This window comes from Methylocystis echinoides, assembly GCF_040687965.1.
Taxonomy (GTDB): domain Bacteria; phylum Pseudomonadota; class Alphaproteobacteria; order Rhizobiales; family Beijerinckiaceae; genus Methylocystis; species Methylocystis echinoides_A.
The window spans coordinates 1000964-1225578 of the sequence record NZ_CP156084.1 but is presented as its reverse complement, the minus strand read 5'-3'; the positions used below and the strand labels follow the sequence as shown (position 1 = coordinate 1225578).

Sequence of the window (224615 nt, the reverse complement as noted above, 5' to 3'; positions counted from 1 at the left end):
GCAGGGCGGCGCCCCTAAGAGAGCCCCCACATGCCCAGGTGGCGGAATTGGTAGACGCGCTGGTTTCAGGTACCAGTGGTGAAAGCCGTGGAGGTTCGAGTCCTCTCCTGGGCACCATATTGACTGGCGCGTCTGTGAGCGCCTGTTCTGCGTGGTTGCCTTTCATTTGCTTGGCGCTCATCACCATGCGACCTGCAAGGCGTTGCGCGCGGCGGCCGTAGTCCAACTGCGCCCCAGCTGATTTAGGGAGCGCCACTGGTCGGCGCGTCAGAAGACTTGCAGCAGCCGGCACAGACCCAAACGCCATGAGCAGCTATTCCGCCCTCATCCGCACCTTCAATTCCGAGCAGACTCTGGCGGCCACCCTGCGGTCACTCTCCGAGCAGTCGGCGCCGCCTTCCCAATATGTCTTCGTCGACTCCGGCTCTCGAGACGCCACCCTTTCACTGTTGCCGGAAGGCGCGGTCGTGCATCGCTTCGTTGGCGAGAAATTCAATTACTCCTCGGCGTTGAACCAAGGGATCGCCCATGTTTCCTGTGACAAGGTTCTGATTATCAGTTCGCACACGGCCCTGTCGGACCCGGGCGCAATCCGCTACGCGCTCGATCTGCTGGATCGCGACGAAACGATTGGCGCGGCCTATTTCGATAATGAAAGAAAGCCGCTGACGCACCAGCGCATAGACCGGTCGAATTTCAACGGCTTCAATGGCGTGTGGAATACTTGCGCCATTTTGAGAACGGACTTGGTCCGCTCCAGGCCGTTCAGGCCGGAAGTTTTCTCGGCGGAAGATCAGGAGTGGTCGAACTGGCTCGTTCACACGCGAGCGCTGGCGGTCGCGCGGATCTCCGGAGCGGGGATGAGCAACGCCGCTAATCCTAACATCAGCGACAAACTCATGCTCAAACAGCTCAATGAGCATGTTGCAATTGCGTATTACACAAACCGGAAAATGCTGAGCTTGACTGGTCTCGCCAAAATAGCGTTGCACATCGTCAAGCCAATTCCGCCGTTCTCCCTAAGAACGCGAATTTTCTATTTTCTATTATTGACTCGACTCGTGGCCTGCCGCTTCGCGGAGCCGCAGCCAAAATCGACGTATTTCTAGCTCCCGCCGCCTCAGGAGAGAGGCTTTCCAGCAACGTCGCAGAGCAAAGCCGCCAGTCGCGGCCCATAGGCCTGCAATGAATATTTTTCCATTACCTTCTCCCTGCCTCGCACCCCCATCTCTCTTATCAGACCGCTATCGGCTAGGAGGCGACGAAGAGACAAATCCCACTCGTCCTCTTGAGAGGCAAGAAAGCCGTTCAGACCGTGATCGACGATATCGGCGTTCACCCCGACCGGCGATGCGACGACAGGGATGCCGCAGGCCATATACTGAATCAGCTTATAACCGCATTTTCCTCTTGCCCATGGCTCGTCCGGGAGCGGCATAATCCCGACGTCCATTCCCTGAATCATCTCGACTTCTGCTTCCTCGGACCAGCCCAGGAACTCGAAATTGGGAGGAACCGTATCTTGGGGACCTGCGCCGATCACCCGAATTTTCAAATTCAACTCTTGAGACAGGCGGCTGAGCAAGGGAACAATCGGCAGAACAAAGCGCCAGGTCGATGGCGAACCGATCCATCCCACGACCAGCGGCCGCGCTGCAGTTGACGCTGGATTTTTTGGAAAATACACCGTCGTATCGACGACGGTTGGGATAATTTCCGCACGCCTGCAGAAGCGTTCGGCATAACTTGCGAGATAGGCGTTCCCGCAGACGCAAAGAGACGCGGCGTTCAATAAAGGCTGCAATTTCAGCCCAAGGAAGCGACGTACGACGGCGCGAGGATGTGAGTCATATTGATGAAAAATCGCATCGTCGAAATCATATACGATTGGCTTCCCGCTGAGCTCCGCAAGACGTTCGAAAAAGCCAGGCATATAAGGAAAGCATTCGTAATGCACCCAGATCAGGTCGAATTGACTTGCTCTCAACAAGAGCGCCGCCCGTGACAGATACGCCGTCACGATGGACAGGACCGGCGCCGACTGTCCCTGAAAGGTGCGTTCCAAATAATCGTTGGATAAAAGCGACGAATAAGACACCTCGATCCCGCTTCTCGAAAAATAGGGAACATATTGAAGAAGCCGCTGCCGAGTGCTGGCCGCCTTGTCTCCATATTTCATCAACGCCAACATCTTCATTCAGCCGGCCCGATCCCTTCAGCGTGCAATTTCATAGTAGACGGCGAGGGTTTGCTGAATAACGAACCGCTCGTCGAACTCGGCGAGCGCCTTTTCGCGCGCGGCCTGGCCTAAGCGCCGAGCAAGCGTCGGATTGTCCTGCAATTGTGCGATCGCTCGCGCGAGCGCCTGGGCGTCGCGGACCGGCACCAACAGACCATCCACTCCGTTCGTCACGACCTCGCGGCAGCCCGGAACATCCGTCGTGATCAAGGGGCGGGCGCACGCCGCACCCTCAATAAGGCTCTTTGGAAGCCCCTCGCGATAGCTGGGCAAGACAATCATGTCGGCCTCGGCGAGGAGCTTGGGCATGTCGGCGACATGCCCGAGCCATTCCACCAGTCCTTCGGCTTGCCAAGCAAGCAACGCTTCTTCGGGGATCGCCGCCGGGTTCCCGGGATCGGGAACGCCAGCGAGAACGAAGCGAAGCGGTCGGCCCTCCGCTTTCAAGATTCGCGCGGCTTCAACGAACTCGCCAATGCCCTTGTCCCACAACATTCGAGCGGCCAGAACCACGCGCAACGGCGCAGACGCATCAGAGTCGCCGCTCGGGGGGCGAAACCGCTGGCAATCGACGCCAGAACCACGCAAGAGGCGGATTTGCTCCAAACCGACAATGCCAGCTTTCTCGAATAGCTGCACATCGTCGGGGTTTTGCAAAATCAAGCGCGCTTTCGGTCCGCCAAACGCCACGCGCATCAAGAGCCGCAATGAAGGCCGAAGGACTCTCGCCTTAATGGAATTATTTACGAATACATAGCCCAGTCCCGCGACCGCATTGATCCGTCCTGCCTTGACCAGCCTCCCGATCAATGATGCGTAGACCGCGCATTTGATCGTAAACCCGTGCACGATATCGGGTTGCTCCTTCCGCATCAAACGCCAAAGCCAGGCCAGCAGAGCGAGCTCGCTTATTGGATTAAGGCTCCTGCGATCCATCGGAGCCTCTATCCATCGAAAACCGAGCGACTGAAGCTTCTCGCCATAAGGGCCGGGAGGGGAGACGAGAAGGATGTCGTGGCCGCTCTCGCGCAGCGCAGCCGCCAGCGATCGGCGGAAATTATAGAGATACCAGTCGGTGTTCGCGAAGAGGATAAGTTTCAAGGGATCGGCTCGACTGTCTCGGTTTATCCTGACGCTGCTGCTTTCAAAGCGCGTCCCCCGGAGCGCGTCGAGGCGCCCGGTCTGTGACCTCGAGATCAAAGCCACGTCTGATATGGAACGTAGCACTTCTCGAAGAGGGAAGATCTTAGCACCCACATGAGCAGGGTCAGCCCCAAGACCATGTGTGGCGCCATATACCACCATGTCGATCGCCTGCCGGTGACCATAAAGGGCAACCGCGCCAGAATGACGAGCTGTATCGCAGAGAGATAATATCCGAAGCGGTCCCCCGCGACAGAGGATAAAAAAGAAATCGGAAACACAGCGATCATTGCATATGAGAGGAGTTTGACCATCTTATAATCGGAAGGAAAAAGCTCCTTCCATTTGCGGTCGAACAGCCAAAGGAATGTGATGGCGCTTGCGGCGACCAGCGCGGTTCGGAAAGGCGCGCCGAAAGCCTCGGTGGCCGTCCCGATATAACGTCGCGCGTACATCTCGTAGAAGGTGCTGGTCATCAGGTAGTAAAGGCCGGGCAACGCGAGCAACGCGCCTAAAGCGATGCGCTTGCGGCTGAAGTCGCCGCGTATGAAGGGCGCGAGCAATAAGAAAGCGCCGGCGCTCGTGTGAAACGTCATGGCAATCGCCACGAATCCGACATACCAGCCAAGCCGCTTGTCAACAAATGCGTTGAACGCAAAACATAAAAATCCAAAGGCAAGCGATTGCCGCAGAGCCGACATGGCAAGGTTAAGAATGAGAATTGGAAATGCAAGGACCAAAAAGTTAAGAGGGTCAGGCTGTCTTCGAGCCAACGCGCCAAGTCCGACGAAAAACCCTGCGGAAGCTATAACGTTGATGTACGGGTATTCGAGTTCGAAATAATGTAAGAATTGATTGGCGGCAAAGAATGCAGGCTCGATCCCGCTCGAAAACAATTCGTTGCGGCGTGCGGAATTGAAAATGACGAGGTAGCCGCCCCAGTCACAGCCGACCCTATACCGAAACCCGACAAAAATGAATAGTCCAAATAAACAGGCGTAATATAAAATACCACGAAGATTTACGTTCTTTCTTGTCGATAACCCGCCGAATAACAGAGCTATATACGTAAGAAAATATGTCACGGACCGCGCCTGTTGAACATCGTCATGGTCTTGTCACTCGCGAAGTGCGCCGAGGATTGGACGTGTCGTTCTAAAGACTTCAGGTGCGTATTTCAATCTTGCTGCAGACCACTTTGTCTTGGACCGGTTTGCAGGGGGCGGGGCCAGCAATTCGGGCGTTCCAAGCCTTTCTAACTTGTTCGAAGGCGAAGGCGGCCATCTCTGGGAAGAACGGAGCGGCAACCGGTCAGGTCATCCGGCGCTTCGAGGGCGATGCTGGAGAAGCCAAGCTTGCATCATCAGAAGGGTCCAAAGCTGATGCCCGAGGTTATCCTTGCCAAGCTGGTGCGCGCGCCAAAGCGCCTCAGCCTTGTCTGGGTCGAAAAGACCGGTCGCCACGACCTGGTCACGCGACAAAAGGCTTCCGGCCCAATCACGCAGATTTTCACGCAGCCAACGGTCCAAGGGAATTGCAAAGCCCTGCTTTGGTCGTTCCAATAACTCTCGAGGCACATAGCGATAGAGAATGTCGCGAAGAATTCGTTTGCCGATGCGCCCATTGATCTTGGCGTCAAGTGGAAGTCGCCACGCGAGTTCCACCACGCGTCGATCCAAGAACGGGGCCCGCGTCTCTAACGACGCGCTCATCGCAGCGCGATCGACCTTTACCAAAATATCTCCCGGCAGATAGCTTATGCTATCCATTGCCATCATCCACTCTTCAGCGCCGAGCGCCTGATCGGCGCCATTGCTGAGACAAGTTCCCGCGGCCTCCTCGGACCCGCCCAGCATGATAGCGGCGGGGTCGACGAAGGTGCTCACAAGGTCCCGATAAAGACGCTTGGCGTCGGATGAATGGGAGATAGCTGCGCCGACGCGCGACAACTTATCGACCGTCGTAATCGGAAGTCCAAGATAGGAAGCGACGGCATAGGCGCTTGATTTCTCTCTCGTGCCGGCGAACTGCAATTTACCAAGCGCCGCGCCGGCCATCTTGCGGACAGGCTCAGGAAGCACAGATGTATATCGCAAGACGTTGGGCGCAAAAATATAGCGATTGTAGCCTCCGAACACCTCGTCTCCCCCGTCTCCCGTCAATGCGACGGTGACATGGCGACGACTTAGGCGAGACAATAGCGCTGTGGGGATTTGAGACGTATCAGCGAAAGGCTCGTCGTAAATGTTCGTGAGATCCGGCACGAGCGAGAGCGCGTCATCTTCCGTGACGATGAACTCCGTATGCTCGGTGCCAAGATGCTCGGCTACACGGCGGGCATAGCCAGACTCGTCGAAACGCTTGTCTTCAAACCCAACTGAGAAGGTTCGCACCTTGTTACGAGAGGTTCTCTGCATCAGCGCCGCAACAAGCGATGAGTCAATTCCTCCCGATAAGAAGCATCCTAGCGGAACGTCACTGAGCATTTGTGATCCGACGACATCCGTGAGGGTCGCCTCAACCATTTCGCAGAGATCGACATAGGGCTCCCGGCGTCGCTGCCGCACTCCGTCGAGGGCAACGTCTTCGAGAGACCAGTAGGGCCGGGGCTCGGCCGCATCAGACTCAGTTCCAATTGAGAACAAGTGGCCTGGTTGTAATTTACGGATCTGCCGGTAAATCGTGGCGGGTTCGGGGATGTAGGAGAACCGCAAATAGGCGGCGATGGCTTCCCGGTCGAGGCGATCGTCACAGCCCGGATACGCTAGGATCGCCTTGAGTTCGGAGCCGAAAAGAAGAGTTTGATTCGCCCACCCGTAATAAAGCGGCTTTTCACCAAGCCGATCTCGCACGAGCGTCAATCTACGGGCGGACCGATCCCAAAGTGCGAAGGCGAACATGCCGCAGGCGCTTTCGAGCGTCGCTTGCAAACCCCAGCACGCGATTGCGTTGACAAGCGTCTCCGTATCAGAATGTCCAAACCAGCCGGAGCGCTCCCGCTGGCTTTCCATTCGGCGCCTCAGTTCGAGGTGATTATATATCTCACCGTTGAGGACAATAACATAGCGTCCGGAGTGGTCTTCCATCGGCTGTGCGCCGGCCGGAGATAAATCGAGAATTGAAAGTCGCCGGTGGGCGAACGCAATTCCGGCGTCGTCGTCGCTCCAGAATCCATCGGCGTCCGGGCCGCGGTGTGCAATCGCATCGGCCATTGGCTGGAGTCGGGACCGGGCCGGGCCGCCAGCCTTCAAGGAACGCGGCCCTGCATTGAAGAAGCCAGCTATCCCGCACATTTGTTCTCGACCCTTAACATAATTAGCGCACACAACGGAGGGGCGTCCGCGATAGATTGTGACAGGCGCGTCGAAGCTGGCGTAAGGCAGAATTCCTGTCGAGGGCCGTTCGTCTTCCGGGAGCGCATCTTAGTTGCTTCTGTACTCGATCGCCCGCTTAATCGCCTCGGCATAGCTCGATACGGTCTTGTCGGTTGTCAAGTGCGCTAATCCAAAGTCTCGCGCTTGGTTTCGAATTGAAGTCCGCGCGGGAAGTACGTCGTTTACAAACCAATGTGCAACGGCTTGGAGTTCATCTTGCGACATCGTTGAGATCGTTCTCGCAAATGACGCGTTGGACAACCCGAATCGCATAGCATTTGCGGTACCGGCGGTGGCAAGACCACAAAGTAGATATTCACCTAGTTTGGTTGCTTGAAACGCTTGGTTGGCAAACGTGTCCTTATATAAGCAGATCCCGAGATCCGCGACCGCCAGATAGCCGGCCACTTCCCCAGACGTAAACGACTTGATGTTCAACGCCGGAATGAGATCCGGGTGCTGGCTTCTTACATAAGTCAAGACATCCTCCGGCGAGCCGCTCATGATCAGAAACCGCGCATTTGGCGTGAGCTGCAGAATGGCTCGAAAAAGTTGAAACATTTGCAACGGGCAATATTTCTCTCCAAAAGAACCGCTGTAAACGATTATTGGAGCGAGCGGATCTATCTCGAGTCTGCGACACGCCAACTCACGTTCCGCCGGAGCTGAAGGCTTGAATTTTGTTGGGTCTCGACCATTGACTGCGACTATGTATTTGTCTTGTCGTGGTTGCGCGTCATATGTCCTATAAATTTCGCAGGCGCGCTCAGTCCGGCCGATTACCGCCGCGGCGGCGCTTATGGCTGATCGCTCGTACCACTTTAGCATTCTGTAAGAAAGGGAGCTAGGCGACAGCTGGCCAGCATCGACCTTCTCGTCGATCGCCAAACCATCCGCGTCAAATAACATCGGCGCCCGCCCTGCAGATCGTCGCCAATCGGCGTGTAAGGTTGCGATCGCAGGCATAACGCTACGAGGTATAATGACGTCGAAATGGCGGTCCTTCCGTAATTGCAAAATCCTTTTTGAGCCCATTACGGCCGACAGATAGCTACCCAGGCCGCCGGCCGCTTTGGGCACGATCACCCTGTGATAGACCACCCCGCTTTCGTCGCAGACCTGCTCCTGGCGCTCGAGATATGCTTGAGGCCCCCATGTAAACTGCAAGACGTCAATTTCGATGTCATGAGCCCTGAGGCCCGCGAATATCGGTAGGAACAAGCCTTCCAGATAAGAGACTTGGGGCCCGTCCCATGTCACATACAAGGCTCGAACGGCCATGAAGGAAACCTGCCTCTTTTCAGTTTGCGCCCAACGTCGGACCTCTAATTAGCTCAAAGCTTCGAGCCTTGGACGCCACTGCCGCGGCGGCATGCATTATCGGGACGCAAACCGGACGCGGAGCCGTTCGGCGGCGACACTTTGGTAAAGTTCGTCGAATTCCCTAACATAGCGGTCGGCGCTAAAACTTGCGCGCGCCACTTGCAACCCCGCCTCGCCCATGGATTTCCGTAGGGCGGGATCGCCAATCAATACGAGCAGTTTATCGGCAAGTTCGTCTGGAGCCTTAGGCGAAACAAGAAATCCCGCTTCGGAGGTGACGACGCTTGGTATCCCGCTAACTCGGGTAGCTACGACAGGGAGGCGCGCAAACATGGCCTCCAGAAGGGCAACCGGCAGCCCCTCATAGGCCGATGCGAGTGCGAAAATATCCATAACTTCAAAAAATGGGCGCGTGTTGCCTTGATACCCAACGAAAAAGACATGTTCCGCTATTCCAAGTTCACCGGCTAAGGCGCAAAGCTTGGTTTTGTCAGGTCCATCCCCGACAATGAGCAGTTTGGATTTAGGTTCGAGAGCATGTACGCGCGCGAACGCCTTGATGAGGTCGCTGACCCGCTTATGCTCGTCGAACAATCGGCAGCAGCATCCAATTATGACGTCGTCCGGCTTGATATTGAGCAGCCCTCGCACCAATCGCATTTCCTCGGCGGTTGCTGCTGGGGGCTCCATCGCACAATTATTGATCAGCGTAACTCTGTTCTTCGGGATCTTAATGCCATGCACCAAATAATCCCGGACGCTTGGGGACACGGCGACCATTTGATGAGTAAGTGCAGCCAATGTCCTGTAAAGGAGATGCCCTCGCAAACGCCGACCCACGGGATCAGAGGTCTCTTCGCCAATGATTGCCGGCACCCGAGCCCACGTCCCTGTGATCGCAGCCGTTGCAACGCCTTCGTAAACTGCGCCGTGTATGATGTCTGGTTTGAATTCGCGAACGACGCGATGCGCTCGGGCATAGCGTTCGAAGTCGAAAATATTCGAAAAAACTCCTATTTCATGCACGGGGCAATCGGCGCGCGCGAATTCCGCAGGCAATGAGCCAATAGCCTGGGTGCAAATCAAGGCCTGCTCATAGCGATTCTTGTCGAGCTGTCGAGCTTTGATCAACTTCAACTGCTCGACGCCGCCAGAGCCGACGGTTTCTAGACAATGTAAAACTCTTAGCTTTCGCAACGGACGCGTTCCTTATTTCCCGCGGAGACGCGCGAGTAAAGCGCTTCGAGATCGCGGACGTATCGAGCTGGCTCGAAGCGCCCCTCAACCGTCTTGTGGGCTGCCTGGCCCATTTCGAAGAGTCTTTGGGGTCCAGCGTCCCATGCTTGGCGCAAGCCTTCGACGACGGCTTCCGTTGAGTTGTCCTCCAGAAGCCACCCTGACACATTCGTTTCAACCAGTTCAGGCGCGTTGCCGATACGCGGCACAACGACCGGCACGCCGCAGCCCATCGCCTCGACCAATGAAATGCTGCATCCTTCAGAGAACGAGGGCTGAACGTAAATGCTGCTGCGTCGCATAAACTCGGCAGGATCGGCTTGAAATCCATAAAGCTTGACTATTCCAGTAAGCCCGTTCTTCTCTATTTGTCGTTCAAGTTCGGGACGCAAACTGCCCTCGCCGATGATCCATACCTCCAAGGGGATGCCTTGTTCGATCAACTTTACTGCTGCGGGAATTAAAACCAAAGGATTCTTCACCGGCTCGAGGCGGCCGACAAAGCAAACCCGGAATTGGGCGTCTAATTCGGGGTTCCGCGTCATTCGCTGTCGGGGCAATCTCGTCGGGCAGTTGAGGCACACAAGCTTCGAGCGAGGAACCTCATTGTTGTTCTCTAGCCAAGCTGAGACGATTTCGGAGACACCAATAACGCGATGAGCAAGTCCGTAAACGAGACGAAACGTCAGTTTCGCTTTGGCGCCGTGCTCCGGCATGCCAATCTCTTCAGCAATTCGCACGGGGATATCTGCCAGCCATCCTGCAATTAGGCCATGAAAATTTGCTTCCGCTCCATGCGTATGGATAACAACCGGGCGATATTTCTTCAGTAGTTTAAACAAGCGCGTGAGCGCTCCAAAAGATGGGATGCGAACCGGTTGATTCAGGCAAACAACCTCAGCTCTGTTTTCCCTCAAACGTTCCGCGGTTTCGCCTCCGCCGCCAAGCGCCACAAAAACGTGATTCATCGACGCTGCGAGCAATTCCTCTGAAATCAATTCCATATGCTTTTCGACGCCGCCAAAGTGAAGCGACGTGACGACATGCATGACAGTTGGGCCGTTATCGATAATCGTATTACTCCCTATCGGATGCATATTATTCATCTATGACCCATGATGTGGACTTAGAACTCTCTGGCGCGGCGTCTTCGCCTCTCGTGATCTGTTCATAGGCGCCTTCTCGGAACAAGCGGCCATTCTTGAGCTCAAAGATCCGGTCGCAGTTGCGTAAAGTCGAGGTGCGATGAGCGACCATTAATACTGTCGTGTCCTCCCCAAGTGAGTTAATCGCCTCCATGACGGCTGATTCCGTCCCCTCGTCCAGCGCGCTCGTCGCTTCATCCAGGACCAAGACGTCGGCATTCTTGTAGAGCGCTCGGGCCAGACCGATGCGTTGACGCTGACCGCCTGAAAGTCGGACGCCTCTTTCGCCTACCTGCGTGTCATATTGAGCGGGCAGAGTTTCGATAAAATCGGCAAGCTGGGCTTTGTCCGCCGCCTCGCGTACGCGAGCTTGATCAATATCCGGAGCGTTGAGACCAAAAGCTATGTTTTCGGCGATGGTCGCATCGGTCAGGTAGATTGCTTGCGGCACATGCGCGATGCGGGCCTGCCATTCGCGGCGGTTATCGCGTGTAAGTAGTTTCCCGTCGATTTCGATCCGGCCCTTTGTCGGCTCCAAAAGGCCCATTATGAGATCGAGCACGGTGCTCTTGCCGCTGCCAGTCTTCCCGACGAAACCAACGCGCGAACCTCTTGGGATGTCGAGGCTCAGTCCGGCGACGACATCCGGAGCGTCTTCGCGGTAGCGGAAGCTCACATTGCAGAGTGCGACGCCTTGCTCCAACCTTGTGCGGCCAACCGGACAACGCCTTAAATATTCCTCTGGGATCGGAAGTTCGAGCATCGAAGTGACTTCCGCCAGTGCGGTCGAACTGCCGCTGAGGCCGGCCCAACCATAGTAGATCTGCTGCATCTGCGGAAATAGTTTTTGGGCGCCCATGGCCAGAGCCCCGAGCGCCGGTATCGCGGCGGACAATCCTCCCATGCGCAAGCTCAGCCAAAACGCAAGGAAAGCAATGAAGACCATACCCATCGATTCGATGAGGTATCTGGGCGAGCCGCCGACGAAGTTATTCGCGGCTTGCGCCCGGCGATAGGCTGAATCGAACTCCCAGAAACGTCTGACGTAAATATCTTGGGTCCCGTCGATAAGAACGTCCCTAATCGCGCCGAGCCCTTCTTGAACGGCCTGAACGCGACGCGTTTCGTTTTCTGCAATGGTCTTGCCGTTGGCCCTCAATGTGCGGCCGGTGACGCGCGTGACGAGAAGGTATAGAGCCGCAAACCCAAGGCCGGCGACTCCGGCGGTCACCGGATCGATGAGAATCAGCGCCGACAGGATAGCAATGGAAATAACCAACGCCATGGTGCTTTGAACTAAAGGATTGATGACGTCGAACGCCATGGTTTGCACTTTGTTCAAGCCGGCGATAATTTGACTGGTGTTTCGCGACACGTGAAAGCTGTAAGGCTGGTAAAGCGTGCGACGATACACTTCCATGCCGATGTCGGCGGCCACGCCAAAAATCCATTTGGCGCTGGCCCAGGCGACAAGCATTCTTATCGCCGCGGCGCTCAGCGCTACGACGGCGAACAGCATAATGGCGGGAAGAATTGTGTTGTCGCCCTTCCAGGCGACCACGCCCAGAAGCTTCTGCAGCAGCGGGAAGTTGGGGGCCAGGGTCGGATTCGCCAACAAGGCGAGAAAGGGCATTACGGCCCCTAAGGTGGCTAACTCGGCGATCGCTCCGATAATCATGGCGGCCAACAGCCATGCAGCCTGCCAACGTCGGCGTCTGGAAAGGTGCGAGAGCAAGCGCTTTAGGCCAACGATCATTGGCGGAGAGACTTCTGCAATCGGGGCGTTCGCAGTCAAGTTTTTCTGATCTCCTCTATTTCTGCTTCTGCATGGCCTCTGTATCGCCTAGAGCAAAGAATTCGCTCGGATGAGGCGACGGCGGCCTGTCGCCGCCGACAGCTTGATGGAGGGAAAAGCAGACTTGGGACGCTTTTAGAGACGCAGGTCGGACTCGTCAGGGCGAAGAATATATTTAAGGTCGTATAGCACGTGCCCGTCCTTGCCGAAGCTTCTGATCGTCGCGCCAAGGCGCCGGAACTGATCGTGCGCGACCGCCAGAACGATTGCGTCATAAGCGCCCGCCTGCGGATCAGCGACGAGCTTCAATCCGTATTCTCTCTGGGCCTCTTCGGGGTCTGCCCAAGGATCATGGATATCCACAATCGCATTGTAATCCACGAGTTCACGGATGATGTCGACGACGCGCGTGTTGCGCAGATCGGGGCAATTCTCTTTGAAGGTGAGGCCCATGACCAGGATACGCGCGCCCTCCACATGGATGCGCCGCTTGATGAGCGCCTTGACCAATTGGGAGGTGACATAAACGCCCATGCCGTCATTGAGGCGACGACCTGCGAGAATGATCTCGGGGTGATAGCCGATCGCCATGGCTTTGTGGGTGAGATAGTAAGGGTCGACCCCGATGCAATGGCCGCCGACAAGTCCGGGACGAAACGGCAGGAAATTCCATTTCGTGCCGGCGGCCTGCAACACCGCTTCCGTATCGATCCCCATTCGATTGAAGATGATCGCCAGCTCGTTGATTAATGCAATGTTGAGGTCGCGCTGTGTGTTCTCGATCACTTTGGCCGCTTCCGCGACCTTTATGCTGGACGCCTTATGCGTTCCAGCGACGATGATCTCGCCATAGAGCTTGTCCACGACGTCGGCGATTTCCTCGGTCGAGCCAGACGTAACTTTTTTAATCGTCGAGACACGGTGCAACTTGTCGCCGGGATTGATGCGTTCGGGACTGTAGCCGGCAAAGAAATCGACGTTGAATTTCAGTCCCGAGACAGCTTCCAGCACCGGCGCGCAGTCCTCTTCAGTGGCGCCGGGATAGACCGTGGATTCGTAGATGACGATGTCGCCCTTTTTCAGCACTTTCGCGACGGTCTGTGACGCCTTGATGAGCGGCGAGAGGTCCGGACGTTTGTGCTCGTCGATGGGCGTCGGCACCGTGACGATATATACGTTGCAGTCAGCGATCTCGGCGAGGTCGGCGGAGAATTGCAATCCCCGCGCCTCGCGCAGCTCTTCGTCGCTGACTTCCAGAGTGCTGTCGTGGCCGGCTTTGAGGGCCTCAATGCGCGCTGAGTTGATATCGTAGCCTACGACTGATCGCTTTTTTCCGAATTCCACAGCCAAAGGCAGGCCAACGTAGCCAAGACCGATCACCGCCAACCGCAAGTCCTTTAAAGAATACAATGACGCTCCCTCCGGGCCTATTTCCCATAGTAGTCGCGATACCACTGGACGAACTTGTGAACGCCGTCACGAAAATCCGTCTGAGGCATATAACCAGTCAATTGCTGGAGCAATGAGGCGTCCGCCCATGTGGCTGGCACGTCGCCCATCTGCATTGGCAGATAGTTGCGGGTCGCCTTTTGGCCGAGCTCCCGTTCGATCGCCTCGATGAAATCGAGAAGCCGCACCTTGGTCGAATTGCCGATGTTCACAATGCGAAATGGGGCGACGGGGCTGAGCGAGTCGCCCACGTGGTCTGCGGCGCCTGCAGGGCGCGGCGGGACAGCGTCGATGAGGAGGCGGATGCTTCGCACCAGATCGTCGACATAGGTGAAGTCGCGATACATGTCGCCGCCGTTGTAGACGTCTATCGGCCGGCCTTCGATGATGGCCTCGACGAACTTGAAGAGCGCCATATCCGGGCGCCCCCAGGGGCCATAGACGGTGAAAAAGCGAAACATTGTGGTGGGCAGGCCCCACAAATGCGCATAAGCGTGAGCCAAGGACTCATTGGCCTTTTTTGTCGCGGCGTAAACCGTCAGCTGAGTGTCGGCTTTGTCGGTCTCGGTAAAGGGCATATGCTCGTTCGCGCCATAGACGGAAGAGGTCGACGCCATCAGCAAGTGGCCCACCTGCAGTCTGCGAGCAGCCTCCAACACGTTGAACGCGCCAACGACATTGCTGTCGATGTAAGCGCGTGGATTTTCGAGGCTGTAACGCACGCCTGCTTGAGCTGCGAGGTGAACGACCGCGTCGGGAGAATACCTCTCAATGGCGCCCCAGAGCGCGTCATTATCTTCAAGCATCGCCTCGGTGCAGGAAAATTCCGGATGCTCCAGTAACATATGGTGACGCCGCCGCTTGAGGGCGACGTCGTAGTAGTCGGTCATGCCGTCATAACCGCATACGCTGAACCCTTCCGAGAGAAGAAGCCTAGCGAGATGAAAGCCGATGAAGCCCGCCGTTCCGGTGATAAACACGCGCCGCATGTGTAAGTATGGCCTTCCTCTTGATGCGGTCGCTTTGTCCACGCTACCGCCGTCAGGGTGAAGCGCGCCGCTTTCCCCTGCCTTTTTCTGTGGGGCCTCCCGCGGACGGGCGGCGTGCGTTACGCCGCGTCGAGAGCGGATCGGTCGACATAGGCGGACACTTTGCCGCCCATGATGTCGAGCAAGACTTTCACCCGGCCGTTTGCGTCGAGTCGCTCAAGGCAACCGATCGCATTGGCGAACGGTCCGGAGAGAAGGCGAACGGATCGCCCTTCCTCGAGATCAAGATCGAAACGCGTCACGCCGCCGGCGCCAGTACGATCGATAAGCTGTTCAACGACGCCGGCCGGAACCGGCTCCGGCCGCTCCAACGCCATGATCAGCGAGGCGACGCCAATCGTGCTATTGACCGCGCGCCAACGATCTCTGTCCAAATCTAGAATAACAAATAAATAACCGGGAAAAACGGGGCTGAGAACGCTACGCAGTTTTCGCGCGTGGCGCACGGTTTTTGGCAGAAGCGGCAAGAACGTCTGGAATCCTTGCCGACGAAGATTGTTCATCGCTTTGACTTCCTGCCGCGGCAGCGAGCGAGCGACATACCATCGTTCGGATGCAGCAAGTGGGGAGGACAGGGCGCTCTGCCCTTCGCTTAGGGGCTCGGACGAGCCGCGACCGCCTTTCACCTAGGACTCCTCTCAATTTGCGAGCCTCATCGTCAACGGTACCGCAAATCCTTTTAGGAACAAGCGCAGAGCTTGCCAAGAAAAAAAGGGTCGCGGCGGATGCCCGGCGCAGGAACGAGAAAAGGGGTCTGAATCACATAGTTAAGTTCCCAGTCCCGTTGTTGCGGAGTAACTCCTCATGGCTGATTGCGACTATTCGGGGGCGGCGTGCGCAGGCGACGCGCCAAGCTTTCTACACGAGCATACGAATATCCAGCTGCGCCATGCCGGCGCCCCTCAAGCGGTGAGGGGCGCGTTCGACGCCATGCAGGCTTGGAAACCGGGTCTTTGAATTATCTGCGTCGATCTGCACGTCGCGGGAGAGCCGCCGCCGGCGGCTCGATCAACAAGGCGCATGAAAAGGCGAAAACCGACGCGAGGGCGCTGGTGCGCAGCGGATAATCCACGAGAGAGTGAATGAGCAGAAGCAGAATGGTGACGATGGACGCATCGACAAGATACGTATCGGCCGTCACGGGGCGGCGCTCATCCATCAGCGCCCTGCGAGCGCGGATGATCAGCCAGGCAAGGAAAACGCATACCAGTAACAGCCCGCCGATTCCGGTTTCCAGCGCAAGCTCGAGAAGATCGTTATGCGCATGATTGGCGTAGCTTATGACAAAGAGATCTTTTGGCTTTTCAAACATTTGATAGGTTGGGATAAACGTGCCGAGCCCGCTCCCCGCCGGCAGAAAGGCCTCAGCGGCCAGAAAAGTGACTCTCGCGAAAACGGGCCGCTCGTCTCCGAGCGGGTCGCGTGCAAGGCGATCGAGCAGCGCCCCCAGCGAAGACCATCCAACGAAGAGGAGGGCTGCGCCGACGAGAGCAATGATCCCGCCGATGGCGGGCCGGCCCAAGCGCCACTGCGCCTCATCGATGTCATCCTCGCCGAGCCCGCCTTCAGAACTGCGGAAGAAAGCAACGGCGAGGAGCACGCATAATCCGACGAACATGAGGAAGACGCCGGCGCGGGATCGGGTCACGATCTCGACGGAAATCAGGGTCAGGAGCGCGAGGCCCGAACCGACTGCTATGGCCATTGTCTGGCGGTTTTGCGAGCGGCGGTTCGAGCGCCGCGGATTCAGCGATGCGAGCATCCACGCGGTCGTGGTCATAGCTCCACAATAAAGCAGAGCCGCGAGAAGGTTTTGATTGGGAAAAAACCCTAACGGCTGCGTGGCGTCGACAGATGCGTAGAACCGGAAAACGCTGTCGGAGCCCTGGGCTTTTTGCATCAGGCCGATGAGCCCGCTGACGACAGCGAAGGCGGCGAGGACGAGACTTAGTCGCCGTCGATCGCGCCAGTTGAGAGTCACGACCGCAAGGAACAGAGCAAGCGGCGGCAGTAAGGAAAGCGCCGATAACCAGGTCGCGTCACGCGCCAAGCTGATTGGCGCCCATGCGAGGGGGTCGCCCAGCAGCGCGTAGGCGGACGCCAATGCATTCCGCCCCGGCAGATGGGTCCACAAAATCGGCGGGAGGGGCGCAAGTTGAAGGAGCGGCAAGGCGACGATCGCCGCGCAAAATGCAATGCTCCAGCGAAGCGGCGTCGATTTCGGGACGCCGCCCAGCCGCCAGATCGCCACGAGCATGAAAGGAACAGAGACGATCTGAAGGATGGCGTCCGAGACGGAGCCGTGCTGCGTCGCGCCGCCTAACAGCAGGCTCGCGAGAAACCCTGCCGCCGTAACGTAGAAAAACATCAGCCGCCGCCCAGTTCAAAAACCGAGCGGCGGCAAACGCCGAAAGGCGTCATTGGGCGGTGTTTTGACCGGTGACAGTCGAGGGCAGCGGCGGGTTCACGATCGGCGGAATGAACGAGCTCGAGGAGCTCTGTTGGGAAGCCAGAGCGGCTGCAATGCCGCCGCCGACGCCGATGAAGCCGGCCGGGAGCCACCAGCACGCCCCGGGATTGGCGTCGACGCTGCAGCAGAGCGGGTCGAGCGAGCCTTGGCACACCTGATCCGGGTTCTGACCCTGGCTGATGAGTTGCGCCCGGAACGAACACGGGGACTGCTTTGCGACCGTCGCCAACGCGCCGGCGGGGATGCTGATGCTGCAGCCGTCGGAATAGACGAGTTTGACGCCGGCCTTCTGTCCGACCTTGATCTTGTCGCCCGGGCCGACTTCGGCCGAGCTCTTCACGGCCGTAAATCCTTCGCCATGGCTGACGCGGACATCGCCCTTGATGTCGTTGAGGGTGGCTGCTTGCGCCGCAGTCGCGGCAAACAGGCTAACAATAAGAATTTTCAGAGTCTTCATCAACGCGCTCCTTTAGGCGTTCGCCTACGCATTCGGCAGGGTCAGCTCCCGCCTTACCGAGCTCGGTGCAAATCTTCCGCCCTATGCGGAACACGTTCCGAAGTACTGCAGCCCATCTGAGCTCGCAAGCTTGGCAGTAATTTGGACTTGGGTTTTTATTTACACGTTGCCGAAAGGCAACAGTAATAGAGCCTCTGTTCGTTAATTTTTGGAAAGCGTCGCGTGCGACGACCTCGTATATATGCGTATCGAGGAAAAAAGTTCGCTTTTGGCCGCTTGTGCGATAAAGGAGTTGATCAGGCCAAGGAGTGGCGGCTGCGCACTTGGCGTAGCTTTTGATTATTAAGGTGGTCCATGGGCGATCGGGTGCATCAGCGTTACTTTCTGTATTGCGCCAAAACCTTCCAAGTAATGGTTTTCCTGAGCCTTTTTGCGATAGTGACGAGTGGATGCAACGGCGTGCCGGGCGACGGGACGGGGTTCGACGCACAGCAGCAGCAGCAGCCGGCGTCGTCTCCCGATGCGGCTGCGGCCAAGGTGGCGGGCAAATACATCTCGACGACAACGCCGGGCAGCGCCAGCTATTTGATCGGCCCGCAGGATGTGCTTGACATTACTGTCTTCAAAGCGCCCGATCTCTCGCGGACGGTTCCCGTGGCGGACGATGGGAATATCAATCTGCCGTTGATTGGAGCAACGCCGGCGGCCGGAAAAAGTCCCTCGGCGCTCGAGAAGGAGATTCAAAAGCGTCTCGACGCCGGCTATATGCGCTCGCCACAAGTCACCGTGGTCGTCAAAGAATACAACAGCCAGCGGGTGACGCTCGAAGGAGCCGTCAAGAATCCCGGCGTGTTTTCGTTGAAGGGGAACGATACGCTCGAACAGGCGATCGCCAAGGCGGGCGGCGTGGACCGAGCGACGTCTTCCGACAGCGTGGTGATTTTCCGGACCGCAGGCGGCTCCCGCACAATGATCCGCTACGATCTCAGCGGCATAAGAAGCGGCACGGCCGAGGATCCGCCTGTTCAGCCCGGCGACGTCATCGTCGTCGAGGACTCCACTGCCAAGACCAGTCTGAATCTCGTGCTGAAAGTACTACCGGTCGCGGGCTATGCGGTGCCTTTCATCTGACGGCAGGCGATCGCGTGAGGAATAAGTAGATGACCGAGAGAGAACTGCCTGTTCAGGTTGAGCCCCAAAACCGAGGGCCGATGACCCAGAGCTCCGCCAAATGGCCGGGCGGCTACGTTTATCCTGACATGGGCGGCTACTTTGGAGAAGCGCAGGGAGAAAGCTCTGATCTCGATCTTCGCGAGATCGTCAGGGTGCTCCTCAAGAGGAAGCGACTGATCGGCGTCGCGGCGGCAATATGCCTCGCTCTCGGGTTGCTGTGGATTTTGCTGCAAAAGCCGCTCTACACGGCGACCATCAGGGTTCAGATCGATAAGAGCGCGACGAATATTCTCTCCGACAAAAACAGGGCGCCGGGCGAGATAGATTATTCAGAGGATTATCTGAACACGGAGCTGGAGTTGCTGAAGGGGCGCAATCTTGCGGAGCGCGTCGCGTCCCGCCTGCGCCTGGACCGTGAATCCAGCGCCAAGGGCGACAGCCCCAGCGATCGGTCGGAGCGCGATCATGCGGCGGGGGGGACCGTGCTGCGCGGCGTCTCGGTCAAGCCGATACCGGGAACCCGCCTGGTCGACATCAGCTATACGGACGCGGACCCTTCGCGGGCGCAAAAAGTCGCGAACGCTTACGGCGACGGTTACGTCGCCGCCAATCTGGATAAGCGGTTCCAGGCCAACGCCTACGCAAAGTCCTTCTTGGAAGACCAGCTCAAGCAGCTCAAGCTTCGGCTCGAAGAGGCCGAAAAGGCCATGATCGCCTTCGCCGAGAAGGAGCAGATCGTCGGCACGTCCGACAAGGCTTCGGTTGCCGAAAACAGCCTCTCTGCCGCAAACACGGCGCTGGGCCAGATCATCGCCGAACGCATCAAGAATGAGCAGTTGTGGCGTCAGGCGGAGAGCGCCACGGGCATCGACTTGCCGCAGCTCTTGACCAACAAGGCGATTGAAGACTTGCGATCCAGGCGCGGGCAGCTCGTCGCCGAATATCAAGAAAAGTCGCAGACGTTTCGCGCCAATTATCCCGAGATGGTGCAGCTGAGCAGCAAAATCAAAGAGCTGGAGCATCAGCTCGGCGTCGAGGTCAAAACGGTAAAATCATCGCTGAAGGCCGCCTATGAGGGGTCTTTGAGCCAAGAAAACCAGATGAAGGAGCGAATCGAAAAGCTGCGGCAGGACACGCTCGATCTTCAGAAGCGGAGCATTCAGTACAACATCCTGAAGAGGGAAGTGGATTCGACGCGTTCGCTCTATGAAAATTTGTTGCAGCGATACAAGGAAGTGGACGTCGCCAGCGGCATCGGCACAAACAACGTCTTCATCGTCGAAAGAGCTCAGCTTCCATCCTCGCCGAGCTCGCCCAACCGACCTTTTGTGATGGCGATCGCCCTGGGCCTGGGGCTCGTGATCGGGGTCGGCGGGGCTTTCGCTCTGGAGCACTTCGACGACGTGGTCCACGATCCCGCGGAGGCGGAGAGGGCTTGCGGCCTCACGTTGCACGGGATCATTCCGAAGCCGCCGTCGGGCAGGTCGTTCGAAGAGGAGTCGGCCGACGCGCGATCCGCGATCTCCGAGGCGTTCAGATCCGCCTGCACGTCGCTTCAGTTTTCGACCGAGGCGGGGGCGCCGAAAACGCTCGTTATTACAAGCTCGACCCCAGGCGAGGGGAAATCCAGCGTCGCCTTCGGTCTCGCGAATAGATTTGCCGCATTGGGCGTGCGGGTTCTCGTCATCGACGCAGATTTGCGCAAACCTGCCCTTCATGAAAAGGCGCAGATCGACAACAGCATCGGCCTGAGCACCTATCTCACTCACAACTGCGATCTGGGCGAAGCCATCCGCGAGCTCGAATACACCAATATTCACATTCTCTCCGCGGGACCGACGCCGCCGAATCCGGTTGAATTGCTGAACGGCGCTCGCTTCGCTTCCCTCGTTTCCTCGAGCGGCGAAGTGTTCGATATGGTCATCATCGACGCCCCGCCCGTGATGGGAATGGCGGACGCTCTGGTGCTCGGCAATATTGCAAAAGCCACCCTGTTCATCGTCGCCGCCGGACAGGGACGCATTGGATTGATCCGGAACGCCATCAAGAGACTGAAACGGTCTCGCGTAACTCCGATCGGCATGATCGTGACAAAATACGATCCGCGGAAAACCGGCTTCGGCGGAGATTACGGCTATGGTTACGGCTACGGATACGGGTACGGATACGGCGCTGAACCTGACAAGATCGAATCGAGAGACATAGACGCGGGCTCTGACAAGGAATCGGCGGATGACGGCTCTGCCGCCGCATGACGACGAACTCGCGGCGATCAGGGCGGCGCTGTCCTTGACGTCCCTTCCGCCGTTCCGTCGTCAACTGCGCAAGGCGGCTCTGCCGGAAGGCATGGACCTTCTGCTGAGCGTTGCGGTCGACGGCGGCGCGGCGGCCGCTGTCGCGACAAGACTTCAGCGGAGTCCGCAGCAAATCATGGAAGCGGCGGGGTTTTTCATTGAGCAGATCATGCTCGCTCCGGGAGGCGACAGCTATCGCACGCTCGGAGGATCGAGAGAGACTCCGTCACAGCAGCTGCGACAGCATTTCGTTTATCTTTGCAAATGGATTCATGCGGAAGAGCGGGACGGCTTCACGGCGAAGGCCTATCTCGTGAAAATCACTCAGGCTTGGAACAATATCAAAACGCCGGACCGGCGCGCCGCCTATGACCAGTCGCTCGACGCGCATCTTTCGCCGCAGGCCTCCGGCGACGACAGGAAGGCGCGCGGTTGGGGCGCGCAGAAATCGAAGCGCGGGTCCTCGGCAAAAGCTTCCGTTCTGCACGGACGAACGCGTATTGGCGTCCGGCGCAAACGCCGCAGCCTCATCAGTCGGATCATCGCCTTCGCCATCAAACTGAAATTCTAGCGCATGTTCATGTTTGACCGAGATCGGCTTGAGCAAAGGCAGGGTTCCTCTGGGGCTATCGCTCCCATTCTCTGTTATGGGGCGCTGGGCCTCGTTCTTTGCTGGCTCATCGTGCGCAATAGCGTCGCCGCCTATCTTGCCTGGAGCGAGCCGCAATGGGCGCTGCGTTTGAACGCCAGCGAACCAACCGCGCTTTCCAGGGTCGCAGACAAGGCGATCGACCCAACGCTGAAGCAAGGCGGCGAGGCGACAAAGTCAAAACTCTTGCCGCGAGAGCTCGACGAGCTGAAGTCAGTCGTCGAGCGGGCTATCGCGCTCGATCCGCTCCGGGCTCGAAATTATCGGCTGCTGGCGCAGATCGCCGAGATGCAGGGGGCGAAGAAATTGGCCAGCGCCGCAATGGTGGCCGCCGCACGGCATTCGCTTCACGATGGTTATGCGGCTTTTTGGCTCATGGGCAAGGCGCTCGAAAACAAGAACTTCCAGGCTTCCGCCTATTATGCGGACGTCTTGTTGCGATCAGGGTCGGTTTCTGCGGAATATGTTTTGCCCGTTTTCGCGCGCATGCTGGAAAGCAAGGGAGCCGGCGGCCAGGAAGTCATCAAGCTCCTGACCGGAAACCCGCCATGGCGCGGCGTCTTTTTCAGCGAGATTTACAAATATCTTTCCGACGTCGCCGTTCCCCTGGAGCTGTTCTTGAACCTGAGAGAAACCGCGGCGCCGGCCAGTCCGGACGAACTCAACGCCTTTCAATGGATTCTCTACCAGAAGAAGCTTTATCCTCTCGCTTACTATGTCTGGCTTCAGTTCCTGCCGCCGGAAAAGCTGGAGGACGCGGGGTTCTTGTTCAACGGGCGATTTGAGGAGGCGCCGACCGGTTCGCCCTTCGACTGGCAAGCGCCTGTGGGAACGAATGTGACCGTCGATTACGCGGCCAAATCAGAAAACGAGACGGATCGCGCGCTCGTGGTTGGCTTCAATTCGGGGAGAGCCGAGTTTCCGGGGGTCTCACAATTGACCATGTTGACTCCCGGGCGCTACCGGGTCCGGGGCTCCTACAAGGGCGATCTCGAGGGGCCGCGGGGCGTGGAGTGGGCGGTCTCCTGCATGGACGGGCCCGTGTTGGGACAAAGCCAGAGGTTTCTTGGTTTGGCTGAGGATTGGCGGCGCTTCGAATTCGTCTTCGCAGTGCCCGACAAGGGCTGCGCGGCGCAAGTCTTGCGCTTGGGCCTTGCGGCGCGTTCGCCGTCCGAGGAAATTCTCTCGGGCGAGATTTGGTTCGACGACCTCTCCATCACGCCGAACTGAGAACGCCCGGCGTTCAGTTGCCGCCGGGTCGTTTCTGATTTGCGAAAACCGTTTTCAGGCCGGGGATGGCGGTAAGCACTTTCGCGCCGAAGGCGGTCACCCCGCCCTGGCGACGATCGGCGGCCCGGCCGGGGCGGCGCCGGTTCTCGTAGGAGGCCGCGTAACTTCCCGGATTGAGCGCGCCGGGCGGCGGCGCCGCCTGCGACGGGTCGGCGTTCTCGAGAATTGCATAAGGCCGCAAATAGACCAGCTGCTCGGCTTCCTCGGCGCCGACCCATTTCTCCGCGGCGGCGCGGCCGGCGGCGAGATCGGGTCCCCGCCGCCGCACGCCATGCGCGTCCGACGCGAGGATGTGCACCAGCCCTTCATCGAGCATCCGCTCCGCCCAATATTTCGGCGTGCTGCCGAAAGCGCCGGTGAGCGATCCGGATGTGATTTGCATCCAAACGCCGGCGCGCGCGAGGCGCACAAACGTCTCATACTGCGCCTCGATCCATCGCAGCCGCTCGGGGTGCGTGAGCACGGGGACATAGCCAGCAGCGAGCAGATCGAAAAAGAAGGCGTCTATTCGGGGAGGCGCGACGTGATGCGGCGGCTCGACAAGAACATATCTGGTGCCTGCGAGGGACGGAATGTTCCCGCTGCGCAGACCGGCGATCATGTTGGGCGTCATATGCGCGTCTGCGCCAGCGACGAGCGTGAGGTCGATGCCAGCGTCATCGAGTTCACGCTGGAGCGCGGCGACCGCCTCGAGGATCTGCGGGCCGGTATTGTCGTAAACCCCCGGGAAGATGTGCGGCGTGCAGGCCTGCACGATTACGCCTTGCGAGGCGGCGATGCGCGCCATTTCGAGCGAAAGATTGAGGTCGGCGGCGCCGTCGTCGATGCCCGGCAGGATATGAGAGTGGAGGTCGATCACAGTGGTCTTCTTCAATGATAAAATAACGCACTTGAATAATGCCGGGTCGATTTGGCCTTTATAAGGCGCGAGGACTTTTGTCTTGGTCTTTTTATCTCAGGCATCGAGCGTGTTACATGCCTATACCGTTCATCCGCAATGCGAGGCGACGAAAGTGACCAGGGAAAAGCTCCATGACCTGGCGATGGCCAGTCCGATTATCCTCTGGTTCGCCGTCGGCGCCGTTGGATCGTCGCTGCGCGCCCTGGAGCTGTTCGGGGCAAAGGCGGGGACGGCGCAGATTTCTCTTCAGATCGCGACGGTCGTTTTTTTGATGGTGGCGATTGCGCTGTTTATCATACGAAAACCGCCGATAAAAAAGGCGAAGGGGGCGGGGCCGGTATCGGCGGGAGTCATCGGCTGCCTGACCCCTTTTCTGGTTCTCGTTCTGCCTCGAGCAACGCTTTCACAGTCGGCGCTCGCCGTCCTGTCTGCGCTGGGTCTGCTCGGAACGGCCGCTTCCATCTATGTGCTGTTTTGGTTGGGGCGATCGTTCAGCATTCTGCCGCAGGCGCGCGGCCTCGTGACCAACGGGCCCTACCGGTCGATTCGACATCCGCTCTATCTGGCCGAGTTTGTGATCATCGCGAGTAAGGCGTTTGAACTCGCGCCGCCTTGGGCGGTCGTGGCGCTGATGGTCGCGATCGGCTCCCAGATTGCCCGCATCCATTATGAGGAAGAGGTCCTCTCCGAGGCCTTCCCCGATTACAAGGCCTATGCGCGGCGCACGGCGCGACTCATCCCGGGCGTATATTGAGCGCCTCTTTCAGTAACGCTTCGCTCGAGGTCCAGGACGGCGCCGTGGGGCGTCTCAGCGGCGCCGGTCCCCGATCCTTCAACGCTTGAAGGCGCAAAGCTCGACTGGCGCCATCGCATCGCGTGCCGGACGGCGATGTGGTTCTGTTTTTCGCCCATCAAGGCGACCATGAGGGTGCTGAAGACGATGCGCATGTCCAGCATGAACGACGCGTGGCGGATATACCAGATGTCGAGCGCGTCCTTCTCCTCGGGCCCGATTGCCGTGCCGCCGTTGATCTGCGCCCAGCCGGTAATCCCCGGCCGGACGAGAAGACGCGTGCGGGGGTCTTTCGGTTGGTCGTGCGGCAAGAGCGGACGCGGCCCGATGAGAGACATGTCTCCTACGAGTACGCTGTAAAGCTGAGGGATTTCGTCGAGGCGGGTCGCCCTGACCAAGCGGCCGATTCTGGAAAGACGCTGCTCTTCCGGAATGCGGCGTCCCGTTCTGTCGAAGGGCGCATGGTAGGTGCGGAACTTGTAGAGCAGAAACTTCCGCCCGTGCCTGCCGACGCGTTGCTGCCAGAACAGCATCGGCGCGCCCACGTCGTAATAGGTCAAGGCGGCGACGACGGCGGTGATCGGGAGCAGAGCCGCGAGCAAGGCGCTCGCGCCGATGACATCGATGATGCGCTTGATCTCGAAATACTCGCCGACGTCGCTCATCTCCTCGACGTCATAAACGGGCGTGGGGGCCGCCTGCGGCTGAAGATTCAACGCTTCCGAAAGGCGCAGCAACGGCAGGCTTCGTGCGCGACAGCGGGCCGCCACATAGTCGGCGAGATCGCTCGCCAGGGGCGCCGAATCCGAGACCCACACCTCGTCGATCGCGACGCCGTGGACGAGATATTCCTGAATGATTTCGTCGATGTCCGCCGCATTGCCGACGACTTTCACGCCGCTGATCTTGCGTCCCATGATGGACGGGCGTCCATCCAGCGCCGCGACGACGATCGTCGTTCTCGGCCGCTGACAATCGATCAGCCGGATCGCCGCGGCGGCGAAATGATCGACGCCGACGATCAGGACGCGCCGATAGTCGGACGCCTGCGACGTCGAGGCCGACGGGCGATGCGCATGATCCTGGAACATCGTGCGGGCGATGAGCCGCGTCGCGACGAGCCCCGTCACGAGGACGAGCCCGTGAATCAGGGGCGTCGAGCGCGGAACGCCCTCCAGTCGCGTGAGCATGAAAGCGGCGACGCTGCTCAAAGCGACCGCGCAGGCGACCGCGGCGCAGAGATTGGCGGCGTCGCGAATGGAGAAGAAACGGCTTATCCCGTCGCTGATGCGGAAAAACAGAAAGCTGCACAGCGACAGAACGATGGCGATGATTGCATATTGATAGGTTTGTGGAACGACGCCTGCCGCTCCGCCGACGGCGAGGAGCGTCGGATCTCTCAGCGCAAGCGCAACGAATGGCGCCGCTATCGCCCAAACGACGTCCAGCGGCTCGAGCCGCAAGCGATAGCGGTCCCGGGATGTAGGCGAAGCCAATCGCATATATTAAAGCTTCCCTAATCTTCCAAGTAAGGACATCGATTGTAATCAAGCAATTGAGAGCGGGCAATATGAATTGTTGGCGCTCTTATTGCCAAGCTTAAGTACAAAGTTGAAATATACGCGTGATTTCAGGGGTTTTCAAAGCTGAATACAGTGAGTTTTTATTCCATTTTTACTGCGCGCTGACTATTTTCTTTCCGGCAGTCAAGGTCTGGGCGCCCGTGCGGCGGCTGTGAGTGAGCGCATTTTGGCGGCCCGGGAGTGGTCGGCTGGCGAAAACTCGCTACTCTGCTCCTCAGCCAAGAAGCGCGGCGACCGCGCGAGGGGCGACTGCTGGTCCGGGGGAGCGACGCGATGCGAAAGACTCAGGTGAGCGCGCCGCCCGTCATCCTCGCCGCCGCCGCGCTGAGCGGCGCGATTCTCGCGATCCATATCTATCTGCATCTCGGCGATTACACGGCTGAGCGCGGCCTTTTGGCGTTCGCGCAGGTCGCCGGGATTTCGTCCGCCTTCGGCGCCATGGTCCTTTTGATCTTGGAAGCCGCGCGAAATGCGCTGGAAAACTGGCCGGGACGTGAGTAACGATCGCAAAAGATCACTACTGGCAAGAGCTTAATCTTTCCGAAGCATTTTTTGGCGCAAGCTCGCATGGTCGGAGCAGGGCCGTTGGGCGCCTGTTTTGCAAGAGTCTTTGCATGCCAAGGATGCGCGCGCTTTTCCTTGCCCTGATTTTCGCGACAGCCGCCGCGGCGTCGCTCGGCCCCGCGCAGGCCGCCCGGCTCGGCTATTCGCGCGGCTCGTGTCTCAGCGAGGCCTTGCCGGCGGTCGAGGCGGTGTCGGCGTGCACAGCGGTCCTTCAGAAGTTCAAGAATAATGCGACGGTGTTGCTCCGCCGCGGCGTCGCCTTCGGCGAACTCGGGGCGTTCGACTACGCCATCGGCGATTTCAGCCGGGCGATTCGGCTCGCGCCGGATCATGCGCTGGCCCTGAGATTGCGCGGCCTCGCCTATGAAATGCAAGGACAGGCGTCTCAAAGCCTCGCGGATTATCTGCGCCTGCGCGACCTGGGGCGATCCGACGCCGAGCTCGAGGCGGCGATCCGCCGGATCACGGAGCCTCGCGCCGGTTTGGACGGACCCGCCGCGCCGGCGCCGCAACCGGCTCAGCTCCCGTCGCCGCAAGTCGCGAAGAGCGTCGCAGCCGTAGAGCCGCCCAAGCTCGCCGCCTCCGACAGATCCCGTGCGTCGGTTGCTCCCTGGGTCGCTCTGCCGGCGGCGCTCCTGGTCTGCGCGGGGGCGGCGCTTCTCTTGTGGCGCTCGCGGCGGCGCCGCGACAATTTTGCCGTCTGACGGGGGGCGGCGTTCCGCATCGCCGCGCATTGACCCTGTCGACCCACCGCCTATCTGCCCCCGACGGCAGGGGGCGATGGGGCGTGAGGGAAGAAGAGCATGGCGCGGCACTGCATCTCACTGTTCGTAGCGCTGGCGCTTGGCGTTCCGTTCGCCATGGCGCAGGGCGCGGGAACCTCCGAGACGCGCGGCGGCGCGGGGGCCGGAACGTCCGACCCGCCGGGGCCCGGCGGCGGCCAGCCAGGGCGCTCGGGGCAGGGCGCGTCGACCGGCAACAGAAGCGCCCCGGCCGGTAGCCGCGAGTCCGGCAACTTCGGGTCGGGGCTCGATTGGGGCGTGGGCAGCGGGGCGGGAAGCTCGGGGATGCGCGGCTCTACGAAGTAACGGCGAGGTCGCCACTTGCCGTCTCTGGCCTCGATGTGCGGCGGCGCACATCGGGGCGCCGTCACGATCGCTAGCTTGCCGTCGTCAATCAGACAACGGAGGCGATCATGTCAGACACGCTTTATTCCGCCATGCACGGCGAATCCGCGCGCCGCCAATTCCGCATTTCGCTTTTCATGGTGATCGCATTGGCGATCGGCGCAGCGCTCATCGGCTTTGTCACGCCGTCGGCGCCCGCGCAGGACGCCGCAGCGCTCGACGACGGCGGCGTTTTCGTCGGCCGTCTGGTGGCTTCGGGCGACAGATGAGTCCGACCCTGCAGCGCGCCCGGCGCGCCGAAAGCGGCCGGGCCGGGAAGAGGCGAAATCGTTAAACGTTCCTTTCTTCGATTACCAAAACTTTACCTATTTCCAACTTTGCTTTGGGTTACGTCCCCCTTGTCCCAATGAAAGCGATTTCGACGCGCAGTTTCGCGCGACAGGGCCGCGGTGCGGCAAGCGCCGGAGGGGCGTTTCTGCGAGAGGCAAAGAACAATCATTCGTAAGAATGTGAGGAAGCCGTATGTCGCACGCCTATTTGATCGAGATTGAGCAGGATACGGTGGGGCTGATCGTTCGCGAGGCGGAGGGCTATCGCTTTTATGCGACGCGGCGTTCGCTGAGCGCGCTCCAAAGCAATCTATTTTGCACCGCGACCGAAGCCCGCGACGCCATCATGGCGCTGCAGGACCGCCCAGAGGCGAAGCAGTCGAGCATGACGCCCCTCCACCGCGCCGCCGCAGCGGAATGATCTTTTTCAAAAAAAACAAACGGTAACAGGAGTGTCGTGATGACCGAGTCGACAGACAGGAAATATCTCGAAATGCGTGAGCGTCAGGCGCGCGATTGGCTGCTGCGCCATTATCAGGACATTGGCGCCCCGGCGATCGCGGCGGCGCTCGACGTTGCGGTCCGACCCGAGAAGAAGCTCGAAAAAAGCGCCCTGGAACGGCTCGGCGTAATGCCGAGCTTTCTTCTCGCCGACGATCACGCCGCCTGACGCCGCAGCGTCGGCGCGCGGATCAGCGAAGGGGCGGCGCGTATTGAATGCCGCCCATCGTCCACAACTGATTGAGCCCGCGCGCAATGCCGAGCTTGGATTTCCGGCCGACGTTGCGCTCGAGCGTTTCGCCGTAATTGCCGACGTTCTTTACGATATTGACGGCCCAGTCGGGCGACAGGCCCAGATGCTTGCCAATGTCGCCCTCGGCGCCGACAAAGCGGCGCACCGCCGGCTTCTGGGACTTTTTGGCCTCTTCGACATTGGCGCTGTTGATGCCGAGCTCCTCAGCGTTCAGCATGGCGAAACTGACCCATTTCACGATGTTGAGCCACTGGTCGTCGCCCTGACGCACGGCGGGACCGAGGGGCTCCTTCGAGATGACGTCGGCCAGAATAACATGGTCGTTCGGCTTCTTGAGTTCGAGCCGGTTCGCATGCAATTGCGACACGTCGCTCGAGATCACATTGCACTGGCCGGAGTCGTAGGCCTTGAGAATGTCGGCAAGAAGCTCGAAGCGCACCGGCTCGAACTTCATATGATTTTGCCGGAAGTAGTCCTCGACATTGGCTTCCGTCGTCGTGCCCGCCTTCAGGCAAACCTTGGCGCCGTCGAGTTCGAGCGCGGATGTGGCCTTGCGGCTTTTCGGCACGAGAAAGCCCTGGCCGTCGTAATAGGTGGCTCCGGCGAAGACGAGGCCCTGTTCGACCTCATTGGAGAAAGCCCAGGTCGAATTGCGCGACAGCAGGTCGAACTTGCCGGACTTCAAGGCTTCGAAACGCTGGTCGGCCGCGACCGGCACGAATTGAACTTTCGACGGGTCGCCGAAGATCGCCGAGGCGACGGCGCGGCAGAAATCGACGTCGAAGCCCGACCATTTGCCCTTGTCGTCGGCGATCGAAAATCCGGCGATTCCGGAGCTCACCCCGCAGATGAGCGCGCCCCGCTGCTTCACCGTATCGAGGGTCGAGGCCTGCGACGCCGCTCCAAAAAGGCAGAAGGAGGCCGTCAGCAAGGGGATGAACGCGCGAACGCGCTTGTGCAGAAGACGCATAACGACCTCTTTCAATAGCGGTAGGAGATGAAACTACAGATCCGCCGCCTGCTTGACGACGATCTTGGTGCCGATCGGAACGCGATTGTAGAGATCGGTCACGTCGCCGTTGACCAGTCGGAAGCAGCCCGACGAAACGGCGTGGCCGATCGTCTGCGGCTGGTTGGTGCCGTGGATGCGATAGACCGTCTGGCCGATGTAAAGGGCGCGCGCGCCCATCGGATTGCCCGGTCCGCCGGCCATGAAACGCGGCAGATAGGGCTGGCGCTGGATCATCTCCGGCGGCGGGCGCCAGTCCGGCCACTCCTGCTTGCGGGTGATCTTGTGCATGCCGGCCCATTGGAAGCCTTCGCGGCCGACCCCGATCCCGTAACGAATGGCGCGATTGTCGCCCTGCACGAGATAGAGATAGCGGTCGGCCGTGTGGACCACGATGGTGCCGGGCGCTTCCGTGGTGCGGAAAAAGACGACCTGTCGCTCGTAAGGCCCGGAAAGCGTCTCCTCCTCCGGGCTCGGCTCATAGCCTGGCTGCTCGTCGATCTCCATTTCATCTGCCTGGGGGCTCGCCGCCGTCGCGGCGCCGAAGCCAAGCAGAAACAGCGCCGAAGACGCCACCATCAGGCGGATAGCCTTGACTGCAAATGCCATCGTCGAACCTCTTTCGGGATGGGCCTAACTGAAATATGCGACGCGGCGCCTTCGCGCTTATGTGCAGCGAACGTAGACCATCGTGCCGTAGCGCGTGGAGTTGTCGGGGCTCACCCATTTCACGGTGAAGGAATTGTCGTCGATTGTGACAATTTCGCGATCGGTCGGCACGGCGGCCGGACCCGGCGGGCCGAGATAAGTGACGCCGCTCGGGCTGCCTTTGAGCACCAGCTCCGACACCTGCGGTTCGTCCGCAAGATGCATCATCACGCCGCCGGTCGGGCCGGGCTTGATTGCATAGGCGTTGTTGCATTGGCGGCGCGCCTCCGCCTCCGTGCGGGGGCGGTCGCTGTCGCGATGGTAGGCGGCGACGCCCCAGCGGCCGACGAGGGCGCCGGGCGCGATGGTCGAGGGAATGGCGGGAACGCCTTGCGCCACGCCGGGGTTCGCCGTCTGAGGGGAATTACAGGAAGCAAGCGGCGCGGCCGCCATCCCGATGGCCAGTGAAACTATAAGCGGACGCATATTTGAAACGCGCATGAAGACACCTCGGGACTTCGACGGCGACTAAGCCTCGACAAAAGTAACAAGCACGCAAGCGACAGGCGCGTAAAGTCATAGCATAGCTAAAGAATCATTCTAGCCACAATTTTGGTGAACGGCGCGGGCGCAAAGGGCGCGCAAATTAAAACGCCGGCCCGAAGGCCGGCGTTTGAGCTCTCTTACACAGGAACAGCTTACTGCGCGCCGGCGCGGATCGAGAACTTGCCGTTGGAGCAGGTCACGTCGCCGTTGAAGACGCGGCCGGTTTCGTTCGGCTTGCCGGTCCAGACGCAATCCTTCTTGTCGTCGGTGCGGTCGACGAGCTTGACGGTGTAGGCGCCGCCGGCGACCGTGCCGTCGAGCTTGTAGGTGAGCACCGAGCCGTTATCGAGCTGCAGGTCGGCCTTGCCGGTGACCTTGTCGCCCTGCGCAGCGATCGTCCAGGTGCCCGAGGCGCGCTTGATGCCGGACGTGGCGATTTCCGTCACGTTCCACGACTCGGCGAGAGCCGGGACGCTCAGGGCGACGACCGCGGCGGCCGTGGTGAAAGCAAGCTTGATCATTCGTTTCGCTCCCATAAAATTTTGGCTGATGAGCGGCTTCGTCGGCCGCAGGGAGACTGAGGCTTAATCGAACTGCGGCCATCAAGCCTTCCTCGTTCTGCTCACAGGTTGAGCGCGAACTGCGGCACTTGGCACGAACATCCGCAGAAGGTCAAATGGTTTTGCCTCGAACGAGGTCAAGCTGCCGCCGCAAGCGACAAGGAGTCCGGCGATGACAGAGAGTTGGCGAGCGGTCGACGATTACATTGCAAATCGCCTCATCGCGCCCGAGGAGGGGCAGCACTCGACGCTCGACGCCAACAAGCGCGCCGGCCTGCCCGCAATCGATGTTTCTGCGCCGCAGGGCAAGCTTTTGCATCTGCTCGCCGCCGCGACCGGCGCCACGCGCATTCTCGAAATCGGAACCCTCGGCGGCTATTCGACGATCTGGTTGGCGCGGGCGCTGGCGCCGAGCGGCAAGGTCGTGACGATCGAATTCGAGCCGCGCCATGCAGAGATTGCGCGCGACAATATCACGCGCGAGGGCGTCGCGGAGAAAGTCGATCTGCGGGTCGGCGCCGCGCTCGACATTCTGCCGAAGCTGGCCGCCGAAGGCGGCGCGCCCTTCGATCTCTCTTTCATCGACGCCGACAAGACCAACAATGCAGCCTATTTCAAATGGGCGCTCCAACTCTCCCGGCCGGGCGCATTAATCGTCGTCGATAATGTCGTAAGGGAAGGGGCGGTCGCCGACGCCGCCACGACGGATGACGGCGGCCTCGGCGCGCGGGCGCTCTTCGACGCCGTCGCCGCCGAGCCGCGCGTCGCCGCGACGGCGATCCAGACGGTCGGCTCGAAGGGTTGGGACGGTTTTCTGATCGCGCGCGTCAAATAAATGCGGCGGCCCCCACGCGGGTCGCGCGGGGGGCGGCTGCGAACCCTCGCCGCCTCAGATTTCGCCCGGGTCGGAGGATCGGATCGGAGCCCCATCTGCCCCGTAAAAAGCGGCCTCGACGCGGCGGCCGGCGTCGTCATAACGCCAGGCGATGCGGGCGGCGCCCACGTCCTTGCGGACAGTCGGCTTGCCCTCGGCGTTGAAATAGGCCTCCTCGACCTGATTGCCTTTCGCGTCATAGGCGCGCGCCACGCGTTCGGCGCCGAGCCCCTTGCGCTTGATCGGGCGGCCGTCGGCGTCGAAATACATTTCCATCACTTCGATGCGCCCCCGCTGTGGGGCGTCGGGGTAGAGCCGCTCGGCCGAAGAGCCGACGCGGATCGAGCCTTCGAGGGGCGCGGTCAGTTTGCCATTCTGCGAGCAGCGCCGCTCGCGCGACGAGATGCGGGCGACGGCCTTGACCGGCTTTCGCTTCCGCGGGGAATTCTGATCCATGATCTGAAGTCACCTAAACGCGCTCCAGCCGGCCGCAACAGAGGCGGACACAACGGGCCTTGCGGCCCGGCTTTGGCAGAGATGATCAAGCGCAAAGCTCTCTGGAGACGCTGTCCAACGCCATGCCTCTTTCCCGCAGGGGCGGGCGAGGCCGTTCGACGCCGCTGGTCGCGGCGGGCTTCAGGCGAAGGCGGGGGGCGCGCGCGAGCCGAGCGGCGGGGTCGCCGCCTCCGATCCCGACAACGCATGCTCGAAGGCGAGGCGGGCCTCGATATAGGTGAGCGCCGGCGGGGTCTCGCCGACAAAGGCGGAGGGCGTCGTCGCGCCGCCCAGGGAGGCGCAATGGATGACGCAGCAGGCGTCGCCATGGCGTGTGGGCCGGATCGGCGCGCCCGGCGAGCCGTCGAGAGGGCCGGAGCTCTTGCCGAGGCAGATCGCGTCGGCGAAAAGCGCCGCGCCGCGAGCGCTGGTGACGGCCCCCGCCGCGATCCCCTGCAGGATGAGCAGATAGGCCACGAGCAGCGTCGCCGCTGTCGAGCCGAAATGCCTTCTCCTGTCGTTGCGTGGGATCATAGCCTCTCGAAGCTAGTGGTTGCTCCCGTCAAGGTCAATGGGCGGGGCATAATTAACGGTCAAGGTTCCCAGGGGGCAGGCGCGGCGACGCCCGCCTCGGCGCGGGAGGCGTCGATGCTGGCCCCCAGGGCGCGCAGCGCCTCGGTGACGCCGGCGCCCGTGGCGGCCGAGAGCGTCAGCAGCGGGCCCCGCGCCTCGGGTGGCGGGCCGGCGCTGGCGATCGCGCGTTTGAGGCGCTCGCGCTGCTTCTTGAGATGGTCGGGATCAACCGCGTCGCTCTTGGAGAGGGCGACGATCTCGGGCTTCTCGTCGAGCCCGGCGCCATAGGCGGAGAGCTCGCCGCGCACGGTCTTGTAGTCTTTGCCCGCGTGTTCGCCGGTGGCGTCGATAAGATGCAGCAGCACGCGGCAACGCTCGACATGGCCCAGAAACCGGTCGCCGAGGCCGTGGCCCTCATGTGCGCCCTCGATCAGCCCCGGAATGTCCGCGAGCACGAACTCCCGCTCGTCGGCGCGCACGACGCCGAGGCCGGGGTGCAGCGTGGTGAACGGATAATCGGCGATCTTTGGCTTCGCCGCGGTCACGCTCGCCAGAAACGTCGATTTGCCGGCGTTCGGCAGGCCGACGAGCCCGGCGTCGGCGATGAGCTTCAGCCGCAGGATGAGGGTGCGCTCCTCGCCGGACTGGCCGGGATTGGCGCGGCGTGGGGCGCGGTTGGTCGAGGTGGTGAAATGGGCGTTGCCGAAGCCGCCATTGCCGCCCTTGCAGATCACCACGCGCTGGCCGACCTCGGTGAGGTCGGCGATCAGCGTCTCGCCGTCCTCTTCGAAGATTTGAGTGCCGACCGGCACTTTCAGCACGGCGTCGGCGCCGCGCCCGCCGGCGCGGTTCTTGCCCATGCCGTGCATGCCGGTCTTGGCCTTGAAATGCTGCTGGTAGCGGTAGTCGATCAGCGTATTGAGGCCGTCGACGCATTCGGCCACGACGTCGCCGCCGCGGCCGCCGTCGCCCCCGTCCGGGCCGCCGAATTCGATGAATTTCTCACGCCGGAAGGAGACGCAGCCGGCGCCGCCGTCGCCGGAGCGGACGTAGACTTTGGCCTGATCCAGGAATTTCATGAAAGGCTCACGTTGACGTCAATCTGGGGCGGCGCGCGCCAAAGGCGGTATGGGCTGCGCCGCGCGAGAGCCGCGTGCGCAGGACCTTCAGCCGCGCGCCGCGGGCCGGCGCGTCGATTTCCGCCTCGCCGAGGCTTACGAAGCCGAGCTTCTCCTGCACGCGGCGGGAGGCGAGATTGCCGGGCAGGGCGTCGCAGACGATCTCGCCGAGCGAGGAGACGCCGAAAATCATGTCGACGAAGACCCGCGCGGCTTCCGTCATCAGGCCCTGGCCCCAAAATTCCCGACCGAGCCAGTAACCCAGTTGCGCGGTTCCGCGAAAATCCGACCCATGCGCGCCGATGACGCCGATCGCTTCGTTGGGCCGCCGCTTGAAGGCGAGCGCCAGCACGAGCCCCTGACCCGACTCGTTTTCGGCGCGCGCGCGACGGATGAACTGCTCGGCGTCACGCAGATAATAGGGGTGCGGAATATTGGCGGTCTGCGCGGCGACGTCCGGATCGCCCGCGAGGCGCGCGATGGCGTCGGCGTCCGACATCCGCGGCCACCGCAGCCACATCCGTTCGGTTTCCAGCCTGAAAACGTCGTCGTGGGTAATCTCGGGAAACATGAAGGGCTCCAAGCGAAAGACCGAACCGGCCCCGGACGCGACAAAGGGGAAAGCGGCGGCCGCTTCCCCCTGCTGGCCCAGACGGGCCGTTTCCGGACATTTCGCCTTGGAGCCTTCAAGCTCCTTGCGGGGTCTTCAAGACGACCTGTCCGCCGGGGAAGGACCGGCGGCGGGTCGCTCGCGATCCGTCCGCCTTACTCTGCGGCCTGGGCCGCCGGCGCCACGGATACGCTGGAGCGCCCGCGGCTGGATTTAAACTCGACGACGCCGTCGACAAGGGCGAAGAGCGTGTGGTCCTTGCCCATCCCGATGTTGCGGCCGGGATGCCACTTGGTGCCGCGCTGCCGGATGATGATGTTGCCGGCGAGCACCGCTTCGCCGCCAAATTTCTTGACGCCGAGGCGCCGGCCATCCGAGTCGCGGCCGTTGCGTGACGAGCCGCCCGCTTTTTTGTGAGCCATTTTCCTGCTCCGAACCGTTTCTGTTCAGCGGCGCTGAGACCGCTTGTGAATTCTGTCGTTAGATCGCGAGAATCTTGACGAGCGTCAAGTCCTGGCGATGGCCGCGCTTGCGCTTGGAGTTCTGGCGGCGGCGCTTCTTGAAGGCGATCGACTTGGCGCTGCGCGCCTGCTCGACGATCTCGCCCGACACGCTGGCGCCTGCGACGGTGGGAGCGCCGATCTTGGGGGAGTCGCCCCCGATCATCAGCACCTCGTCGAAAGTGACCTTGTCGCCCGGCGCGCCCTCGAGCGCCATGACCGTGATAATGTCTCCAGCGGACACGCTATACTGCTTGCCGCCGGTTTTGATGACTGCGAACATCTTGTTTTCCTGTGTTCGGACCCGGCTCTCGCATTTTGCGCCTAACGCCGTGACGTTACGCGTGCGGGCCGGCTTCTTGGCAGTTGGACCGGTTGCGCTTCGCTCAAAAAGAAAACGCGGCGAGAACGCCGCGACGAAGCAGAGATTGCCTAGCGCTTCGGCCGGGCCTTGTCAATGGTCAGGCCGCGCTCGCCGCCGGCTAATAGCAGTTAGCCGCCTTCATCTGCGCAAGCCAGCCCATGCAGGCGGCCTGGGCGCGATTGGCGCGGGCGGCCCGGCGTTGCGCCCGCCAATAGGCGTCGTCGTCCGCGTCCCAGCCCCCGCGATCGTCATAGCCGCGTCCATAGCCCCCCGGATAGCCTCTTGGCGGGCCCCCGCGGCCGGCGGCGTAATTCTGCTGAACGATGCAGTTGTTGTAGGCGTTGGCCAGGGTCATGCAGACGGCCACCTTCGGGCCTCCCGCCTGAACCGGGGAGGCGGCGAGCAGCGCGCCGGCGCTGGCCAGGAGGAAACGGCGGATCCTTGACATGAACTTCTCGCTTGCGGCGATACAGGCCACTGTAATCTCCTCCCTTTCTCATGAAGGGAGTCTGAACGATCACCAGCCGGCGACGCGGCGACAGGCGGAGGAGCCGCCGTCGAATTCATAGTGGTCGCCGCAGGCGAAGGCGACCGGCGGCTCGCCCGTCTGCTCGAACATATCGTAGCCCTGCTTGAGGTTCTGCCAGAAGCCGGCCCATTGCGAATAGCCGCCGCCGCCGCTGACGAAGGCCAGCCAGCCGCCCGTGTTCCCGGTTTCGCGGGCGAGATTGGCCTCTGTCATGCGAAAGGGAAAAATATGCACCGGGATTTCCTTCTGCCCGGCGCGCAGGGCGGCTTCGACGAAATTGTAAATTTCCTCGATTCCGCGGTCGGTCATGGCGAAGCAACCGACCGACTTGCAGGCGCCATGCACCATGACGAGCCCGCCGGTGCGGCCGTTCTGCCGGTCGAAGGCGTTGGGATAGCCGACGTTGAAGGCGCGATAATAATTGGAATGCGGATTGAGCTGCCTGGCCGAGACGCTGTAAAAGCCCTCGGGCGATTGATAATCCGCCTCTTTGAGCTTGGGGCCGAGGCGCCCCGACCATTTGCAGATCGGGAAGGTCTTGAAGAGCGCGTAGCGGCCGTTTTTCTTCAGCCACAGTTCGAGCTGACCCTCCTGCTTGAAGATGCGCACGAAGACCGGATCGCCCATGCCGAATTTCGGCGGCGGGGGCTGGAACGCGTCTTCCGGCGCGGGCCGCAGCGCCGGCTCCTGGAGGCGCGCGACCTGTGCCCCCTCGGCGGCGGCTGGCGCAGCCTCGGTCGTCCCTGGGGCGGCGGCGTCCTTCGCCGGCGCGAGGGCGGCGAGCTTGACAAGATCGGCCGGCCGAGTCGGCGGCGTCGGCACATCCACGTAGAGCGGCGCCGAGGTCGCGGCGGGGGCGTTCTCCGGCGCCGGCTGGGCGGCCTGGGGCCATTGCGGGAAAGACCAGGATAACGCGGGCGTCTGCTGCGCGGGCGCGGCGGCAGGCGGCGCCGGCTGCGCCGCGGGCGGGGCGGGGTCGGGTGGGGCCGGCGCCTCCAGCGCGGCCAGGTCGCGCGGCCGCACGGGCGGCAGCGGGGTTTCCGCATTGCGAAATTCGGGGGGCCGCGTCGGCGGAGGCGGGGGGAAGGACACGGACCCCTCCACGCCGCCGCCGCCGTCGAGACCGGTCGCGGCCGGCTCGGGCGCGCTCTCCGCGGGCGCCGGGGTCGCGGCGGCGATGGCCGCAGGGGGCGCTGGCTGCGCCGTCATCGCCGGGAGCGGGGCGACGCCGGGGAGCAGCATCGCCGCCGGAGCGGCCGGGGCGGTTTCGGCGGAAGCTGGGGAAGGGGCGGAGGCGGCGGGCGGCGGCGTCGCGCCGCGTCGCAGCCCCGGCAGGATGGCGCCGCCGGCGGGATGCGGCGCGCCGGGCGCGACGGCGACTTTACCGGCGCCGGCGCGCGGCTTGCCGGCTCCGGGCAGATAACGCAGCGCGCCGACGCCAAGACCGAACGCGGCGACGGCGAGCGCGGCGAACAGAAGATGCGTGGGGCGCGGCTTCATGAGCGGGCGTTTGGTTCCTCTCGACGCAGAGCCTGGGGCCGCCCCCGGTCAATGTCCCTCGAAGGCGACGAGGGTGCGCACCGGCACGCCGAGCGCCTCGATCTTCTTCGCGCCGCCGAGATCGGGAAGGTCGATGACGAAACAGGCTGCGACCACATCCGCCCCCATTTTCTGCAAGAGCCGGATCGCGCCCGTCGCGGTGCCGCCGGTGGCGATCAGATCGTCGACGAGAATGACGCGCTCGCCTTGCGCGACGGCGTCGACATGCATCTCCATCTCGTCCGTCCCATATTCCAGCTCATAGGCAATCGACACAGTCTCGTGCGGCAATTTGCCTTTTTTGCGAATCGGGATGAATCCCGAGGAGAGTTGATGGGCGACCGCGCCGCCGAGAATGAAGCCGCGGGCCTCCATGCCGGCGACCTTCTCGATCTTCATCCCCGCCCAGGGCTGAACGAGTTCGTCCACCGCCTTGCGAAACGCCTTGGCGTCGCCGAGCAGCGTCGTGATGTCGCGGAAGAGAATGCCTTCCTTCGGATAATCCGGAATCGTGCGAATGGCGGCGCGAAGCGGCATTAAATGACCCTTGGTGGCATATTACGGCATTCTCAACCTTAAGTTGAGATCGCGCTGGCGCGCGCAGACAAGCTGCATACACTGCAACCGGGCCAAACTCCAAGGTTGTCGCCAGATGCGCCGCGCCGTCGCCTTTTGCCTCGCGCTTTTTCCTTTCGCCGCCGCCGCTCAGGGCGACGCGCCCCAGTTCCCCACGCCGCCGCCGCTCCTGGGTTCGGCCACGCCAGTCCAACCTTTCGGTCCCGCAAGCCAGGGGAGCGCTCAGGGCGCGGGGCAGGCGGCGGGATTCGGTCCTCAGGGCTATGGCGGCTGCTACGGCTGCAGCTATTCGGGCGACTACTACGGGTCGAACGCGGCGGCCCGCGCCCCGCGCCGCCGCTGCGGTTGCAGGGCCAATGGCGCAATGGCTGGTGGTATTATTGAGCTTCGGCCCCTATGAGCGCCGGGCGTTCACCCGCGCCATCACCGCGTCGAGCTTTCTCAGCAAAGCCGGGTCGCGCGCTTCCGGCGCCGTTAGAATGGCGTTGTCGAGCGCGCGGTCGGAGCCGATGGGGCATGGCTCGTGTTCGGGCGGAAAATCCTTCAGCACCCGCGCCACGAGACGCGCAGCCGCGGCCGAGTTCCTGCGCACGATCTCGATCACCGACGCCACGTCGACATGATCGTGCTCGGGATGCCAGCAGTCGAAGTCGGTCACCATGGCGATCGTCGCGTAGGATATCTCGGCCTCTCGGGCGAGCTTGGCCTCGGGCATGGCGGTCATGCCGATGAGATCGAAGCCCGCCGCCTTGTAGTGAAGCGATTCGGCGTAGGTCGAGAACTGCGGCCCCTCCATGCAGACGTAGGTCCCGCCGACCGCGATCTCGATCCCTTCCGCGCGCGCCGCTGCGGCGATGCGCCCCGACAGCAGCGGCGCGATCGGATGCGCCAGGGAGACATGCGCCACGCAGCCGTCGCCAAAGAACGACGACTGGCGCGCGAAGGTGCGGTCGACGAACTGGTCGACGAGCACGAAAAGGCCCGGGAAAAATTGGGATTTGAACGAGCCGCAGGCGGAGACGGAAATGATGTCCGTGACGCCGGCGCGCTTCATCGCGTCAATATTGGCGCGATAGTTGATCGACGACGGGGCGAGCCGGTGGCCGCGGCCGTGGCGGGGCAGAAACACCGCCTTCGTGCCGCCGATCTCCCCGAAAACCAACTCGTCGGAGGGTTCCCCCCACGGCGTCGTGACCCGCTCCCGCCGCACATTCTCGGCGCCGGGCAGTTCGTAGACCCCTGAACCGCCAATGATGCCGACAACCGCGCGCGTCATGCGCCTCTCCCTTTGACAGTCGGCGCGAACGCCCGGGCGTCAACTTATCGCCGCGGCGCGCCGGAGGCAAAGAGCAGCTTGGCTTCATGGGCGCGCGTTTTTTCGACTGTCAAAATGCCGCAGGTCGCGGGGACCGCGGCGCGCTGGCGAGACCAAGAAGGCGGCGCCGGCGAGGTCTGAAAGAAACGCGGTTCGTAGCGCGGGAATCAGGAAATTCGCCGGCGTCCCATTCCGCCGCGCGCGCCGCCGCACCAGGCGCGCAAAGGGTTTGCGCGGGCGCGTGATTGAAAACGAGGCGCCCGACAGGGTTGCGCCGCAAAATAGGCTGTGTTAGGGGACCCTCGCCCTGGGACTGGGGCGTTGCCGCTTTCAGTTCCTGCCCCTGCAGCATCCGTCGTTTCTAGGCTGACCGCGAAAAACGCGGCGCATTCTGTAGCGCCGTGGCCGGCGTTTGGAACGGCGGAAATTTGACGAGCGATCCAAGTGGCTCAAGACGGAGTTTCGCTTTCCGGCGTCGCAGGACGTTACGCCTCCGCCCTTTACGAACTGGCGTCGGAAAAGAGCGCCACAGACGAGGTCGCCGCGGCGCTCGCCGCGTTTCAGAGCCTCATGAACGATAGCCCCGACCTGAAGCGCCTGGTGAAGAGCCCGGTGTTTACGGCGCAGGAGCAGGTCAAGGCGCTCGACGCCGTTCTCGGCAAGGCCGGCGTTTCCGGCATCGCCGCCAATTTCATCCGGCTGGTCGCCTCCAAGCGCCGCCTCTTCGTCCTTCCCGACATGATCGCCGCCTATCAGGGGCTGCACGACAAGGCCAAGGGCCTCGTGCGCGCCGACGTCACCGTCGCCGCCCCGCTGCGTCCCGATCATGAGGCGGCGCTGCGCCAGGCGCTCGCCGCGGTCACCGGCGGCAAGTCGGTCAGCCTCAATGTTCGCACTGATCCGTCGGTCATCGGCGGCATTATCGTCAAACTCGGTTCGCGCATGGTCGACGCTTCCGTTCGCACCAAGCTCAACTCAATCCGCACACGCATGAAAGAGGTCGGCTGATGGATATCCGCGCCGCTGAAATTTCCGCGATCCTCAAGAACGAGATCGCCAACTTTGGCAATGAGGCCGAAGTCACCGAGGTCGGCCAGGTTCTGTCCGTCGGCGACGGCATCGCCCGCGTCTACGGCCTCGACAATGTGCAGGCCGGCGAGACCGTCGAATTCGAGAACGGCGTGCGCGGCATGGCGCTGAACCTCGAGAGCGACAACGTCGGCATCGTTATCTTCGGCTCCGACCGCGACATTAAGGAAGGCCAGACGGTCAAGCGCACCGGCGCCATCGTCGACGTGCCCGTCGGCAAGGAGCTTCTCGGACGCGTCGTCGACGCGCTCGGCAATCCGATCGACGGCAAAGGCCCGATCAAGGCGACCCAGCGCGCCCGCGTCGACGTCAAGGCGCCCGGCATCATTCCGCGCAAGTCGGTGCACGAGCCGATGGCGACCGGCCTCAAGGCCGTGGACGCGCTGATCCCGATCGGCCGCGGCCAGCGCGAGCTCATCATCGGCGACCGCCAGACCGGCAAGACCGCCATTGCGCTCGACACGATCCTGAACCAGAAGTCGCTGAACGTCGAAGGCGCGCCCGAGAGCCAGAAGCTCTACTGCGTCTATGTCGCCGTCGGCCAGAAGCGTTCGACCGTCGCGCAATTCGTGAAGGTGCTCGAGGAGCGCGGCGCGCTCGAATATTCGATCATCGTCGCCGCGACCGCTTCCGATCCGGCCCCGATGCAGTTCCTGGCGCCCTTCGCCGGCTGCGCCATGGGCGAATATTTCCGCGACAACGGCATGCACGCCGTGATCATCTACGACGATCTGTCCAAGCAGGCCGTCGCCTATCGCCAGATGTCGCTGCTGCTGCGCCGCCCGCCGGGCCGCGAAGCCTATCCGGGCGACGTCTTCTATCTGCATTCGCGCCTGCTCGAGCGCGCCGCCAAGCTCAACGACGACCGCGGCGCCGGGTCGCTCACCGCGCTGCCGGTCATCGAGACGCAGGCCAACGACGTGTCGGCCTATATTCCGACCAACGTGATTTCGATCACCGACGGCCAGATCTTTCTCGAGACGGATCTGTTCTACCAGGGCATCCGCCCGGCGGTGAACGTGGGTCTCTCCGTGTCGCGCGTCGGCTCCTCGGCGCAGACCAAGGCGACGAAGAAGGTCGCCGGCAAGATCAAGGGCGAATTGGCGCAGTATCGCGAAATGGCGGCCTTCGCCCAGTTCGGCTCCGATCTCGACGCGGTGACGCAGCGCTTGCTCAACCGCGGCGCGCGCCTCACCGAGCTCCTCAAGCAGCCGCAGTTCTCGCCGCTGAAGATGGAAGAGCAGACCTGCGTGATCTACGCCGGCGTCAACGGCTATCTCGATCCGCTGCCGGTCAACCGCGTCAAGGCCTTCGAAGACGGGCTGTTGACGATCCTGCGCACGCAGCACGCCGACATTCTCGAAAGCATCCGTTCGACGAAGGATCTGCCCGCGGAGACGGAAGCGAAGCTCAAGGGCGTGGTCGAAACTTTCGCGAAGTCCTTCGCCTGACGACCATTAGGGCCCTCTCCCCGTCGCGGGGAGAGGGGGAAACGCCTCCTAAGGGCGCGAACTCTCAGCAAGAAGCACGCTCATGCCCTCGTTGAAGGATCTTCGAAACCGGATTTCTTCCGTCAAGGCGACGCAGAAGATCACCAAGGCCATGCAAATGGTCGCGGCCGCCAAGCTGCGTCGCGCGCAGACCGCGGCGGAAGCCGCGCGTCCCTACGCCGAGCGCATGGAATCGGTGCTCGCCAATCTCGCCGCCGGCGTCACTGCCGGCGGTCCGCAGCTTCTCGCCGGCAACGGCCGCGACGATGTGCATCTTCTCGTCGTCGCCACGGCCGAGCGCGGCCTCTGCGGCGCGTTCAACTCCTCGATCGTGCGTCTCGCCCGCGACCACGCGCAGCGCCTTCAGGGCCAGGGCAAGACGGTCAAGATTCTCTGCGTCGGCAAGAAGGGCTACGACCAGCTGCGCCGCCAGTTCGAGAAAGAGATCGTCGAACTCATCGAACTGCGCGGCCTGAAGCAGATCGGCTTCGAGAACGCCGACGACATCGGCAAGAAGATCATCGCCATGTTCGAGGCGGGCGAATTCGACGTCGCCACGCTGTTCTTCTCGAAGTTCAAATCGGTCATCGCGCAGCTCCCGACCGCGCAGCAGCTCATTCCGGCCCAGATCGCCGCGAACGAGAACGCGCCCGCGCAGGAAGGCCCGCAGCCGACCTACGAATATGAGCCCGGCCAGGACGAGATTCTCTCGACCCTGCTGCCGCGCAATATCTCGGTTCAGGTGTTCCGCGCGCTGCTCGAGAACGCCGCCTCCGAACAGGGCGCGCGCATGAGCGCGATGGACAACGCCACGCGCAACGCCGGCGACATGATCCGCAAGCAGACGACCCTCTACAACCGGTCGCGGCAGGCGATGATCACCAAGGAACTCATCGAAATCATCTCGGGCGCCGAAGCGCTCTGACCGCTAAAATAGACGAGGACGTAACATGGCCGCCAACAAGCCCACGGGCCGCATCACCCAAGTCATCGGCGCCGTCGTCGACGTGAAGTTCGACGGCCACCTGCCCGAGATTCTCAACGCGCTCGAGACGACGAACCAGGGCCAGCGCCTGGTGCTCGAAGTGGCCCAGCATCTCGGCGAGAACTCCGTGCGCACCATCGCCATGGACACGTCCGAGGGTCTGACCCGCGGTCAGGAGGTCACCGACACGGGCGCGCCGATCTCGGTGCCGGTCGGCGAGGAGCTGCTCGGCCGCATCATCAACGTCATCGGCGAGCCGGTCGACGAGGCCGGTCCGGTGAAGTCGAGCGGCGTCCGCGCCATCCATCAGCCGGCCCCCTCCTACGCCGAACAGGCGACGGAAGCGCAGATTCTCGAGACCGGCATCAAGGTCGTCGACCTGCTCGCGCCTTACGCCAAGGGCGGCAAGATCGGCCTGTTCGGCGGCGCCGGCGTCGGCAAGACCGTGCTCATCATGGAGCTCATCAACAACGTCGCCAAGGCGCACGGCGGCTACTCCGTCTTCGCCGGCGTCGGCGAGCGCACGCGCGAGGGCAACGACCTCTATCACGAGATGATCGAGGGCGGCGTCAACAAGAAGGGCGGCGGCGCCGGCTCCAAATGCGCGCTGGTCTATGGCCAGATGAACGAGCCGCCGGGCGCCCGCGCCCGCGTCGCGCTCACCGGCCTGACCGTCGCCGAAGAGTTCCGCGACAAGGGCCAGGACGTGCTGTTCTTCGTTGACAACATCTTCCGCTTCACCCAGGCGGGTTCGGAAGTGTCGGCGCTTCTCGGCCGCATCCCCTCGGCGGTCGGCTATCAGCCGACGCTCGCGACCGACATGGGCGCGCTGCAGGAGCGCATCACGACGACGACCAAGGGCTCGATCACCTCGGTGCAGGCCATTTACGTGCCGGCCGACGACTTGACCGACCCGGCGCCGGCCACTTCCTTCGCCCATCTCGACGCCACGACCGTGCTGTCCCGCTCCATCGCGGAAAAGGGCATCTATCCGGCCGTCGACCCGCTCGACTCGACGTCGCGCATGCTCTCCCCGGCGATCGTCGGCGAAGAGCACTACGACGTCGCCCGCCGGGTGCAGTCGACGCTGCAGCGCTACAAGTCGCTGCAGGACATCATCGCGATCCTGGGCATGGACGAACTCTCGGAAGAGGACAAGCTCGTCGTCGCCCGCGCCCGTAAGATCGAGCGCTTCCTCTCGCAGCCGTTCCACGTCGCGGAAGTCTTCACCGGCTCGCCTGGCAAGCTCGTCGCGCTGGCGGATACGATCAAGGGCTTCAAAGGCTTGGTCGAAGGCGAATACGACCACCTCCCCGAGGCCGCCTTCTATATGGTCGGCTCCATCGAGGAGGCGATCGAAAAGGCCGCCAAGCTCGCCAAGGAAGCGGCGTAAGGCAAAGAACGTCGGAGCCGGATTTCGATCCGGCCATCCGCCGTTTGCTTTTTGTGGATGGCCGGGTCGAGCCCGGCCATGACGCGCCGAACAACGGCGCCATCCCTATCGAAGACCCCCGCCGGAGACCGACATGCCCGCTTTTCACTTCGAACTCGTCTCTCCCGAGAAGCTCCTGTTTTCGGGCGACGTCGAAAGCGTCGTGGCGCCGGGCGCCGAGGGCCAGTTCACCGTCCTCAAGGATCACGCGCCGGTGATGACCACCCTCAAATCCGGCGTTGTGACGGTCGCGGGCGGCGACGGAAAGGTCGAGAAGCTTTTCGTGCGCGGCGGATTCGCCGACGTGAACGCCGCCGGCTTCACCATTCTCGCCGAGCTGGCCGTGTCGCTTGACGAGGTCGATGTCGCCAAGCTCGACGCCGACATCAAGAACGCCCGCGAGGACGTCGCTGACGCCAAGTCCGACGACGTCCGGCAGGTCGCCAGCGAAAAACTGGCGCAGCTCGAGGAGCTGCGCGCCTCCGTCGGCGCGTAAAAGCAGCGTTTGCCTATCTTCGCGGCGCTCCGATCCCTCGATCGGAGCGCTTTTGTTTTGGCGGGCGCAGCCTATTCGACGCCATCGCCCTCGACGGGAGCGGCGGGCTGGGTGAGTTCGGCCTCGATCATGTCGCCGTGCTGGGACTCGGCCGAAAGCTCCTTGCGGCTGGCGGCGACGCTACGGATAGCCTCGCCGACCTCCGGATTGCGCACGATCAGCGACTGTAGATCGTAGGCGTCGAGAATGAGGAGCTTCGTCGGCTCGACGGCGCGAACATTGGCGGAGCGCCGCGCCTTGTGCAGAATGGCCATCTCTCCAAAGAACTGGCCCGCCCCGAGCCGCACGGCCTCGTTCGGTAGCTCGATCTCCACTTCGCCTTCCGCGATGAAATACATGGACTGCGCAAGATCGCCGCGTCGCACGATCAAGGTCCCCGCGGGCACGGACTGGGCGCTCAGATAGCGCATGATCTCCGCAATGGAGCTGGCGCCCAGCGTGCGAAATAAGGGCACGCTCGCAACCATGCTCCAGGTGACGACGAATTCGCGGCGGTGTATTTCCTCGGCGAAAGCCGTCGCAACGATGCCGACCGGCAGGCCCAGCATCACATAGCCCATTACCATCGTTACCGAAGCGATCATGCGCCCGGCGACGGTCACGGGCGTGACGTCGCCATAGCCCACCGTGGTGATCGTCACGATCGCCCACCACATCGCGGCGGGAATCGAGCCGAACGCCTCCGGCTGCGCGTCCTGCTCGGCGATGTGGATCGCGCTCGCCGAGAACAGCACCGCGCCAAACAACAGGATCGCCGTCGCCACCAGAGCCTTGCGCTCCGCCTCCATCACGGCGACCAGCGTCCGAATTCCCGCGGAGTAACGCGCCAGCTTGAAGAAGCGCAGCAGCCTCAGCAGCACCATCACCCGGAGGTCTGAGGTGATGAAAAAGGAGAGGTAGAAGGGCAGGATCGTCAGGAGGTCGATGATCGCCGATCCGGAGACGATGAAGGCCAGTCGCGCCGAGACGGGAGTGCGTTCGGCGTAGGGCGTGTGTTCCGGCGACGACCACAGCCGCAACAGATATTCGATGGTGAAGCCGACGACGGCGATATATTCGATCGCGTGAAACAGCCGGTTGAATTTGCGGTCGTATTCCGGCACCGACTCGAGAACGACCGCAATGACGGACAAGGCGACGAGGGTGACGAGGGCGCGATGGACATAGCGGGTGGTCCAGTCATGCCCGCCGCCGTCGAGAATCACATGCACGCGGCGGCGGGCGCGATAATACCAGCTGCGTCCGACCGCCGTCTTCACTGCGCCGCCTTGCCCCTCAAGGCGTCTTCGACCGAGGCGAGGGCCTGATCGATCGCCGCCGCATTTGGACCGCCCGCCTGCGCGAGATCGGGCCGCCCGCCGCCGCCCTTGCCGCCGAGCGCCACGCTCGCGACGCGGACGAATTCCACCGCGCTGTATTTTTCGGTGAGGTCGTCCGTGACGCCGACGACGATTCCCGCCTTGCCGTCGGGCGAAGCGCTGGCGATGGCGACGACGCCCGAGCCGATGCTTTTCTTCGCGTCGTCGACCAGCGACTTCAGATCCCGGGCGTCGATCCCCTCGACCGCGCGGGTCAAGAGCTTCACCCCGCCAATGTCGCGCGCCTCGGGGCCGGCCCCATCGCCGCCGCCGCCGCCCATGGCGAGCTTGCGCTTGGCCTCGGCGAGTTCGCGTTCGAGCCGCTTGCGCTCGTCCATGATCTGCGCCAGCCGGCTCGGCGCGTCTTCGACAGGGGCGCGCATCAGGCTCGCAATGTCCTGCAGCGCGCGAGACTGCGACGTCAGATAGCTGCGGGCGCCCTCGGCGGTGCGCGCCTCGATGCGCCGGACGCCGGAGGCGACCGCGCCCTCGCTGGTGATCGCCAAAAGGCCGATGTCGCCGGTTCGCGCGACATGGGTGCCGCCGCAGAGCTCGACCGAGAAGGCGTGGTGAACGCCGGGATCGGGACGACCCATGGAGACGACGCGGACCTCATCGCCATATTTCTCGCCGAACAGCGCGCGGGCGCCCGACTCGATCGCCTCGTCCTGCGCCATCACGCGGGTGTCGACAGGCGCATTGTCCTGGATGATTTCGTTGGCCAGCGTTTCCACCTGCTCGAGCTCCTCTGCGGTGAGGGGCTTGGGATGGGTGAAGTCGAAACGCAGGCGCTCGGGCGCGACGAGCGATCCCTTCTGCGCGACATGGTCGCCGAGAACCTGGCGCAGCGCCTCGTGGAGAATATGCGTCGCGGAGTGATTGGCGCGAATAGCCTTGCGGCGATCGTGATCGACGTCGAGTTCGAGCGCGAGGCCGGGCGTCAATTCGCCCTCTTCGAGGACGCCTTCGTGGACGATGAGGTCGCCGAGCTTCTTTAACGTGCTTTCGACGCGGAAGCGCAGCCCCTTGCCGCGCATGACGCCGACGTCGCCGATCTGGCCGCCGGATTCGCCATAAAATGGCGTCTGATTGAGGATGACGGCCCCGCGCTGGCCCTGCTTGAGCGCGAAGGCCTCCGCGCCGTCATGGACGAGGGCCGTGACCACGCCTTCACTTTTCTCGGTGTCGTAGCCGAGGAATTCGGTCGCGCCGAGACGCTCCTTGAGGGCGAACCACAGCGTTTCGGTCGCGGTCTCGCCCGAACCCGCCCAGGCCTTGCGCGCCTCGGCGCGCTGGCGCTCCATGGCGGCGTTGAAGGCGTCCTTGTCGACGACGATGCCGCGCGGCCGCAGGGCGTCCTCCGTCAGGTCGAGCGGGAAGCCGTAGGTGTCGTAGAGTTTGAAGGCGGTTTCGCCCGAGAACTTTGCGCCCGTTCCGAGGCCGGCGGTCTCGTCGTCGAGAATGGCGAGACCGCGCGCGAGCGTCGCGCGGAAGCGGGTCTCCTCGGTCTTCAGCGTATCGACGATGAGCGCCTGGGCGCGGATGAGTTCGGGATAGGCTTGGCCCATTTCGGCGACGAGCGTCGGCACGAGGCGCCACATCAAGGGCTCCTGCGCGCCGAGGATCTGCGCGTGACGCATGGCGCGGCGCATGATCCGGCGCAGCACATAGCCGCGGCCTTCATTGGACGGGGTCACGCCGTCGGCGACCAGGAAGGAGGAGGCGCGCAAGTGGTCGGCGATGACGCGATGGCTCGCCGCCTGCGGCCCGTTGACAGGCGCGCCGGTGAAGTCGGCCACCGCGCCGGTGAGGGCGCGGAACAGGTCGATCTCGTAATTCGAGGTCACGCCCTGCATCAGGGCCGAGATGCGCTCGAGACCCATGCCGGTGTCGATCGACGGGCGCGGCAGCGGCGCGCGGCTCCCCGGCGCAACCTGCTCATACTGCATGAACACGAGGTTCCAGAACTCGAGGAAGCGGTCGCCGTCCTCGTCAGGGCTGCCGGGCGGCCCGCCCGCGAGCGCCTCGCCCTGGTCGTAGAAGATTTCCGAGCAGGGGCCGCAGGGGCCCGTGTCGCCCATGCTCCAGAAATTGTCGGAGGAGGCGATGCGGATGATGCGGCTCTCGTGGAAGCCGGCGATCTTCTTCCAAAGGTCATAGGCTTCGTCGTCGTTGTGATAGATGGTGACGAGCAGACGGTCGACGGGGAGCTGGAATTCCCGGGTGATCAGGCCCCAGGCGAGTTCGATCGCGCCTTCCTTGAAGTAATCGCCGAAGGAAAAATTCCCCAGCATTTCAAAAAAAGTGTGGTGGCGCGCGGTGTAACCGACGTTGTCGAGGTCATTGTGCTTGCCGCCGGCGCGCACGCATTTCTGCGCGGAAGCCGCGCGGGCCTGGTGACGCTTCTCGACGCCGGTGAAAACGTTCTTGAACTGGACCATGCCCGCATTGGTGAACATGAGGGTCGGGTCATTGTGCGGGACAAGCGGAGAGGACGCGACTTTCTCGTGGCCGTTACGCACGAAATAGTCGAGGAATGCGGAGCGTATCTGGTTGACGCTGCTCATTTTGCGTCTCTCTGAAGGCGACCGGGCGCGCCCGGTCATATGGTGAAAAACTTTGCCGGGCGGAAGGCCGTCCCGCCGACGGCCCGCGTCGCGATGGGCCGGATGCAAGCCCGCGCGCGCCGCCTGTTGCGGCCGGATATGCCAGTCCGGGAGCGTTTCGGCAATGAAAAAGGCCCGACGGGCGGGCCTTCGATCGGTAAAGTGGAGAAGGGCGCCGGATTACTCGTCGTCGTCGGGTCCGCCGGCGTCGAGAATCTTTTCGGCGATGAGGCCGGCGTTTTCGCGGATCGCCTGCTCGATGCGGCTGGCGGCCTCCGGATTCTGCCGCAGAAAGGCCTTGGCGTTCTCGCGACCCTGGCCGAGCCGCTGGCTGTCGTAGGAAAACCAGGCGCCCGACTTTTCGACGACTCCGGCCTTGACGCCAAGGTCAATGAGCTCGCCGACCTTGGAGACGCCTTCGCCATACATGATGTCGAATTCAACTTGCTTGAACGGGGGCGCGACCTTGTTCTTGACGACCTTGACGCGGGTCTGGTTGCCGATCGTCTCGTCGCGCTCCTTGATCGCGCCGATACGGCGGATGTCGAGACGGACGGAAGCGTAGAACTTCAGCGCATTGCCGCCGGTCGTCGTCTCCGGCGAGCCATACATCACGCCGATCTTCATGCGGATCTGATTGATGAAGATGACGAGCGTGTTGGAGCGCGAGATCGAACCGGTGAGCTTGCGCAGCGCCTGGCTCATCAGCCGCGCCTGCAGCCCCGGCTGCACCTCGCCCATCTCGCCTTCGATCTCGGCGCGCGGCGTCAGCGCAGCGACCGAGTCGACGACGAGCACGTCGACCGCGCCCGAGCGCACCAGCGTGTCGGTGATCTCGAGCGCCTGCTCGCCCGTGTCGGGCTGGGAAATCAAAAGCTCGTCGAGATTGACGCCGAGCTTGCGGGCGTAGACGGGGTCGAGCGCATGTTCGGCGTCGACGAAGGCGCAAACGCCGCCGGCCTTCTGGGCCTCGGCGATGACATGTAGGGTGAGCGTCGTCTTGCCCGAGGATTCGGGGCCATAGATTTCGACCACTCGGCCGCGCGGCAGGCCGCCGACTCCGAGCGCAATGTCGAGGCCGAGCGAGCCCGTGGAAATGGTCTCGATCTCGACGGCCTTCTGATTCTTGCCGAGCCGCATGATCGAGCCCTTGCCGAAGGCGCGCTCGATCTGCGACAGGGCGGCGTCCAGCGCCTTGGTCTTGTCCACGGACGATCCTTCCACGAGGCGGAGATTGGCTTGGCTCACGGCTTGAAATCCTTCTGGCACGAATCGACGGGCGTGGGCAACGTGCTCGAACGCTATTGTGCATGATTTGTTCTAGCCGCCAAGTTCTTTTTTCGTTCTTTTCCCAAGCCTCCGATACCCAAGAGAAGATCGTTTCAACTCAAACGTCTCTGTAACCACAGCGCAAATGCAGCGGAACCCTGAGCGGCGCGGCCGGCGGATCGGCCCGCCACGCGGCGTCCAGCGCCTTATCCACAAGGGCGAGCGGGTCGCGCCCTAGCCGCTCCCGATATTTGCGCACGGCCGACCAGGTCGAGAGGAAGCGGACGAGACCCTTCTTCGAGTCGGCGATCGGCGTCGTGAAGGCGGGGCTCTCGCGCTCGGGGAAGGGAAAGGGCAGGGTGCGGTAGCCGCTGAAGTAATAATGCGACGTCTCTCCCCAGAACGCGCCGAGAATGTCGGTCTTGAGCCGTTCCAGCACGGCGTCGAGCGCTGGGCGGCCGGTCCAGGGCCAGTCATAGGTCCAGGCCGCAAGAACGCCGCCGGGCTTCAGGGCGCGCCGGGCCAGCGGGTAGAATTTGGCGAGGTCGAACCAGTGCAGCGAGCAGGCGCAGGCGATGAGGTCGACGGCGTCAACGAGGCCAGGGTCGTCCTCCGCGGCGGCGAGGCGGTAGTCGATATTGGGCCGTTTCGGCGCCAAGGCCAATTGCCGCGGGTCGCGCTCGGTGGCCAGCACGCGGTCGAAATAGGGCGAGAGCCCCAACGCCGCCTGGCCGCTGCCGGCGCCGCAATCCCAGGCGAGGCCCCGCGCGGGGACGGCTTCGGCGAGCCAGGCGAAAAGCGCCTCGGGATAATCCGGTCGAAACGCTGCATATTCCGCCGCGTTCTCGCCAAAGACCAGCGATTGCTCGTCGTCCGCCTTCACAGCCTCTCCGAAGCCTTGCCGTGGTTGCGCGCGCAGCGACGCAAGCCTGCGCCACGTCGCCGCGAACGTGTGCCTTCATGTCTCACATGCGCATGTTGAAGAGAAGCGCCTCCGCCTCGTTGACCCCCTCGAGGCGCAGTTCATCCGCTTCCGTCACGCCGACGCCGTCGCCGGCGGCGAGCCGCTCGCCATTCACGAGGAGGTCGCCGCGCGCGACCTGCACCCAGGCGCCGCGCCCCGGCGCCAAATGCAGCGTCACATTTTCCCCTGCGCCGAGCCGCGTCGCATAGAGGTCGACGTCGCGATGGAGGGTGAGCGCCCCGTCGCGGCCGTCGCGGGAGGCGATCAGCCGCAACCGCCCGCGCAGCTCCGCCGCGGGGAAGGCCTTCTGCTCATAACCGGGGGCGAGGCCTTCGCGCTCCGGCAAAATCCAGATTTGCAGGAAATGCGCCGGCTCGCGGTCGGAAGCGTTGAATTCGCTGTGGCGCACGCCCGTCCCCGCGGTCATGCGCTGGGCTTCGCCGGGACGCAGAACGCCGCCGCCGCCGGTGCTGTCCTGATGCTCCAGCGCGCCCTCGAGCACATAGGAGATGATCTCCATGTCGCGATGAGGATGCGTCGGAAAGCCGCCGCCCGGCGCGACGCGATCCTCGTTGATCACCCGCAAGGGCCCGAAGCCCATATGCGCCGGATCGTAATAGTCGCCGAAAGAAAAGCTGTGCCGGCTGTCGAGCCAGCCGAGCCGGGCCGCGCCGCGCGCGTCCGCCTTACGGATCGCCATCTGCATGTTTCGATCTCCTGTCCGAGACGAAACATGGTTCCCGCCAAGCCCGGCGCCAATGGCGCCGTTTCAATTGCGGGCGATGGGGCTCGGGCGGTAGCGAATGCGGTAGACGGCGCCGTTCTGGTCGTCGGTGACGAGCAGGGCGCCGTCCGGAGTCTGCGCCACGTCGACCGGCCGGGCGAGATAGGGCGTGACGCCCTTGTTCCAGCCCTCGAGGAAGGGTTCGCTTCGCCCGGCTCTGCCATCGGGCCCAACGGGCGTGAACATCAGCCTTGCGCCGAGCGGCGGCTCGCGGCCGCCGGAGCCATGCTGGGCGGAGAAGATCCCGCCCCGGTATTTCTCGGGAAAAGCCGCGCCCGTGTAGAAGATCATGCCGAGGTCGGCCGCGTGCGGCGCCTCTTCGACTTCCGGAAAGACGACGCCATCCGGCGGCGGCTCGTCGGCATATTCCGGCGTGCGGGCGTGGCCGCCGCCATACCAGGGAAAACCGAAATGCAGGCCGGCGACGGGCGCGCGATTGAGCTCGCCGGGCGGCGTGTCGTCGCCCATTTCGTTCGACTGATTATCGGTAAACCACAGCGCGCCGTCGGCGGGGTTGAAGTCCATGCCGACGGAATTGCGTATGCCGCGTGCGAAGACGTCGCGCGCTGACCCGTCCTTGTTCATCCGAACGACGCCGCCAATGCCGGTTTCGTCGTAGAGCGCCAGCTTTTCTTTCGGCGCAACGTCATAGGGCTGGCCGAGCGACACATAGAGCTTGCCGTCGGGTCCAATGCGGCACATGCGCGAGGTGTGCGCGTCGCTTTCCTCGTCGCTTGGAATGAGCGCGCCTTTTTCGACGACGACCGTCTTCTCGGGCTTGCGCCAATTGTTCTCGGCGTCGGCGAAACGCAGGATCCGGTTGCGCTCGGCGACATAGAGCGACCCTGCGTCGTCGAAGCAGAGGCCGTGCGGCCGATCGAAGTCGACGCCCGACGCGAAGAGGCCGACGGAGGACGCGCCGTCGACGCCAGGCGCCAGCACATAAATGCGGTTGTCGGCGCCCGTGCCGATGAAGATCGCCTTGCCCTGCGGCCCCACCGCGATGCTTCGCGCGCCCGGCGCCCGCGCATAGAGCGAGATGGCGAAGCCGTCCGGGAGGCGCGTCTCCTTCAGCAGGGCGTCGATGTCGCTCGCGCTTTTCGCGTGCGGCGCGGGGTTGGAAAATCGCGCGAGCGCGACCGCGCAAAGGAGGGCGAAAGAGGCGTAGGACATCGGCCGCATGGCTTCCTCCAGGAAGCTCATGAAAATCGTGGCGACGCGCCTTTGTTCCGTGCTGCAAGACGACCGAGGGCGCCTGCGACAACGAGGCGTCTCTAAAGGTCGCGCTTCATCAGCGCGCCCTAAACGGCAGATTCGCGGTTCAGGGCGACGGAAGCAGGTAGAGCGCGGCGGCCATGACGGCGCCGCAAGCGAGCGCGCTGAACAGAAGGGGAGCGATCCTTCGCAAACCCTTTGCGTCTTCGGCCGGCGTCGCGCAATGCGCCTTCGATCCGCTGAAGCGAGGCAGCAGTCGATGCGCGACGACGCAGCCGCCGAGGCCACAGATTGCGGCGACAGCGATTCCAACGGCAAGCGGCGCGGCGAGGGACATGAGCGTCTCCGATCGTTCCCGGCATCTTCGCGCGCGGGCGCTCGCCCGTCAAATCACAGGCCGAGGTCGGAGAGGCCGGGATGGTCCTTGGGACGCGGGCCGAGCGGCCAGCGATATTTGCGCTCGGCTTCGCTGATCGGCTGGTCGTTGATGCTCGCGAAGCGCAGGCGCATCAGACCGTTTTCGTCGAACTCCCAATTCTCGTTGCCATGCGAGCGAAACCAGTTGCCCGAATCGTCGCGCCATTCGTAGGCGAAGCGCACGGCGATGCGATTGTCGGCGCAGGCCCACAGTTCCTTGATGAGGCGATAATCGAGCTCGCGCGCCCATTTGCGCGTCAGAAATTCGACGATTTGCCCGCGCCCGACCGGAAACTCGGCGCGATTGCGCCAACGGCTGTCGATCGTATAGGCGAGCGAGACGCGCTCGGGATCGCGCGTGTTCCAGGCGTCCTCGGCCATGCGCACTTTCTGGATCGCGGTTTCGCGCGTGAAGGGCGGCAGCGGCGGTCGTTGCGTCTCGCTCATGATGGCGTCTTCTCCCTTGTCTCTTTCACGTCGTTGCGGAACGGCAGCGCGGCTTCCTGCTCGGCGATCATGGCGTCGACCTCGAGGCGCTCGCGCCGGCAATAGTCGGCGATGGCGGCGCCAAAGCCCTTGTCGGCGAAGTCATGCGCCGACCAGGTGAGAACCGGACGATAGCCCCGCGCAAGCTTGTGCTCGCCCTGCGCGCCCGCCTCGACGCGCTTGTAGCCATGGGCGATCGCATGTTCGATCGCCTGATAATAGCAGACCTCGAAATGCAGAAAGGGTCGCTCGACGAGCGCGCCCCAGTTGCGGCCGTAAATGGCGTCGTCGCCCAGAAAATTGATCGCGCCGGCGATAGGCGCGCCGTTTTCGCGCGCCATCACCAGCAGGAGGCGCTCCGCCATCGTCTCGCCGATCATGTCGAAGAATGCGCGTGTGAGATAGGGCCGGCCCCATTTACGCGCGCCGGTGTCCATGTAAAAGGCGAAGAAAGCGTCCCAATGCGCGGGCTTTATTTCGGCGCCGGCGAGACGCTCGATGACGAGGCCGGTTTGCGCCTCGCGTCTTTCCCGACGGATCGCCTTGCGCTTGCGGCTCGCCAGCGCGTCGAGAAAATCATCGAAGTCGCGATAGTCTTCGTTGGTGAAATGGAATTGTTCGCCGGCGCGCAGCGTAAAGCCCGCGGCGCGCAGAGTCTCGGCCTCTGACGGCGTCGCGAAGGCGATGTGCAGCGACGACGCTTCCAGGGCCTGTCGCAGGCCGCGCAGCGCGCCGATCAAAGCCGCCGAAGCGCCGTGGGGCGCGCCGTCTGCGACGAGCAGCCGTCGCCCGGTGACGGGCGTGAAGGGCGACGCGACCTGAAGCTTGGGATAATAGCGCCCGCCCGCGCGCTCATAGGCCTGCGCCCAGCCTTGGTCGAACACATATTCGCCGAGACTGTGCGACTTGAGATAGGTCGGCGCGCAGGCGACGAGACGCCCAGTCGCGTCCTCGACCAGCACGTGAACGGGCGCCCAGCCGGTCTTGCGCCCCACGGAGCCGGAGCGTTCGAGCGCCTGGAGGAAGGCGTAGGAGACGAAGGGATTATGGGGCGCGCCCCGTGGGTTGGCGCAGGCGTCCCATGCAGCGGCGCCGACGCTTTCGAGGGACTGAACGATACGCGCCGAGAGTTCGAGAGCCATGACCGCCGCAGTTTGACAAGTCTCGTCAGTAAATAGGAAACGCCCGGCAAAGCGCCAGCACGTCGTCGCGCGCCGCGGCGATGAGCGAGCGGTTTGTGGGATCGGCGACGACGCCTGCAATCCACGCGCCGATCTGCCGGAATTCGGCGGGGCCGAAGCCGCGCGTCGTGCCGGCGTTGCTGGACAGCCGCAGGCCGGAGGGCGCCTCGGGCGGCCGCGGATCGAAGGGGATCAGATTCTTGTTGACCGCGAGACCGGCCGTCTCGAGCGCTTTGGCGGCGACGTCGCCGGTGACGCCGGTCGCCGACAGATCGACGAGGATCAGCCCCATATCCGTGCCGCCGGCGACGATGCGCAGGCCTGCCGCGTCCAAAGCATGGGCAAGCGTGCGCGCGTTGTCGAGCACGGCTTCGTTATAGGCGCGAAAGTCGGGGCGCAGCGCCTCGCCGAGGCAGGCCGCCTTGCCGGCGACGGCGTGCAGCATCACCGAGCCCTGAACGCCCGGAAAGATCCCGGCGTTGATGCGGCTCGACAAGGCGTCGTCGTTCCACAAAACCAGGCCGCCGCGCGCGCCGCGCAGGGATTTGTAGGTCGTCGTCGTCACGACATGGGCGTGCGGAAAGGGGTGCGGATAGAGTCCTGTGGCGACGAGCCCCGCGAAATGCGCCATGTCGACGAGAAGAAAGGCGCCGACCTCATCCGCAATGGCGCGCAGACCCGCGAAGTCGATCGCCCGCGGATAGGCGGAGCCGCCGGCGACGATCATCCGCGGGCGCGTCTTGCGAGCGAGGTCGCGCACCTCGCCGAGGTCGATCGTCTCCGTGACGCGGTTCACGCCGTAATGGGCAATCTTGTAGTCGCGTCCGGTCAGCGTCGCGGGATGGCCATGGCTGATATGCCCGCCCGCCGCGACATTCATGGAGAGGATCGGATCGCCGAGGTCGAGGAGGCCAAGAAACACGCCGGCGTTGGCGTTCGAGCCCGAATGCGGCTGCACATTGGCGAAGCGGCAGCCGAAAAGTCTTTTGGCGCGCGCGACGGCGAGGCTTTCGATGGCGTCGGCGAATTGAGCGCCGCCGTAATAGCGCGCGTAAGGCGCCCCCTCGACCGTCTTGTTGGTGAGCGCCGAGCCTTGCGCTTCCAGCACCAGGCGCGAGACGATGTTTTCAGAGGCGATCAGCTCGATTCCCTCGCGCTGACGCGAAAGCTCGCCCTTGATCAGGTCGGCGAGTTCGGGATCGGCGTCGACGCCTCGGGTGAAGTAACCCTCCGGGGGATGGGGCATGGCCGCTCCAATGCGCAGACTCTTATTCACATTCCCGAATCGTTCGCGACGTCGATCGTCGCGTAGGAGCGCAATAGTCCGCGGAAAGGCCTATTCGCTCAATTTGCCGAAGGGCTCCGCCGGAAGTTTCAATCCCTTCCCAAAAGGATCGCTCGCGGCGGTCCAGCAGTGGACCGTCCGATAGCATGTCGCGCCCGTGATGCGGTTCCTGTGCCAAACTCCGCCGGGCAGCGTTTCAAACAGATACGCCCAGCCGCCTACTATCGAGAGGCCAATGAACACGACGACGAATGCAAAGACGCCCCTTTTTCCGTCGAGCCAGTGCAGCATTTCATTCCTCCGCTTTTCTTGTTGATAACATACCCTGACAAAAATCCAATTGTTCCAATGCTCAATCAACGCGCTTCAAAGAGATGGCGGCCTTGGCCCGGTTGCAGGATTCGAGCGCTTGGTTAATGATAAGAGCGTCCACCAATTACGGTGATGCTTATTTCTCTCCGAGAGGTCAAAATGGCCGTCGTCAGCAGCAGCTTGTTCAAACCGGCCGGTCTTCGCGCCACCGTCTCCGTCGGGACGGCCGCGCTCACCATTTTCGCCGCGTTCTTTCTAGGGGTCGTGGCGCGTTTCGGGTTTGACCACGCGCTCCCGGCTTTTTGAGTAGGACGTTGGGAAGAGCATGGGATTCTGATCATTGGGGCAAGCGAGACCAAGAACAGTTCGCAATTGATTTCGTCTCTCCGACAATCTTCCGGCTAGGCAGGGAAATCGCCGGAACGCCTCCGCTGTCAGGATTAGTCGGACCAGGATTTCGATGACGCCAAGGGAATGCTCCCCCACTGACGGCCCCGTCGCGCTGGTGATCCAGCAGCGAATCGCGGACGCCGACAGCGAAACCTACGCCATGCTGTTGTCTCGGATCGCCACGAGGTTGCGGAACTGGCCGGGCTTTACCCGTCAGGAGGTGGTGGCGCCGAACCCTCCAACTCAGGTTGACTGGATCGAAATCGAGTATTTTTCTTCCGCCGAATCTGCCCGCTTATGGCTGCAGAGCGGCGAACGGGCGATCCTTCTTGCCGATGCCCGGCAATATGTGGTGGGTCAGGAAGATCTTCAGCTGCTCTCGGATACGAGCCGCGGGCAAGCCCGCGTGGCTTCCGTGATGATTTCACACCGCGTTGAGCCGGAAGACGAAGGCGTCTTTCTGTCCTGGCAACATGATATCCAGGCGGCCGAAGCCAGGTTCAAGGGTTTCTTGCGCCACAAAATTGAAAGACCCTTGCCAGGCGTTCAAAGCAGTTGGGTTACAATTGTCGCCTTTGACTGCGACGCCAACCTCGAGAATTGGCTCAACTCTTCCGAAAGGGCCGCTCTTCTCATGAAGGGGGATAAATTTCAGCGCAGCATGACCGTGCGTCGAAACAATTATGGTTTTGATTTCTGGTTTTCTCCCGACGATCGTGCTCCCGAGGACAAGCATGTGATCATGAAGCAGAACATGGTTGTCCTGCTCGTGCTGTATCCGGTCGTTTACCTTTGGGGTTACTTTATCGGAGGTCCTTTGTTGGACGCCCGCCACGCCCCGCCCTGGCTGAGTCTGTTCATCGGGAATCTCATCAGCACGCAGCTCCTGGGCTGGTGGATCGCGCCTTGGGCGTTCAACAAGCTCGAGTGGTGGATGAAGCCGGACGCATCGACAGGATGGAACATCGCCGGATACGCGCTCGTCATTTTGTTGTACGGCGCATCGATGGCCCTGTACGCCGTCTTGCTGGGCGGCATAGGGTGACAGGCGCGGCCTGATCGCCGCGCCGTCGAGCGAGCTCTTCCTCTTAGTGAGAGAGCGCAGTTGATCTCAGGTCCGCCAAGGATGTTCCGGTAGATCGCAAACGCCGATGGCGCCGCCGCCGGCCTGCGCGACGGCATGATCATTCTCGACCGAGCTGCCCGACACGCCGATTGCGCCGATCATGACCCCATCGACGTCCACGATGGGAAGGCCGCCCGGAAAAGTTATAAGCCCGTCGTTTGACTGTTCGATCGCGTAGAGCGGGCCGCCGGGCTGCGAGAGCTTGCCGATCTGACCGGTCGGCATGCCGAAGAAGACTGCCGTTTTCGCTTTCTTCATCGCGATGTCTATGCTGCCCACCCAAGCGTCGTCCATGCGATAAAAGGCCTTGAGATTAGCGCCGGAATCGACAATGGCGATGCACATCTGCGTATTGAGTTCGAGAGCGCGCTTCCTCGCGGCCTCAATGGCCTTTTCTGCCTGTTCGATCGTCACATGCATTTTCGCCTATCCTCTTTACGCGTCCGGCAGGGCGACCCCCAGGGGGACCTCAGCCCGCACCCAAAGCCCTTCCTAGATGGCCACTCGGGCTCGCTTTTCAACCCCTAGGCTTCGGCTGCCAAAGGAACGCCCGGCGGCTCCGCCCGATTAGTTGATCTCGAAGCGAACCCTCTCTGCCGAACAATTGAGAAGGCTTACAAACTGGAGCGCATCTTCGGCAAGAGCGCGTCTCGCACCACCTCGATCATTCGCGACCGCATGTAGGGCAGGAAGGTAATGGTGTAGATCGCCCGCAATGACGCCAGGAAATATCGGTTCTGTTGAAAAAACGCGTAATCCGCAGCGCCCTTGTCGGCGAAGTAAGACGAGATGAAACTATCACACAATTGCAAGCCCTGATCCGAGGGCATCTTGGTGACCAACTCGCAAAAGCCGAGTTCGGGAAGCCCGTAGATCATGTAGATGAGGCCCAAGTCGAACAAATAGCTGCCGATAGACAAATCCCCCATGTCGATGATGATCGGCTCGCTGTTTCGGATCATCACGTTGCTCGAATGGAGATCGAAATGAACACAATTTTCGCTATCCGGAATAGCGCGAAGACGCTCAAGCAGAAAATCGACGTCTGACGCCTCGAGAAAGGCGCTCGTCTGCCCGATGTAGTCCAGAAACTGGTCCTTGATGCGCGGAAAAATCGCGGGATCGCCTTTGATCGAATGCACGCTTTTCGCAATATCGGAAAGCATCCGCCCGTATTTGGCTGTGTTTAGAGGGTCGTCTTTGATGATGGCGCTGAAAAGCTCGGCATCGACCATCTCATACACGATGCCGGTTCGTCCTCCATAAGCGACGACGTCGTAGGAGAGGGCGGTCGGTATGCCGAGAAGAAAGGCAGCCTTCGCAAATTGCTTTTCTTTCTCCGCAACGCCGGGATCGACCCCGTCACGATACAATTTGACAACCGTTTCTGAGTCGAGGCGATAACAATCGCCACATGCGCCGGCGGAAATCAGTTCCGCCCCTTCGAGTGAAATTGAGCGCGGCGTCTTCCGGAGGCGCAGGATCTGATCCAAGCCAGTGACTTCGAATACGGAAAAGACCAGAGCCGAGACATTCGCCAGCGACAGAGCGTAGCCTTTGCGGGCGAGATCGCGATGCGCGATGAGCAGCACGCGAAGTCCCGCGCTGGAGACATATTCGCAGTCAGCCATATCGAGCGTGATCGCGCCCTCCGTACCCTCAATCGCCGCGGCGAGCGACGCGCTCGTTTCATTGTCTATCCGCCCCGCGAGGCGCAGGACGGTCGGCGTGAGATTTTGGCAGACGACGATTTCGAGGCCCATGCGACGCGTCCTGGCGCAAGCAAGATCAATTGATGTAAATACCTCCCCGGTCAGGAAAAGTCTCCATAGAAGATGATCGAGCGCCCGGCGGTTTCTTTCTGAACGTCCGGCTCGCGGGGACGCAAGAGCGTTGATTTCCTTACTAGACGATTGTGCGACAATCGCTTTCGCATCTGGCGCGATGGCTCCTCTTCAACAATCGAACTCGGCGCTTGTTCGCTTGACGCCCGCCGCGTGCGTTGGCGCACACACGAGACGGGCGCGCTTCCCTTAATGTCTTGTTAAGGAAATGAGGGAGGCGGGCATGTTGGGCGAAAGTGACGTCGAGGGCGTGATCGTGTCGATTCTGGCGTGCGCTTTATCAGCGACGTTTCTCGGCGCCATGATAATTGGAGTGGTCAAAATCGCCACGGGGACGTGAGCGCCGAGGCCGCTTGAATTTTCCTTCTCCCGTCCCGGTCGGCGCCTTACCTTGGCCCGATGAGCGACGCCAAAGATTATCGCATCGTCGACGGCTCTCAGGGGCCGCGGCGGGATTTCCGGATCACGGTAGGCCTGCGCGAGGGCTGGGACGCGGAGGGGCGCGTCTATGACGTCTCCGAGGCCGTGCGCACCGCGCAGCGCTGGATGCGGTCCAGGGTTGAAGCGGGCAAGCCGGCCCTTTCCGGCATGTTCGCCCGCGCCGAGGTCACCTATGCTTGGCCGAAGGCGGGCGGCGGCGTCGGCTCCGACCGCGAGCCCGTCGCGATTTTCACCGGCGAGGCCGTGCACGCCTATCTCGGCGATCTCCCGGACGAAGAGATCGAGGCCATGCTGAACGAGCTCGCAACCGAGCTCGGCGCCGCGCTCGGGCAGGAGCGCCTCTATGTCGCCTTCTGCGACCGCACCTGGATTTTGAGCTGCGAATCCGAAGGGTCTTGAAGGACAGCGAGGCCGTTCCGATATGCGCGAGGCCGGCGGTTCGGGTCTTGTCGACGCGAAAGACGAGCCCGCCGAGCCTCTCGTTGCAAAACGCGGCCAAGGCCCCGCTCCTTGCAAAAAACGATGTGAATGTGTATAACATTTACATCGGCGCCGGAAGTCCGAAGGCCGAGCATCAGACTGGAGCCAACTATGAGCTGCAATCATCATTCCCGAATGTCCGCCTCACCCTGGGGGCGTCAGGGAGGGTGCGCGCATTGGAGGCCGTTCGAAGTCGCGGCCATCGTTCTCGGCTTCTTCATCTTCTGGCCGATCGGCCTCGCGCTGCTGTTCCTCAAGCTCTGGGGCAAGAGCTTCGGCTATCAGGGCGACCTGTTCTCCTTCGCGGCCGAGCAGGGCGCCAAGGTCAAGGAGGCTTTCGGCGAGGTGTCGCGCGAGGCCGCGAGCGGCGGCTGGGCGGGCCCGTCTTTCATGCGCTCGACCGGCAACGTCGCCTTCGACGAATGGCGGGAAGGCGAACTCGCCCGCCTCGAGGAAGAGCGTCGCAAGCTCGCCGAAGCCGAGCGTGATTTCGCCGAACATATCGCCGAATTGCGCCGCGCCCGCGACCGGGAAGAATTCGAATCCTTCATGCGGGCCCGCAAGGGGGGAGCCCCGCAGTAACGATCTCAAAGGCGGCCGGCGGAAACGCCGGCCGTTTCGTTTTCTAGGAGGCGTTGCGGCCTTGATGCTTCGAGACGCCTGCTGCGCAGGCTCCTCAGCATGAGGGGCTTCTTCATTTTGATCGTGCACTGAGGCCTCATCCTGAAGGAGCGCGCTCAGGCGCGCGTCGCGAAGGACGAGGCCGGCCCGGCAGGTCGTCAACGAGCCACTTATGTCACGCGGCCACAGTCTTCGGAAATTTCTCGGTTAACTAAATTTTTCGACGCTCGCTTAACTGACCGTCCGCCACTCTATGCGGCATGGTCCGCCGCGCCACGCTCCTCTTGCTCTTCGCCGCCGCGACGCTGGCGGGCTGCGCCGGTCCGTTCCGGCCGCAGCGGCCGGCTTGGCGCACCCAGGCGGAAAACGCCTGCATCGCGCAACGGCGGGTGCAGCCGTCAGACTTCATTGCGCTCGCCAATGAGCTGGAGGGCCCGGGCATCTGCGGCCTCACGAAGCCGTTCAAGGTGACCGCGCTGCAGGGCGGCGCGGTAGCTTTCAACGCCACGGCGACGCTCGATTGCTCAATGGTCGCGGAACTCGACCAATGGCTCGCCGATACGGTCCAGCCGGCCGCGCAGGCGCGTTTCGGCAGCCGCGTGGTCCGCATCGACTCGATGGGCTCCTACGCCTGCCGGGGCATGAACAATCAAAGCGGCGCGCAGCTCTCCGAACACGCCTTCGGCAATGCGCTCGACATCGGCGGCTTCGTCCTCGAGGACGGGCGCCAGATCACGCTGGTGCGCGATTGGTGGCGCGGCGACGAGCAGACGCGGGCCTTTCTGATGGACGTGCATCGCGGCTCCTGCGAACATTTCACCACGGTGCTGTCGCCGGGCTCCAACGCCTTCCATTACAACCATATTCACGTCGATCTCGCCCTGCATGGCCGCTCCGGACGCGCGATCTGCAAGCCCGCGCCGCAGGAGACCCTGCCGCCGCCCGAGGAATCGCCGCTGATCGCCATGCGCAACGCCAAGCCCGGCGCGGGCGAGGAGACGGACAACGACACGACGGGCCGGCCGCCGCGCGCCGCCTTCGAGGGCGGCGACGGCTTTGGGCCGCTCAACGCGCCCGACGCGCCGCTGCCGCCGCGACGGGATGAGGCGACCGAGGGCGATCTAACGTCCTCGATTCGCCGGCGCTAGGGCGCAAATTCCCCGCTCGCCTCGGCCCGCTTCGAGCGCTTGTCATAGATGCAGACGATGACGCGCGGGGCCTTCGCGTCCCGCGACAGGCCGCGCGCGAGTGCGACGCCATAAGTTTCGCTGCCGAAAGGGTCAACGTGGATCGTCGCATGGTCGAGCCGCCCGGCGACGGCCTTTTCACAGCTCTTTTCCACGTCGATGCGAAAGTCCCGCCAAGCGTCGTCGCTCGCGGCTCGCACGAGCGTCGAGGAGAGCGGCAGGAGCAGTAAGACGAGAAGACCCGTGCGCCTCATCTGCGCCCGCTCATGTTCATGAGCCGCAGGATCAGCCAGGCCGGCACGACAAACACTGCGCCTGCGAGCAGATAGCTTACGAGCTCCTTCACCGCGCCGAAGCCGAGGTGATAAATCCGGTCGAAAAAGGCCTGCACGCCGCGCAGAATGTCGATGGGCCGCAGCTCCAGCCACATCAGCAGCGCGCCGACGACGAGCGAGATGAAAAACAGTCGGATGGCGACGTTGATCGGCGAGCCGCCGAGGAAATTTTCGAGCGCGTTCTTAGACGCCATAGAGGGAGATTCCGTTTCGGTTGGGCGGGAGAGGACTAAAAAATCGCGCTCGAGGCGCGTGGGTTTCTCAAGATGCGGCCAGTTGGCGAAGGGTTCGTCGTCGGTCATCGAAGCCCCCTGTCAATTCGGCGCTTCTTCCTTGAACAGGCGGATTATGCGTCGCAAGAAGCGCTCGGTAAAGGAGAGCGCCCGCTCGAACTCCTGCTCGCCGGGAAGCGTCGGCGGCCCCTTCGCAATCTGCGCTTGCAGCCTTGCGTTCTCGGCGCGCAGCCTCTCGATCTCGGCTTGAAGCGTCGCGCGCTCGTCGGCGCCGAGGCGGCAGACGGCGACGCCCTCCTTCGCCGAGCAATAGGAGACGGCGCCAGTGTCGCGGTTCAGGCGCAGATAGCCACCGTTGAGCGGCTGAAGGGTGAAGCGGTCGCCTTCCGGCGCGATGATCGCCGGCGTTTCCTCCGCCTGCGCGACGAAGGGCGCGAGGGCGGTCGCCAGGAACGCAAGGCGCAGCGTGACAGGATGCATGGGCGCCGCCGACGAAGAGGAAAGACTGCCCGCAGATGGGGGCGCGCGCCGCTTGCGTCAATGGCGGCCGGCGCGACGCCCCGCTTGATCGCGGGCCCGCGCTCGGCCATAAATCTCATGCGGAGACGCCAGACGGGTCCCCGCCAAAACAGAGGCGCCAGAAGGGCTTCACACCATGTCGCGTCCCCCGCTGAATTCGCCGTTTCTATTGGGTTTCGACGAAATTGAACGCGCCCTCGAGCGCGTCACGCGCAGCGGCGCCGACGGCTATCCGCCCTATAATATCGAACGGCTCCCGCGCACGGAAAACGAGCCCGAGCGGTTGCGCATCACCTTGGCCGTCGCCGGCTTCACGCGCGACCAGCTCGATGTGTCTCTGGAGGAAAACCAGCTCGTCATCCGGGGCCGGCAAATCGAGGAGCGCGAGCGGCACTTCCTGCACAGGGGCATCGCTGCGCGGCAGTTCCAGCGCGCCTTCCTCCTCGCCGAAGGCATGCAGGTGCTGGGCGCCGATCTGGTCAACGGGCTGCTCTCGGTTGATCTGGTCCGGCCCGAGCCGGAGCGGGTGATCAAGAAGATCAACATCATCGCGCGCGACTAGTCTTCGCGCACGACCCGGGCCTGTTCCTCCTCGACGCCCGCGCCATGTCTGGCGGACGCCCCCGGGGAGGAAGGCCCATGCGCAACGCCCTGATAACGCTCGCCCTGTTTGGGTCGCTGCTGTGCGCGCCAGCGGCGCTGGCGGAAATCGACTGGTCGCGCGTGGACGCGGCGATGGGCCGCGACGGCGTCATGATCGGGACGGCGCACAGATACGAACTGCCGCGCCGCGACCTGCGCACGCGGCTCGACGGCGTCGAGCTCGCGCCGGGCCTCGTCGGCGGCTGGGTCGCCTTCCAGCAGATCGGCCGTTACGCCATGATGCGCGGCGACCTCGTGGTCGCCGAGGTCGAGGCGCCCCGGGCGGTGACGAGGCTGCTGGCGCAGGGCGTGCGAATCTCCGGCGTGCATCACCATTTGCTGCGCGCCCGCCCCGAGGGGGCGCATCTGCATGTCGCGGGATACGGCGACCCGGTCGAACTGGCGCAGGCGTTGCGCGGGGCGGTCCCGATCAAGGCTGCTGATCTTGCTGATCCGTCTCCGGACTTGACCCCGCCCGAGCTGGCGCAGATCGAGGCGTCGCTCGGGGCCAAGGCGCGAATGACGTCGGGCGCCCGGCAGTTTCTCATTCCTCGCGCCGAGGAGGTCCGCGCAAGCGGCGCGCCGGCGCCTGCCGCCTTGGGGGCGGCGTCAGCGCTGAATTTCCAGGCGCTGGGAGACGGAAAGGCGGCGATCACCGCCGAATTCGCCGCGCTCGCAAGTGAAGTGAAACCCCTGGTCGAGACATTGCACGCCGGCGGTCTGGAGGTCGCCGGCCTCTGCGATCACATGCAGGACGACCAGCCGAGGCTCACCTTCGTGCATGTCTTCGCCCAGGGCGACGCGGTCCAACTCGCCTATGCCCTCAAGCGCGGACTCGACGTTCTGGGCGGCGACTCGGCCCTCATTCCGCCGGCGCCCGCGCCGGCGCGGGCGCTGTCATGGCGGTGAGTTTGGTCGCCGCGACAATAGCGGCGATCGTCAGCCCATAGACCACGACTTGCATCTGCGACGGCTGGTCGGCATAGCCGATGAGCGTATGCAGGACGCGCCCGGGAATGCTTTTGTCCGACAACAGCCAGGACGTGTCCCAGACCGTGTCGGAAAGCGCCGTGATCGTCCCCGCCTGCTGGAGGAAGGCCACCGCCTGCGCGGCGAGACCCGCCGCGAGCAAAGTAATCAGCGCCGTCGTCACGGCGAAGAGCCGGCGCGGCGGAATGGAGACGAGGCCGAAGAAGGTCGCGACGCTGGTCGCCGCGCCGAGCGCCAGGCCCGCGACGCCGCCGATCAGCACGCTCGTCGCCGACTCGCCGGAAGCGAGCACGCCGTAGAGGAAGAGCGCCACTTCCGACCCCTCGCGCAGCACGGCGAGGCCCACGACCGTCGCGAGCGCAAAGAGCGTGCGGTCGCCGCGCGCCACCGCCCGCCCCACGTCGGAAAGCTCCTGCGCCAACTCGCGGCCGTGGCGGGCCATCCAGATATTGTGCCAGGCGAGCATGACGACAGCGACCATCAGCACCGCCGCATTGAACAGTTCCTGCCCGCTGCCCGCGAAGGCGCGCGAAAGCTGATCCGCGAAGGCGGCGACCACCAGCGCCCCCAGGACGCCGCCGCCGACGCCGCCGGCGATGAAGCCGCGCGATCCCGGAACGCCGCGCGTCACCGCTGCGACGATGCCGATGATGAGGCCGGCCTCGATGGCCTCGCGAAAGACGATGATCAGCGCGCCCAGCATTATTCGACGACCAGTTCGCCCTTGGCGCTGTCCTCGTGGAACTCGCCGAAGAATTTGTAGCGCCCAGGCTTGAGCGCGCGCAGCTGGAAGGTCGCCTCGCTGTTGGCCGGCACCACTTTTTCTATGCGCAGGGGCTTCGACTCGAATTCCTCGGGCGTCCCATCGAGATTCTTGACGACAAGCGTCGCGGCCTTGTCGGCGGGGAGCTTGAGCTCGCTAGGGTCGAATTTGTGGTCCTTGATCGTGAGCGTATATGTTTCAGCCGCCGCGGCGCCCGAAAAACCAATCGCGAAAACGAAAACCGCCGCAGCTCGCCTGTTCATGCCTGTCTCTTTTCTGGCCGGATGCTTTTGCAAAGCAACCTAGGCGCCAGGGCAGCGAGCGTCAAAGGGTCAAATCTGGATTGTTTCCAGGGTGCCAGGCGGCGCGATGTCGCGCCGCGACGCGGGAAGCTCTGGTGAAAAAAGCCGCTAGCCGGCGGGATAGCCGTGACGGGCCTTGGAGGCGCGCAGCAGCCCGGCCGCCTTCGCGTCCTGCCCGGCGGCGCAGGCGTTCGCGGCCTCGGAGATTTCCCCCTGGATCTGGCGATAGACGCCTGGATTGACGTGCCCCATCGAGAGATCGTTCTCGATCACCGATCTGTAGCGCGCGATGGGGCCCGAGCAGCCCGCGCCTTCGGGGAGCTGCAGGGCGGAGGGGGTTGGCTGCGACGGGCCGGGCGGGTCGATGACCGGCTGAGTTTGGCGGGGGCCGTTGCAGGCGGCGAGCGCGGCCGTCGCCAGGCCGGCGACGAGCAGGGTCCAAAGGCGCATGTCTTCCTCCGAAAGGCGCGGGCCCAAGCTCTTAAAATCCCCGGCCGGCGGGGGCAAGGATCCTTGGCGCAAATCCCCCTTGGCGCGAATCCCCCTTGGCGGGCGCAGCGGGAGGCGCTATAAGGCGTCGTAACGTGGCGCGTGGCCGGAAGGTCGCGCGCCGCGACTGTTTTACGGCGCGCGTCCCTTCCGGACGTCGGCGCAAGAACCGGGCAAGCAAATGGTCAACCCATTTACGTTCCTTCAGGAAGTGCGCGCCGAGGCGAATAAGGTCACCTGGCCCACGCGTCGCGAGACGATGATCACCACCGGCCTCGTGATTCTGATGGTGCTGTTCGCGAGCCTGTTCTTCGTCGTCGTCGACTCGGCCCTGCGCTTCCTCGTCGGCCTGCTGCTGCGCGTCGGCCAATAACTTCTTTTCACGGAGCCGGACGCGCCTCATGAGCATGCGCTGGTATATCGTCCACGCTTATTCGAACTTCGAAAAGAAGGTCGCCGAGGCGATCCGCGAAGGCGCCGCGCAGCGGGGCCTGACCGAGGCTTTCGAGGAAATTCTCGTGCCGACCGAGCAGGTCGTCGAGGTGCGTCGCGGACGTAAGGTCTCCACCGAGCGCAAGTTCTTTCCGGGCTATGTGCTCGTGAAGTGCAATCTGACCGACCCCGTGTTCTCTTTGATCAAGAACACGCCGAAGGTCACCGGCTTCCTCGGCGCCGACAACAAGCCCATGCCCATCTCCGAAGAAGAGGCGATGCGGATCAAAGGGCAGGTGGCCGAGGGCGTCGAGCGCCCCAAGCCTACGGTCAGCTTCGAAGTCGGCGAGACGGTGCGCGTCGCCGACGGCCCCTTCGCCTCCTTCAACGGCCTGGTCGAAGAGGTCGACGAGGCGCGCTCGCGCCTCAAGGTGGCCGTCTCGATCTTCGGCCGGCCGACGCCTGTGGAGCTCGAGTTCGGGCAGGTCGAGAAGGTTTAGGCGGACCGCTTCGACTGTTGCGGGAGACGGCTGCCCGGGGACAGTCCCCCGGCGTCAGGGACTCCCGCCATCCCGTCTTGGCGGGAGGGTGGCGCCATCGGCGCATTTCAGCCTGTCATACACCCGCCGCGTTTCTTCCCCAAAAACTGTGCTATAAAGCTTTGCCGCATCGACGGCGAGGGATGGGGAGCCGCGATGAGCGAGGAGCCCGAGAATTTCACATTGGCGCTGTTGCGCAAAATCGACGCGAAGGTGGACACTCTACGCGACGAGGTTTCAGCTATGCGCGACGAGATGGCGGGCATGCGCGACGTGATGGTGACCAAGGACGCCTTGCGCTCGGAAATCAATTCGCTGCGCGCCGATGTGGCGTCCGACATGTTGAACCTCGAGAAACGTCTGAGCGATCAGGTCGTGGGGCTTCGCCGCTCTGTCATGGAATAACATTCTTCGGTCATCGGCCATGGCGTGCTGCTGACTGAACTCGAGGAGCGCGTGCGTCGCCTCGAGCAGCATGCGGGTTTTCCCCCCGAGCGGCATTGAGGCTCGGTGAGGCGATCGTTTCGGCGGCCGCCGCCGTTCATCTGATGCTTGCGCTTTTCCGCGCCTTCCCCTAAAAGCGGCGCTTCCCTGGACGGTCCCGCCGTCCGGGAAATCTTGCGTGGCGGGTCCGCCCTGACGCCAGGGGAGAACGGATCGGACCACGACCTGCAACCGGCGGAAGCGGGCGCTTTTCGAGGCGCCGCGCGCCGTCCTTCGTTGGAGAAAGCACATGGCGAAGAAAATTGCCGGCTACATAAAGCTGCAAGTGCCGGCCGGCGCGGCGAACCCCTCGCCGCCGATTGGTCCCGCGCTCGGTCAGCGCGGCCTTAACATCATGGAGTTCTGCAAGGCGTTCAACGCCAAGACGGCGCAGATGGAGAAGGGGATGCCGATCCCCGTCATCATCACCGCCTATCAGGACCGCTCCTTCACCTTCGAGATGAAGCAGCCGCCGGTCTCCTTCTTCCTCAAGAAGGCGGTCGGGCTCAAGATCGGCAAGAAGCCGGCTTCGGGCTCCAAGACTCCTGGCCGTAACGTCGTCGGCAAGGTGACGAAGGCGCAGATCAAGGAGATCGCCGAGAAGAAACTCGTCGACCTCAACTGCGCGTCGATCGAATCCGCAATGTCGATGATCGAAGGCTCGGCCCGCGCGATGGGCCTCCAGGTGGTGGAGTAAGACCATGGCGCATGTCGGAAAACGCATCAAGAAGGCCCGCGAGGGCGTCGAGCGCACCAAGCTCTATCCCATCGACGAAGCTGTGAAGCTCGTGCGCAGCCGCGCGACGGCCAAGTTCGACGAATCGGTCGAAATCGCGATGAATCTCGGCGTCGATCCCAAGCACGCCGATCAGATGGTGCGCGGCGTCGTCAATCTGCCGAACGGCACCGGCCGCACGCTGCGCGTCGGCGTCTTCGCGCGCGGCGCCAAGGCGGACGAAGCCAAGGCGGCGGGCGCCGATGTGGTGGGCGCCGAGGATCTCGTCAACATCGTCCAGGGCGGCACGATCGAGTTCGATCGCTGCATCGCCACGCCGGACATGATGCCGCTCGTCGGCCGTCTCGGTAAGGTGCTCGGCCCGCGCGGCATGATGCCGAACCCGAAGGTCGGAACGGTGACCATGGACGTCGCCGGCGCGGTGAAGGCCTCCAAGGGCGGCGCGGTCGAGTTCCGCGTCGAGAAGGCCGGCATCATTCAGGGCACGGTCGGCAAGGCTTCTTTCGACGACGGCAAGCTCGTCGAGAACATCAAGGCCTTCGTCGACGCCGTCGCCAAGGCCAAGCCCACGGGCGCCAAGGGCACCTATATCCAGCGCGTCGCCATCAGCTCGACCCAGGGTCCGGGCGTGAAGGTCGAGGTCGGGTCGATCGGTGCGACTACGGCGTAAGGTCCGGGATAGGTTGAGGTTTTGAAGCCGGCGGGAAACCGCCGCTGCTTCGATCTTGACGTCGCCTTTACAACGGACCACTTTCTAGGCAAATGGAACGGGAATGCTCGTTCGGCGTCTGGCCCCGGGGAACCTCGGGGCTTTTCGCTTTTTAGGGGAATATCTTAAGACCATAGCCGCGAATATGCCCCGCGGAGTTGCGCCGGAATTTTGGCTCAATAAGATCATAGGCGCGATTCGGCTGGGTCGGGTTTATGACATGCCGGCCAATCGGATGCGCCACCAGGTCGGCCACCTGCAATCCGGTCGAGTTGTGCTTCTTATCCATAAATCGAATTTCGAGATTGCTCATCGGGCCCACATGGTTGTGGCCGTCGGAGATGCGGCGAAACTCAAGCTCTAGCTTTGCATCTTCTGATTTGCCCCGCATCTCCACCAGAACGTGGGTCTTGGAGTTTGCTTGCCCTCTTTCAACCAGCCACCTCTGTAGCCTTTCCATACAAAAGGTAAGGGCAATTCCATAGGGATTAGCTGGATCGCTGTATTGGCGGACGTGTCGCTGCTTATCGATCGCAGCTGCGATGATCGTCATCGGCGCGTCACGCATTATCGCATTGACGCGCTCCACGAACGCAGTACGGATGTTTGCATTCAACAGGATGCTGAATTCTCCGCGCGCCTTACGGATTTCATGGCTGTGCAGCACCAAGCAGTCGTGCCCGAAAAAATCGAATTTCAGCCGCTGAACCATGGGAACAACCGTTTCCATGTAGACTCGCTTCTCAAAAATGCAGAAGGCTAAGACAAAAACCGGGTTTTGAGGGTTGATCGAAACCAGGCTGTGATCGCCGCTCTCGTCGGCGTAAACGATGTAGTTGCTGAACTGCATAATGGTGAAGATCAGCCCTGATGGGTGCATCCGCTCATCCTAGCGGCGCTTGCCAACGAAATCCCTGATCTTTTTATTAAAGCCGCGGCGAAGCTTGCCGGAGCCCCTCGCGTCCCCTTGCCGCATGCGCCTATTCCGGGCGCTTTCCGCCTTGTAAGCGGGCGCTCTTCCCAATAGTTTGGCGGCCGCGTCATTCACCGCGCGAGACCCGGCCCCCCGTCGAGACGGGGAGCCGGAGGCTCGCGCTTTCCGCGCCGCCCGTTCTCTTTAGGAATCGCTGCATGTCCGTGCTGATCGACAAGAACACCAAAGTCATCACTCAAGGTTTCACCGGCAAGACCGCCACCTTCCATTCGGAGCAGGCGATCGCCTATGGGACCAAGATGGTCGGCGGCGTGTCCCCGGGCAAAGGCGGCTCCACGCATCTCGGCCTCCCCGTTTTCGATACGGTCGCCGAAGCCCGCGCCAAGACCGGCGCCGAGGCCTCTGTCGTTTACGTTCCGCCGCCGGGCGCGGCCGACGCCATTTGCGAGGCGATCGACGCCGAAATCCCGTTGATCGTCTGCATCACCGAGGGCGTGCCGGTGCAGGATATGATCCGCGTCAAGCGCTCGCTCTCGGGCTCCAAGTCCCGCCTCATCGGGCCGAACTGCCCCGGCGTCGTCACCGCTGGCGAGAGCAAGATCGGCATCATGCCGGGCAACATCTTTTCCCGCGGGTCGGTCGGCGTCGTGTCGCGCTCCGGCACGCTCACCTATGAAGCCGTCTTCCAGACGACCCGCGAGGGCCTCGGCCAGACGACGGCGGTGGGCATCGGCGGCGACCCGGTCAAGGGCACCGACTTCATCGAAGTGCTGGAATTGTTTCTGGCCGACGAGGCGACCAAGTCGATCATCATGATTGGCGAGATTGGCGGCTCGGCCGAGGAGGAAGCGGCCCAATTCTTGAAAGACGAGGCCAAGCGCGGCCGCAAGAAGCCGGTGGTGGGCTTCATCGCCGGCCGCACGGCGCCGCCCGGCCGCCGCATGGGCCACGCCGGCGCGATCATTTCGGGCGGCAAGGGCGACGCCGAGAGCAAGATTGCGGCGATGGAGTCGGCCGGGATCAGGGTTTCGCCCTCCCCGGCGCGTTTGGGCAAGACATTGGTCGAGGTGCTCAAAGGTTAGGCGTTGCCGCGCCCTTCTTTGCCGCCTCGGGGAGCTTAAATTAAGGGCGACGCCGTATCCTGGCGGCGCCTTAAATCAAGCCTTCGGCGGCCGCACGCGTTGCGACGCGCCGTCGTCGGCTTCAAGAGAAGCGAGAAAATGGCGCGTCTTGAAACTGATGGCGTGGCGGGGCCGGCGGCTCCCGGCGGCCCGCGTTCTACGCAAAACCAGAACTTCGCAAGCACCTCCTTCCTTCAAGGCGCCAATGCGGCCTATCTCGAAGGGCTGCTCGACGCCTATGAGGCCGATCCCGCCTCGGTAAGCCCGGAATGGGCGAGATTTTTCTCGGAAATGGGCGTCAAGCCGGGGGCGGCCCAGCAGAATGGCCCCTCCTGGGCGCGTCATGACTGGCCGCCGACAGCCAATGGCGAATGGGTGACCGCGCTCACCGGCGACGACGCGACTGCGCCGGCGAAGCCCGCCGCCGCCCCCAGGGGCGCTCCTGTCCCCCCGCCCACGGCCGTCACGGCGGATGAAATCCAGCGCGCCACGCGCGACTCGGTGCGCGCGCTCATGATGATCCGCGCCTATCGCATGCGCGGCCATCTTCACGCCAATCTCGATCCGCTCGGCCTCGAGCAACGCCACGACCATGGCGAGCTGCATCCCGAGACCTATGGCTTCAAGGACGAGGATTACGACCGCAAGATCTTCATCGACGGCGTGCTCGGCCTGCAATACGCCAGCGTCTTCGAGATGGTCACGATCCTGCGCCGCACCTATTGCGGCTCGATCGGCTTCGAATTCATGCACATCTCATCGCCGGATGAGAAGGCCTGGCTGCAGGCCCGCATCGAGGGCCCCAAAAAGGAGATCGTCTTCACCGACGAGGGCAAGCGCGCGATCTTCAACAAGCTCATCGAGGCGGAGGGCTTCGAAAAGTTTCTGGACGTCAAATATACGGGCACCAAGCGCTTCGGCCTCGACGGCGCGGAGTCCATCGTTCCGGCGCTGGAGCAGATCATCAAGCGCGGCGGCGCCCTCGGCGTCAAGGAGATGGTGCTCGGCATGGCCCATCGCGGCCGGCTCAACGTGCTCTGCCAGGTGATGGCCAAGCCCCACCGCGCGCTCTTCCATGAGTTCAAGGGCGGGTCCTTCCTCCCCGACGAGGTGGAAGGGTCGGGCGACGTCAAATATCACCTCGGCGCCTCGTCGGACCGCGAGTTCGACGGCAACAAGGTGCATCTGTCGTTGACCGCCAATCCGTCGCATCTCGAAATTGTCGACCCCGTCGTGCTCGGCAAGGTGCGCGCCAAGCAGGACCAGCATGGCGGCGACCGCCGCGTGGTGCTGCCGCTGCTCATCCATGGCGACGCCGCCTTTGCGGGTCAGGGCGTGGTGGCGGAATGTTTCGGCCTTTCGGGGCTCAAGGGTCACCGCACCGGCGGATCGGTGCATTTCATCATCAATAATCAGATCGGCTTCACCACCTATCCGCGCTTCTCGCGCTCCTCGCCCTATCCTTCCGACGTGGCGAAGATGGTCGAGGCGCCGATCTTCCATGTGAATGGCGACGATCCTGAAGCGGTCGTCTTCGCCGCGCGCGTCGCCACCGAATTCCGCCAGCAGTTCCAGAAGCCCGTCGTCATCGACATGTGGTGTTACCGGCGCTTCGGCCACAATGAAGGCGACGAGCCCGGCTTCACCCAGCCGCTGATGTACAAGAAGATCCGCGCCCATCGCACGACGCTGGATCTCTACGCCGAGAAGCTCATCGCCGACGGCCAGCTGACCCGGGCCGACGCCGACCGGATGAAGGACGCGTGGCGCGCGCGTCTCGAGGCGGAGTTCGAGGCGAGCCAGTCCTACAAGCCCAATAAGGCGGACTGGCTCGACGGCCGCTGGGCGGGTCTCAAGCCCGGTTATCAGGCGTCGGAGGACGAGCGCCGCGGCAAGACCGGCGCGCCGCTCGAATCCTTGAAGGAGATCGGCGCGAAGCTCACCACCGTCCCCGCAGACTTCCACTTGCACAGAACGATTCAACGCTTCCTCGACAATCGAAAGAACGCCATCGAGGAGGGCGTTGCGATCGACTGGGCGACGGCGGAGGCGCTCGCCTTCGGCACGCTGCTCGCCGAAGGTTATCATGTGCGGCTTTCCGGCCAGGACGTCGAGCGCGGCACCTTCTCCCAACGTCACGCCGTGCTGATCGACCAGGAGACGGAGCGCCGCTACATCCCCTTCGACCATATCGCGTCGAAGCAAGGACGCTTCGAAGTCATTAATTCGATGCTCTCGGAAGAAGCGGTGCTCGGCTTCGAATACGGCTATTCGCTCGCCGAGCCCGGCGCCCTCGTTTTGTGGGAGGCGCAGTTCGGCGACTTCGCAAATGGCGCGCAGGTCGTTTTCGACCAGTTCCTGTCGGCGGGCGAACGCAAGTGGCTGCGCATGTCCGGCCTCGTCTGCCTGCTGCCGCATGGTTACGAGGGGCAGGGGCCCGAGCATTCCTCGGCGCGTCTCGAACGCTTCCTGCAGCTCTGCGCCGAGGACAACATGCAGGTCGCCAACTGTTCGACCCCGGCGAATTATTACCACATTCTGCGTCGCCAGCTTCATCGCAACATGCGCAAGCCGCTGGTGCTGATGACCCCGAAGTCGCTTCTGCGCAACAAGCGCTGCGTCTCGCGGCTCGGCGAGATGGGCATGGCGTCGAGCTTCCAGCGCATCCTGCTCGATGACGCGGAGACGGCGGCGCAGCCGCAGGCGATGCTGAAGGGCGACGACCAGATCCGGCGCGTCGTTCTCTGCAGCGGCAAGGTCTACTACGATCTCTTCGAAGAGCGCGAAAAGCGCGGGATCGACGACGTCTATCTGCTGCGCGTCGAGCAGATCTATCCTTTCCCGCTCAAGGGCCTCGTCACCGCCATGGCGCGCTTCCGGAACGCCGACGTCGTCTGGTGTCAGGAGGAGCCCAAGAACATGGGCGCCTGGTTCTTCGTCGAGCCCTATCTCGAATGGGTTCTGGGACAGGTCGGCGGCAAAACCAAGCGCGCGCGCTATGTCGGGCGCCCGGCCTCCGCCTCGACGGCGGCGGGCACCATGTCGAAGCACCTCGCGCAGCTCAAAGCCTTCCTCGACGAGGCCTTTGCAGCCTGATTCCTCTCCCCGCCTGCGGGGAGGGGCTTGCCAATAGACCAAACCTTATTGCCCGCTCGCCGCGATCGACGCGAGGGGACGCCGCCAGGGACGATGAAAGCAATGACTGAAATTCGCGTGCCTACGCTGGGCGAATCCGTCACCGAGGCGACGATCGGCCGCTGGTTCAAGAAGCAGGGCGACGTCGTGCGCGCCGATGAGGCGCTCGCCGAACTCGAGACCGACAAGGTGACGCTCGAGGTCAACGCCCCCGCCGCCGGCGTCCTCGCCGAGATCACCGCAAAGGAGGGCGAGACGGTGCAACCCGGCGCGCTGCTCGGCCAGATCACGCCGGGCGCCGCCGCCGCGGCCGCGCCTGCGGCCCCCGCTCCGGCCGCGAAACCGGCTCCAGCCGCATCCGCCCCAGCTTCCCCCGCGCCGGCCGCCCCTGCGCCGGCGGTTGCGGCGGCTCCCGCCATGCCGCCTTCGCCCGCCGCCGCCAAGATCGCGGCGGAGAAGGGCATCGACGTTTCGCAGATCGCGGGTTCAGGGAAGCGCGGGCAGGCGCTCAAATCCGACGTGATCGACTTCGCCGCCCGCGCGCCCGCCCCGGCGCCCGCGCCGGTCGTGGAGGCGCCGCCGCCCGCGCCGCGTCCGCCCGCGCCGCAGGAGGATGTCGCGCGCGAGGAGCGCGTGAAGATGAGCCGCCTGCGCCAGACGATCGCCCGGCGCCTCAAGGAAGCGCAGAACGTCGCCGCCATGCTCACGACTTTCAACGAAGTCGACATGTCGGCGCTGATCGCGCAGCGCACGAAATACAAAGAGCTTTTCGAGAAGAAGCACGGCGTGAAGCTCGGCTTCATGGGCTATTTCGTGAAGGCCTGCTGTCAGGCCCTCGAAGAAATTCCCGCCGTCAACGCCGAGATCGACGGGACCGACATCATCTACAAGCGCTTCTGCCATATCGGCGTGGCGGTGGGCACGGACAAGGGCCTGGTCGTGCCCGTGCTGCGCGACGCCGACCGCATGAGCGTCGCCGAGATCGAGAAGGGGATCGCCGTTTTGGGCAAGAAGGCGCGCGAGGGAGCCCTCGACATCGCCGACCTGCAGGGCGGCACTTTCACCATCTCGAATGGCGGCGTCTATGGCTCGCTGATGTCGACGCCCATCCTCAACGCCCCCCAGTCCGGCATCCTCGGCATGCACAAGATCCAGGAGCGGCCGGTCGCGGTCGACGGCAAGGTCGAGATTCGCCCGATGATGTATCTGGCGCTTTCGTACGACCACCGGATCGTCGACGGCAAGGAGGCCGTGACCTTCCTCGTCCGCGTCAAGGAAACGCTGGAGGATCCGGGGCGGCTGGCGCTGGCGCTCTAGGCGGGCGCAATACTTGGGCGCGGCTGAAGAATCGGCCGCGCCGCCTCTTTAAATCTTGTTCAAAGCGCCACACATCTCTCTTCAAGACGCGCTGCGCAGCAGGCGTCGACGGGCGGGTCTCGATCGGACGCCGAGGAGGAGTCGAATGGACGCTAAACAAGCCATAGAACGCAAGGCGCCCTTGCTGACGCCGGAGCAGTTCGCCAATCTGGGCGATGGCATGATCGCCTATGTGAAGGCCATGCGGTCGGAAGACGTCAATCGCCTCTACCCGCAGGCGCCGCACATCCAGCCGGGCCTCACGATTTTCGCGCTGATTGGCGCGGATGGCGCGCCGATTGTCCTCGCCGACTCGGAAGAGGGCGCAATCGGCAACGCTCGTGAAAACGACCTCACCATGGTGAGCCTCCACTAGAGCCATCTCCGCTCCGATCGGCTCGGAGCGGCGGGGCTCCCATTCGCTTTGCTCGACGATAACAATTGGCGCTGCACGCCGCCGCAGGCGGGTCCAGGCGCGACGGCCTCCATCGAAGACAGGCAGGAAATTTGCTTTCGTTCCAAAGAAGGCAATCAGCCGCCATGGAGGCATTATGCCGACCACAGAACTTTTCGCCGTTTGTCACGTTAACGACGTCGCCAAGCGCGGGGCCGTAGGCTTTGTCCTCGCCCGCCGCGACGGGGACAAGACGGTCCCCTTCCCCATCATGGTCGTGAGACAGGGGAAACACTACCACGCCTATCTCAACCGCTGCCCCCATCAGGGTTCGCGCATCGATTTCCAGCCGGGTCATTTCCTCGATCAGGGGCATCGCGCCATCGTCTGTGGCAAGCATGGCGCGCTGTTCGAGATCGCCACCGGCAAATGCTACGACGGCCCCTGCACAGGGGCGGCGCTGGAGAAAATCGCCGTCGTCATCGACGGCGAGGACGTTTGCATCACCGGCGTGGAGCTCGCTGAAGAGGACGGCCTCGATCGTCTGGAAAACGACGAGGCGCCTCAGATCATGATCACTTCGGATTAGTCGCCGGCCTCCCAGCGCAGCACGGGCTTTCTCGCCGCCAGCGTTTCATCGACGCGACGTCGCGGCGCGAAGCGGGGCGCTTCGATGAAGCGCTCTTTGTCCCCCTCCCGGGCGGCCCGGGCGAGATCGCGCAAGGTGGCGACGAAGAGGTCGAGTGAGGCCTTGGACTCCGACTCCGTGGGCTCGATCAGCATGGCGCCATGCACGACGAGCGGGAAATACATGGTCATCGGGTGATAGCCCTCGTCGATCATCGCCTTGGCGAAGTCGAGCGTGGCGACGCCCGAACCCTTCAGCCAGGCGTCGTCGAACAGGACTTCATGCATGCAGGCGCGATCGCCGAACGGCTGGGTCATCACGTCGCGAAGCCCGGCGCGGACGTAGTTCGCCGAGAGCACCGCGTCCTTTGACGCCTGGGCGACGCCGTCCCCGCCATGCGCCAGCAGATAGGCGAGCGCGCGCACGAACATGCCCATCTGTCCATGGAAGGCGGTCAGGCGCCCGAAGCTCTGCGTCCCCGCCGCGTCTTCGACCAGCGTCAGCCGCTCGCCGTCGCGGCGGATGAAGGGAACGGGCGCGAAGGGCGCGAGGCGTTGAGACAGCACGACAGGCCCCGCGCCCGGTCCGCCGCCGCCGTGCGGCGTCGAGAAGGTCTTGTGAAGATTGATATGCATGGCGTCGACGCCGAAGTCGCCCGGCCGCGCGACGCCGGCGATGGCGTTGAAATTGGCGCCGTCGCAGTAGAAATAGGCGCCCGCCTCATGCACCGCGTCGGCGATCTCGACGATGTCGCGCTCGAACAGGCCGCAGGTGTTGGGATTGGTGAGCATGATGGCGGCGACGTCGGGGCCGAGCGCCTCCGTCACCGCCGCGACGCGCACGGTCCCATCCGCCGCCGCCGGCACGACGCGCACCGAAAAGCCGAGCAGCGCCGCCGTCGCCGGATTAGTGCCATGCGCCGATTGCGGGATCAGCACAACCTTGCGCGTCGCGCCCTCGCCCTTGGCGGCGATTGCGGATTTGATCGCCATCATGCCGCAGAGCTCCCCATGGGCGCCGGCCTTCGGCGAGAGGGCGATGGCCTGCGTGTTGGTCAGCGTCAGCAGCCAATGGGCGAGCGTCTGCATGAGCTCGAGCGCGCCCTGGGCGGTCGAAACCGGCTGCAGCGGATGAATGTCCGCGAGGCCTTCGAGCCGCGCCATCTTCTCGTTCAGGCGGGGATTGTGCTTCATCGTGCAGGAGCCGAGCGGATACAGCCCCGCGTCGATCGAATAGTTCTTCCGCGACAGGCGCACGTAGTGGCGCATGGTCTCGGGCTCGGTGAGGCCGGGGAGGCCGATCGGCTCCGTGCGCGCGAGGCTCCCCAGGCGCGGCGCGAAAGGCGGCGGCTCGTCGACGTCGACGCCGCTCGCCTCGCGGCGGCCGCTCTCGAAGATAAGCGCCTCTTCCTGATCGAGCCCGCGATTGCCGGTGAAGGTCGCAGGCGCTTCTTCGAAGTCGTCGATATGTGCGGGGCGGTCGAGCATCAGAGCGTTTCCTTGAGCGCGGAGACAAAGGCGGCGCGGTCTTCGTCGGCGTTGGCCTCCGTCGAGGCGACGAGCAGCAGATCGTCCAGACCGGCGCCGGGGAGCAGCCGCGAGACCGGAACGCCCGCGAGCACGCCCTTCGCCGCCATTGTCTCGACAATCGCCGCGGCGTCGCCGGGGACGCGCAGCGTGAATTCGTTGAAGAAGGTCCGGTTGAGGAGCTCGACTCCCGGAACCTTTTCCAGCATTTCGGCAAGCGCCACGGCGTTGGCGTGGTTGAGGCGCGCGAGCTTTGTAAGTCCCGCTTCGCCGAGCAGCGTCAGGTGGATCGTGAAGGCCAGCGCGCAGAGGCCGGAATTGGTGCAGATATTGGAGGTCGCCTTGTCGCGGCGGATGTGCTGCTCGCGGGTTGAAAGCGTCAGCACGAAGGAGCGGCGTCCGTCGGCGTCGACGCTCTCGCCGGCGAGCCGGCCCGGCATCTGCCGCACAAACTCGTTGCGCGTCGCAAACAAGCCGACATAGGGCCCGCCGAAATTGAGCGCATTGCCGATCGACTGACCTTCGCCCACGACGATATCCGCGCCCATCGCGCCCGGCGGCGTAACGAGGCCGAGCGACACCGCCTCCGTGAACACGGCGACGAGCAGCGCGCCGTGACGATGGCAGGCCTCGGCGATCGGCGTGAGGTCACGCAGATTGCCGAAGACGTCGGGGGTCTGCACGACGACGCAGGAGAGCGTGTCGTCGATCTGCGCAATGAGATCTTCCACGCCTCTGGGGTCGGGCGCCATGTCGGCGACCGCATCCTCGGCGAGGCGCGAGATCGTACGCACGACCTCGGCGTAATGCGGATGCAATCCGCCGGAGAGCAGCGCCTTGCGCCGCTTCGTCAGCCGATGCGCCATCAGAACGGCTTCGGCCGTTGCGGTGGAGCCGTCGTACATGGAGGCGTTGGCGACCTCCATGCCCGTCAACAACGCGACCTGCGTCTGAAATTCGAAAAGATACTGCAAAGTCCCTTGCGATATCTCGGGCTGATAGGGGGTGTAGCTCGTGAGAAACTCGGAGCGCTGAACGAGATGATCGACGCTCGCCGGCACGTGATGCTTATAGGCGCCGGCGCCGACAAAGAACGGAACCCGGCCGGCGGCGACGTTGCGCGCCGCGAGCCGCGAGAGAACGCGCTCGACTTCCATCTCCGACTTGTGGGGCGGCAGATCGAGCGGCGACGTCAAGAGCGTCGAGGCCGGCGCGTCGGCGTAAAGGGCCTCGATGTCCGCGACGCCGATGGCGGCGAGCATGGCCTCTCTGTCGGCGTCCGACAGCGGGTGATAGCGCATCTTCGGGTTTCCTTGTGGGGGCTACAGCGTCTTCACAAAGCTTGCATAGGCGTCGGCGTCCATCAGGCCCTCGACCTCGCCGGGCGCGTCGACTTTGAGTTTCACGAGCCAGCCGCCTTGCATCGGATCTTCATTGACGAGCGCCGGCTTCTCGCCGAGCGCGGCGTTGACCTCGACGACTTCGCCCGAGATCGGCGCATAGACTTCGCTTGCCGCCTTCACGCTTTCGATGACTGCGAGCTCCGAGCCCTTCGTCACTTTTTTCCCGACCTTCGGCAGATCGACGAAGACGATGTCGCCAAGCTGCTCCTGCGCATAATCCGTAATGCCGACGACGGCGGCGTCGCCGTCGAGGCGAAGATATTCGTGGTCCTTTGTAAAACGCAGGCCGGTCATGTCGCCTCCTTCAGGCGGTGGGTTTGAAATAGCGATGCGAAACGAAGGGCAGCGGCGCGACGTCGAGCGCCACGCGATTGCCGCGCAATTCGCTCACGACCTGCGCGCCTTTGTTGGCGTGCTTGCTGGCGACATAGCCCATGGCGATCGCCCGTTGCAGCGTCGGCGAGAAGCCGCCCGAGGTCACGTGGCCGGCGAGTTCGCCGCTGGTCGAGACCAGCATGGCGCCTTCGCGCACAGGCGCTTTGGACTGAGGCAGCAGCCCGACGCGCCGCCGCGCCGGCCCGTCCCGCAAGGCGGCGCTGATGCGCGCAAAGCCGGGGAAGCCGCCCTCGGCCCGCCGCCGCTTGCCGATCGACCAGGCAAGGCCCGCTTCGACCGGATCGATCGTCTCGTCGAGGTCGTGGCCATAGAGCGGCAGGCCCGCCTCGAGCCGCAACGCGTCGCGCGCGCCGAGGCCCGCGGGCTGGACGTCCTCATTGTCGAGCAGCGCCTTTACGAAAGTTTCGGCGTTTTCAGAACGGATCGAAATTTCGAATCCGTCCTCGCCCGTATAGCCGCTGCGCGAGACGAAGACGCTGGTCGGGCCTTCCTCGAAGGCGCGCCAGTCCATGAAGGAAAGGTCCTCGACGCCGGGGAGCAAAGCGCCGAGGACCGCGGCCGCGCGCGGCCCCTGCAGGGCGATCAGCGCGCGGTTCAACGGAAGGAGATCGAATTGGGGCAGTCTCTCACGGATGAAGGCGTAATCCTGCGCCTTGCGCGCGGCGTTGACGACGAGAAGCAGTCGCTCCTCCACGCCCGGCAGGCGCGTGGCCATGAGGTCGTCGAGAATGCCGCCTTTGTCGTTCAAAAGCTGCGTGTAACGCGTGTGGCCGGGGGCGAGGCCGACGAGATCGGCGGGGACGAGGCTTTCGAGCGCGGCGGCCGCGCCGGCGCCCGCGAGAATCGCCTGGCCCATGTGCGACACGTCGAAGAGACCCGCTTTCTGACGCGTGTGAAGCGTTTCCGAAACAATGCCGGAGGCATATTGCACCGGCATGTCATAGCCGGCGAAAGGGGCCATGCGCGCGCCGAGGCTGCGATGCAACGCGTCGAGCGGCAAGTGCGCGAGGGGCGCGGTCTGGAGGTTGGGCTCAGCCGTCACGAGGGACTCTCCGGCGTTGGGCGTCAAGCGCAGCTTGCGGACTTCCGCTCCCCGCGCGCCCCCTCTGTCCGGTGACCTGAGAGATTTCCCCACGCCGCTTCCGTCAAGAAGCCTTGCGGGTTACGCCCTTCGGTGGGCGAAGCGCCAGAAGCGCTGCGCCGCTTTCCAGAGTCTTTTCTTCACGCGGTCCTTTTGCCTGAGCGTTTCCGGGGCGGTTTCGCCTTCGGCGCCGGCGCGAATCGCCGGTCTCTCCCGCGAAGAAGTCCACACGGTCAAAGATGTGTCCGTTTGCCTGAGGCGTCAACCCGCTTCGCGCCGGTTTTGCGAGATTTGCGCCTCGGCCTGCGGCCCGGCTATTCTTTTGCACGCTTTCTCATGCATGGACCGTAGCGCCATGCACTCTCCAAACCACCCGGGCGCTGCGGCGAATGTGGCAAGAGCAACTAGACTATTTCTGGGACGGCGGAAGACGTCTCGTCATCGGCGGCTTCGACGGAGCCGAGCGTGCGCCGCCGTTCGCGGCGCGTCCCGCGCTCACCGTGGTTTCGGCGGGCGACATCGACTTCGAGACCGAGTCGACGCTCGCGGATGTGATCGACGCGCCGCGCTGGCGCGCCGGCGCCGTCGTCTTCGATATTCCGGCGGAGCATCGATTCGTGCGGCTCACAGCCGCTGACGGCGCGGCGCTGACGCTCTCTCTCGGGTCCGAGCGCGACCAGCCGCCGGGGGCCGACTACCGCCTGCTGATGACTCTCCTGCCGGAGGGCAATGGCCCCGCCGAAGCGGTCTTCCGGATCATCTCCCTGCCGGCGCGGGGAGACGTCGAGCGTCTCGCCCGCGAGCAAACTGCTTCCGCCGGGGCGCGGCTCGTCTGGGCCTTCGGCCAGCGCCGCGCCTTCGAACAGGGCGCGGATGGCGGGCTCGTGCTGCGTCTCGCGCCGGCCCGGCGCATTTTTCCCGCCTATCAGAGCCGCCTGCTGCTCGAGGCGCGCCCGCTCGAGGCGGAGGCGGCCGCCGATACCCGCGAGGCGCCCTTCGCCGTCATGCAGCACTGGGTCGCCGAGAATGGCGCGCCGCGCGTCGGCCTGCGCCTGCGCATCCCCGATTCGCTCGAGGAGAGCGCGACGCTCGTTGGGCGCGCCTGCGTCGCCATCGCGCTCAATCAGCGCCGGCGCCTGCGCGGCTGGATGCAGGAGCAGAAGCAGGGCGGCGAGCCCATCGTCGATCCGCTCACCTTCGATGACATCCGCCAGGCGACGGGCGAACCTGCAGAGCACCCGGACGCGGTCGAATCGCGCGACGCCGTCGTCGTGTTGAACCTCCTCAATCTGCTGCTCGATCCCGCGTCTCCGGAGGCCGACGGCGTCGCCGTGCGCCGCGCGCCGGAGAAGAACGCCGCCGGGCTCGGCGAAACGATCGAGATCGACTTCTACGGCGCGTCGCTCGGCGACGAGGTCGGCCTCGTCGCGCCCGCCGCGCGGCCGGGCGATCTCGGCGTCGCGCCGGTCGATCCGGGCGGGCCGCCCTTCGTGCGGCTGTTTCGCGTCGAGGCGGATGGGCTCGCGCCGCGCCGCCTCGGCGACGACGATCTGCTGCTCGACGAATTGATGCGCCGGGCCGAAAGCGCCGGGGCGCGCATGAGCACGGGCGCCGCGGCCCGCGCCTTCGCCGAGCGCGCGGCGGGGCTCAAGGGCCGGCGCGAAAAACTCGTCGCCGGGCTGAATGAGGCGTTGACCCGCGCCGGGTTTCCGCCGCGTTTGTCCGCCGCGGGTCTCTGGGACGTGTTCGAGCCGCTGCAGCAGGCGAGTTTCGCGGCGCTCGCCGCTTCCGCCGCCGCGCCCGCGCCGCTGCAGGCGGCCGGCGGCTACGGGGCTTATCGCGCCGATCCCGCCGTGGCGGCGGCGCTCGGCAGGGGAGGGCCGCTCAGTCCTCAGGCGCAGGACGGGCGGATCGGCGCGGCCGCGCGCGGCGCGCTTTCGCTCGTGGCGCGCTACGCCGCCGCCTGCGGCGCCGAGGGCATGGTCCCGCCGGGCCTCGACGCCGCCGCGCAGCTCTCCATGCTCGGCGCCTTGCTGCAGGAGGAGGACGCGCTGTCGCTGCAAGGCGCGCGCATCGGCCTCGCGCCCGATGTGGCGACGCGTCAGAGCGCGGCGCGGGCGGCGCGCATGCTGCTCGACATCAGCGCCGTCGAGCGCGCGCTCGCGCATTTCGAGAGGAGCCGCGACCCGCAAAGCGCTTCGGCGCTCGCCGATTATCTCGCCGCGCGCCGGGCCGGGCGCTGGGTCGCGGCGAGCTCCGCGCCCACGCTCGCCGCGCTCATCGCCCGCGCGGGCGTCGAGCGCGAGGAGGAACAGACCCGCGTCGTCGCCGGCATGACCGCCGCGGCCGCCGCCCCGCCGCCTCCGGCCCCGCCCGCTGCGGCGGAAAAGCCGAAAGGATTTTTCCGAAGGCTGTTCGGCGGATGAGCGATCTGGCTCATTTCGTCGAAACGGGGGCCTCGCGATAAAGCGCCGGAAACAGCGTCCGCAGACTGTCGATTTTCGGCAGGTCGTTGATGACGATGTAAGGCGCCTGCGGATGCTGCGTCAGATAGTCCTGATGGTAGCTTTCGGCCGGGTAAAAGCGCGTCAGCGGCTCGATGCGGGTGACGATCGGCGCAGCGAAGGCGCCAGCGGCCGCCAGCTGCGCCACATAGGCGCGCGCGACCTTCTCTTGCACCGGATCGGCGACGAAAATCGCCGAGCGATATTGCGTCCCCACATCCGGGCCCTGCCGGTTCAGTTGCGTCGGATCATGGACGACGGAGAAGAACACGCGCAGAAGGTCGCCGACGCTCACCTTGGCGGGATCATAAGTGACCTCGACCGACTCGGCATGACCCGTGTCGCCTTGCGTGACCCGCGCGTAATGGGCCGTCTCGCGGTCGCCGCCGGCATAGCCCGAGACCGCGCGCGAGACGCCCTTGACGCGCTGAAACACCCCCTGGACGCCCCAGAAGCAGCCGCCCGCGACGACGAGCTTTTGCGGGCCCATCGACGCCGGGGCCGGATCATAGGCCGGCGGCGGCAGGCTGACCGCCCGTTCGGCGGCGGCCAGCGGCGTCGCCATGAGGAGCGCCATCAACAGGGCGCGCGCAACCCCTCTCATCTTACGCCTTTCCGCGCGGAACGAAGCGCAAGGCGACGCCATTCATGCAATAGCGCAGACCCGTGGGACGCGGCCCGTCGGTGAAGACATGTCCGAGATGCGCGTCGCAGCGTTTGCAGGAGACGGCGACGCGGCGCATGCCGAAGGAAGCGTCGACGCTTTCGACGACATTGATCTTGGAGATCGGCGCGAAGAAGCTCGGCCAGCCGGTCCCCGAATCATATTTGGTCTTCGAATCGAACAGCGCCGTGTCGCAGCAGACGCAGCGAAACAGCCCGTCGTCATGCGCGTCCCAATAGGGACCGGTGAAAGCGCGCTCGGTCCCGTCGCGGCGCGTGACGTCATAGGCGAGCGCCGAGAGCTGCGCGCGCCACTCGGCGTCCGGCTTCACGACCTTCTCGACCGGCTCGACGCCGAGGCTTTTGCCCGACGGGTCGAAGGCCTCGATGTCGACGCGCGCCGCGGCGCGGGCGGGAGCGGGGAAGAGGGTGAGCGCGAGGGCGCCGAAGACCGCGTCCCTGCGATTGACGCCGTCAGTGCGAGCAAAGCGAAGCAATCGAGCCCTCCGGGAAGACACATCGACCGCTCTCTTACATAGAAAGCGCCGCGCGGCGCTCAAGCTCCTCGCCTCACTTTCGGCCAAAGAGCTTTTCGATATCCGAAAGCTTCAGCTCCACATAGGTCGGCCGTCCGTGATTGCATTGCGCCGCGCCCGGCGTCGTCTCCATCTCGCGCAAGAGCGCATTCATCTCCGGCGCGCTGAGGCGGCGTCCTGCGCGCACGGAATGATGGCAGGCGCAGGTCGCGAGCACATGGTCGAGCCGGCGCGACAGGGCGCGCGCGTCGCCGGCCTCAGACAGAAGGTCGGCGATATCCTCGACGAGCCGCTTGGCGTCCACCTCGCCGAGGACCGCCGGCGTTTCGCGCACCAGCACGGCGCCGGGGCCAAAGGGTTCGAGCGCGAGGCCGAGGGCGGCAAGCTCCTCGAAAGCGCCGGCAAGCGCGTTCATGCGCGTCTCGTCGAGATCGACGACGACGGGGATGAGCAGCAGTTGCCGCTCCACGCTCGCCTCGGCGCGCTGTTTTTTGAGCTTTTCATAGACGAGCCGCTCATGCGCCGCATGCTGGTCGACGATGACGAGCCCGTCGCGGGTCTGCGCGATGATATAGGTTTCGTGCAGCTGCGCGCGCGCCGCGCCGAGCGGGGCGTCCTCCGCCGTGGCGTCGGCGAACCCCTCGTGCGGGCGGGCGTCCGCCGAAGGCGCGCCAGTCGGGAACGCCTGTTGCCGCGTCTCGGCAAAGCCTGCGGGCGCATAGGGCGACCGGGCGACGTCCCAATTGGCCGGCGCCGGGGATCGAAAGGCCGCGAAGCCGCTCGCGGCGCCCGAGCGCGTCAGCATGTCGATCGCCGCCTGCGCGCCGCTCGTGGCGCTGCGATGGCTCTTCTCGGCGAGCGCCTGTTTCAACGCGCCCACCACGAGGCCGCGCACCAGGCCCGGATCGGAAAAGCGCACTTCGGCCTTGGCGGGATGGACATTCACGTCGACGATGCGCGGATCGCAGTCGATGAACAGCACGGCGACCGGATGGCGGTCGGCGCTCAAGAAATCGAGATAAGCGGCGCGGATGGCGCCGGAAAAGAGCTTGTCGCGCACGGGGCGGCCGTTGACATAGACATATTGCGCCTGGGCGTTGCCGCGATTGTAGGTCGGCAGACCGGCGAGGCCCGAAAGGCGCACGCCTGAACGTTCCGCGTCAATCTCGAAGGCGTTGGCGCGAAACTCCTCGCCCAGCGCCTGCGCGATGCGCCGCGCCCCATCGGCGCCGCAGGCGGGATAGTCGAAGAGCGGGCCGCTGTCGGTCGAGAGCGAGAAGCGCACGTCGGGATGCGCCATGGCGAGGCGCTTGACGACATCGACGACGGCGGCCGTCTCGGTGCGCTCGGTCTTTAAGAATTTGAGCCGCGCCGGCGTCGCCGCGAACAGCGCGCGCGCTTCGATCCGCGTGCCGCGCGGCCAGCTCGAGGGCGACAGGCCGCGCTTTTCGCCGGCCTCGATGCGGATCGAAAAGCCATGCGGCGCCTCCCTGGCGCGCGTGTCGATCGAAAGATCCGCCACCGCGGCGATGGAGGGGAGCGCCTCGCCGCGAAAGCCGAGCGTCGCAATATGGGTGAGGTCGCCGTCAGGAATTTTCGAGGTCGCGTGCCGCTCGACGGCAAGCGCGAGATCGTGTTCGTCCATGCCACAGCCGTCGTCGATGACGCGAATGAGCGTGCGGCCGCCGTCCTCGATCGCGACGTCGATGCGCGTCGCGCCGGCGTCGAGCGCGTTCTCGACGAGCTCCTTCACCGCCGAGGCCGGCCGCTCCACCACCTCGCCGGCGGCGATGCGATCGACGAGGATGGGATCGAGACGACGAACGGGCATGATCAAGGGGCTTTTTTTCTCACGCGATCGGCGCCAGCACCAGCACCAGATTGTCGACGCGCACGACGCGCGCGCGGACGCCGGGCATGAGACGATCGACGGCGGCGTCAGCTGAAAGCCGCGCCTCCCAGTCGAGCCCCGACCAATGGACGCGGCCCGTCGCCTTCGTCACCTCATGCGTCGTCACCAGGTCGCGGCCGATGAGGTCGCTGCTCTGGTCTTCCTGCACGTCGGCGGCCTGAAAGCGTTGCAACGGCTTGCGGCCAAGGAGCGCAATGAGGAGGCTCAGCACCGACGCGATGGCCGCGGTTTCCAGGAGTCCCGGCCGGGCGCCCGTCGCAAAGAGCGTCGCGCTCGTGACGAGCGCGCCGACGGCGACGAACATGATCGGGGACAGGCCGACCACGAGGATATCGAAAGCGAGCAGCGCGAGGCCCGCGATCAGGCTCAGCGTGGCCGGGTCGGCAAGGAGGCTCGCGTCGATGTCGATTGCCGTCACTCCTGATTGTCCCATGGCTGCGCACGGCTCTTTGGCGCCGTCGTCGTCCCGGCGTTGACCGTCTTCAGCACGGCCATCGCCCGGGCGATCCAGCCGGCGGGATCCGCGCCATCGCCCATCAGCACCAGCGCATTGCCGGCCTTTGCGAGACGACCATACTGTTCGATCGCGGATTTCGCGACTTCGAGCTGCACCGCCTGATCGCCGCCGACCTGCGTGATCTGCTGGCGCACGAGTTCAATCGCCTTCGCCTGACCTTCGGCGCGCAGGATCGCCGCCTGTTTCTCGCCCTCGGCGCGGTTGATCTCGGATTGCTTCACGCCCTCGGATTCGAGCACGGCGGCGCGCTTGTCGCGCTCGGCCTTCATCTGCCGCTCCATCGACTGACGCAGCGACTCCGGCATCTTGATGTCCTTGATTTCATAACGCGTCACATAAGCGCCCCAGAGCTGCGCGGCGTCGGAGACAGCGCGGACCACGCGCTCGTTGATCTCGCTTCTGTTTTCGAAAGTCTTGTCGAGCTCCATCGAGCCGATGGCGGAGCGCATGGAGGTCTGCGCGAGATTGACGATCGCGCGCTGAATGTCCTCGGCGCCATAGGCGGCGTCCTTGGCGTTGATGATTTTGTAATAAAGGATGCCGTCGATGGTGACGGTCGCGTTGTCCTTGGTGATGGCGTCCTGCGCCGGCACGTCGATCACCTGCTCGCGCAGATCGAAGACATAAGCCACGCGTTCGACGATGGGATAGACGAAATTGACGCCCGCGGTGAGCGTGCGGTTGTAGCGTCCGAGCCGCTCGACGACGAGCACGCTCTGCTGCCGCACGAAACGCACCATGGTCGCGAGCGCGAGCAGCGCGACATAGGCGAACCAGAACAGCGGATTATGCAGGAATGCGAGGCCGAGGTTCAGATTATGGTCGAGAATCAGAAGGCCGACCGCGACCGCGCCAATGATGAAAAGAGGAAAGCCCATTCAAGTCCTCCGGCTGAGCGGCAAGGCAGGCCAGTGGCCCGTGTAGGCGGGATCATTGCGCCGCCGCGCCGCCGCCAATGTGCGCCGGCGCATGCGCCGCAATCGCGCGCTGCGTCGCCCCCGATCATGGAGTTTTCCGCCACCAGCTCTCCAGCGTCGGCCCGAAGATCGGCGAGCCGTAGCGCGGCAGGCGCTCGGGCCGCGTCAGGTCAGCGGAGTGGGCGATCCATTGCTCGGAAGCGTGGAACAGCGGCGCCACGTAAAAGCCCGACAGCAGCACGCGGTCATAGGCGCGCACGGCGGCGACGAAATCCTCGTCGCTTTTCGCGGCGAGCACCGCCGCGATGAGCCCGTCGATCGCGGGCGAGGCGGCGCCGGCGAGATTGAAGGAGGCTTCCTGCGTCGCGCTCGACGAACCCCAGCGCATGCGCTGCTCATTGCCCGGCGAGGCCGAGGCGACATATTGGCCGATCATCATGTCGAAATCGAATTTCTGGCGCCGCCGCTGATATTGCACTTCGTCGACGAGACGCACGCGCGCCTCGACGCCGATGCGAGCGAGCGTCGACGCGTAGCTCAGCGCCAGTCGCTCCTGATCGCGATCTTTCACCATGATCTCGAAGGAGACGGGCGCGCCGTCCTTTGCGAGTTTTCCGTCCTCCAAGCGATAGCCGGCGGCCGCCAGCAGATCGAGGGCGCGCCGCGCCATCTCGCGGTCGCGCCCGGTGCCGTCGCTCACCGGCGGCCGCCATTTGCCTTCGAGAATGTCGGCGCGCACGGCGTCGGGATAGGGCGCGAGCAAGGCCCGCTCCTTGGCGTTCGCGGGACGGCCCGACGACGACAGCTCCGATTCGTCGAAGAAGCTCTTCGTGCGGGTATAGAGGCCCGAATAGTAATTGGCGTTGACCCACTCGAAATCGAACATCATGCCGAGCGCCTCGCGCAGCCTGACGTCGGCAAAGAGCGGCCGCCGCGTATTGAAGACGAAGCCGTTCAAGCCCTTGGGATTGTCGTTCTTGAGCGATTCCTTCACGACGCGCCCGTCGCGCAGCGCTGGAAAGTCGTAGGAGGTCGACCAGCGCGTCGTGCTCGTCTCGTCGCGATAATCGATCAGGCCGGCCTTGAACGCCTCGAACAGCGAATTGCCGTCGCGGAAATACTGGATGTCGATCTCGTCGAAATTGTAGAGGCCGCGCTGGCTCGGCGCGTCGGCGCCCCAGTAGTTGGGATCGCGGCGCAACAGCACGCGCGCGCCGGGCTGGGCGTCTTCGACGACATAGGGACCGGAGCCGATCGGCTTGGCGAGCGTCGCGTCCGTGAAGGTGTCGGCCTTGGTCGCATGTTTGGGCAAGATCGGCATAATGGCCAGAATGAGCGGCAGTTCGCGGTCATCGACGCCGGTCAGGTCATAACGCACCGTGTGAGCGTCGGGCGCCTCGATGGATTTCACGAGCCCATAGGCGATCCGCTGCTGCGGACGGCCCTTCGATTTCAGGAGGTTGAAGGAGAACAGCACGTCCTCCGCGGTGATCGGGGCGCCGTCCGAGAAATGCGCGCGCGGATCGAGATGGAACGTCACATGCGTGCGGGCGGGATCGATCTCGACCGACCGCGCGATCAGCGGATAGAGCGTGAAGGGCTCGTCCTGCGAGCGCGCCATCAGGCTTTGAAACACATTGCCGACGAGCCCCTGCGCCGCCGTGCCGGATTTGACGTTGAAGGGGTTGAGGCTGTCGAAGGTTCCCGGCAGCCCGACGCGCAGCCGGCCGCCTTTCTTCGCCTGCGGGTCGGCGTAAGGGAAGTGGTCGAAGTTCGCCGGCAGCGCCGGCGCGCCATGCACGGAGAGCGCATGCGTCGGCTCCGCGGCTCCGGCTGGCGCGGTCGCGGCGACGATCAGGAGGGCGGCCGCGAGGGCGCGGCCGGGCCGGCCGAAGACGCCGTGGCCGCGAATCGTATGAGACGTCATAGCCCGACCATAGTCGAACATGTGGCGGCTTGAAGCCCGCGGGCGGGCTTCATTCCGCCGCATTTGGCAAATTTTAAGGATGTCCGGCCGTCCAAAGGGACGCAACGCCCTTCGGACCCGCTGGAAATCGTCGCCGTGACGCTGTAAAGAGCTTTGCCGTCGACCAAGGCGCGACGTCGCGCCGCGGTCGAGGCGCGGTAGGGCAAGGGTTTTCACGGCGCCAGTTTTTGCGCCCGCGCGTGCGGCGCCCCCGCGACGACGAGACAACGATAATTTGCTGACGCCGGAACAGCGCCGGCTAGCAGACAAGCGAAAGGGACTTCCTCATGTCGATCCTCTTCCCGCGGTCCGCCGCGGTTGCGTTGGCGGGAGCCTTGCTGCTCGCCGGCTTCTCCGCGCAGGCCCAGCAGGCTCCGGCCCCCGGCGGCGCGCCCGCCCAGCAGCAGCCGGCGCAGCCAGCGGGTCCGATCGCCGCCAATCTGCAGGCGGTCCAGCCCGACTGGACCAAGGTCTGCGGCACGGACCAGGCGACGAAGAAGGAAATCTGCTACACGACCCGCGACTTCGGCGCGGCCGCCAAGGAAGGCGACGCCCCGCAGCCGCTGCTCGCCCTCGCCGTCTACGATCCCAAGGCGGACGACACCAAGATCATCCGCCTGCTGCTGCCGCCGGGGCTCATGTTGAAGCCGGGCTTCCGCTTCGCGATCGACAAGGGACCGGTCGAATCCGGCGCCTTCGAGATCTGCTTCCCGAACGGCTGCTTTGCTGAGGCCAAGGTCAAGAAGACGGTCATCGACGGCATGAAGAAGGCCGAGAAGATGATGATCGTGGTCAAGAACCAGGCCAACGCCGAAGTGACCTTCTACCTGCCTCTGGCCAATTTCGGAAAGGCCTTCGACGGCCCGGCGATCGACCCGAAGGTGCTCGAGGAGCAGCAGAAGAAGCTTCAGGAAGAGTTGCAGAAGAAGGCCGAAGAAGAGCGCAAGAAGCTCGAGGCCAAGGGCTCCGCCGAAAAGAAGTAAGGACGGCTTAGAAAAGGAAAACGCCCGCGTCCCAAACGCGGGCGTTTTTTTTGTGCATCGCGTCTGGCGGCGGGCGCACGCGTCGCCCGGACGTCTTCGCTGCGCTGTCAAACGTCGTCGGCGCAAAGAAGCGCATTGGGTCCGGACGCCTTCGCGACTTGCCGGATGAGGTCGTCAGCAATGCGGGTTAGGGCGCGGCTCGGCGTCCGATCTCTCAATGCCGCTTGGGCGCGCGCATCCGATAGACGCCGTCGTCGTCGCGCTCGAACGTCTCCTCGACCTGGGGATGGCGGACGGGGTCGCCGGAGGTGTCGGGCAGGAGATTCTGCTCCGAGACATAGGCCACATATTCGGTTTCGGCGTTCTCGGCGAAGAGATGGTAGAAGGGCTGGTCCTTGCTTGGCCGCAGCTCTTCGGGAATCGAGAGCCACCACTCCTCGGTATTGGCGAACACCGGGTCGACGTCATAGATGACGCCGCGGAAGGGGTAGCGTCGATGCTTCACGACTTGCCCGATCCCGAATTTTGCAACGCTCTTTCTCGGCATTCTTCCGACGCCTTAACGCGGTTTTTACTCGTCTCTCTGGTAACGCGCCGCGCCCGGCGCCGTCAACGGCGCATTCACGCGCCGCCAAACGGGCCAAAGACTCAACAAATAACTTCGCGCTAGGCCTGCAGCGCCGCGACCCCGGGCAGGGTTTTGCCTTCGAGCCACTCGAGGAAGGCGCCGCCGGCCGTGGACACGTAAGAAAATTCCTGAGCGGCATGGGCCTGATTGAGCGCCGCCACCGTGTCGCCGCCGCCGGCGATCGACAACAGCTTGCCTTCGACGGTCAATCGCGCCGCCGTTTGGGCGACGGCGCTCGTGCCCTCTTCGAAGGGCGGCAGTTCGAAGGCGCCGAAGGGGCCGTTCCAGACGAGCGTCTTGCATTTGGCGAGAAGCGATTCGACATGGGCGACCGACTTCGGCCCCACGTCGAGAATCATGTCGTCCTGCGCGACATGTTCGACCGAGACGATATGCGACGGCGCATGCGCCTCGAATTTCTTGGCGACGGTGGCGTCGACGGGGAGAACCACCGTGCAATTGGCGGCTTTGGCTTTCTCGAGAATGTCGCGCGCCGTCGCGGCGAGGTCGTGCTCGCACAGCGACTTGCCGACCGCCTTGCCTTGCGCGGCGAGGAAGGTGTTGGCCATGCCGCCGCCGATGACGAGATAGTCGACCTTGGCGACGAGATTGCCGAGCAATTCCAGTTTGGTCGAAACCTTGGCGCCGCCGACGATCGCCATCACCGGGCGCGCCGGGCTGGTCAGCGCCGATGAAAGCGCCTCCAGTTCCGCCTGCATGGTGCGGCCGGCGATGGCGGGGAGTTTATGCGCCAGCCCCTCGGTCGTGGCGTGCGCGCGATGCGCCGCCGAGAAGGCGTCGTTGACGAAAATATCGCCGAGTTTCGCTACGTCATCGACGAAGGCGGGATCGTTCTTTTCCTCGCCCTTGTGGAAGCGGGTGTTTTCGAGGAGCGCGACCTCGCCGTCCTTCAGGCCGGCGACGACGGCCTCGGCGGGCGCGCCCACGCAATCGTCGGCGAACGTCACCTTGCGCTTGAGATAATGTTCGAGCGTGGGGAGCGTGTGGCGCAGCGACTCCTCATCGACGCGCTGCCCCTTGGGCCGGCCGAAATGCGAGAGCAGCACGACCTTGCCGCCCTTCTCGGCGATCTCATTGATCGTCGGCAGGATGCGCTCGATGCGGGTTGCGTCGGTGACCCGGCCTTCCTCCATCGGAACATTGAGATCGACGCGCAGGAGCACGCGTTTGCCTTTGACGTCGACGTCATCGAGGGTGCGGAAGGCGGTCATCTGCGGGCTCCACAATCGTCGTTTACAAAAGCGACGCGGGCCGAAAACGGCCCGCGTCAAAGGTCGTCGTCAGGAGCGCTTCAGATCAGCGACCCGATCAGCGCCGCTGTATCCGTCATGCGGCCGGAGAAGCCCCATTCATTGTCGTACCAGGAGAGGATGGAGACGAGATTGCCGTCCATCACCTTGGTCTGGTCGAGGTGGAACGTCGACGAGGCCGGGTTGTGGTTGAAGTCGATCGAGACGAGCTTTTCCGTCGTATAGGCGAGCACGCCCTTCATCGGCCCGTCGGCGGCGGCGATGATCGCCGCGTGGATCTCGTCCTTGGTCGTCGGCCGCTTGGCGATGAACTTCAGGTCCACGGCGGAGACGTTCGGCGTCGGCACGCGAATCGCGAAGCCGTCGAGCTTGCCGTTGAGCTCCGGCAGGACGAGGCCGACGGCCTTGGCGGCGCCCGTCGAGGTCGGGATCATCGACAGCGCGGCGGCGCGGGCGCGGTAGAGGTCCTTGTGGAAGGTGTCGAGCGTCGGCTGGTCGCCCGTGTAGGAGTGGATCGTCGTCATGATCCCCTTCTCGATGCCGATCGCGTCGTTCAGCACCTTCGCCACCGGCGCGAGACAATTCGTCGTGCAGGAGGCGTTGGAGACGATCAGATGGTCCTTCGTCAACTTGTCGTGGTTGACGCCGTAGACGACGGTGAGATCCGCGCCGTCGCCGGGGGCCGAGACAAGCACGCGCTTGGCGCCCGCGTCGAGCAGCAGCTTCGCCTTGTCGCGCGCGGTAAAGAGGCCCGTGCATTCCAAAGCGACGTCGACGCTGAGATCCTTATAGGGAAGCTCCGCCGGGTTCTTGATGGCGGTGACCTTGATTGGGCCGCGACCAACGTTGATCGTGTCGGCCTCGACCTTCACCTCGTGCGGGAAGCGTCCATGGACCGAATCGTAGCGCAACAGATGGGCGTTGGTTTCGACCGAGCCCAGGTCGTTGATGGCCACGACCTCGAGGTCCGTGCGGCCGGATTCGACGATGTAGCGAAGGATGTTGCGGCCGATACGCCCGAAGCCGTTGATGGCCACTCTGACGGTCATATGGAAAATCTCCTTGTCGCCGCCTGTTTCGCGAGAAAGGCGGCTCTCGCCCTGCTGCGTCTGCGCGCCGCGCGCCGGGCCGTGATGTCGAGGCGAGCGTGTGATAGCACCTCGCGTCCCCCTGTCAACGCGTCGGCGCGCCGCGCGCGGGCCGCGAAGGCGGGCGCCCGGGGCGTTTCTCCCCGCGGCTTCCGTCCAGGCGGCTTCGGAAAGGCCCGATTCATGCTACCAACGTCCTGCGGCGAATCGGCAAGCGCCGGCCGCAACCTCTTCCGCCGCGAGAAATAGGGCGCCGCCCGGCGATGACGCATCCAGAAAAGTCCGCGGAAAAGCTCGACGCCGCGCTTGCGCGCCTCAAGACCGCGCTGGAACAGCTCGAGCGCACGGTCGCCGTGCGGCTCGAGGACGATCTCTCCAGCGCCGAGCTCGAGGAGGAGCTCGCCATCATGCAGGACGACCGGGGGCGCCTCGCGCTCGAACTCGACGACGCGCTCGCCCGCGTCAGCGCCTTGGAAAAAACCCGCGACGAGGTGCTGCGGCGCCTCGACCACGCGAGTGCGGGGGTCGCCGCCGCGCTCGAGACCGCCGTCGCAGCGCGGGGGGAGGAGTAGCGCCATGGCCGCCGTCCTGGTCAATATCGCCGGCCGCGCCTATCGCCTCTCCTGCGACGATGGCGAGGAGCCCCGGCTCGAGGAGCTCGCGCGCTACGTCGAGGGCAAGATCCTGAATATGAAGGACAGTTTCAAGGAGATCGGCGAGCAGCGCATCGTCGTCATGGCGGCGCTGGCCATCGCCGACGAGTCCATGGACTGCCGGGGCAAGGCGGAGGCGATGGAACGCGAAGTGACAACGTTGCGCGCCGAGCTCGACGCAACGAAAAAGGCCGTCGCCGCGCTCGAGGAAAAAGTCGCGAGCGCCGTCGACGACGCCGCGCGGCGGCTTGAGCAGCTGCATTCCGATCTGCAAAAGCCGGCGCCGCTCGAGGATTTTCCGCTGTAGGCGGAAGGCCACCGCCGCGCCGATCTCGCCTGAGGGGCCGCTCCTACTTGCCCCAGTTTTCGACGCTTTGATCGCGCTTGGCCTTCTGAAGGTCGTCGGCGAAGGTCGAGTATTGGTGATTGAGCTTCTCAGCCGTCATCGCCACGCCGCCATCCGACATGATGGCGATCTTCATCTGCTCCGTCGCCATGCGATCGAGTTCGTTGATCCATTGATTGACGTGGGTGAGCAGCTTGTCTTTGCGCTCTTTTTGAATCGGCCCCGGGGTGGTGTCGCCGGCGAGGGCGATCTCGGCTTTGGCGTCCTCGATCTGTTTGTCGAGATCGGCGACCTTCGCGTCGTCGTGTGCGGCCTCGGCCTCCTTTTTCGCCTTTTCGAGATTATCGAGGCCGTTCTTGAGCCAGCTCGACTGGATGCTCAGCAGCGAGTCGCGCGCGACGCCGGTGAGATTGAAGCCGTTGGGGATCGGGAAATAAGGGCCGAGCTTGGCCGCCTGCGCCGGAGCGGCGAGGCCGAGCGCGCCGGCGACGAGCGCCGCCGCCAGGGCGGACCGCAGCCCCACCGTTTTGGTGACAAAAAACATTGATTTCACTCCCCTGTGGGCGCGCCGGTTTGCCTTGAGGCGCGCTTGTCATTGGGCAGAACTTGGGACATCCCCGCCAGTCTTGCAAGACCGCAGGGGGCCGTGGGCGCCGGTGACGACCGAGCCGGCGTCGCTTGACGCAAGCGGCCATTCGCGCGACTCTCCGCCCCGCCGGGGGAGCCCCGCCCGGCGGCGCTTGCGCGCCGTCACGGGGCTGAGAGGCTGCGGGGGCGTCATGAGGCGCCGGGCGCGGCGACCCTTCGAACCTGATCCAGTTCCAATGCTGGCGGAGGGATGGTGACCAGCTTTTCGAGATTGGGGCGCGGGCCATGCGCGCGCGGGTGATCGGGGCCGGCGTTGCCGGGCTCTGCGCGGCCTTTGCGCTGGCGCGCCGCGGCGTCGCGGTCGAGCTCGTCGAGCGCCAGGAGGCGCCGGGGCAGGGCTGTTCGCGCTTCGCCGGCGGCATGATCGCGCCCTGGTGCGAGCTGGAAAGCGCCGAGCCCATCGTCGCGCAACTGGGCGAGGAGGCGCTCGGCTTCTGGACGCGCGACATTCCCGTCGCGACCGTCGCCGGCAGTCTCGTGATCGCCGCGCCGCGCGAGCGCGCGGAGCTTTCTGACTTCGCCCGCCGCACGGCGCGCTTCGAGCGGCTCGACGCCGGGGGCGTCGCGGCGCTCGAGCCAGACCTTTCCGGCCGTTTCGAGCAAGCGCTGTTCTTTCCGCAGGAGGCGCATCTCGATCCGCGCGCGGCGATGCAGGCGCTGGCGTCGCGCCTCGCCGCGACGCCAGACGTCGAGACCCGCTTCGGCGTCGAGGCTGAAAACCTTGCGTCGCCCCCGGACTGGACCCTCGATTGCCGGGGGTTCGCGGCGCGTGACGCGCTTCCTGGCTTGCGCGGCGTCAAGGGCGAGATGCTGGTGCTGCGCAGCGACGAGATTTCGCTGTCGCGCCCGGTGCGCATGCTGCATCCGCGCCGACCTGTCTATGTCGTGCCGCGCGGCGAGGGGCTGTTCATGGTCGGCGCGACCATGATCGAGAATGAGGAGCGCGCGCGCGTGACGGCGCGCTCGGTGGTGGAGCTCGTCAATTCGGCCTTCGCCATTCACCCCGCCTTCGCCGAGGCGGAGATCGTCGAAATGGGCTCGGACGTGAGGCCGGCCTTTCCCGACAATCTTCCGCGCCTTATCCGGCGCGGCCGGACGATCTATATCAATGGGCTCTACAGGCATGGGTTCCTGCTGGCCCCGGCGCTCGCGCGCCGCGCCGCCGAGGTCGTTCTCGACGGAGCCTATTTCCCGGAGGTCATGGATGCGGATTCAGGTGAACGGGCGACCGCGTGACGTGTCGGCCACGACGCTCGACGCCCTGTTGCGCGAATTGGGCTATGAGGACCAGAAGGTCGGCACGGCGCTCAATCAGGAGTTCGTGCGCGACAAGGATCGCGAGAAAACCCAACTGCAGGAGGGCGACGCCGTCGAAATCGTCACGCCGCGGCAGGGAGGTTGAAGGCTTTTTCCATGGGCGCCGCCGATCCTTTCACCCTCTATCACGCGCCGCTGCGCTCGCGGCTGTTGCTCGGCACGGCGCGTTATCCGTCGCCGGCCATCCTCGCCGAGGCGGTTCGCGCCTCGGCGTGCGAAATCGTCACCGTGTCCCTGCGCCGCGAGGCCGGCGGCTCGCGCGCCGGCGAGAGCTTCTGGGGGCTCATCCGCGAGATTGGCGTGCGGGTCTTGCCCAACACGGCGGGCTGCCGGACGGCGCGCGAGGCGATCGCCACGGCGCAAATGGCGCGCGACGTCTTCGAGGCCGACTGGATCAAGCTCGAGGTGATCGGCGAGGAAGATACGCTTCAGCCGGACGTTTTCGGCCTCATCGAGGCGGCCCGGGCGCTGTCTGCGGAAGGCTTCAAGGTCTTTCCCTATACGACCGACGATCTCGTCGTCGCCGAGAAGCTGCTCGACGCGGGCTGCGAAGTCCTCATGCCCTGGGCGGCGCCGATCGGCTCGGGGCGCGGCGTCAACAACGCCTTTGCGCTTCGGGCGCTGCGCGCGCATTTCCCGGGCGTGCCGCTCATCGTCGACGCCGGACTTGGCGCGCCCTCCCACGCCGTCGCGGTGATGGAGATGGGCTATGACGCGGTGCTGCTCAACACCGCCGTCTCGCGCGCTGGCGACCCCGTCGCCATGGCGCGGGCGTTCGGCCTCGCGGTCGAAGCCGGCCGTCTGGCGCATCTTGCAAAGCCGATGACGCCCCGCGACATGGCTGAGCCCTCGACGCCGGCGCTCGGCCGGCCCTTTGGGGACGTCGCCTGAATGCGCCGCCCGGCGCAACGCCTCCATTCCCTTTCGCCTGCTATGGCTTGCCGTAGAAGGAGCAGCAGTTGACCGTATCGAACCTCGATCCGTTCTATCTTATCGTCGATCGATCGGACTGGCTGACGCGCCTGCTGCCGCTTGGCGTGAAACTCGTGCAACTGCGGGTGAAGGACCGTTCGGGACCCGAATTGCGCGCCGAGATCGCCCGCGCCCGGGATCTCTGCCGGGCGGCGGGAGCGCAGCTCGTCGTCAATGACTATTGGGAGCTCGCGATCGAGGAGGGTTGCGACTTCGTTCATCTCGGGCAGGGCGATCTCGATACGGCCGACATTGCGGCGCTGCGCCGGCATGGGGTGCGCTTGGGCGTCTCGACGCATGACGACGCCGAGCTCGAACGCGCTCTGGCGCTTTCGCCCGATTATGTCGCGCTCGGTCCGGTCTGGCCGACGCTGCTCAAGAAGATGGATTTCGCGCCGCAAGGGCTCGATCGGCTGGCGGCGTGGAAAAGGCGCGTCGGCGAGATTCCGCTCGTCGCCATCGGCGGGTTGACTCCGGGGCGCGCCTGTCTCGCGCTCGCCTCCGGCGCCGACAGCGCCTGCGTGGTGACCGACGTCTTGCGCGCGACGGACCCCGAATCGCGCACGGTGGAGTGGGTCGCCGCCACCGCGCCCTGGCGGGAGGCGGGCGAATTGGTCCGCCCCTTCGCGGCGGATTACCCCGGCGCGAGAATCCTGCCGTCGCCCAATCACGGTCCACGCGCACGGTCCGTCTCCGCGCTGGTTCTGCATTACACCGGCATGCCGAGCGCTGAGTCGGCGCTCGAGCTCTTGTGCTCGCCCATTCACGAGGTTTCGGCGCATTACGTCGTCGAGGAGGACGGGGCCGTGTTGCAGCTCGTGCCGGAGGCGCGACGCGCCTGGCATGCCGGCGTCAGCTCCTGGGCCGGCGAAACGGACATTAATTCCGCCTCGATCGGCGTCGAGATCGTTCACCCCGGCCACATTGATCCGCACCCGTATCCCACCCCGCAGATCAACGCCGTCATCGCCCTTTGCCGCGATATTTGCGCGCGTCGCGCCATTGCGCCGCAGCGGGTTCTCGCGCATTCCGACATTGCGCCGCGCCGCAAGATCGATCCTGGCGAGTTCTTCCCCTGGGACGCCCTCGCCGCGGCGGGCGTCGGCCGCGACATTGCGCCCATGCCCCCGGATACGGGTCCGGCGCTCGATCTCGACATGGCGGGCGCAGCCGTGTCGGATCTTCAACGCCGGCTTTCGGCTTTCGGCTACAAGGTCACCGAGACCGGCGTCTATGACGAGGACACCGCCGCCGCCGTCTCCGCCTTTCAGCGTCACTTTCGCCGCGCGCGGGTCGACGGCCGCGCGGACGCGTCCACCCTCGACGCGTTGACGCGGCTTCTCGCTCTGTCGGGAGCAGATCATGTCTGAGCGCAGGAAACGCGCGGTCGTCGTCACCGGCGCGTCGACGGGGATCGGCGAAGCCTGCGTCGCGCTGCTGGTCGAAAGCGGCTTCTTTGTCTTCGGCTCGGTGCGCAAAGACGCCGACGCTGCGCGGCTGCAGGCGCGTTTCGGCGCCGATTATGCGCCGCTCCTGTTCGACGTGACCGACGGCGAAGCCGTCGCCGCCGCAGCGCGCGAAGTCGAGCAATGGCTCGACGGCGGGACGCTCTTCGGGCTCGTCAACAACGCCGGCGTCGCCGTGCCGGGACCGTTGCTGCATCTCGACATCGAGGATTTCCGTCGCCAGATCGAAACCAATCTGACGGGTCAATTGCGCGTGATACAGGCCTTTGCGCCGCTCCTGGGCGCGCGCCGGCCGCAGGGCGGCCCGCCCGGCCGCATCGTCAATATGAGTTCGGTCGCCGGGCGACACGCCTCGCCTTTTCTGGGCGCCTATAACGCCTCGAAATTCGGACTCGAGGGCATGTCCGACGCCTTGCGGCGCGAATTGACCGTCTATGGGATCGACCTCATTCTGATTGAGCCGGGCATGATCGCGACTCCGATCTGGGAAAAAGCCGATCGCGCCGATGTCAGCGCTTTCGAGGGCACCATTTACGAGCCCGCGGCGGGTCTCGTGAAAAAATGGGCGGTCGAAGGAGGCCGCGCGGCGCCTGGCCCCGAGACGGTTGCGCAGGCCGTGCTGCGCGCGCTGACGGCGCCGCGGCCCCCCGTCCGCATACCGGTGCACGCCGGAAACATGCTGGGCTTGCTTCCGGCGCGGCTCGTGGACTGGTTGATCGCCTGGCGGCTCGGCTTCCACGACATTCGCAGGGGGCTCGCCGCCCGATCCACAGGAGAGAAGAATGGCCTCTGATCAACAAGCGCCGCATGGCGTCGTGTGCTGGAGCGAACTCGGCGTGCACGATGTCGCGCGGGCTCAGAAATTCTACGCCGAGACGCTCGGCTGGCGTTTCGAGCCGATGCACATGCCGGACATGACCTATTGGATCATCTGGTCCGGCGAGGCGCGGGTCGGCGGCATGTTCGAAATGAAGGAAGCCGTTTTCGAGAACGTTCCCGAACACTGGCTGACCTATATCGCCGTCGACGACGTCGACGCGCGTCTGGCCAGGGCCGTCGCCGCGGGCGCCAAAATCTGCAAGGACGCGTTCGACATCCCGGGCGTAGGGCGCATGGCGGTGCTCGCCGAGCCGGGCGGCGCCATTGTCGCATGGATGACGCCGCGGCCCGCCGGCTAGCCGCTTCCCGCGCTGCGCGACCCCACGCGCTCAGAGCCGCGTGGCGGGGTCCACATGCGTAAGGGGCCGCAGGAATTGGCAGGCGATCTCGCCGTCGCGCACGCGAACGACTTTCGCCGCGGTGGCGCCGATGAGAACCTCGTCGCCGATGCGCACGTCGTGTTCGCTGTCGAGCGCGACTCCGGAGGTGGAGAGGCTTCGAATCCGCACGACATGCTCATCGCCATTCGGCAGGGTGAGGATGCTGATCTCATTTTCCGGCTTGATGCGTTCGTGGCGACGGCGATCCTTGGCCTCGTGCCGGTTTACGCGCCAGGCGAGCTGGCCCGCGAGTTTCTCGCGTTTGCGCGGCGTCAATTGCAGGCTCATGTCGAAGCCGATCTCGGTGAGGCGGGATATGGAGCCCGTCAGCCGGCCGAGCTCGCTGAGATAGATGACGACTCTTGCGCCGACCGTCGACACCACGGGCGCGAAGAGCGACGCCTCGTCCGCCGACATCTCATAGGTGTGGCATTCGTATTCGCCTTTCGATCCCACGAGCATGTATCGGCCAGCAAGAGAGATTTTCACGCGCGCCGGGTCCTTCCGACGCTCGGCCTGGCCGTTTGCATGAGGGAGAATTGCGTCCATCGTCGCCGCACCGAATCTCGCGCCCGCGCCGAGGAGGACGGGCTTGTGAACGGCACGATAGCTGAAAAAACTGCCTAAACCTTTACGGCAGGCCTCGCCCGCTGCTTTGCAACAAAAAATGCGTCGCGGCGCAGGGAAACATTCGGCGCTACGGCGGGGACGGCCCGGTCCAAGGTCGTCGCCGGCGGCGGCTTTTGCGGGCCCTTCTCCTCGCCTATGCTCTTCAAAAAAAGAGGAAAGGCCATGCTCGATAAATTACCGCCGTCGCTTCTCAAACCCATCGGGCTGACGCTCGGCTGGGCCTTTCTGCTGATGTCGATCCTGGCCATTCCCTTAAGCGTCGTGACCTTGATGCGCTGGTTTTCGCTCTCCTGGTGGCTGGCCCTCCCCGGCGTTTTTCTCGTCAGCATCATCCCTTACGCCGGGCGCTTCGCTTATCTCGGCCTGGCGCTGATCGGCGCCTGGTACGTGATCGACGCGGGCTTCAGCCTCCGGGGCGCCGTTGGTCCTTTCATCGACTGACAACGTCAGTCGCGGGCGCAGGCTTTCGCGAAAAGACCGGCGTAAAAGGACGGAACCTTCGACCACGACTGCGTCGCGGGATAGACGCTCCGCGTCGCGCCCGCGGCCATATGGCCTTCGCGCCAGTCGCCGCCATCGGACCGGTAAGCATGTTTCTCGCAGTCGAAAACCACTTGTTCGATCTCCGACAGGCCTTTCTCGGAAAGCTTGAAGCTTGCGGCTTCGCGGGCCTGCGGATCATAATCGGTCAGCGCCCGCACCCTGACCGATCGGTCGGCGAGGGTCTCGCGGGACGTTGCGTCGAGATAGACTTTGGAAAAGTCGTCCTGTCCCACGAGTCGCCACTCGGCGGCGGCGGGGGTCGACAGCAACAGTAAGGGAAGAACGAACGCGCGCCGTGTCATGAAAGCCTCCTCGGTCATTGAAGACGCACAGCGCAAAGGGCTCGTCGATGGTTCCCCGCGACCCTGAGACGGCGCCGCCGCTCGCCTCGCTCGCCGATCTCGTCTCGGCGGTCTTCAACGGCGCGCCGACGCCCGAGGCGGCTGCGGTCTATAGCGCGCAGCTGACTGCGCTTATTTCACTCTACATCTGCTTCGTCGCCGTCTTCCTCATCGGCGTCTATGTGCGCGCCGTCAAGGGACGGCGCGACATGCGCGCCGCGCCGCGCATGTTCAAGATCTGGATCGCTTATTCGCTGATGTTCGCCGTTCTCGTCGTCGCGGCGAATGTCGCCTGGTTCTATTTTTCAGCCTGACTCTCAGTCCGGGACTTTCACGCGCGCGGCGCGGCGGCGATTTTCGGCCGCCGCGCGGTCGAGCTCAGCGCTCGCCGCCTGCAGCTCGGCGGCCGTCTTTCGTTTTTCAGGCCTCGGCGTAAAGGGCTGGTAGTCCATTCGCTCGGGGCGGGACTCGCGCACGAAGTCCGGCGCGGCCGGGGGCGGCTTGCGAATGCCGAGCGCATCGAAAACCCCGCCGATGAGCTGACCGCCCGTCGCGGGCGGCGCCTCTTGGGCGGCGGCGGGGCTCGAGAGAGTGATAAGAGCGGCGGCGAACAGGTGACGGAACTGGATCATGGCGCGATCAAGCCCAAGGATTTGGGCGGGAAAAGGGCTTTAGACCCAACCGGCGATCTCGCGTCGCGCCAGCGTCTCGATGAGCGCCACGCCTTCGTCGCTGTCGTTGAGGCAGGGCAGGCGGGCGAATTTCTCCCCGCCCTTTTCGAGGAAGAGCTCGCGGATTTCGACGCCGAGCTCCTCGATGGTTTCGAGACAGTCGGCCGAAAAGCCGGGCGCGACGATCGCCAGGCGCTTGACGCCGCTCTCCGCCAGCTCGGCGACGACGTCGCTCGTATAGGGCCCGATCCATTTGGCCGGGCCGAAGCGCGACTGGAAGGACAGGCGCAACCTGTCTTCCGCCATGCCGAGCGCCGCGCCCAGTAGGCGCCAGGTCTCCTCGCAATGCTGGCGATAGGGATCGCCGCGATCGACTTGCGCCTGCGGCAGGCCGTGGAAGGAGGCGAGAACGACCTCGGGCTCGAAATCGAGCGCCGCGAGACCGCGCCGGACGCCTGCCGCCAAGGCGTCGATGTAAGCGGGATCGTCGTAATAAGGCGCGCCGATGCGCAGGGCCGGCTGCCGGCGCATCCGCATGAGCGCCGCAAAGGCGGCGTCGGCGACCGAGGCGTTGGTCGAGGCCGCATATTGGGGATAAAGCGGCAAGAGCGCGATGCGCTCGCAGCCCTTGGCCATGAGCGCCTCGATCTGCGAGGCGATCGAGGGCGATCCGTAGCGCAGGGCGTAATCGACGATAACCGGCGCCTTGCCGTCGAACTTGCGGGCCGCGAGCCTTTCGGCCTGGCGCCGGGTGATCGTTTTCAGCGGCCCCTCGCCAATGTCGTGGTTCCAGATCGACTGATAGGCCTGCGCCGATTTCTTCGGCCGCGTATTGAGGACAATTCCGTAAAGGATCGGCAGCCAGAGCGGCCGCGGCAGGTCGACGACGCGCGGATCAGAGAGAAATTGCGCCAGATAGCGGCGCACCGAAGGGGGATCGGGCGCGTCGGGCGTGCCCAGATTGACGAGCAGAAGTCCGACAGGCGTATCCAGCGACGTCACGGGCGCATCCTTTCGAAAGCGGCGCGTTCGTCCTCGGCCATGTGGAAGCTTTGCGCCGGCCCGGGAAAGGCGCCCGCGCGCACCTCGGCCGCATAGGCGCCGACCGCCGCGCGCAGCGCCGCGCCAATGTCTGCATAGCGCCGGTTGTGCTTGAAGTCACGCGTCGTCACGCCGGCGAGGTCGTTGACGACGAGAACCTGCCCGTCGACGTCGGGCCCCGCGCCAATGCCGATCGTCGCCGCTCTCACGCTGCGCGAAATGCGGGCGGCGAGTTCCCGGGGGACGAGCTCCAGCACCAGGAATTTCTGCCCGGCGGCGTCTCCGGCAAGGGCGTCATCCAAGAGCTTGGCGGCCGCGGCGGCCGTTTTGCCCTGCCGGCGCTTCACCTCCTGATGCTGCGATTCGAGCCCCAGATGGCCGCAGACGTCGAAGCCCGCCGCGGTCAAGGCCGCGACGACGTCGGGCTGCGCGCCCTCGAACTTGACGCAGTCGGCGCCCGCGTCGCGCAGCAGGCGGGAGCTCGTAAGCGCCTGTTCGGGCGTGTCGTAGGTCGCGAAAGGAAGATCGCCGATGAGATAGACGTCGGGCGCGCCCCGGCGGACGGCGGCGATGTGATGGGCCATGTCGGCGAGCGTCACCTCGCGCTCATGGGCGTAGCCCAGCACATTCACCCCGACGCTGTCGCCCACGAGGATAATGTCGACGCCCGCCTCGACCTCGATGCGGGCCGTCGGCGCGTCATAGGCGGTGACGACGACGATCTTTTCGCCGCGTCGTTTCTTGTCGAGAAAGAGATCGGCTTTCGACACGCAGGGCTCCCGCTGTCGTCAGGCTTGCCGCCGCCCCGGCGGAGCGACGCGCCTCCGAGGCGTTGTTTAGCGCGCGCCGGCGTTTTTGCAGGCGTGGGGCTGGCCGGGGACGCGGATGCCCTCGAAGTCGCCGCATTTGTCGCAGGCCGAGAGCGCCAGGGCGAGGCCAAGAAGCGTCAGAACCATCGCCAATCTGCTTTTCATGCGCTCCCCCGCGGCCAATTGCGCGCGGAACATAGCCTCGCGCGCCGGCGGCGACAAGAACGGGAGCCTGCGCAGCGGCGCGGGCGCTTGCATCCTGCGCAAACCCGCGTATAAGGCGCGCATCGCGAGGTTCCCGGCCGGGGGCTGAACGGAAGCGTCCGTCAAGGGCGAGGGGTCTCCCGTCTTCCCGTGTCTCCGCCTTCGAACTCATTTCCTCTCGAGCCTTTCCCATCGGCTCGAAGGGCTTGGCGCCGGAACGGCTCGCGGCAACGGAAAGGCGAAAATCCATGCCTCTTTATGAGCATGTCTATCTCGCCCGTCAGGATATTTCTCCCCAGCAGGTGGAGGCTCTGACCGGGCAGTTCAAGAATGTCGTCACGTCGCTCGGCGGCACGGTCGGCAAGACCGAGTATTGGGGCGTCAAGTCGCTGGCCTATCGGATCAAGAAGAACCGCAAGGCCCACTTCACGCTGTTGAACATCGACGCCCCGCCGGCGGCGATCGCCGAGCTCGAGCGCCAGCAGAGCATCAACGAAGACATTCTCCGCGTCCTGACTTTGCGCGTCGAGGAGCTGGAGGAAGGCCCGTCGGCGCAGCTGCGCAAGCGCGACGACGACGACCGCGGCGAGCGCCGCGGCGGCCCGGGCGCCCCGCGCGGCGACCGTCGCCCCCGTCGTGAGGAAGGCCGCGCTGAAGGAGACGCCGAATGAGCACTGCGCCCCGCCGCCCCTTCTTCCGCCGTCGCAAGTCCTGCCCGTTCTCGGGCGCCAATGCGCCCAAGATCGACTACAAGGACACGCGCCTGCTGTCCCGCTACATCTCGGAGCGCGGCAAGATCGTGCCGTCCCGCATCACGGCCGTTTCGGCCAAGAAGCAGCGCGAACTGGCCCAGGCCATCAAGCGCGCCCGCTTCCTCGGCCTTCTGCCTTATGTGATCCGCTAAGGCGCGAGACCGCGCTCGCCCTCGAGAGGGGCGGCTGCTGACGACCCCCGGCGCGAGCTGGGGGTTTGTTTTTGGGGGCGCCAAAACAAAACCCCCGCCTTGAAAGACGGGGGCGAGTTAAGGCGTTTCCGCCTGAAAAAGCGCGTCAGGTCAATCGTTACTGCAGCGTCTTCAGCCAGTCGTCGATATTGCGCTTGGCCTGGTCCTTGCCGATCCCGTATTTCTCCTGGATCGCGCCTTCGAACTGCTCGCGATTGCCTTCCATCCGATCGATATCGTCGTCGGTCAGCTCGCCCCATTTCTCCTTGATCTTGCCCTTGAGCTGCTTCCAGTTGCCTTCTACGCGATTCCAGTCCATGACGGCCTCCTAGCCGGTTGGCGGGGAGCGTGAGGCGCCCGCCCGATGCGGCTTAGAACGCGGGCTTCGCCCGGTTGTTCCCCCGGGCTGCGGCTTTCGCGGAGGCGAACAACCGCCACAATTTCGATTTTTCATGCCCGCGGGTCCGCCGGACGACGCCGGCGACGGATATGTGCGCTCCCGTCCGGCGGTGTTGGACGGTCGAACGCCAGCATGAGCGAGTAGGCATGAATCAACGAGGCGACGACAAGGAACTCAAGGCCGCTTTCGCTGAGTTCAAGGAACTCCTGCGGCGCGAAAACGAGCCGGTCGGCGCGTCCCAGGCGCCCGAGGTCAGTCTCGAGCCGCGGCTCGACGCCGGCCGCGCGCCGGGCCCGGCGCCGGGTCTTCACGCGCAACCTTTGGCTTTGGAAGCCGAGCCGCGCGCGCCTGCGTCCCCCCTTCTCGGCGATGGCGACGATTTCGGGAGCGAGACGTTCGCCCCGCCCGAGCGCGCCCGCCGCCGCAAGCTGGTCTATCTTTCTCTCGCCATCGTCGCCGCAGGCCTCGCGGGGCTCGGCTGGACGATCGCGAAGGGCCCGCGCGTCGGCGAGCCGTCGGAGATCGCCAATATCGCCCCCGACGAGCCGGCCCCGCTCGCGTCGGACGCCGATCAGGCGTCGCTGGAGGCCCCCGCCGCCGACGCGGTCGGGGAGGCCGCTCCCGAGGCCGGCGACGCCGCGCCGGCGGAAAAGGCCGAATTGACCCCGCAGACCCCGGCGCCCGAGGCCCCGTCCAAACCCGCCCCGGCCCCCGCGGCGGGCTCGACCACCGCCGCGACCGCAGCGGCCGCGCCGACCGCCGTCCCGCTTCCGGCCGTACCGGTGGAGACGCCCGCACCCGTGACGGCGCCAAAGCCCGCCGCCGCCGCCCGGCCGGCCACGGCGGCGCTTGCGCCGGCCCCGACGGCTCCGGCCGCCGCCGCCTTCCAAAAGCCCGCCCCGGCCGCGGCGACGGAGGCGCCCGCCGAGAAGACGGCGGCCCTGCAGCCGGCGAACGCCCCCGCCGAATCGGCGCCGCCAGCGGCGGATCCGGCCAAGCCCGCCGCCAAGCCCGCGAAAGCGGCGAAGCCGAAGCAGCCCAAGGCGCCGCAGACGGCCGCCAAGCCGCATAAGCCGGCGTCGGAAGCGCCCGCCCCGGTCGAGGAGGTCGCCCTTCCGGCGCCGCCTCCCCCGCCGCCGGCTCCCGCGCCGAGCGACAGCGGCGGCGGCGCCTTCGGCTTCGTCAAGCGCACGGTCAATACGGTCGGCTCGACCGTCGGATCGACGATCGGCACGATTGGCCGGGCGGTGATCCCCTAAACGGGGCTTTTGCATCGGGCGTTGCGAGGCGCTCCGCGCGCGATGGCGCGACAGCCGGCGTTTGCCAAACGCGCCGCCCCGTCGCAAGCTGCCAGAGACGGGGCGCGCGGACGCGGGCGGCTTTTCGATTTGAGCCCCGTCGCGGCGCAAGCCGGCGCGTTCGAAAGATTCGGGAGCACCGAATGGCGAAGCCAACCCAGGCCGACGCAGAAGCGGCCGTGCGCGTTCTGATCGAATGGGCGGGAGACGATCCAAAACGCGAGGGACTGATCGACACGCCGGCGCGCGTCGCGCGCTCCTATCGCGAGCTGTTTTCCGGCTATGAGATCGATCCGCGAGACTATCTCAAGCGCACCTTCGAGGAAGTCGGCGGCTACGACGAACTCGTGATCCTCAAGAACATCCGCGTCACGAGCTTTTGTGAGCATCACATGCTGCCGGTGACCGGCCGCGCCCATGTCGGCTATCTGCCGACCAATCGCGTCGTCGGCATCTCCAAGCTCGCGCGCGTCGTCAACGGCTTCGCCCGGCGGCTGCAAATCCAGGAGAAGCTCACGGCCGAAATCGCCGAGGCCATCCAGGACATTTTACAGCCGGCGGGCGTCGGCGTGGTGATCGAGGCGGAGCATAACTGCATGACGCTGCGCGGCGTGAACACCCCCGGCTCGTCGTTGACGACGAGCCGTCTGCTCGGGGTCATCCGCGACGATGCGCGCACGCGGGAGGAGTTCCTGATGATGGTGCGCGACGCCTGACAGCGTCGCGGCGGCCTGCGACCCGGCCACACGCCTGGCCAGGAACAACTCGTTGCGCGTCGCGTTAACTCGCCACTTGCATATCCTTGGAGGCGGCAATGGCTGAGGAACGGAACATTCAGCGCCAGCAGCATAATGGGCATGGCGCCGGCGACGTGAGCGGCGTCATCGCGGAACAGGCGTCGACGGCGGCCGAACAGATGGGTCGCGTGGTTCAGCAGGGCGTCGGGCGCGCCAATGCGGCGCTCAACGCGGTGACGGAGAGCAGCGGCAGGGCGGCGGAGCGCACCGGCGAAGTGCTCGGCAATTTCCGCTCGGCGATCGAGACCTCGGCGCGTTCGCAGCCGACGACGACCGTGATGCTGGCGGCGCTCGCGGGCTTCGTCTTCGGCGCGTTCTGGAGGATGGGAAGCCGGTAGTCATGTCCTCCAGCCTCGCGTGGTGACGTCATGTTCGAGCCGATCATAAAGAGGGCCGAAAACGCGGTCGGCGCCACAATCACGCGCGTTTCCGGAAATGCGATGGCGGCCGTCCCGCTGCTCATCGCTTTCGGTTTCGCGACCGCGGCGGCGGCCTATTGGGCGACGGAAAGCCTGGGGCCGCTTCTCGGCAATCTGGCGGTTGCGGGCGCCTTTGTCCTGATCTCGTTGCTCGTCTACGCTCTTGCAAGACGACGCGAGGCGCAGCAACAGGCGCGCGCGAGCGAAGAGTTGGCGGCGCTCACGGAAGCGTCGCCCTTCGCCGCCATTTCGCGCGCCATTCAGTCCTCGAACGCCACGCAGGCCCTGTTCGACCTCGCCAAGAGCGCGGCGCCCGTTGCGGCGAAGAACGCGGCGCGCGTCGCGCTGCGGGAGGCTCCGCGCAACTTGCCCTTGTTGCTTGGCGCTGGCGTCGGATTGATGGTGGCGTCGCGTCTCGTGAATGCGATGACCAACGGACGCGGCCGTCATTAGGTGAAGATCGCGTCAGGTGAAGTTCTCGTTACGCGCGCCCGCCTCACCCTCCGACCGGGCGTGAGGCGCGTCGCCTTTGAAACTTGTCAGCTCCGCGCGCCCGCCGTTCGTCGAAACCATTCGACTGCGTCCTCTACGGCAAGTCGCGCGGGGCGCGTCTCGTAGCCGAGTTCGCGACGGGCTTTCTGGTCGTCGAAGAACATGCGTGTGCGCGACATTCTTAGGCTGTCGCTATGGAGAAAAGGCTCGTAGCCGATGAGGCGCGCGCCCCACTCATTGACATAAGCGAAGGGCATGAGCGGGCCCGACGGCAGTTTGAACCGCGGCGGCGCGCGGCCCGTGACGCGCGAAATCTCGGTCAGAAGGTCGCATAGCGTCACGTTCTCGCCGCCGAGAATATAGCGCTCGCCGATTCGGCCGCGCTCCATCGCGGCCAGATGGCCGGCGGCGACGTCATCGACATGCACGACGTTCAGGCCGGTTTCGACATAGGCCGGCATGCCGCCGCGCACGGCCTCGGCGACGAGCCGGCCGGTCGGCGTCGGCTTGACGTCGCCCGGCCCGAGCGGCGCTGCGGGGCAAACGATCACGGCGGGGAGACCATCTTCCTCGATCATCCGCTCGACCAGCCGCTCGGCGACGATCTTGCTCTGCTTATAGGCGCCGATCGCCTTTTCGGGGGAAAGCCGATTCGTCTCGGTGCAGAGACGGCCATTGGCGGCGGCGAGGGTGGCGACGCTGCTCGTATGGACGATGCGCTCGACGCCGGCGCGCAACGCTTCGCGCATGACGATCTCGGTGCCGCGCACATTGACGTCAAACAGCGTCTCGGGCTTCGGGGCCCAGAGCCGGTAGTTGGCGGCCACATGGAAAACCCGGCGCACGCCCGTCATGGCGGCGCGGACGCTCTCGACGTCGGTAATGTCGCCTTCCGCGATCTCGCATTCCGCCGGGATGTTGTCCGTCTGGCTTGTTGGGCGCGCCAGCGCCCTGACCCGGGCGCCTTTCGAAATCAAAAGCCGCGCGAGGGCGCCGCCGATGAAGCCGCTTGCGCCCGTCACCAGAGCAATATCGTCGTCAGTCATTTCTTCCCAGCGCCAAAGCCGCGTCAAAGTCAAATGGCGCTGTGACGCCCCACCGCAAAGCCCGCGCAGCGAGTTTACAGAGGCGCGCAGGCCTTTGCGAGCTTCGCCGTAACCGGCGCGAAAAGCCAAGCTCTCGTCTGGCTTTTCGCAGGCCGTTGTCGCCTGCGTCAACAGATAATAGGCTTCTCGCGGCGAAAAGGACCGAGCTTTCCGGTCCAAAGGGCTTCGGGCGGAGAGGTGCGGGCATGTCCCAGAAGATCGAGATCTCGCGCGCCGGCGCCGTTTTGCGGCTCGTCTTCAACCGGCCCGAAAAAAAGAACGCGCTCGACCGCGAGGCCTATCGGGGCCTGATTGTGGCGCTCGACGCCGCGGGCCGGGACGAGGCGGTGCGGGCCGTCGTCTTCGCCGGCGCGGGCGGCGATTTCACCGCGGGCAACGACCTCGCCGACTTCCGCGATTTTGTCGATAAGCCCGAGGCGTTTCCGGCGCTGCATTTCGTGCGCGCGATCGCCGCTTTCCAAAAGCCGATGGTCGCGGCGGTCGCCGGCGACGCCGTTGGCGTCGGAACCACCCTGCTGTTTCATTGCGATCTGGTCTTTGCCGCCCCGCAGGCGCGGCTGCGCATGCCCTTTATCGACCTCGGCCTGGTTCCGGAGGCCGGGGCGAGCCTCCTGGTCCCGCAGCGGCTCGGCATGGCGAGGGCCGCGCAATATTTGCTGCTCGGGGAAGGGTTTTCCGGCGAGGAAGCGCATCGTTTCGGCCTCGTCAACGGACTCGCGCCGCCCGAGGGCGTCCTCGACGCCGCCATGGCGGCGGCGCAGGCGCTGGCGGCGAAGCCCGTCGAGGCGCTGCTCGCCTCGCGCCGCCTGTTGCGCGGCGACCCCGCGGAGATACTGGCGCGCATCGACGCGGAGGCTGCGCTGTTCGCCAGGGCGCTCTCGTCGCAAGAGACGCGCGCGCGGCTCGCGGCTTTTTTTGCGCGCAAATAGAGCCTATTTGCGGGTTCCTGACGGGGAGGCGAGAAGCATCATGTGTGGGCGTTACGCCTTGACCTCGGCGCCGGAGGCGATCCGGAAATTGTTCGGCTATGCCGACACGCCCAATTTTCCGCCGCGCTACAATATCGCTCCGACCCAGCCGATCGCCATCGTCGCCTCGGAGCGTGGCGAAGCCGGGCCGGCGCCGCGCTTCAGGCTCGCGCGCTGGGGCTTCGTGCCGGGCTTTGTAAAAGATCCGCGCGACTTTCCGCTCATCATCAACGCCCGCGCCGAGACAGTGGCGGACAAGGCGAGCTTTCGCAACGCCATGAAGCGGCGCCGCTGCCTCGTGCCGGCCGACGCCTATTACGAATGGCTGAAACTTTCCCTCGGCGGGCGCATCCAGCGCAAGCCCTATCTCTTCCGCCGCGTCGACGGCGCGCCGATGGGCCTCGCCGGTCTATGGGAGACCTATGCCGGCGCGGATGGCGCGGAAATCGACACCGCCTGCATTCTCACGACCGACGCCAATGGCGCCACGGCCGCGATCCACGACCGCATGCCTGCTATTCTCGAGCCGAAGGATTTCGCCCATTGGCTCGATTGCGACAACGTCCGTGCGGAGGAAGCGGCGGGGCTGCTCAAGCCCGCTCCCGACGACGCGCTCGAATTTTTCGAAATCAGCCCGCAGATCAACAAGGCGACCAACGACGGCGCGCAATTGCAGGAGAGGCTGGCGCCGACGCTGTTGTGATCAGAGCAGCTTGCCGGGGTTGAGCACGCCGTTGGGATCGAGCGTTTTTTTCAACGCGCGCATCACCTCGAGCGCCACCGGGTTCTTGGTCTCTGCGAGCAGTTCCCGCTTCAACCGGCCGATGCCATGTTCGGCGGAAATCGACCCTTCGAACGCGTCGACGAGCCCGTGAACGAGCGCGTTCATCTCGTCCCAGCGCGCGAGAAAGGCGGCTTTGTCGGCGCCTGCGGGCTGCGAGACGTTATAGTGGAGATTGCCGTCTCCCATATGGCCGAAGGGGACGGGGCGCGCCTGCGGGAAGCGCGCCGCGATGCGCCGGCCCGCTTCGGTGATGAACGCCGGAATGCGCTCGATTGGCACGGAAATATCGTGCTTGATCGAGCCGCCTTCGCGTTTTTGCGCTTCCGACATGCTCTCGCGCAGCCGCCACAGCGCCGCCGCCTGATCGAGCGAATGGGCGAGCGTCGCGTCCGCAACGAGCTCCGCCTCCAGCGCCTCGGCAAGCGCCAAATCGGCGACGCGCTCCGCCTCGCCTTCGGTAAAGCCCGCGATCTCGAGGAGCGCATACCAAGGGGCTGGCGCGGCGAGCGGGTCCCGCGCGCCGGGAATATGGCGCAGCACGAGCTCGAGGCCAAGCCGCGACATGATCTCGAAGGCCTGTAGGCCGGGACCGGCGCGCTCTTTGACGAAATTGAGAAGCGCGAGGGCGTCGTCGGGACTGTCGAGTCCGAGAAAGGCGACCGCGCGCGAGCGCGGGCGCGGGAAAAGCTTCAGCGTCGCCGCGGTGATGACGCCGAGCGTGCCCTCAGAGCCGATGAAAAGCTGCGTGAGATTGTAGCCGGTGTTGTCCTTGCGCAATTTGCCGAGCGTCGAGAGCAGGCGGCCGTCGGCGAGCGCGACTTCGAGCCCGAGCGCCAGATCGCGCGCCGCGCCATAGGCGAGCACATGCACCCCGCCGGCGTTGGTCGCAAGATTGCCGCCGATGGTGCAGCTGCCTTCCGAGGCGAGCGAAAGCGGGAAATAGCGGTCAGCGGCTTCGGCGGCTTCTTGCGCGCGCGCGAGCGTCACGCCCGCTTCGAGAGTCATCGCGTCGGAGGCCGGGTCGACGTCGCGAATGCGATCGAGTTTTTGTAAGGAAAGGACGATTTGTCGGCCGCTCGCGTCGGGCGTCTGGCCGCCGACCAGGCCAGTATTCCCGCCCTGCGGCACGACGCCCACGCCCTGCGTATTGCACAGCGCCAGCACGCGCGCGACTTCTGCGGCGGTCGAGGGTTTGATCACAGCTAATGCGCGGCCGCGATAGAGGTCGCGCGGTTCCGACAGGAAAGCGTCCATATCCGCCGGATCGGTCACAACGGCGGAAGCCCCGACGATCGCCTTCAGGCGATCGCAGAGATCGGGCGCGTCGAACCAAGCACTCTGAGACAGAGAAGGCGCCCTTTTCGGTTACGAGCCCGTCAGTAACGGTGGCGGCGGGCTTTCGCGTCTTTCTTGCGGGCGTAGACGTAAGCGCGCGCGGCAGAGGGCGCGCTTGCGAGGACGACACTGCACAATGCTGCGGCGATTAGCGCATTCATCATGACCATCTCCTTCCAGTTCCGGAGACCATCGGGTCCCCGCCTACACCGGACCATCTCGCAAATCCTATGCCCGAATTTTTTGTGCGGCAACGGGCTTTGCTGTTGGCGCGGCCAAATCCTGTCCGTTTCTTCCCCCTTGAGACATTCTCGTCACAGAAGCGTTGCCCAAAAATTAACGGTTTCACCCTAAAAGGCTCCGTTTTGCCTTTTTCTGGCTGGAGCTGCGCGAAAATGCCGCAACGATTTCGACATGGGGTGCGTAGCGGAATTGGTCAACCGGCGTGATGCGCTGGGCCCTGAATCCCGCGTTGACTAAAACCGCGGCGTCCCGCGCGAAACTTTGTGCATTGCAAGAAACCGCCACCGCCAGCGGCGCCGTCGACTGGGCGATTTCCTTGGCCTGCGCCAGCGCCCCGGCGCGGGGCGGGTCGAAAACGACCGCGTCGAAGGCCGACAGCTCTGCAGCCGTGAGCGGCCGGGCGAAGAGGTCGCGAACCTCGCCTGCGAGCGGCTTGAGGCCGGAAGCGGCGCGGGCGGCGGCGCCCATGGCGTCAACCGCTGGCGCGGCGCTGTCGTAAGCAGCGACTCTGCTCTGCTCGGCGAGGCGCAGCGCAAAGGCGCCCACGCCGCAGAAAAGATCCGCCACATGCTTCGCGCCGCGCGTCGCCTCCAGAACGCGCGCGGCGAGCGCCTCTTCCCCGACCGCGGTCGCCTGAAGAAACGCGCCGGGCGGCAGCTCAACCTGGACCCGGCCGACGGCGACGCGGGGAGTCCGCCGCAAGGCGACGAGCCGGCCATGATTGGTCAGACGCGCGAGATCATGGGCCTCCGCGGCGCCAATCAGCGCGCGCCTTTCATGTTCTTCCAGCGGTCCCGCGCCCCGCAGATCGACGTCCATCCCGTCGAGCGTGGCGGTCACGGCGATATCGAGCGGCTTGCCGCGGGCGCTGAGAATTTGCGCGAGGGCGCGGGCGGCGGGCAATGCGCCCGAAAGCTCAGGAACGAGCAGCGGGCAGGCCTCGATCTCCACGATCTTGTGCGAGCGCGCCGCCATGAAGCCGACGCGCGCCGCGCCCTGATCCATGCGCGCGTGAAAGGTCACGCGACGGCGCCCGGCGCCCTGCGCGTCGACGAGCGGATCGACCGCGAGCGACAGGCCGACGTTTTTGAGCGCCGTCTCGACAAGGCCGCGTTTCCACGCCCGGTAGGGCTCGTCGCGCAACGCCTGCACCGCGCAGCCGCCGCAATCGGCGTAATGCGGACAGATCGGCGCGATACGGTCGGGCGACGCGGCGACAATTTCAGCGAGCCGCGCCTGCTCGCCGTCGATCTCCGCCAGCACGGTCTCGCCAGCGAGCGCATAAGGCACGAAGACGCGCGCGTCGCCGTCGCGGGCGACGCCCTCGCCGCGATGGCCGAGACGGTGGATGACAAGCCGCTTCATGGACCAACCGCCTGGATAAGGAATTCTCGATTGCCGTCGCCGCCGGCGATCGGCGAGGGCGTCAAGCCCATGACGCGCCAGCCGAGCGCCTCGATATCATGGCGCGCGCGGGCGCAAACCTCGGCGCGAATCCCTTCATCCCGCACCACGCCTTTTTTTGTCGATCCGCGGCCGGCTTCGAACTGCGGCTTGATGAGCGCGACGAGCGCCGCCTGCGGCGCGGCGAGCGAAAGCACATTCGGCAGCAGCGTCGAGAGCGAAATGAAACTGGCGTCGATGACGATCAGCGTCGGCAGTTCGGCGAGTTGCGCCGGCGTCAAGGTGCGGGCGTCCTGGCCTTCCATCGAGGTGACGCGCGCGTCGCGCCGCAGACGCTCGTGCAACTGGTCGTGGCCGACGTCGACGGCGACGACATGGCGCGCGCCGCGCGCCAGCAGCACGTCAGTGAAGCCGCCTGTCGAGGCGCCGACGTCGAGGCAGAAGCGGCCCGCGGGATCGACGCCAAATAAGTCGAGCCCATGCGCGAGCTTGACGCCGCCGCGCGAGACCCAGGGGTAGGGGGCGCGGGCGACGATCTCGGCGCCCTCCGCAATGGGCGTCGCGGGCTTTGTCACCACGCGCCCGTCGACCGTGACGAGGCCGGCCTCGATCGCCTCGCGCGCCTTGGCGCGACTTTCAAAGAAGCCCCGCGCATGGAGCGCCGCATCGGCGCGCTTCGCGTTCATCATTCGCCCGTCTGCAGCAGCGTGCCGGCGCGGCGCGCGCTTTTCAAGAAGCGGCTGAACCACAGCGCCGCGAGCACGAACAACAAAGCGTCGAGCGCGGCGCCCTGCGCCAGGAGATCCCAGCGCACCACGCGGTCGAGCAGCACGCCGCGCAGGCCCTCGAACACATAGGTCGGCGGCAGAGCCCAGGAGATCGGCTGAACGACCGGGGGCAGCACCGACACCGGATAATAGACCGCGCCGAGCGGCTGGATGGCGAACATCAGCGCCCAGACGAGGCTCTCCGCGCCCATGCCGTAGCGCAACAGCAGACCTGAAATGAACAGGCCGATCGCCCAGGCGAACACCAGAAGGATCGCGAAGAAGGCGCCGAGCGCCACGCCCAGCGCCCAGAGATTGAAGCCGAAGAGCCAGATCGCGATGAAGGTCACGGGCAGGGTGCTGATCGTCAGGCGGATGAAGCTCATCGCCATCAGCGCAGTCGCGAATTCGCTCATGCGCAGCGGGCTCATCAGCAGATTGGCGAGATTGCGCGACCACATCTCTTCGAGAAAAGAGAAAGAGAAGCCCTGCTGCGCGCGCAGCAGAATGTCGAGCAGCAGCACGCCCCCGACCAGCGCGCCCGCCGCCATCTCCACGCCACCGATGAACTGACCCGCGTAGCCCTTGATGAGATAGGTCTGCAGAAAGCCCCAGGTGAAGAGCTGGACGATCGGCCAGTAGATGATTTCGAGCAGGCGAAAGCCGGAGGAGCGCAGCACATAAGTGTAACGCAGCATCATCGCGCCGACGCGCTGGAAGGAGAAGCCCGCGTTCATGACGCCGCTCCCGCGCGCCCGCGTGCGACGTCGAGAAACACTTCTTCGAGATTGGCGCGGCCATAGCGTGCAAGGAGGCGCGCGGGCGAGTCGTCGTCGACGATGGCGCCTTCTTTGAGCATCAGCACGCGGTCGCAGAGGCGCTCGACTTCGTTCATGTTGTGGGAGGCGAGCAGGATGGCGCAATTATGCGTGGCGCGATGCGCCTCGAGCCGGCCGCGCACCCAGTCGGCCGTGTCGGGGTCGAGCGAGGCCGTAGGCTCGTCGAGCAGCAGGAGCTGCGGATCGTTGACGAGGGCCTTGGCGATGGCGACGCGCGTCTTCTGTCCGGCGGAAAGCCGCCCGGTCTGGCGGTCGAGGAACTCGCGCAGCGCCAGGGCGTCGGCGAGCTCTTCGATTTTCGCTTCGACGTCGGCGACGTCGTAAAGAAGGGCGAAGACGCGCAAATTCTGCCGCACGGTGAGCCGGTGCGGCAGATCGACATAAGGGCTCTCGAAATTCATGCGGCCGAGCACCTCGTAGCGCTCGCGCGAGAGATCGCGGCCAAAGACGCGAATCTCGCCGGCTGTGGGCTCGATCAAGCCCATGACCATGCCGATCGTCGTCGTCTTGCCGGCGCCATTGCCGCCGAGGAGGCCGGTCACGGAGCCCGGCGGCAAGGCGAAATCGAGGGGGCCGACGACGCTGCTTTTGCCGTAGCTCTTTGAAAGACCGTGAACCGAGAGCGCCGGTTCGTTCATTGAGGGGGACATGACGAAGGTTATGGCTTCTCGGGGCGGTCCCGGCAAGGGCGCGTTATTTCTGGCAGACGGGACAGTGAAAGGTCGAGCGCCCCGACTGCACGCTGCGTAAGACGGTCCCCTTGCAGCCCGGCGTGGGGCAGGCGGCGCCTTCGCGGTCATAGACCCGGAAGGAATGCTGGAAATAGCCGAGCGACCCATCGGCCTGCCGATGATCGCGCAGCGAGGAGCCGCCGGCGGCGAGCGCGGCCTCCAGCACGTCGCGGATCGCGCCGGGGAGCCGGGCGAGCGCCGCCCGCGGGCGGCCCGCGGCCGTGACCAGCCGGCCGCCCGCGAGGAGCGGCGAAACGCCCGCCCGATGCAGCGCCTCGCAGACATAGATATTGCCAAGCCCCGCGATCAGCCGCTGATCGAGAAGCAGCGCCTTGACCGGCGCGGCGCGTCCGCGAAAGGCGCGCGCCAGAAAGCCCGCGTCGAGTTCGGCGCTCAAAGGCTCGGCCCCGAGCCCCTGAAAAAGTTTGTGGCTGTCGAGCTCGGCGGTGGCGATGAGCAGCATGAAGCCGAAGCGGCGCGGGTCGTTGTAGGTGACGCGGGCGCCGCTCTCCATGTGAAAGACCACATGGTCATGCGTCGCGCTCTTGTCGCGCGGATGGTGAAAGACGCCGGCGATCTCGCCGTCGATCCGGAACGAGCCGCTCATGCCGAGATGCATGACGAGCGTCTCGCCGCCGTCGAGGTCGGCGAGAAGATATTTCGCCCGCCGCCGCAAGGCGAGGACGCGGCGCCCGGAGAGCCGCGCGGCGAAGTCCGGCGGGAAGGGGAAGCGCAAATCCGGGCGGCGCTGCTCGACCTTTGCGATGCGGGCGCCGGCGAGCGTGGGCGCGAGGCCGCGACGCACGGTTTCGACTTCGGGCAGTTCGGGCATGGAAGGGCGCCTCTCCGCGCGGGGCGCTTTCGCCGCTGTCGCGCGCCGCGCTATAAAGCGCTTTAGCAAATCGCGAGAGGCGCATGAAGTTCGATGAGGCCGAAATTGTCGAAGCGCTGCGCGAACGCCTGCCCGAGGCGCTGGCGATCTACCTCTTCGGCAGCGTCGCCAGCGACGAGGCGGGGCCGGAGAGCGACGTCGATCTCGCGGTGCTGAACGACGGCAAGCTCGATCCCGTGAGGATCTGGCAGATTGCCGGCGACCTCGCCGCTCTCGTGGACCGCCCTGTCGATCTCGTCGACCTGCGCGCCGCCTCGACCGTGCTCCAGCACCAGATCGTGACAAGGGGCTGCAGGCTCTACGCTCGGGACGCCCGGGCCGATTTTTACGAAGCCTTTATTTTGAGCGAGAAGGCGAATCTCGACGCCCGCAACGCGGGGCTCATGGAAGACATCGTGCGGGAGGGCCGGGTCTATGGCCGATGAGGTCCTCGTCAACAAGGCTGCGGCCATCGAGCGCTGCGTGAAACGCGCCCGCGACGAATACGCCAAGGGGCCGGACAGCTTCGCGACCGATTTCACCCGCCAGGACGCCGCGGTCCTGAACATCCAGCGGGCCTGCGAGGCGGCGCTGGACATGGGGCAGCATGTCATCCGCCGGGACCGGCTCGGCGCCCCGCAGAGCGCCCGGGACGTGTTCAACTTGCTGGAGGCCGCCGGCCGCATCCCCCCGGAGGCCGCCGAGCCCATGCGGCGAATGACAGGGTTCCGCAATATCGCCGTCCATGATTATCAGGCCTTGCTTCTGCCGATCGTGGTGGCGGTCATCACTCGGCATCTGGATGATTTTCTGGCGTTCAGCGCCGCCCTTCTGGGCAATGAGGGGTAAAAGCGCCCGCCCATAGCCATCCCGGCCGGGAGAGGCTATACCCTCCCCGTCTTTCCATGTCAGGCGAGCGTTAAATGACCGATTCCCATTCCGATCGAGAGGGTTCGACCCATTTCGGCTATTCCGAGGTGCCGCTTACGGAGAAGCAGCATCTCGTGGACGACGTCTTCCACAAGGTCGCCCGCCGCTACGACGTGATGAACGATCTGATGTCCGGCGGCCTGCACCGGCTGTGGAAAGACACTTTCGCCGCCAAGGTCAACGCCCGCAACCGCAAGGAGTTTCGTCATCTCGACGTCGCCGGCGGCACGGGCGACGTCGCCTTCCGGATCGCCCGCCAGTCCCCCGCCGACGCCGAGATCGTCGTCCTCGACATCAATGGCGACATGCTCGAGGTCGGCCGCGACCGCGCCCGCGAGAAGGGCATCGGGGAAAAGCTCGACTTCGTGCAGGCGAACGCCGAGTCGCTTCCCTTTCCGGACAACCATTTCGACGCCTATACGATCGCCTTCGGCATTCGCAACGTGCCGCGCATTCAGACGGCGCTCGAGGAAGCCTATCGGGTGCTCAAACCCGGCGGCCGTTTTCTCTGCCTCGAATTCTCGCAGGTCAACGTCCCCGGCCTCGACAAGATCTACGAAGCCTATTCCTTCAACGTGATTCCGGCGGTCGGCAAGCTCGTCGCGGGCGATGGCGAGCCCTATCGTTACCTCGTTGAATCGATCCGCAAATTCCCGGCCGCGGACGATTTCGAGCGCATGATCCGCAAGGCGGGCTTCCGCCGCACCGGCTATGAGCGCCTCACCGGCGGCGTCGTGGCGATCCATTCCGGCTGGAAATACTAACGACCAGGACGCTTCTTTGCTTCTCCAGACCGGCAATCTCCTGCGACTGGCGCGCGCCGGCTATATTTTGGCGCGCGAAGGCGTCTTCACCTCGCTCGATCTCAACCTGCTGCCGCCCCCCGCGGTCCCGCTCGTGCGTCTCGCCAATCTCGTCGCCAGGGGCAGGGGCGAGAATGCGGGCGAGGCCCTCGTCCGCGCGCTGTCGCAGATCGGCCCGTCCTATGTGAAGCTCGGCCAGTTTCTGGCGACGCGGCCCGACGTCGTCGGCGGCGAAATCGCCGACGCCCTCACCGCACTGCAGGACCGCATGGCGCCCTTCGGCCAAGCCAAGGCGATCGACATCGTCGAAAAAGCGCTCGGAAAGCCGGTCGAGGAGATTTTTACCTCCTTTGGCGAGCCCGTCGCCGCCGCCTCCGTGGCCCAGGTGCACATGGCCACGGCGGTCTACCAGGGCAAGGAGCGCAAGGTTGCCGTGAAGGTGTTGCGCCCCGGCGTCGAGGGCCAGTTTGCGCGTGATCTACGCGACATGTATCTCGTCGCCCGCGTCGCCGAACGCTGGTCGGCGGAAGGCCGGCGGCTGCGGCTGATCGAGGTCGTCGATACGCTCGCCCGCACGGTCAAGCTCGAGACGGACTTTCGTCTCGAAGCGGCGGCGGCCTCGGAATTCGCCGAAAACGTCGCCAAGGACCCCGATATTCATGTCCCCCATGTCGATTGGGACCGCACCGCGCGCGAAGTGCTGACGCTCGAATGGATCGACGGGGCGCCCCTCTCCGATCTCGAGCGCGTGGCGGCGGAGGGCCACGACCTCAAGAGGCTCGGCGCCCATGTGCTGCAGTCCTTCCTGCGCCACGCCATGCGCGACGGCTTCTTCCACGCCGACATGCATCAGGGAAATCTTTTCGTCGACAAGCACGGACGGCTCGTCGCCATCGACTTCGGCATCATGGGCCGGCTCGGCGAGAAGGAGCGGCGGTTTCTGGCCGAGATTCTCTACGGCTTCATCACGCGCGACTATCGGCGCGTCGCAGAGGTGCATTTCGAGGCCGGCTATGTGCCGGCCAAACATTCGACCGAAGAATTCTCGCAGGCGCTGCGCGCCATCGGCGAGCCCCTCCACACGATCAACGCCGCGGAAATTTCCATGGCGCGGCTGTTGACCCTGCTTTTCGAGGTCACGGCGCTTTTCGACATGCGCACGCGCACGGAGCTCGTGCTGCTGCAAAAGACCATGGTCGTCGCCGAGGGCGTGGCGCGCACGCTCGATCCCAAGCTCGACATCTGGAAGACCTGCGATCCGGTCGTGCGGACCTGGATCGAGGAGAATCTCGGGCCAAAGGCGAAGATCGAAGACGCGGGCCGAAGCATCGCCGAACTCGCCAAGCTCGCGACGCATCTCCCCAAGACGCTCGCTGACGCCGAGACGGCGATTTCCCGCGTGTCGCAGATGGCCGAGGTCGGCGTCGATCTTTCGCCGGCTTCGCTCGACGCGATCGCCGAGACGCGGCGGCGCTCGGACTTCCGACTGCTTGCGGGCCTGACGGCGCTGACGCTGCTCGCGGCGTGGTTGTTCGGCTAGGATAGCCGTAGGCAAGGGCGAGGGCATATGAAGCTTCGCAGTTTTTTTCTCGCCTTTTTTCTCACGCTCGTCATCCTCGCCGGCATGAATCTGGTGCTCGGCTTTTTTCTGGGAAAGGCGGATGAGGCGCGCATCGAATCCGAGCGACAGAAGGACAAGATTACCTCGCTCTCCGAGGACCTCGTCATTTCTTCGCAATGGGCGACACGCTTTGCGCGCGGCTATGTCGCCACCAAGGATCCCAGGCGGCAGCGCTGGCACAGTCAAATCGCCGGCATCCTCGACGGCAAGATTGCTCGGCCGAGAGACTATGGCGTCGAATATTGGGACCTGGTCTCCAGCGGCCTCGCGCCCGAGCCCGACCTGAAAGCCGAGGGATTCTCTCTGGAGGATCAATTCCTGCAATTGAACCTCACCGTCGAAGAGTTCAATCTGCTGAAGAAAGCCGAAGCGCTTTTCGCTAAAATGGCGGCGACCGAGCGGCTCGCGATGCATGCTGCGAATGGCGAATTCGACGACGGGACCGGCGCCTTTTCGAAAAGGGGAAAGCCCGACGCCGTTATGGCGGACCGGCTGCTTTACAGCGACAGCTACGTCAAGGACAATGGCGAACTCGCAAAGCTCGTCCATGATTTTACCGACAAGGTGAAAGCGCGCTATCAGAAAATCCTGGAGGCTCAGGAGAAATACGCGACGCAGCTGGTTCGTCTGAACGTTTACGTCGCGGCGGGCTTTTTCGCGATCATCCTGGCCTGCGTTCTCTTCCTGCGAAGCCAGTTCATGGCGAGAACGCGACGGCTGATGGCGGCCGTCAAGAAGATCAGCGGCGGAGACCTCGGGGCCGAAATCGACATCGGGGGCAAGGACGAAATCGCCGAACTGGCGCAGGCTGTCGGCTCGATGGCCGGCAATCTGAAAACCGCCTTCGAGAAGCTCGAGGAGAGGGTGATCGTCTCCGAGCAAACCGCCGTGGAATTGAACAACGAACGGCTTCGTTCCGAAAAGCTTCTTCATAATATCCTGCCCGCGACGATCGCACAGCGCCTGCGGGGCGGGGAAGAAGTCATCGCCGAAGTTTATCCCGAGGTGACGGTTTTCTTCTCGGACATCGTCGGCTTCACCGATCTTTCCGCCAGACTGGGCCCGCATGAGACGGTGAGCCTTCTCAACGCCCTCTTCGAAAAGTTCGACGAACTCGTCGAGAAACACGGCGTTGAAAAGATCAAGACCATCGGCGACAGCTATATGGTTGTGGGCGGCGTTCCCAATCGCGATCCGTTGCACTGCCAGCACGTCGCCGAATTTGCTTTGGAAGCCATCGGCTTCGTGCGGGAGTTCTCGACGAGCTATCCCTTCCCCGTCGAGATGCGCATGGGCATTCATACCGGCACTGTCGCCGCCGGCGTGCTCGGCAAGAAGAAATTCTCCTATGATCTCTGGGGCGACGTCGTGAATGTGGCCAGTCGCTTCGAGTCGTCTTCGATGGTCGACAGAATTCACGTGTCGGAGGCGGTTAGAGTTCGTCTCGCCGATGATTTCGTCTTTCAAGACGCCGGAACCGTTGACCTGAAAGGCAAGGGCGTCACGGCGTCCTATTACCTTCTCGGCAAGAAGAAGGACCTCTCCGGCGTGGTCGAATTCAGGAAGCAGCAAGCGCCGCGCGAGGCGGACGCCGACAGATAAAAAGGCGCGCTGGCGAGCTATCCGCCAGCGTGAAACGCCAGTTTCCGCACATTGGGGGTGATCGGTTCTTCGAGGAAGAAATCGAGCACGGCCTCATAGGCGGGGTCGACCGAATAGGGCGTAAAGTCTGTCACGCCTTCCTCGGCGAGCACGCGCACGTCGATGAAGAAATTGCCGGTGCCGCCGCGAGACGGGCGCGTGAGAATGGCGTGCGCGGCGTCGGCGACGATCTCCGGCTTGCGCGCGCGCTTGATCACTTCTTCGCCGCCCAGGAGATTGCCGACCGCGGCGGTGGCGATCGCGGTCTCGGGCCAGAGGGAATTCACCGCGACGCCGTCTCGCGCAAGATCGCGCGCCAGGCCGAGCGTCACGAGGCTCATGCCATATTTCGCCATTGTGTAAGCGAGATTTGGCGCGAACCATTTGGGATTCAGATCGAGCGGCGGCGATAAGGTGAGAATATGGGGGTTTTCCGCCTTGCGCAGATGCGGCAGGGCGAGCTTGGCGCAAAGATAGGTTCCGCGCGCATTGATCTGATGCATCAGATCGAAGCGCTTCATCTCGAGCTGATCGATTCCGCGCAGATCGATGGCGCTGGCGTTGTTGATGAGAATGTCGACGCCGCCAAAAACCGCCGCCGTCTGCGCGAGGGCGGCCTCGACCTGATCGTCGAAGCGAATGTCGCAGGAGAGCGCCAGCGCCTTGCCGCCGGCGGCCTCGATTTCCGCGGCGGCTGTAAAGATCGTGCCGGGAATCTTGGGGTTCTCCGTCACGCTCTTGGCCGCGACGGCGATGTTGGCGCCGTCGCGGGCCGCGCGTCTGGCGATGGCGAGGCCAATGCCGCGGCTCGCGCCGGTGATGAAAAGCGTCTTGCCCTGAAGCGATCCAGACATTGGTCTTGTCCATCAAAGAGGCTTACGCCGGCAAAGCGCCGATTCGCAGGCTCAGACGCTAAAATATAACGGCGCCCTTACGCGGCGACCTGCGCCGGATAGCCGGCTTCGGTGATGGCCTTGGCGAGCGCCGTCGGGTCTTTGGGCGTGGGCGAGACTTCGACCTTGCCGGTGGCGAGGTCGACTTTTACGTCAGCGCCGGGCTCCATTGTCTGTACGGCCTTGGTGACATGTTTGACGCACATGCCGCAGGTCATGTCCTTCACATTGAACGTGGTCATGGTTTCCTCCTTGCTGTTCTCGTTGACCGGGACGGGCGCCGCTTCAGGCGCCGGCGTTTCATGGGTGGCGGGCGGCAGGGGCGCCTCGGCGACGACCGGGGGCTTGAAGCGGCGCAGACGCAGCGCATTGGTCAGCACGAAGACGCTCGACAGCGCCATGGCGCCCGCGCCCAGCATGGGCGAAAGCTGCATGCCGTTGACGGGATAAAGCGCGCCCGCGGCCACGGGAACGAGCAATGCGTTATAGCCGAAGGCCCAGAACAGATTCTGCTTGATGTTGCGCATCGTGGCGCGCGAGAGCGCCAGCGCCGCCGGAACCTTGGCGAGATCGCCCGACATCAGCACCACGTCTGCGGCTTCGATGGCGATGTCGGCGCCCGTGCCGATGGCGACGCCAGCGTCCGCCGCGGCGAGCGCCGGCGCGTCGTTCACGCCGTCGCCGACGAAGGCGACTTTATTCCCTTCGCGCAGCCGCTCGAGCGTCGCGACCTTGCCGTCCGGCATCACGCCCGCCACGACTTCGTCGATGCCGAGGCGCCGGGCGATGGCGTTCGCCGTGCGCGCGTCGTCGCCGGTAATCATCGCCGTCCTGACGCCGATGGCGTGCAGCGCGTCGATCGCGGGCCTGGTTGTGGGCTTCAGTTCGTCGGCGACGCAAATGATCGCGCGCGCCTTGCCGTCGACCGCGACATAGAACGGCGTCTTGCCTTCTTCCGAAAGCGCGGCGGCGCTTTCGTCGAAGGCGCTCGTGTCGAAGCCGAGCGAAGCCATGTAGCGCGCCGCGCCGATCGCGACCTTGCGCCGGCCGACGACGCCGGCGACGCCCATGCCGGAAACGGATTCGAAATCGGCGACGGCCGCGACCTCGAGCCCCCGTTCCTTCGCCCCGGCGACAAGGGCCGCGCCGACGGGATGTTCGGATTGCGCCTCGACGCTCGCCGCGAGGCGCAAAAGTTCATCGGCGTTTTCGCCGGGCGCGGGCACGAGGTCCGTCAAGCGCGGCTTGCCGAAGGTCAGCGTGCCGGTCTTGTCGAAGGCGATGAGCGTGACGTCCTGCAGCGTCTGCAGCGCTTCGCCCTTGCGAAACAGCACGCCGAGCTCCGCCGCGCGCCCGGTGCCGGTCATGATGGCGGCGGGCGTGGCGAGACCCATGGCGCAGGGGCAGGCGATGATGAGCACGGCGACCGCGCTGACCAGCGCATGGGTCAATCGCGGTTCGGGGCCAATGAGCATCCAGACGACGAAGGTCGCGGCCGCCACGGCGAAGATCGCCGGCACGAAGACGGCGGTGACGCGGTCGACCATCGCCTGAATGGGCAGCTTCGCGCCCTGCGCCTGCTCGACCATGCGGATGATGCCGGCAAGCGTCGTGTCGGCGCCGACGCGGGTGGCGCGGAAAGAGAAAGCCCCCGAGCCGTTGACCGTCGCGCCGGTGACGGTCGCGCCGACGCCTTTCGAAACCGGCGCGGGCTCGCCCGTGACCATGGATTCGTCGACATAGGACGCGCCCGCGGTCACGACGCCGTCAGTCGGGATTCGCTCGCCCGGGCGCACCAGCACGATGTCGCCGACATGCACGTCGTCGATATCGACGTCCACGGTCTCGCCATTGCGCTCGATGCGCGCGGTCTTGGGCTGCAATCTGGCGAGCGCGCGGATCGCTTCCGACGTGCGTCCCTTGGCGCGCGCCTCCAGAAAGCGGCCGAAGAGGATCAGCGTGACGATGACGACCGCGGCTTCATAATAGACATGCACGGCGCCGGCCGGCAGCAGATAGGGCATGAAGGTCGCGACGAGCGAATAGAGATAGGCGCTGAGCGTGCCGACCGCGACGAGCGCATTCATGTCCGGCTGCCGTCTGATCAGCGCCGGCACGCCTTTCTGGAAGAAGACGAGGCCGGGGCCGAACAGAACCAGCGTCGCGAAGAGGAAAGAGAACTGACGGATCAGCTCGTCGCCGATCGTCGCCATGGCCCAGTGATGAACGGCCGGGATCACATGGCCGCCCATTTCCAGGATGAAGACGGGCGCGGTCAGCAGCGCGGAGACGATGAGATTGAAGCGCAGATGGCGCATCTCCTCCTCGCGCCGCGCCCGCTCGCGGTCGGCGCCGCCGGCGTCCGTCTCGATTCTGCGCGGTTCGTAGCCCGCTTCCGAGACGGCGCGGCGCAGCCGGTCCACGAGGCCGGGGCCGGAGAGCGCGCGGACGCTGGCGCGTTCGGTCGCGAGATTGACGCTCGCCGTCAGGACGCCCGGAACCGCCTTGAGCGCCTTTTCGACATGGGCGACGCAGGACGCGCAGGTCATGCCGCCGACGCCGAGCTCGATCGTCTCGACGACGGGCTCATAGCCGGCGTCGGCCACAGACTTCACGAGCGCGGCCGGATCGGCGCCCGGGGCGAGCGAGACGTCGGCGCGCTCGGTCGCGAGATTGACGCTGGCCGAGGTGACGCCCGGCGTCGCCGCCAGCGCCTTTTCGACATGGCCGACGCAGGAGGCGCAGGTCATGCCGCGCACGTTGAAATCGAGTTCGGTTCCCGCGCTCATGCCAACTCCGTAATTGCCAGCGAAGTCTAAAGCCAACGGCGCGTGCGCGCCATATAGGCGAGGTAGGCGTCGCCGAATTTGGCCCGCAAATGCTGTTCCTCCGGCTCGATCGCCAGTTTTTGCAGGGCGAAGGCCAGCGCCGGCGTCAGCAGCACGGTGAAGGGCGAGGACAAGAGCAGGCCGAGCCCGAGCACAATGGCGACATGCGAGACATAGATCGGATTGCGCGAGAAGCGGAACGGTCCCTCCGTCGCCAGACGCGAGGCGGCGCGGTGCGGGAGGATGGTCGTATCGAGCCGCGCGAAGATCGTGGCGCACCAGACGTCGTTGGCCAGCGCGAGCGCGACAAGGAATGCGCCGAGCAGCGCCGCGCCGGGGAAGGCGACGAGACCCGCGAGGGCGCCGCCGGTCAGCCAATCGAGCGCGCGGCCGGCGAGGAGCGCGCCGAGGATGAGGAGGGGCGGCCAGGGCGCGCGCGCCGGCGCAGCGTCCCTTTTCGATTCTGCCATGGACCAAGCTCCGTGCCGGTCTAACATCGCGACGCGCGAGCCAATTTTCAAGCTCGCGGCGAAGCTCGCGCCTTTCTTGACTTGACGCGCGCGCCGGCCTTTACCAATCGCGAGACACCTGCCGGAGAAAGACGTGGCGTCCATGCTCGAGCGGTTTCAGGCGGACCTCGCCGGCCTCGCCGCGCGCGACCGGCTGCGCGCGCTTGCACCGCGCGCGGGGCGCGACTTCGCCTCGAACGACTACCTAGGGCTTGCCGAATCACGCGAACTCGCCGAGGCGGCCGCCGCGGCGCTCGCGCGCGGCGTTCCCGTCGGGGCCGGCGGCTCGCGGCTGCTGCGCGGCAATCATCCCGAGCACGAGGCGCTCGAAGACGAGGCTGCGCGCTTCTTTCACGCCGAGAGCGCGCTCTTCTTCGGCGCGGGCTTTTCCGCCAATGAGGCGCTGCTCTCGACTTTGCCGCAGCGCGAGGATGTCATTTTCCACGACGCGCTCATCCATGCGAGCGCGCATGACGGCATGCGGCTGTCGCGCGCGCCGCATGTTTCCTTCCCCCATAATAATGTCGAGGCCCTTGCGGCGGCGCTGGCGGATTGGCGGGCGAAGGGCGGCCTGGGGCGCGCCTGGATCGTCGTCGAGAGCCTTTACAGCATGGACGGCGACAGGGCGCCGCTCGATGATTTGATGTCGCTCGCCGAGCGTCACGAGGCCTTTCTCATTGTCGACGAAGCGCATGCGACGGGCGTCTATGGGCGCGGGGGCCGCGGCCTCGCGGCGCGTTTTGAGGGCCGCGACAATGTCATCACCGTGCACACCTGCGGCAAGGCGCTGGGCGTCTTCGGCGCGATCGTGTGTCTTGCGCGGCCGCTGCGCGACTTTCTCGTCAACCGCTGCCGCAATTTCATTTTCGCGACGGCGCCCTCGCCGCTCGTCGCCGCCTGCGTGCGCGCCGCGCTCACGATCTGCGAAAGCGCCGAGGACCGCCGCGCCGCCTTGCAGGCGCGCGTCGCTCTCGCCGGGCGGGAGCTGGCCCTTTGCGGCGTCGCGCCTTCAGGGACGCAGGTGCAGCCGGTGATCGTCGGCGCCGACGCGCGGGCCATGGCGCTCGCGGCGGCGATGCGCGCGCGCGGCTACGACATTCGCGCCATCCGCCCGCCGACCGTGCCGGAAGGAACGGCGCGGCTGCGTCTGTCACTGACGCTCAATGTGACCGAAGCGCAGATCATCCAAATGGCGCGCGACCTATCGAAAGAACTTGCGCCATGAGCCGGACCTTTGTCATCGCTGGAACGGATACGGGCGTCGGCAAGACCTGTTTCTCCGCCGCGCTCGTCGGCGCGCTCGGGGCGTCGTACTGGAAGCCGGTGCAGTCGGGTCTCGAAGACGAAACGGATTCACAAATCGTCGCGCGCCTTTCGGGCGTCGCCCCAGACCACATTCTCCCAGAGGCCTGGCGCCTGAAGCTTCCCGCTTCGCCGCATATTTCCGCACGCGCCGAGGGGATTGAGATCGATCCCGACCGGCTCGTGCCCCCCGACGTCGAGGGCCCGCTCGTCATCGAGACGGCCGGCGGCGTTATGGTCCCGCTCGCCGACGACGTCCTAACCGTTGATGTGCTTGCCCGTTGGCGCCTGCCGGTCGTTCTCGTGGCGCGCACCGCGCTCGGCACGATCAATCACAGCCTGCTCACGATCGAAGCGCTGCGCCGGCGGGACATTCCGCTCCACGGCGTCGCCTTCGTCGGCGACGAAGAGAAGGGCCCGCAGGAGACGATCCTGCGCATGGGCGCGGTTCGCGGGCTCGGACGGCTGCCGCGACTGGAGCCGCTCACGAGAGAGACGCTGCGCGCGGCCTTCGACGCGGCGTTCGCCGTCGAGGATTTCATATGAGCCTCGTCGCCAATTCGCCTGTCTGGCGCCCGTTCACGCAGCACGCGCTGCAGCCCGGCGCCTATAAGATCGTCCATGCGGAGGGCGCCTGGCTCACGGCGGAGGACGGGACGCGCTTTCTCGACGCCATTTCCTCCTGGTGGGTGATCACCCACGGTCATCGCCGCCCGGAGATCATGGCGGCGATCCGCCGCCAGACCGAGACGCTCGACCAGATCATCTTCGCCGGCTTCACCCATGAGCCGGCCGAGGCGCTTGCGCGCCGTCTCGTCGAGATCACGCAGCCCGGGTTGGATTACGTTTTCTATTCGGACAGCGGCTCGACGGCCGTCGAGGTCGCGATCAAGATGGCGCTGGGCTTCTGGCGCAATCGCGGCGCGGATCGTCGGCGCATCGTCGCGCTCGAGCACGCCTATCACGGCGACACGGTTGGCACGATGTCGGCCGGCGCGCGTTCGGTCTTCAACGCGCCTTACGAGCCTTTGCTGTTCGACGTGGCGCGCGTCCCCTTTCCGTCCTCAGGCGCCGAACAGGAGACGCTCGACGCGCTCGAATCGCATTGCCGCGCCGGCGCGGCGGCCTTCATCGTCGAGCCGCTGATTCTCGGCGCGGGCGGCATGCTGACCTATGGCGCGCAGACGCTCGCCGAGATGAAGCGCGTCTGCGAGCGGCACGAGACGCTTTTCATCGCCGATGAAGTGATGACGGGCTTTGGGCGCACGGGGTCGCTCTTCGCCTGCGAGCAGGCGGGGGTGGCGCCTGATATCGCCTGCTATTCGAAGGGCCTGACCGGCGGCGCCGTCCCGCTCGCCGTCACCATGTGCCGGCGCGAGATTTTCGAGGCGCATTATGCGCAAGATCGCGCGCGGGCGTTCTTCCATTCGAGCTCCTTCACCGCCAATCCGATCGGCTGCGCGGCGGCGCTCGCCAATCTCGACGTGTGGGAACATGCCGACGCCCGCGCGCGCCTCGCCAATCTCGGGGCCATGCAGGCCGAGCGCGCGGCGCGATTTGCGCAGGATCGCCGCTTCTCGGCGGTCCGCCGGCTCGGCACGATCGTGGCGCTCGATCTCGACGTTCCGGAAAGCGGCTACGCCGCGACGCTCGGCCTCGACCTCATACGCTTCTTCAATGCGCGCCGCCTGCTGTTGCGCCCGCTCGGCGCGACGGTCTATGTGCTTCCGCCCTATTGCGTGACCGGCGCGGAGCTCGATTTGGCCTATGACGCGATCGAGGCGGCCGCCGATCAGTTTGCTTCGCGCGCGCGCTGAATTTCGTTTTTCACGGATCGCCCTCGGCCTTCGTCGTTATGAGGGTCGGCGCGCGCCTCGAATTCTTCCTTGAGCGCGCGGCGCAGGATCTTGCCGACATTGGTCTTGGGCAGGCTGTCGCGAAACTCGTAAAACCGCGGCGCCTTGTAGCCGGTGAGGCGCTCATGCGCGAAGCGACGCAGCTCCTCTGTCGTGAGGCTATTGTCGCGCGGAACGACAAAGGCCATGGGCGCTTCGCCGGAATGCGGGAAGGGCACGCCAATGACGGCGACTTCCTTGACCTTGGGGTGCTCGATCAGCGCCGCTTCGACTTCGTTGGGATAGACGTTGAAGCCCGAGACAAGGATCATGTCCTTCAGGCGGTCGACGATCTTGAGCATGCCGTCTGGCTGCATGATGGCGATGTCGCCGCTCTTGAACCAGCCGTCGGGCGTCATCGCCTTGGCGGTCTCGTCGGGGCGGCGCCAATAGCCCGGCATCACCTGCGGCCCGCGCACCCAGAGTTCGCCGCGTTCGCCGAGCGGCGCAATCGCGTCGTCGGTTGTGCGGATCGATATTTCGCTCGAAGGAATCGGATAGCCGATGCCGCCGGTGAACTCGGCGATGTCCGGGCGGTTGACGGTGACGATCGGCGAGGTTTCCGAGAGGCCGTAGCCTTCGATGATCGGCTTGCCCGTCAACGCCTTCCATTTATGCGCGACCACTTGCTGCGTCGCCATCCCGCCCGAGATGTTCATCTGCAGATCGGAGAAATCCACTTTGTCGATGTCGCGGTGATCGGCGAGCGCGGCGTAAAGCGTATTGACGCCCGAGAATATCGTGAAGCGCGATTTCCGCATGGTGGCGACGAGGCCCTTCAGATCGCGCGGATTGGCGATGAGCAGGCAGCAACCGCCCGTGCGGATCAGCAGCATGCAGCACGCGGTGAGCGCGAAGATGTGATAGAGCGGCAGCGCCGTCACCATCACATGCGGGCCGCGCGCCTCGAGATACCAGGCGAGCCAGGCCCAGGTCTGCGCTACATTCGCCGTGATGTTGCGATGGAGCAGCACGGCGCCCTTGGCGACGCCCGTCGTGCCCCCCGTATATTGCAGAAAGGCGGGATCCTCTGGCCCGACGTCGACGGACTTGCGGTCGGCGGCGGGGGTCTTCAAAACTGCCGAAAAGAAAACCGCGCCCGGAAGCCGATAGGCGGGGACCATCTTCTTGACGTGGCGCGAAACGAAATTCACGACGAGGCCCTTGAGCCCCATCAGGTCGCCCGCCGTGACGATGATGGCGCGCTCGATCGCCATGCCCGGCCAGGCGCGTTCGGCCGTATAAGCGAAATTCTCGAAGACGAAGAGAAAGCGCGCGCCCGCGTCGTTGAGCTGGTGCTCGAGCTCGCCGGGCGTATAGAGCGGATTGACGTTCACCACGACGCCGCCAGCGATCAGCGCGCCGAACAGAATGGCGGGATAGGCGAGGACATTGGGCGACATGATCGCGACGCGGTCGCCTTTCTGCAGCCCCTGCGCCTGCAGCCAGGCGGCGACGCTGTCGGCGGCTTGCTCCAGCTCCCGATAGTTGAGCTGCGCGCCGAAACTTTCCATCGCGGGACGGTCCGCGTAGTCCGAGGCGCTCTTTCGGAACATCTCGACGACCGTCGAAGTGGCGGAGGGGTCGATGTCCGCCGGCACGCCGGACGGATAGGAGGCGAGCCAGGGCCGCGCCGCATAAGGGTCCTGCTGTCGCTCCGGGGTCGTCATTCTCGCCTCGCTGTCGAAATCAAAAAAATCGAATCGCTTCCATAAGTGAAGATAGCGCGACAGGGCCGCGCGGAACGCAACCGACGCGCCGCGACATTTGCTGCGATGCGAAATTTAAGCGGCGCCGCGCGACAGGCCGAGGCCGAGAAGCAGCGCCAGTCCGAAGCCGAAAACGACGAGCGCGGCGCAAAACTCGGCCAGCCGGGCGATGAGCGCGGTGCGTCGCGCGTCTGGGCCGTTGACGCGGAGCGCCATGTCCTTCGCATAGACGGCGACGGCCGCGATCGCGCCCGTCGTCAACGCCGTGCCAGCCGACATGGCCATGACGGCGCCGGCGCCCGCGGCGAGCATCCCCTGCGACAGCGTGAAGACCAGGACCAGAATGGCGCCCGAACAGGGTCTCAACCCCGCGGCGACGACGGCGCCGAGAGCGTCGCCCCAGCGAAAGCCCGGTCCCGAGAGCAGAGCGGGATCGAGCGCATGGGCATGGCCGCAACCAGGGCCATGGACATGGCGCGGGTCGTCGATCGCCTCGCAAACGAACCGCCCCGAGCCGACCGGCGCGGGAGCCCGCAGGAAGGCCAACAGGCCGCGACCCTTGGTCCAGACGAGTCGCGCGCCCAGCGCCGCGATGGCGACATAGCTTGCGATTTCGACGAACTCCGCTGCGCCGGTCATCTGGCCGGCGGTTGCGTTGAAGACCAGCGCCGCGACGGCCACGAGGAGAATCGCGATGAGCCCCTGCAGCAGGGCGGCGAGCGCCGCCAGCAAGAGGCCGCGCTTGAGCTGGACCTCATTGGCGACCATGTAAGACGTCAGCACCGCCTTGCCGTGGCCGGGCCCGGCGGCGTGAAAGACGCCATAAGCGAAACTCGCCCCCGCGAGCGCGAGAAAGGCGGAGGGGCCCGTCGCGAGGGCGCGCGCCGCCGCTTGCAGTTCGGCATGGAACTTGTTCTGCCAGGCGAGGACAAGTCCCGCGAGGCCGCTCGCCGCGCCAACGGTTTCCTGCGCGCCAACCCCGAAAGGATGGCGCTGGGCGAGGGCCGGATCATGGATGAGAAGAACCAGGGCCGCCGCGATGGCGGCAAGCGTCCCGAGCCCTGGCCTCACGGGCAGGCCACGACGGCGCGGGTCGCGAGCTTCACGCCGAAATCGGCGCCCGGCGACATATTCTGGAAGAAGGCCTCGCTGAGCTTCTGATTGTCGGTGGCGAGGAGCGGGGCCGGCTCGACGAGACTCACCGAGCAGCCCGACGGCGCCTTGGCCAGCTTGACGGGGTCCTTCTTTTCAAGCCCGAAGGAGACGAAATAGGTCGGGTCGTAGACCTGGAACGAGAAGGGCTTCTTGGCCGTCGCCGGCGTCTCGAGCGGCAGGAAGAAGTGTAACGTCACAATTTTCTTGTCATTGGCCTCGAGATAGACCTGCTCGGGCGCCTTGAAGGCGGCCTTGCCGTTGTTTTGCTTGGCGTAGGTGAAATAATCGAATTCCGCGAGCGACTCGACATTCGTCTTGGCCAGCGGCGCGAGCTCGTCCCGCGTCGGCGGCTTCCCGTCCTTGCCAAGCCCCTGCACGGCGAAGGCCGAATACATTTCGTCGAATTCCCAGGCGTGGCGCACGCCGAGGATCTTGCCCTCGGGGTCGAAGACAACCTCGCTGCGCACGGCGACCCAGACATGCGGATGCGCCTCGACCCCGGCCATTCCGGCCAGGACGAGGAGCAGCGCAATCGGAAGGCTCCAGAAGCTCATATCCGTCCCGCCTAGGGCTGGAAGTCGGCGAAAACAGGGCGCGGCCGCCCGGTCGAAACCCTGTGTATCCGAGCTTCTGGGTTCTTGAAAACGTCAATCGCTCTGGCTTAGAGTGCCAAGGGACAGGAGCCGCGCCCCGAGGGCGCCCCGGGCGAAGCGATCGCGAGGGGAGGGGCGGAAGGCGGCTGACACACCATGCGGTCCGAGCCTCATCCGGGCTCAAGTGCTCGTTCCTGGTCGTTTTATGCGTTCTGGCGCACCACCCAAGCGCGCATCGCCGTTTCGCGCAGGAGAGTTGTTGAATGGCGGATTTGGTCGCCGGCGACGTTACCCCCGGCTCCGCCCTCGGCGAGGCCAGGCTTTCCGATCGTTTCGACCTCGCCCGGGACCGCGTGCTGATCACGGGCACGCAGGCGATCGTGCGCCTGCTGCTGATGCAGAAGGAGCGGGACCGCCGCGCGGGCCTGAACACGTCTGGGTTCATCACCGGCTATCGCGGTTCGCCCCTGGGCGGCGTCGACGCCCAGATGCACAAGGCGAAGCCGCTCTTCGACGCAAACAACATCCTGTTCATGCCGGGCCTCAACGAGGACCTCGCCGCCACCGCCATCTGGGGCGCGCAGCAGGCCGAGATGCGCGGCGAGGGCAAATATGACGGCGTCTTTTCCATCTGGTACGGCAAGGGACCGGGCGTCGACCGCAGCGGCGACGCGCTGCGCCACGTGAATCTCGCGGGGACGTCCCGCCATGGCGGCGTGCTGGCGCTGATGGGGGACGATCACACCGCCGAATCTTCGACGACAGCGCATCAGTCCGACTTCCATTTCGTCGACGTCATGATGCCGATCCTCTCCCCCGCCGGCGTGCAGGAAATTCTCGATTACGGCGTTTACGGCTTCGCCCTGTCGCGTTTCGCCGGCGTGTGGGTCGGCCTGAAACTCTTGAAAGACACGGTCGAGTCGACCGCCTCGATCGACGGCGCGCTCGACCGCGTGCGGCCGATTATCCCTTTCGATTTCGTCTTGCCGGCGGGCGGGCTCAATATTCGCCCGAGCGACCCGGTGCTCGCGCAGGAAGAGCGATTGCAGGAGAGCAAGCGCGACGCCATGCTCGCTTTCATCCGCGCCAATCGCTTGAACCGCATCATCGCCTCCGGCGGCGCCACCCCCAAAATCGGCGTCATCACCGTCGGCAAGTCCTATCTCGACGTGCGTCAGGCGCTCGACGATCTCGGGATTGACGAAATCAAGGCAAATGATCTCGGCCTGCGACTTTATAAGATCGCCGCGCCCTGGCCGCTCGAGCCCAAAGGGGTCATCGACTTCGCGCGCGGCCTCGATCTCATCATGGTGGTCGAGGAAAAGCGTTCGCTCATTGAAGTGCAGCTGCGCGAGACGCTCTACGGCACGCCGCATCAGCCGGTCTGCATCGGCAAGAAGGACGAGCGCGGCGACTGGCTGTTCCCTGTCAAAGGCGCGCTCGACGCCAATGACGTGGCGATCGCCATCGGCCGTCGTCTCCTGAAGTATCACGCGTCGGAAGAGCTCGAAGCGCGCGTGCGCCGTCTCGAACGGCTGCAGGACCGGCGCAAGACGATGACCGACGTCACCGTGCGCGTGCCGCATTTCTGCGCCGGCTGCCCGCATTCGACCTCGACCCACGTGCCCGAGGGGGCGCGCGCCTATACGGGCATCGGCTGTCATTATATGGCGCAATGGATGGGCCGCTCGACCGAGGGCTACACCCATATGGGCGGCGAGGGCGCGAATTGGATCGGCGAAGCGCCGTTCTCGACGCGCCGCCACATGTTCCAAAACCTCGGCGACGGCACCTATAATCATTCTGGCTCGCTCGCCATCCGCTTCGCCGTGGCGGCCGGGACCAACATCACCTTCAAGATTCTCTACAATGGCGTCGTCGCCATGACCGGCGGCCAAAAGCACGAGGGCGGCCTCACCGTCGAAGCGATCGTGCATCAGGTCGCCGCCGAGGGGGTGAAGAAGATCGCGCTCGTCTCGGACGAGCCCGGCAAATATCCGCCGACGATCGCCTGGCCGCCGGGCCTCACCCTCCATCACCGCAACGTCATCAACGAGGTGCAGCGCGAGCTGTCGCAGACGGAGGGCGTCACCGTCCTCATCTACGACCAGACCTGCGCGACCGAGAAGCGTCGTCTGCGCAAGCGCGGCCTGATGCCCGACCCCGACGCGCGCGTCATCATCAACGAGCTCGTCTGCGAGGGCTGCGGCGATTGCGGCACGGCGTCGAACTGCGTCGCGGTGCAGCCGGTCGAGACCGAATTCGGCCGCAAGCGACGCATCGATCAGTCCGCCTGCAACAAGGATTTCTCCTGCCTCGAAGGCTTTTGCCCGAGCTTCGTGACGGTGCGCGGCGGAAGCATGAAAAAGGCGCCGCTGCCGACGAAGGCGGACACACACGGCCAGCCCGCGCTGCCGGAGCCGAAGCTCGCCGAGCTCGGCGCGACGCCTTTCGGCGTTCTGATCGCAGGCCTCGGCGGCACGGGCGTCGTTACTGTCTCGGCCATTCTCGGCATGGCCGCGCATCTCGAGGGCAAGGGCGTCGGCGTCATCGACATGGCCGGCCTCGCGCAAAAGGGCGGGGCCGTCTATTGCCACGTAAAGATCGGCCGCACGCCCGCCGACGTTCACGCGATCCGCATCGCGGCGGGCGAAGCCAATCTTCTGCTCGGTTGCGATCTCGTCGTCGCCGGGGCCAAGCAGGTGCTCGCAGCGGTCGAGCAGGGCAAGACGGCGGTGCTCGTCAACAGCGCCGAGGTGTTCCCCGGCGACATCGAGCGCAATCCCGATTTCGTGCTGCCATCAGAGGAGATCAAGCAGGCGATCCGCCGCGCCGGCGGGCCGGAGTCGATCTTCATTGACACCACCGCGCTCGCCCAGGCGCTGCTCGGCGACTCCATCGCCGCCAATATTTTCATTCTCGGCTACGCCTGGCAGAAGGGCTATCTGCCGCTCTCCGAAGCGGCGATCCTGCGCGCCATCGAACTCAACGGCGAATCCGTGCCGATGAATCACTCGGCCTTCCTCTGGGGCCGCCGCGCCGCGCATGACATGAAGAGCGTCGAGGCGGTCGTGCAGTCGCTGCGCCGTCCGACCGAAGCCAGGCAACGCTCGAAGACGCTCGAAGAAGTCATCGAGCGCCGCGCCGCTTTTCTCGTCGACTATCAGAACCAGGCCTACAGCGCGCATTATCGCGCCCGCGTCGAGGCGATCGCGAAAGTCGAGAAGGCGCGCGCGCCGGGCTCGACCGAACTGACCGAGGCGGTCGCCCGCTATCTCTTCAAGCTGATGGCCTTCAAGGACGAGTTCGAAGTCTCGCGGCTTTATACGAGCGAAGCGTTCCAGCGCCAGCTCGCCGAGACCTTCGAGGGCGATCTCAGGCTCGAATTGCACCTCGCGCCGCCGATCCCCTTCCTGCAGCGCAAGACCGACTTCGGCGGCTCGCGCAAGATCACCTTCGGCCCGTATATGTTCACGGTGATGAAGGCGCTCGCGAAACTCAAATGGATGCGGGGCCGCTGGTTCGACGTCACCCGCTTCAACAACGACCGCATCGTCGAGCGCAAACTGCTCGCCGACTACGAGGCGCTGATCGACGAGATCCTCGCCGCGCTGACGCCCGAAAATCACGCCGCCGCCGTGGCGCTGGCGAAGCTGCCCGAGAAGATACGCGGCTTCGGCCATATCAAGGGGCGGCATATTGCGGCGGCCGAGGCCGAGCGGGCGCGACTCCTCGCGGACTTTCGCAGCCCGGCGGCGGTAAAGCTCGCCGCAGAGTGAGGCGCGGATCTTTGTGCAATGAAGGGGACGGCGAGGCCGGGCGGGGGGCCGCCCGCCGGATTCTGCTCCTCGGCGGCACGAGCGAGGGCCGCGCCCTTGCCGCGCGTCTGGCCGCGCTTCGCTATGACGGCGTCGTTTCTCTCGCCGGCCGCACCAGCGCGCCGCTCGCCCAGGCGCTGCCGACACGCGTCGGCGGCTTCGGCGGCGTCGAGGGGCTGAAGCGCTATCTTACCGAGGAGCGCTTCACGCATGTGATCGACGCCACCCACCCTTTCGCCGCGCAGATCTCGGCGAACGCCGGCGCGGCCTGCGCGGCGCTCGGCGTCCCGTTCATCGCCTATGTGCGCGCGCCGTGGGCGCCCGAGCCAGGCGACCGCTGGATCGAGGTTGCGGACAATAAAAGCGCAGCCGCGGCGCTGGGAGAAACGCCGCGCCGGGTGTTTCTGACAATCGGGCGGCAGGGCGTCGCGGACTTTCGCGACGCCCCGCAGCATGATTATGTGCTGCGCGTGATTGAACGACCCGACCCCGCAGAGCTGCCGCGAAGCTGCGAGCTGATTTCCGCTCGCGGACCCTTTGCGCGCGAGGCGGAAATCGCGCTCATGCGCGAAAAGCGCATCGACATTGTCGTGACCAAGAACAGCGGCGGCGCCCTCACTTACGCCAAGATCGAGGCGGCGCGGGCGCTGGGCCTGCCGGTCGTGATGATCGCGCCGCCGGCCCGAACGGACGTTCCCGTGGCGCATGACGTCGAGGCCGTGCTGGCCTTTCTGGCGTCATGAGCCGCAAGCTGATGATCCAGGGCACGGGGTCGGACGTTGGCAAGTCGCTCGTCGTCGCCGGGCTCGCGCGCGCCTTCGTGCGTCGCGGGCTCAAGGTCGCGCCGTTCAAGCCGCAGAACATGTCGAACAACGCCGCCGTCACGGCCGACGGCGGCGAGATCGGCCGCGCCCAGGCCTTGCAGGCGCGCGCGGCGCGACTGGCCCCGAGCGTGGATATGAACCCGGTCCTGCTCAAGCCGCAGGGCGCCAATGGCTCGCAAGTGGTGGTGCGCGGCCGCGTCGCCGGCCAGGCGACGGCGCGCGACTACCAGAGCTGGAAGCCGCGATTGATGCCCGCCGTCACGGAGAGTTTTGCAAGGCTCGCCGCGACGGCTGATCTCGTCCTTATCGAGGGCGCAGGCAGTGCGGCGGAGATCAATCTGCGCGCCAACGACATCGCCAATATGGGCTTCGCCCGCGCCGTCGACGCGCCGGTCGTGCTCGTCGGCGATATCGACCGCGGCGGCGTCATCGCCCAGCTCGTCGGCTGCCAGGCGGTGCTCGACGCAGACGACGCGGCCCTGATCGAGGGCTTCATCGTCAACAAGTTCCGCGGCGACGCCGCGCTGTTCTCGGACGGCATGCATTACGTCGCGCGGCGCACCGGCTGGCGCGCCCTCGGCCTTCTACCGTTTTTCGAGGCCGCCGACCGTCTGCCGGCGGAGGACGCTTTCAGCCTGCGCGGGCGGCGCGCCAATGAAAAGCGCGGCGTCGTCATCGCGGTTCCGCTGCTGCCGCATATCGCCAATTTCGATGATCTCGATCCTCTGAAGGCCGAGCGCGGCGTCGATCTGCGATTCATCGCGCCGGGCGAGCCCCTTCCCGCCGAGGCCCGCCTCGTAATTCTGCCCGGCTCCAAGGCGACGATCGCCGACCTTGCCGCATTTCGCGCCAATGGCTGGGACATCGACCTTCTCGCCCATGTGCGGCGCGGCGGGCGTGTCTTCGGCATATGCGGCGGCTACCAGATGCTCGGCCGCGCGCTCCGCGATCCATTGGGCGTGGAAGGCGACGCCGGCGACGCGAATGGCCTCGGCCTACTCGACATTGAGACGACGCTGACGGAGACTAAAACGCTGGTGGAGGTCAGGGGGCGCGCGCTCGCCTTCGATGCGCCGTTTCATGGCTATGAGATGCATGTCGGCGCGACGCGGGGCGCGGCTTGCGCGCGGCCTTTGCTGCGCTTCGACGACAGCCGGCTCGACGGCGCCATCTCGGGCGACGGCCTCGTCATGGGCGCTTATGTGCACGGGCTTTTTGCCGACGATGCGTTGCGCGCGGCGTTTCTTGCAGGGATCGGCGCCGAGGCGTCGCCGTTGCGCTTCGAGCAGTCGATCGAGGAGACGCTCGACGCGCTCGCCGCGCATTGCGAAAGTCACCTCGATCTCGACGCGCTGCTGGAGATCGCCCGATGACGGCGCATCGTCCCGCGGCGGCGCCCCTCGCGCATGGCGGCCGGCTCGACGCCGCGCGCCAACGCTATCCCCACGCGCCCCAACCCTGGGTCGATCTGTCGACGGGGATCAGTCCGCGTCCCTATCCGCCGCCGCCGCTCGCGCCCGCCGTCTTTGCGCGTTTGCCCGATGACGACGCCGTCGCGGCGCTCCTCGCCGCCGCCCGCGCCGCCTATGGCGCGCCGGACCGGGCGGCGATCGTCGCCGGCGCCGGCGCCCAGGCCTTCATCCAGCTGCTGCCGCGCGTCTTCCCGGCGCGCCGCGTCGGCGTTCTGGGCTTTGCCTATGCGGAGCATGGCGCCCGCTGGTCCGCCGCCGGGGCGGATGTCTCCACAGTCTCGCGCTTGGAGGATCTCGCCGTTTTCGACGCCGCCGTGATCGTCAATCCGAACAATCCAGACGGCCGGGTGCTGACGCCGCCGCACATCGCGCCGCTGGCCCAGGAGATGACGCGAAAGGGCGGCCTGCTCGTCCTCGACGAATCCTTCATGGATTTCTTTCCGGAGCAGAGCGCCGTCTCGCTTGCGGCGCAAGACGGCGTCGTCGTGCTGCGGTCGTTCGGCAAAGCCTATGGGCTGGCGGGCGTCCGGCTCGGCTTCGCCATCTGCGCGCCTCCCCGCGCCGCGGCGCTCAGCGCCGGCGTCGGGCCCTGGGCCGTTTCGGGACCGGCGCTGGCGATCGGCGCAACGGCGCTCGCCGATCTCGACTGGCGGCGGAGGGCGGCCGCGGCTTGCGGCGCCGACGCCGCCCGTCTCGACGCGACGCTGGCGCGCGCCGGCTTCGAGCTTTTGGGCGGGGTCTCGCTGTTTCGCCTCTACCGCCATGAACGGGCCGGCGACTGGTTTACGCGGCTTTGCGAGAAGGGCGTTCTCGCACGGTCCTTTCCGGAGCGGCCCGACTGGTTGCGATTTGGCCTCCCGCCCGACGAGATCGCCTGGCGGCGCCTCTCCGACGCGCTGGAGATTGAGTAATGGTTGGGGAAAAACCGCTCCCGCGGCCATTAGCCGCGGACGAGGCGGCGGAAGCGATCGGCCCCACGACGCCCTTCAACGCGGCGGAGCGCGCCGCCGTCTATCGCGCGATCTACACGCGCCGCGACGTGCGCGACGAGTTCTTGAGCGACGACGTCCCGCAGGCCGTTCTCATGCGGATTCTCGACGCCGCCCATCATGCGCCTTCGGTCGGCTTCATGCAGCCCTGGAATTTCATCATCATTCGCGACCGCGCCGTTCGCGGGGCGGTGCATGAAGTTTTCCGGCGCGGCGCGGCGGCCGAAGAGCAAATCCTCGATCCGGCGCGGCGCGCGCACTATCGCAATCTCAAACTCGAAGGCATTCTCAAGGCCCCCGTCAATATTTGCGTCACCTGCGACCGCAGCCGTCACGGGTCCACGGGGCTCGGCCGCACCCAGCAGCCGAACACCGATCTGTTGAGCACCGCCTGCGCCGTGCAGAATCTGTGGCTCGCCGCTCGCGTCGAGGGCGTCGGCGTCGGCTGGGTCAGCATCATGCGCGAGAGCGACATGCGCGACATTCTCGGCATTCCGCAGGAGATCGCCGTCGTCGCCTATCTCTGCGTCGGCTTCGTGGAGCGCGCTTACGTCAAACCTGAACTGGAGGTGAAGCGCTGGGCGTCGCGTCTGCCGCTGGAGACCCTGGTCTTCGAAGACCGCTGGGGACGCTCTTGCCCCTCCACAAAGCTGCCTTAATTCCTTTACCAAATAGTAACCGGCGAGCAATTCCTCTGTTGTGAACGCCATCTTAAGCGTCGCAAAAAATGTCGTTTGCGATCGTGTTGGCAATCGAGGAATCATCGCGACGCTCCATCTCGAGGAGCTGCGGAGACGCATGACCATGGCGCCGGCGATAATCGATCAATATTTCGACAAAGCTCTTCCGATTCAGAATAATACTGTGTTGACCGTCACCGAGGTGCCGGACTGTGAGGAGAAGCTGTTGAAGCTTCTCGAAAGCGCCATGCTGCGCGGCTTCGACAATCACGCGCGGCTCACCGAGATCCATCTGCCGATGGAGCGCTTCCCCTTCATGGATTCGAAGTTCTGGCACGTGCCGATCGAGGATTGCGGCAAGGCGCAGGTGTTGCGCTTCTTCTTCGAACATCCCGACGCCGAAGCGCATTAGGCGTCGTTTGAAGCGGAGCGGGCGGCGGCTTCAGGCGGTCGCCGCGCCTTCCTGCGCGCCCGCTTCCGGCTTGGGGGCGCGGCGCAATTTGCTCATCAGCAGATAGATGACCGGCGTCGTGTAGAGCGTCAGAATTTGGCTGAGCAGCAGGCCGCCGATAATGGTGATGCCGAGCGGGCGGCGGAGTTCCGCGCCGATTCCCGATGCAAAAGCGAGCGGCAGGGCGCCGAACATCGCCGCGAGGGTCGTCATGAGGATCGGCCGGAAGCGCTCCTTCGCCGCCTCCAGCGCCGCGTCGTGAATTGAAAGCCCGCGCTCGCGCTCCGCGGAGAGCGCGAAGTCGACGAGCATGATGCCGTTCTTTTTCACAATGCCGATCAGCAGCAGAATGCCGATGAAGGCGATCACCGTGAATTCCACGCCGAACAACTCGAGCGACAACAGCGCGCCGAGCCCTGCGGAAGGAAGCGTCGAAATGATGGTGATGGGATGCACGAGACTTTCGTAGAGAATGCCGAGGATGATGTAGACGGCGAGCAGGGCGGCGAGGATGAGCGTCGCCATGCCGCGCGCGATCTTGCGGAAGTCGGCGGCGTCGCCCGCAAAGCCCGCGTGCAGGCTGCTCGGCGGATTGAGCTCCTGGATCATCGCTTCGATGGCGGCGGTCGCGGCGTCGAGCGATGAACCCGGCGCGACATTGTAGGAAAGGGTCACCGCCGGCAACACGCCCTGATGGTTGACGACGAGCGGCATGGCCCCGCGCTCGATGCGCGCGAGCGAGGTCAGCGGAATTTGCACGCCGGTCGAGCTCGACACATAGACGCCGGCGAGATCGCGGATGTCGCGCTGGCGCGACGGCGGCGTCTCGAACACGACCCGATACTGGTTGCGCTGCGTGTAGATGATCGTGTCTTGGCGCTGGCCGAAGGCGCTGTTGAGCGCAGCGTTGATCGCCGCGATCGGCACGTTCATGCGCGAGGCCGCGTTACGATCGATAACGACCGAGGCGCGAAGTCCGCCCTGCTCCTTGTCGGACGTCACGTCGACGAGTTCGGGGAGTTGTTTCATGCGCGCCAGCACTTTCTGGCGCCATTCCTCCAGCTCTTCGAGCGAGGCGTCGGAGAGGGTGAACTGATATTGCGATTTGCTCACGCGCCCGCCGCTGCGCAAGTCCTGCGAGGGCACCATGTAGACGCTCAAGCCCTCGATCTTGGCGAATTCCCGGCGCAGGCGGTTGATGACCTCCCGGCTCGACGCTTTGCGCACGCCGACCGGCTTCAGCGAGACGAAGACACGACCCTGATTTCCCGAGGCCGTGAGCGGACCGGCGCCGATGAAGGAGCCGACGTCGGAGACGTCCGGGTCCGCGAGCAGGACTTCGGTCGCCCGCCGTTGCAGCCGCGACATTTCTTCGAAGGAAACGTCCGGCGAAGCCTCCGTCGTGCCGTTGATGAGTCCGATGTCGTCTTGCGGCAGGTTGCCCTTCGGAATGGTGCGGTAGAGCTGCACGGTCCACAGCACTGTGACGAGAATGACGACGAGCGTAATCCAGGGATGGTCGACCACGGGCCGCAGCGTGCGCGAGTAGAACTCGACGATCCGATCGAGCCCCCCCTCGATCCACCGATCGAAGCGGGTCTGATGCTTTTTCTCTCGCGCCGGCAGCCAGGCGCAGACCATCGGCGTCACGGTCAGCGACACCACCGTCGAGATGACGATGGTGAAAGCGAGCGTCACGGAGAATTCCCGCAGGAGACGCCCCATCACGCCTTCCATGAACAGGAGCGGGATGAAGACGGCGACCAGCGACAGGCTGATCGACACCACGGTAAAGCCGATCTGTTTCGCGCCGATGAGCGCCGCCTCCAACCGGCTCAGGCCTTTTTCCCGATTGCTCTCGATGTTCTCGATCATGACGATGGCGTCGTCGACGACGAAGCCCACCGCAATGGTGAGCGCCATGAGCGACAGATTGTCGATCGAGAAGCCCGCGAGCCACATGGCCGCGCAGGTGCCAACGAGCGACAGCGGCACGGTGATCCCCGCCGCAATGACCGGCGTCGCGCGGCGCAGGAAGACGAACACCACCATCATCACCAGCGCCACGGAAATGGCGAGCGTGAACTGGATGTCGTGAATGCTGGCGCGGATCGTCTGGGTGCGGTCCGCGAGCACATTGATCTTGATGCCCGAGGGCACCCATTCCTGAAGCTGCGGCAGCAGAGCCTTGATGTGATCGACGGTCTCGATGACGTTGGCGTTGGGCTGTTTGGTGACGATGACGAGCACGGCCGGCTTGCCATTGTACCACCCCGCCGACATGCGGTTGCGCACGCCGCGTTCGACCGACGCGACGTCGCCGAGCTTCACAACCGCGCCGCCCCGCGAGGCGACGACGATGTTGCGATAATCCTGCGGAGTCGAAAGCTGGTCGGTCGTGCCGAGCGTGATCTCTTGCGTGGTTCCCGCCAGCGCGCCGACGGCGGAATGCGCATTCGCGGCGAAAAGCGCCCGCGCCACTTCATTGACCCCGAGATTCATCGCCGCGAGCCGCGCCGAATCGACCTGCACGCGGATCGCCGGCTGTTCGGCGCCGGCGATGCGCGCTTCGGCGACGCCCGGCACCTGCGAAATGCGCTGAGCGATAACCGAGTCCGTCGCGTCGAAAACGACGCTCGTCGGCAGCGTGTCGGAGGTGAGCGCCAGCACCAGCACTGGCATGGTCGACTGGCTGGCCTTGCGAAAGGTCGGCGCCGTCGGCAGGTCGCTCGGCAGATCGACGAGCGAGGCGTTGATCGCCGCCTGCACGTCGCGCGCCGCGGCGTCGATGTCCTTGTCGATGTCGAACTGGGCGATGATCTGCGTCGAGCCGAGCGAACTGGTCGAGGTCAATTCGTTCAGCCCGGAGATGCCGGAAAGACGCCGCTCGAGCGGCGCGGCGACCGAGGCCGCCATGGTTTCGGGGTCGGCGCCGGGGCGCGAGGCGCCGATGCCGATCGCGGGGAAGTCCACGGCCGGAAGGCTCGCAACCGGCAGAAAGAAATAAGCGACGGCGCCGATCAGAAACAGCGCGGCGGCGAGCAAGGTGGTCCCGACCGGCCGGCGGATGAAGGGTTCGGAGACGTTCACTCCGCCGCCTCCCGCCGGTGTGGCGGCTCTTCCGCCTGCCCGGGCGTTTCGGCGGGCGCCTCCTCCGGCGTTCCGCCGAGCAGCCGCTGACGCAGGCGCTCGACCTGAAGATAGAGCACGGGCGTCGTGTAGAGCGTCAGCGCTTGGCTCACGAGCAGGCCGCCGATGATCGAGACGCCGAGCGGAATGCGCAACTCGCTCCCCGGCCCATGCGCGAGCGCGAGCGGCAGCGCGCCGAACAACGCGGCGAGCGTCGTCATCATGATCGGGCGAAAGCGCAGTTGCGCCGCGCGCACGATCGATTCCTGCGGCGAGAGCCCCTCGAGACGCTCGGCTTCGAGCGCGAAGTCGATCATCATGATCGCGTTTTTCTTCACGATGCCCATCAGCAGCACGATGCCGATGAGCGCCACGATCGAGAGGTCGATGCCGAGCGCCAGCAACGCGAGCAGCGCGCCGACGCCGGCGGAGGGCAGCGTGGTGAGCACGGTGAAGGGATGGGCGAAACTCTCATAGAGCACGCCCAGCACGACATAGATGGCGATGACGGCGGCGAGGATCAGCCAGGGCTCGCTCGCCAGCGACTTGTTGAACTCCGCGGCGTCGGCGCTGAACACGCCGGTGATGGTCGGCGGCATGCCGATCGCCTTCTCGGCCGCGGCGACCATTTTCACCGCATCGCCGAGCGCCACGCCCTTGGCGAGATCGAAGCTGATGGTCGAGGCGGGGAACTGGTCCTGGTGCGCGACGGAAAGCGGCGCGGCGACGTTGTCGATACGCACGAAGGTCGCGAGCGGCGTCTGCGGGCCGCCGCCGACCGGCGCCACATAGAGCTTCTCGAGCGCCGACATGTCGCGCAGATATTGCGGCGCCGCCTCGAGGATCACGCGATACTGGTTCGACTGCGTGTAGATCGTCGAAATCTGGCGCTGGCCAAAGGCGTCGTTGAGAACATTGTCGACGTCCTGCGCCGAGATGCCGAGTCGCCCCATCTTGTCGCGGTCGATGCGCATCAGCCCGCGCAGGCCGCCGTCCTGCGTTTCGGCGGCGACGTTCTTCAGGCCCGGCGTCGCGCGCAATTGATCGAGCAGGCGGTTGGACCAGCGCAGCAGGTCGCCGGAGTCCGCCGAGGTCAGCGTGTATTGATACTGCGAGCGGCTCGGCCGCGTGGTGATCTGAATATCCTGCACCGGCTCGATGAACAGCGTGGCGCCCGCGACCTTCTCGCCGTCCTGCTTCAACCTGTCGGCAATCTCGTCGGCAGTGGCGTCGCGCAGGTCGCGATTGCGCAGGGTTACGGTCAGGCGGCCGACATTGGTCGTGGCGTTGAGCGCTCCGACGCCGAGCACCGAGGTGACGCCGGTCACGTCCGGATCCTTGCGAAAGGCCTCGGCGACCTTCGCCTGCAGCGCCTTCATGCGTTCGAAGGAGGCGTCGGGCGAGGCCTCGAGAACGACGCTGAGCACGCCCGTGTCCTGCCGCGGCAGGAAGCCTTTCGGAATATAGGCCCAGAGCGCCACGGTGAGCGCCAAGGTGCCGGCGGTTAGGATCATCATGAAGCGCTGATGGGCGAGCGCCCAGTCGAGCGAGCGATAGTATTTGTGGTCGAGCCAGAGCGACAGCCGTTCCCACCGCGAATCGCCGCTTTCGGGCGCGGCGCGCAGCAGCACGGCGCAGAGCATGGGCGTGAGCGTCAGGGAAATGACCGCCGAAATGACCACGGCGATCGACAGCGTCAACGCGAATTCGCGGAACATGCGGCCGACGATGCCGGTCATGAACAGGAGCGGGATGAAGACCGCGATCAGCGAGACCGTGAGCGACACGACGGTGAAGCCGATCTCCTTGGCGCCGTCGAGCGCCGCCTGTAGCGGCGTCTTGCCGTGCTCGATATTGCGGAACACGTTTTCGATCATCACGATTGCGTCGTCGACGATGAAGCCGGTGCCGATGGTCAGCGCCATCAAAGACAGATTGTCGAGCGAGAAGCCGGCCGCCCACATCAAGAAGAACGTCGCGATGATCGACAGCGGGAGGCTGACGCCGGCGATCAGCGTCGCGCGCCAGCTGCGCAGGAACATCAGCACTACGGCCACGACCAGGCCCGCCGCGATGACGAGGGTGAGCTGCACCTCGTGGATCGAGGCGCGGATCGTGTCGGTGCGGTCGTTGACGATGTCGAGGCGCATGCCGGCAGGCAGTTCGCCCCGCAATTTCGGCAGCGTCTGCTTCACGCGTTCGACGGTGGCGATAATATTCGCGCCGGGCTGCCGCATCACGTCGAGAATGATCGACTGCTCGCCGTTGTGCCAGCCGCCGACGCGGGCGTTCTCGAGACCATCCCGGACGGTGGCGACGTCGCGCAGCATCACCGGCGCCTTGTTGCGCCAGGCGACGATGATCGTCTCGTACTGCTTGGCTTGCAGGATCTGGTCGTTGGCCTCGAGCGTATAGGACTGGCGCCGGCCTTCGAGCGATCCCTTGGCTCCGGCGTTGTTGGCGGCGGCGACCGCCTGGCGCAGATCCTCCATGCCGATGCGGTTCGCCGCGAGCCGCGCGAGATCGGCCTCGATGCGGATCGCCGGGCGCACGCCGCCCTGCACGGAGACGCGGCCGACGCCCGACACCTGCGCGAGCTGCGGCGCAATCAGCGTGTCGGCGAGGTCGGAGAGATCGCGCAGCGTCGCGGTCTTGGAGCCGAGCGTCAGCGTCAGCACCGGCGTGTCCGCCGGGTTCACCTTGGCGTAGACCGGCGGATAGGGCAGGTCGCGCGGCAGCGTCGAGGCGGCGGAATTGATCGCCGCCTGCACGTCTTGAGCGGCGGCGTCGATGTCGCGGCCGAGATCGAATTGCAAGGTGATCTGCGACAGCCCGAAAGAGCTTTGCGACGACATGCTGGTCAGCGACGGGATCTGCCCGAACTGCCGCTCGAGCGACGCCGTCACCAGCGAGGCGATGGTGTCAGGATTGGCGCCGGGAAGCTGCGTCGTGACCTGGATTGTGGGGAAGTCGACCTGCGGCAGCGGCGAGATCGAGAGGCGCATATAGCCCAGAATGCCGAAGAGCAGCAGCGCGAAGGCCATGAGCGAGGTCGCAACAGGCCTCTTGATGAAGGGCGCCGATACATTCATGTCGCGTCAGGTCACTTTCCGGGAGAACCTTCTCCCTTTGCGCCGTCCCCTCTTGCGCTATCCCCTTTTGCGCCGCGTCGCCGGCGCCCGCCGCCCTCGGGCTCCTTCTGCGGCTCGGCGGGCGTCGCCGCCGCCGTGGCGGGCTCCTCGACATGCGCCACGCGCACCTTCGCGCCGTCGAAAAGCCGCGCGAATCCGCTGGTCACGACGGTTGCGCCGGGCTCGAGCCCCGAGGTCAGGACGACGATGTTCTCATCCTGCCGTCCTGTTGTGACGCTTTTCATATGGGCGCGGCCGTCGTCCCCCAAAACATAGACGAAGGCGCCATTGGGTCCGCGCTGAACCGCAGGGCTCGGCGTCACGACGGCGTTGCGGATCGTGTCGAGCATCAGCCGCACATTGACGAACTGCCCCGGCCACAGGCGCAGATCCTGATTGGAGAAGGTGGCCTTCAGCTTCACCGTTCCGGTCAGCTGATCGATCTGGTTGTCGATCACCGAGAGTTCGCCGCTCTCGAGCGTCGTGGCGTTGTCGGCGCCGAGCGCCCGAACCTTGGCCGGGCCGGCGGCCTGCGCCTTCTGCACGGCCGGAAGCGCCTGCTGCGGCAGGGTGAAGACCACGTAAATCGGCTTCAGCTGGGTGACGACCACGATGCCGCCCTGGTCGGAAGGGTGCACGATATTGCCCACGTCCACGAGCCGGATGCCCACGCGTCCGTCGATCGGCGAGCGGATCGTGGCGTAGTCGAGGGTCGTCTTGGCGTTGTCGATCGCGGCCTGATCGGCGCGCACCTGCGCCTCGAGCTGCGTCACTTGCGCCTTCTGCGTGGCGTATTGCTGATGGGAAAGAAACTTGCCGGCGACGAGCTTCTCGTATCGCGTCAAATCGACGCGGGCGTTGGCGAGATTGGCCTCGTCCTGCGCCTTCTTGGCGACCGCCTGATCGTAGAGGGCCTGGTAGAGGGCAGGGTCGATCTCGGCGAGAACCTCGCCCTTCTTGACGTCCTGGCCTTCGGTAAAAGCGAGGCGCAGAAGGCGGCCGTCGACCTGGGTGCGGATCGTCACCGTATTGAGGGCCTGCACGGTGCCCACGGCGTCGATCGTCACCGGCACGTCCTCGATCCGCGCCTTCGCCGTCGCGACGCTCACGGCTTCGTCCCGCCGCCGCCCGTCGGGGCCCTCGGCGCTTTCGGCCGCAGGCTTGTCGCCTTGTCCAAAACGCAGACCGCCTTGCCACGCCCAGCCGGCGGCGAGCGCCAGCGCGAGCGCTCCAATGGCCATCAGAACCCGCCGGTCCGCGCGGATCATGGAAAGATCCCTTTATCGGCCTCATAGGCCGCGTTGGCTTGTGCGATCTCGGCGTCTCTCGTCGTGGGAGACCAGCCGCCGCCGAGCGCCTGATATAGGCTCGTCGCAGCTTGAAAGTAAGTGAGCCGCACCACGGCAAGCTGATCCTGCGCCTGAAAAAGCGTCGTCTGCGTCGTCGAGAGGGTGATGATGTCGATCGTGCCCTCCTGCAGCCGCACCTCCGCCACCTCGAGGGCGCGCGCGGCCGCCGCGGCGGCGGCGCCCTGCGCCTTTAAGGCGGCCGCCTGCTCCTTCACCGCGATCAGCGCGTTTTCAGCTTCCTGGAGCGCCGTCAACACCTGTCTGCGGTAGAGGGCGGCAAGCTCGGCGTAGCGCCCCTTCTGGTTCTCGTATTGGCCCTGGATATTGAAGCCGTCGAAGATCGGCTGGGTGAGATTGGCCGCGGCTTGCCAGGCGACCGCCTCGGGGCGCAGCAGGTTGTGCAGCAGCGCGCTCTGCACGCCATATTGCCCGGTGAGCGTAATCGAAGGGAAAAAGGCGGCGCGCGCCTGCAGCACCGAAAACTCCTGCGAGGCGAGCCGCGCCTCCGCTTCGGCCACGTCCGGGCGGCGCAGCAGCACTTCCGACGGCAGGCCGGGCGTGACCCGAGGGAAAGTCAACTTCGTCAGCGATCCGCCCTTGACGTCGACGCTTTCGGGCGTCTGGCCGATCAGCACGGCGAGCTGGTTCTTGGTCTGCCGCAAGGTTTGCTCGAGCGGCGGAATGGTCGCCCGGGCCTGCGCGAGCACGCTTTCCTGCTGCGCGACGTCGAGGGCGCTGGCGACGCCAACCTCGAAACGCGCCTGAATGGCGCGGAAGACGCGCTCGGCGATGGCGACGTTGTTATGGGCGATGCGCAGCCGGTCCTGCGCGGTGAGGACCTGGAAATAGGCGTTGATCACCGAGGAGATCGTCGAGATTTCGACCGTGTCCCGGTTGAAACGGCTGGCGTTGGCGAGGAGCCGCGCGGCGTACGAGGCGTCCTCGTTCTTGCCCCAGAAGTCGATCTCGTAGCTCGCCGTCAGGCCGAGCTGAAAGAAGCCGAATTCCCTGGCGCGAAAGCCGGTGAGCGGCGTCTGCTGCGACGAGCCGGTCGCCGTCGAGGCCGGGGTGATGTTCGATCCGGCCGAGGCGACGTTCGTCGTTGTGCCCGGCACGCGCGTCGTGCGGGCGATGTCCTGCATCGAAATATTCGGCCACAGCGCGGCGCTGGCCACGCGCGCCTGGGCGTCGGCCTGGGTGATGCGCGCGGCGGCGGCGGCGATGTCGAGATTTTCGCCCACCGCCTGCGTGACGAGCTGCATCAGCTCCTTGGAGCCGAATGCGGCGGCGAAGTCCGGCCCGCGCGGGATGGCGGTGGCGTTCACGGGCTTGGCTTCGCGAAATTTCGGCGGCGGCGGAACCGCGATGTCGGGCTTCTCCCATTCGAGATCACAGCCCACGAGCAGCGCGGACGCCGCCGCGATCGAGACGGCGTCGAGCCGCATGCGGCGCAGAAACCGGAATGCCTCGACGGCCGTCAACAGAAGCTCACTCCATCTTTCGGCGACGAGACATTCGCCTCCGGTCGCGGCGGTTCGTATGACGAACGCCGGTCGCCGGTCGGATTTGATCCTGAATGGCGGCGTATAGGCCAGAGTTGGCGCGCATCCAAATCAGCAGGCGCCAAAGCTGGCCCGCCGGCTTCCTGACGTCAAGCTTATCCTGTTAGTAATTTCACTTCAGAAAATGCTTATTGATCCGCGTCTTCCGGCGCCTTCACATGGGCCGGCGCCGCCTTGGGCGCGACAGTCTTGGTCTCCGACGCTTTCGCGGCCTTGGCCGTTTTTGCCGCCTCGGCGCCCGCCGTCGGTTTGGACGCGGGCTTGGCGGGCTCGCCCGGCTTGGCCTGGGTAGAGGCCTTGTCGACCGCCTTGCCGTCTCCCTTGCCTTCCTTTTTGGCCTCTGCGACAGGAGCCTTGCTCTCGGTCTTGCTCTCGGCCTTGCCTTCCGACTTGCTCTCCGCCTTGCCCTCCGCCTTGTCCTCGGCTTTTCCGTCGGCCTTGGCCTCGGGCTTCGGCTCGGCTTTCGGCTTGGGCGGACCGGAGACGCGCGTCCAGGTCTCGCTCTGGCACAGGAACGCCATCAGGCACCCTTGCAGGGTGAACTGGTTGGGGGACTCATAGGTGATCTTGCCCGTATAGGTCTTGCCGTCCTCCGGGTTGAAAAGATCGCCTTTCCAGCTGTTTGGCCCGGTCTTGGCGGCCGAGCGGAGCACGACGGGCGGCGGGCTGCCGTCGAGCATCGGAAGCACGCCCTTGGCGCAGAGCTTCCCGGAACAGTCGTAGAATTCGAGCTTGTCGGTCGGATGGCCGTCGCGCACCCAGACCCCATAGATGGGGTCGGCGGCGAAACTCGCGACGGGCGCGAAGAGGGCCGTGGCGGCGGCAATGCTCAGGATAAGTTTGTTCATGGCGCCGTTTCCCAAGTTGAGGTGGCCCTTAGCGAAAATAGCGAAATGCAGAAAGCCGCCTTTCGTCAAGTCGCGTCGGGCGCGCCCGGCGTCGCATGACGCGGCGGACCTAAAAAGGCGGGGACGATAATGAAGGCGGCGAGCAGCGTGAAAAACAGCGAGATCGTCAGCAACTCGCCCATGCTGGCGGTGCCTGGATGGCTGGACAGGAACAGGCTGCCAAAGGCCGTTCCCGTCGTGAGCGAGCTGAAGAAGATGGCGCGGGTGAGGCTGGACGCCAGCATGTCGACGACGCCCTTCCGCCAGGCGATGACGTAATAGATGTGGAAGGCCACGCCGACGCCGAACATCAGCGGCAGAGCGATGATATTGGCGAAATTCAGCGACACCCCCAGCATTTCCGCAGCCTGAAGGCTCATGATCCCGGCGAGCACGAGCGGGCCGAGGGTGAGCGCGACGTCGATTGCATTGCGCAAAGCTACGGCGAGAATAAGGAAGACCGCGACAAAAGCGAAGATGCCGGCTTCCAGGAAGGCGCGGGTGACCGTCTTGCCCGCCTCCGAGATGATGATGGGCGCGCCGCTCGATTCGGGCGCCACGGCCAGCATGGCGTCGGCGAATCTGCCCATGACCACGCGGTCGTTGCTGTCGCCCTTGGGGGTGGTCTCCAGCCGCACCAGGCCGTCGGCGGAAATCCAGTCGGCGCGCAACTCCTCCGGGAGAGTGTCGGGGGTGACGCGCTGGGCCTGCAAGGCGTCGCGCATCTGGCCCAGAAGCTTCTCGAAGCCGGCGAAAGCCGCGACGCGGGCCATCTCGCGGGTCTGCGGGCCGGCCTTGGCGAGGCCGTCGAGCGTCGCGGCGAAGCGCAGGACGGGAGCCTGCGGCTTCTTGGCCACGGCTGCGCGCAGCGCCTTCGCCGCGGCCGCAAGCGCCTTCACCGTTTCGGCGTCGCTCGGCGCGGGCTTGACCTTGGGATAAAGCGCGCCGCGCAGCTCGGTGGCGGCGCGTTCGATCAGCGGGAGCTTTTCATCCTGTTCGGCGGGAATGAGGGAGAAGACCGAGTCGACGTGGTCGACTTCCGGCAGCGCCAGGATCTTTTGTTTGAGCTCGCGCGCCGCCTCGAGCGAGGGCGCAAGCGTCTCGATCTTGTTGGGCGCGGTCTTCGGGTCCTTGGAGAGATCGAGGAAGGTTGCGACCGATTCGACGCGCTGATCGCGCAGATTCATCGGATTCGAGTCGAAATGCAGCCGCATCAGCGCCGGCGTCCCGGCCAGCACGATGGCGGCTGTGGCGATCAACACCAAAGGGCGGTGATGGGCGATCCAATGATCGACCGCGGCGAGCGAATGAGTCGCGATCGGCACATGCTCCGCCGGCGGGTGCAGCAGCTTGATGGCGGCGGGCAAGAAGGTCAACGTCGCGAAATAGGCGATGATCATGCCGACGCCGGCGATGAGGCCGAGCTCCGCGACGCCGAGAAACGACGTCGGCAGGAAGCAGAAAAAGCCCGCGAGCAGGGAGACGGCGGCAAGCGTCAGCGACACGCCGATGCCTTGAGTCGCATGCAGCAGCGCCGGCTCGAGATCGCCGTGGCCGTGTCGCTCCTCGCGGTAGCGCGTGGCGAATTGGATGCCGAAATCGACGCCGAGGCCGATGAACAGGGCGGCGAAGGCCACGGAAATCAGATTGAACCGGCCAATCAGCAGGATGCCCGCGCCCGAAGTGATGGCGAGCCCGGCGAGCAGCGTGACGAGCACGGCGAGGATGAGCTTCGGCGAACGCAGGGCGGCGAAGAGAATGAGCGAGACGACGACGAGCGTGCCGGCCGTGTTGAGCGCCATATTCTCCGAGAGCGTGGCGAATTCCTCGTCGGCCAGCGGCACGTCGCCGGTGAGGCGGAAGGCGTAGCCGTTCTCTTTGGTGAGCCCCAGCTCGGCCGCAGTCTTGCGAACGACCTCAATTGCTTGCCCGCCCGGCTGCAGGGCGGTGAAGTCGAGGACCGGATTGATGAGGACGATGCGTCGCGTCTCCGGCGGCCGGCCGAGGGGCGCGGATTCCTTGCCGCCGGCGAGCAGCTTCTCCCAGTCCACCTGAGCCGGGCGCCCGGCGAGCGTCGTCTCGAAAGCCTGGGAGAACTGGTCGAGTCCCGCAAGATACAGGGCGGTGGCGCGCTCGCTGCCCGCCGCCCGCTTCTGATTGGCGACGAGAACGCTCGCGAGCCCGCGCAGAGTAGGATCCTCGGCCAGCGGCGTCAGCACGTCGCGCTGGCCGATCATCATGCCAACCGTACGCTCGACCTCGGCGAGGTCGAGATAAAGCAGGCCGTTTTTCGTGAAATAAGCCGGATCGTCCGGGCGCCACACGCGGGTCAGCAGGGGCTTGCCCTTGAGTTCGGCGGTGAGCCGCGACGCGGCGTCGTCGGCCGCCGTCGGGTTGGGGGCGTCGATGACGGCGACGATGGAATTTTCGAGCTGGGGAAAGGCGCGGTAGAGCGCCATCTGGTTTTTCCGCCAGCTGACGTCCGGGGAGAAAAGATTCGCCGTGTCGGTGTCGATCGCGAAACGCTCGACGGTGAGGTAAACGCCGCCGGCGGTCAGTCCGAGCGTAAAAAGAACGACGGTCCAGGGCCAACGAAGACAGAAGGCCACCAGTTTTTCGAGCATTTACCTGACCCCGAACCTGCATTGAGACGAAAAAAACGACATTCTTCTATACGCGCGCCCCGTCGGCGCACCAAGCCGCCAAGCCTCGGCAGCCTGGGTAAATCGCATCAAATCCTTAACGTTAAAGATAGCTTAGCCACCACAGGTCCTGACGCCGGCGCTTGACGTCGGCGAACCAGCGACAAACCGGATAGAGCGCCGCGACGATAAGCGCCCACGCCGCATAGGCGCCGGCGAGGCCCAGGCCGAAGCCCGCCGGCGGCGCCCCCGATTTGGCGAAGTCGCCAATGTCGGCAAGGCTATAGCCGCGCGCCGCCGCGAGCGCCAGCGCCGCCGCGACGCCGACATAGAGGTGCAGGACATAGAACAGCAGCGGCGTCCGGCCGAAGGTGACGAGGACGCGCCCCGCCGCGCCGCGTACGGACTCGAGCGCCGGCAGGACCAAAGCCGCGCCGCCCAGGGTCACGAGCAAATAGAGCAGGGACGGCGGGTATTTGGTGACGTCGAGAAAGGAGAGAAGGGTGAAGACCGCGTCGCCTCGCCCCTTCCAGGGCGTCGGGTCGCCATAGACATTCGACGCCCGCAAAAGGGCGAAGGCGGCGAGGGCGGCAAGCCCCGCCCAGCGCAGCGTCGCGTCGCGCGTCGCCGGCGCGCGCTGGAAAAGCGGCCCGATCCCATAGCCGAGCAGGACGACGCCGATCCAGGGCAGAGCCGGGTAATAAACGACGCCGGGAATCCCCAGGGGCAAGGCGCCTTTCTCGTGCAACAGCCGCCACCACGGGCCGAAGGCTCCGAGATCGGCGGCGTGGATTCCGTCCAGAAGGTTGTGGCCGAGGATGATCGCCGCGCCGATCGCCAATACCCCCGTCGTGGGCAGGCGCGAGAGGACCGAAAGTGCGACGAGCCCGCAGCCGATCGCCCAAAGCGTGCCGAGCATGATCCGCCCCGGCCCGCCCCAGACCGGACTGATCAGAAACGCGTCGAGCAGAATGAGCCAGACGCCGCGGGTGGCGAGAAACAGGGGCAGCGCCCGCGGGTCCTGACGGCGCGCCCCATAGAGATAGGCGCCGACGCCCGCGAGCAGCGCGAAGGCCGGCGCGCAGAAATGGGTGATAAAGCGCGTGAAGAAAAGAAAAGGATAGGTGCGGTCGAGGTCCGTGGGGCTGAATCGCAGAGCGTCGGCGTCGAAAAAGTCGCGCATATGGTCGAGCGCCATGAGGATCATGACGAGACCGCGCAACCGGTCGATCTCCGGCAGGCGGGGATCCTGTCTGGGGTCCCAACCAGCGCCAGCAGTCATCCGAGCGTCGCCAGGCCGGGGAAGGCTTCGAGCAGCCAGAAAGACATTTCCTGCACGCCGCCAGTGAGGAAAGCGACGCCTGTGAAGATCAGCAGGACGCCCACGACCTTCTCGACTTTGCCGAAATGTTTGCGGAAGCGGGCGACGAAGGCGAGGAAGCGGCCAAGCGCAAAACCCGCGGCCACGAAGGGCAGGCCGAGGCCCAGCGAATAAGTGGCGAGCAAGGCGGCGCCGCGTGAGACCGTTTCCTGCGTTCCGGCGACGGCGAGGATCGCCGCCAGGATCGGCCCGATGCAGGGCGTCCAGCCGAAGGCGAAGGCGAGGCCCATCACATAAGAGCCGAACAGTCCCATCGGCTTGGTGATCTCGGCCCGCTTCTCCCGATACAGCAGGCTGACCTTCAGCAGGCCGACGAAGTGCAGTCCCATCAAAATGATGATGGCCCCAGCCGCCCAGGAGAGAATGTGCAGATTGGCGCGGATCACCGCGCCGAAGGCGCTCGCCGTCGCGCCGAGCGCCACAAAGACGGTGGTGAAGCCAAGGACGAAGAGGATCGCCGAGAGCAGCACGTCGCGGCGCGCCTTCGAGCGGGTCTCGATCTCGAGATCCTCCATGGAGACGCCGGCGAGATAGGTCAGATAGGGCGGCACGAGCGGCAGCACGCAGGGCGAGAGAAAAGACAAGAGCCCCGCCGCCGCCGCCGCAGGAAAGGTGACGTCCGCCGCCATGGTGATCCTCTAAGGAATGGTCGACGCGTTATTGCCACAGGCCGCGCCTCGGCGCAAAGGCGTCGCTCCGCGAGCGCGGCGCGACGTCCAGACCTCGCCTTCGCGGAAGGACAGGGTGGACCTGTCAGTTTTATTAAAATTGGCGCTTTTACGCGCCAGAGAGTGAATTAAGCTCCAATCGACAGGGAAAACGAAGGAGCATGGAATTATGATCCAGCATAGCCGCGCGTCAATGCTCAAGGCGTCGATGTTTATTGCCGGTGGGCTTGCCTTTTTTCTTATCGTTATGCATCAGGCCTCGCAGATATTCAGGTGAAGCTGAATAAACCCGGCGATTATTACTCTCCCGGTCGCCGGGTTTTCCTTCAATGCGCCGGGCCGATCGCGACGGCGCTGGGCGCCGCTTCGGCGTCCTCTCGCCGCTGAAAGCGCCGGGAGAGCGCCTGGCCGAGGCCGATCACTCTGAGTTCGATGCGAAAGAGGCCAAGGCAGAACAGGATTGTCCCGGCCAGCAAGGCGACCTGTTCGGCGGCCCCGAGGTCGCTGAAAATCGGGCCGTTGCAGAGCTGCTGCCAGAGATAGACGGAATAGCTGGCGCGGCCCAACGCCCCGACGACGCCGATCGAGAGCAATTTACGCAACACGCCGCCCGCCGCCCCCGACAGCAGCACGAGGACCGGAATGGCCCCGACATAGGCCAGGCGATACCAGGCGATCAGCTCCGCGCGCGCCGCTTCGTCGGCTCCGAAAGCCGCGACGACGCTCCTCGGCGCAAACACGATCAGCGCGGCCAGCGCCAAGGCCGGCGTCCGCCAATTCTGGAAGAGAGCCTCGATCGCCCCGCCCTGTTTCGCGGCGGCCCAGCCTGCCGAAAAGAGCCCATAGGCGACGACGCAGCCGATCTTGCCGATCCACCAGACGGTGAAAACGAACGGCAGGGCGGCAAAGGCGAGGGCCGCCGCAGCCAGGGCCGGGCGCGGCGCTTTGCCGAGCGCCGACCAGGCGAAAGCCAGGGGAAAGAGGCAGTAGAACTGCTCCTCGAAAGCGAGGCTCCAGGTATGGCCGACATACCAGTTGCAGGACGCGCCGGGCGCGGTCGAATTGCAAAGATAGAGGGCCGCGCTGACGATGTTTTCGGCGGAGACGTCGATGAGGCCGGCAAGGCCCAGCGCCGCCAGCGCGCCAAGATAGAGCGTCAGCGGCGGCGCGATGCGGAAAAAGCGCCGCGCATAGAAGGCGGGGGCGGAAAAGCCGCCGGTCGCCGCGACCTCCCGCAGCGCGGTCAGACTGACGACATAGCCGCTGATAAAGAAGAAGATGAAGACGCCCGTCTCGCCATATTGGGAGACCACGCCGATCGCGCTTTGCTCATAAAAGGCGCCGATCTCCTTGTTCATGCCGAGGTGGTCGGCAAAAACGAGAAGGATCGCGACTGCGCGCCATCCGTCGATAAAGGCAAGTCGTTCCGCGGCGCGCATGATCATTCCAACGGCGCCGTCGGGCGCGATTCGGGCCAGAGCCCGACAGTTTCAGATCACGAAACCCGTGTGAAGCTTGCGCGGCTTTAAAAACGGTCGACGCGATAGGGGGCGGGATCGGTGAAGGGCGTTTCGCCCGTCATCATTTCGGCGAGGAGGCGCCCGGTCACCGGCCCGAGCGTCAGGCCGTGATGGGCGTGGCCGAAATCGAACCACAGTCCCTTGTGGCGCGGGGCCGGTCCCAGAACCGGGAGCATATCCGGCAGGCAGGGGCGGGCGCCTTTCCAGGGGGCCCGGTCGAGCGCCGGCCCGAGCGGGAACAGCGTCCGCGCAATCGGCTCGCAGCGCTCGATTTGCACCGGCGTCGGCGGCGCGTCGCGGGTCGCGAACTCCGCGCCGCTCGTCAGCCGGATCCCCCGGTCCATCGGCGCCAGCAGATAGCCATTGTCGGCGTCGAGGATCGGGTGGTTGAGCGTCGCGCCCGGCTGCGGCGCGTAATGCATGTGGTAACCGCGCTTGAAGCCGAAGGGCATCTCATAGCCATAGCGGCGGAAAATCTGATCGGACCAGGGGCCGAGCGCGAGCACGGCGTCGGGCGCCGCAAGGCGCCCCTCCGGCCCCGCGACGCTCCAGCCGCCGTCCGGCTCCTGTTCGAGCGTCAGGGCGTCGGCCGAGACGAAACGCCCGCCGCGGGCGAGGAAGAGATCGGCATAGGCCTTGGCGAGCGCCCCCGGATCGCTCACCGAGGCTGTGTCGAGATAGTGGACGGCGCCCGCGACCTTGGCGAGATGCGGCTCGCGCGCGGCGACGCCCTTCGAATCCAGAATGTCGATGTGGAGGTCATAGGCGCGCAGCTTCTCCGCGTCGGCCACGCCCAGCGCCAGGGTCTCGTCGCTGCGAAACAGCTTGATCCAGCCCGTGTAGCGGATGAGCCGGCCAGCCCCCGCCTGCTGGATCAGCGCCTCGTGCTCGATCAGGCTGCGCTCGATCAGCGGACGCCGGCCGGCGATGCTTTTTGCCACCCGCTCCGGCGAACTCGCGCGCCAGTAGCGCATGAGCCAGGGCGCGACCGAGGGCAAAGCGGCGACGTGATAATGCGCTTCCGGGAGCAGGTTCAGCGCATATTTGACGAGGCGCTTCGGGTCGCGCGGGAAGAGATAGGGGAAGATCGACGAGCGTTCGATCAGGCCGGCGTTGCCAAAGCTCGTCTCGAGACCTGCGCCGCGCCGGTCGACCAGCGCCACGTCCCGCCCGCGCGCCTGCAGATGCAGCGCCGCCGAGACGCCGACCATGCCTGCCCCGAGAACGATCACATCCGCCTTCTGCATGCCGCCTCCCATGATCTTCATATGGTCGGCGCGACGCCCCGACGCCACACCGCCGTCCTGCGCGAGCGAAGCGCTCAAAGCGAGGCTTCAGCCGAAAAGCGAGGCGAGATAATAGGCTGCGCCGGCCGCGAGCCCGCCGACGAGAAAGGTCTGCAGGCCGGATTTCACAGGATCGGCGCCGGTGAGCCGCCCTTTGACCGCGCCGAAAACAAGCAGCGCGACGCCGGTAAAAAGAGCGGAATGGAGCAGCGCGCGGCGGATATCGTCCTCGACGATGTAAGGCGCGAGCGGGATCAGACCGCCAATCGCGTAGGCCGCGGCGATCGTCGCCGCGCTGACCGGCGCGCGCTTGGGGTCGGGCCGCTCCAGCCCCAGCTCGAAGCGCATCATGAAATCGACCCAGCGCTTCTTGTCCGCGGAGAGCGCCGAGACGACCGTGTCGACCTCCGGCTTTTCGAGCCCATATTGGGCGAAAATCTCGCGCAGCTCACGGCGCTCCTGGTCTGGAAGTTTTTCGACCTCGGCATATTCGCGCTTCTCTTCGGAGTGGAAGTGCTCCTGGTCGCTGCGCGCCGCGAGATAGCCGCCGAGCCCCATGGCCGTCGCGCCGGCGACGATTTCGGCGAGCCCCGCCGTGACGACGACGCGCGTCGAGGCGATCGCCGCCGATATGCCGGCCGCGAGGGCGAAGGGCACGGTGAGCCCGTCCGCCATGCCGATGACGACGTCGCGCACGGTCTCCGAATTGAGGAAATGCCGCTCGACATGTTCTCCCGACGCGTTTCTGGCGCGCCGCCGGCCGAAGAGCAGGGTGCGCAGTTCGTCGGTCCCAAGAACCCGCTCGAGCTCGACAAAGGCGAAGAAGGGGATGAGCCCGACCGTGGCGATGATCGCCGTCATGAGGATGGCCTGCAGCGAGCCGTCGCCGATCGTCGGGATCGCCTCCCGCACGGTCTTGCCGTGGAAGACGCCGATGAGCGTCTCCTCGACGACATGGAAGGCGACGAGAAGCAGGCCGAAGATCGCCGCTTTGATCAGCGCCGGGACTGCGACGGGCGCATCCCTGTTGGGCTCGCCGAGATGCAGCTTCTGTCCGATCAGGATAATCTTGGCGAGGGCGAGGGCGTTGATGAGCGCGAGGCCCTGCTGATAGGTCAGCAGATCTTCGTTGAAAATGACGGCCTTGTGGAGGGAGAAGAGGGTCAGCAGCACCCAGAGGTAGAGGAAGATGACGAGAAGCTGCCGGCCTTCCTCCACGACCCCCGCCTTGATGCGCGCCAGGCGTTCCTGTTCCATTCCGGCCTCCCCCGGGCGCCGCCCGCCCCGCGATGGATATATCAAGCGGACGGGCCGAGCGCATACAAAAGCGGGGCCGGTCGCGCGTCGGCGACAAGCCCCCGAGACGGCCGCGTCCGCCCAGACGTCCGCTGCGGGGGCTCCTCAGGACGATCCTTACTCTATGAATTAATGTGAAAAAGCGTTTCTTGGCGAGGAGCCGCCGAAGGCGGCGTCTCGCTGCATGAGAGGCGTCGGCGCCTGTTTCGTCCCGCCCGCTTTGCGCTTTCTTCGTCACTGTGATAGCGCCCGCGCGAGCATGTTCACCCGCGCGACGAGAGCACAGAGCCCATGATCCCCCGCTATTCCCGCCCCGAGATGACGACGATCTGGGAGCCGCAGACGCGCTTTCGCATCTGGTTCGAGATCGAGGCCTATGCCTGCGACGCGCTCGCCGAACTCGGCGTCATCCCCAAGGAAAGCGCCAAGAACATCTGGGACAAGGCGGATTTCGTGCAGTTCGACGTCGCCCGCATCGACGAAATCGAGCGGGTGACGAAGCACGACGTCATCGCCTTCCTGACCCATCTCGCCGAATTCATCGGGCCGGACTCGCGCTTCGTGCATCAGGGCATGACCTCGTCGGACGTGCTCGACACCTGCCTCGCCGTGCAGCTGTCGCGCGCCGCCGATTTGCTCATCGCCGACGTCGACGCGCTGCTCGCCGCGATCAGGAAGCGGGCTTTCGAGCACAAATTCACCCCGACCATCGGCCGCTCGCACGGCATTCACGCCGAACCCGTGACCTTCGGCCTCAAAATGGCGCAGGCCTACGCCGAATTCTCCCGCGCCCGCGAGCGTCTCGTGCAGGCTCGAAAAGAAGTCGCGACCTGCGCGATTTCCGGAGCGGTCGGCACTTTCGCCAATATTGACCCGCGCGTCGAAGAATATGTCGCCCATAAGATGGGCCTCGTCCCGGAGCCCGTTTCGACGCAGGTCATTCCGCGCGACCGCCATGCGGCCTTTTTCGCGACGCTCGGCGTCGTCGCCTCCTCGGTCGAGCGGCTCGCGACCGAGATTCGCCATCTGCAACGCACCGAAGTGCTGGAGGCCGAGGAATATTTCTCGGCCGGGCAGAAGGGCTCCTCGGCCATGCCGCATAAGCGCAATCCGGTGCTGACCGAAAATCTTACCGGCCTCGCCCGGCTCGTGCGCGGCATGGCGATCCCCGCCATGGAGAATGTGGCGCTCTGGCACGAGCGCGATATTTCGCACTCCTCGGTCGAGCGCATGATCGGGCCCGACGCCACCGTGACGCTCGATTTCGCGCTCGCCCGGCTCACCAATGTGATCGAGAATCTGCTCGTCTATCCGGAGAACATGCAGAAAAATCTCGACCGGCTGGGCGGGCTCGTCCACTCGCAGCGCGTTTTGCTCGCGTTGACGCAAAAAGGCGTGTCGCGCGAAGACGCCTACGCCATGGTGCAGCGGAACGCCATGCCGGTCTGGCGTGGGGAAGGGGAGTTTCGCACGCTGCTCGGGCAGGACCCCGACGTCTCCGCAAAACTCTCGCCAGCGGAGCTCGACGAGCTCTTCGACCTCTCCTACCACTTCAAACATGTCGACACGATTTTCCGCCGCGTCTTCGGCGCGGCGTGAGGCGGCCTTCACTTTTGCGCGTGTGATCGCCGCAGCCATCCGGGCTTCTTCAGGAGCTCGGCGCCGGCCTCTATCTCGGAATAGCCGAGCCGAAGCTCTCTCGCGAAGGCGATGAGCGCCCAGGTGAACAGCGCCATCGCGAGGATGAACAGCGCGCCGGCGCCATATTCGTGACGGAAACGAAAGAAGGCGGCTCCAAATCCGAGAATCACCAGAAAACTGGTGACGACGCAGCTCGCGACGCCCAGATAGATCGAACGGTGCACGAGCTTGGCGCGCCTGCGCAGGATTGGCAGCTCGACCTTGCGATGCGCGCGGGCGTCTTCCTCGCTCATTTCGGCGATGTCGCGGGCTCGATCGACGATGCGATCGAGGCGGGAAATGAGGACGCTGAGCAATTGCGCTTCAGCCGCCAGCAGGAAGGCGGGGCCCGTCACCTGCGAGATCACGTTGGAGAGCTGCTCGATCGAGGGCGTCAGAAATCCTAAGGTCATGGCGGCGCAGCTCGGGAAAGGCTTTCGCTATCTTATACTGGTCTTCGCGGCTGGGCTAATTCCGGCGCGAAGTGGCGCCGCCCGCATTTTTCTTCCAAACCGCGGGGCAAAGCCTTAAACAGCCCTCCATGATCTGGCTCGTCTTCGCCCTCCTCACCGGCGCCGCCGTCATGGCCGTGCTCGCGCCGCTCGCCCTGCGCGGCGAAGCCAGGGACGCCAGCGCCGCCGACGTCGCCTTTTTCGAGGAGCAGATCGCCGAGATCGAGCGCGAGCGCGACGAGGGCCGCCTCGACGCCGTCGAGGCGGACGCCGCCCGCACCGAGGCCGCGCGTCGCCTGCTGCGCGCCGAGGCCGCGCAAAAGGCCGCGCCGGCCCGCTCGCGCCAGACGGCGCTGATTGCGGCGCTCGCCGCCATCGTGATGATTCCGGCCGTCGCCGTGCCCCTTTATCTGCGGCTCGGCAACGCCGCGCGTCCCGACATGCCCTTGACCGCAAGGCTGGACGCCGCGCCGGAGAAGGGCGATCTCGCCGGCGCCGTGGCGCGCATCGAGCAGCACTTGCGCGAGCATCCCGAGGACGGCCGCGGCTTCGAGGTCGTCGCGCCCTATTATCTGCGCACCGGCCGGGGAGAGGCGGCGATCAACGCCTATGAGCAGGCCTTGAAGCTGCTCGGGGCCACGCCGCAGCGCCACGCCGCGCTCGGCCAGGCGCGCATGGTCGTCGCCCAGGGCCAGGTGACGGCCGAGGCGAAAAAGGCATTCGAGGCGGCGCTCGCCATCGATCCGTCCTTCTCCATGGCCCGCTTCTATCTCGGCGTCGCCGCCGAACAGGCCGGCGATAAGGACAAGGCGATCGACCTCTTCGCCAGGATGGAGGCCGACGCCCCGGCGGACGCGCCTTATCTTCCCGCCGTCAAGCGACGTCTCGCGGCGCTGCGCGGCGAGCCGGAGCCGGCGCCGCCGATCGCGCAGGCGCCGGGCGGCGAGCAGGGCAAGGCGATCGCCGCCTTGCCGTCCGGCCAGCGCGACGCGATGATCCGCGGCATGGTCGACCGTCTGGCGGCGCGGCTTGAGACGCAAAGCGACGACGTCGAGGGCTGGCTTCGGCTCATCCGCGCCTATAGCGTCCTGTCGGAAGCCGAAAAGGCGAAAAAGGCCGTCGCGGACGCCCGCAAGGCGCTCGCCGGCAAAGACGCCGAGGTCGCCCGCATCGAGGCGCTGGCGAAGGAATTGAACATCGGGGGGTGAGCCCCTCTCCCGCTGGGCGGGAGGATGGCGGCCCCCTGCATGAGCAGGGTCGGGCAAAGGCCACAACCGCCAAGAGAGCGACATGACGCGAAAAGGCAAAAGACTGACGCTGATTATCGGGGCGCTGGCGGCGCTCGGCCTCGCCGCCGGGCTGATCCTCTTCGCGCTGCGCGACAATATCGTCTTCTTCTACACGCCCTCCGAGCTTGCCCAGAAACACGTCGCCCCCGGCGCGCGGCTGCGCATCGGCGGGCTCGTCAAGGAGGGCAGCGTCGTCAGGAACGGACGCGACATTTCCTTCACCGTCACCGATCAGACGAAAGACCTCGCCATCGCCTATACGGGCCTGCTGCCGGATCTCTTCCGCGAGGGGCAGGGCGTCGTCGTCGACGGCCAGTTGCAGTCGAACGGCGCTTTCAAGGCCGACAGCGTCCTCGCCAAGCACGACGAACGCTACATGCCCCGCGACGTCGCGGACGCCCTGAAGAAGCAGGGCGTGTGGCAGGGAGAGAAGAAGTGATGGTCCTTCGCTCCTGCGACGCAGGCCAGCGACGAAGCCCTCCAGGCGTCGATGGCCCGGCCAAGCCGGGCCATGACCGCCAAGAATCGCGACCTACTGGTGCAGCCGCTCATGATCGTTGAAACCGGACATTACGCGCTCGTTCTCGCCTTTGCGCTGGCGCTCGTGCAATTCGTTCTGCCCTTCGCCGGCGCGCGTCTCAATGACGTCGGGCTGATGCGCGTTGCGCGGCCGACGGCGATTGCGCAATTCCTGCTAGTCGCGCTCGCCTATGGCGCGCTCACTTATGCGCATGTCGTTTCGGACTTCTCGCTCGTCAACGTCATCGAGAATTCCCACTCGCTGAAGCCCTTCATCTATAAAATCTCCGGCGTCTGGGGGAATCACGAAGGCTCCATGCTGCTGTGGGTGCTGGTGCTCTCGCTCTGCGGCGCCCTGATCGCGATGTTCTCTTCAACCATGCCGGACAAGCTGCGCGCCGACGCGCTCTCCGTTCAGGGCCTGCTCGGCGCGGCCTTTCTGCTCTTCATCCTGCTCACCTCAAATCCCTTCGCGCGCGTCGATCAGCCGCCGTGGGAGGGCCGCGACCTCAACCCGATCCTGCAGGACCCCGGCCTCGCGATTCATCCGCCGCTGCTCTATCTCGGCTATGTCGGCTTCTCGATCGTCTTCTCCTTCGCCGCCGCGGCGCTGATCGGCGGGCGCATCGACGCCGCCTGGGCGCGCTTCGCGCGGCCCTGGACGCTCTTCGCCTGGGTGGCGCTGACGCTCGGCATCGCCATGGGCTCCTATTGGGCCTATTACACGCTCGGCTGGGGCGGCTTCTGGTTCTGGGACCCGGTCGAAAACGCGTCCCTCATGCCCTGGCTCGCCGGCACGGCGCTGCTCCACAGCGCTGCGGTGATGGAGAAGCGCGAGGCGCTGAAGGTCTGGACGATTTTCCTCGCGATCCTCGCTTTTTCGCTGTCGCTCCTCGGCACCTTCCTCGTGCGTTCGGGCGTCCTCACCTCAGTGCACGCCTTTGCGAGCGACCCCGACCGCGGCGTCTTCATCCTCGGCATTCTCGTCTTCTTCATCGGCGGCGCGCTGGCGCTCTTCGCGCTGCGGGCGGGCGCGCTGCCCGTCGGCGGGCTGTTTTCGCCGATCTCGCGCGAGGGCGCGCTGGTCGTGAACAACCTGCTGCTCTCCGCCTCTTGCGCGACGGTCGTCATCGGCACGCTCTATCCGCTGGCGCTCGAGGCGTTCACCGGCGAGAAGATTTCTGTCGGCCCGCCCTTCTTCAACACCGTGCTGATTCCGATCGCCTTGCCGCTGGCGCTGTTGATGCCGATCGGCCAGATGCTCGCCTGGAAGCGCGGCGACCTGCCGGCGGCGCTGCAGCGCCTGCGCGCGGCCTTCGCATTCGGCGTCTTGGCCGCGGCGGCCTTGGGCGCCCTCTATGGGACGCCGTTTCTCTCCATCGCGACGGCGGGCGTCGCGGTCTATCTCGTCATCGGCGGACTAAGCGACGTCGCCCAGCGCGCCGCCTTCCGCGCCGCCTCGATGGGCGCGGTCTTCTCGCGCCTGCGGAGCCTGCCGCTCTCCGCCTGGGGCACGTCGATCTCTCACGCCGGAATGGGCTTGACGCTTCTCGGCCTCGCGGCGACGGGGTGGGGCGTCGAGAACATCGTCGCGATGAAGCCCGGCGATTTCCATGACGTCGGCCCCTACAAGATCGGGATCGAGGCCCTCTCCCCGCGCAACGGCCCCAATTACTCGGAAATCTACGCCGTAATGGCGGTGCGATCGGGCGACCGGACGATCGCCCAAATCGAACCGGCCAAGCGCTTTTATCAGGCGAGGGCCATGCAGCGCTCCGAGGCCGGCATCGTCACCTTGGGCCTGGGGCAGGTCTACGCCGCCATCGGCGACACCCACCCGGACGGCACGATCGACGCCCGACTCTACTGGAAGCCTTTTGTCACCCTGATCTGGATCGGCGCGCTCGTCATGGCCTTCGGCGGCGCCTGCTCGCTGGCCGACCGACGCTTGAGGATCGGCGTGGCGCGGCGCGCCAAGGTCGCGGCCCTGCCGGAGGCGGCGGAATGATGAAGGCCTCCTCCGCGTTCCTCGCGCTCGCCGTCGCCGCGGCCCTGCTCGTTGCGCCGGCCCACGCCGTCACCCCTGGCGAAAGGCTGCCCGACCCGGCGATGGAGGCCCGCGCCCGCGCCATCACCAGCGAATTGCGCTGCCTCGTCTGTCAGAACCAGTCCGTCGACGATTCGGACGCTTCCCTCGCCAAGGATCTGCGCGTGCTCGTGCGCGAGAAGCTCAAGGAGGGCTTGAGCGACGCGCAGGTGAAGGACTATGTCCACGCCCGCTACGGCGATTTCGTGCTGCTGCGCCCGCCGCTGAAACTGGACACGATCCTGCTCTGGACCGCCCCGCTGCTGGCGCTTCTGGCGGGCGCGGCGGCCGTGTTCGTCGCCGCCCGCCGGCGCGCCGCGCCTGAGGGCCCCGCCGCCCTCACCGAGGCGGAGCGCGCCCGGCTGAAGGCGCTGGGCGTCGCCGACGAAGCGCGCGAGGACGAAAAGACGCGCCCTCTATGAAAGCGCGCGGCGCTGCAATATAGGGGGCGGAGCCTTATCGAGCCGCCCCCGCGGCGGCAAGCGAGAGAAGCGGACCATGGCCGAACATTCCACGCCCCATTTCCACAATACGCCCGGCGTCGCAGAGATTCGCGTGGGGGCGAAGGAATTCATGTGCATCGGCGCGCTGCCGCCCTTCGACCATCCGCATGTCTATATCGACATGGGCGCCGACACGCAGGCGGTCTGCCCCTATTGCTCGACGCTCTTTGTCTTTGACGCGTCCCTGCACGGCGGCGCCGAGCCGAAAGAATGCGTCTATCACGCTGAAGAGCCGGCCTGAGGCGGTCGCTCCGGCGTGAGCGCCCCCATCGTCATTGCGGGCGCCGGAATCGGCGGTCTGAGCGCGGCGCTCGCCGTCGCGCGCGCCGGCCGGCGCGTCTTGCTCGTGGAGCGGGCCGCCAGAATCGAGGAGGTCGGCGCCGGCCTGCAGATCGCGCCCAACGCCGGCCGCATCCTTGCCGGCCTCGGTCTCGAGGCCGCGCTCGCCCCCGTGGCGCTGCAGCCGCAGGCGATCAACGTCCGGCGCGGGCGCGACGGAACCGTTCTGGCGCGGCTCGATCTCGCCGGCGCCCGCGCCCGCTATGGCGCGCCCTTTCGCGTCTACCACCGCGCCGATCTCCAGCAAGTCCTGTTGGACGCCGCAAGCGCCCACCCGGCGATTGAAATTCGGACCGGCGCGCGAGTCGGCGATTTCGACGATCGCGACGGGATGGTGCGCCTGCGGGTCCATGGGGAGGCGGGCGTCGAGGAGATCACGGCTTCCGGCCTCGTCGGCGCCGACGGGCAGCGTTCGGCCGTGCGCGGCCATCTGCTGCCGACCGAACGCGACGCGCCTTTCTATTCCGGCCTCACCGCCTGGCGCGCGCTCGTGCCGGCCGAGGCCGCTTCCGCCGCGCTGCGCGCCCGCGAGAACAATCTCTGGCTGTTGCCGGGCGCCCATGTCGTCCATTATCCGCTGCGCGACGGCGCGGTCATCAATGTCGTCGTGATCGTTTCGACGCCGCGCCAGGGCGACGGGGCGGCCATTCTTTCCCTCGACGGGGCGACGCTCGCCCGGACGATGGAGCGCTATCGACCGGCGCCGGAGCTCGTCGCCCTCATCGAGGCCGGCGCAGCGTGGCGTCACTGGCCGCTGTTCGCCCGTCCGCCGTTGAAATTCTGGAGCAGGGGCGCCGTAACGCTTCTCGGCGACGCCGCGCATCCGATGGTTCCCTTCCTGGCGCAGGGCGCGGCGCAGGCCATCGAGGACGCCGAGGCGTTGGGGCGCGCCTTTCTCCAGCTCGGCGTGCGCATCGAGACCGCCTTTTCGACCTATGAAAGGAGCCGCCTCGCCCGCGCCGCGCGCGTCGTGCGCGCATCGCGGCGGCAGGGCGACTACTTCCACCTCGGCGGGCTGGGCGCGGCGGGCCGGGACCTCGCCATTCGCGCCCTCGGCGGGCGCGGCATGCTCTGGCGCAACGATTGGCTTTACCGCTAGCGAACGGATTGTGACGAAAGCGCAACAAGCGCTTTTTTCGCTTCGTAGACAGTGGCCAAGCCGCGCTCGGATTGTTAGGAAATCGTCAAGACAATCTGGAGCGGGGCTGAATTCCTTGCGATTCGGGGCGACAATTCTGGTCTGGGGCGCGGCGTCGCTCGGGTTCGGCGGCGCTGGCGTCGCCGCCGATCTGGTTCCGCCGCCAAAGACGGACGCCCGAGGCTGGATCGTGACGGTCAGCGTCATTGGCGCGATCACGCCGAGTTTTCCGGGGTCCGGCCAGGTGCGGCCCTATCCCTTCCCCTCCGTCTCGTTCCGGCGGGTGGGGGAGCCGGAAAGCTTCTCGACGCCCGACGAGGGCTTCGGCCTCGATCTGATCGACCTCGGCTATCTGAAAGCCGGCCCGGTTGCGAACTTCGTGTTTCAGCGCGGCCAGCGCGACGGGCTGTTCGGCATGCGCCGGGTCGGCCTGACCCATGAGATCGGCGGCTTCGTCGAAGTTTATCCCTTCGACCATTTCCGCGTTCGAGCCGAGATGCGGCAGGGCGTCGACGGGCACAAGGGTTTCGTCGCGGCCTTTTACGCCGACGCCTATGAGACGCTCGGCCCGTTCCGGCTCTCGGTCGGCCCGCGGCTGAATTTCGGCGACAACGCCTACGCGAACGCTTACTTTTCGGTCACGCCCCTGGAGGCGACGCTGAATGGGCGGTTGACGCCCTATTCGGCGACCGGCGGCTTCACCGCCGCCGGCGGCATGGCGACGGCGCGCTACGACATCAACGAATTGACCAGCGTGTCGATCTATGGCGGCGGCCAGCGCCTGCTCGGCAGCGTCGGCTCGAGCCCCATCCCCAATGTGATCGGCTCGCGCAACCAGTTCAACGCCGGTCTCGCCGTCTCCCGCTCCTTCATCGTGGACCCAGCGGCCTATCTGCCCGAGGCGCCGCAATTGCCCAAGGTCTTCTGACCGGGACCCGCCGGCTCCAGATTTTCGCCACATCCGCGCCACAAAAATTGACGCCCTCCCAGCCCGTTAACCAGCCGCCGGCCGCGGCGTTAACGGACCCCTGCCCAAGTCGAGATCAAGAAAAGCGCATCGCCTCCCGCCGTCCCGGAGGTTCTCGCTAAAGCTATTGAAAATCAGCTATTTGGAGGAAAACATCGAATTTTATGCTTTTTGGTCGCATAAAATTATACTTACCGTAAAGCCGCGCAGTTCTGAACGAAATCGTGTAAAATGCGGCCGAATTACTTTGATGGACAGCAAAACTGGAACCCTATTCTCGCCTCATCGAATGGAGGCGGGTCATGCGGGGCGTGGTCGTCAAAACGGTTGTGGCTCTTGGATTGAGCGGCGCGGCGCTGCTCGCTCAGGCGGCGACGAGCTTCGCCGGGACGGAGCTCTCGAGTTATGCGGCGCTCGGGCCGGAGACGAGCGTGCCGTTTGGCTGGGTAGATTTCTGCAACCGCTATCGCGGCGAATGCCCAGAGGAGACGACGGCCCCGCACGACATCGACTTCACCGCCGCAGCGTTGCGCAAGATCGCCCGCATCAACGACTGGGTGAACAAGACCATCGCGCCCGTCACCGACAAGGATCATTGGGCGGCCGTCGACGCCTGGGATTATCCCACCGACGGCAAGGGCGACTGCGAGGATTACGCCTTGCTCAAGCGGCGCATGCTGATCGAGGAGGGCTTTCCGCGCGAGGCGCTGCTCATGACGGTGGTGAAGGAAAAGAACGGCGACGGCCATTCGGTGCTGACGATCCGCACCAATCGAGGCGAATACGTCCTCGACAATTTGACCGACGAGGTCAGGCCCTGGACGCAGACGCCGTACCGCTTCGTGAAACGCCAGTCGCAGGAAAACCCGAATGTCTGGGTCGCCATTGGCGCGCCGACGACCGCCCCCGCCTATGTGGCGAACGAACGCTGAAAGGTTTTCGCGGCTTGGCGGACAATAATCATTTCTCGATAGAACAGGCCGGCGCGGCGCGTCGCGCCGGCCCCGCCGTAAACCATAAGTTAAGAACCCCTTAACGCAGGCCTTGGCAAAGCCGCCCCACTCGTTAAAAATTCCTTAACGACGGGTTGGCGGTTAGGGTTGCGTTAAAATGTGTGTCCTGCGTGAGGCTGCAAAGATTCTGGTTCTTGGCTTTTTCGCCTCGGGCGCCGCGTTTCCGGCCGCCGCCGGCAATCGTCTGCCCGTTTCTTCCCTCTCGCCGCTCGGACCCGAGACCAGCGTGCCCTTTGGCTGGGTGGATTTCTGCCAGCGCTACGGGGGCGAATGCGACGAGGCGCAGGGCGCGCCGGAGGCGATCGATCTGACGCCGGCAACGTTCCAGAAGATCGAGAAGATCAACGCCGGCGTGAACGCCAAGGTCGATCCCGTCGCCGACGCCGATCACGGGGGCGTTCCCGACGCTTGGGATTATCCCGGCGACAACAAAGGCGATTGCGAAGATTATGCGCTGCTGAAGCGTCGGATGCTGATGGAAGCGGGTTTTCCCCGCGCCGCGCTGCTGATGACGGTCGTCAAGGACGCGCGTGGCGACGGCCACGCGGTATTGCTCGTGCGCACCAGCCGCGGCGATTTCGTGCTCGACAATCTCGCCGACGAGGTGAAGCCCTGGATGCGCGCCGGCTACCGCTTCGTCAAGCGGCAGTCGCAGGAAAACCCCAATGTGTGGGTGTCGATCGGCGCCCCGACGAGCGCGCCGATGTATGTGGCGAAATAAGCTCCCGTCAGGAGACGATCTCGACCAGCCCCTTTACATAACGCCGCCCGTTCTCGACGTAATGCTTGGCTGACTCGAGATGGGCCGCCCGCGATTCCTCGCCCAATTCGCGCAGGATTTTCGCCGGCGAGCCGACGATAAGCGAATTATCGGGATATTCCTTGCCCCCCGTCACCAGCGCATTGGCGCCGACGAGGCAGTTCTTGCCGATCTTCGCGCCATTCAGGATGGTCGCGCCCATGCCAATCAGGCTGCCGTCGCCGATCGTGCAGCCGTGCAGGATGACATTGTGGCCGATCGTGCAGTCGGCGCCGATGTCGAGCGGGTAGCCCATATCGGTGTGCAGGATGCTGTTGTCCTGAATATTCGTTCGCGCGCCGATCGTGATCCATTCGTTGTCGCCGCGCAGCACGCAGTTGAACCAGACATTGGCGTCTTCCTGCAGCTCGACGCGGCCGATCAGATGCGCGCCCGGCGCGACGTAATAGCGCCCCGAACCGGGCAGGCGCGGCGCGACGCCGTCGAGCGTGTAAAGCGGCATTAAGATCCTCCTCCAAGGTGTCGGCCCGACATTGCCATTTCCGTCGGCGCGTTTTCAAGCGACGGGCTCTCTCCCCGAGTCCCTGGCGCAAGGCGCGAGCGGTTAGAACGCCGAGCGGCGCCTTGGCGTGGAGAAGCCGCAAATTCGCTAAGCCGCGAAGATCGTATATAAACAGACGTGCGCGCTTCGCATCTGTCACGGGGCCGAGAAACGCTCTAAGCAAGTCATCGCCTGCCGCGAAGGCGGCGGCGAATCGGAGGATCGGACCTGAACGGCGGTTTGCGCGATCGGATGCGGCTCGTGGGCGCTTTCGCGGCGAAGACATTCGCGCGGCGCGCGAGCGCGCCCTATCACATGGTCAAATCCATGGCGATTGCGCCGCCCGAGCGGCTGCGGATCGCCCCGCCCGACGTTCGGACGGCCGATCCGACCGTCGCGGACGAAATCTATGCGGGCTATTTCTCCTTTGCCGGCAAGACGGCGCAAAGCTACGGCGCGTCGCCCTTCGCGCTGACGCCGCCCTCGCCCGCCTGGCGGCGGGCCCTCACGGGCTTTTCCTGGTTGAGGCATTTGCGCTCGGCCGATAAGGCGCTCGCCCAGGCCAATGCGCGGGCGCTCGTCGCGGAATTTCTCGCGATCAAAAGATTCTCGCCCGAAGATCCGGCGCTGGAGCCCGCCGTGGCGGCGCGGCGGCTCATGTCGTTCTTCGCGCAATCGCCCGTCCTGCTGGACGGCGCCGAGCCAGAATTCTACGACGCCTTCATGCAGGCTCTGGCCCATGGCGCGCGCCTCCTGTGGCGTGCGCTCGCCACCGGCCGGGCGGAAGGCGCCGACCGCGCCTTTTGCGCCATCGCGCTGGCGGAGTTCGCCGTCTGCGCGGATACGGGCCGAAAGATCGCGCCGCAAGTGTCGCGCCTCCTGTCGGCCGAGCTCGAGCGTCAGGTCTTGCCCGACGGGGGGCATATCAGCCGCAACCCTCAGGTGGCGGTCGATCTCCTGCTCGATCTTCTGCCGCTGCGTCAGGTTCTCGCCGCGCGCGGGCTGCAGACGCCCGCCGCCATGATGCGCGCCATCGACCGCATGATGCCGGCGCTGCGCATGATGCAGCATGGCGACAACTCGCTGGCGCTGTTCAACGGCATGGGCGTGACCGAGCTCGATCGCGTCGCCAATGTGCTCGCCAGTGAAGATACGCGCGGCGCGCCGCCGCTGAAGGCCCCTTATTCGGGCTATCAGCGCCTCATTGCGCAGGATGCGGTCGTCATCGTCGATTCAGGGCCGCCGCCGCCGCCGGAGTTCTCTCGCGCCGCGCATGCGGGCTGCCTCTCTTTCGAATATTCGCTCGGCCCGGAGCGGGTCGTCGTCAATTGCGGCGCGCCGTCGCCCCCGCATGAGGATTTGCGCGACATGGCGCGCGCCACGGCCGCCCATTCGACGCTCGTCATCGACGACCGCTCCTCCGCCCGCGTCGCGCCGAAGGACGCGCGCGGCGGGCGCGGCGGTCGGATCGTCGCGGGCCCCCGGCATGTCGAGGCGGAGCGGCGCGACGCGTCGAGCGGGACGACGCTCATGCTGTCGCACGACGGCTACGCCCGCGATTTCGGCCTCGTCCACGCTCGCGAAATCGTGCTTTCCGCCGACGCCGCGACCCTTTCCGGCTGCGACCGTCTGCGCGCCGCCGAGGGCGGACGCCGGGAGGCGGGGGAAATTGAATTCGCCGTGCGCTTCCACCTGCATCCGCGTGCGCGCGCGACGCCGCTGGGGGAGGCGGTGGAAGTGGCGCTGGCGAGCGGCGAGACCCTGATTTTCGAGGCCGAGGGCGCCTTTCCGCAGCTCGACGAGAGCATATTTTTCGCCGCGTCCGGCGGCGCGCGCAAATGCCTCCAGATCGTGCTGCGCGGAAAGGCCGCGCCGGGGGCGGAGGTGAGCTGGTCGTTCCAGCGGGTCTGACCGGTTCCGCCGCCTGTGGATGTGTGGTAAGCGCGGCCCATTCCACAAGGAGGACTTCGCAACATGCCGGTCGATCAGCGTAAAGTCGCGCGAGCGCTTCTCTCCGTCTCCGACAAGACGGGGCTCGTCGAATTCGCGCGCGCGCTCGCCGGCCATGGCGTCGAACTCGTCTCGACGGGCGGCACGCGCAAGGCGCTGGCCGACGCGGGCCTCGCCGTCAAGGATATTTCCGACCTCACGCATTTTCCCGAGATGATGGACGGCCGGCTCAAGACGTTGCACCCCAAGGTGCATGGCGGCTTGCTGGCGATCCGCGAGAATCCCGAGCATGAAGCGGCGATGCTGGCGCATGACATCCGCCCGATCGACCTTCTCGTCGTCAATCTCTATCCCTTCGAGGCGACGCTCGCGAAGGGCGCGCCCTTCGATGAATGCGTGGAGAATATCGACATCGGCGGCCCGGCGATGATCCGCGCCGCGTCGAAGAACCACGACGACGTCGCCGTGGTGGTCGACCCTTCCGATTACGCTGCGGTCATCGACGAAATGGCGGCGACGGGCGGCGCGACGCTGAGCGCGACGCGCCGGCGGCTGGCGCAGAAGGCCTTCGCCCGCACCGCGGCCTATGACGCGGCGATCTCCAATTGGCTCGCGCAGGAGATCGGCGACGCCGCGCCGCCGGTGCGCGCCTTCGGCGGGCGACTGTCGGAGCCGATGCGTTACGGCGAAAATCCGCATCAGGCGGCGGGCTTTTATCTCACCGGCGAGGCGCGGCCCGGCGTCGCCACGGCGCGGCAGGCGCAGGGCAAGCAGCTCTCCTACAATAATGTCAACGACACGGACGCGGCTTTCGAATGCGTCGCGGAATTCGATCCCGCGCGCGCGGCCGCCGTCGTCATCGTCAAACACGCGAACCCCTGCGGCGTCGCGGAAGGCGCGTCGCTGGAGGAAGCCTATCGCAAGGCGCTGCGCTGCGATCCGGTCTCCGCCTTCGGAGGCGTCGTCGCGCTCAATCGCAAGCTCGACGCTCAGGCTGCGCGCGAGATCGTAAAGATCTTCACCGAGGTGATCATCGCGCCGGAAGCCGAAGACGAAGCGATCGAGATCGTCGGCGCGAAAAAGAATTTGCGCCTGTTGCTCACCGGCGGCCTGCCGGACCCGCGCGCCGCCGGCCTCGCCTATCGCAGCGTCGCGGGCGGCTTTCTCGCGCAATCGCGCGACAATGCGGTGGTCGACGACATGGCGCTGAAGGTCGTGACGAAGCGCGCGCCGTCCGAACAGGAGCTCGCCGATCTGAAATTCGCCTATCGCGTCGTCAAGCATGTGAAGTCCAACGCCATTGTTTACGCGAAGGACCTGGCGACGGTGGGCGTCGGCGCCGGGCAGATGTCGCGCGTCGACAGTTCGCGCATCGCCGCCCATAAAGCCGCAGAGGCGGCGCAGGCGGCGGGATCGAGCGAGAGTTTCGCGAGAGGGTCGGTCGTCGCTTCCGACGCCTTCTTCCCCTTCGCTGACGGCCTGCTCGCCGCGGCGGCGGCCGGCGCGACCGCCGTCATTCAGCCGGGCGGCTCGATCAACGACAAGGACGTCATCGCCGCGGCGGATGAACAGGGCCTCGCCATGGTCTTTACCGGCGTGCGGCACTTCCGGCACTAGCGCAGGCGTCCCTGTCTCGGATAAGGTGCGCTCAATATTTGTATTCTCGGGAGTTCAACATGCGCCGCGCCGTTTTTCTGTCCCTCTGCCTCGCTTTGTCGACGGGGCTCGCCGCCGGCGACGCCGCATGGGCGAAATCCCGCAAGGCCGGGGTGCGCGTTGCGCCTCAGGCGGCGGCCGATCCCAACGCCATCCCGCTGCCCAAGGATTTGACGAGCAACAAGAACTGGCTCGATGACGGCGCCGGCAATCCGGCGACGGGCAATCTCCAGCCCGACGCGCACAACAACGACAATTATTTTCTCGAACAGCGCAATGGCTATGATCCGACCTGGTACACCGAGGCGGGCCAGCTTTTCGACGGCAACTGAAGGGCGCCCCCGAGTCCGTCGTATCTCGCCGGACTCGCCCTTCCCAAAAAGCGAGCGACCTAACAGAGCCGCCCCTCTGACCACCGCGTAATTAATCGCAATAGCGCACGCGGCGGAAGCCGACGACGTCGCCGAAGTGATTGTAGATCGGGCGGCGCGTCGTGTAGCAATCGCGATAGACGACGTCGGGACCATAATAGCCGCCCGTCATGGCGCCGCTGGCGACCGCGCCCGCGGCAAAGGCGCCGAGTCCGATGGCGGCGGCCGCGCCGTCGCTCATCGCGGCGGCGGGAGTGGCGGCGGCGCTCGACAGGCCGGCGGCGACAAGGGCGGTAAAGGCGATCTTCTTCAACATGGCGCTCTCCTCTTTCAGGCGTTTCGCTCGGCGGTTTGCCTTGCGAATGAGGAGAAGCTAACGGGCTTCGTTCTCGGCGTTTGTGCGATGGGGCACAGGGCGAGGATTACGCGGCGCTCTGCGCCAAAAGCTTTTGCTGATGGTCGGTCAAGAGCCCGTCGATGATCTCGTCGAACTCGCCTTCCATCACGCGATCGAGCTTGTAGAGCGTGAGATTGATGCGGTGGTCGGTGACGCGTCCCTGAGGAAAATTGTAGGTGCGGATGCGTTCCGAGCGGTCGCCGGAGCCGACCTGGCTCTTGCGGTCGGCCGAGCGCTCCTGATCGAGCCGTTGACGCTCGGCGTCATAGAGGCGCGAGCGCAGAAGGCTCATCGCTTTCGCCTTGTTGCGATGCTGCGAGCGCTCCTCCTGCATCATGACGACGATGCCGCTCGGGATATGGGTGATGCGGATCGCCGACTCCGTCTTGTTGACGTGCTGGCCGCCGGCGCCGCCGGAGCGCATGGTCTCGATGTTCAAATCCTTGTCGTCGATCGTAATGTCGACCTCTTCCGCCTGCGGCAGAACGGCGACCGTCGCGGCGGACGTGTGGATGCGGCCTTGCGTCTCCGTCTCCGGCACGCGCTGCACGCGATGCACGCCTGATTCGAATTTGAGGCGGCCGTAGACGCCGCGCCCCTGAATCTCGGCGACGATTTCCTTGAAGCCGCCGAGCGCGCCGGGACTCTCGGAGACGAGCTCGACGCGCCAGCCTTTCAGCGCGGCGTATTTCTGATAGGCGCGGAAAAGATCGCCGGCGAAGAGCGCCGCTTCGTCACCGCCCGTGCCGGCGCGCACTTCGAGAATGACGCCCTTCTCGTCCGCTTCGTCTTTCGGCAGCAAGGCGAGCTGCAAGGCTTTCTCGGCCCTTTCGAGCCGCTCCCGCGCCTCGCCGATTTCGGCTTCGGCCAGCGCGCGCATATCGGGGTCGAGCGCGCTGTCGGCGAGCATGGCGTCGAGGTCGTTTGCCTCGCGCTCGGCGTCGCGATAGGCGCGGATCGCCTCCACGACCTCGTCGAGCGTCGCGCGCTCGCGCGAGAGCGCGACAAAGGCCTGCCCGTCGGCGCCGCGCGACAGTTTCTCGCCGATTTCCTCATAGCGGCGCATGATGAGATCGAGCTTGTCTTGTGCAAACATGTCTGGTCTTCGAGAACGGGAGAGGGGCGCGTCTTTTGGAGAAAGGCGCCGCTACAAGGGCACGCCGCGCGAGAGGGCGAAATCGCGCAGCTTTTCGCGCAGCGAGGGCGCGCCGTCGTCGGCGGCGAGCAATGTCGCGAGATAGACCTGCGCCTCGTCGAGATCGAGGCTGAGGATCATCGACTTCACCGGGCCGATGGCCGAGGGCGACATCGAGAGCGAGCGATAGCCGAGCGCGAGCAGAGCGAGCGCCTCGAGCGGGCGACCGCCCATCTCGCCGCACAGCGTCACGGGCGTTCCGGCTCGGCCGCCCGAGTCCGCAATGCGCTCCAGCGCGCGCAGCACCGGCGGCGAAAGATTGTCGTAGCGCTTGGAGACCCGCGTATTATCACGGTCGGCGGCGTACATGTACTGGACGAGATCGTTCGAGCCCACCGAGAGAAAATCGGCGCGTTCGGCGATGAGATCGAGTTCCCACAACAGAGAGGGCACTTCAACCATGGCGCCGAGCCGCAGCGTTTCCGGTTCGCCATAGCCATGGCGCCGCAGATGTTCGAGCTCGCGCAGGGCGATCGCCTTCGCCGCTTCGAACTCCGCGACATTGGCGATCATCGGGAACATGATGCGCAGTTCGCGGCCCGCGCCGGCCTTCAGCATGGCGCGCAGCTGCATGCGCAACAGGCCCGGGCGGTCGAGGCCGATGCGGATGGCGCGCCAGCCCAGCGCCGGGTTTTCCTCTTCGATCTTCGCCATATAGGGAAGGATCTTGTCGGAGCCGATGTCGAGGGTCCGGAATGTCACCGGGCGGTCGGGCACGGCGTCGAAGACGCCCTTGTAGAAGCGATACTGGTCGTCCATGCGCGGAAAGCGCGAGGCCAGCATGAATTGCAGCTCGGTGCGAAACAGGCCGATCGACTGTGCGCCGGTTTCATGCACATGCGGCACGTCGATGGCGAGGCCGGCGTTCATGTGCAGCGCGATCTCAACCCCGTCCTTCGTCACGGCGCGGACGTCGCGCAGCTTGGCGTATTGTTCCTGGCGCCGGGCGCGCAGCCGCGCCTTTTCGGCGTAGGCGCTCTGCACGTCGGGCTGCGGACGCACATGCACCTCGCCGGTGGACCCGTCGACGATGATCGGATCGCCCGTCTCGACGAGATCGATGATCCCCGGCACGAGGCCGACCGTCGCGACGCCGAGCGCGCGCGCGACGATGGCGACATGGCTCGACGGGCCGCCTTCTTCGAGCACCAGCCCCCGCAGCCGCGCGCGGTCGTAATCGAGGAGGGCGGCCGGCCCCATGGTGCGGGCGACGATGATGGCGTTTTCGGGAACGCTGTCGCGATCGGCGACATAGCTCTGGCCGGTCAGCTGATGCAGCAGCCGATTGGCGATGTCGTCGAGATCGTGCAATCGATCGCGCAGATAGGGGTCGGTCTGGCGCTGCATGCGCGCACGCGCGTCGCTTTGCACGCGCTCCACCGCCGCCTCCGCCGTCAGGCCCGACTTCACCGCCTCGCGCAGGCGACGCACCCAGCCGCGGTCATAGGCGACCATGCGCACGGTCTCGAGAACGTCGCGATGTTCCCCGGCGCCCATGCGGTCGCCATGCGCGACAAGTTCGTCGATCGCGGCGCGCATGGCGTCGACCGCCTGTTCGAGGCGGATCAGCTCGCGCGTGAGATCCTCGGCGACGAGCTGCTTCACGACGACGCGCGGCTCATGCAGCAGGACATGGCCGAGGCCGACGCCGTCGCACATGGGCGCGCCTTTGAGCGTCGCAGGCCGGTAAAGGGCGAGGTCGCGGGGGTCTTCGATCGCCTGCAGCTCGCCCGAGGCGATGAGCTCGGCGAGCAGCATCGCCGTCGTCTGCAGCGCCTCGACTTCCTCCTCGGAATAGACGCGGCGGACTTTGTTCTGCACGACGAGGACGCCGAGCGTCGAGCCGCCGCGCAGGATCGGCACGCCGAGGAAGGAGTGATAGGCTTCTTCGCCCGTCTCCGGCTTATAGGCGAAGGCCGGATGGTCCTGCGCCTCGGAGAGCGCCAGCGGCTCGGCGCTGCGGGCGATAAGGCCGACGAGGCCCTCGCCGGCGTGCATCGTCGTCTGGTGGACCGCTTCGCGGTTCAGGCCTTCGGTGGCGTAGAGTTCGAGCCGCTGGTCGGCGCGCAGGACATAGACGGAACAGACCTCGGCGACCATATTGGCGGCGATCTGCACGACGATCTTGTCGAGACGCGTCTGCGCGCTCACCGGCTCCGCGCTGATCTCGCGCAACCGGCGCAGCAGAAGGCGGGGACCGCCGAGAGCGCTACGCATCCTTAATCATTCCCACCCACAAGGCGACGCCCGCGGCCGGACCGTCGCGAAACTGCCGTTCGCCCTTTGTCGGGAAATCCGCGCGCGCCGCGCTGCCGACGCCCTGAAAGCGTATATTGGCGGCCTTCGCCCTCCGCAAGCGCAGCCGACCTCCCCTCGCAAAGACCATACCGCATTTTCCCCTGGTTTGAATCCAGCTTGCGGAACAGGCTGGGAAGCTCTAGTGCTTTAGGCGTCCGCCGCTTGTGGTCCCGCCGGGCGGGCGCCCCGAAGAACCAGGGCTTCGGGCTGACGGACAACCTTGGGCTGCATTTTCGCCCCGCATTTGTCGCGCCCTGGCCGCGATCCGTAGCTAAGAACGACCGCTCGACAAGAGAAGAGCCAGCCAGCAGGCCGCAGCCGAGAAGAGAATGTGCGTCTTCACAAGCTTCTGATCGCCCTATTCGCCCTTCTGGCCACGACGACCGCAGCCCTCTGCGTTGAATCGGTGCGCGTGCCGCAGGGCGCGCGGGCGATCGACCTCACCCATGTCGTCGAGAAGCATTCGTCCCAGACCGACCGCCTGCAGGTGTCCACCGCGCCCGGGTCGGACGGCATTGTGCGCCGCATCGAAGTCGGCGCCCGCGAGGCCGGCAGCCGGCCGAACTGGATCGTCTTCGCGCTCACCAATGACACCGACGAGCAGATCGAGCGCCTGCTCGTCGCCCCGCATTTCCGGCTCCAGGGCTCCGGCGTCATCTGGCCCGACCTCGGCTCGACCCGCATTTCCGCGATTACCGCGAGCCAGGGCTTCCCGCCCGAGGCGGAGGATTCAGCCGACGCCGACGTCTTCCGCCTGACGCTCGATCCGGGAACGACGGTCACCTATGTCGCCGAGCTGCGCACGCCCAACCTGCCGCAGCTCTATCTGTGGGAGCCCGAGGCCTATAAGGACAAGGTGACGAGCCTGACGCTCTACAAGGGCATCGTCATCGGCATCGCCGGCCTGCTCGCCCTCTTCCTCACCATCGTCTTCGTGGTGAAGGGGGCGGTGATCTTCCCGGCCGCCGCCGCGCTCGCCTGGGCGGTGCTCGCCTATGTCTGCATCGATTTCGGTTTTTGGGACAAGATCTTCGGCTCGGACGCCAACACCGACCGCATCTGGCGCGCCGGCGCCGAGACGGTGCTCTCCGCGACGCTCGTCGTCTTTCTGTTCGCCTATCTCAATCTCGCCCGCTGGCATGTGCGCGCCTGGCATGTCGCGGCCCTTTGGCTGCTGATCCTCCTCGATCTCGTCGGCCTTGCCCTGTTCGACGCGCCCGTCGCGGCGGGCGTCGCCCGCATCTCGCTCGCAACGATCGCCGTCGTCGGCTTCGTTCTGGTGCTTTATCTCGCCTCGCATGGGTTCGAGCGGGCGATCATGCTCATCCCGACCTGGTTCCTGCTCGTCGTCTGGGTGGCGACGGCGGGATTCGCCGTGGCGGGCTGGATGACGAACGACCTCGTCTCGCCGGCGCTGGTCGGCGGCCTGGTGCTCATCGTCATGCTGATCGGCTTCACCGTGATGCAAAACGCCTTCGCGACAGGCGGCCTGTCACATGGCGCGATCAGCGACGTCGAGCGCAAGGCGCTGGCCATGACCGGCGCCAATGAGATCGTTTTCGACTGGGACGTGCCGGCCGACCACATCTATGTGAGCCCGGAGGCCGAGGCGGCCCTTGGCCTCGACCGCGGCGGGCTCGAGGGCGCCGCCTCCTCCTGGCTCGATCTGCTGCACCCCTTCGAGCAGGACCGCTATCGCGCCTGTCTCGACGCCCTTCTGGAGCAGCGCCGCGGGCGCATCAATCAGGAGTTCCGCCTGCGCGCGGCCGACGGCCATTATCTCTGTTACCGATTGCGCGCGCGCCCCGTCGTCGGGCCGGACGGGGAAGTCATCCGCGTCGTGGGCACGCTCACCGACGTCACCGACGAACGCAACGCCCAGGAGCGCCTGCTCCACGACGCCGTCCACGACAATCTGACGGGCCTCCCCAACAAGGAGCTGTTCTTCGACCGGCTCGAGGCGGCGCTCGTCTTCGCGCGCATGGACAAGGACGTGCGCCCGACGGCGCTCGTCATCGACATCGACCGGTTCCGCCAGATCAATGAGCAGGTTGGCGTCGCCATGGGCGACAGCATTCTGTTGACCGTCGCGCACCGTCTCACCCGCCTTCTGCAGCCACAGGACACGCTGGCCCGGCTGAATGGCGACACTTTCGCGATCATCCTGGTTTCCGAGACGCATCCCGACCATGTGATCACGCTGGCGGATTCGGTGCGGCGCTCGCTCGCGACGCCGGTGCGCTTCGCCGACCGCGAGATCGCGCTTTTCGCTTCGATCGGCATCGCCCTCTACGACCAGCAGACGCATCCCGGCGCGAGCGACATGCTCGACGACGCCGAGATCGCCATGCGCTTCGCCAAGCGCACGGGGGGCAACCGGATCGAGGTGTTCCGCCCCTCCATGCGCGTGCAGCGCTCCGACCGGGTGACGCTCGAAGCCGATATGCGCCGGGCGCTGGAGCGCGGCGAAGTGAAAGTCTTCTTCCAGCCGATCGTACGGCTCGAAGACCGCACCATCGCCGGCTTCGAGTCGCTCTTGCGCTGGGATCACCCCAGGCTCGGCCGTCTCGAGCCGGCGCAATTCCTGCCCGTCGCAGAGCAGACGGGGCTCATCATCGATTTTGGCCTGCTGGCGCTGGAGCGAACGGCGCGGGAGCTCGCCGCCTGGCAGCGGGCGCTCGCCGTCGATCCGCCGATCTTCGCCTCTGTCAACGTTTCCTCGCGGCAATTGCTGCGTCACGACCTGCTGCGCGACGTGAAAAGCGTGCTGATGCGCCACAATGTCGTGAAGGGCAGCCTCAAGCTCGAGCTGTCCGAGGGGCTCGTGATGGAGAATCCCGAATATGCCGCGCAGATGCTGGCGCGCGTGAAAGAACTCGGCGCCGGGCTGGCGCTCGACGATTTCGGCACGGGGTATTCGTCGCTCGCCTATCTCCAGCGCTTCCCCTTCGACACGATCAAGATCGACCGCTCCTTCGTGAAACAGAGCGGCAAGGGCGCCCGTCCCGTCATCCTGCGCTCGCTCATCGCGCTGGCGCAGGACCTCGGCATGGACGTCGTGGCGGAGGGCGCCGAGACGGAGGCCGACGCCATCGAGCTCTATCAGCTCGGCTGCGGCTATGCGCAGGGCTACGCCTTCGGGCGCCCGATCAGCGCGCAGGAGGCGCGGCGGCTCGTCGGCGCCGCGCCGGAGGCGGCGGCGTAAGGGTCTCGCGAAAAGGCCCGTGGCGCGATAGGTTGCGTGTGAACGCAAAGCGAAGCACTCCGAAAAGTCCGTGAGGGGCGGGGGACCGTCCAATTCTCGGCTCGAGAGGATATCGCTTCGCCTCCTCTCAACGACGGCCGCGCCATCACGTCGAATGAAAAGAACGCCCCCCGCTTCCAAACCCGTCGAAGAAATGACCGCCCGCCAGGCGCGCGCCGAACATGCGCGGCTCGGGGAAGAGATCGCCGAACACGACCGGCGCTATTATCAGGAAGACGCGCCGGTCGTCTCAGACGCCGATTACGACGCGCTGCGCCAGCGTTACGAAGCGCTGGAGAAGGCGTTTCCCGAGCTCGTCTCGGCGGAGTCGCTGACCAAAAAGGTTGGCGCCAAGCCGTCGGAAAAATTCGCCAAGGTGAAACACGCCGCGCCGATGCTTTCGCTCGGCAATGTCTTTTCCGATGAAGAGGTCGAGGATTTCGTCGCGCGCGTGCGCCGCTTTCTGGGCCTGCCGCAAAGCGCGCCGCTCGCCTGCACGGGCGAGCCGAAAATCGATGGTCTGTCTTGCTCTCTGCGATATGAAAACGGCCGCCTCGTTCAGGCCGCAACGCGCGGCGACGGCTATGAGGGCGAGGACGTCACGGCGAATATTCGCACGCTCAAGGAAGCGCCCGAGAGGCTTCACGATGGCGCGCCGCGGATTCTGGAGGTGCGCGGCGAGGTCTATATGACGCACGCCGATTTCGCCGCGCTCAACGAACGCCAGAAGGCGGCGGGCAAGCAGATTTTCGCCAATCCCCGCAACGCCGCGGCGGGCTCCCTGCGCCAGCTCGACGCGCGAATCACCGCGGAGCGGCCGCTGCATTTTTTCGCCTATGGCTGGGGCGAGGTCAGCGCGTTGCCGGCGACAACGCAATGGGGCGTGCTGGAGGCGTTCAAAGCCTTCGGCCTCAAGGTCAATCCGCGCACGCGGCTCTGCCGGAGCGTCGACGAAATGCTGGCTCAATATCACGCAATCGAGGCGGATCGCGCGCGGCTCGGCTACGACATCGACGGCGTCGTCTACAAAGTCGACGACATTGCGCTCCAGGCGCGGCTCGGCTTCGTCTCGCGGGCGCCCCGCTGGGCGGTGGCGCATAAATTCCCGGCCGAGCGCGCGACGACCATTCTGCGCGACATCGAAATTCAGGTCGGGCGCACCGGCGCGTTGACCCCTGTCGCACGGTTGGAGCCGGTGACGGTCGGCGGCGTCGTCGTGCAGAACGCAACGCTCCACAATGAGGACGAGATCGCCCGCAAGGACATTCGCATCGGCGACACCGTCGTCGTGCAGCGCGCCGGCGACGTCATTCCGCAAATCGTTGAGGTCGTGACCGAGAGGCGGCCGCCGCAGGCCAAGCCCTATGAATTTCCGCATGTCTGCCCGCGCTGCGGCTCGGCGGCGTTGCGCGAGATCGACGAAAAGACCGGCGAGGCCGACGTCGTGCGCCGCTGCACCGGCTCGCTCGTCTGTCCCGCGCAGGCGGTGGAGCGATTGAAGCATTTCGCCTCGCGCAACGCCTTCGACATCGAAGGGCTCGGCGACAAGCAGATCGAGTATTTCTATCACGAGGGGCTTATCCACACGCCCTCTGATATTTTCACGCTGGAGGAGCGTGACCGCAAAAGCCTGACCAGGATCAAAAACCGCGAGGGATTCGGCGAAACCTCGGTCAAGAATCTCTTCGCCGCCATCGAGGCGCGGCGGCGCATTCCGGTCAATCGCTTCATTTATGCGCTGGGCGTCCGCCATATCGGCGAGACCAATGCGCGCCGACTCGCCCGCCATTTCGGCGATTTCGAGTCGTTGCGGGAGACGGCGCGGGAGGCGGCGCCCGGCTCCGAGGCGCGGGCGCGGATTGACTGCATCGACGGAATCGGGCCGGCCGTCGCCGAGGCGCTGCACGACTTCTTCGCCGAGCCGCATAATGAGAAAGAGCTCGACGCGCTGCTCGCGCAGGTGCGGCTCGAGCCCATGCCGGAAATTGCATCGTCGTCGCCGGTCGCCGGCAAGACGGTGGTGTTCACAGGCTCCCTCGAGCGTCTGACCCGTGACGAGGCGAAGGCGCAGGCCGAGCGCTTCGGCGCCAAGGTCGCAGCGTCGGTGTCGAAGAAAACCGATCTCGTCGTCGCGGGTCCTGGCGCGGGCTCCAAGCTTGCCAAAGCGGAGGAGCTGGGGATCGAGGTGATCTCGGAAGACGAGTGGTTCCGGCGGACGGGGCAGGGGTGACGCTCTGGACCCTACTCGGCGCGCTTCGCAGGGAAGGAAGGATACGGCTCGCCTCTAGCTTGGCGCCCCCGTCTTGTGTCAGCGTGCGGTCGTGCGGTTCATCGTTGTGGACGGTCAGACCGACCATGTTTGCGGCGACTTTGCAGACGTGGAGTTAGGCACGGCGTCGAACGGGGACAGGCTGGAGAAGCTCTGCAAGGCGGCCGCGCGCATCGCCTTCACGGATGAGTGGTAATGAAGGGGGTCACGTGGTGATGGCTTCGATGATGAGGGACGGCATGGTGCCATGGATGATGTGCGTGAGGGCGCGAGTGCCGCACACCATTCTGCTTGCCCGGAGGGACAACCCTCACGTGCCCTTGTGGCAAGGCATGACGGGCTGAAGGGGCGAGAACTGTTGGGTTTATGACTTGGTGCTGCACCATCGGATTTACATACTGCGCTCGCGCGGTTCCCAGCGACATTAATCCGCAACCTAAACAGATAATCGCTCTCAGCATCGCAGCCCCAGTTCCTTACAGGGTTTCTCCTCGCATGTTAGGTATCACACCGGCGTGGGCGGAAGCTAGGCTCAGGACTCATTGATTGAGATAGAAGGCGACGGCGGCTGCGATGCAGATGGCGCCCGCCGCCAAAATTAATAGGTCCTGACCCTACACTAGCAGTCCTCATCCTGAGGAGCCGCCAAAGGCGGCGTCTCGAAGGACGAGGGCTGCGCGCCGGCCGGCGAACTGCGGGGCCGCTTGCCGAGAGCATGCCGCCGGTCCATCCGGCCCCTCGTCCTTCGAGACGCCCGCTACGCGGGCTCCTCATCCTTCGAGACGCCCGCTACGCGGGCTCCTCATCCTTCGAGACGCCCGCTACGCGGGCTCCTCATCCTTCGAGACGCCCGCTACGCGGGCTCCTCAGGATGAGGGTCCTTGGAGTGCGATGTTGATAGCGCAGCTTCGACAAGCAGTCCGAGGCGCGGCAAAAGGCGATCCCTTTAGGCGAAAGGAGGCCCCGCGAAGCGGGGTCGGTGGGGGAGATGCTCACACCGCCTTCGCGCCCGGCGTGTCGTCCTTCTTGTAGGCCGTGCCGAACACGTAATCCCACCAGATCGCGTGCACGCCGAAGCCTTTCTCCGCGTCGCGGAAATGATGCAGCATGTGCAGCCGCTTCACCAATTTTCCGAAGTCGGAGGTCGGCTGGCTGTGATGCGTCCAGTAATGCACGCAATCATAAGCGACATAGCCGGCCATGAAGCCCGCGAGCACCGGCCAGGCGAAGGTCGCGCCGAACAAGAGGCGGGTGATCGCAAGTGCGATGAGCATGATCGGCCCCGACAGGAGCGGGGGCATCACGAGCCGCAGCGGGTCGTTCGGATAGATGTGATGTACGCCGTGGATCAGGAACTGGAACCGCGGCCCGAGCCCGAACGGCAGCGGAAACACCGTGTGAAACAGATAGCGGTGGCCGAAATATTCGGTCAGCGTCCAGGCGACGTAGCCGATGACGAGTCCGAGCAGCAGCAGTCCGATCCCCATCGACGACAGCGAATAAAAGACGAGCCCCAGAATGATCGGCGTGTAGACGATGACCGGCGTGAGGTGATGCACGCGCGAGAGCTTGTCGAGCAGGTCGTTTTCGAAGAGGCGGGGCGAGGCGTCGAGCGCTTCGGTTCTGATGTCCTGGGCCATGTTAACTTACTCCGCCGCCGCGGCGACCGTGGCGTCCCGCTCCGCCGCCTGCGCGACATTTTCGGAGCGCGTGCCGAGCGAATAGGTCGGGTCGAAGATGAAGGTGACGAGCAGCGCCACCCAGGAGCGGTGGCACCGCAACGTGTCATAGAACTCCGGCGCCATCGCCTTCAACTCGGGCAACCGCGTCCATGGAATTTCGTGAAAATCATGGTGCTCGTTGTGATAGCCGATATTGAGCGCCAGTTTGTTCAGCGGCCCATAATAGTCGAAGGTTCCCTGGTCGGGGCCGAAGGCGAAATGCTCCTGAAGCCAGCGCGCGCTCAAGGGATGCAGCCCGCCGACCGAAAACCAGAAGGACAGGAACAGATAGAGCAGCGCGTTGGGGCCGAAGGCCCAGAGAATAAAAAGATCGAAGGCGATGATGACCGCGATGTTGATATAGGTCCATTTGCCCATGATCGGCACGGTTCCCTTCAATCGCGACAGGCGCGCGAGCTGGATCGCGGGGAAGCCGAACAGCCACGCCGCCTTGCGCCAGGCGCTGTCGCCGACCCATTCCACTTCCCAATGGCTCGGGATGTCGGCGTCGTAGTCATAGGCCGAGAGATGCGAATGGTGCTTGATGTGGTAGCAACGAAAGCCCATCGCGGTCGGGAAGGCGTTGGGCAGATCGGCAAGGATCGCCGTCCATTTATTGGCGAGAGGGCTTTCGAACACGCAATTGTGGATCGCGTCGTGGATGATGACGAAATTGGCGTGATTGGCGAAGGCGCCGACGCAAATAGCCAGGATCAGCGACAGCCACCAATAGGAGAGACCGAGCCAGCCGAGCCAGGCGGCGATGAGAAACTGGCCGAGAAAGATGCCGGCGGTGATTTTGAAGGTGACCGGGTCACGCCCGAAAAGCGCGCGCACCTGCGGATATTTCTCGAGGATCTGCCGGCGGCGCTCGACATGCGAGCGGTCGGCGCCCTGGGCGGTGACCGAAATGCCGTTCATGGCGATGCTCCGAATTGCTTCTCATAAATGCGGTGAACCTTGTCGACCTTCCCGCCGAACATCTCGATTGGCCGGCGCATCGCCATATTGTCCTCGAGCACCCAGCCCGCCTCCAGATGCTTGATCGAGGCGGAGGCCCCGCGCCGGCGCATTTCCTCGATCATCCCGAGCAGTATGGCGCCGCCGGTGGCGCTGTTCTGCAAGGCCTTGCGCGTGCCGAGGAGAACGATGCGCGCGGCGTTGAACTTGTGATTGCGCATGCGCGAAATCAGTTTGGGCAGGCCGAAGGGCAACAGCCTGCCGTCGAAGTCGGCGACGATCTCGAAGAGATTTGGCAGCGCGATGACGAAGGACTGCGGCTTGCCGTCGAGCTCGGCGACGATGCCGAATTCGGGCGGCATGACGAGGTTGAGCGCGTCGGCCGTCGAGTCGAATTCGGCCTTGGTGAAGGGCACGAAGCCCCAGTTGCCGCTCCAGCCGTCGTTGAACAGTTCCTCCATCAGCGCGGTCTCGCCGGTCTTGAGCTTGCTCTTGTCGAGCGGGCGCAGCGTCAGCCGATCGCGCCATTCCTTGCGGCTGGTGATGCGCGGCTTTTCGTTGAGCAGGGTCTCTTCGATGGCGAAGCGATAGGAGAGGAGGTCCTTGGCCTTGCCATAGCCCAGCGCCTCCAGATGGCGCGAGAGATAGGGCGGATGCCAGGGCATGAAGATCATGGGCGTCGCTTCGAAGCCCTCGACCAGCAGGCCGCATTCGCCGTTGATCGTCGGCGAGAACGGGCCGTTGATCCGGGTCGCGCCCTTCGCCTTGAGCCAGGCCTCGGCGGCTTCGGTCAGCGCCCGCACGACCTCGGGGTCATCGATCGCGTCGAGCGCGCCGAATTGCGCGGGGCTCGCGCCGACGGGCGTGATCCCGGTCTTATAGACATGCGCCGAGATGCGGCCGACCCATTCGCCGTCGCGGCGGGCGAGGAATTTCTGATCCTCGACGAGCTTGTAATGCGGGTTGAGGAAATGCGCGAACAGCGTCCAGCGCTCGACGTCGAGCGGCGGGGCAAAGCCCGGCGCGCCCTTATAGAGAAGGCGCGGCAGCCTGCAAAAGGCTAGAAATTGCGAAAGCCCGGAAACTGGAACGATCTCGATTCGCGCCATGTCCCAAAGTCCTACTCTGCAAAGGGTCAGCGACAAAGCGTCAAGATGACGCGGCGGCGGGTAGCGTTTCGGTTTGAATTTTGAGACGAAGAACTTCAGGGACCCAGCAATGAGGGCGAGGCTTTTTGGGGCGTTTGTCCTCTTATCTGCGAGGCGGCCTCGTCCTTCGAAACGCCCGCTGCGCGGGCTCCTCAGGATGAGGCCTAAGTCTTTGTAAAAAAGTCTTTCATTGCAGGAGCCCCTCATGCTGAGGAGCGAGCGAAGCTTGCGTCTCGAAGCACGAGGGGCGTTATGCGCCGCTCGCCCACTTACAGCGGGGATGTAAATCTCATCACGACTCAACCGGGGCAAAATCAAACTGAGACACTGCCCGGCGGCGCGCGCCGGGATCAAGCCGCGGCGCCCGACATGGCGGCGGCGACGATGCGCTGCGCCTCTTCCGAGACGGGCGGGATCTCGCGCAGCGCCTGGATCACGCCGCGAATTTCGGCCTCTGTATGGTTGGCCGAGAAGAAGAAGCGCAGCCGCGGCCCGTCCTTGGGCACGCCGATGCGCACGACCGGCGGCACGTAATATCCCTTCTCCAGAAGGTGACGCGCGGCCCACATGGTTTCGAGATCGCTGTCGAAGAGAATCGGCACCACGCCGCGCCCGATGGCGGGCCCGGTGGAGAAGCCGTTTTCATGCGCGACCTGACGGAACAGCTCAGCGTTTTGGGCGAGCTTGTCGATGCGCCAGGTCTCTTCCTGCATGAGTGCGAGGGCGGTGCGCGCCGCGGTGAGGACGACCGGCGAAAAGCCGACGCTGTAGACGAAGCCCGGCAGGGTGAAGCGGAACCATTCGATCACCTCCTTCTTGGCGCAGACATAGCCGCCGCAGGAGGCGAGGCTCTTCGACAAGGTGCCGACGAGAAGATCGATTCGCTGCGGATCGACGCCCTGATGCTCGGCGAGGCCGCGGCCCGTCTCGCCGAGGACGCCGAGCGAATGCGCTTCGTCGACCATGAGCCAGATCTTGTATTTGTCCTTGATCGCATAGAGGCGCGGCAGGTCGGCGGTGTCGCCGTCCATGCTGTAGACGCCCTCGACCACGACGAGGACATTGCGATACTCCTCGCGATGCCGCGCCAGCAGATGCTCGAGATGATCCATGTCGTTGTGTCGGAACTTCACGACATGCGCCGGCGCGCCCTCGGCGCCGTAGACGATGCTGTTATGCGCGAGCTCGTCGATGAAGATGGCGTCGCGCTTGCCGTTCATCAGATAGGCGATGGTCGTGACATTGGCGAGGTAGCCGGAGACGAGCGCCAGCGCGCTCTCCATGCCGATGAATTTGGCGATCTCCGCCTCGAACTGCTTGTGCGTGGTGCGCTCGCCGCCGACGAGCCGCGACGCGAGCGCGCCAATGCCGAGATGGTCGACCTCCTGCTTCGCCGCCTCGCGGATGCGCGGATGGTTGGCGAGGCCGAGATAGTCGTAATTCGCGAAACTGACGAAATGAATCCCCTGGGCCTCGAAGTCCGCTTTCAGCTTGTCGATCTGGGCGAAGAACGGATTGTTGAATTCGAGGAGAGCGTTGCCGGCAAGGCGGAATCGCCGCGACGCGTAATCCGAGAGGCTTCTGTGTCTCGTCACTGAATTCGCAGTCCCTAATGGCCTGGCGCGCCGCGCGCACATGTTTCGCGAAGAATCAAAAGCGCCGCTGAAGGCGCCCTGGAGTGATCGCGTCCCTTATCACTCCGGGCCCCCGCGCGCCAGTGCGCCTGTGTTCCGGGGAGCCTGGCGTCGGGGAAACGGACGCCATGGCGGCGCCTATGGCGCTTTGGCGCGGCTTTCTCTATTGGCTTTCGCCATGGAGACAAGCCCGCATCGCCCCCACGCCGACCGCCAGACCGTCCCGCGGCTCAAGGTCGAGAATCTGGCCGTCGCCCGGGGGGGCCGGCCCGTGCTCTCGGGCGTGAATTTCTTGCTCTCGGGGGGCGAGGCGCTTGTCGTGACGGGCCGCAATGGCGTCGGCAAATCCACGCTTTTGCGGGCGATCGCCGGCCTGCTCCCGCATTCGGGCGGAACGGTCGCGCTCGAAGGGGCCGGGGAAGACCAGGAGCTCGCCCAGGCGACGCATTACCTCGCCCATGCCGATGGCATGAAGGCGGCGCTCACGGTGCGGGAGAACCTTGATTTCTGGGGGAATTATCTGGGGCGGGCGGAAGATCGCCGCAGCCGTCCGGTCGCCGAGGCGCTCGCCGCGGTCGGGCTCTCGCATGCGCTCGACGCGCCTTTCGGGGCGCTGTCCGCCGGGCAGAAGCGGCGCGCGGCGCTGGCGCGGCTGCTCGTCGCCTTCCGGCCGCTGTGGCTTCTCGACGAGCCGCTGACGGCGCTCGACCGCGGCTCGCGGGAAAAATTCGCAGCGGCCATGCGCGCGCATTGCGCGCTTGGCGGCCTGATCGTCGCGGCGACCCATGAGCCGCTCGGGCTCGAGGAGGCCGGCGAACTGGCGCTCGGGGCCCCACAGTGACGGCCCCGCTTTCCGCCCTTTTCCTGCGCGAATGGCGCATCGCGCGGCGCGTCGGCGGCTCGGGAGCGATGGGCGTCGTGTTTTTCCTCACGCTCGTCGTCATCGTGCCCTTCGCGGTGGGCCCGGACCCGAACCTGCTGTCGCGCATCGGCCCGGCGATCCTGTGGATCGCGGCGCTGCTCGCGAGCCTTCTGGCCTTCGACCGGCTGTTCCAGGCCGACGCCGAGGACGGCTCGCTCGACTTGCTGCATCTTTCCGACACGCCGCTCGAAGTCGCGGTGCTCATCAAATGCGCGGCCCATTGGGCGGCGACGGGCCTGCCGCTCATCATCGCCGCGCCCTTCCTCGGCCTCATGCTCCAGCAGGAGCCCATGGCGCTCGCCGGCGTCGTGGCGACGCTCTTCGTCGGCACGCCGGCGCTGACCCTCGTCGGCGCGATCGGCGCGGCGGCGACGGTCACGGTGCGCCGGGGCGGCCTGCTCATGGCGCTGCTGGTGCTGCCGCTGACAATCCCCGTGCTGATTTTCGGCGTCTCCGCGTCGGAGGCGGCGACGGGCGGCGCGGTTCCCTTCCTGTCGCCCTTTGCGATCCTCTGCGCGATCAGCCTCGCGGCGCTGGCGCTCTGTCCCTTCGCGGCCGCGGCGGCGCTGCGGAATTTGGGGGAATAGCCTCTCGTCGGCTAATCCCAAACCGGCGCGCGCTTTTCCAGAAACGCCGCAATCCCCTCGACGGCGTCGCCCGCCAGCATGTTGTCGACCATGACCGCGCTCGCGAGGTCATAGGCCTCGGCAAGCGGCTTCTCCCGCTGGGCGTAGAAGGCGCGCTTGCCATAACGAATGGCCGCCGGCGACTTCGCGGCGATGACGTCCGCCAGCGTCCGCGCCCCGGTGCGCGCGCCGTCGGGCGAGACGCGGTTCACGAGCCCGATGCGCAGCGCCTCCTCTGCGCCGATAGGGACGCCGGTGAGCAGCATCGCCATCGCCTGTTTCGGCGCGACGGCGCGGGAGAGGGCGACGGCGGGCGTCGCGCAGAACAGGCCGATGTCGACGCCCGGCGTGCAGAAGCGGGCGCGGGGGCCGGCGACGGCGAGATCGCAGCTCGCGACGAGCTGGCAGCCCGCGGCGGTCGCCATCTCGTCGACAGCCGCGATCACGGGCTGCGGCAGCGCGACGATCTGCTGCATCAAGGCGGAGCAGGCGCGCATTGTCTCGGCGAAGAAGGCGCGGCCGCGGTCGGGGTCGTTGCGCCGCGCCGTCAGCTCCTTCAGATCGTGCCCGGCGCAGAAGGCGGGCCCTTCGGCCGCAAGCAGCACGACGCGAACGTCAGGGTGCGACGAGATTTCATCCAGGCGTTTCGAGAGCGCGGCAAGCATCGCATGCGACAAAGCGTTGCGCGACCCAGGACTGTTTAGCGTGAGCGTCGCGACGCGGTCTCGTATCTCGATCAGGACGGGCTCGGTCGGCGGGATCATCGTTGGGCTCTTGAGACTGAAACGGCGGAGGAGGCCTTTTGGTCTCCTCCGCCGTCAAAGATCAATACAACCCGCCCGTTCCGGTGCCGACGCGCTGGTCGACGTCCTGCGTGTTGACCTGGCGCGGGCCGTCGCCGCCGCCGGAGTAGGAGTCGGGCGGAGCCGTTCCCGGCTTGAAGGGCCAGAGCTCGCCGCCGCTCGCGGTGCGCAGGCCCGAGCCCGGATTGACCGAGATCAACTTGATGCCCGGCGGCACGCGGAACGGCGTATCGGGCTTGTCCTTCAAGGCGACCGTCATGAAGTCGCGGAAGATCGGCGCGGCGAAGAGCGCGGCCTGGGCGTGGCTGCCCATGGAGCGCGGCCGGTCGTAGCCGATATAGACGCCAACGCAGAGATCCGGCGAAAAGCCGACGAACCAGAGGTCCTTCGCCTCGTTGGTCGTGCCGGTCTTGCCCGCGAGATGCTTGCCGACCGCCTTGATCGAGACGCCCGTGCCGCGCTGGATGACGTGCTCCATGATCGTCGTGATCTGATAGGCCGTGAGCGGGTCGAGCACCTGCTCGCGCTTGTCGATCAGCTTGGGTTCGTTCTGATTGTCCCATTTGTCCGCGTCGCAGCCCAGGCACTGGCGCTCGTCGTGGCGGTAGATGGTCTTACCCCAGCGGTCCTGCACGCGGTCGACTAGCGTGGGCTTGATGCGCTTGCCGCCATTGGCGAGCATCGAATAGCCGGTGACCATCTTGAGCAGCGTGGTCTCGCCCGCGCCGAGCGACAGCGAGAGATAGGGCCCCATCTCGTCATAGACGCCGAAACGCTTGGCGTATTCCGCGATGAGCGGCATGCCGACGTCCTTCGCCAGACGCACGGTCATCATGTTCTTGGAATGCGCGACGCCGTAGTCGAGCGGATGCGCGCCGGTTCCGTGGCCGCCTTCGAAGTTTTCCGGCGTCCAGTAGCTGCCGTCGGCCTGCTGGATCGAGATCGGCTCGTCGAGGATCGAGGACGAGGGCGTATAGCCATTGTCGAGCGCCGTGGCGTAGACGAAGGGCTTGAAGGAGGACCCCGGCTGGCGCAACGCCTGGGTGGCGCGATTGAACTCCGACTGGTCGAAGGAGAAGCCGCCGACCATGGAGAAGACGCGGCCCGTATAGGGGTCCATCGCCACCATCGCGCCGGAGATTTCGGGGATCTGACGCAGGCGGTAGCGGCCGGGACTGCCGACGAGCGGCTCCACATAGATGACGTCGCCGACGGCGAGCGCGCTCTTGGGGCTGCGCCCCGTCCAGCGCATGCCTTCGGCGGTGAGCATGCCCGTCTCGCGCTCGCGCGCGACCTCGCCCGAGGCCTCGCGGCCGGGCTGGAGGCCGATGCGGGCGCCCGCGTCATTCAGGTCGAGCACGACGGCGAGCCGCCAGGGCTTGATGTCGCCGAGCGAGGGAATGTTGGCGAGCGGCGCGCCCCAGTCGGACGAAACGTCGATATGGTTGATTGGACCGCGAAAGCCATGCGCCTCGTCGAAGCGCACCAGGCCGTCGGCCAGCGCCTTGCGGGTCCAGGCCTGCATCTTCGGGTCGAGCGTGGTGCGCACCGACAGGCCGCCCTCGTAGAGGCCCTTTTCCTTGTAACGGTCGAGCAGCTCGCGGCGCACTTCCTCGGCGAAATAACCGGCGACATAGGTGTTCGGCGACAGCGCCCGCGGGTTGACGCCGAGCGGCTCCGCCTTGGCCTTGGCCGCTTCCTCATGGGTCACGACGCCGTCCGCCTCCATGCGGTCGATGACGTAATTGCGGCGCTCGATCGCGCGGTCGCGACGCTGGAAGGGATGATAATTGTTCGGCCCCTTCGGCAGAGCGGCGAGATAGGCGGCTTCGGCCAGCGTCAGCTCGTTGACCGACTTGTTGAAGTAATTGAGCGCGGCGGCGGCGACGCCGTAATTCCCCAAGCCGAGATAAATCTCATTGAGATAGAGCTCGAGAATGCGCTCCTTCGAATAGGCCGCTTCGATGCGGAAGGAGATGATCGCCTCGCGGATCTTGCGCTCGATCGAGCGCTCGTTGCCGACGAGGAAGTTCTTGGCGACCTGCTGGGTGATCGTCGAGGCGCCCTGCACATGGCGGCCGCCTTCGAGCAGCACGCCCACGGCGCGCAGCACGCCTTCGGGATCGACGCCGGTGTGGGTGTAGAAATTCTTGTCTTCCGCCGAAATGAAGGCCTGCTTCACGAGCGGCGGGATCGCCGAACTCGGCAAAAACAGGCGGCGTTCGCGTGAATATTCGGCGAGGATCGAGCCGTCGCTCGCGTGCAGCCGCGTCGTCACCGGCGGCTCGTAGTTCTGCAATTGCGCGGTGTCGGGCAGATCCTTCGAATAATAATAGATCAACCCGGCGCCGGCGACGGCGACGATCAGGAAGACGATCGTGCCCGTCGCGAAGACAAAGCCTAGAAATCTTGCGAGAAGTCGCATGAAAATCTTCCTCTTTGGCGGCCGGCCGACCGCTCCGTTCGGCGCCTGCCTGTATATGGCGCCCGCCTGTCCCTTTTTCAGGGAGCTTGAGCCGGGCGCGCCACGAGGCGCATCCGCGCCGCTCTGGGCGCTTGTTTCTGACTGGCTCGCTTAATCCAACACGGCGAACGCCGTCCATCCCTGCCGCGCAGCCCTGCCTTAGCATTGCCCGCGTCCGTCGATCCAGTGGCTTCGGTCCCTCGCCGCAAGCCAGATTCGGGCCGCCGGGCAGAGCCCCCGCTCCGATCCGGCCGAATGCCCAATTGACCCGATTTTGTGTTTTATTGTGGGCGCGGCTTCTCGGGCGCGCGCGCCTCGCGGGAGCGGGCGGCGAAAAAGGCCTCAATCGCCTCGGCCGTCTTGCCGGCCGCCTGGTCGCGCCACTCGGGCGAGGTCAGCCGGGCGAGATCCTTCTCGCTCGACAGATAGCCGAGCTCCAGCAAGGCTGATGGAATATCGTAGGATTTCAGCACGACGAAGCCGGCGGAGCGCGCCGGATTTTTGTTGAGGCTGCCGGCCTCCTTCCAGCGGGCGATGAGCGCCTGCGCAAATTGCGCGCTGAAGGCGCGCGTCTCCCGCTGGGCGAGATCGACCAGAATGTCGCCGACCTGTTCGCTCGCCTGCGCGCTGTCGACGCCCGCCGCCTGATCCGCCAGATTTTCCTTCTCGGCGATTCGCGCCGCCTCCGCGTCCGAGGCCCTGGCGGAGACCGTATAGACCGTCGCGCCCTCGACATGGCCTTCCGCCAGCGTGTCGGCGTGGACCGAGAGGAAAAGCGCGGCGTTGTGGCGATGCGCGATGCGCACCCGCTCGTTGAGCGGGAGGAAGACGTCCTCCTCGCGGGTCATCACGGCCTTGATCCGCCCGCCCTGCTCGATCTTGGCCTTGAGGGCGCGGGCGAATTCGAGGACGATCGCCTTCTCCTGCTCGCCGTGCTTGCCGGTCGCGCCCATGTCCACCCCGCCGTGGCCGGGGTCGATCATCACCACAGGCTGGTCGGAGGGCGTCGGCGCGGCTTCCGCGACCGCGGCCGGCTCGGCCTTGGCGGCGACGGCGCTCTCGGCGACAGACGCGTTGAAGCTTGCCTCCGTCGTCGGGGCGAGGTCGATGACGAGGCGGCCCCCCTCGGCGCCCGCCTTCACGACCCGCGCGGGGGCGAGGAGGTCGACCACGACGCGGGCGCGTCCAGGCGCGAACTGCCCGTATCGATAGGATTTGATGAGCTTCGAACCAGCGGCCGAGCGGCCCTCCCTGGCGTCGATGCGAAACGCCACTTCGGGCAGATCGACGATGACGCGCGGCGGATTGGCCACGGGGCGCGCCTGCGCCTCGACCGCGCCGGTCATGTCGAAGACGAGACGGGAATGGTCGTGGGCCGTCTCGACGCGGCTCGAATAGGCCGTGACGGGCTGCGCCGGCTCAGCCGCCGCGGCGAGGCCGACGCCGGAGAACGCAGCAGCTCCCGCCGCCGCGCAGAGAAAGCGCTGGCCGGCCTTTCTCGAGCGGGGAGGCGGGTGCGTCATGGTCAGGGATCCTGCAAGAGATCGAGGCTCGCTCTCAATATAGGCGATTCTTCGAGCCTGTCCGTTAAGGCTTCGTTAACTTCCACAACCTTGCGCCGGCCTTGCCGAGCGGCCCATCGGCGGCGCTTGCGCGTTTCGCGGGCGCCCGCTATGAAGGAGCGGCGCTCCCTGGGAGTCCGCTGGCGTGCGCCATTACCGGCGCGCCTTGCAAGTCCGGCCAGCGGCTTTTCGGGATGGGCTGACGTTTCTGAAACGTCGCCAGCGGCCTTCAGGCCCAATGCGACGGATGCGCGCCGCCTTCAGGCGGTCGCGAAAGGTTTTTTGACGATCTCATGGCCAGGACCATGATAAGCGCAGCAGCGGAGGTTCGCCTCGCCCGGTTCGACCGCGCGATGCGTCTCTGCTCACGCCGCGCGCGTCCCGGTCCGTTCCCCGGCGCCTGCGCCGCGGGCGATGTTCCGGCTCGAGATCGTCATCTTGTCCGGCTCTGCGTCGAAACGTCGGGCCTGCGCCCGCGTGCGGCGTCAAGCCAAGCCTATCTCAACGCCGGTCCTCGCGCCGGCCAGAGCGCTACAGGCCGAAGGCCTTTCCCCTTTTCTCGCACAACAAGCGTTCGCGCCCTCGGGCCTCGCCGAAAAGCGGCCGCCGCGTCCCTGACTGGACCGCGGCGCCCTCCGCCGGCCGCCGCGCGCGCAGCGCCCCAAAGAGTCCCACATGGCAAACAAGATGCTGATCGACGCCTCCCACCCGGAGGAAACCCGGGTGGTGGTGCTGCGCGGTAACCGCGTTCAGGAATTCGACTTCGAGGCCGCCGACAAGAAACCGCTGCGCGGCAATATTTACCTGGCGAAGGTGACGCGGGTCGAGCCCTCGCTGCAGGCCGCCTTCGTCGATTACGGCGGCAACCGCCACGGCTTTCTGGCCTTCGCGGAAATCCACCCGGACTATTATCAGATCCCCGTCGCCGACCGTCAGGCGCTGCTGGAAGAAGAGAGCCGCGCCCATCGCCAGGACGAGGAAGAGGAGCAGCCGCATCGTCCGCACGGCCGTCGCCGCTCCCGCCGCCGTCAACCCGAGGCCGCCGAGAAGCGCGCCGGCGCCGATGAGACGCTGGTCAGCGAGGCCGTCGACGTCGAAGCGCTGATCGAGGCGGCCGGAGACGACCAGCCGGCCAGCGAGGAGACGGCCGCCGAATCCGTCGTCGCCGCCGCCGAGGACGAGCCGCGCCCGGAAGAGGCCGAGGCCCCGACCGACGTCGAGGTCGAGGCCGAGGCGGTCGAGGCCGTGGAAGCCGTCGGGATCATTGAGCCCGACGAAGGACATCACACCATTTCCGTCGATCCGGCGGGCTTCGGCTCCGTCGAGGAGGGCGCCGCCGAGGAGTTCGCCGAGGCGATCCCGGAGCCGGACCACGAATTGAAGGCGCGTCGCCAGGACGAGCGCGACGAGGAGCGCGAGCGCGCCCGCGACGAAGCTGAAGAGGCGGCCGACGAGGGCGAAGAATTGGCCAGCGCGGGCGAGGGGCTCGAGGCCCGCGCGCCGCGGGCGCCGGCTGACGAGGACCACGACGACGAGGAGCACGACGAGGAAGAACACGTCGAGCACATCGGCGGCGACGCCATGGACGAGGCCCCGTTCAGGGTCGTGCGTCCCCGCCGCCAGTACAAGATCCAGGAAGTCATCAAGCGCCGTCAGGTGCTGCTCGTTCAGGTCGTGAAGGAAGAGCGCGGCAATAAAGGCGCGGCGCTGACGACCTATCTGTCGCTCGCCGGCCGCTATTCGGTGCTGATGCCCAACACCGCGCGCGGCGGCGGCATCTCCCGCAAGATCACCGACGGCGCAGATCGCAAGCGCCTCAAGGAAATCGTTCACGACCTCGAAGTGCCCGAGGGGATGGGCGTCATCCTGCGCACCGCGGGCGCCACGCGCACAAAGGCCGAGGTCAAGCGCGACTTCGAATATCTGCTGCGGCTGTGGGAAAGCGTGCGCGAACTGACGCTGCGCTCCAGCGCGCCGACGCTCGTCTATGAGGAAGGCTCGCTGATCAAGCGCGCCATCCGCGACCTTTATGGCCGCGACGTCGAGGAGATCGTGGTCTCGGGCGACGAGGCCTATCGCGAGGCCAAGGACTTCATGCGCATGCTCATGCCGAGCCATGCCAAGAACGTGAAGCAGCACCGCGAGCCCTACCCGATCTTCGCCGAGGCGGGGGTCGAGGCGCAGCTCGACGCCATGTTCTCCAATCACGTCACGCTGAAATCCGGCGGCTATCTGGTGATCAACCAGACCGAGGCGCTCGTCGCGATCGACGTGAACTCGGGCCGGTCGACGCGCGAGCACAATATCGAGGACACGGCGCTGCGCACCAATCTCGAGGCGGCGGACGAAGTCGCCCGCCAGCTGCGCCTGCGCGACCTCGCCGGCCTGATCGTGGTCGATTTCATCGACATGGAGGAGAGCCGCAACAATCGCGCCGTCGAGCGCCGGCTCAAGGACGCGCTGAAAAACGACCGGGCCCGCATTCAGGTCGGCCGCATCTCGCATTTCGGCCTTCTCGAAATGTCGCGCCAGCGCATCCGCGCGGGCGTCGTCGAGGGGTCGACGGTTCCCTGTCCGCATTGCGCGGGCGCGGGACATGTCCGCTCCACCGCCTCGATCGCATTGCATGTGCTGCGCGTGCTGGAGGAGGCGCTGATCAAGAGCGCGGCGCATGACGTGACGCTGCGCACCCGCGGCGCGGTCGCGCTCTACATCCTCAACCAGAAGCGCGCGCATCTGCATTCGCTGGAGAGCCGCTTCGGCGTGCATATCACCGTCGCCGCCGACGATACTCTGACGGGCGCCAATTACCACGCGTTGGAGCGCGGCGAACTTGCGAGCGGGCCGCGCGTCCCGACCGCGCCCGCGCCGCTGCGCGTCGATTCGCTGCGCGCCGAACCGCTTGAGGAAGAGATCCTCGAAGAGGAGGCGCTGGCGGAGGAAGAGGCCGCCGCCGACGGAGCCGAGGAGGAGCGCGCCGAAGGGCGTCGCGATCGCCGCTTCGCGGGCGAAGAGGGCGAGGAGGGCGCGCCGCGCGGGCGGCGTCGCCGTCGTCGTCGCGGCCGCGGCGGCGCCAACGGCAGTGGCGAGGTTTTCGCGCCCGGCGCCGAGCAGCCGTCCGACGAGGGCCTCGCGCTGATGGCCGAGATCGAGGGCGCGCCGGCCCCGCGCGAGCCCCGCGAACCCCGCGAACCCCGCGTCGGGCGGGGGCGCGGTCCGGGCCGCTGGCGCCGGTCGGCGCCTCTGCCGGACGAGTTCCGCGATCCCTCCGCGCTCTTCCCGCTCGACGGGGGCGAGGCGGAAGCTTTCGTCTCGCCGCGGGAGGCGCATATGCCCGACTTCGCCCCCGCGCCGCAAATCGTGACGCCTGCGCTCGAGGCCGCGGCTCCCGAGGCCCCGGCCGCCGAAGCGCCGGCGACGGTCGCAACGGCGGCGACGCCCGCCGCGGCGGAGGCGGAAATCCCGCCTGCCGCCGAAGCCGTCGTCCCGGAGGCGGGCCCCGCTCCCGACGCCGCGCCGGCGGCCGCTGCGCCAGAAACGCCGGCCGAACAGCCGACGACCCCGCGCGAGCCGACCCAGGTCGTCATCACCGCGGCCGATCCGAAGACCCCGAAGAAGGGCGGATGGTGGCAGCGCGTCCGCGGGCCGTTCAACGAATAGGCCGGACGTTCACTGGAAACACGCGAAACCTCGAGATTCCCTCTCCCGCGAAGCGGGGGAGGGGCAGGGACTGGCTAAAGACGCGCCTGCGGCAGCCAGGCTGCGAGCCGCGCGACGCCTTCGGCGACTTCCGCTTCCGAACCGGCATAGGAGAAGCGCGCCTTTGTCGCGCCGCGCTGCGGATCGAAATCGAGGCCGGGGGTCGCCGCGACCCCCGCCTCCGCCAGCATCCGTCTGCAAAACGCCATCGAGTCGCCGGTGAAGGCGGACACATCGGCGTAGATGTAAAAGGCGCCGTCCGGCGGCGCGAAGCGGTCGAGGCCCATCTGCGGCAGCCGCGCCATGAGCAAGGCCCGATTGCGCGCATAGGCCGCGCGGTTCTCCTCCAGTTCGTCAGTAGCGTCGAAAACGGCGAGCGCCGCATGTTGCGAAATCGTCGGGGCGCAGATGGCGAGCGATTGCTGCAAGCGCTCGAGCGGCCGCATGAGTTCTTCGGGCGCGACGAGCCATCCGAGCCGCCAGCCGGTCATTGCGTAATATTTGGAGAAGGAATTGACGACAATGGCGCTTTTTGAAAAGCGCAGCGCCGTCTCGGCGGGGACCGCATATTCGAGCCCGTGGTAGATTTCATCTGAAATGAAGACGATCCCCGCCGCCTCGCAGTAGGCGCAGATACGGGCGAGCTCCCCGGCGTCGATCATGGCGCCCGTGGGGTTGGCCGGGCTCATCAGCAGCGCGCCGTCGAGCGGCTTTTCGCGATGCGCCGCCTCCAGTATGGCGGCCGTGGGCGCGAAACGGGTCGCTGCGTCGACCGGCAGCGGCGCGGCTTCTAGGCCGAGCGAGGAGAGAAGATTGGCGTAAGCAGGATAACCCGGCGCCGTGACGGCGATGCGCGCGCCGGGATCGAAGGCGGCGAGCAGCGTCAGCATGAAGGCGCCAGAAGAGCCGGTCGTCACGATCACCCGGTCGGGCGGGACCTCGACGCCGTAGCGCGTCTGGTAATGGCGCGCGATGCGCGCCCGAAGCGCCGCCTCGCCCATCGCCTCGCCATAGCCGAGCCGTCCGGAGGCGAGGGCCGCCTCGGCGGCGGCGCGCGCGAGCCGGGGAACCGGGGCCCCGGGTTCGCCAAGCTCCATATGGATGATGCGCCGGCCCGCGCGCTCCAGGCGCCGCGCGTCGCGCAACGTCTCCATCGCCATGAAGGGCGCGACGGCGGATCGGCGGGAGGGACGCAGGCGCGACATTTTTCAGCCTTTCGATTGCAGATGGCGGGATCGATAACGATTTGGCGCTAGCGAATGTCTCTAAGGCGCCGCGACTTCCAGCGCGAGTTTTCGCATCTCCCACAGAAAGGCGCTTGGGCATGAAGGCGCTTATGAAGGCATTTGGACATGTATGAATTGGGCGCCGCCGCATTGATCCAGCGGCTTGCCTATGCGCTGGCCATCGGGCTGCTCATCGGCCTCGAGCGCGGATGGGACGCGCGCGCCGAGCAGGAGGGCGAGCGCACCGCTGGCGTCCGCACCCATGGCCTCGCCGCACTGCTCGGCGGCGTCTGGGGCGCGGTGGCGCTGGAATTCTGGCATGACGCCGGGGTCGTCGCGCTGGGTCTCTCCTTCCTGCTCTTCGGCGCCGCCATGGCCGTCTTCCGCTATCGCGAGACGGAGCACGACAAGACGTTCGGCGCGACCTCAGTCGTCGCCATGATGCTCGCATATGCGCTCGGGGCCTTGGCGGTCGTCGGAAATGAGGTGGCGGCGGCGGCGGGCGCCGTGGCGACGACGATCCTGCTGGCGGCGAAGGGGCTGCTGCACGAATGGGTGCAAAAACTCACCTGGGAGGAGTTGCGCTCCGGGCTCGTGCTGCTGGTTATGAGCTTCATCCTGCTGCCCGTCCTGCCGAACCGCGCCATCGACCGCTGGGGCGCGGTCAATCCTCACGAATTGTGGCTCATGACAGTGCTGATCGCCGCCGTCTCCTTTAGTGGCTATGTGGCTGTGAAGATCGTCGGCTACCGGCGCGGGATCGCCGTCGCGGGCATGGCGGGCGGACTCGCCTCCTCGACGGCGACCACGGCGGCCATGGCGCGACTGGCGGCCGAGAATCCCAAAGACGTGGGCGTGCTGGCCGCCGGCGCCCTCTTCGCCAATGCGATCATGGGGCCGCGCGTCCTCGCCATTCTAAGCGTCGTCAATCCGGCCTTCGGCCTGCGTCTCGCGGCGCCGCTGATCGGCGTCGGCGTCGTGTATCTGCTGGCGGGCGGCTTTCTGATGTGGCGCGGCGCGGCGTCCGGCGAGCGCGAAGGCAATCCCGTGGCCGGCGCCAATCCGCTGGATTTGCCGGCGGTGCTGAAATTCGGCGCGCTGCTCGCCGCAGTGATGGTCCTTTCCAAGATTCTCACGACCTTCGCCGGCAGCTCCGGGGCCTATGCCCTGGCGCTGGTGTCCGGCGTCGCCGACGTCGACGCCATTTCGCTGTCGATGGCCCGGCACGGCGAGCAGGAGGTCGGCTGGACGGCGGCGGCGTTCACCGTTCTGCTCGCGGTGCTGAGCAATACCCTGTCAAAGGTGGCGATGGCCTGGGCCATGGGCGGGACGGCGATGGGGTTGCGGCTCCTCTTCGCTTCCATCCTGGCGCTCGGCGCCGGCGTGGGGGCGCTCGTTCTGATCCCGACGCCGCAAGGACTATAGCGCGCGTTCGTCGAGCGCCACGGCCTTGACGAGGGCGAAGGCCTCGGCGCCGCTCGTGAGATTCAATTCGTCGAGCGCGAGCCGCGTGACGGCGGCGACGAGCCTGTCGCCGCCGCTCAACTCCAGCGTGACGAAGGCGAGGGCGCCGTCGCCGGCCTCGATCCGGGCGATCCGCCCACGCAAAATCGTGCGCACGCTGGTGTCGGCCGGCGGAGATTTCGCCAGCGCGACATCCGTCGCGCGGATCGCGACGCGCGCCTCCCGGATGTCTGGAAGACGCGCGGTGACGAGGATCTCTCCGGCGGGATGGGCGAGGCGGGTGACGCCATAGGCCGCATCGACAGAAGCGACTCGCGCCGACAGCGTATTGACGAGGCCGAAACGCCCGCCCGCGATGAGCCGGCTCGCGCCCGGCAGAACGTCGAGCGGCGGACCCTGCGCAACGACACGGCCGCGATCCATGACGACGGCCTCGTCGGCGAGTCGGGCGATCTCCTCCGCGGAATGGGAGACGAGCACGATCGGCGTGTGGAACGCGTCACGCAGCCGTTCGATCAATCCCATGATTTCCTGCCGCCGCGCATGATCGAGGGCGGCCATGGGCTCGTCCATCAACAGGAGCCGCGGCGAGGCCAGTAGCGCGCGCGCGAGCCCGATGCGCTGACGCTCGCCGCCGGAGAGCGTCGCGGGGCGACGGTCGAGGAGATGGCTGACGCCGAGCGTCTCGACGATCGCGTCGAAGGGCGCGGTGCGCTCGGCGCGCGGCGTGAAGAAGCGCCCGAAAAGAATATTCGACCGGACGCTCAGATGCGGAAACAGCAGGGCGTCCTGAAACACGACGCCGACGCGCCGCTTCTCGGGCGCCAGAAAGACCCGATGCGCCGTGTCGACGAGCGTGACGCCGTCGACGACGATTCGCCCGGAGTCCGGCCGGGCGATTCCCGCGAGGAGATGGGCGAGCGTCGATTTGCCGGCCCCCGACGGGCCATGCAGCGCGAGCACGCGCGCGCGGCTTTCAAAGGCGCAGGCGAGTTCGAACTCTTGCCGGCGCAGGCGAACGTCGAGCGCGATCATTTCGAGGCGCCGAGCCGGGACTGAAGCGCTTCCGATGCGAGCAGCGCCGCGACGGCGATCGCCGCGGAGATGGCGGCGAGCCGCAGCGCCGAGGCGTCGCCGTCGGGCGCCTGCAGCAGCGCATAGATCGCGGCGGGGATGGTGCGCGTTTCGCCGGGAATGCTGGAGACGAAGGTGATCGTCGCGCCGAATTCGCCGAGCGCCTTGGCGAAGCCGAGAATGGCGCCGACGAGCACGCCATTGGCGGCGAGAGGGAAGTCGACGAGCGCGAAGCTCCACAGGCGGTTGGCGCCGAGCGAGCGGGCCGCCGACGACAGCCGCGGGTCGACGGCCTCGAAGGCCAGCCGCACCGGCCGCACCATGAGCGGAAAGCTCATCACGGCGGCGGCAAGCGCAGCGCCCGTCCAGCGGAAGGCGAAGACGAGCCCGAAATGGTCGGCGAGGAAGGCGCCGATGGGGCCTCGCCGTCCAAACAGCAGCAGCAAAGCGAAGCCGGTGACGACCGGCGGCAAGACGAGCGGCAGGTGAACCGCGGCGTTGAGCGCCGCCCGGCCAGGAAAACGCCAGCGGGCCAGCGCATAGCCAACCAGGACGGCGACGGGAAGAGAGGCCGCGACGGCGACGGTCGCGACCTTCACGCTAAGGGCGATGGCGACGAGATCTTCCGCCGTCAAATCGAGCAAGCTATCGCCATCCGCTTCGAGGGGCCTGTCTCAAGGCGCCGCTCGCAAGAAACATGTCAGACGGCGGCGGAGATCCATCGGCTCAGCTCGCCTTTCGGCGCGGCGCCGACCTTTTGCGCGGCGGCCTTGCCGTCCTTGAATAGAATCAGCGTCGGAATCGAGCGGATGCCGAGCTTGCTGGCGACCGCCGGGTTCTCGTCGATGTTGAGCTTGACGACCTTGACCTTGCCCTTCATCTCCGCCGCGATCTCCTCCAGCGCGGGGGCGATCATCCGGCAGGGGCCGCACCACTCGGCCCAGAAGTCGACGACGACGGGCTCGGCGGACTTCAGGACTTCCTGCTCGAAAGTGGCGTCGGTGATTTTCTGCGTGGACATGAGAGGTCTTTCGTTGCGGCCGGGGGTGGCGGGCCAATTGCGGGACAAAGGTCGAATTCGAAAGGGAACGTAGGAATGGGCGAAACCTGCGTCAAGCAGCGGCCGGAGCCGGGACAGAGCCTTGCGCCTATCGGTTGAGAGAGAAGTTCTATAATGCCCCCTCAAACACAAAGAGCGGGGACGGCCGGGCCGCACCCCACTCTTTGGCACCCTGTCCTTTAACCGGAATCCACGCTCGGTCTCGAAGTCTTTTGCGCTCCGATAACCGCTTGCATCGGCTCGTCTCTCGAACCAGTCGCAAGCTGCGTTTTCTCCGGCGTCCTCCCCGACTTGGACCGTTGCTGGGAATAGAAAGCTAAACGCTTTAAACGCTTAGGCTTACCCAACCAACTTGGCGAGGGGGACATTATGCCAAATCCAAAGGGCTGTCACCCGAAAAACGAGCAGTCTGGCGAATTTTCGAAAAGGGCGCCCCAGGATTGGGCAGCCCGTCGAGAGCCGTCTCGAAAGGGTACAAATCAAAGGGCGCGGCTCTTCGCCGCGCCCTATCGAAGCTCTTCTCGCCACGCTTCGTTACAGCGGAATGTTGTCGTGCTTCTTCCAGGGGTTCTCCAGCTCCTTGTGACGGAGCAGCGCCAGCGCGCGGGCGATTCGCCGACGTGTCGAATGCGGCATGATCACCTCGTCGATATAACCGCGCTCGGCCGCGACGAAAGGCGAGAGAAAGCGATCCTCATATTCCTTGGTGCGCTGCGCAATCTTCTCCGGATCGCCGAGATCGGCGCGGAAAATGATTTCGACCGCGCCCTTGGCGCCCATCACGGCGATCTGGGCGGTCGGCCAGGCGTAATTGACGTCGCCGCGCAGATGCTTCGACGACATCACGTCATAGGCGCCGCCAAAGGCCTTGCGCGTGATGACCGTCACTTTCGGAACTGTGGCTTCGGCATAGGCGAACAAAAGTTTGGCGCCATGCTTGATGAGGCCGCCATATTCCTGCGCGGTGCCCGGCAGGAAGCCGGGAACGTCGACGAACGTCACGATCGGAATATTGAAGCAGTCGCAGAAGCGCACGAATCGCGCCGCCTTCTTGGAGGCGTCGATGTCGAGCACGCCCGCGAGCACCATCGGCTGATTCGCGACGAAGCCGACCGTGCGCCCCTCGACGCGGCCGAAGCCGACGACGATGTTCTTGGCGTGCGCCTCCTGAATCTCGAAGAAATCGCCCTCGTCGACAACCTTCGAGATGAGCTCCTTGATGTCGTAGGGCTTGTTGGGATTGTCGGGAATGAGCGTGTCGAGCGACATGTCGAGCCGGTCGACGTCGTCGAAGCTCGGCCACTCCGGCGGCTCTTCGGTATTGGACGAGGGCAGAAAGTCGATGAGCCGGCGCATCTGCAGCAGCGCCTCGACGTCATTGTCATAGGCGCGGTCGGCGATGGAGCTCTTGGTCGTGTGCACCGAGGCGCCGCCGAGTTCTTCCGCCGTAACGGTTTCATTGGTGACGGTCTTCACCACATCGGGACCGGTCACGAACATATAGCTCGTGTCGCGCACCATGAAGATGAAGTCGGTCATGGACGGGGAATAGACGTCGCCGCCGGCGCAGGGGCCCATGATGACGGAGATCTGTGGAATGACTCCGGAGGCCATGACATTGCGCACGAACACTTCGCCGTAACCGCCGAGCGCCGCCACCCCCTCCTGGATGCGCGCGCCGCCGGCGTCGAAAATGCCGATGACCGGCGCGCGGTTTTTGAGCGCCATGTCCTGCAGCTTGATGATCTTCTGCGCATGGGTCTCGGAGAGCGAGCCGCCGAATACGGTGAAGTCCTTGGCGAAGACGAAGACCGCGCGGCCGTTGACGGTGCCCCAGCCGGTGACGACGCCGTCGCCCGAAGTTTTCTCGCCCTGGTCCATGCCGAAGTCCGTGCAGCGATGCGTCACGAACATGTCGAATTCTTCGAAGGAGCCCTGATCGAGCAGAAGCTCGATGCGTTCGCGCGCGGTGAGCTTGCCGCGCGCATGCTGCGCGTCGATGCGCTTGTGGCCGCCGCCGAGGCGCGCCGAAGCGCGGCGCTGTTCGAGCCCCTCGAGAATATGTTTCATGTCCAGCCCTGCTTCTTTTCTCTGCTTATTGCGCCGCGCGCCTTGTTTAGAGTTTGCGCGATCCGAGCCGCCAGCGCGCAATGTCCTTGCCGCTCAGCATGTAAAGCTGATCCGGCGAGGTGCGTTCGGCGAGATTGACCAGTTCCGGGGAGACGCCCATGTTGCTGGCGTAGCGCGCGAGCATGTCGCGCATCCCGCCGTCGTCATAATTGCGCTCCCTCACGAGCCCTTCCGAAAAATCGAAGCTCGTCGAATAATTGAACATGCGGTGAATGCCAACGCGGCTTTCCGGCGGAATCACCCGCCGCTTGCCGCCCATCAGCGCATAGACGCACGCCGAATAGCAGCGTCCCGAGACCAGCGCCATTGCATCGCCCGCCTGCGCGGCCGGGCGCGCCACCACGACCGCCATGCCCAGCCGGCGCAACGCCTGTCCGAACTCCATCGAGGCGACCACTTTGCCGCCCGGCGAGTCGAGCAGCAAAATGCCGTGCAGATTGCCGGAGCCGACATTCTCGCGGACGAAACTGACGAAGGCGTCCGGCGTCCCTTCCGCGATCTCGCCCTGCGCGGCGATCATTTGCGGGCAGCGCGCGCCGCAATTCTCTCCATTGACGCCGACGACCCGAAAACTCATCTCCTCGGCCCGCGCCGGGCCCGAGAACAGCCATGCCTGAGCCAGAAGGCTGAAAACGCATAGAGTCAGGGTCTTCAGTCTCGTCATGGTCGCGGGCGCCTCGTCTCTCCGGATGGACGTCAAGCCTAATTCCTCATCAGCGCGCGGCAAAGGACTTTCGCATGGCGCCCGCGAAAACTGGTGGGCGGTGAGAGGTTCGAACTCCCGACATTCTCGGTGTAAACGAGATGCTCTACCAGCTGAGCTAACCGCCCGCGCCAGCTTCGAAACAACGCAATCAAAGACGGGCTCGGCGTCGCCTTGCCTGTCGTCGCGCGCCCTCGCGGCCGCGGATTGCGCGCCTCAAGGCGGCGGCTGGGTTTTAAAGATGGCGCGCAGCCGTGGCAAGCGCCGAGCGCTTCAAACCGGAACGGCCGCCGGATTTCATCCGGCGGCCGTGCCCGTAAACTCACGGCAAGATTTTATTTGGTCTTGTTCAGCTCGGTCTTGAGCGCGGCGCCGGGCTTGAAACGGGCGCTCTTCGAGGCGGGAATGTCGATCTCGTCGCCGGTCGCCGGGTTGCGGCCTTTGCCGGCGGCGCGCTCCTTGACCGAAAAAGTGCCGAAGCCGACAAGGCGCACTTCATCGCCGCTCTTGAGCGCATTGGTGATGCCCTCGAGCACAGCGTCGACCGCCGCCGCCGCCGCCGCCTTGGACGTCTCCGTCTCCGCCGCGACGTGCTCGACCAGTTCCAATTTGTTCATGGCCTATTCCTTTTATTGACGCGCTGCGGGGCCGGCGATCAAACGCTTACAAGCGGCGGTCTCGAATCGTCGGCGCGCAACGACGGCGAGTGTTGGTGCCGAATTCTAGGAAAAGCAAGGGATTCGCCGGTCGGCCCTTCAAAAAACCCCGGAAAACCGCGGGAATCGCCGCGTGCACTGCGAAAAAGTCGCGAAAATATGGCGTTTCTGACAAAGTTGCCGCGACAGGGACACAAAAAAAGCCCCGTCCGGGGGGACGGGGCTCGCTATTCTCAGGCCGCCTGGCTCAGTGGGCGCGAACGCCGGCGTCGTCCTCCGCCAAGGCGGCGGTCCGCTTGGAGAGCGCCGCGGTGTCCTCCTCCCAGACGATGGGGGTCGGCTGGGAGATGAGGGCGTGCTGGAGCACTTCCTCCATGCGAGCCACCGGCACGATTTCCAGCCCGTTCTTCACGGCGTCCGGAATCTCGGCGAGGTCTTTGGCGTTCTCCTCGGGGATCAGCACCTTCTTGATGCCGCCGCGCAGCGCCGCCAGCAGCTTCTCCTTCAGGCCGCCGATCGGCAGCACCCGGCCGCGCAGCGTAATCTCGCCGGTCATGGCGATGTCCTTGCGCACCGGGATGCCCGTGATGATCGAGACGATGGCGGTCGCCATCGCCACGCCGGCCGAGGGCCCATCCTTCGGCGTCGCGCCCTCCGGCACGTGCACGTGGATGTCGCGGCGGTCGAAGAGCGGCGGCTCGACTCCAAAGTCCACCGCGCGCGAGCGCACATAGGACGCCGCCGCCGAGATCGACTCCTTCATCACGTCGCGCAGATTGCCCGTGACCGTCATCTTGCCCTTGCCGGGCATCATCACGCCTTCGATCGTCAGCAGCTCGCCGCCCACCTCGGTCCAGGCGAGCCCGGTGACGACGCCCACCTGATCCTCGAGCTCGGCCTGCCCGAAGCGGAACTTCGGCACGCCGAGATAATCGGCAATGTTCTCGGCCGTGACGACGATCTTCTCGGTCTTCTTGAGCAGGATTTCCTTGACCGCCTTGCGGGCGAGATTGGAAACCTCGCGCTCGAGATTGCGCACGCCGGCCTCGCGAGTGTAGCGGCGGATGAGCTCCAGGAGCCCGTCATCGGTCACCATCCATTCCTCGGGCGCGAGCCCGTGCTTGTGGACGGCGCTGGGCATCAGATGCTTGCGGGCGATCTCCAGCTTCTCGGCCTCGGTATAGCCGGCGATGCGGATGATCTCCATGCGGTCCATCAGCGGCGCCGGAATATTGAGCGTATTGGCCGTCGTCACGAACATCACATTCGACAGGTCATAGTCGACCTCGAGGTAATGGTCGTTGAAGGTCTGGTTCTGCTCGGGGTCCAGCACCTCCAGCAAAGCGGAGGAGGGGTCGCCGCGGAAGTCCATGCCCATCTTGTCGATCTCGTCGAGCAGGAAGAGCGGGTTCGAAGACTTCGCCTTGCGCATCGACTGGATGATCTTGCCGGGCATCGAGCCGATGTACGTGCGGCGGTGGCCGCGAATCTCGGCCTCGTCGCGCACGCCGCCGAGCGACATGCGGACGAATTCGCGTCCCGTCGCCTTGGCGATCGACTTGCCGAGCGAGGTCTTGCCAACGCCGGGCGGGCCGACGAGGCAGAGGATCGGGCCCGTGAGCTTATTGGCGCGGCTCTGCACGGCGAGATATTCGAGAATGCGCTCCTTGACCTTCTCCAGGCCGAAATGCTCGGCGTCGAGCACGTCCTGAGCCTGCTGGAGGTCGCGTTTCACCCGCGAGCGCTTGCCCCACGGGATCGACAGGATCCAGTCGAGGTAATTGCGCACGACGGTGGCTTCCGCCGACATCGGCGACATCTGGCGCAGCTTCTTGAATTCGGCGACCGCCTTATCGCGGGCTTCCTTCGAGAGCTTGGTGTTCTTGATGCGCTCCTCGAGCTCGGCGAGATCGTCCTTTCCGTCCTCGTCGCCGAGTTCCTTCTGGATCGCCTTCATCTGCTCGTTGAGATAGTACTCGCGCTGAGTCTTCTCCATCTGGCGCTTGACGCGCGTGCGGATGCGCTTCTCGACCTGCAGGACCGAGATTTCGCTTTCCATGAGCGACAAGCATTTCTCGAGCCGTCTGGCGACGTTAAGCGTCTCCAGCACGTCCTGCTTGTCGGGGATCTTGACGGAGAGATGGGAGGCGACCGTGTCGGCGAGCTTCGACGCGTCGTCGATCTGCGTCACCGCGCCGACAATCTCCGAGGAGACGCGCTTGTTGAGCTTCACGTAGCTTTCGAATTCCGAAACGACCGACCGACCGAGCGCCTCGACCTCGACTGGCGAGCCCGCGTCGTCGGCGAGCGCCTCGGCGTCCGCCTCATAGAAATCTTCGGCGCGCGAGTAATTGCGCACGGCGGCGCGGGCGACGCCCTCGACGAGCACCTTCACCGTGCCGTCTGGCAACTTGAGCAGCTGCAGAACGGAGGCGAGCGTGCCGATCGGATAGATGGCGTCCGTCGCCGGATCGTCGTCGCCGGCGTTCTTCTGCGTGGCGAGAAGGATCAGACGATCGCTCTTCGTCACTTCCTCGAGCGCGCGGATCGACTTCTCGCGCGCCACGAAGAGCGGCACGATCATATGGGGAAACACGACGATGTCGCGCAGAGGAAGGACGGGGTAGCTCTCGACGGCTCCCGGCGTAATGGCGTCGCGCTTTTCGTTACTCATCTTCGTGTCCTGCTTTCCTTTGCGCATCCCGCTTGGCGGCAACGCGAAAATGCGAGCGATCAGTATGCGTCCAGAACTAGCAAGACTTAGGCCGCAATCTTCGACCGGCGATCTCTAGTCAGACCCTGGCCGCCTGGACGCTCGCTCTTTCGTCCACGCGCCATCACTGAGGCAGCGGCGTTCAAGCCCAAACGGCCCCGTTAACGCAGGAAATGGGATACACGAACAACTGATTCAAGGATGGCCCTGGCGAGCCGGCCCCGGCGGGCGGGCCGCCCAGCCAGGCGGCGGCGCGCGCAGGTCAGGCGCTGGCGCCGCTTTTTTCGTTGCGCTCCGCGTAGATATACAGGGGACGCGCTTTTCCTTCAACGACTTCCGGGCCGATCACCACCTGCTCGACGCCCTCGAGGCCCGGCAGGTCGAACATGGTGTCGAGCAGGATGCCCTCCATGATGGAGCGCAGACCGCGGGCGCCGGTGTGGCGCTCGATGGCCTTGCGGGCGACGGCGGAGAGCGCGTCGTCCTGGAAGGTCAGCTCCACGTTCTCCATCTCGAAGAGGCGCTGATACTGCTTGACGAGAGCGTTCTTGGGCTCGGTGAGGATTTTCTTGAGCGCTTCCTCGTCGAGATCCTCGAGCGTCGCGATCACGGGCAGGCGGCCGACGAATTCAGGGATCAGGCCGAACTTCAGCAAATCCTCGGGCTGAACCTGACGGAAAATATCGCCGGTGCGACGCTCGTCCGGCGCCTGGACGGTGGCGCCGAAGCCGATCGAGGTCGAGCGGCCGCGCGCCGAGATGATTTTCTCGAGCCCGGCGAAGGCGCCGCCGCAGATGAAGAGGATGTTCGTCGTGTCGACCTGCAGGAACTCCTGCTGCGGATGCTTGCGTCCGCCCTGCGGCGGCACCGATGCGACGGTGCCTTCCATGATCTTGAGCAGCGCCTGCTGGACGCCCTCTCCCGACACGTCGCGGGTGATGGAAGGATTGTCGCTTTTGCGCGAGATTTTGTCGATTTCATCGACGTAGACAATGCCGCGCTGGGCGCGTTCGACATTGTAATCCGACGCCTGCAGCAGCTTCAGGATGATGTTCTCGACGTCCTCGCCGACGTAGCCGGCCTCGGTGAGGGTCGTCGCGTCGGCCATGGTGAAGGGCACGTCCAGAATGCGGGCAAGCGTCTGCGCCAGCATGGTCTTGCCGACGCCGGTCGGGCCGATCAGCAGAATGTTGGATTTCGCCAGCTCGACGTCGCCGTGCTTTGTGGCGTGGTTCAAGCGCTTGTAATGATTATGGACCGCGACCGAGAGGACGCGTTTCGCCTGCGCCTGGCCGATAACGTAATCGTCGAGAACCTTGCAGATCTCGCGCGGGGTCGGGATGCCGTCGCGCTGCTTGACCAGCGAGGATTTGTTCTCCTCGCGGATGATGTCCATGCACAGTTCGACGCATTCGTCGCAGATGAAGACCGTGGGGCCGGCGATCAGCTTGCGAACTTCGTGCTGGCTCTTGCCGCAAAACGAGCAGTAAAGCGTATTCTTGGAATCGCCGCCGCCGACTTTGCTCATGATTTTCTCCTGATGAATCAACCCGCCGGGCGAATCGATCCAAACATGTGATACCGGCTTGGGCCTAACAAAAGGTGGAAGCCGCCCCTCGATGGCCTCCCACCCCTGCCGGTCCTGACAAGGCGCCCCCGCCGGGCGCGCCCAAAACCCGCGCGGGCCGCTCGCTCCCCCGCGCAAGCGCCTAGTCTATTTTAGGCCTGCCCGAATTTGCAACCTTTCCGCAATTTCAGGCCGAGTGCAAGATCGGCGCCCGTTCGGCGCCGTCGCGACGCCAGATCCTCAGGTCAGAATTTTTCGGACCCGGTTGAGCCGCAGCCGGAAGGCGTCCGGCATGCCGCTGCCGAGCAATGGCCGCAAATACATCCTGAAAGCGTCCGTGACGTCGGTGCCGCAAGGGGTGATGAATTCGTCCGGCATCACTTTTGTTTTTGCGGCGATTTGTTCAAGAGGGGTCAGCTGATAGTCGACTGAATAAAAGCCCGTGCGATGGATCGTGACCGAGCCGTCGCAATCTCCCCACAGGGCGTATTGGACGGCCTTCTCCCCGACCTCGCGCGCCTCGCGCTGGTCCACGTCGGAGACGCAGCCGACAAAGCTGCGCTGAACATAGCCGAAAGTGTCGGCCCGCACGCGCTTGAAGCCGAGCTTGTCCTTGACGAGCTGGGTCAGTTCATCGGCCAGCGCGCCGCCGCCGAGGTGGACGTTGCCATGCGCGTCGCGCTCGACCTGCTGGGCGAGTTTTTCGGCGATCGGCACATGGTTCTCGTCGCTGATTCCTTCCGAGACGGCCACCACGCAGCGGCCGTATCTCTCCATGGTCGCCTTCACGTCGGCGAGGAACTTCTCCACGGAGAAGGCGCGCTCCGGCAAATAGATGAGATGGGGACCATCGTCGGGAAACTTCTTGCCGAGCGCCGAGGCGGCGGTGAGGAAGCCGGCGTGGCGGCCCATCACGACGGCGATATAGACGCCCGGCAGCGCCCAATTGTCGAGATTGGCCCCGGCAAAGGCCTGCGCCACCCAGCGCGCAGCCGAAGGGAAGCCCGGCGTGTGGTCATTGACCATCAGATCATTGTCGATGGTCTTGGGGATGTGGATGGCGCGCAGCGGATAGCCGGCGTTTCTGGCTTCCTCCGAGACGATGCGGACCGTGTCCGAGGAGTCGTTGCCGCCGATGTAGAAGAAGCAGCCGACGCCATGCGCGCGCAGCACCTTGAAGATTTCCTGACAATACTTCAGGTCGGGCTTGTCGCGCGTGGAGCCGAGCGCGGACGAAGGCGTGCAGGCGACGAGCTCCAGATTATGGGTGGTCTCCTGGGTGAGATCGACGAAATCCTCGTTGACGATCCCGCGCACGCCGTGAAAGGCGCCATAGACGCGCTCGACCTCGCGGAACTTGCGCGATTCGAGCACGGCGCCGACGAGCGACTGATTGATGACGGCGGTGGGTCCGCCGCCCTGTGCGACGACGACTTTGGAAAAATCGATTGACACGCGAAGCTCCTGTCGAGACGCCGGTTTCTATGGCCACGCCGGCGGCGGTCGCGAGGCCCAGCGGAACGCTCGCCGCGCGCTTCTTATTACCAAATGGACGCCATTTCCACGAGAAACAGGGGAAGAAGCCGAGCGGCTAAACGAGCGGCTTGAGCGCGCGCCCGAGCTTGATCACCCGGCGCATTTCGCGTCTGGTGAAATCCGCGAGAGTGAGCGCCACGGCCGCGCGCCCGTTGGAGACGGCCATGCGCCATTCGGCCCGGTCGGTCCTCTCGACCCAGCCCCGCGCTTGCAGGGCGGCGAGCTTGCGCCGCACCGTTTCGCGCGGCATGCCGGTCTGGGCGGCGATCCGGCTCGCGGACAGCGATCGCCGCTCCGACCCGGTTGAGGTCTGGCTGTCGCCTTCGGCCACGCGATCGCGCAAGTAACGCTGCGCGACGATGGTGAAGACGAGCATCTCATGCAGGTCCCCGTCGAAGACCGCGCAGCAATCGGACAAATGCGCAGCCATGAAGTCGACGAAATGGAGGTGGAAGACCGCCCAATGCGACCGCATGATGCGATCGACAATGGTGTCCATGTCCTCCGCAACGACATGATCGTCCATCCGCACGCCCTCGAGTCTCGGTGGCTTCGCCACGCCGACGCCGGGCGTCAAGTATAGGGCGCCCGGTTGTTGGGAGCCTAGCAGACCCCATCGCTTCGGGCTGTGCGCTGACGCACGGCGGTTCGAGTGGCGGGGAGCGGGCAAGCGCATGCGCAGACGATCGCGCGGAGCCGCTCGCCTCGCCCGGAAGCTTCGCTCTCGCTAAACGAGCTGGCCGTGGCAGTGCTTGTATTTCTTGCCCGAGCCGCAGGGGCAGGGCTCGTTGCGGCCCACCTTGCCCCAACTCGTGGGGTCGGCGGGATCGCGCACGGGCGCCGGCGCGAGCGCCTGGGACGAAAAGTCCACGCTGGCGAGACGCGCGTTCAAGTCCTCGAGCGCCGTCTGTTCGGCGCTGAAGCCGGCCGACAGCGCCACCGGGCTGGGATGCGACATTTCCATCGGCGGGAGCTCCGGGGGCGCCGACGGCGGCGCCTCGAAGCTCACTTCGACGCGCATGAGCTGCGCCGTGACCTGCTCGTCCCAATGGGACATCAGGCCGCGGAACAGGTCCAGCGCCTCGGATTTATATTCGTTCAGCGGGTCGCGCTGCGCCATGCCGCGCCAGCCGATGACCTGACGCAGATGGTCGAGCGCCACGAGATGCTCGCGCCACAGCGTGTCGAGCGACTGCAGCACCACCTGCTTTTCGATCATGCGCATCAGCGGCGCCGTGTTCCGCTCCACGCGTTCGGCGTAGGCCGTGTCGGCGGCTTCGAGCAGGCGCTCCTTGAGTTCCTCGTCGGCGATGCCCTCTTCCTTCGCCCAGTCGGCGACGGGGGCGTCGAGAGCGAGCTTTGCGCTGACGTCCTCGGCAAGGCCCGCGACGTCCCATGACTCGGCGTAGGCGTCGTGGGGAATGTGGCGGGAGACGAGATTCTCGACCACCTCGGCGCGCATGTCGGCGACCTGCTCCTCGACGCTCTCCTCGGCCATGATCTCGCGCCGGCGCTCGAAGATGACCTTGCGCTGGTCGTTCATGACATTGTCGAACTTGAGGATGTTCTTGCGGATGTCGAAGTTGCGCGCCTCGACCTTGTGCTGCGCCTTTTCGATCGCCTTGTTGATCCAGGGATGGACGATGGCTTCGCCCTCCTGCAGCCCGAGCTTCACGAGCATGGAGTCCATGCGCTCGGAGCCAAAGATGCGCATCAGATCGTCCTGCAGCGACAGGAAGAACTTGGAGCGCCCGGGGTCGCCCTGGCGGCCCGAGCGGCCGCGCAGCTGATTGTCGATGCGGCGGCTCTCATGGCGCTCGGTGCCGATGATGTAGAGGCCGCCCGAAGCGAGCGCCTTCTCCTTGAACTTGGCGATTTCCTCGCGGATTTCCGCTTCCTTGGCCTCGCGCGCGGCGCCCTCGAGCCCGGCGCATTCCTGCGCCACGCGCATCTCGACATTGCCGCCGAGCTGAATGTCGGTGCCGCGGCCGGCCATGTTGGTGGCGATGGTGACTGCGCCCGGCACGCCCGCTTCCGCGACGATATAGGCCTCCTGCTCGTGGAAGCGCGCGTTGAGCACGGCGAACATCTTCGACGGCTCGCCCGAGCGCGCCGCGGCGTAAAGCTCCGACAATCCTTTGGGATCGGCGAAGTCGATCATCTTGTAGCCCTGCGAGACCAGGAATTCGGCGAGCTGCTCGGATTTCTCGATCGAGGTCGTGCCGACGAGGAGCGGCTGCATCCTGGAGCTTGCGTCCTTGACCTCTTCGAGGATGGCGTGCAGCTTTTCCTTCGCCGTGCGGTAAACCTCGTCGTCGTCGTCGCGGCGCTGAACCGGGCGGTTCGTCGGGATTTCGACGACGTCGAGCTTGTAGATTTCGGCGAATTCATTCGCCTCGGTCGCGGCGGTGCCGGTCATGCCGGCGAGCTTGTCGTAGAGGCGGAAATAATTCTGGAAGGTGATCGACGCGAGGGTGACGTTTTCGGGCTGAACCTGGACGCGCTCCTTGGCCTCCAGCGCCTGATGCAGCCCTTCCGAATAGCGCCGGCCCGGCATCATGCGGCCGGTGAATTCGTCGATGATCACCACCTCGCCCTTGCGGACGATATAATCCTTGTCCTTCTGGAAGAGCTTATGGGCGCGCAGCGCCTGGTTGACGTGGTGGACGAGCGTGACGTTATGGGCCTCGTAGAGCGCGCCCTCGGTCAGCGCGCCGACCTCGACGAGCAGCTCCTCCATATGCTCGTTGCCGGCGTCGGTGAGGTGAATCGTGCGCTGCTTCTCGTCGAGCTCGTAATCGTCTTTCGAGAGCTTGGGGATGAGCTTGTCGATCGTATTGTAGAGGTCGGACTTGTCGTCGATCGCGCCCGAAATGATGAGCGGCGTGCGGGCCTCGTCGATCAGGATCGAGTCCACCTCGTCGACGATCGCGAAGTTGTGCCCGCGCTGAACCATTTGCGCGAACTCATATTTCATATTGTCGCGCAGATAGTCGAAACCGAATTCATTGTTGGTGCCGTAGGTGATGTCGCTCGCGTAAGCGGCGGCGCGGCCTTCGTCGGAGAGATCGTGCACCACGCAGCCGACGCTCATGCCGAGGAAGCGGTAGATCTGACCCATCCATTCGCTGTCGCGCTTGGCGAGATAGTCGTTGACGGTAACGACGTGGACGCCCTTGCCGGCGAGCGCGTTGAGATAGACGGCGAGCGTGGCGACGAGGGTCTTGCCTTCGCCGGTGCGCATCTCTGCGATGGCTCCCTCGTGCAGCACCATGCCGCCGATGAGCTGCACGTCGAAATGGCGCTGGCCGAGCGTGCGCTTGGCGGCCTCGCGGACGGTCGCGAAGGCCGGGACGAGGAGCTCGTCGAGGGTCTTTCCGGCGGCGAGCTGCTCGCGGAATGCGACGGTGCGCGCGCGCAGCTCGTCGTCGGTCAGGGCCTCGAGTTGAGGCTCGAGCGCATTGATCGCCTTGACGTTCGGCGCATAGGTCTTGAGGCGGCGGTCGTTTGCCGTGCCGAAAATCTTCTTGGCGAGGGCGCCGAGCATTCCCGCGAACCTTTCTAAGATGGCGCGCCGCCATCAGCCTGCGCCAATCCGGGCGGCCGCGGCGGAGCGTCCTAATTCTTTGGAAAATCAACCACTTGCGACAGCGCCCGGGAGTCCGGGCGTCAAGGCCGGCGCGGCATTTCCGCCGGACAGATAAGGGGAGGGGCAACCCTTGTCAATGTAAGGCGTTCCGGGCCGCAGAGCCTTCTCGGGCCGGAGCCGGCGAAGGCGCTCGGCTCCAAGCGACATTCCCACTGTGAGACGATTCGCCGCGGAAGGCCGGTCCCGCGGCTCGCTTGACCGTGCGGCGGCCCCTCTCTAGCCTCCGTTCTGGAACCAAAGGCGGCGGCGGTGGATCCATTTTCGGGACGTGGCGAATTTGCGCGCATGTTGGCGGCGATTGTCGCCGGCCTGCTGCTGCTGCAAGTCGCATTCGTGGGGGCGCCGGCGCTGGCGGGCGACGCGGGCGTCATCTGCTCGACGCCGGAAGCGTCCGGCGGCAAAGGCGAGCCCGCGGCTCCCCATCGGCGTCATACGCTTTGCTGCGTCCTGCATTGCGGGGCCATCGGCGCCCCGCCGCCACATCCGCAAGTCTCGCTGATTGCTCCTGCCGAGCCCTCGACCGCGCTCGCGTCGCCGGCGTCGAACGCGGCGCCCGCCCCTCGCTTGGAGCCCAAAGGCGCGCCACAGTCTCCACGCGCGCCGCCTTTTCCCGCGCAGTCCAGTCCTGCCTGAACGTCGTCGCCGGTAGGGGCTTGCACGCCTCGACGCAGGGACGCAACGGTCATCGTCCAGGCGACGCTGACCGAACCGCAGGAAATCCAGACGCCAGCCAACGCTGAGGCGACGCGGACTTGTCGCGCCTCGCGTCCGGCGCGCGCCGCGCGGAGAATTTCCTCTGCGCTCGCGGCATCAAACTTTTTGGAGACAAATCATGCCCATCGCCAAGACCGACTCAGCCGGCGCCGCGCAGCGCGCCGCGCGAGTCGTCGATACGAAACCCGTCGTGTTCGGGACCATCGCGCTTATGCTCGTCGTGGCGCTTCTTCGCCTCTATGAGCAGCTCTTCGGGTGGAGCGCCGGGCTCGATTCGTTTTCGCCGGAGTTTCAGCTCTATTGGACCAATCTGCTCGAGGCGGCTGTTTTTCTCTCGGTTGCGACGCCCATGGCGCTCGTCGGCTATCTTTGGCGGACGCGCGACAGAAAGCTCGAGAAACTCTCGACGGCGCTCGAGCTTCGACGACTCCTCTACCTCGTCCAATGGCTGGTGATTTTCTCGCTCGCGCTGTTTTGGGGGCTGAGCTTTTTTTCCGAGCAGACGGCGGTGTGGCACATGACCGCGGTGCGGGACACTGATTTCACGCCGAGCAACATCGTCACCTTCTATATCTCTTATCCGCTGTTCGCCGCCCTCGGGCTGGGAGCCTTCTTCTATGCGAAGACCCGCCTGCCGTTTTTCGCCAAAGGCTATTCGCTCGCCTTCCTCATCCTGGTCGTCGGCGTCTTCATGACGATTCCGAACGTGGGCTTCAATGAGTGGGGCCATACGTCATGGTCCATGGACGAGGGTTTCGCCGGTCCGCTGCATTGGGGTTTCGTCTTCTTCGGATGGATGTCCCTCGCAGTCTTCGGCGTGACGCTTCAAATCCTCGCTCGCATGCGAGCCCTGCTTGGCTCTGAGGTCATCGAAGAATTACGCCGACGCTGATCGGCAAGGTGCGCAAGAACCCCGCGCACATTGCCGGGGCCGGCGCCAGCGGTCAGCGCGGCGCCGGCCTTTCCCATCGCGCGCGTCATGCGCGCCCTCGAGCTTCGCGCGGCCTGGACTCCTCATAACCGCGCGGGGACTCCCTCCTCCAACTTGCCCCGCCTGTTTCGACAGGCGGGGTCTTTGTTCGACGCGCGGACGAGCCCCAGGCAGAAGCGGGCGGCTAGGGAGCCTCGGTGATGGCCCGGAAGGGCTTGGGCATCCGCTCGCTCTTCAGGAGCCGCGAGAAAATCTGCAGGCCGCCCGGCTCATTGCCATTGGGATGCACGAGCACAATCGAGCCCGCCCGCGGCGGGGGCCCGAGCGCAAGCCAACTGTCGGCTCCGAGCGCAACGAGATGGCGCTCCGAGACCTTCTCCAGCAGGGTCCGGTCCGAAACGAGGCCCGGGAAGCGGAAGAAGACGGAAGGGCTTTCGCCATGGGCGATGAGCAGCTTCTCGGTTTCGAAAATCTCGGCGTCGAGGTCGACGCCGGGCCGCAGAAGATAGTTCTGCCCGTTCTTGAGCCCGGGGACGTAAGGGTGGGTGTAGGAGTGGTTGGCCCAGACAATGTCGAGCGCCCCCGAGCGGCGCTTTTCCTGAAGCCAGGCGAAATCGGCGGCGTGATGGGCGATCCAGCCGCCGGAGACGGCGAGAGTCAGGGGCGTCCCTGGCCCTTGCGCCGCAACCTCCTCGATGAAGGCCCGGTCGAGCGGCTTCTGGCTCGGGCAGAGGTCGCCCGTGACATAGGCCCCCTCGCCCTTGCCGTGGATCAGCCCGGCGTTGACGAGCGCCGGCGGTCGGTCGGGATCGGCGGGCGGGCGCACGGCCTTGATGAAGCGCGTTTCCGCCTGTTCGGCGTCGGTCGTCGCGGCGCAGCGCCAGCAGGCGGCGCGTTCGAGCGACGTCTCGAGGCTTTGCGGATCGACCGTCAGCAGCAGGTCGTCGCCGTCGACCGCCATGCGGCGGGTCGCAAGGCGCATCTCATGACCCCGGGCGCAGCTTTCGAAGACCGGCGTATAACCATTCACCCGCGCCCCTGTCGCGTCGGCGACGGGCGCGACGACCGCCGGCCCGCAATTCTCCTCCGCGCGCGCCATTGCGGCGCTCGCGAGCCATGCGCAAAATAGAAGAAGGACGGGCCTCGGTTTCACAGGCGGAATGTTTAGCAGAAACGCAGCCATGGAAAAGCCAAGCCTCGAGGTGGAAGCGGTCGAATGCGCCGAACTCGCCGCCCGCCTGGGGGCGGAGATGGCTGCGCGCTATGGTCCGCGCGAGGAGACGCCGCTCTCCGTCGTCCTGCACGACGGCGGCGGCGCGCTCGTCGCCGGGCTCGATGGCGCCACCCATTGGCGCTGGCTTTATATCAGGCGCCTGTGGGTCGCGCCGTCCCGTCGCGGCGAGGGGCTCGGGGCGCGGTTGATCGAGACGGCGGAACGCGCCGCCCGCGACCGCGGGGCCATCGGCGCCTATATCGACACTTTCGACGGGCGCGTCGCGGCTTTCTATATGCGTCAGGGCTTTTCGCGGGTCGGAGAGATCGCGGATTTTCCGCTCGGCGGGCGGCGCATTTTCTTGAGCAAGCGGCTCACGCCGGAGGCGGCGGGCGACGCCCCCTCCCTGGCCCCGCCCGGCTGAAGCGGGAGAGCGCGGCCGCGAGGGTCGGAAGGGGAAGAACGCGACA

General features: G+C 65.3%; 214 protein-coding genes, 2 tRNA genes and 2 riboswitches (1 of these 218 cut by a window edge). Of the genes, 95 read left to right on the top strand and 121 right to left on the bottom strand.

Going from position 1 to position 224615, the window contains the following annotated elements:
* Positions 1-32 precede the first annotated feature (32 nt).
* Positions 33-117: transfer RNA gene (locus tag RVU70_RS05875), tRNA-Leu, on the top strand.
* 188 nt (positions 118-305) lie between these two features.
* Complete coding sequence (locus RVU70_RS05870; RefSeq protein ID WP_363350147.1) at positions 306-1109, top strand: glycosyltransferase family A protein; 804 nt, start codon at positions 306-308, stop codon at positions 1107-1109.
* Positions 1110-1120: 11 nt separating this feature from the next.
* Here the strand turns inward: RVU70_RS05870 and RVU70_RS05865 are convergent, their stop codons facing one another.
* From RVU70_RS05865 to RVU70_RS05805, 13 genes are all read right to left on the bottom strand, one after another.
* The gene (locus RVU70_RS05865) at positions 1121-2197 is read right to left on the bottom strand and encodes a glycosyltransferase family 4 protein (protein WP_363350146.1); all 1077 of its coding nucleotides are present in this window, start codon (positions 2195-2197) and stop codon (positions 1121-1123) included.
* Positions 2198-2215: 18 nt separating this feature from the next.
* Positions 2216-3496 carry a glycosyltransferase family 4 protein gene (locus RVU70_RS05860; RefSeq protein WP_363350145.1) on the bottom strand — a complete coding sequence of 427 codons (1281 nt, stop codon included), beginning with the start codon at positions 3494-3496 and terminating at the stop codon, positions 2216-2218.
* The gene (locus RVU70_RS05855) at positions 3436-4467 is read right to left on the bottom strand and encodes an EpsG family protein (RefSeq protein ID WP_363350144.1); all 1032 of its coding nucleotides are present in this window, start codon (positions 4465-4467) and stop codon (positions 3436-3438) included. The genes RVU70_RS05860 and RVU70_RS05855 overlap by 61 nt, the downstream gene beginning before the upstream one ends.
* 231 nt (positions 4468-4698) lie before the next feature.
* Positions 4699-6675, bottom strand: a complete 1977-nt coding sequence (gene asnB / locus RVU70_RS05850) for an asparagine synthase (glutamine-hydrolyzing) (protein WP_363350143.1) — start codon at positions 6673-6675, stop codon at positions 4699-4701.
* A gap of 129 nt (positions 6676-6804) precedes the next feature.
* On the bottom strand, positions 6805-8037 hold the full coding sequence (locus tag RVU70_RS05845) for a glycosyltransferase (protein WP_363350142.1): 1233 nt from the start codon (positions 8035-8037) through the stop codon (positions 6805-6807).
* A 96-nt stretch (positions 8038-8133) separates the two neighbouring features.
* Positions 8134-9276: a glycosyltransferase gene (locus RVU70_RS05840; RefSeq protein ID WP_363350141.1), complete on the bottom strand. Its 1143-nt coding sequence runs from the start codon at positions 9274-9276 to the stop codon at positions 8134-8136.
* A complete protein-coding gene (locus RVU70_RS05835) occupies positions 9264-10412 on the bottom strand; it encodes a glycosyltransferase (RefSeq protein ID WP_363350140.1) in 1149 nt (382 codons plus the stop codon). Before RVU70_RS05835 ends, RVU70_RS05840 begins: the two co-directional genes overlap by 13 nt.
* Position 10413: 1 nt before the next feature.
* Complete coding sequence (locus RVU70_RS05830) at positions 10414-12138, bottom strand: ABC transporter ATP-binding protein (protein ID WP_363351239.1); 1725 nt, start codon at positions 12136-12138, stop codon at positions 10414-10416.
* Between the two features lie 252 nt (positions 12139-12390).
* Positions 12391-13665 carry a Vi polysaccharide biosynthesis UDP-N-acetylglucosamine C-6 dehydrogenase TviB gene (gene tviB / locus RVU70_RS05825; RefSeq protein WP_363350139.1) on the bottom strand — a complete coding sequence of 425 codons (1275 nt, stop codon included), beginning with the start codon at positions 13663-13665 and terminating at the stop codon, positions 12391-12393.
* Positions 13666-13682: 17 nt separating this feature from the next.
* Positions 13683-14693 carry an NAD-dependent epimerase/dehydratase family protein gene (locus tag RVU70_RS05820; RefSeq protein ID WP_363350138.1) on the bottom strand — a complete coding sequence of 337 codons (1011 nt, stop codon included), beginning with the start codon at positions 14691-14693 and terminating at the stop codon, positions 13683-13685.
* 119 nt (positions 14694-14812) lie between these two features.
* Positions 14813-15379 (bottom strand): transcriptional activator RfaH, encoded by a 567-nt coding sequence (locus RVU70_RS05815; RefSeq protein WP_363350137.1) that lies wholly within the window; start codon positions 15377-15379, stop codon positions 14813-14815.
* A gap of 332 nt (positions 15380-15711) precedes the next feature.
* Positions 15712-17121 carry an O-antigen ligase family protein gene (locus tag RVU70_RS05810; RefSeq protein WP_363350136.1) on the bottom strand — a complete coding sequence of 470 codons (1410 nt, stop codon included), beginning with the start codon at positions 17119-17121 and terminating at the stop codon, positions 15712-15714.
* A gap of 49 nt (positions 17122-17170) precedes the next feature.
* Positions 17171-17683 (bottom strand): hypothetical protein, encoded by a 513-nt coding sequence (locus tag RVU70_RS05805; protein WP_363350134.1) that lies wholly within the window; start codon positions 17681-17683, stop codon positions 17171-17173.
* A 351-nt stretch (positions 17684-18034) separates the two neighbouring features.
* Between RVU70_RS05805 and RVU70_RS05800 the strand changes: the two genes are divergently transcribed.
* The 4 genes from RVU70_RS05800 to RVU70_RS05785 all read left to right on the top strand — a co-directional run bounded on the left by RVU70_RS05800 (position 18035) and on the right by RVU70_RS05785 (position 23026).
* Positions 18035-18811 (top strand): polysaccharide biosynthesis/export family protein, encoded by a 777-nt coding sequence (locus RVU70_RS05800; RefSeq protein WP_363350133.1) that lies wholly within the window; start codon positions 18035-18037, stop codon positions 18809-18811.
* Positions 18812-18891: 80 nt separating this feature from the next.
* Positions 18892-21108 (top strand): polysaccharide biosynthesis tyrosine autokinase, encoded by a 2217-nt coding sequence (locus RVU70_RS05795; protein WP_363350132.1) that lies wholly within the window; start codon positions 18892-18894, stop codon positions 21106-21108.
* On the top strand, positions 21086-21718 hold the full coding sequence (locus RVU70_RS05790; protein ID WP_363350131.1) for a hypothetical protein: 633 nt from the start codon (positions 21086-21088) through the stop codon (positions 21716-21718). The genes RVU70_RS05795 and RVU70_RS05790 overlap by 23 nt, the downstream gene beginning before the upstream one ends.
* A 9-nt stretch (positions 21719-21727) precedes the next feature.
* Positions 21728-23026 carry a hypothetical protein gene (locus RVU70_RS05785; protein ID WP_363350130.1) on the top strand — a complete coding sequence of 433 codons (1299 nt, stop codon included), beginning with the start codon at positions 21728-21730 and terminating at the stop codon, positions 23024-23026.
* Between the two features lie 13 nt (positions 23027-23039).
* Here RVU70_RS05785 and RVU70_RS05780 read toward each other — a convergent pair whose 3' ends face one another.
* Positions 23040-23945 carry a CpsB/CapC family capsule biosynthesis tyrosine phosphatase gene (locus tag RVU70_RS05780; RefSeq protein WP_363350129.1) on the bottom strand — a complete coding sequence of 302 codons (906 nt, stop codon included), beginning with the start codon at positions 23943-23945 and terminating at the stop codon, positions 23040-23042.
* 154 nt (positions 23946-24099) lie between these two features.
* Here RVU70_RS05780 and RVU70_RS05775 point away from each other — a divergent pair, with 154 nt between their 5' ends.
* A complete protein-coding gene (locus RVU70_RS05775) occupies positions 24100-24741 on the top strand; it encodes an isoprenylcysteine carboxylmethyltransferase family protein (RefSeq protein WP_363350128.1) in 642 nt (213 codons plus the stop codon).
* Here the strand turns inward: RVU70_RS05775 and RVU70_RS05770 are convergent.
* Positions 24699-26276: a sugar transferase gene (locus RVU70_RS05770; RefSeq protein WP_363350127.1), complete on the bottom strand. Its 1578-nt coding sequence runs from the start codon at positions 26274-26276 to the stop codon at positions 24699-24701. The genes RVU70_RS05775 and RVU70_RS05770 overlap by 43 nt on opposite strands.
* A 360-nt stretch (positions 26277-26636) precedes the next feature.
* On the opposite strand from RVU70_RS05770, the gene RVU70_RS05765 reads away from it, so the two are divergent.
* The 6 genes from RVU70_RS05765 (at position 26637) to RVU70_RS05740 (ending at position 29053) form a co-directional block, all read left to right on the top strand.
* Positions 26637-26864, top strand: a complete 228-nt coding sequence (locus RVU70_RS05765) for a hypothetical protein (RefSeq protein WP_363350126.1) — start codon at positions 26637-26639, stop codon at positions 26862-26864.
* 113 nt (positions 26865-26977) lie between these two features.
* On the top strand, positions 26978-27631 hold the full coding sequence (locus RVU70_RS05760) for a tetratricopeptide repeat protein (protein WP_363350125.1): 654 nt from the start codon (positions 26978-26980) through the stop codon (positions 27629-27631).
* A 99-nt stretch (positions 27632-27730) separates the two neighbouring features.
* Positions 27731-28015, top strand: a complete 285-nt coding sequence (locus tag RVU70_RS05755) for a hypothetical protein (RefSeq protein ID WP_363350124.1) — start codon at positions 27731-27733, stop codon at positions 28013-28015.
* A gap of 107 nt (positions 28016-28122) precedes the next feature.
* Entirely contained in the window at positions 28123-28323 is a 201-nt protein-coding gene (locus RVU70_RS05750; RefSeq protein WP_363350123.1) for a hypothetical protein, read from the top strand.
* Between the two features lie 253 nt (positions 28324-28576).
* Entirely contained in the window at positions 28577-28804 is a 228-nt protein-coding gene (locus tag RVU70_RS05745) for a hypothetical protein (protein WP_363350122.1), read from the top strand.
* Between the two features lie 39 nt (positions 28805-28843).
* Positions 28844-29053 carry a hypothetical protein gene (locus tag RVU70_RS05740; protein WP_363350121.1) on the top strand — a complete coding sequence of 70 codons (210 nt, stop codon included), beginning with the start codon at positions 28844-28846 and terminating at the stop codon, positions 29051-29053.
* A 22-nt stretch (positions 29054-29075) separates the two neighbouring features.
* On the opposite strand, the gene RVU70_RS05735 is transcribed toward RVU70_RS05740, so the two are convergent.
* The 4 genes from RVU70_RS05735 to RVU70_RS05720 all read right to left on the bottom strand — a co-directional run bounded on the left by RVU70_RS05735 (position 29076) and on the right by RVU70_RS05720 (position 31861).
* Positions 29076-30107 (bottom strand): amino acid ABC transporter substrate-binding protein, encoded by a 1032-nt coding sequence (locus RVU70_RS05735; RefSeq protein ID WP_363350120.1) that lies wholly within the window; start codon positions 30105-30107, stop codon positions 29076-29078.
* 33 nt (positions 30108-30140) lie between these two features.
* Positions 30141-30755 (bottom strand): L,D-transpeptidase, encoded by a 615-nt coding sequence (locus RVU70_RS05730; RefSeq protein WP_363350119.1) that lies wholly within the window; start codon positions 30753-30755, stop codon positions 30141-30143.
* Positions 30756-30812: 57 nt separating this feature from the next.
* Positions 30813-31193, bottom strand: a complete 381-nt coding sequence (locus RVU70_RS05725) for a hypothetical protein (protein WP_363350118.1) — start codon at positions 31191-31193, stop codon at positions 30813-30815.
* A gap of 299 nt (positions 31194-31492) precedes the next feature.
* Positions 31493-31861 (bottom strand): hypothetical protein, encoded by a 369-nt coding sequence (locus RVU70_RS05720; RefSeq protein WP_363350117.1) that lies wholly within the window; start codon positions 31859-31861, stop codon positions 31493-31495.
* Positions 31862-32072: 211 nt separating this feature from the next.
* Here RVU70_RS05720 and RVU70_RS05715 point away from each other — a divergent pair, with 211 nt between their 5' ends.
* Complete coding sequence (locus tag RVU70_RS05715) at positions 32073-32735, top strand: O-methyltransferase (protein ID WP_363350116.1); 663 nt, start codon at positions 32073-32075, stop codon at positions 32733-32735.
* 54 nt (positions 32736-32789) lie between these two features.
* On the opposite strand, the gene RVU70_RS05710 is transcribed toward RVU70_RS05715, so the two are convergent.
* The 9 genes from RVU70_RS05710 to RVU70_RS05670 form a co-directional block, all read right to left on the bottom strand.
* Positions 32790-33230, bottom strand: coding sequence for a hypothetical protein (locus tag RVU70_RS05710; RefSeq protein WP_363350115.1), 441 nt, complete (start codon positions 33228-33230; stop codon positions 32790-32792).
* A 180-nt stretch (positions 33231-33410) separates the two neighbouring features.
* Positions 33411-33803 (bottom strand): DUF2946 family protein, encoded by a 393-nt coding sequence (locus RVU70_RS05705; protein ID WP_363350114.1) that lies wholly within the window; start codon positions 33801-33803, stop codon positions 33411-33413.
* Between the two features lie 59 nt (positions 33804-33862).
* The gene (gene obgE, locus RVU70_RS05700; protein ID WP_363350113.1) at positions 33863-34921 is read right to left on the bottom strand and encodes a GTPase ObgE; all 1059 of its coding nucleotides are present in this window, start codon (positions 34919-34921) and stop codon (positions 33863-33865) included.
* Positions 34922-34928: 7 nt separating this feature from the next.
* Entirely contained in the window at positions 34929-35531 is a 603-nt protein-coding gene (locus RVU70_RS05695; RefSeq protein ID WP_363350112.1) for a GNAT family N-acetyltransferase, read from the bottom strand.
* 194 nt (positions 35532-35725) lie between these two features.
* On the bottom strand, positions 35726-35992 hold the full coding sequence (rpmA, locus tag RVU70_RS05690; RefSeq protein WP_363350111.1) for a 50S ribosomal protein L27: 267 nt from the start codon (positions 35990-35992) through the stop codon (positions 35726-35728).
* Positions 35993-36050: 58 nt separating this feature from the next.
* Complete coding sequence (gene rplU / locus RVU70_RS05685; protein ID WP_363350110.1) at positions 36051-36353, bottom strand: 50S ribosomal protein L21; 303 nt, start codon at positions 36351-36353, stop codon at positions 36051-36053.
* A gap of 199 nt (positions 36354-36552) precedes the next feature.
* Positions 36553-36882 carry a hypothetical protein gene (locus RVU70_RS05680; protein ID WP_363350109.1) on the bottom strand — a complete coding sequence of 110 codons (330 nt, stop codon included), beginning with the start codon at positions 36880-36882 and terminating at the stop codon, positions 36553-36555.
* Between the two features lie 69 nt (positions 36883-36951).
* Positions 36952-38463, bottom strand: a complete 1512-nt coding sequence (locus tag RVU70_RS05675; protein WP_363350108.1) for a murein L,D-transpeptidase family protein — start codon at positions 38461-38463, stop codon at positions 36952-36954.
* A gap of 48 nt (positions 38464-38511) precedes the next feature.
* Entirely contained in the window at positions 38512-39039 is a 528-nt protein-coding gene (locus tag RVU70_RS05670) for an adenine phosphoribosyltransferase (protein ID WP_363350107.1), read from the bottom strand.
* Positions 39040-39154: 115 nt separating this feature from the next.
* Here RVU70_RS05670 and RVU70_RS05665 point away from each other — a divergent pair, with 115 nt between their 5' ends.
* On the top strand, positions 39155-39478 hold the full coding sequence (locus RVU70_RS05665; protein ID WP_363350106.1) for a hypothetical protein: 324 nt from the start codon (positions 39155-39157) through the stop codon (positions 39476-39478).
* On the opposite strand, the gene RVU70_RS05660 is transcribed toward RVU70_RS05665, so the two are convergent.
* Positions 39473-40354, bottom strand: coding sequence for an S-methyl-5'-thioadenosine phosphorylase (locus tag RVU70_RS05660; protein WP_363350105.1), 882 nt, complete (start codon positions 40352-40354; stop codon positions 39473-39475). The genes RVU70_RS05665 and RVU70_RS05660 overlap by 6 nt on opposite strands.
* A 483-nt stretch (positions 40355-40837) precedes the next feature.
* On the opposite strand from RVU70_RS05660, the gene RVU70_RS05655 reads away from it, so the two are divergent.
* From RVU70_RS05655 to RVU70_RS05635, 5 genes are all read left to right on the top strand, one after another.
* Positions 40838-41401, top strand: coding sequence for a F0F1 ATP synthase subunit delta (locus tag RVU70_RS05655; protein WP_363350104.1), 564 nt, complete (start codon positions 40838-40840; stop codon positions 41399-41401).
* Positions 41401-42933, top strand: a complete 1533-nt coding sequence (gene atpA / locus RVU70_RS05650) for a F0F1 ATP synthase subunit alpha (protein ID WP_363350103.1) — start codon at positions 41401-41403, stop codon at positions 42931-42933. Before RVU70_RS05655 ends, atpA begins: the two co-directional genes overlap by 1 nt.
* An 82-nt stretch (positions 42934-43015) precedes the next feature.
* Positions 43016-43897 carry a F0F1 ATP synthase subunit gamma gene (locus RVU70_RS05645; protein WP_363350102.1) on the top strand — a complete coding sequence of 294 codons (882 nt, stop codon included), beginning with the start codon at positions 43016-43018 and terminating at the stop codon, positions 43895-43897.
* Positions 43898-43922: 25 nt separating this feature from the next.
* Positions 43923-45350 carry a F0F1 ATP synthase subunit beta gene (atpD, locus tag RVU70_RS05640; protein ID WP_363350101.1) on the top strand — a complete coding sequence of 476 codons (1428 nt, stop codon included), beginning with the start codon at positions 43923-43925 and terminating at the stop codon, positions 45348-45350.
* A 133-nt stretch (positions 45351-45483) separates the two neighbouring features.
* Positions 45484-45885, top strand: a complete 402-nt coding sequence (locus RVU70_RS05635) for a F0F1 ATP synthase subunit epsilon (protein WP_363350100.1) — start codon at positions 45484-45486, stop codon at positions 45883-45885.
* Between the two features lie 71 nt (positions 45886-45956).
* Here RVU70_RS05635 and RVU70_RS05630 read toward each other — a convergent pair whose 3' ends face one another.
* From RVU70_RS05630 to RVU70_RS05580, 11 genes are all read right to left on the bottom strand, one after another.
* Positions 45957-47204, bottom strand: coding sequence for a cyclic nucleotide-gated ion channel (locus RVU70_RS05630; RefSeq protein WP_363350099.1), 1248 nt, complete (start codon positions 47202-47204; stop codon positions 45957-45959).
* A complete protein-coding gene (gene alaS, locus RVU70_RS05625; RefSeq protein ID WP_363350098.1) occupies positions 47201-49870 on the bottom strand; it encodes an alanine--tRNA ligase in 2670 nt (889 codons plus the stop codon). Before alaS ends, RVU70_RS05630 begins: the two co-directional genes overlap by 4 nt.
* Positions 49871-50089: 219 nt before the next feature.
* Positions 50090-51157 (bottom strand): recombinase RecA, encoded by a 1068-nt coding sequence (recA, locus tag RVU70_RS05620; protein WP_363350097.1) that lies wholly within the window; start codon positions 51155-51157, stop codon positions 50090-50092.
* A gap of 139 nt (positions 51158-51296) precedes the next feature.
* A complete protein-coding gene (locus RVU70_RS05615) occupies positions 51297-52061 on the bottom strand; it encodes a class I SAM-dependent methyltransferase (RefSeq protein WP_363350096.1) in 765 nt (254 codons plus the stop codon).
* Positions 52062-52143: 82 nt separating this feature from the next.
* Positions 52144-52848 (bottom strand): pirin family protein, encoded by a 705-nt coding sequence (locus RVU70_RS05610; RefSeq protein WP_363350095.1) that lies wholly within the window; start codon positions 52846-52848, stop codon positions 52144-52146.
* 63 nt (positions 52849-52911) lie between these two features.
* Positions 52912-54108, bottom strand: coding sequence for a PQQ-dependent sugar dehydrogenase (locus RVU70_RS05605; protein ID WP_363350094.1), 1197 nt, complete (start codon positions 54106-54108; stop codon positions 52912-52914).
* Positions 54109-54247: 139 nt separating this feature from the next.
* A complete protein-coding gene (locus RVU70_RS05600) occupies positions 54248-54478 on the bottom strand; it encodes a hypothetical protein (RefSeq protein WP_363350093.1) in 231 nt (76 codons plus the stop codon).
* A gap of 53 nt (positions 54479-54531) precedes the next feature.
* The gene (locus RVU70_RS05595) at positions 54532-55005 is read right to left on the bottom strand and encodes a nuclear transport factor 2 family protein (protein ID WP_363350092.1); all 474 of its coding nucleotides are present in this window, start codon (positions 55003-55005) and stop codon (positions 54532-54534) included.
* Positions 55002-56186: a GNAT family N-acetyltransferase gene (locus RVU70_RS05590; RefSeq protein ID WP_363350091.1), complete on the bottom strand. Its 1185-nt coding sequence runs from the start codon at positions 56184-56186 to the stop codon at positions 55002-55004. The genes RVU70_RS05595 and RVU70_RS05590 overlap by 4 nt, the downstream gene beginning before the upstream one ends.
* A gap of 25 nt (positions 56187-56211) precedes the next feature.
* Positions 56212-57471 (bottom strand): serine hydroxymethyltransferase, encoded by a 1260-nt coding sequence (gene glyA, locus RVU70_RS05585; protein WP_363350090.1) that lies wholly within the window; start codon positions 57469-57471, stop codon positions 56212-56214.
* A 90-nt stretch (positions 57472-57561) separates the two neighbouring features.
* Positions 57562-57801 (bottom strand): hypothetical protein, encoded by a 240-nt coding sequence (locus RVU70_RS05580; RefSeq protein ID WP_363350089.1) that lies wholly within the window; start codon positions 57799-57801, stop codon positions 57562-57564.
* A gap of 180 nt (positions 57802-57981) precedes the next feature.
* Here RVU70_RS05580 and RVU70_RS05575 point away from each other — a divergent pair, with 180 nt between their 5' ends.
* The gene (locus RVU70_RS05575; protein WP_363350088.1) at positions 57982-58128 is read left to right on the top strand and encodes a hypothetical protein; all 147 of its coding nucleotides are present in this window, start codon (positions 57982-57984) and stop codon (positions 58126-58128) included.
* A 154-nt stretch (positions 58129-58282) separates the two neighbouring features.
* On the top strand, positions 58283-59257 hold the full coding sequence (locus RVU70_RS05570) for an antibiotic biosynthesis monooxygenase (RefSeq protein WP_363350087.1): 975 nt from the start codon (positions 58283-58285) through the stop codon (positions 59255-59257).
* Between the two features lie 66 nt (positions 59258-59323).
* Here RVU70_RS05570 and RVU70_RS05565 read toward each other — a convergent pair whose 3' ends face one another.
* The gene (locus RVU70_RS05565; RefSeq protein WP_363350086.1) at positions 59324-59758 is read right to left on the bottom strand and encodes a heme-binding protein; all 435 of its coding nucleotides are present in this window, start codon (positions 59756-59758) and stop codon (positions 59324-59326) included.
* Positions 59759-59952: 194 nt separating this feature from the next.
* Positions 59953-61101, bottom strand: a complete 1149-nt coding sequence (locus RVU70_RS05560) for an STAS domain-containing protein (RefSeq protein WP_363350085.1) — start codon at positions 61099-61101, stop codon at positions 59953-59955.
* Between the two features lie 480 nt (positions 61102-61581).
* Between RVU70_RS05560 and RVU70_RS05555 the strand changes: the two genes are divergently transcribed.
* From RVU70_RS05555 to RVU70_RS05545, 3 genes are all read left to right on the top strand, one after another.
* Positions 61582-62022 (top strand): hypothetical protein, encoded by a 441-nt coding sequence (locus RVU70_RS05555; protein ID WP_363350084.1) that lies wholly within the window; start codon positions 61582-61584, stop codon positions 62020-62022.
* A gap of 192 nt (positions 62023-62214) precedes the next feature.
* Positions 62215-62685: a DUF2852 domain-containing protein gene (locus tag RVU70_RS05550; protein ID WP_363350083.1), complete on the top strand. Its 471-nt coding sequence runs from the start codon at positions 62215-62217 to the stop codon at positions 62683-62685.
* A 299-nt stretch (positions 62686-62984) separates the two neighbouring features.
* On the top strand, positions 62985-63872 hold the full coding sequence (locus tag RVU70_RS05545) for an extensin family protein (protein WP_363350082.1): 888 nt from the start codon (positions 62985-62987) through the stop codon (positions 63870-63872).
* Here the strand turns inward: RVU70_RS05545 and RVU70_RS05540 are convergent.
* From RVU70_RS05540 to RVU70_RS05530, 3 genes are all read right to left on the bottom strand, one after another.
* On the bottom strand, positions 63869-64165 hold the full coding sequence (locus tag RVU70_RS05540; RefSeq protein WP_363350081.1) for a hypothetical protein: 297 nt from the start codon (positions 64163-64165) through the stop codon (positions 63869-63871). The genes RVU70_RS05545 and RVU70_RS05540 overlap by 4 nt on opposite strands.
* Positions 64162-64440 carry a DUF6460 domain-containing protein gene (locus tag RVU70_RS05535; RefSeq protein WP_363350080.1) on the bottom strand — a complete coding sequence of 93 codons (279 nt, stop codon included), beginning with the start codon at positions 64438-64440 and terminating at the stop codon, positions 64162-64164. The genes RVU70_RS05540 and RVU70_RS05535 overlap by 4 nt, the downstream gene beginning before the upstream one ends.
* Before the next feature lie 120 nt (positions 64441-64560).
* On the bottom strand, positions 64561-64959 hold the full coding sequence (locus RVU70_RS05530; protein WP_363350079.1) for a hypothetical protein: 399 nt from the start codon (positions 64957-64959) through the stop codon (positions 64561-64563).
* A 175-nt stretch (positions 64960-65134) separates the two neighbouring features.
* Here RVU70_RS05530 and RVU70_RS05525 point away from each other — a divergent pair, with 175 nt between their 5' ends.
* Complete coding sequence (locus tag RVU70_RS05525) at positions 65135-65560, top strand: Hsp20 family protein (protein WP_363350078.1); 426 nt, start codon at positions 65135-65137, stop codon at positions 65558-65560.
* 77 nt (positions 65561-65637) lie between these two features.
* Positions 65638-66549 carry a DUF1259 domain-containing protein gene (locus tag RVU70_RS05520; RefSeq protein WP_363350077.1) on the top strand — a complete coding sequence of 304 codons (912 nt, stop codon included), beginning with the start codon at positions 65638-65640 and terminating at the stop codon, positions 66547-66549.
* On the opposite strand, the gene RVU70_RS05515 is transcribed toward RVU70_RS05520, so the two are convergent.
* From RVU70_RS05515 to RVU70_RS05505, 3 genes are all read right to left on the bottom strand, one after another.
* Positions 66503-67333: an FTR1 family protein gene (locus RVU70_RS05515; RefSeq protein WP_363350076.1), complete on the bottom strand. Its 831-nt coding sequence runs from the start codon at positions 67331-67333 to the stop codon at positions 66503-66505. The two genes, RVU70_RS05520 and RVU70_RS05515, sit on opposite strands and share 47 nt — an antisense overlap.
* Positions 67333-67656: a cupredoxin domain-containing protein gene (locus tag RVU70_RS05510; RefSeq protein ID WP_363350075.1), complete on the bottom strand. Its 324-nt coding sequence runs from the start codon at positions 67654-67656 to the stop codon at positions 67333-67335. Before RVU70_RS05510 ends, RVU70_RS05515 begins: the two co-directional genes overlap by 1 nt.
* A 147-nt stretch (positions 67657-67803) precedes the next feature.
* Positions 67804-68145, bottom strand: a complete 342-nt coding sequence (locus RVU70_RS05505) for a hypothetical protein (protein ID WP_363350074.1) — start codon at positions 68143-68145, stop codon at positions 67804-67806.
* Between the two features lie 220 nt (positions 68146-68365).
* On the opposite strand from RVU70_RS05505, the gene secE reads away from it, so the two are divergent.
* From secE to rplA, 5 genes are all read left to right on the top strand, one after another.
* Positions 68366-68557 (top strand): preprotein translocase subunit SecE, encoded by a 192-nt coding sequence (gene secE, locus RVU70_RS05500; RefSeq protein ID WP_341104868.1) that lies wholly within the window; start codon positions 68366-68368, stop codon positions 68555-68557.
* Positions 68558-68585: 28 nt separating this feature from the next.
* A complete protein-coding gene (gene nusG, locus RVU70_RS05495) occupies positions 68586-69116 on the top strand; it encodes a transcription termination/antitermination protein NusG (RefSeq protein WP_363350073.1) in 531 nt (176 codons plus the stop codon).
* 195 nt (positions 69117-69311) lie between these two features.
* Complete coding sequence (locus tag RVU70_RS05490) at positions 69312-69560, top strand: hypothetical protein (RefSeq protein WP_363350072.1); 249 nt, start codon at positions 69312-69314, stop codon at positions 69558-69560.
* A 328-nt stretch (positions 69561-69888) separates the two neighbouring features.
* Complete coding sequence (gene rplK, locus RVU70_RS05485) at positions 69889-70335, top strand: 50S ribosomal protein L11 (protein ID WP_363350071.1); 447 nt, start codon at positions 69889-69891, stop codon at positions 70333-70335.
* Between the two features lie 4 nt (positions 70336-70339).
* On the top strand, positions 70340-71044 hold the full coding sequence (gene rplA, locus RVU70_RS05480; protein ID WP_363350070.1) for a 50S ribosomal protein L1: 705 nt from the start codon (positions 70340-70342) through the stop codon (positions 71042-71044).
* Between the two features lie 151 nt (positions 71045-71195).
* Here rplA and RVU70_RS05475 read toward each other — a convergent pair whose 3' ends face one another.
* Entirely contained in the window at positions 71196-71963 is a 768-nt protein-coding gene (locus tag RVU70_RS05475) for a DUF3800 domain-containing protein (RefSeq protein ID WP_363350069.1), read from the bottom strand.
* 251 nt (positions 71964-72214) lie between these two features.
* Here RVU70_RS05475 and sucD point away from each other — a divergent pair, with 251 nt between their 5' ends.
* From sucD to RVU70_RS05450, 5 genes are all read left to right on the top strand, one after another.
* Positions 72215-73099, top strand: a complete 885-nt coding sequence (gene sucD, locus RVU70_RS05470) for a succinate--CoA ligase subunit alpha (RefSeq protein ID WP_363350068.1) — start codon at positions 72215-72217, stop codon at positions 73097-73099.
* Positions 73100-73237: 138 nt separating this feature from the next.
* A complete protein-coding gene (locus RVU70_RS05465; RefSeq protein ID WP_363350067.1) occupies positions 73238-76234 on the top strand; it encodes a 2-oxoglutarate dehydrogenase E1 component in 2997 nt (998 codons plus the stop codon).
* A gap of 102 nt (positions 76235-76336) precedes the next feature.
* Positions 76337-77590 carry a 2-oxoglutarate dehydrogenase complex dihydrolipoyllysine-residue succinyltransferase gene (odhB, locus tag RVU70_RS05460; RefSeq protein ID WP_363350066.1) on the top strand — a complete coding sequence of 418 codons (1254 nt, stop codon included), beginning with the start codon at positions 76337-76339 and terminating at the stop codon, positions 77588-77590.
* A 145-nt stretch (positions 77591-77735) separates the two neighbouring features.
* Positions 77736-78005: a DUF1150 domain-containing protein gene (locus tag RVU70_RS05455; RefSeq protein ID WP_363350065.1), complete on the top strand. Its 270-nt coding sequence runs from the start codon at positions 77736-77738 to the stop codon at positions 78003-78005.
* Positions 78006-78180: 175 nt separating this feature from the next.
* Positions 78181-78612 (top strand): Rieske 2Fe-2S domain-containing protein, encoded by a 432-nt coding sequence (locus RVU70_RS05450; RefSeq protein ID WP_363350064.1) that lies wholly within the window; start codon positions 78181-78183, stop codon positions 78610-78612.
* Here the strand turns inward: RVU70_RS05450 and gcvPB are convergent.
* The 4 genes from gcvPB to gcvT are packed head-to-tail and all read right to left on the bottom strand — an operon-like array spanning position 78609 to position 83018.
* Positions 78609-80138, bottom strand: coding sequence for an aminomethyl-transferring glycine dehydrogenase subunit GcvPB (gcvPB, locus tag RVU70_RS05445; protein WP_363350063.1), 1530 nt, complete (start codon positions 80136-80138; stop codon positions 78609-78611). The two genes, RVU70_RS05450 and gcvPB, sit on opposite strands and share 4 nt — an antisense overlap.
* Positions 80138-81478, bottom strand: coding sequence for an aminomethyl-transferring glycine dehydrogenase subunit GcvPA (gene gcvPA, locus RVU70_RS05440; protein WP_363350062.1), 1341 nt, complete (start codon positions 81476-81478; stop codon positions 80138-80140). Before gcvPA ends, gcvPB begins: the two co-directional genes overlap by 1 nt.
* A gap of 21 nt (positions 81479-81499) precedes the next feature.
* Positions 81500-81874, bottom strand: a complete 375-nt coding sequence (gene gcvH / locus RVU70_RS05435; protein WP_363350061.1) for a glycine cleavage system protein GcvH — start codon at positions 81872-81874, stop codon at positions 81500-81502.
* A gap of 10 nt (positions 81875-81884) precedes the next feature.
* Positions 81885-83018, bottom strand: coding sequence for a glycine cleavage system aminomethyltransferase GcvT (gene gcvT / locus RVU70_RS05430; RefSeq protein ID WP_363350060.1), 1134 nt, complete (start codon positions 83016-83018; stop codon positions 81885-81887).
* A gap of 174 nt (positions 83019-83192) precedes the next feature.
* Positions 83193-83283, bottom strand: a riboswitch (glycine riboswitch).
* Between the two features lie 163 nt (positions 83284-83446).
* Between gcvT and RVU70_RS05425 the strand changes: the two genes are divergently transcribed.
* Positions 83447-85483, top strand: a complete 2037-nt coding sequence (locus RVU70_RS05425) for a hypothetical protein (protein WP_363350059.1) — start codon at positions 83447-83449, stop codon at positions 85481-85483.
* 10 nt (positions 85484-85493) lie between these two features.
* On the opposite strand, the gene msrA is transcribed toward RVU70_RS05425, so the two are convergent.
* The 6 genes from msrA to RVU70_RS05395 form a co-directional block, all read right to left on the bottom strand.
* The gene (msrA, locus tag RVU70_RS05420; protein WP_363350058.1) at positions 85494-86165 is read right to left on the bottom strand and encodes a peptide-methionine (S)-S-oxide reductase MsrA; all 672 of its coding nucleotides are present in this window, start codon (positions 86163-86165) and stop codon (positions 85494-85496) included.
* 1 nt (position 86166) lies between these two features.
* Complete coding sequence (gene msrB / locus RVU70_RS05415; protein ID WP_363350057.1) at positions 86167-86721, bottom strand: peptide-methionine (R)-S-oxide reductase MsrB; 555 nt, start codon at positions 86719-86721, stop codon at positions 86167-86169.
* Between the two features lie 73 nt (positions 86722-86794).
* Positions 86795-88591 carry a DNA mismatch repair endonuclease MutL gene (gene mutL / locus RVU70_RS05410; RefSeq protein WP_363350056.1) on the bottom strand — a complete coding sequence of 599 codons (1797 nt, stop codon included), beginning with the start codon at positions 88589-88591 and terminating at the stop codon, positions 86795-86797.
* Between the two features lie 19 nt (positions 88592-88610).
* Positions 88611-89090 (bottom strand): NfeD family protein, encoded by a 480-nt coding sequence (locus RVU70_RS05405; RefSeq protein WP_363350055.1) that lies wholly within the window; start codon positions 89088-89090, stop codon positions 88611-88613.
* Complete coding sequence (locus RVU70_RS05400; protein ID WP_363350054.1) at positions 89087-90067, bottom strand: stomatin-like protein; 981 nt, start codon at positions 90065-90067, stop codon at positions 89087-89089. Before RVU70_RS05400 ends, RVU70_RS05405 begins: the two co-directional genes overlap by 4 nt.
* A gap of 124 nt (positions 90068-90191) precedes the next feature.
* Entirely contained in the window at positions 90192-92033 is a 1842-nt protein-coding gene (locus RVU70_RS05395) for an extracellular solute-binding protein (RefSeq protein WP_405044877.1), read from the bottom strand.
* 326 nt (positions 92034-92359) lie between these two features.
* Between RVU70_RS05395 and RVU70_RS05390 the strand changes: the two genes are divergently transcribed.
* Positions 92360-93055: an invasion associated locus B family protein gene (locus RVU70_RS05390; RefSeq protein ID WP_363350052.1), complete on the top strand. Its 696-nt coding sequence runs from the start codon at positions 92360-92362 to the stop codon at positions 93053-93055.
* 214 nt (positions 93056-93269) lie between these two features.
* Here RVU70_RS05390 and hspQ read toward each other — a convergent pair whose 3' ends face one another.
* The 3 genes from hspQ to gap all read right to left on the bottom strand — a co-directional run bounded on the left by hspQ (position 93270) and on the right by gap (position 96003).
* On the bottom strand, positions 93270-93602 hold the full coding sequence (hspQ, locus tag RVU70_RS05385) for a heat shock protein HspQ (protein ID WP_363350051.1): 333 nt from the start codon (positions 93600-93602) through the stop codon (positions 93270-93272).
* A 119-nt stretch (positions 93603-93721) separates the two neighbouring features.
* Complete coding sequence (locus RVU70_RS05380) at positions 93722-94915, bottom strand: phosphoglycerate kinase (RefSeq protein WP_363350050.1); 1194 nt, start codon at positions 94913-94915, stop codon at positions 93722-93724.
* A gap of 80 nt (positions 94916-94995) precedes the next feature.
* Entirely contained in the window at positions 94996-96003 is a 1008-nt protein-coding gene (gap, locus tag RVU70_RS05375) for a type I glyceraldehyde-3-phosphate dehydrogenase (RefSeq protein WP_363350049.1), read from the bottom strand.
* Positions 96004-96305: 302 nt separating this feature from the next.
* Here gap and RVU70_RS05370 point away from each other — a divergent pair, with 302 nt between their 5' ends.
* A complete protein-coding gene (locus RVU70_RS05370) occupies positions 96306-96614 on the top strand; it encodes a DUF4164 family protein (RefSeq protein ID WP_363350048.1) in 309 nt (102 codons plus the stop codon).
* 4 nt (positions 96615-96618) lie between these two features.
* Complete coding sequence (locus RVU70_RS05365) at positions 96619-97002, top strand: cell division protein ZapA (protein ID WP_363350047.1); 384 nt, start codon at positions 96619-96621, stop codon at positions 97000-97002.
* A 43-nt stretch (positions 97003-97045) separates the two neighbouring features.
* On the opposite strand, the gene RVU70_RS05360 is transcribed toward RVU70_RS05365, so the two are convergent.
* Positions 97046-97585: a hypothetical protein gene (locus RVU70_RS05360; RefSeq protein WP_363350046.1), complete on the bottom strand. Its 540-nt coding sequence runs from the start codon at positions 97583-97585 to the stop codon at positions 97046-97048.
* Between the two features lie 163 nt (positions 97586-97748).
* Positions 97749-97898: riboswitch (TPP riboswitch) on the top strand.
* 16 nt (positions 97899-97914) lie between these two features.
* Here RVU70_RS05360 and RVU70_RS05355 point away from each other — a divergent pair.
* The 6 genes from RVU70_RS05355 (at position 97915) to RVU70_RS05330 (ending at position 102622) form a co-directional block, all read left to right on the top strand.
* The gene (locus RVU70_RS05355) at positions 97915-98925 is read left to right on the top strand and encodes an FAD-dependent oxidoreductase (RefSeq protein WP_363350045.1); all 1011 of its coding nucleotides are present in this window, start codon (positions 97915-97917) and stop codon (positions 98923-98925) included.
* Entirely contained in the window at positions 98894-99091 is a 198-nt protein-coding gene (gene thiS / locus RVU70_RS05350; protein ID WP_363350044.1) for a sulfur carrier protein ThiS, read from the top strand. The genes RVU70_RS05355 and thiS overlap by 32 nt, the downstream gene beginning before the upstream one ends.
* 11 nt (positions 99092-99102) lie before the next feature.
* Entirely contained in the window at positions 99103-99897 is a 795-nt protein-coding gene (locus RVU70_RS05345; protein WP_363350043.1) for a thiazole synthase, read from the top strand.
* Between the two features lie 68 nt (positions 99898-99965).
* Positions 99966-101348: a thiamine phosphate synthase gene (locus tag RVU70_RS05340; protein WP_363350042.1), complete on the top strand. Its 1383-nt coding sequence runs from the start codon at positions 99966-99968 to the stop codon at positions 101346-101348.
* Positions 101341-102237: an SDR family NAD(P)-dependent oxidoreductase gene (locus RVU70_RS05335; protein ID WP_363350041.1), complete on the top strand. Its 897-nt coding sequence runs from the start codon at positions 101341-101343 to the stop codon at positions 102235-102237. The genes RVU70_RS05340 and RVU70_RS05335 overlap by 8 nt, the downstream gene beginning before the upstream one ends.
* On the top strand, positions 102227-102622 hold the full coding sequence (locus tag RVU70_RS05330) for a VOC family protein (RefSeq protein WP_363350040.1): 396 nt from the start codon (positions 102227-102229) through the stop codon (positions 102620-102622). The genes RVU70_RS05335 and RVU70_RS05330 overlap by 11 nt, the downstream gene beginning before the upstream one ends.
* A 30-nt stretch (positions 102623-102652) precedes the next feature.
* On the opposite strand, the gene RVU70_RS05325 is transcribed toward RVU70_RS05330, so the two are convergent.
* Entirely contained in the window at positions 102653-103252 is a 600-nt protein-coding gene (locus RVU70_RS05325; RefSeq protein WP_363350039.1) for a PilZ domain-containing protein, read from the bottom strand.
* A 243-nt stretch (positions 103253-103495) separates the two neighbouring features.
* Between RVU70_RS05325 and RVU70_RS05320 the strand changes: the two genes are divergently transcribed.
* Positions 103496-103774, top strand: coding sequence for a hypothetical protein (locus RVU70_RS05320; RefSeq protein ID WP_363350038.1), 279 nt, complete (start codon positions 103496-103498; stop codon positions 103772-103774).
* Between the two features lie 5 nt (positions 103775-103779).
* Here the strand turns inward: RVU70_RS05320 and RVU70_RS05315 are convergent, their stop codons facing one another.
* Positions 103780-104178 carry a surface-adhesin E family protein gene (locus RVU70_RS05315; RefSeq protein ID WP_363350037.1) on the bottom strand — a complete coding sequence of 133 codons (399 nt, stop codon included), beginning with the start codon at positions 104176-104178 and terminating at the stop codon, positions 103780-103782.
* Positions 104179-104225: 47 nt separating this feature from the next.
* On the opposite strand from RVU70_RS05315, the gene RVU70_RS05310 reads away from it, so the two are divergent.
* Positions 104226-104531, top strand: coding sequence for a hypothetical protein (locus RVU70_RS05310; protein ID WP_363350036.1), 306 nt, complete (start codon positions 104226-104228; stop codon positions 104529-104531).
* Between the two features lie 3 nt (positions 104532-104534).
* Here the strand turns inward: RVU70_RS05310 and RVU70_RS05305 are convergent, their stop codons facing one another.
* From RVU70_RS05305 to RVU70_RS05290, 4 genes are all read right to left on the bottom strand, one after another.
* Positions 104535-104849, bottom strand: a complete 315-nt coding sequence (locus RVU70_RS05305) for a hypothetical protein (RefSeq protein WP_363350035.1) — start codon at positions 104847-104849, stop codon at positions 104535-104537.
* A gap of 39 nt (positions 104850-104888) precedes the next feature.
* On the bottom strand, positions 104889-105890 hold the full coding sequence (hemH, locus tag RVU70_RS05300) for a ferrochelatase (RefSeq protein ID WP_363350034.1): 1002 nt from the start codon (positions 105888-105890) through the stop codon (positions 104889-104891).
* Positions 105887-106699, bottom strand: coding sequence for a 3-methyl-2-oxobutanoate hydroxymethyltransferase (panB, locus tag RVU70_RS05295; protein WP_363350033.1), 813 nt, complete (start codon positions 106697-106699; stop codon positions 105887-105889). The genes hemH and panB overlap by 4 nt, the downstream gene beginning before the upstream one ends.
* Before the next feature lie 66 nt (positions 106700-106765).
* Complete coding sequence (locus RVU70_RS05290) at positions 106766-106903, bottom strand: hypothetical protein (RefSeq protein WP_363350032.1); 138 nt, start codon at positions 106901-106903, stop codon at positions 106766-106768.
* A gap of 287 nt (positions 106904-107190) precedes the next feature.
* Between RVU70_RS05290 and rpsF the strand changes: the two genes are divergently transcribed.
* Both rpsF and rpsR read left to right on the top strand, forming a co-directional pair.
* Positions 107191-107613: a 30S ribosomal protein S6 gene (gene rpsF / locus RVU70_RS05285; protein ID WP_363350031.1), complete on the top strand. Its 423-nt coding sequence runs from the start codon at positions 107191-107193 to the stop codon at positions 107611-107613.
* Positions 107610-107846, top strand: a complete 237-nt coding sequence (gene rpsR, locus RVU70_RS05280) for a 30S ribosomal protein S18 (RefSeq protein WP_016917696.1) — start codon at positions 107610-107612, stop codon at positions 107844-107846. Before rpsF ends, rpsR begins: the two co-directional genes overlap by 4 nt.
* 157 nt (positions 107847-108003) lie before the next feature.
* On the opposite strand, the gene RVU70_RS05275 is transcribed toward rpsR, so the two are convergent.
* Positions 108004-108204, bottom strand: coding sequence for a CsbD family protein (locus RVU70_RS05275; protein ID WP_363350030.1), 201 nt, complete (start codon positions 108202-108204; stop codon positions 108004-108006).
* A 227-nt stretch (positions 108205-108431) separates the two neighbouring features.
* Between RVU70_RS05275 and RVU70_RS05270 the strand changes: the two genes are divergently transcribed.
* The 4 genes from RVU70_RS05270 (at position 108432) to RVU70_RS05255 (ending at position 111252) form a co-directional block, all read left to right on the top strand.
* Positions 108432-109544 (top strand): hypothetical protein, encoded by a 1113-nt coding sequence (locus RVU70_RS05270; protein WP_363350029.1) that lies wholly within the window; start codon positions 108432-108434, stop codon positions 109542-109544.
* Between the two features lie 182 nt (positions 109545-109726).
* Positions 109727-110299 carry a GTP cyclohydrolase I FolE gene (folE, locus tag RVU70_RS05265; RefSeq protein ID WP_363350028.1) on the top strand — a complete coding sequence of 191 codons (573 nt, stop codon included), beginning with the start codon at positions 109727-109729 and terminating at the stop codon, positions 110297-110299.
* A gap of 98 nt (positions 110300-110397) precedes the next feature.
* A complete protein-coding gene (locus RVU70_RS05260) occupies positions 110398-110718 on the top strand; it encodes a hypothetical protein (RefSeq protein WP_363350027.1) in 321 nt (106 codons plus the stop codon).
* A 102-nt stretch (positions 110719-110820) separates the two neighbouring features.
* Entirely contained in the window at positions 110821-111252 is a 432-nt protein-coding gene (locus RVU70_RS05255) for a hypothetical protein (RefSeq protein WP_363350026.1), read from the top strand.
* A gap of 86 nt (positions 111253-111338) precedes the next feature.
* On the opposite strand, the gene hpnA is transcribed toward RVU70_RS05255, so the two are convergent.
* Positions 111339-112337, bottom strand: a complete 999-nt coding sequence (gene hpnA / locus RVU70_RS05250; protein ID WP_363350025.1) for a hopanoid-associated sugar epimerase — start codon at positions 112335-112337, stop codon at positions 111339-111341.
* A gap of 245 nt (positions 112338-112582) precedes the next feature.
* Here hpnA and RVU70_RS05245 point away from each other — a divergent pair, with 245 nt between their 5' ends.
* Positions 112583-113326, top strand: coding sequence for an enoyl-CoA hydratase-related protein (locus tag RVU70_RS05245; RefSeq protein ID WP_363350024.1), 744 nt, complete (start codon positions 112583-112585; stop codon positions 113324-113326).
* 40 nt (positions 113327-113366) lie between these two features.
* A complete protein-coding gene (locus RVU70_RS05240) occupies positions 113367-114068 on the top strand; it encodes an SOS response-associated peptidase (RefSeq protein WP_363350023.1) in 702 nt (233 codons plus the stop codon).
* Here the strand turns inward: RVU70_RS05240 and RVU70_RS05235 are convergent, their stop codons facing one another.
* From RVU70_RS05235 to mutM, 7 genes are all read right to left on the bottom strand, one after another.
* Positions 114069-115421, bottom strand: a complete 1353-nt coding sequence (locus RVU70_RS05235) for an FAD-binding oxidoreductase (RefSeq protein ID WP_363350022.1) — start codon at positions 115419-115421, stop codon at positions 114069-114071.
* 104 nt (positions 115422-115525) lie between these two features.
* Positions 115526-115648 (bottom strand): hypothetical protein, encoded by a 123-nt coding sequence (locus tag RVU70_RS05230; protein WP_363350021.1) that lies wholly within the window; start codon positions 115646-115648, stop codon positions 115526-115528.
* 181 nt (positions 115649-115829) lie between these two features.
* The gene (locus RVU70_RS05225) at positions 115830-117092 is read right to left on the bottom strand and encodes an RNA methyltransferase (protein ID WP_363350020.1); all 1263 of its coding nucleotides are present in this window, start codon (positions 117090-117092) and stop codon (positions 115830-115832) included.
* Positions 117089-117817 (bottom strand): TlyA family RNA methyltransferase, encoded by a 729-nt coding sequence (locus tag RVU70_RS05220; protein WP_405044876.1) that lies wholly within the window; start codon positions 117815-117817, stop codon positions 117089-117091. Before RVU70_RS05220 ends, RVU70_RS05225 begins: the two co-directional genes overlap by 4 nt.
* Entirely contained in the window at positions 117817-118635 is an 819-nt protein-coding gene (locus RVU70_RS05215) for an ABC transporter permease (protein ID WP_363350018.1), read from the bottom strand. Before RVU70_RS05215 ends, RVU70_RS05220 begins: the two co-directional genes overlap by 1 nt.
* Complete coding sequence (locus tag RVU70_RS05210) at positions 118632-119387, bottom strand: ABC transporter ATP-binding protein (RefSeq protein ID WP_363350017.1); 756 nt, start codon at positions 119385-119387, stop codon at positions 118632-118634. The genes RVU70_RS05215 and RVU70_RS05210 overlap by 4 nt, the downstream gene beginning before the upstream one ends.
* Before the next feature lie 43 nt (positions 119388-119430).
* A complete protein-coding gene (gene mutM / locus RVU70_RS05205; protein WP_363350016.1) occupies positions 119431-120300 on the bottom strand; it encodes a bifunctional DNA-formamidopyrimidine glycosylase/DNA-(apurinic or apyrimidinic site) lyase in 870 nt (289 codons plus the stop codon).
* An 83-nt stretch (positions 120301-120383) separates the two neighbouring features.
* On the opposite strand from mutM, the gene RVU70_RS05200 reads away from it, so the two are divergent.
* The 5 genes from RVU70_RS05200 (at position 120384) to RVU70_RS05180 (ending at position 125295) form a co-directional block, all read left to right on the top strand.
* Entirely contained in the window at positions 120384-120785 is a 402-nt protein-coding gene (locus tag RVU70_RS05200) for a type VII toxin-antitoxin system MntA family adenylyltransferase antitoxin (RefSeq protein ID WP_363350015.1), read from the top strand.
* Positions 120775-121188 (top strand): type VII toxin-antitoxin system HepT family RNase toxin, encoded by a 414-nt coding sequence (locus RVU70_RS05195; RefSeq protein ID WP_363350014.1) that lies wholly within the window; start codon positions 120775-120777, stop codon positions 121186-121188. Before RVU70_RS05200 ends, RVU70_RS05195 begins: the two co-directional genes overlap by 11 nt.
* A gap of 74 nt (positions 121189-121262) precedes the next feature.
* A complete protein-coding gene (ubiE, locus tag RVU70_RS05190) occupies positions 121263-122033 on the top strand; it encodes a bifunctional demethylmenaquinone methyltransferase/2-methoxy-6-polyprenyl-1,4-benzoquinol methylase UbiE (protein ID WP_363350013.1) in 771 nt (256 codons plus the stop codon).
* Between the two features lie 16 nt (positions 122034-122049).
* Positions 122050-123612: a 2-polyprenylphenol 6-hydroxylase gene (gene ubiB, locus RVU70_RS05185; RefSeq protein ID WP_363350012.1), complete on the top strand. Its 1563-nt coding sequence runs from the start codon at positions 122050-122052 to the stop codon at positions 123610-123612.
* 27 nt (positions 123613-123639) lie between these two features.
* On the top strand, positions 123640-125295 hold the full coding sequence (locus RVU70_RS05180) for an adenylate/guanylate cyclase domain-containing protein (protein ID WP_363350011.1): 1656 nt from the start codon (positions 123640-123642) through the stop codon (positions 125293-125295).
* Positions 125296-125312: 17 nt separating this feature from the next.
* Here RVU70_RS05180 and RVU70_RS05175 read toward each other — a convergent pair whose 3' ends face one another.
* The 3 genes from RVU70_RS05175 to RVU70_RS05165 all read right to left on the bottom strand — a co-directional run bounded on the left by RVU70_RS05175 (position 125313) and on the right by RVU70_RS05165 (position 129525).
* Positions 125313-126188: an NAD(P)-dependent oxidoreductase gene (locus RVU70_RS05175; RefSeq protein WP_363350010.1), complete on the bottom strand. Its 876-nt coding sequence runs from the start codon at positions 126186-126188 to the stop codon at positions 125313-125315.
* A gap of 77 nt (positions 126189-126265) precedes the next feature.
* Positions 126266-129016 carry a heavy metal translocating P-type ATPase gene (locus tag RVU70_RS05170; RefSeq protein ID WP_363350009.1) on the bottom strand — a complete coding sequence of 917 codons (2751 nt, stop codon included), beginning with the start codon at positions 129014-129016 and terminating at the stop codon, positions 126266-126268.
* A 26-nt stretch (positions 129017-129042) separates the two neighbouring features.
* The gene (locus tag RVU70_RS05165; protein ID WP_363350008.1) at positions 129043-129525 is read right to left on the bottom strand and encodes an isoprenylcysteine carboxylmethyltransferase family protein; all 483 of its coding nucleotides are present in this window, start codon (positions 129523-129525) and stop codon (positions 129043-129045) included.
* A gap of 142 nt (positions 129526-129667) precedes the next feature.
* Between RVU70_RS05165 and RVU70_RS05160 the strand changes: the two genes are divergently transcribed.
* Genes RVU70_RS05160 through RVU70_RS05150 form a run of 3 tightly spaced genes read left to right on the top strand, consistent with a single transcriptional unit; the run spans position 129668 to position 132683 of the window.
* Positions 129668-130789, top strand: a complete 1122-nt coding sequence (locus RVU70_RS05160; protein ID WP_363351237.1) for an 8-amino-7-oxononanoate synthase — start codon at positions 129668-129670, stop codon at positions 130787-130789.
* Positions 130786-131412 (top strand): dethiobiotin synthase, encoded by a 627-nt coding sequence (bioD, locus tag RVU70_RS05155; protein ID WP_363350007.1) that lies wholly within the window; start codon positions 130786-130788, stop codon positions 131410-131412. Before RVU70_RS05160 ends, bioD begins: the two co-directional genes overlap by 4 nt.
* Positions 131409-132683, top strand: a complete 1275-nt coding sequence (locus tag RVU70_RS05150) for an adenosylmethionine--8-amino-7-oxononanoate transaminase (RefSeq protein ID WP_363350006.1) — start codon at positions 131409-131411, stop codon at positions 132681-132683. The genes bioD and RVU70_RS05150 overlap by 4 nt, the downstream gene beginning before the upstream one ends.
* On the opposite strand, the gene RVU70_RS05145 is transcribed toward RVU70_RS05150, so the two are convergent.
* From RVU70_RS05145 to RVU70_RS05135, 3 genes are all read right to left on the bottom strand, one after another.
* Positions 132659-134431, bottom strand: a complete 1773-nt coding sequence (locus tag RVU70_RS05145) for an AMP-binding protein (protein WP_363350004.1) — start codon at positions 134429-134431, stop codon at positions 132659-132661. The two genes, RVU70_RS05150 and RVU70_RS05145, sit on opposite strands and share 25 nt — an antisense overlap.
* A 114-nt stretch (positions 134432-134545) precedes the next feature.
* The gene (locus RVU70_RS05140) at positions 134546-135541 is read right to left on the bottom strand and encodes a nickel/cobalt transporter (protein WP_363350003.1); all 996 of its coding nucleotides are present in this window, start codon (positions 135539-135541) and stop codon (positions 134546-134548) included.
* The gene (locus tag RVU70_RS05135) at positions 135538-136179 is read right to left on the bottom strand and encodes a DUF1007 family protein (protein WP_363350002.1); all 642 of its coding nucleotides are present in this window, start codon (positions 136177-136179) and stop codon (positions 135538-135540) included. Before RVU70_RS05135 ends, RVU70_RS05140 begins: the two co-directional genes overlap by 4 nt.
* Positions 136180-136481: 302 nt before the next feature.
* Between RVU70_RS05135 and RVU70_RS05130 the strand changes: the two genes are divergently transcribed.
* The 6 genes from RVU70_RS05130 to RVU70_RS05105 all read left to right on the top strand — a co-directional run bounded on the left by RVU70_RS05130 (position 136482) and on the right by RVU70_RS05105 (position 144413).
* On the top strand, positions 136482-139997 hold the full coding sequence (locus RVU70_RS05130) for an indolepyruvate ferredoxin oxidoreductase family protein (RefSeq protein ID WP_363350001.1): 3516 nt from the start codon (positions 136482-136484) through the stop codon (positions 139995-139997).
* Between the two features lie 11 nt (positions 139998-140008).
* Positions 140009-140779 (top strand): cobalt-precorrin-6A reductase, encoded by a 771-nt coding sequence (locus RVU70_RS05125; protein ID WP_363350000.1) that lies wholly within the window; start codon positions 140009-140011, stop codon positions 140777-140779.
* The gene (locus tag RVU70_RS05120; protein ID WP_363349999.1) at positions 140776-142233 is read left to right on the top strand and encodes a cobyric acid synthase; all 1458 of its coding nucleotides are present in this window, start codon (positions 140776-140778) and stop codon (positions 142231-142233) included. The genes RVU70_RS05125 and RVU70_RS05120 overlap by 4 nt, the downstream gene beginning before the upstream one ends.
* Positions 142230-143243 carry a threonine-phosphate decarboxylase CobD gene (cobD, locus tag RVU70_RS05115; RefSeq protein ID WP_363349998.1) on the top strand — a complete coding sequence of 338 codons (1014 nt, stop codon included), beginning with the start codon at positions 142230-142232 and terminating at the stop codon, positions 143241-143243. Before RVU70_RS05120 ends, cobD begins: the two co-directional genes overlap by 4 nt.
* Positions 143243-143980, top strand: a complete 738-nt coding sequence (gene bluB, locus RVU70_RS05110) for a 5,6-dimethylbenzimidazole synthase (RefSeq protein ID WP_363349997.1) — start codon at positions 143243-143245, stop codon at positions 143978-143980. Before cobD ends, bluB begins: the two co-directional genes overlap by 1 nt.
* Positions 143981-144119: 139 nt before the next feature.
* Positions 144120-144413 carry a hypothetical protein gene (locus tag RVU70_RS05105; protein ID WP_363349996.1) on the top strand — a complete coding sequence of 98 codons (294 nt, stop codon included), beginning with the start codon at positions 144120-144122 and terminating at the stop codon, positions 144411-144413.
* A 30-nt stretch (positions 144414-144443) separates the two neighbouring features.
* Here the strand turns inward: RVU70_RS05105 and RVU70_RS05100 are convergent, their stop codons facing one another.
* The 11 genes from RVU70_RS05100 to RVU70_RS05050 all read right to left on the bottom strand — a co-directional run bounded on the left by RVU70_RS05100 (position 144444) and on the right by RVU70_RS05050 (position 162778).
* Positions 144444-147542 (bottom strand): efflux RND transporter permease subunit, encoded by a 3099-nt coding sequence (locus RVU70_RS05100; protein WP_363349995.1) that lies wholly within the window; start codon positions 147540-147542, stop codon positions 144444-144446.
* On the bottom strand, positions 147539-150673 hold the full coding sequence (locus RVU70_RS05095; RefSeq protein ID WP_363349994.1) for an efflux RND transporter permease subunit: 3135 nt from the start codon (positions 150671-150673) through the stop codon (positions 147539-147541). Before RVU70_RS05095 ends, RVU70_RS05100 begins: the two co-directional genes overlap by 4 nt.
* An 11-nt stretch (positions 150674-150684) precedes the next feature.
* The gene (locus RVU70_RS05090; protein WP_363349993.1) at positions 150685-151980 is read right to left on the bottom strand and encodes an efflux RND transporter periplasmic adaptor subunit; all 1296 of its coding nucleotides are present in this window, start codon (positions 151978-151980) and stop codon (positions 150685-150687) included.
* Complete coding sequence (locus tag RVU70_RS05085; protein ID WP_363349992.1) at positions 151977-153542, bottom strand: efflux transporter outer membrane subunit; 1566 nt, start codon at positions 153540-153542, stop codon at positions 151977-151979. The genes RVU70_RS05090 and RVU70_RS05085 overlap by 4 nt, the downstream gene beginning before the upstream one ends.
* Before the next feature lie 209 nt (positions 153543-153751).
* Positions 153752-154471 carry a DUF2147 domain-containing protein gene (locus tag RVU70_RS05080; protein ID WP_363349991.1) on the bottom strand — a complete coding sequence of 240 codons (720 nt, stop codon included), beginning with the start codon at positions 154469-154471 and terminating at the stop codon, positions 153752-153754.
* Between the two features lie 65 nt (positions 154472-154536).
* The gene (locus tag RVU70_RS05075; RefSeq protein ID WP_363349990.1) at positions 154537-157134 is read right to left on the bottom strand and encodes an MMPL family transporter; all 2598 of its coding nucleotides are present in this window, start codon (positions 157132-157134) and stop codon (positions 154537-154539) included.
* Between the two features lie 121 nt (positions 157135-157255).
* A complete protein-coding gene (locus RVU70_RS05070; protein ID WP_363349989.1) occupies positions 157256-158434 on the bottom strand; it encodes a heparan-alpha-glucosaminide N-acetyltransferase domain-containing protein in 1179 nt (392 codons plus the stop codon).
* The gene (locus RVU70_RS05065; protein ID WP_363349988.1) at positions 158431-159162 is read right to left on the bottom strand and encodes a cytochrome c biogenesis protein CcdA; all 732 of its coding nucleotides are present in this window, start codon (positions 159160-159162) and stop codon (positions 158431-158433) included. Before RVU70_RS05065 ends, RVU70_RS05070 begins: the two co-directional genes overlap by 4 nt.
* Positions 159163-159527: 365 nt before the next feature.
* A complete protein-coding gene (locus tag RVU70_RS05060; protein WP_363349987.1) occupies positions 159528-160646 on the bottom strand; it encodes an acyltransferase in 1119 nt (372 codons plus the stop codon).
* 80 nt (positions 160647-160726) lie between these two features.
* A complete protein-coding gene (locus RVU70_RS05055; protein ID WP_363351235.1) occupies positions 160727-161968 on the bottom strand; it encodes an FAD-dependent oxidoreductase in 1242 nt (413 codons plus the stop codon).
* Positions 161969-162055: 87 nt separating this feature from the next.
* Entirely contained in the window at positions 162056-162778 is a 723-nt protein-coding gene (locus tag RVU70_RS05050) for a VIT1/CCC1 transporter family protein (protein WP_363351233.1), read from the bottom strand.
* Between the two features lie 816 nt (positions 162779-163594).
* Between RVU70_RS05050 and purB the strand changes: the two genes are divergently transcribed.
* Complete coding sequence (gene purB / locus RVU70_RS05045) at positions 163595-164902, top strand: adenylosuccinate lyase (protein WP_363349986.1); 1308 nt, start codon at positions 163595-163597, stop codon at positions 164900-164902.
* An 8-nt stretch (positions 164903-164910) separates the two neighbouring features.
* Here purB and RVU70_RS05040 read toward each other — a convergent pair whose 3' ends face one another.
* A complete protein-coding gene (locus RVU70_RS05040) occupies positions 164911-165396 on the bottom strand; it encodes a DUF2721 domain-containing protein (protein WP_363349985.1) in 486 nt (161 codons plus the stop codon).
* 128 nt (positions 165397-165524) lie between these two features.
* Here RVU70_RS05040 and ccmI point away from each other — a divergent pair, with 128 nt between their 5' ends.
* The 9 genes from ccmI (at position 165525) to RVU70_RS04995 (ending at position 174010) form a co-directional block, all read left to right on the top strand.
* Positions 165525-166643 carry a c-type cytochrome biogenesis protein CcmI gene (ccmI, locus tag RVU70_RS05035; protein ID WP_363349984.1) on the top strand — a complete coding sequence of 373 codons (1119 nt, stop codon included), beginning with the start codon at positions 165525-165527 and terminating at the stop codon, positions 166641-166643.
* An 82-nt stretch (positions 166644-166725) separates the two neighbouring features.
* A complete protein-coding gene (ccmE, locus tag RVU70_RS05030) occupies positions 166726-167163 on the top strand; it encodes a cytochrome c maturation protein CcmE (RefSeq protein ID WP_363349983.1) in 438 nt (145 codons plus the stop codon).
* Positions 167164-167274: 111 nt separating this feature from the next.
* On the top strand, positions 167275-169251 hold the full coding sequence (locus tag RVU70_RS05025; protein ID WP_363351231.1) for a heme lyase CcmF/NrfE family subunit: 1977 nt from the start codon (positions 167275-167277) through the stop codon (positions 169249-169251).
* Positions 169251-169751 (top strand): cytochrome c-type biogenesis protein, encoded by a 501-nt coding sequence (locus RVU70_RS05020; RefSeq protein WP_363351229.1) that lies wholly within the window; start codon positions 169251-169253, stop codon positions 169749-169751. Before RVU70_RS05025 ends, RVU70_RS05020 begins: the two co-directional genes overlap by 1 nt.
* A gap of 76 nt (positions 169752-169827) precedes the next feature.
* Positions 169828-170073, top strand: coding sequence for a zinc-finger domain-containing protein (locus tag RVU70_RS05015; RefSeq protein WP_363349982.1), 246 nt, complete (start codon positions 169828-169830; stop codon positions 170071-170073).
* Positions 170074-170088: 15 nt separating this feature from the next.
* Positions 170089-171270 (top strand): FAD-dependent monooxygenase, encoded by a 1182-nt coding sequence (locus tag RVU70_RS05010; protein ID WP_363349981.1) that lies wholly within the window; start codon positions 170089-170091, stop codon positions 171268-171270.
* Between the two features lie 115 nt (positions 171271-171385).
* On the top strand, positions 171386-172237 hold the full coding sequence (locus RVU70_RS05005) for a MipA/OmpV family protein (RefSeq protein WP_363349980.1): 852 nt from the start codon (positions 171386-171388) through the stop codon (positions 172235-172237).
* 341 nt (positions 172238-172578) lie between these two features.
* A complete protein-coding gene (locus tag RVU70_RS05000; RefSeq protein WP_363349979.1) occupies positions 172579-173208 on the top strand; it encodes a transglutaminase-like cysteine peptidase in 630 nt (209 codons plus the stop codon).
* A 178-nt stretch (positions 173209-173386) separates the two neighbouring features.
* On the top strand, positions 173387-174010 hold the full coding sequence (locus RVU70_RS04995) for a transglutaminase-like cysteine peptidase (protein ID WP_363349977.1): 624 nt from the start codon (positions 173387-173389) through the stop codon (positions 174008-174010).
* A gap of 7 nt (positions 174011-174017) precedes the next feature.
* Here the strand turns inward: RVU70_RS04995 and RVU70_RS04990 are convergent, their stop codons facing one another.
* The gene (locus RVU70_RS04990) at positions 174018-174551 is read right to left on the bottom strand and encodes a gamma carbonic anhydrase family protein (protein ID WP_363349976.1); all 534 of its coding nucleotides are present in this window, start codon (positions 174549-174551) and stop codon (positions 174018-174020) included.
* A gap of 291 nt (positions 174552-174842) precedes the next feature.
* Between RVU70_RS04990 and RVU70_RS04985 the strand changes: the two genes are divergently transcribed.
* From RVU70_RS04985 to RVU70_RS04975, 3 genes are all read left to right on the top strand, one after another.
* On the top strand, positions 174843-176501 hold the full coding sequence (locus RVU70_RS04985; RefSeq protein WP_363349975.1) for a heparinase II/III family protein: 1659 nt from the start codon (positions 174843-174845) through the stop codon (positions 176499-176501).
* 63 nt (positions 176502-176564) lie between these two features.
* The gene (purH, locus tag RVU70_RS04980) at positions 176565-178157 is read left to right on the top strand and encodes a bifunctional phosphoribosylaminoimidazolecarboxamide formyltransferase/IMP cyclohydrolase (RefSeq protein ID WP_363349973.1); all 1593 of its coding nucleotides are present in this window, start codon (positions 176565-176567) and stop codon (positions 178155-178157) included.
* Between the two features lie 59 nt (positions 178158-178216).
* A complete protein-coding gene (locus RVU70_RS04975) occupies positions 178217-178528 on the top strand; it encodes a cellulose-binding protein (protein ID WP_363349972.1) in 312 nt (103 codons plus the stop codon).
* A 91-nt stretch (positions 178529-178619) separates the two neighbouring features.
* On the opposite strand, the gene RVU70_RS04970 is transcribed toward RVU70_RS04975, so the two are convergent.
* The 3 genes from RVU70_RS04970 to ptsP all read right to left on the bottom strand — a co-directional run bounded on the left by RVU70_RS04970 (position 178620) and on the right by ptsP (position 182376).
* Positions 178620-178883, bottom strand: a complete 264-nt coding sequence (locus RVU70_RS04970) for a hypothetical protein (protein WP_363349970.1) — start codon at positions 178881-178883, stop codon at positions 178620-178622.
* A gap of 106 nt (positions 178884-178989) precedes the next feature.
* Positions 178990-180060 carry a peptide chain release factor 1 gene (gene prfA, locus RVU70_RS04965; RefSeq protein WP_363349969.1) on the bottom strand — a complete coding sequence of 357 codons (1071 nt, stop codon included), beginning with the start codon at positions 180058-180060 and terminating at the stop codon, positions 178990-178992.
* 51 nt (positions 180061-180111) lie between these two features.
* Positions 180112-182376, bottom strand: a complete 2265-nt coding sequence (ptsP, locus tag RVU70_RS04960; protein WP_363349968.1) for a phosphoenolpyruvate--protein phosphotransferase — start codon at positions 182374-182376, stop codon at positions 180112-180114.
* Between the two features lie 412 nt (positions 182377-182788).
* On the opposite strand from ptsP, the gene RVU70_RS04955 reads away from it, so the two are divergent.
* The 3 genes from RVU70_RS04955 (at position 182789) to RVU70_RS04945 (ending at position 188166) form a co-directional block, all read left to right on the top strand.
* Entirely contained in the window at positions 182789-185662 is a 2874-nt protein-coding gene (locus tag RVU70_RS04955; RefSeq protein ID WP_363349967.1) for an EAL domain-containing protein, read from the top strand.
* A gap of 193 nt (positions 185663-185855) precedes the next feature.
* Positions 185856-187931 carry an NAD-dependent DNA ligase LigA gene (gene ligA, locus RVU70_RS04950; RefSeq protein WP_363349966.1) on the top strand — a complete coding sequence of 692 codons (2076 nt, stop codon included), beginning with the start codon at positions 185856-185858 and terminating at the stop codon, positions 187929-187931.
* Between the two features lie 73 nt (positions 187932-188004).
* Entirely contained in the window at positions 188005-188166 is a 162-nt protein-coding gene (locus tag RVU70_RS04945; protein ID WP_363349965.1) for a hypothetical protein, read from the top strand.
* A gap of 796 nt (positions 188167-188962) precedes the next feature.
* Here RVU70_RS04945 and RVU70_RS04940 read toward each other — a convergent pair.
* The 4 genes from RVU70_RS04940 to RVU70_RS04925 form a co-directional block, all read right to left on the bottom strand.
* A complete protein-coding gene (locus RVU70_RS04940; protein ID WP_363349964.1) occupies positions 188963-189610 on the bottom strand; it encodes a sterol desaturase family protein in 648 nt (215 codons plus the stop codon).
* A gap of 6 nt (positions 189611-189616) precedes the next feature.
* Positions 189617-190612, bottom strand: a complete 996-nt coding sequence (locus RVU70_RS04935) for a fatty acid desaturase (RefSeq protein WP_363349963.1) — start codon at positions 190610-190612, stop codon at positions 189617-189619.
* Positions 190609-191760 carry a hypothetical protein gene (locus tag RVU70_RS04930; RefSeq protein WP_363349962.1) on the bottom strand — a complete coding sequence of 384 codons (1152 nt, stop codon included), beginning with the start codon at positions 191758-191760 and terminating at the stop codon, positions 190609-190611. The genes RVU70_RS04935 and RVU70_RS04930 overlap by 4 nt, the downstream gene beginning before the upstream one ends.
* A 389-nt stretch (positions 191761-192149) precedes the next feature.
* A complete protein-coding gene (locus RVU70_RS04925) occupies positions 192150-193394 on the bottom strand; it encodes an aminotransferase class I/II-fold pyridoxal phosphate-dependent enzyme (RefSeq protein WP_363349961.1) in 1245 nt (414 codons plus the stop codon).
* A 217-nt stretch (positions 193395-193611) separates the two neighbouring features.
* Here RVU70_RS04925 and ccmA point away from each other — a divergent pair, with 217 nt between their 5' ends.
* Both ccmA and ccmB read left to right on the top strand, forming a co-directional pair.
* Positions 193612-194274, top strand: a complete 663-nt coding sequence (ccmA, locus tag RVU70_RS04920; protein ID WP_363349960.1) for a heme ABC exporter ATP-binding protein CcmA — start codon at positions 193612-193614, stop codon at positions 194272-194274.
* Positions 194271-194942 (top strand): heme exporter protein CcmB, encoded by a 672-nt coding sequence (gene ccmB, locus RVU70_RS04915; RefSeq protein WP_363349959.1) that lies wholly within the window; start codon positions 194271-194273, stop codon positions 194940-194942. Before ccmA ends, ccmB begins: the two co-directional genes overlap by 4 nt.
* Positions 194943-194953: 11 nt before the next feature.
* Here the strand turns inward: ccmB and RVU70_RS04910 are convergent, their stop codons facing one another.
* From RVU70_RS04910 to RVU70_RS04900, 3 genes are all read right to left on the bottom strand, one after another.
* On the bottom strand, positions 194954-195745 hold the full coding sequence (locus tag RVU70_RS04910; protein WP_363349958.1) for an enoyl-CoA hydratase: 792 nt from the start codon (positions 195743-195745) through the stop codon (positions 194954-194956).
* A 61-nt stretch (positions 195746-195806) separates the two neighbouring features.
* Positions 195807-198209 carry a penicillin-binding protein 1A gene (locus tag RVU70_RS04905; RefSeq protein ID WP_363349957.1) on the bottom strand — a complete coding sequence of 801 codons (2403 nt, stop codon included), beginning with the start codon at positions 198207-198209 and terminating at the stop codon, positions 195807-195809.
* Between the two features lie 320 nt (positions 198210-198529).
* Positions 198530-199771 carry an N-acetylmuramoyl-L-alanine amidase gene (locus RVU70_RS04900; protein WP_363349956.1) on the bottom strand — a complete coding sequence of 414 codons (1242 nt, stop codon included), beginning with the start codon at positions 199769-199771 and terminating at the stop codon, positions 198530-198532.
* 714 nt (positions 199772-200485) lie between these two features.
* On the opposite strand from RVU70_RS04900, the gene RVU70_RS04895 reads away from it, so the two are divergent.
* On the top strand, positions 200486-203470 hold the full coding sequence (locus RVU70_RS04895; RefSeq protein WP_363349955.1) for an Rne/Rng family ribonuclease: 2985 nt from the start codon (positions 200486-200488) through the stop codon (positions 203468-203470).
* A gap of 74 nt (positions 203471-203544) precedes the next feature.
* Here the strand turns inward: RVU70_RS04895 and RVU70_RS04890 are convergent, their stop codons facing one another.
* The gene (locus RVU70_RS04890; RefSeq protein ID WP_363349954.1) at positions 203545-204714 is read right to left on the bottom strand and encodes an aminotransferase class I/II-fold pyridoxal phosphate-dependent enzyme; all 1170 of its coding nucleotides are present in this window, start codon (positions 204712-204714) and stop codon (positions 203545-203547) included.
* Between the two features lie 147 nt (positions 204715-204861).
* On the opposite strand from RVU70_RS04890, the gene RVU70_RS04885 reads away from it, so the two are divergent.
* The gene (locus RVU70_RS04885) at positions 204862-206160 is read left to right on the top strand and encodes an MgtC/SapB family protein (protein ID WP_363349953.1); all 1299 of its coding nucleotides are present in this window, start codon (positions 204862-204864) and stop codon (positions 206158-206160) included.
* Here RVU70_RS04885 and modC read toward each other — a convergent pair.
* The 12 genes from modC to secA all read right to left on the bottom strand — a co-directional run bounded on the left by modC (position 206155) and on the right by secA (position 221185).
* Positions 206155-207234, bottom strand: coding sequence for a molybdenum ABC transporter ATP-binding protein (gene modC / locus RVU70_RS04880; RefSeq protein WP_363349952.1), 1080 nt, complete (start codon positions 207232-207234; stop codon positions 206155-206157). The two genes, RVU70_RS04885 and modC, sit on opposite strands and share 6 nt — an antisense overlap.
* Positions 207231-207917 carry a molybdate ABC transporter permease subunit gene (gene modB, locus RVU70_RS04875; protein WP_363349951.1) on the bottom strand — a complete coding sequence of 229 codons (687 nt, stop codon included), beginning with the start codon at positions 207915-207917 and terminating at the stop codon, positions 207231-207233. Before modB ends, modC begins: the two co-directional genes overlap by 4 nt.
* Before the next feature lie 56 nt (positions 207918-207973).
* Positions 207974-208294, bottom strand: a complete 321-nt coding sequence (gene trxA / locus RVU70_RS04870) for a thioredoxin (protein ID WP_363349950.1) — start codon at positions 208292-208294, stop codon at positions 207974-207976.
* A gap of 573 nt (positions 208295-208867) precedes the next feature.
* Positions 208868-210403, bottom strand: a complete 1536-nt coding sequence (locus RVU70_RS04865; protein ID WP_363349949.1) for an acyl-CoA carboxylase subunit beta — start codon at positions 210401-210403, stop codon at positions 208868-208870.
* Positions 210404-210449: 46 nt separating this feature from the next.
* Positions 210450-211127, bottom strand: a complete 678-nt coding sequence (locus RVU70_RS04860) for a hypothetical protein (RefSeq protein ID WP_363349948.1) — start codon at positions 211125-211127, stop codon at positions 210450-210452.
* A gap of 91 nt (positions 211128-211218) precedes the next feature.
* Positions 211219-211294: transfer RNA gene (locus RVU70_RS04855), tRNA-Val, on the bottom strand.
* 207 nt (positions 211295-211501) lie between these two features.
* Positions 211502-211783: an HU family DNA-binding protein gene (locus tag RVU70_RS04850; protein WP_363349947.1), complete on the bottom strand. Its 282-nt coding sequence runs from the start codon at positions 211781-211783 to the stop codon at positions 211502-211504.
* Positions 211784-212069: 286 nt separating this feature from the next.
* A complete protein-coding gene (lon, locus tag RVU70_RS04845) occupies positions 212070-214496 on the bottom strand; it encodes an endopeptidase La (RefSeq protein ID WP_363349946.1) in 2427 nt (808 codons plus the stop codon).
* A gap of 301 nt (positions 214497-214797) precedes the next feature.
* On the bottom strand, positions 214798-216063 hold the full coding sequence (gene clpX, locus RVU70_RS04840) for an ATP-dependent Clp protease ATP-binding subunit ClpX (protein WP_363349945.1): 1266 nt from the start codon (positions 216061-216063) through the stop codon (positions 214798-214800).
* A gap of 279 nt (positions 216064-216342) precedes the next feature.
* Positions 216343-217557, bottom strand: a complete 1215-nt coding sequence (locus tag RVU70_RS04835) for a 6-phosphofructokinase (protein ID WP_405044847.1) — start codon at positions 217555-217557, stop codon at positions 216343-216345.
* A 136-nt stretch (positions 217558-217693) separates the two neighbouring features.
* Positions 217694-218164: a helix-turn-helix domain-containing protein gene (locus tag RVU70_RS04830; RefSeq protein WP_363349944.1), complete on the bottom strand. Its 471-nt coding sequence runs from the start codon at positions 218162-218164 to the stop codon at positions 217694-217696.
* Positions 218165-218365: 201 nt separating this feature from the next.
* Entirely contained in the window at positions 218366-221185 is a 2820-nt protein-coding gene (secA, locus tag RVU70_RS04825; RefSeq protein ID WP_363349942.1) for a preprotein translocase subunit SecA, read from the bottom strand.
* Positions 221186-221536: 351 nt separating this feature from the next.
* Between secA and RVU70_RS04820 the strand changes: the two genes are divergently transcribed.
* Complete coding sequence (locus tag RVU70_RS04820) at positions 221537-221920, top strand: hypothetical protein (protein WP_363349941.1); 384 nt, start codon at positions 221537-221539, stop codon at positions 221918-221920.
* A gap of 199 nt (positions 221921-222119) precedes the next feature.
* The gene (locus tag RVU70_RS04815; protein ID WP_363349940.1) at positions 222120-222893 is read left to right on the top strand and encodes a methane monooxygenase/ammonia monooxygenase subunit C; all 774 of its coding nucleotides are present in this window, start codon (positions 222120-222122) and stop codon (positions 222891-222893) included.
* Between the two features lie 223 nt (positions 222894-223116).
* Here the strand turns inward: RVU70_RS04815 and RVU70_RS04810 are convergent, their stop codons facing one another.
* Positions 223117-224031, bottom strand: a complete 915-nt coding sequence (locus RVU70_RS04810; RefSeq protein WP_363349939.1) for a polysaccharide deacetylase — start codon at positions 224029-224031, stop codon at positions 223117-223119.
* 82 nt (positions 224032-224113) lie between these two features.
* Between RVU70_RS04810 and RVU70_RS04805 the strand changes: the two genes are divergently transcribed.
* Together RVU70_RS04805 and RVU70_RS04800 are read left to right on the top strand one after the other, a co-directional pair.
* The gene (locus tag RVU70_RS04805) at positions 224114-224569 is read left to right on the top strand and encodes a GNAT family N-acetyltransferase (RefSeq protein WP_363349938.1); all 456 of its coding nucleotides are present in this window, start codon (positions 224114-224116) and stop codon (positions 224567-224569) included.
* Positions 224570-224614: 45 nt separating this feature from the next.
* Position 224615 carries a 1-nt sliver of a zinc-dependent alcohol dehydrogenase family protein gene (locus tag RVU70_RS04800; RefSeq protein WP_363349937.1) on the top strand. Its footprint extends 995 nt past the window's final position, so just 1 of its 996 coding nucleotides falls inside the window; only part of the start codon is in view: it crosses the right edge, with 1 base visible at position 224615; its stop codon lies off the right edge, out of view.

Bases quoted from the DNA above. Each gene is read 5' to 3' on its own strand.
- purH (WP_363349973.1), top strand. From the start codon at position 176,565: ATGCCGGTCGATCAGCGTAAAGTCGCGCGAGCGCTTCTCTCCGTCTCC.
- RVU70_RS05255 (WP_363350026.1), top strand. From the start codon at position 110,821: ATGGCGGCCGTCCCGCTGCTCATCGCTTTCGGTTTCGCGACCGCGGCG.
- RVU70_RS05025 (WP_363351231.1), top strand. From the start codon at position 167,275: ATGATCGTTGAAACCGGACATTACGCGCTCGTTCTCGCCTTTGCGCTG.
- RVU70_RS04970 (WP_363349970.1), bottom strand. From the start codon at position 178,883: ATGTTGAAGAAGATCGCCTTTACCGCCCTTGTCGCCGCCGGCCTGTCG.
- RVU70_RS05595 (WP_363350092.1), bottom strand. From the start codon at position 55,005: ATGAGCGAGACGCAACGACCGCCGCTGCCGCCCTTCACGCGCGAAACC.
- RVU70_RS04985 (WP_363349975.1), top strand. From the start codon at position 174,843: ATGCGGCTCGTGGGCGCTTTCGCGGCGAAGACATTCGCGCGGCGCGCG.
- RVU70_RS05750 (WP_363350123.1), top strand. From the start codon at position 28,123: ATGTCAGACACGCTTTATTCCGCCATGCACGGCGAATCCGCGCGCCGC.
- RVU70_RS05870 (WP_363350147.1), top strand. From the start codon at position 306: ATGAGCAGCTATTCCGCCCTCATCCGCACCTTCAATTCCGAGCAGACT.
- RVU70_RS05055 (WP_363351235.1), bottom strand. From the start codon at position 161,968: ATGCAGAAGGCGGATGTGATCGTTCTCGGGGCAGGCATGGTCGGCGTC.
- RVU70_RS05320 (WP_363350038.1), top strand. From the start codon at position 103,496: ATGCTCGATAAATTACCGCCGTCGCTTCTCAAACCCATCGGGCTGACG.
- RVU70_RS05515 (WP_363350076.1), bottom strand. From the start codon at position 67,333: ATGCTGGGCGCGCTGATCATCGTCTTTCGCGAGGCCATCGAGGCCGGC.
- RVU70_RS05105 (WP_363349996.1), top strand. From the start codon at position 144,120: ATGACCATGGCGCCGGCGATAATCGATCAATATTTCGACAAAGCTCTT.
- RVU70_RS05695 (WP_363350112.1), bottom strand. From the start codon at position 35,531: ATGTTTCCCGAGATTACCCACGACGACGTTTTCAGGCTGGAAACCGAA.
- rplK (WP_363350071.1), top strand. From the start codon at position 69,889: ATGGCGAAGAAAATTGCCGGCTACATAAAGCTGCAAGTGCCGGCCGGC.
- RVU70_RS05335 (WP_363350041.1), top strand. From the start codon at position 101,341: ATGTCTGAGCGCAGGAAACGCGCGGTCGTCGTCACCGGCGCGTCGACG.
- RVU70_RS05260 (WP_363350027.1), top strand. From the start codon at position 110,398: ATGGCTGAGGAACGGAACATTCAGCGCCAGCAGCATAATGGGCATGGC.
- RVU70_RS05560 (WP_363350085.1), bottom strand. From the start codon at position 61,101: ATGGGCCTCGAAATCGTCGTCTGCCAAAATCTCACGCCGACCGTCCTG.
- RVU70_RS05365 (WP_363350047.1), top strand. From the start codon at position 96,619: ATGGCCGCCGTCCTGGTCAATATCGCCGGCCGCGCCTATCGCCTCTCC.
- obgE (WP_363350113.1), bottom strand. From the start codon at position 34,921: ATGAAATTCCTGGATCAGGCCAAAGTCTACGTCCGCTCCGGCGACGGC.
- RVU70_RS05800 (WP_363350133.1), top strand. From the start codon at position 18,035: ATGGGCGATCGGGTGCATCAGCGTTACTTTCTGTATTGCGCCAAAACC.
- RVU70_RS05120 (WP_363349999.1), top strand. From the start codon at position 140,776: ATGAGCCGCAAGCTGATGATCCAGGGCACGGGGTCGGACGTTGGCAAG.
- RVU70_RS05395 (WP_405044877.1), bottom strand. From the start codon at position 92,033: ATGACGTCTCATACGATTCGCGGCCACGGCGTCTTCGGCCGGCCCGGC.
- ccmA (WP_363349960.1), top strand. From the start codon at position 193,612: ATGGAGACAAGCCCGCATCGCCCCCACGCCGACCGCCAGACCGTCCCG.
- ubiE (WP_363350013.1), top strand. From the start codon at position 121,263: ATGACCGATTCCCATTCCGATCGAGAGGGTTCGACCCATTTCGGCTAT.
- RVU70_RS05665 (WP_363350106.1), top strand. From the start codon at position 39,155: ATGCGCCGCGCCGTCGCCTTTTGCCTCGCGCTTTTTCCTTTCGCCGCC.
- ligA (WP_363349966.1), top strand. From the start codon at position 185,856: ATGACCGCCCGCCAGGCGCGCGCCGAACATGCGCGGCTCGGGGAAGAG.
- RVU70_RS05275 (WP_363350030.1), bottom strand. From the start codon at position 108,204: ATGGACTGGAATCGCGTAGAAGGCAACTGGAAGCAGCTCAAGGGCAAG.
- secA (WP_363349942.1), bottom strand. From the start codon at position 221,185: ATGCTCGGCGCCCTCGCCAAGAAGATTTTCGGCACGGCAAACGACCGC.
- RVU70_RS05730 (WP_363350119.1), bottom strand. From the start codon at position 30,755: ATGGCATTTGCAGTCAAGGCTATCCGCCTGATGGTGGCGTCTTCGGCG.
- RVU70_RS05165 (WP_363350008.1), bottom strand. From the start codon at position 129,525: ATGGCAGAATCGAAAAGGGACGCTGCGCCGGCGCGCGCGCCCTGGCCG.
- RVU70_RS04865 (WP_363349949.1), bottom strand. From the start codon at position 210,403: ATGAAACATATTCTCGAGGGGCTCGAACAGCGCCGCGCTTCGGCGCGC.
- RVU70_RS05570 (WP_363350087.1), top strand. From the start codon at position 58,283: ATGACGCCAAGGGAATGCTCCCCCACTGACGGCCCCGTCGCGCTGGTG.
- RVU70_RS05145 (WP_363350004.1), bottom strand. From the start codon at position 134,431: ATGACGACCCCGGAGCGACAGCAGGACCCTTATGCGGCGCGGCCCTGG.
- RVU70_RS05270 (WP_363350029.1), top strand. From the start codon at position 108,432: ATGAATCAACGAGGCGACGACAAGGAACTCAAGGCCGCTTTCGCTGAG.
- RVU70_RS05755 (WP_363350124.1), top strand. From the start codon at position 27,731: ATGGCGCGGCACTGCATCTCACTGTTCGTAGCGCTGGCGCTTGGCGTT.
- RVU70_RS04805 (WP_363349938.1), top strand. From the start codon at position 224,114: ATGGAAAAGCCAAGCCTCGAGGTGGAAGCGGTCGAATGCGCCGAACTC.
- rplA (WP_363350070.1), top strand. From the start codon at position 70,340: ATGGCGCATGTCGGAAAACGCATCAAGAAGGCCCGCGAGGGCGTCGAG.
- RVU70_RS05765 (WP_363350126.1), top strand. From the start codon at position 26,637: ATGCGAAAGACTCAGGTGAGCGCGCCGCCCGTCATCCTCGCCGCCGCC.
- RVU70_RS05210 (WP_363350017.1), bottom strand. From the start codon at position 119,387: ATGTCCCCCTCAATGAACGAACCGGCGCTCTCGGTTCACGGTCTTTCA.
- folE (WP_363350028.1), top strand. From the start codon at position 109,727: ATGGCGAAGCCAACCCAGGCCGACGCAGAAGCGGCCGTGCGCGTTCTG.
- secE (WP_341104868.1), top strand. From the start codon at position 68,366: ATGGTCAACCCATTTACGTTCCTTCAGGAAGTGCGCGCCGAGGCGAAT.
- RVU70_RS05465 (WP_363350067.1), top strand. From the start codon at position 73,238: ATGGCGCGTCTTGAAACTGATGGCGTGGCGGGGCCGGCGGCTCCCGGC.
- RVU70_RS05660 (WP_363350105.1), bottom strand. From the start codon at position 40,354: ATGACGCGCGCGGTTGTCGGCATCATTGGCGGTTCAGGGGTCTACGAA.
- gap (WP_363350049.1), bottom strand. From the start codon at position 96,003: ATGACCGTCAGAGTGGCCATCAACGGCTTCGGGCGTATCGGCCGCAAC.
- RVU70_RS05130 (WP_363350001.1), top strand. From the start codon at position 136,482: ATGGCGGATTTGGTCGCCGGCGACGTTACCCCCGGCTCCGCCCTCGGC.
- RVU70_RS05215 (WP_363350018.1), bottom strand. From the start codon at position 118,635: ATGAACGCGGGCTTCTCCTTCCAGCGCGTCGGCGCGATGATGCTGCGT.
- RVU70_RS05520 (WP_363350077.1), top strand. From the start codon at position 65,638: ATGCGCAACGCCCTGATAACGCTCGCCCTGTTTGGGTCGCTGCTGTGC.
- RVU70_RS05490 (WP_363350072.1), top strand. From the start codon at position 69,312: ATGAGCGAGGAGCCCGAGAATTTCACATTGGCGCTGTTGCGCAAAATC.
- RVU70_RS05080 (WP_363349991.1), bottom strand. From the start codon at position 154,471: ATGAACAAACTTATCCTGAGCATTGCCGCCGCCACGGCCCTCTTCGCG.
- RVU70_RS05040 (WP_363349985.1), bottom strand. From the start codon at position 165,396: ATGACCTTAGGATTTCTGACGCCCTCGATCGAGCAGCTCTCCAACGTG.
- RVU70_RS05555 (WP_363350084.1), top strand. From the start codon at position 61,582: ATGAGCGACGCCAAAGATTATCGCATCGTCGACGGCTCTCAGGGGCCG.
- RVU70_RS05635 (WP_363350100.1), top strand. From the start codon at position 45,484: ATGCCCGCTTTTCACTTCGAACTCGTCTCTCCCGAGAAGCTCCTGTTT.
- asnB (WP_363350143.1), bottom strand. From the start codon at position 6,675: ATGTGCGGGATAGCTGGCTTCTTCAATGCAGGGCCGCGTTCCTTGAAG.
- RVU70_RS05390 (WP_363350052.1), top strand. From the start codon at position 92,360: ATGTCGATCCTCTTCCCGCGGTCCGCCGCGGTTGCGTTGGCGGGAGCC.
- RVU70_RS04995 (WP_363349977.1), top strand. From the start codon at position 173,387: ATGTGTGTCCTGCGTGAGGCTGCAAAGATTCTGGTTCTTGGCTTTTTC.
- RVU70_RS05865 (WP_363350146.1), bottom strand. From the start codon at position 2,197: ATGAAGATGTTGGCGTTGATGAAATATGGAGACAAGGCGGCCAGCACT.
- lon (WP_363349946.1), bottom strand. From the start codon at position 214,496: ATGAGTAACGAAAAGCGCGACGCCATTACGCCGGGAGCCGTCGAGAGC.
- RVU70_RS05545 (WP_363350082.1), top strand. From the start codon at position 62,985: ATGGTCCGCCGCGCCACGCTCCTCTTGCTCTTCGCCGCCGCGACGCTG.
- RVU70_RS04990 (WP_363349976.1), bottom strand. From the start codon at position 174,551: ATGCCGCTTTACACGCTCGACGGCGTCGCGCCGCGCCTGCCCGGTTCG.
- RVU70_RS05170 (WP_363350009.1), bottom strand. From the start codon at position 129,016: ATGAGCGCGGGAACCGAACTCGATTTCAACGTGCGCGGCATGACCTGC.
- RVU70_RS04975 (WP_363349972.1), top strand. From the start codon at position 178,217: ATGCGCCGCGCCGTTTTTCTGTCCCTCTGCCTCGCTTTGTCGACGGGG.
- RVU70_RS05820 (WP_363350138.1), bottom strand. From the start codon at position 14,693: ATGCGGCGCGTGTTTATCACCGGAACGGCGGGCTTCATCGGCTTTCAT.
- cobD (WP_363349998.1), top strand. From the start codon at position 142,230: ATGACGGCGCATCGTCCCGCGGCGGCGCCCCTCGCGCATGGCGGCCGG.
- ccmI (WP_363349984.1), top strand. From the start codon at position 165,525: ATGATCTGGCTCGTCTTCGCCCTCCTCACCGGCGCCGCCGTCATGGCC.
- purB (WP_363349986.1), top strand. From the start codon at position 163,595: ATGATCCCCCGCTATTCCCGCCCCGAGATGACGACGATCTGGGAGCCG.
- RVU70_RS05180 (WP_363350011.1), top strand. From the start codon at position 123,640: ATGAAGCTTCGCAGTTTTTTTCTCGCCTTTTTTCTCACGCTCGTCATC.
- RVU70_RS05590 (WP_363350091.1), bottom strand. From the start codon at position 56,186: ATGGCTCTCGAACTCTCGGCGCGTATCGTTCAGTCCCTCGAAAGCGTC.
- RVU70_RS05200 (WP_363350015.1), top strand. From the start codon at position 120,384: ATGAAGTTCGATGAGGCCGAAATTGTCGAAGCGCTGCGCGAACGCCTG.
- RVU70_RS05530 (WP_363350079.1), bottom strand. From the start codon at position 64,959: ATGCATCCTGTCACGCTGCGCCTTGCGTTCCTGGCGACCGCCCTCGCG.
- RVU70_RS05150 (WP_363350006.1), top strand. From the start codon at position 131,409: ATGAGCCTCGTCGCCAATTCGCCTGTCTGGCGCCCGTTCACGCAGCAC.
- RVU70_RS05795 (WP_363350132.1), top strand. From the start codon at position 18,892: ATGACCCAGAGCTCCGCCAAATGGCCGGGCGGCTACGTTTATCCTGAC.
- RVU70_RS04905 (WP_363349957.1), bottom strand. From the start codon at position 198,209: ATGCGACTTCTCGCAAGATTTCTAGGCTTTGTCTTCGCGACGGGCACG.
- RVU70_RS05525 (WP_363350078.1), top strand. From the start codon at position 65,135: ATGTCGCGTCCCCCGCTGAATTCGCCGTTTCTATTGGGTTTCGACGAA.
- RVU70_RS05740 (WP_363350121.1), top strand. From the start codon at position 28,844: ATGACCGAGTCGACAGACAGGAAATATCTCGAAATGCGTGAGCGTCAG.
- RVU70_RS05745 (WP_363350122.1), top strand. From the start codon at position 28,577: ATGTCGCACGCCTATTTGATCGAGATTGAGCAGGATACGGTGGGGCTG.
- RVU70_RS05090 (WP_363349993.1), bottom strand. From the start codon at position 151,980: ATGATCCGCGCGGACCGGCGGGTTCTGATGGCCATTGGAGCGCTCGCG.
- clpX (WP_363349945.1), bottom strand. From the start codon at position 216,063: ATGAGCAAAGTCGGCGGCGGCGATTCCAAGAATACGCTTTACTGCTCG.
- RVU70_RS05810 (WP_363350136.1), bottom strand. From the start codon at position 17,121: ATGTTTTTCTACGTTACGGCGGCAGGGTTTCTCGCGAGCCTGCTGTTA.
- rpsR (WP_016917696.1), top strand. From the start codon at position 107,610: ATGAGCACTGCGCCCCGCCGCCCCTTCTTCCGCCGTCGCAAGTCCTGC.
- RVU70_RS04810 (WP_363349939.1), bottom strand. From the start codon at position 224,031: ATGGCGCGCGCGGAGGAGAATTGCGGGCCGGCGGTCGTCGCGCCCGTC.
- RVU70_RS05195 (WP_363350014.1), top strand. From the start codon at position 120,775: ATGGCCGATGAGGTCCTCGTCAACAAGGCTGCGGCCATCGAGCGCTGC.
- gcvPA (WP_363350062.1), bottom strand. From the start codon at position 81,478: ATGCGCTATCACCCGCTGTCGGACGCCGACAGAGAGGCCATGCTCGCC.
- RVU70_RS05425 (WP_363350059.1), top strand. From the start codon at position 83,447: ATGTGGCAAGAGCAACTAGACTATTTCTGGGACGGCGGAAGACGTCTC.
- mutM (WP_363350016.1), bottom strand. From the start codon at position 120,300: ATGCCCGAACTGCCCGAAGTCGAAACCGTGCGTCGCGGCCTCGCGCCC.
- RVU70_RS05355 (WP_363350045.1), top strand. From the start codon at position 97,915: ATGCGCGCGCGGGTGATCGGGGCCGGCGTTGCCGGGCTCTGCGCGGCC.
- RVU70_RS05370 (WP_363350048.1), top strand. From the start codon at position 96,306: ATGACGCATCCAGAAAAGTCCGCGGAAAAGCTCGACGCCGCGCTTGCG.
- RVU70_RS05505 (WP_363350074.1), bottom strand. From the start codon at position 68,145: ATGCGCCTTTGGACCCTGCTCGTCGCCGGCCTGGCGACGGCCGCGCTC.
- hspQ (WP_363350051.1), bottom strand. From the start codon at position 93,602: ATGCCGAGAAAGAGCGTTGCAAAATTCGGGATCGGGCAAGTCGTGAAG.
- RVU70_RS05565 (WP_363350086.1), bottom strand. From the start codon at position 59,758: ATGCATGTGACGATCGAACAGGCAGAAAAGGCCATTGAGGCCGCGAGG.
- RVU70_RS05095 (WP_363349994.1), bottom strand. From the start codon at position 150,673: ATGAATGTATCGGCGCCCTTCATCAAGAGGCCTGTTGCGACCTCGCTC.
- RVU70_RS05065 (WP_363349988.1), bottom strand. From the start codon at position 159,162: ATGGCGGCGGACGTCACCTTTCCTGCGGCGGCGGCGGCGGGGCTCTTG.
- ptsP (WP_363349968.1), bottom strand. From the start codon at position 182,376: ATGCGTAGCGCTCTCGGCGGTCCCCGCCTTCTGCTGCGCCGGTTGCGC.
- RVU70_RS05705 (WP_363350114.1), bottom strand. From the start codon at position 33,803: ATGATCCCACGCAACGACAGGAGAAGGCATTTCGGCTCGACAGCGGCG.
- RVU70_RS05135 (WP_363350002.1), bottom strand. From the start codon at position 136,179: ATGAGCTTCTGGAGCCTTCCGATTGCGCTGCTCCTCGTCCTGGCCGGA.
- RVU70_RS05475 (WP_363350069.1), bottom strand. From the start codon at position 71,963: ATGCACCCATCAGGGCTGATCTTCACCATTATGCAGTTCAGCAACTAC.
- modC (WP_363349952.1), bottom strand. From the start codon at position 207,234: ATGATCGCGCTCGACGTTCGCCTGCGCCGGCAAGAGTTCGAACTCGCC.
- RVU70_RS05540 (WP_363350081.1), bottom strand. From the start codon at position 64,165: ATGAGGCGCACGGGTCTTCTCGTCTTACTGCTCCTGCCGCTCTCCTCG.
- RVU70_RS04900 (WP_363349956.1), bottom strand. From the start codon at position 199,771: ATGACGCACCCGCCTCCCCGCTCGAGAAAGGCCGGCCAGCGCTTTCTC.
- msrA (WP_363350058.1), bottom strand. From the start codon at position 86,165: ATGAGAGGGGTTGCGCGCGCCCTGTTGATGGCGCTCCTCATGGCGACG.
- RVU70_RS05675 (WP_363350108.1), bottom strand. From the start codon at position 38,463: ATGAAGCCGCGCCCCACGCATCTTCTGTTCGCCGCGCTCGCCGTCGCC.
- RVU70_RS05605 (WP_363350094.1), bottom strand. From the start codon at position 54,108: ATGCGGCCGATGTCCTACGCCTCTTTCGCCCTCCTTTGCGCGGTCGCG.
- RVU70_RS05680 (WP_363350109.1), bottom strand. From the start codon at position 36,882: ATGTCAAGGATCCGCCGTTTCCTCCTGGCCAGCGCCGGCGCGCTGCTC.
- RVU70_RS05020 (WP_363351229.1), top strand. From the start codon at position 169,251: ATGAAGGCCTCCTCCGCGTTCCTCGCGCTCGCCGTCGCCGCGGCCCTG.
- RVU70_RS04935 (WP_363349963.1), bottom strand. From the start codon at position 190,612: ATGAACGGCATTTCGGTCACCGCCCAGGGCGCCGACCGCTCGCATGTC.
- bioD (WP_363350007.1), top strand. From the start codon at position 130,786: ATGAGCCGGACCTTTGTCATCGCTGGAACGGATACGGGCGTCGGCAAG.
- atpA (WP_363350103.1), top strand. From the start codon at position 41,401: ATGGATATCCGCGCCGCTGAAATTTCCGCGATCCTCAAGAACGAGATC.
- RVU70_RS05315 (WP_363350037.1), bottom strand. From the start codon at position 104,178: ATGACACGGCGCGCGTTCGTTCTTCCCTTACTGTTGCTGTCGACCCCC.
- RVU70_RS05670 (WP_363350107.1), bottom strand. From the start codon at position 39,039: ATGCCGCTTCGCGCCGCCATTCGCACGATTCCGGATTATCCGAAGGAA.
- RVU70_RS05845 (WP_363350142.1), bottom strand. From the start codon at position 8,037: ATGGCCGTTCGAGCCTTGTATGTGACATGGGACGGGCCCCAAGTCTCT.
- RVU70_RS05160 (WP_363351237.1), top strand. From the start codon at position 129,668: ATGCTCGAGCGGTTTCAGGCGGACCTCGCCGGCCTCGCCGCGCGCGAC.
- RVU70_RS05060 (WP_363349987.1), bottom strand. From the start codon at position 160,646: ATGATCATGCGCGCCGCGGAACGACTTGCCTTTATCGACGGATGGCGC.
- gcvPB (WP_363350063.1), bottom strand. From the start codon at position 80,138: ATGCTCGACCGCCCCGCACATATCGACGACTTCGAAGAAGCGCCTGCG.
- RVU70_RS04815 (WP_363349940.1), top strand. From the start codon at position 222,120: ATGCCCATCGCCAAGACCGACTCAGCCGGCGCCGCGCAGCGCGCCGCG.
- RVU70_RS05720 (WP_363350117.1), bottom strand. From the start codon at position 31,861: ATGATCAAGCTTGCTTTCACCACGGCCGCCGCGGTCGTCGCCCTGAGC.
- RVU70_RS04940 (WP_363349964.1), bottom strand. From the start codon at position 189,610: ATGGCCCAGGACATCAGAACCGAAGCGCTCGACGCCTCGCCCCGCCTC.
- RVU70_RS04885 (WP_363349953.1), top strand. From the start codon at position 204,862: ATGTATGAATTGGGCGCCGCCGCATTGATCCAGCGGCTTGCCTATGCG.
- RVU70_RS05240 (WP_363350023.1), top strand. From the start codon at position 113,367: ATGTGTGGGCGTTACGCCTTGACCTCGGCGCCGGAGGCGATCCGGAAA.
- RVU70_RS05245 (WP_363350024.1), top strand. From the start codon at position 112,583: ATGTCCCAGAAGATCGAGATCTCGCGCGCCGGCGCCGTTTTGCGGCTC.
- RVU70_RS05600 (WP_363350093.1), bottom strand. From the start codon at position 54,478: ATGTCCCTCGCCGCGCCGCTTGCCGTTGGAATCGCTGTCGCCGCAATC.
- RVU70_RS05175 (WP_363350010.1), bottom strand. From the start codon at position 126,188: ATGTCTGGATCGCTTCAGGGCAAGACGCTTTTCATCACCGGCGCGAGC.
- RVU70_RS05735 (WP_363350120.1), bottom strand. From the start codon at position 30,107: ATGCGTCTTCTGCACAAGCGCGTTCGCGCGTTCATCCCCTTGCTGACG.
- sucD (WP_363350068.1), top strand. From the start codon at position 72,215: ATGTCCGTGCTGATCGACAAGAACACCAAAGTCATCACTCAAGGTTTC.
- RVU70_RS05450 (WP_363350064.1), top strand. From the start codon at position 78,181: ATGCCGACCACAGAACTTTTCGCCGTTTGTCACGTTAACGACGTCGCC.
- odhB (WP_363350066.1), top strand. From the start codon at position 76,337: ATGACTGAAATTCGCGTGCCTACGCTGGGCGAATCCGTCACCGAGGCG.
- RVU70_RS05360 (WP_363350046.1), bottom strand. From the start codon at position 97,585: ATGTTTTTTGTCACCAAAACGGTGGGGCTGCGGTCCGCCCTGGCGGCG.
- RVU70_RS05000 (WP_363349979.1), top strand. From the start codon at position 172,579: ATGCGGGGCGTGGTCGTCAAAACGGTTGTGGCTCTTGGATTGAGCGGC.
- RVU70_RS05070 (WP_363349989.1), bottom strand. From the start codon at position 158,434: ATGACTGCTGGCGCTGGTTGGGACCCCAGACAGGATCCCCGCCTGCCG.
- RVU70_RS05305 (WP_363350035.1), bottom strand. From the start codon at position 104,849: ATGATCCAGTTCCGTCACCTGTTCGCCGCCGCTCTTATCACTCTCTCG.
- RVU70_RS05760 (WP_363350125.1), top strand. From the start codon at position 26,978: ATGCCAAGGATGCGCGCGCTTTTCCTTGCCCTGATTTTCGCGACAGCC.
- rpsF (WP_363350031.1), top strand. From the start codon at position 107,191: ATGCCTCTTTATGAGCATGTCTATCTCGCCCGTCAGGATATTTCTCCC.
- RVU70_RS05220 (WP_405044876.1), bottom strand. From the start codon at position 117,817: ATGAACGCGAAGCGCGCCGATGCGGCGCTCCATGCGCGGGGCTTCTTT.
- prfA (WP_363349969.1), bottom strand. From the start codon at position 180,060: ATGTTTGCACAAGACAAGCTCGATCTCATCATGCGCCGCTATGAGGAA.
- RVU70_RS05325 (WP_363350039.1), bottom strand. From the start codon at position 103,252: ATGGACGCAATTCTCCCTCATGCAAACGGCCAGGCCGAGCGTCGGAAG.
- gcvH (WP_363350061.1), bottom strand. From the start codon at position 81,874: ATGACCGGCCTGCGTTTTACAAAGGACCACGAATATCTTCGCCTCGAC.
- RVU70_RS05835 (WP_363350140.1), bottom strand. From the start codon at position 10,412: ATGCATCCGATAGGGAGTAATACGATTATCGATAACGGCCCAACTGTC.
- RVU70_RS05380 (WP_363350050.1), bottom strand. From the start codon at position 94,915: ATGACCGCCTTCCGCACCCTCGATGACGTCGACGTCAAAGGCAAACGC.
- RVU70_RS04930 (WP_363349962.1), bottom strand. From the start codon at position 191,760: ATGGCGCGAATCGAGATCGTTCCAGTTTCCGGGCTTTCGCAATTTCTA.
- RVU70_RS05400 (WP_363350054.1), bottom strand. From the start codon at position 90,067: ATGGGCTTTCCTCTTTTCATCATTGGCGCGGTCGCGGTCGGCCTTCTG.
- RVU70_RS05610 (WP_363350095.1), bottom strand. From the start codon at position 52,848: ATGCAGATGGCGATCCGTAAGGCGGACGCGCGCGGCGCGGCCCGGCTC.
- RVU70_RS05510 (WP_363350075.1), bottom strand. From the start codon at position 67,656: ATGAACAGGCGAGCTGCGGCGGTTTTCGTTTTCGCGATTGGTTTTTCG.
- RVU70_RS05645 (WP_363350102.1), top strand. From the start codon at position 43,016: ATGCCCTCGTTGAAGGATCTTCGAAACCGGATTTCTTCCGTCAAGGCG.
- RVU70_RS04910 (WP_363349958.1), bottom strand. From the start codon at position 195,745: ATGATCCCGCCGACCGAGCCCGTCCTGATCGAGATACGAGACCGCGTC.
- thiS (WP_363350044.1), top strand. From the start codon at position 98,894: ATGCGGATTCAGGTGAACGGGCGACCGCGTGACGTGTCGGCCACGACG.
- RVU70_RS04850 (WP_363349947.1), bottom strand. From the start codon at position 211,783: ATGAACAAATTGGAACTGGTCGAGCACGTCGCGGCGGAGACGGAGACG.
- RVU70_RS04860 (WP_363349948.1), bottom strand. From the start codon at position 211,127: ATGACGAGACTGAAGACCCTGACTCTATGCGTTTTCAGCCTTCTGGCT.
- RVU70_RS05310 (WP_363350036.1), top strand. From the start codon at position 104,226: ATGGTTCCCCGCGACCCTGAGACGGCGCCGCCGCTCGCCTCGCTCGCC.
- hpnA (WP_363350025.1), bottom strand. From the start codon at position 112,337: ATGACTGACGACGATATTGCTCTGGTGACGGGCGCAAGCGGCTTCATC.
- RVU70_RS05535 (WP_363350080.1), bottom strand. From the start codon at position 64,440: ATGGCGTCTAAGAACGCGCTCGAAAATTTCCTCGGCGGCTCGCCGATC.
- trxA (WP_363349950.1), bottom strand. From the start codon at position 208,294: ATGTCCACGCAGAAAATCACCGACGCCACTTTCGAGCAGGAAGTCCTG.
- atpD (WP_363350101.1), top strand. From the start codon at position 43,923: ATGGCCGCCAACAAGCCCACGGGCCGCATCACCCAAGTCATCGGCGCC.
- nusG (WP_363350073.1), top strand. From the start codon at position 68,586: ATGAGCATGCGCTGGTATATCGTCCACGCTTATTCGAACTTCGAAAAG.
- RVU70_RS05230 (WP_363350021.1), bottom strand. From the start codon at position 115,648: ATGATGAATGCGCTAATCGCCGCAGCATTGTGCAGTGTCGTCCTCGCA.
- RVU70_RS04895 (WP_363349955.1), top strand. From the start codon at position 200,486: ATGGCAAACAAGATGCTGATCGACGCCTCCCACCCGGAGGAAACCCGG.
- alaS (WP_363350098.1), bottom strand. From the start codon at position 49,870: ATGAGCAGCGTCAACCAGATACGCTCCGCATTCCTCGACTATTTCGTG.
- glyA (WP_363350090.1), bottom strand. From the start codon at position 57,471: ATGCCCCATCCCCCGGAGGGTTACTTCACCCGAGGCGTCGACGCCGAT.
- RVU70_RS05550 (WP_363350083.1), top strand. From the start codon at position 62,215: ATGAGCTGCAATCATCATTCCCGAATGTCCGCCTCACCCTGGGGGCGT.
- rpmA (WP_363350111.1), bottom strand. From the start codon at position 35,992: ATGGCTCACAAAAAAGCGGGCGGCTCGTCACGCAACGGCCGCGACTCG.
- RVU70_RS04830 (WP_363349944.1), bottom strand. From the start codon at position 218,164: ATGGACGATCATGTCGTTGCGGAGGACATGGACACCATTGTCGATCGC.
- RVU70_RS05580 (WP_363350089.1), bottom strand. From the start codon at position 57,801: ATGCTGCACTGGCTCGACGGAAAAAGGGGCGTCTTTGCATTCGTCGTC.
- RVU70_RS05715 (WP_363350116.1), top strand. From the start codon at position 32,073: ATGACAGAGAGTTGGCGAGCGGTCGACGATTACATTGCAAATCGCCTC.
- RVU70_RS05330 (WP_363350040.1), top strand. From the start codon at position 102,227: ATGGCCTCTGATCAACAAGCGCCGCATGGCGTCGTGTGCTGGAGCGAA.
- RVU70_RS05575 (WP_363350088.1), top strand. From the start codon at position 57,982: ATGGCCGTCGTCAGCAGCAGCTTGTTCAAACCGGCCGGTCTTCGCGCC.
- RVU70_RS05830 (WP_363351239.1), bottom strand. From the start codon at position 12,138: ATGATTATCGGAGCGATCGCCGAGTTAGCCACCTTAGGGGCCGTAATG.
- rplU (WP_363350110.1), bottom strand. From the start codon at position 36,353: ATGTTCGCAGTCATCAAAACCGGCGGCAAGCAGTATAGCGTGTCCGCT.
- RVU70_RS05790 (WP_363350131.1), top strand. From the start codon at position 21,086: ATGACGGCTCTGCCGCCGCATGACGACGAACTCGCGGCGATCAGGGCG.
- RVU70_RS05225 (WP_363350020.1), bottom strand. From the start codon at position 117,092: ATGAAGCGGCTTGTCATCCACCGTCTCGGCCATCGCGGCGAGGGCGTC.
- ccmE (WP_363349983.1), top strand. From the start codon at position 166,726: ATGACGCGAAAAGGCAAAAGACTGACGCTGATTATCGGGGCGCTGGCG.
- RVU70_RS05290 (WP_363350032.1), bottom strand. From the start codon at position 106,903: ATGAAAAGCAGATTGGCGATGGTTCTGACGCTTCTTGGCCTCGCCCTG.
- RVU70_RS05075 (WP_363349990.1), bottom strand. From the start codon at position 157,134: ATGCTCGAAAAACTGGTGGCCTTCTGTCTTCGTTGGCCCTGGACCGTC.
- bluB (WP_363349997.1), top strand. From the start codon at position 143,243: ATGGTTGGGGAAAAACCGCTCCCGCGGCCATTAGCCGCGGACGAGGCG.
- RVU70_RS05455 (WP_363350065.1), top strand. From the start codon at position 77,736: ATGGACGCTAAACAAGCCATAGAACGCAAGGCGCCCTTGCTGACGCCG.
- RVU70_RS05710 (WP_363350115.1), bottom strand. From the start codon at position 33,230: ATGGATCAGAATTCCCCGCGGAAGCGAAAGCCGGTCAAGGCCGTCGCC.
- RVU70_RS05015 (WP_363349982.1), top strand. From the start codon at position 169,828: ATGGCCGAACATTCCACGCCCCATTTCCACAATACGCCCGGCGTCGCA.
- RVU70_RS05785 (WP_363350130.1), top strand. From the start codon at position 21,728: ATGTTTGACCGAGATCGGCTTGAGCAAAGGCAGGGTTCCTCTGGGGCT.
- RVU70_RS05345 (WP_363350043.1), top strand. From the start codon at position 99,103: ATGGGCGCCGCCGATCCTTTCACCCTCTATCACGCGCCGCTGCGCTCG.
- RVU70_RS04890 (WP_363349954.1), bottom strand. From the start codon at position 204,714: ATGTCGCGCCTGCGTCCCTCCCGCCGATCCGCCGTCGCGCCCTTCATG.
- mutL (WP_363350056.1), bottom strand. From the start codon at position 88,591: ATGCCCGTTCGTCGTCTCGATCCCATCCTCGTCGATCGCATCGCCGCC.